This window comes from Streptomyces sp. NPDC052012 (assembly GCF_040689265.1).
In the GTDB taxonomy this organism is placed as follows: Bacteria; Actinomycetota; Actinomycetes; order Streptomycetales; family Streptomycetaceae; genus Streptomyces.
Genome location: NZ_JBFAXA010000005.1, coordinates 1 through 226,942, shown reverse-complemented (window position 1 = coordinate 226,942; position 226,942 = coordinate 1). Strand labels below are relative to the sequence as shown.

General features: G+C 72.8%; 209 protein-coding genes, 2 tRNA genes and 2 pseudogenes (1 of these 213 cut by a window edge). 103 read left to right on the top strand and 110 right to left on the bottom strand.

Annotated features, from left to right (window positions below):
* The 10 genes from AB0412_RS12630 to AB0412_RS12585 form a co-directional block, all read left to right on the top strand.
* Positions 1-321, top strand: partial view of an NADPH:quinone reductase gene (locus AB0412_RS12630; RefSeq protein ID WP_366402678.1) — the final stretch only. Its footprint begins 663 nt before the window's first position; the window shows 321 of its 984 coding nt (coding positions 664-984); the start codon falls outside the window, past its left edge; its stop codon occupies positions 319-321.
* 105 nt (positions 322-426) lie between these two features.
* Positions 427-969, top strand: a complete 543-nt coding sequence (locus AB0412_RS12625; RefSeq protein ID WP_366402533.1) for an SRPBCC family protein — start codon at positions 427-429, stop codon at positions 967-969.
* A gap of 158 nt (positions 970-1,127) precedes the next feature.
* Entirely contained in the window at positions 1,128-2,696 is a 1,569-nt protein-coding gene (locus AB0412_RS12620) for an AMP-binding protein (protein ID WP_366402532.1), read from the top strand.
* Positions 2,697-2,820: 124 nt separating this feature from the next.
* Positions 2,821-4,224 (top strand): nitrate/nitrite transporter, encoded by a 1,404-nt coding sequence (locus tag AB0412_RS12615; RefSeq protein WP_366402531.1) that lies wholly within the window; start codon positions 2,821-2,823, stop codon positions 4,222-4,224.
* Complete coding sequence (locus AB0412_RS12610) at positions 4,217-6,307, top strand: molybdopterin oxidoreductase family protein (RefSeq protein ID WP_366402530.1); 2,091 nt, start codon at positions 4,217-4,219, stop codon at positions 6,305-6,307. Before AB0412_RS12615 ends, AB0412_RS12610 begins: the two co-directional genes overlap by 8 nt.
* A gap of 7 nt (positions 6,308-6,314) precedes the next feature.
* Positions 6,315-7,709 carry an FAD-dependent oxidoreductase gene (locus tag AB0412_RS12605; RefSeq protein WP_366402528.1) on the top strand — a complete coding sequence of 465 codons (1,395 nt, stop codon included), beginning with the start codon at positions 6,315-6,317 and terminating at the stop codon, positions 7,707-7,709.
* On the top strand, positions 7,706-8,968 hold the full coding sequence (locus AB0412_RS12600; protein WP_366402527.1) for an FAD-dependent oxidoreductase: 1,263 nt from the start codon (positions 7,706-7,708) through the stop codon (positions 8,966-8,968). Before AB0412_RS12605 ends, AB0412_RS12600 begins: the two co-directional genes overlap by 4 nt.
* A gap of 126 nt (positions 8,969-9,094) precedes the next feature.
* Positions 9,095-10,660, top strand: coding sequence for a carboxylesterase family protein (locus AB0412_RS12595; protein ID WP_366402526.1), 1,566 nt, complete (start codon positions 9,095-9,097; stop codon positions 10,658-10,660).
* A gap of 62 nt (positions 10,661-10,722) precedes the next feature.
* Positions 10,723-12,576, top strand: coding sequence for an asparagine synthase (glutamine-hydrolyzing) (gene asnB, locus AB0412_RS12590; protein ID WP_366402525.1), 1,854 nt, complete (start codon positions 10,723-10,725; stop codon positions 12,574-12,576).
* 107 nt (positions 12,577-12,683) lie between these two features.
* Complete coding sequence (locus tag AB0412_RS12585; protein ID WP_366402524.1) at positions 12,684-13,541, top strand: arylamine N-acetyltransferase; 858 nt, start codon at positions 12,684-12,686, stop codon at positions 13,539-13,541.
* Between the two features lie 76 nt (positions 13,542-13,617).
* Here AB0412_RS12585 and AB0412_RS12580 read toward each other — a convergent pair whose 3' ends face one another.
* The 6 genes from AB0412_RS12580 to AB0412_RS12555 form a co-directional block, all read right to left on the bottom strand.
* Entirely contained in the window at positions 13,618-14,142 is a 525-nt protein-coding gene (locus AB0412_RS12580; protein WP_366402523.1) for a shikimate kinase, read from the bottom strand.
* Positions 14,139-15,323, bottom strand: coding sequence for a chorismate synthase (gene aroC, locus AB0412_RS12575; protein ID WP_366402522.1), 1,185 nt, complete (start codon positions 15,321-15,323; stop codon positions 14,139-14,141). Before aroC ends, AB0412_RS12580 begins: the two co-directional genes overlap by 4 nt.
* The gene (locus tag AB0412_RS12570; RefSeq protein WP_366402521.1) at positions 15,292-17,247 is read right to left on the bottom strand and encodes an anthranilate synthase family protein; all 1,956 of its coding nucleotides are present in this window, start codon (positions 17,245-17,247) and stop codon (positions 15,292-15,294) included. The genes aroC and AB0412_RS12570 overlap by 32 nt, the downstream gene beginning before the upstream one ends.
* Positions 17,244-17,867, bottom strand: coding sequence for an isochorismatase family protein (locus AB0412_RS12565; protein ID WP_366402520.1), 624 nt, complete (start codon positions 17,865-17,867; stop codon positions 17,244-17,246). Before AB0412_RS12565 ends, AB0412_RS12570 begins: the two co-directional genes overlap by 4 nt.
* Before the next feature lie 43 nt (positions 17,868-17,910).
* A complete protein-coding gene (locus tag AB0412_RS12560) occupies positions 17,911-18,681 on the bottom strand; it encodes a 2,3-dihydro-2,3-dihydroxybenzoate dehydrogenase (protein ID WP_366402519.1) in 771 nt (256 codons plus the stop codon).
* 73 nt (positions 18,682-18,754) lie between these two features.
* The gene (locus AB0412_RS12555; protein ID WP_366402518.1) at positions 18,755-19,927 is read right to left on the bottom strand and encodes a 3-deoxy-7-phosphoheptulonate synthase; all 1,173 of its coding nucleotides are present in this window, start codon (positions 19,925-19,927) and stop codon (positions 18,755-18,757) included.
* Positions 19,928-20,804: 877 nt separating this feature from the next.
* On the opposite strand from AB0412_RS12555, the gene tal reads away from it, so the two are divergent.
* The 5 genes from tal to ugpC all read left to right on the top strand — a co-directional run bounded on the left by tal (position 20,805) and on the right by ugpC (position 26,432).
* A complete protein-coding gene (gene tal / locus AB0412_RS12550; RefSeq protein ID WP_366402517.1) occupies positions 20,805-22,001 on the top strand; it encodes a transaldolase in 1,197 nt (398 codons plus the stop codon).
* 235 nt (positions 22,002-22,236) lie between these two features.
* The gene (locus AB0412_RS12545) at positions 22,237-23,481 is read left to right on the top strand and encodes an ABC transporter substrate-binding protein (RefSeq protein WP_366402516.1); all 1,245 of its coding nucleotides are present in this window, start codon (positions 22,237-22,239) and stop codon (positions 23,479-23,481) included.
* Positions 23,478-24,386: a sugar ABC transporter permease gene (locus AB0412_RS12540; protein ID WP_366402515.1), complete on the top strand. Its 909-nt coding sequence runs from the start codon at positions 23,478-23,480 to the stop codon at positions 24,384-24,386. Before AB0412_RS12545 ends, AB0412_RS12540 begins: the two co-directional genes overlap by 4 nt.
* Positions 24,386-25,219 carry a carbohydrate ABC transporter permease gene (locus AB0412_RS12535; protein ID WP_366402514.1) on the top strand — a complete coding sequence of 278 codons (834 nt, stop codon included), beginning with the start codon at positions 24,386-24,388 and terminating at the stop codon, positions 25,217-25,219. The genes AB0412_RS12540 and AB0412_RS12535 overlap by 1 nt, the downstream gene beginning before the upstream one ends.
* Positions 25,220-25,244: 25 nt before the next feature.
* Positions 25,245-26,432 carry a sn-glycerol-3-phosphate ABC transporter ATP-binding protein UgpC gene (gene ugpC / locus AB0412_RS12530; protein WP_366402513.1) on the top strand — a complete coding sequence of 396 codons (1,188 nt, stop codon included), beginning with the start codon at positions 25,245-25,247 and terminating at the stop codon, positions 26,430-26,432.
* 17 nt (positions 26,433-26,449) lie between these two features.
* Here ugpC and AB0412_RS12525 read toward each other — a convergent pair whose 3' ends face one another.
* The 6 genes from AB0412_RS12525 to AB0412_RS12500 form a co-directional block, all read right to left on the bottom strand.
* Complete coding sequence (locus AB0412_RS12525; protein WP_260825005.1) at positions 26,450-26,977, bottom strand: NUDIX hydrolase family protein; 528 nt, start codon at positions 26,975-26,977, stop codon at positions 26,450-26,452.
* A gap of 39 nt (positions 26,978-27,016) precedes the next feature.
* Positions 27,017-27,829, bottom strand: a complete 813-nt coding sequence (locus AB0412_RS12520; protein WP_366402512.1) for an SAM-dependent methyltransferase — start codon at positions 27,827-27,829, stop codon at positions 27,017-27,019.
* Between the two features lie 120 nt (positions 27,830-27,949).
* Positions 27,950-28,603 carry an endonuclease gene (locus AB0412_RS12515; RefSeq protein ID WP_366402677.1) on the bottom strand — a complete coding sequence of 218 codons (654 nt, stop codon included), beginning with the start codon at positions 28,601-28,603 and terminating at the stop codon, positions 27,950-27,952.
* A gap of 2 nt (positions 28,604-28,605) precedes the next feature.
* Entirely contained in the window at positions 28,606-28,938 is a 333-nt protein-coding gene (locus AB0412_RS12510) for a DUF3140 domain-containing protein (RefSeq protein ID WP_366402511.1), read from the bottom strand.
* A gap of 37 nt (positions 28,939-28,975) precedes the next feature.
* Complete coding sequence (locus AB0412_RS12505; protein WP_366402510.1) at positions 28,976-29,458, bottom strand: DNA starvation/stationary phase protection protein; 483 nt, start codon at positions 29,456-29,458, stop codon at positions 28,976-28,978.
* Between the two features lie 90 nt (positions 29,459-29,548).
* On the bottom strand, positions 29,549-30,358 hold the full coding sequence (locus AB0412_RS12500; RefSeq protein ID WP_366402509.1) for a lysophospholipase: 810 nt from the start codon (positions 30,356-30,358) through the stop codon (positions 29,549-29,551).
* 170 nt (positions 30,359-30,528) lie between these two features.
* On the opposite strand from AB0412_RS12500, the gene AB0412_RS12495 reads away from it, so the two are divergent.
* Positions 30,529-31,716 (top strand): thiolase family protein, encoded by a 1,188-nt coding sequence (locus AB0412_RS12495; protein ID WP_366402508.1) that lies wholly within the window; start codon positions 30,529-30,531, stop codon positions 31,714-31,716.
* Between the two features lie 67 nt (positions 31,717-31,783).
* Positions 31,784-32,551 carry a sulfite exporter TauE/SafE family protein gene (locus AB0412_RS12490; RefSeq protein ID WP_366402507.1) on the top strand — a complete coding sequence of 256 codons (768 nt, stop codon included), beginning with the start codon at positions 31,784-31,786 and terminating at the stop codon, positions 32,549-32,551.
* Between the two features lie 10 nt (positions 32,552-32,561).
* Here AB0412_RS12490 and AB0412_RS12485 read toward each other — a convergent pair whose 3' ends face one another.
* Complete coding sequence (locus AB0412_RS12485) at positions 32,562-33,965, bottom strand: diacylglycerol kinase family protein (RefSeq protein WP_366402506.1); 1,404 nt, start codon at positions 33,963-33,965, stop codon at positions 32,562-32,564.
* 248 nt (positions 33,966-34,213) lie between these two features.
* Here AB0412_RS12485 and AB0412_RS12480 point away from each other — a divergent pair, with 248 nt between their 5' ends.
* Positions 34,214-34,963: a cobalt-precorrin-6A reductase gene (locus tag AB0412_RS12480; RefSeq protein WP_366402505.1), complete on the top strand. Its 750-nt coding sequence runs from the start codon at positions 34,214-34,216 to the stop codon at positions 34,961-34,963.
* Positions 34,964-34,969: 6 nt separating this feature from the next.
* Here the strand turns inward: AB0412_RS12480 and cobF are convergent, their stop codons facing one another.
* Both cobF and AB0412_RS12470 read right to left on the bottom strand, forming a co-directional pair.
* Positions 34,970-35,743, bottom strand: a complete 774-nt coding sequence (gene cobF / locus AB0412_RS12475) for a precorrin-6A synthase (deacetylating) (RefSeq protein WP_366402504.1) — start codon at positions 35,741-35,743, stop codon at positions 34,970-34,972.
* Positions 35,744-36,050: 307 nt separating this feature from the next.
* Entirely contained in the window at positions 36,051-36,587 is a 537-nt protein-coding gene (locus tag AB0412_RS12470) for a DUF309 domain-containing protein (RefSeq protein WP_366402503.1), read from the bottom strand.
* Between the two features lie 100 nt (positions 36,588-36,687).
* Here AB0412_RS12470 and AB0412_RS12465 point away from each other — a divergent pair.
* The 3 genes from AB0412_RS12465 (at position 36,688) to AB0412_RS12455 (ending at position 38,382) form a co-directional block, all read left to right on the top strand.
* Positions 36,688-36,761 (top strand) — tRNA-Pro (locus AB0412_RS12465).
* 82 nt (positions 36,762-36,843) lie between these two features.
* Positions 36,844-37,509, top strand: a complete 666-nt coding sequence (locus AB0412_RS12460; protein WP_366402502.1) for an NUDIX domain-containing protein — start codon at positions 36,844-36,846, stop codon at positions 37,507-37,509.
* 69 nt (positions 37,510-37,578) lie between these two features.
* On the top strand, positions 37,579-38,382 hold the full coding sequence (locus AB0412_RS12455) for a DUF427 domain-containing protein (RefSeq protein WP_366402501.1): 804 nt from the start codon (positions 37,579-37,581) through the stop codon (positions 38,380-38,382).
* On the opposite strand, the gene AB0412_RS12450 is transcribed toward AB0412_RS12455, so the two are convergent.
* Genes AB0412_RS12450 through iolC form a run of 5 tightly spaced genes read right to left on the bottom strand, consistent with a single transcriptional unit; the run spans position 38,372 to position 43,866 of the window.
* The gene (locus tag AB0412_RS12450; RefSeq protein ID WP_366402500.1) at positions 38,372-39,157 is read right to left on the bottom strand and encodes a GntR family transcriptional regulator; all 786 of its coding nucleotides are present in this window, start codon (positions 39,155-39,157) and stop codon (positions 38,372-38,374) included. The two genes, AB0412_RS12455 and AB0412_RS12450, sit on opposite strands and share 11 nt — an antisense overlap.
* A 32-nt stretch (positions 39,158-39,189) precedes the next feature.
* The gene (gene iolD, locus AB0412_RS12445; RefSeq protein ID WP_366402499.1) at positions 39,190-41,067 is read right to left on the bottom strand and encodes a 3D-(3,5/4)-trihydroxycyclohexane-1,2-dione acylhydrolase (decyclizing); all 1,878 of its coding nucleotides are present in this window, start codon (positions 41,065-41,067) and stop codon (positions 39,190-39,192) included.
* Entirely contained in the window at positions 41,064-41,957 is an 894-nt protein-coding gene (gene iolB / locus AB0412_RS12440) for a 5-deoxy-glucuronate isomerase (RefSeq protein ID WP_366402498.1), read from the bottom strand. Before iolB ends, iolD begins: the two co-directional genes overlap by 4 nt.
* 27 nt (positions 41,958-41,984) lie before the next feature.
* A complete protein-coding gene (locus tag AB0412_RS12435) occupies positions 41,985-42,860 on the bottom strand; it encodes a deoxyribose-phosphate aldolase (protein WP_366402497.1) in 876 nt (291 codons plus the stop codon).
* Positions 42,861-42,873: 13 nt separating this feature from the next.
* A complete protein-coding gene (gene iolC / locus AB0412_RS12430; protein ID WP_366402496.1) occupies positions 42,874-43,866 on the bottom strand; it encodes a 5-dehydro-2-deoxygluconokinase in 993 nt (330 codons plus the stop codon).
* A 340-nt stretch (positions 43,867-44,206) separates the two neighbouring features.
* On the opposite strand from iolC, the gene AB0412_RS12425 reads away from it, so the two are divergent.
* From AB0412_RS12425 to AB0412_RS12405, 5 genes are read left to right on the top strand one after another with little or no spacing between them, the layout of a single operon-like run.
* Positions 44,207-45,226, top strand: a complete 1,020-nt coding sequence (locus AB0412_RS12425) for a sugar ABC transporter substrate-binding protein (protein WP_366402495.1) — start codon at positions 44,207-44,209, stop codon at positions 45,224-45,226.
* Entirely contained in the window at positions 45,226-46,302 is a 1,077-nt protein-coding gene (locus tag AB0412_RS12420) for an ABC transporter permease (RefSeq protein ID WP_366402494.1), read from the top strand. Before AB0412_RS12425 ends, AB0412_RS12420 begins: the two co-directional genes overlap by 1 nt.
* Before the next feature lie 5 nt (positions 46,303-46,307).
* A complete protein-coding gene (locus AB0412_RS12415) occupies positions 46,308-47,219 on the top strand; it encodes an ATP-binding cassette domain-containing protein (RefSeq protein WP_366402493.1) in 912 nt (303 codons plus the stop codon).
* A 1-nt stretch (position 47,220) separates the two neighbouring features.
* A complete protein-coding gene (locus AB0412_RS12410) occupies positions 47,221-48,123 on the top strand; it encodes a sugar phosphate isomerase/epimerase (protein WP_366402492.1) in 903 nt (300 codons plus the stop codon).
* A 22-nt stretch (positions 48,124-48,145) separates the two neighbouring features.
* Positions 48,146-49,165, top strand: a complete 1,020-nt coding sequence (locus tag AB0412_RS12405) for a Gfo/Idh/MocA family oxidoreductase (protein ID WP_366402491.1) — start codon at positions 48,146-48,148, stop codon at positions 49,163-49,165.
* A 56-nt stretch (positions 49,166-49,221) separates the two neighbouring features.
* Here AB0412_RS12405 and AB0412_RS12400 read toward each other — a convergent pair whose 3' ends face one another.
* The 3 genes from AB0412_RS12400 to AB0412_RS12390 form a co-directional block, all read right to left on the bottom strand.
* Positions 49,222-50,226 (bottom strand): Gfo/Idh/MocA family oxidoreductase, encoded by a 1,005-nt coding sequence (locus AB0412_RS12400; protein WP_366402490.1) that lies wholly within the window; start codon positions 50,224-50,226, stop codon positions 49,222-49,224.
* A gap of 116 nt (positions 50,227-50,342) precedes the next feature.
* Positions 50,343-51,119 carry an SDR family oxidoreductase gene (locus tag AB0412_RS12395; RefSeq protein WP_366402489.1) on the bottom strand — a complete coding sequence of 259 codons (777 nt, stop codon included), beginning with the start codon at positions 51,117-51,119 and terminating at the stop codon, positions 50,343-50,345.
* An 8-nt stretch (positions 51,120-51,127) separates the two neighbouring features.
* Complete coding sequence (locus AB0412_RS12390) at positions 51,128-52,255, bottom strand: phytanoyl-CoA dioxygenase family protein (protein WP_366402488.1); 1,128 nt, start codon at positions 52,253-52,255, stop codon at positions 51,128-51,130.
* A gap of 104 nt (positions 52,256-52,359) precedes the next feature.
* Here AB0412_RS12390 and AB0412_RS12385 point away from each other — a divergent pair, with 104 nt between their 5' ends.
* Both AB0412_RS12385 and AB0412_RS12380 read left to right on the top strand, forming a co-directional pair.
* The gene (locus AB0412_RS12385) at positions 52,360-53,394 is read left to right on the top strand and encodes a LacI family DNA-binding transcriptional regulator (RefSeq protein WP_366402487.1); all 1,035 of its coding nucleotides are present in this window, start codon (positions 52,360-52,362) and stop codon (positions 53,392-53,394) included.
* Positions 53,395-53,443: 49 nt separating this feature from the next.
* A complete protein-coding gene (locus tag AB0412_RS12380) occupies positions 53,444-54,055 on the top strand; it encodes a TMEM175 family protein (protein ID WP_366402486.1) in 612 nt (203 codons plus the stop codon).
* A gap of 3 nt (positions 54,056-54,058) precedes the next feature.
* Here AB0412_RS12380 and AB0412_RS12375 read toward each other — a convergent pair whose 3' ends face one another.
* Positions 54,059-55,216, bottom strand: coding sequence for a Gfo/Idh/MocA family oxidoreductase (locus tag AB0412_RS12375; RefSeq protein ID WP_366402485.1), 1,158 nt, complete (start codon positions 55,214-55,216; stop codon positions 54,059-54,061).
* Positions 55,217-55,330: 114 nt separating this feature from the next.
* Between AB0412_RS12375 and AB0412_RS12370 the strand changes: the two genes are divergently transcribed.
* Positions 55,331-56,329 (top strand): LacI family DNA-binding transcriptional regulator, encoded by a 999-nt coding sequence (locus AB0412_RS12370; RefSeq protein ID WP_366402484.1) that lies wholly within the window; start codon positions 55,331-55,333, stop codon positions 56,327-56,329.
* A 15-nt stretch (positions 56,330-56,344) separates the two neighbouring features.
* Here AB0412_RS12370 and AB0412_RS12365 read toward each other — a convergent pair.
* Positions 56,345-56,689: pseudogene (locus tag AB0412_RS12365) on the bottom strand (cupin domain-containing protein); the annotation flags it as partial.
* Between the two features lie 181 nt (positions 56,690-56,870).
* Between AB0412_RS12365 and AB0412_RS12360 the strand changes: the two are divergent.
* Positions 56,871-56,944: transfer RNA gene (locus tag AB0412_RS12360), tRNA-Pro, on the top strand.
* Positions 56,945-57,100: 156 nt separating this feature from the next.
* Entirely contained in the window at positions 57,101-58,537 is a 1,437-nt protein-coding gene (locus AB0412_RS12355; protein WP_366402483.1) for a hypothetical protein, read from the top strand.
* Between the two features lie 15 nt (positions 58,538-58,552).
* Here AB0412_RS12355 and AB0412_RS12350 read toward each other — a convergent pair whose 3' ends face one another.
* Together AB0412_RS12350 and AB0412_RS12345 are read right to left on the bottom strand one after the other, a co-directional pair.
* Entirely contained in the window at positions 58,553-59,866 is a 1,314-nt protein-coding gene (locus AB0412_RS12350; RefSeq protein ID WP_366402482.1) for a hypothetical protein, read from the bottom strand.
* Positions 59,867-60,203: 337 nt separating this feature from the next.
* Positions 60,204-62,771: a CHAT domain-containing protein gene (locus AB0412_RS12345; RefSeq protein ID WP_366402676.1), complete on the bottom strand. Its 2,568-nt coding sequence runs from the start codon at positions 62,769-62,771 to the stop codon at positions 60,204-60,206.
* A gap of 169 nt (positions 62,772-62,940) precedes the next feature.
* Here AB0412_RS12345 and AB0412_RS12340 point away from each other — a divergent pair, with 169 nt between their 5' ends.
* From AB0412_RS12340 to AB0412_RS12330, 3 genes are all read left to right on the top strand, one after another.
* The gene (locus AB0412_RS12340; protein WP_366402481.1) at positions 62,941-64,371 is read left to right on the top strand and encodes a S8/S53 family peptidase; all 1,431 of its coding nucleotides are present in this window, start codon (positions 62,941-62,943) and stop codon (positions 64,369-64,371) included.
* Positions 64,372-64,430: 59 nt separating this feature from the next.
* Positions 64,431-65,006 (top strand): sigma-70 family RNA polymerase sigma factor, encoded by a 576-nt coding sequence (locus AB0412_RS12335; protein ID WP_366402480.1) that lies wholly within the window; start codon positions 64,431-64,433, stop codon positions 65,004-65,006.
* A 92-nt stretch (positions 65,007-65,098) separates the two neighbouring features.
* The gene (locus AB0412_RS12330) at positions 65,099-65,560 is read left to right on the top strand and encodes a hypothetical protein (protein ID WP_366402675.1); all 462 of its coding nucleotides are present in this window, start codon (positions 65,099-65,101) and stop codon (positions 65,558-65,560) included.
* Between the two features lie 18 nt (positions 65,561-65,578).
* Here the strand turns inward: AB0412_RS12330 and AB0412_RS12325 are convergent, their stop codons facing one another.
* The 5 genes from AB0412_RS12325 to AB0412_RS12305 all read right to left on the bottom strand — a co-directional run bounded on the left by AB0412_RS12325 (position 65,579) and on the right by AB0412_RS12305 (position 71,908).
* Entirely contained in the window at positions 65,579-66,376 is a 798-nt protein-coding gene (locus AB0412_RS12325) for an N-formylglutamate amidohydrolase (protein ID WP_366402479.1), read from the bottom strand.
* A 139-nt stretch (positions 66,377-66,515) separates the two neighbouring features.
* A complete protein-coding gene (locus tag AB0412_RS12320; RefSeq protein WP_366402478.1) occupies positions 66,516-68,735 on the bottom strand; it encodes an NADP-dependent isocitrate dehydrogenase in 2,220 nt (739 codons plus the stop codon).
* Positions 68,736-68,916: 181 nt separating this feature from the next.
* Positions 68,917-70,014, bottom strand: a complete 1,098-nt coding sequence (locus AB0412_RS12315; RefSeq protein ID WP_366402477.1) for a mechanosensitive ion channel family protein — start codon at positions 70,012-70,014, stop codon at positions 68,917-68,919.
* 169 nt (positions 70,015-70,183) lie between these two features.
* Positions 70,184-70,948 (bottom strand): crotonase/enoyl-CoA hydratase family protein, encoded by a 765-nt coding sequence (locus AB0412_RS12310; RefSeq protein ID WP_366402476.1) that lies wholly within the window; start codon positions 70,946-70,948, stop codon positions 70,184-70,186.
* Between the two features lie 60 nt (positions 70,949-71,008).
* On the bottom strand, positions 71,009-71,908 hold the full coding sequence (locus AB0412_RS12305) for a lysylphosphatidylglycerol synthase domain-containing protein (protein WP_366402674.1): 900 nt from the start codon (positions 71,906-71,908) through the stop codon (positions 71,009-71,011).
* A 185-nt stretch (positions 71,909-72,093) separates the two neighbouring features.
* Between AB0412_RS12305 and AB0412_RS12300 the strand changes: the two genes are divergently transcribed.
* Positions 72,094-73,989, top strand: coding sequence for an ABC transporter ATP-binding protein (locus AB0412_RS12300; RefSeq protein WP_366402673.1), 1,896 nt, complete (start codon positions 72,094-72,096; stop codon positions 73,987-73,989).
* A 49-nt stretch (positions 73,990-74,038) separates the two neighbouring features.
* Here the strand turns inward: AB0412_RS12300 and secD are convergent, their stop codons facing one another.
* The 4 genes from secD to AB0412_RS12280 form a co-directional block, all read right to left on the bottom strand.
* A complete protein-coding gene (secD, locus tag AB0412_RS12295) occupies positions 74,039-76,333 on the bottom strand; it encodes a protein translocase subunit SecD (protein WP_366402475.1) in 2,295 nt (764 codons plus the stop codon).
* A gap of 79 nt (positions 76,334-76,412) precedes the next feature.
* On the bottom strand, positions 76,413-76,880 hold the full coding sequence (locus AB0412_RS12290; protein ID WP_366402474.1) for a hypothetical protein: 468 nt from the start codon (positions 76,878-76,880) through the stop codon (positions 76,413-76,415).
* Positions 76,877-77,566 (bottom strand): response regulator transcription factor, encoded by a 690-nt coding sequence (locus tag AB0412_RS12285; protein ID WP_366402473.1) that lies wholly within the window; start codon positions 77,564-77,566, stop codon positions 76,877-76,879. The genes AB0412_RS12290 and AB0412_RS12285 overlap by 4 nt, the downstream gene beginning before the upstream one ends.
* The gene (locus AB0412_RS12280; protein ID WP_366402472.1) at positions 77,563-78,528 is read right to left on the bottom strand and encodes a sensor histidine kinase; all 966 of its coding nucleotides are present in this window, start codon (positions 78,526-78,528) and stop codon (positions 77,563-77,565) included. Before AB0412_RS12280 ends, AB0412_RS12285 begins: the two co-directional genes overlap by 4 nt.
* 273 nt (positions 78,529-78,801) lie before the next feature.
* On the opposite strand from AB0412_RS12280, the gene AB0412_RS12275 reads away from it, so the two are divergent.
* The 8 genes from AB0412_RS12275 to AB0412_RS12240 all read left to right on the top strand — a co-directional run bounded on the left by AB0412_RS12275 (position 78,802) and on the right by AB0412_RS12240 (position 84,855).
* Entirely contained in the window at positions 78,802-79,128 is a 327-nt protein-coding gene (locus AB0412_RS12275) for a TraR/DksA C4-type zinc finger protein (protein WP_366402471.1), read from the top strand.
* 49 nt (positions 79,129-79,177) lie between these two features.
* Positions 79,178-79,552, top strand: a complete 375-nt coding sequence (locus AB0412_RS12270) for a TraR/DksA C4-type zinc finger protein (RefSeq protein WP_366402470.1) — start codon at positions 79,178-79,180, stop codon at positions 79,550-79,552.
* Positions 79,549-80,352: a hypothetical protein gene (locus AB0412_RS12265; RefSeq protein ID WP_366402469.1), complete on the top strand. Its 804-nt coding sequence runs from the start codon at positions 79,549-79,551 to the stop codon at positions 80,350-80,352. Before AB0412_RS12270 ends, AB0412_RS12265 begins: the two co-directional genes overlap by 4 nt.
* Positions 80,353-80,397: 45 nt before the next feature.
* Positions 80,398-81,021 carry a hypothetical protein gene (locus tag AB0412_RS12260; RefSeq protein ID WP_366402468.1) on the top strand — a complete coding sequence of 208 codons (624 nt, stop codon included), beginning with the start codon at positions 80,398-80,400 and terminating at the stop codon, positions 81,019-81,021.
* A 215-nt stretch (positions 81,022-81,236) separates the two neighbouring features.
* Complete coding sequence (locus AB0412_RS12255; RefSeq protein WP_366402467.1) at positions 81,237-81,746, top strand: hypothetical protein; 510 nt, start codon at positions 81,237-81,239, stop codon at positions 81,744-81,746.
* A 99-nt stretch (positions 81,747-81,845) separates the two neighbouring features.
* Positions 81,846-83,249, top strand: a complete 1,404-nt coding sequence (locus AB0412_RS12250) for an SPFH domain-containing protein (RefSeq protein ID WP_366402466.1) — start codon at positions 81,846-81,848, stop codon at positions 83,247-83,249.
* Positions 83,250-83,540: 291 nt separating this feature from the next.
* Positions 83,541-84,128, top strand: coding sequence for a glycoside hydrolase family 11 protein (locus AB0412_RS12245; protein WP_366402465.1), 588 nt, complete (start codon positions 83,541-83,543; stop codon positions 84,126-84,128).
* A gap of 46 nt (positions 84,129-84,174) precedes the next feature.
* A complete protein-coding gene (locus AB0412_RS12240) occupies positions 84,175-84,855 on the top strand; it encodes a polysaccharide deacetylase family protein (protein WP_366402464.1) in 681 nt (226 codons plus the stop codon).
* A gap of 66 nt (positions 84,856-84,921) precedes the next feature.
* Here the strand turns inward: AB0412_RS12240 and ppk2 are convergent, their stop codons facing one another.
* The gene (gene ppk2, locus AB0412_RS12235) at positions 84,922-85,725 is read right to left on the bottom strand and encodes a polyphosphate kinase 2 (RefSeq protein ID WP_366402463.1); all 804 of its coding nucleotides are present in this window, start codon (positions 85,723-85,725) and stop codon (positions 84,922-84,924) included.
* A 94-nt stretch (positions 85,726-85,819) separates the two neighbouring features.
* On the opposite strand from ppk2, the gene AB0412_RS12230 reads away from it, so the two are divergent.
* The gene (locus AB0412_RS12230; protein ID WP_366402462.1) at positions 85,820-86,473 is read left to right on the top strand and encodes a maleylpyruvate isomerase N-terminal domain-containing protein; all 654 of its coding nucleotides are present in this window, start codon (positions 85,820-85,822) and stop codon (positions 86,471-86,473) included.
* A gap of 79 nt (positions 86,474-86,552) precedes the next feature.
* Here AB0412_RS12230 and AB0412_RS12225 read toward each other — a convergent pair whose 3' ends face one another.
* Complete coding sequence (locus AB0412_RS12225; protein ID WP_366402461.1) at positions 86,553-88,373, bottom strand: glycoside hydrolase family 35 protein; 1,821 nt, start codon at positions 88,371-88,373, stop codon at positions 86,553-86,555.
* A 165-nt stretch (positions 88,374-88,538) separates the two neighbouring features.
* Here AB0412_RS12225 and AB0412_RS12220 point away from each other — a divergent pair, with 165 nt between their 5' ends.
* Entirely contained in the window at positions 88,539-89,564 is a 1,026-nt protein-coding gene (locus AB0412_RS12220; protein WP_366402460.1) for a LacI family DNA-binding transcriptional regulator, read from the top strand.
* A 69-nt stretch (positions 89,565-89,633) separates the two neighbouring features.
* Positions 89,634-90,083 carry a VOC family protein gene (locus AB0412_RS12215; RefSeq protein WP_366402459.1) on the top strand — a complete coding sequence of 150 codons (450 nt, stop codon included), beginning with the start codon at positions 89,634-89,636 and terminating at the stop codon, positions 90,081-90,083.
* Between the two features lie 51 nt (positions 90,084-90,134).
* Here AB0412_RS12215 and AB0412_RS12210 read toward each other — a convergent pair whose 3' ends face one another.
* Positions 90,135-90,416: a DUF1876 domain-containing protein gene (locus AB0412_RS12210; RefSeq protein ID WP_366402458.1), complete on the bottom strand. Its 282-nt coding sequence runs from the start codon at positions 90,414-90,416 to the stop codon at positions 90,135-90,137.
* Between the two features lie 225 nt (positions 90,417-90,641).
* On the opposite strand from AB0412_RS12210, the gene AB0412_RS12205 reads away from it, so the two are divergent.
* Complete coding sequence (locus tag AB0412_RS12205) at positions 90,642-91,061, top strand: Hsp20/alpha crystallin family protein (RefSeq protein WP_366402457.1); 420 nt, start codon at positions 90,642-90,644, stop codon at positions 91,059-91,061.
* Between the two features lie 114 nt (positions 91,062-91,175).
* Here the strand turns inward: AB0412_RS12205 and AB0412_RS12200 are convergent, their stop codons facing one another.
* The 7 genes from AB0412_RS12200 to AB0412_RS12170 form a co-directional block, all read right to left on the bottom strand.
* Positions 91,176-92,477, bottom strand: a complete 1,302-nt coding sequence (locus AB0412_RS12200; protein ID WP_366402456.1) for a hypothetical protein — start codon at positions 92,475-92,477, stop codon at positions 91,176-91,178.
* A complete protein-coding gene (locus AB0412_RS12195; protein ID WP_366402455.1) occupies positions 92,474-93,778 on the bottom strand; it encodes a bifunctional glycosyltransferase family 2/GtrA family protein in 1,305 nt (434 codons plus the stop codon). The genes AB0412_RS12200 and AB0412_RS12195 overlap by 4 nt, the downstream gene beginning before the upstream one ends.
* A 141-nt stretch (positions 93,779-93,919) precedes the next feature.
* A complete protein-coding gene (locus AB0412_RS12190) occupies positions 93,920-94,453 on the bottom strand; it encodes a cellulase (protein WP_366402454.1) in 534 nt (177 codons plus the stop codon).
* A gap of 11 nt (positions 94,454-94,464) precedes the next feature.
* Positions 94,465-94,971 (bottom strand): SigE family RNA polymerase sigma factor, encoded by a 507-nt coding sequence (locus tag AB0412_RS12185; RefSeq protein ID WP_366402453.1) that lies wholly within the window; start codon positions 94,969-94,971, stop codon positions 94,465-94,467.
* A gap of 224 nt (positions 94,972-95,195) precedes the next feature.
* Positions 95,196-95,546, bottom strand: a complete 351-nt coding sequence (locus AB0412_RS12180) for a hypothetical protein (RefSeq protein WP_366402452.1) — start codon at positions 95,544-95,546, stop codon at positions 95,196-95,198.
* Positions 95,547-95,613: 67 nt separating this feature from the next.
* Positions 95,614-95,991, bottom strand: coding sequence for a DUF6479 family protein (locus AB0412_RS12175; protein ID WP_366402672.1), 378 nt, complete (start codon positions 95,989-95,991; stop codon positions 95,614-95,616).
* A gap of 871 nt (positions 95,992-96,862) precedes the next feature.
* On the bottom strand, positions 96,863-97,267 hold the full coding sequence (locus AB0412_RS12170; RefSeq protein ID WP_366402451.1) for a ChaB family protein: 405 nt from the start codon (positions 97,265-97,267) through the stop codon (positions 96,863-96,865).
* A 125-nt stretch (positions 97,268-97,392) separates the two neighbouring features.
* On the opposite strand from AB0412_RS12170, the gene AB0412_RS12165 reads away from it, so the two are divergent.
* From AB0412_RS12165 to AB0412_RS12145, 5 genes are all read left to right on the top strand, one after another.
* Positions 97,393-97,764 (top strand): ferredoxin, encoded by a 372-nt coding sequence (locus AB0412_RS12165; RefSeq protein WP_366402671.1) that lies wholly within the window; start codon positions 97,393-97,395, stop codon positions 97,762-97,764.
* A 155-nt stretch (positions 97,765-97,919) separates the two neighbouring features.
* On the top strand, positions 97,920-99,098 hold the full coding sequence (locus AB0412_RS12160; protein WP_366402450.1) for an acyl-CoA dehydrogenase family protein: 1,179 nt from the start codon (positions 97,920-97,922) through the stop codon (positions 99,096-99,098).
* Positions 99,099-99,200: 102 nt separating this feature from the next.
* Positions 99,201-101,927: a tetratricopeptide repeat protein gene (locus tag AB0412_RS12155; RefSeq protein WP_366402449.1), complete on the top strand. Its 2,727-nt coding sequence runs from the start codon at positions 99,201-99,203 to the stop codon at positions 101,925-101,927.
* Positions 101,928-102,046: 119 nt separating this feature from the next.
* Entirely contained in the window at positions 102,047-103,615 is a 1,569-nt protein-coding gene (locus AB0412_RS12150) for an NAD(P)/FAD-dependent oxidoreductase (protein ID WP_366402448.1), read from the top strand.
* Positions 103,616-103,716: 101 nt separating this feature from the next.
* Positions 103,717-103,908, top strand: coding sequence for a DUF2795 domain-containing protein (locus AB0412_RS12145; protein WP_366402447.1), 192 nt, complete (start codon positions 103,717-103,719; stop codon positions 103,906-103,908).
* A 21-nt stretch (positions 103,909-103,929) separates the two neighbouring features.
* Here AB0412_RS12145 and AB0412_RS12140 read toward each other — a convergent pair whose 3' ends face one another.
* Positions 103,930-105,705 carry a serine hydrolase gene (locus AB0412_RS12140; protein WP_366402446.1) on the bottom strand — a complete coding sequence of 592 codons (1,776 nt, stop codon included), beginning with the start codon at positions 105,703-105,705 and terminating at the stop codon, positions 103,930-103,932.
* Between the two features lie 192 nt (positions 105,706-105,897).
* On the opposite strand from AB0412_RS12140, the gene AB0412_RS12135 reads away from it, so the two are divergent.
* Together AB0412_RS12135 and AB0412_RS12130 are read left to right on the top strand one after the other, a co-directional pair.
* Complete coding sequence (locus tag AB0412_RS12135; RefSeq protein ID WP_366402445.1) at positions 105,898-107,010, top strand: nitronate monooxygenase family protein; 1,113 nt, start codon at positions 105,898-105,900, stop codon at positions 107,008-107,010.
* Entirely contained in the window at positions 107,007-108,566 is a 1,560-nt protein-coding gene (locus AB0412_RS12130) for an acyl-CoA synthetase (RefSeq protein WP_366402444.1), read from the top strand. The genes AB0412_RS12135 and AB0412_RS12130 overlap by 4 nt, the downstream gene beginning before the upstream one ends.
* Positions 108,567-108,596: 30 nt before the next feature.
* Here AB0412_RS12130 and AB0412_RS12125 read toward each other — a convergent pair whose 3' ends face one another.
* Positions 108,597-111,047, bottom strand: coding sequence for a penicillin acylase family protein (locus tag AB0412_RS12125; RefSeq protein WP_366402443.1), 2,451 nt, complete (start codon positions 111,045-111,047; stop codon positions 108,597-108,599).
* Positions 111,048-111,201: 154 nt separating this feature from the next.
* Between AB0412_RS12125 and AB0412_RS12120 the strand changes: the two genes are divergently transcribed.
* Entirely contained in the window at positions 111,202-112,698 is a 1,497-nt protein-coding gene (locus AB0412_RS12120; protein WP_366402442.1) for an acyl-CoA synthetase, read from the top strand.
* A 48-nt stretch (positions 112,699-112,746) separates the two neighbouring features.
* Here the strand turns inward: AB0412_RS12120 and paaK are convergent, their stop codons facing one another.
* Positions 112,747-114,042, bottom strand: coding sequence for a phenylacetate--CoA ligase PaaK (gene paaK, locus AB0412_RS12115; protein WP_366402441.1), 1,296 nt, complete (start codon positions 114,040-114,042; stop codon positions 112,747-112,749).
* A gap of 169 nt (positions 114,043-114,211) precedes the next feature.
* On the opposite strand from paaK, the gene AB0412_RS12110 reads away from it, so the two are divergent.
* Positions 114,212-115,072, top strand: coding sequence for an alpha/beta hydrolase (locus AB0412_RS12110; RefSeq protein ID WP_366402440.1), 861 nt, complete (start codon positions 114,212-114,214; stop codon positions 115,070-115,072).
* Here the strand turns inward: AB0412_RS12110 and AB0412_RS12105 are convergent.
* Together AB0412_RS12105 and AB0412_RS12100 are read right to left on the bottom strand one after the other, a co-directional pair.
* On the bottom strand, positions 115,026-116,837 hold the full coding sequence (locus AB0412_RS12105) for a sulfatase (RefSeq protein WP_366402439.1): 1,812 nt from the start codon (positions 116,835-116,837) through the stop codon (positions 115,026-115,028). The genes AB0412_RS12110 and AB0412_RS12105 overlap by 47 nt on opposite strands.
* A 116-nt stretch (positions 116,838-116,953) precedes the next feature.
* Entirely contained in the window at positions 116,954-118,555 is a 1,602-nt protein-coding gene (locus AB0412_RS12100) for an acyl-CoA synthetase (RefSeq protein WP_366402438.1), read from the bottom strand.
* A 178-nt stretch (positions 118,556-118,733) separates the two neighbouring features.
* Between AB0412_RS12100 and AB0412_RS12095 the strand changes: the two genes are divergently transcribed.
* The 8 genes from AB0412_RS12095 to AB0412_RS12060 all read left to right on the top strand — a co-directional run bounded on the left by AB0412_RS12095 (position 118,734) and on the right by AB0412_RS12060 (position 125,437).
* On the top strand, positions 118,734-119,534 hold the full coding sequence (locus AB0412_RS12095; protein ID WP_366402437.1) for a crotonase/enoyl-CoA hydratase family protein: 801 nt from the start codon (positions 118,734-118,736) through the stop codon (positions 119,532-119,534).
* Positions 119,535-119,547: 13 nt separating this feature from the next.
* Positions 119,548-120,501 (top strand): OB-fold domain-containing protein, encoded by a 954-nt coding sequence (locus AB0412_RS12090; protein WP_366402436.1) that lies wholly within the window; start codon positions 119,548-119,550, stop codon positions 120,499-120,501.
* Positions 120,498-121,568: a thiolase domain-containing protein gene (locus tag AB0412_RS12085; protein WP_366402435.1), complete on the top strand. Its 1,071-nt coding sequence runs from the start codon at positions 120,498-120,500 to the stop codon at positions 121,566-121,568. Before AB0412_RS12090 ends, AB0412_RS12085 begins: the two co-directional genes overlap by 4 nt.
* On the top strand, positions 121,565-122,731 hold the full coding sequence (locus AB0412_RS12080; RefSeq protein ID WP_366402434.1) for a thiolase domain-containing protein: 1,167 nt from the start codon (positions 121,565-121,567) through the stop codon (positions 122,729-122,731). The genes AB0412_RS12085 and AB0412_RS12080 overlap by 4 nt, the downstream gene beginning before the upstream one ends.
* A gap of 108 nt (positions 122,732-122,839) precedes the next feature.
* Positions 122,840-123,082: a DUF397 domain-containing protein gene (locus tag AB0412_RS12075; protein WP_366402433.1), complete on the top strand. Its 243-nt coding sequence runs from the start codon at positions 122,840-122,842 to the stop codon at positions 123,080-123,082.
* Positions 123,083-123,235: 153 nt separating this feature from the next.
* Complete coding sequence (locus AB0412_RS12070) at positions 123,236-124,138, top strand: universal stress protein (RefSeq protein ID WP_366402432.1); 903 nt, start codon at positions 123,236-123,238, stop codon at positions 124,136-124,138.
* 144 nt (positions 124,139-124,282) lie between these two features.
* Entirely contained in the window at positions 124,283-124,882 is a 600-nt protein-coding gene (locus tag AB0412_RS12065) for an ABATE domain-containing protein (RefSeq protein WP_366402431.1), read from the top strand.
* A gap of 57 nt (positions 124,883-124,939) precedes the next feature.
* The gene (locus AB0412_RS12060; protein ID WP_366402430.1) at positions 124,940-125,437 is read left to right on the top strand and encodes a hypothetical protein; all 498 of its coding nucleotides are present in this window, start codon (positions 124,940-124,942) and stop codon (positions 125,435-125,437) included.
* Here AB0412_RS12060 and AB0412_RS12055 read toward each other — a convergent pair.
* Positions 125,400-127,313 (bottom strand): peptidoglycan recognition family protein, encoded by a 1,914-nt coding sequence (locus tag AB0412_RS12055; RefSeq protein WP_366402670.1) that lies wholly within the window; start codon positions 127,311-127,313, stop codon positions 125,400-125,402. The two genes, AB0412_RS12060 and AB0412_RS12055, sit on opposite strands and share 38 nt — an antisense overlap.
* Positions 127,314-127,699: 386 nt before the next feature.
* Positions 127,700-128,836 carry an aminoglycoside phosphotransferase family protein gene (locus AB0412_RS12050; RefSeq protein WP_366402429.1) on the bottom strand — a complete coding sequence of 379 codons (1,137 nt, stop codon included), beginning with the start codon at positions 128,834-128,836 and terminating at the stop codon, positions 127,700-127,702.
* Positions 128,837-129,083: 247 nt separating this feature from the next.
* On the opposite strand from AB0412_RS12050, the gene AB0412_RS12045 reads away from it, so the two are divergent.
* The gene (locus tag AB0412_RS12045; protein WP_366402428.1) at positions 129,084-130,577 is read left to right on the top strand and encodes a hypothetical protein; all 1,494 of its coding nucleotides are present in this window, start codon (positions 129,084-129,086) and stop codon (positions 130,575-130,577) included.
* A gap of 33 nt (positions 130,578-130,610) precedes the next feature.
* On the opposite strand, the gene AB0412_RS12040 is transcribed toward AB0412_RS12045, so the two are convergent.
* The 3 genes from AB0412_RS12040 to AB0412_RS12030 form a co-directional block, all read right to left on the bottom strand.
* A complete protein-coding gene (locus tag AB0412_RS12040) occupies positions 130,611-132,059 on the bottom strand; it encodes a SpoIIE family protein phosphatase (protein ID WP_366402427.1) in 1,449 nt (482 codons plus the stop codon).
* Positions 132,060-132,322: 263 nt separating this feature from the next.
* A complete protein-coding gene (locus tag AB0412_RS12035) occupies positions 132,323-133,417 on the bottom strand; it encodes a chemotaxis protein (protein WP_366402426.1) in 1,095 nt (364 codons plus the stop codon).
* 145 nt (positions 133,418-133,562) lie between these two features.
* Positions 133,563-135,179 (bottom strand): alpha/beta hydrolase, encoded by a 1,617-nt coding sequence (locus AB0412_RS12030; protein ID WP_366402425.1) that lies wholly within the window; start codon positions 135,177-135,179, stop codon positions 133,563-133,565.
* A gap of 287 nt (positions 135,180-135,466) precedes the next feature.
* On the opposite strand from AB0412_RS12030, the gene AB0412_RS12025 reads away from it, so the two are divergent.
* Positions 135,467-136,120, top strand: coding sequence for a chaplin (locus AB0412_RS12025; protein WP_366402424.1), 654 nt, complete (start codon positions 135,467-135,469; stop codon positions 136,118-136,120).
* 159 nt (positions 136,121-136,279) lie between these two features.
* Here the strand turns inward: AB0412_RS12025 and AB0412_RS12020 are convergent, their stop codons facing one another.
* Entirely contained in the window at positions 136,280-136,765 is a 486-nt protein-coding gene (locus AB0412_RS12020; RefSeq protein WP_366402423.1) for a nucleoside deaminase, read from the bottom strand.
* Positions 136,766-137,140: 375 nt separating this feature from the next.
* Here AB0412_RS12020 and AB0412_RS12015 point away from each other — a divergent pair, with 375 nt between their 5' ends.
* Both AB0412_RS12015 and AB0412_RS12010 read left to right on the top strand, forming a co-directional pair.
* On the top strand, positions 137,141-137,917 hold the full coding sequence (locus AB0412_RS12015; RefSeq protein ID WP_366402422.1) for a GNAT family N-acetyltransferase: 777 nt from the start codon (positions 137,141-137,143) through the stop codon (positions 137,915-137,917).
* 42 nt (positions 137,918-137,959) lie between these two features.
* On the top strand, positions 137,960-138,910 hold the full coding sequence (locus AB0412_RS12010) for an NAD(P)-dependent oxidoreductase (protein ID WP_366402421.1): 951 nt from the start codon (positions 137,960-137,962) through the stop codon (positions 138,908-138,910).
* A 145-nt stretch (positions 138,911-139,055) separates the two neighbouring features.
* Here the strand turns inward: AB0412_RS12010 and AB0412_RS12005 are convergent, their stop codons facing one another.
* Together AB0412_RS12005 and AB0412_RS12000 are read right to left on the bottom strand one after the other, a co-directional pair.
* Positions 139,056-139,319 carry a GlsB/YeaQ/YmgE family stress response membrane protein gene (locus tag AB0412_RS12005; RefSeq protein WP_366402420.1) on the bottom strand — a complete coding sequence of 88 codons (264 nt, stop codon included), beginning with the start codon at positions 139,317-139,319 and terminating at the stop codon, positions 139,056-139,058.
* Between the two features lie 165 nt (positions 139,320-139,484).
* Positions 139,485-139,925 carry an SPW repeat protein gene (locus tag AB0412_RS12000; protein WP_366402419.1) on the bottom strand — a complete coding sequence of 147 codons (441 nt, stop codon included), beginning with the start codon at positions 139,923-139,925 and terminating at the stop codon, positions 139,485-139,487.
* A 218-nt stretch (positions 139,926-140,143) separates the two neighbouring features.
* Here AB0412_RS12000 and AB0412_RS11995 point away from each other — a divergent pair, with 218 nt between their 5' ends.
* The 6 genes and pseudogenes from AB0412_RS11995 (at position 140,144) to AB0412_RS11970 (ending at position 145,227) form a co-directional block, all read left to right on the top strand.
* Positions 140,144-140,320, top strand: a complete 177-nt coding sequence (locus AB0412_RS11995; RefSeq protein WP_366402418.1) for a hypothetical protein — start codon at positions 140,144-140,146, stop codon at positions 140,318-140,320.
* 424 nt (positions 140,321-140,744) lie between these two features.
* Positions 140,745-140,898: pseudogene (locus tag AB0412_RS11990) on the top strand (FMN reductase (NADPH)); the annotation flags it as partial.
* A gap of 227 nt (positions 140,899-141,125) precedes the next feature.
* Positions 141,126-142,016, top strand: coding sequence for a glycoside hydrolase family 19 protein (locus AB0412_RS11985; protein ID WP_366402417.1), 891 nt, complete (start codon positions 141,126-141,128; stop codon positions 142,014-142,016).
* A gap of 98 nt (positions 142,017-142,114) precedes the next feature.
* Entirely contained in the window at positions 142,115-143,503 is a 1,389-nt protein-coding gene (locus tag AB0412_RS11980; protein ID WP_366402669.1) for a phospholipase, read from the top strand.
* A gap of 203 nt (positions 143,504-143,706) precedes the next feature.
* Positions 143,707-144,099, top strand: a complete 393-nt coding sequence (locus AB0412_RS11975; protein ID WP_366402668.1) for a VOC family protein — start codon at positions 143,707-143,709, stop codon at positions 144,097-144,099.
* A gap of 48 nt (positions 144,100-144,147) precedes the next feature.
* The gene (locus AB0412_RS11970) at positions 144,148-145,227 is read left to right on the top strand and encodes an adenosine deaminase (RefSeq protein WP_366402416.1); all 1,080 of its coding nucleotides are present in this window, start codon (positions 144,148-144,150) and stop codon (positions 145,225-145,227) included.
* Here the strand turns inward: AB0412_RS11970 and AB0412_RS11965 are convergent.
* Together AB0412_RS11965 and AB0412_RS11960 are read right to left on the bottom strand one after the other, a co-directional pair.
* Entirely contained in the window at positions 145,209-145,724 is a 516-nt protein-coding gene (locus AB0412_RS11965) for a DUF664 domain-containing protein (protein WP_366402415.1), read from the bottom strand. The genes AB0412_RS11970 and AB0412_RS11965 overlap by 19 nt on opposite strands.
* Before the next feature lie 27 nt (positions 145,725-145,751).
* Positions 145,752-146,636, bottom strand: a complete 885-nt coding sequence (locus AB0412_RS11960) for a LysR substrate-binding domain-containing protein (protein WP_366402414.1) — start codon at positions 146,634-146,636, stop codon at positions 145,752-145,754.
* Positions 146,637-146,754: 118 nt separating this feature from the next.
* On the opposite strand from AB0412_RS11960, the gene mgrA reads away from it, so the two are divergent.
* Entirely contained in the window at positions 146,755-147,747 is a 993-nt protein-coding gene (gene mgrA / locus AB0412_RS11955) for an L-glyceraldehyde 3-phosphate reductase (RefSeq protein ID WP_366402413.1), read from the top strand.
* A gap of 6 nt (positions 147,748-147,753) precedes the next feature.
* On the opposite strand, the gene AB0412_RS11950 is transcribed toward mgrA, so the two are convergent.
* Positions 147,754-148,035, bottom strand: coding sequence for a DUF1905 domain-containing protein (locus AB0412_RS11950; RefSeq protein WP_366402412.1), 282 nt, complete (start codon positions 148,033-148,035; stop codon positions 147,754-147,756).
* A gap of 184 nt (positions 148,036-148,219) precedes the next feature.
* Between AB0412_RS11950 and AB0412_RS11945 the strand changes: the two genes are divergently transcribed.
* The 4 genes from AB0412_RS11945 (at position 148,220) to AB0412_RS11930 (ending at position 152,604) form a co-directional block, all read left to right on the top strand.
* Positions 148,220-148,630 (top strand): hypothetical protein, encoded by a 411-nt coding sequence (locus tag AB0412_RS11945; RefSeq protein WP_366402411.1) that lies wholly within the window; start codon positions 148,220-148,222, stop codon positions 148,628-148,630.
* Positions 148,631-148,696: 66 nt separating this feature from the next.
* Positions 148,697-151,018 carry an FHA domain-containing protein gene (locus AB0412_RS11940; RefSeq protein ID WP_366402410.1) on the top strand — a complete coding sequence of 774 codons (2,322 nt, stop codon included), beginning with the start codon at positions 148,697-148,699 and terminating at the stop codon, positions 151,016-151,018.
* A gap of 9 nt (positions 151,019-151,027) precedes the next feature.
* Positions 151,028-151,603 carry a hypothetical protein gene (locus tag AB0412_RS11935; protein ID WP_366402409.1) on the top strand — a complete coding sequence of 192 codons (576 nt, stop codon included), beginning with the start codon at positions 151,028-151,030 and terminating at the stop codon, positions 151,601-151,603.
* Positions 151,600-152,604, top strand: coding sequence for a serine/threonine-protein kinase (locus tag AB0412_RS11930; RefSeq protein ID WP_366402408.1), 1,005 nt, complete (start codon positions 151,600-151,602; stop codon positions 152,602-152,604). The genes AB0412_RS11935 and AB0412_RS11930 overlap by 4 nt, the downstream gene beginning before the upstream one ends.
* A 39-nt stretch (positions 152,605-152,643) precedes the next feature.
* Here AB0412_RS11930 and AB0412_RS11925 read toward each other — a convergent pair whose 3' ends face one another.
* Positions 152,644-153,918, bottom strand: coding sequence for a streptophobe family protein (locus AB0412_RS11925; RefSeq protein WP_366402407.1), 1,275 nt, complete (start codon positions 153,916-153,918; stop codon positions 152,644-152,646).
* Between the two features lie 190 nt (positions 153,919-154,108).
* Here AB0412_RS11925 and AB0412_RS11920 point away from each other — a divergent pair, with 190 nt between their 5' ends.
* Entirely contained in the window at positions 154,109-155,371 is a 1,263-nt protein-coding gene (locus AB0412_RS11920) for a DUF6777 domain-containing protein (RefSeq protein WP_366402406.1), read from the top strand.
* 214 nt (positions 155,372-155,585) lie between these two features.
* Here the strand turns inward: AB0412_RS11920 and AB0412_RS11915 are convergent, their stop codons facing one another.
* Positions 155,586-156,023 (bottom strand): PRC-barrel domain-containing protein, encoded by a 438-nt coding sequence (locus AB0412_RS11915; RefSeq protein WP_366402405.1) that lies wholly within the window; start codon positions 156,021-156,023, stop codon positions 155,586-155,588.
* On the bottom strand, positions 156,020-156,604 hold the full coding sequence (locus tag AB0412_RS11910) for a PRC-barrel domain-containing protein (RefSeq protein WP_366402404.1): 585 nt from the start codon (positions 156,602-156,604) through the stop codon (positions 156,020-156,022). The genes AB0412_RS11915 and AB0412_RS11910 overlap by 4 nt, the downstream gene beginning before the upstream one ends.
* A 122-nt stretch (positions 156,605-156,726) precedes the next feature.
* Here AB0412_RS11910 and AB0412_RS11905 point away from each other — a divergent pair, with 122 nt between their 5' ends.
* Positions 156,727-157,179, top strand: coding sequence for an ATP-binding protein (locus AB0412_RS11905; protein ID WP_366402403.1), 453 nt, complete (start codon positions 156,727-156,729; stop codon positions 157,177-157,179).
* A 197-nt stretch (positions 157,180-157,376) separates the two neighbouring features.
* On the opposite strand, the gene AB0412_RS11900 is transcribed toward AB0412_RS11905, so the two are convergent.
* Entirely contained in the window at positions 157,377-158,264 is an 888-nt protein-coding gene (locus tag AB0412_RS11900) for an RNA polymerase sigma factor SigF (RefSeq protein ID WP_366402402.1), read from the bottom strand.
* A gap of 233 nt (positions 158,265-158,497) precedes the next feature.
* On the opposite strand from AB0412_RS11900, the gene AB0412_RS11895 reads away from it, so the two are divergent.
* Complete coding sequence (locus AB0412_RS11895; RefSeq protein ID WP_366402401.1) at positions 158,498-158,965, top strand: helix-turn-helix transcriptional regulator; 468 nt, start codon at positions 158,498-158,500, stop codon at positions 158,963-158,965.
* Between the two features lie 24 nt (positions 158,966-158,989).
* On the opposite strand, the gene AB0412_RS11890 is transcribed toward AB0412_RS11895, so the two are convergent.
* Both AB0412_RS11890 and AB0412_RS11885 read right to left on the bottom strand, forming a co-directional pair.
* On the bottom strand, positions 158,990-159,592 hold the full coding sequence (locus tag AB0412_RS11890; protein ID WP_366402400.1) for an ATP-dependent Clp protease proteolytic subunit: 603 nt from the start codon (positions 159,590-159,592) through the stop codon (positions 158,990-158,992).
* On the bottom strand, positions 159,592-160,233 hold the full coding sequence (locus AB0412_RS11885) for an ATP-dependent Clp protease proteolytic subunit (protein WP_366402399.1): 642 nt from the start codon (positions 160,231-160,233) through the stop codon (positions 159,592-159,594). The genes AB0412_RS11890 and AB0412_RS11885 overlap by 1 nt, the downstream gene beginning before the upstream one ends.
* Positions 160,234-160,465: 232 nt before the next feature.
* On the opposite strand from AB0412_RS11885, the gene AB0412_RS11880 reads away from it, so the two are divergent.
* Complete coding sequence (locus tag AB0412_RS11880; RefSeq protein ID WP_366402398.1) at positions 160,466-160,948, top strand: VOC family protein; 483 nt, start codon at positions 160,466-160,468, stop codon at positions 160,946-160,948.
* A gap of 63 nt (positions 160,949-161,011) precedes the next feature.
* Here the strand turns inward: AB0412_RS11880 and AB0412_RS11875 are convergent, their stop codons facing one another.
* The 3 genes from AB0412_RS11875 to AB0412_RS11865 all read right to left on the bottom strand — a co-directional run bounded on the left by AB0412_RS11875 (position 161,012) and on the right by AB0412_RS11865 (position 164,377).
* A complete protein-coding gene (locus tag AB0412_RS11875; RefSeq protein ID WP_366402397.1) occupies positions 161,012-161,887 on the bottom strand; it encodes an aminoglycoside phosphotransferase family protein in 876 nt (291 codons plus the stop codon).
* A gap of 458 nt (positions 161,888-162,345) precedes the next feature.
* A complete protein-coding gene (locus tag AB0412_RS11870; protein WP_366402396.1) occupies positions 162,346-163,263 on the bottom strand; it encodes an SGNH/GDSL hydrolase family protein in 918 nt (305 codons plus the stop codon).
* Positions 163,264-163,363: 100 nt separating this feature from the next.
* Complete coding sequence (locus tag AB0412_RS11865) at positions 163,364-164,377, bottom strand: zinc-binding alcohol dehydrogenase family protein (protein ID WP_366402667.1); 1,014 nt, start codon at positions 164,375-164,377, stop codon at positions 163,364-163,366.
* A 169-nt stretch (positions 164,378-164,546) separates the two neighbouring features.
* Here AB0412_RS11865 and AB0412_RS11860 point away from each other — a divergent pair, with 169 nt between their 5' ends.
* Both AB0412_RS11860 and AB0412_RS11855 read left to right on the top strand, forming a co-directional pair.
* Positions 164,547-165,344: a VOC family protein gene (locus tag AB0412_RS11860; RefSeq protein ID WP_366402665.1), complete on the top strand. Its 798-nt coding sequence runs from the start codon at positions 164,547-164,549 to the stop codon at positions 165,342-165,344.
* Positions 165,345-165,425: 81 nt separating this feature from the next.
* Positions 165,426-166,139, top strand: coding sequence for a ribonuclease H (locus AB0412_RS11855; protein WP_366402395.1), 714 nt, complete (start codon positions 165,426-165,428; stop codon positions 166,137-166,139).
* A gap of 13 nt (positions 166,140-166,152) precedes the next feature.
* Here AB0412_RS11855 and AB0412_RS11850 read toward each other — a convergent pair whose 3' ends face one another.
* Both AB0412_RS11850 and AB0412_RS11845 read right to left on the bottom strand, forming a co-directional pair.
* Positions 166,153-166,974, bottom strand: coding sequence for a tyrosinase family protein (locus tag AB0412_RS11850; RefSeq protein WP_366402394.1), 822 nt, complete (start codon positions 166,972-166,974; stop codon positions 166,153-166,155).
* A 55-nt stretch (positions 166,975-167,029) separates the two neighbouring features.
* Positions 167,030-167,410: a tyrosinase cofactor gene (locus tag AB0412_RS11845; protein ID WP_366402393.1), complete on the bottom strand. Its 381-nt coding sequence runs from the start codon at positions 167,408-167,410 to the stop codon at positions 167,030-167,032.
* A 328-nt stretch (positions 167,411-167,738) separates the two neighbouring features.
* Here AB0412_RS11845 and AB0412_RS11840 point away from each other — a divergent pair, with 328 nt between their 5' ends.
* Positions 167,739-168,722, top strand: coding sequence for an aldo/keto reductase (locus AB0412_RS11840; protein ID WP_366402392.1), 984 nt, complete (start codon positions 167,739-167,741; stop codon positions 168,720-168,722).
* 3 nt (positions 168,723-168,725) lie between these two features.
* Here AB0412_RS11840 and AB0412_RS11835 read toward each other — a convergent pair whose 3' ends face one another.
* Complete coding sequence (locus AB0412_RS11835; RefSeq protein WP_366402391.1) at positions 168,726-169,064, bottom strand: hypothetical protein; 339 nt, start codon at positions 169,062-169,064, stop codon at positions 168,726-168,728.
* Between the two features lie 151 nt (positions 169,065-169,215).
* On the opposite strand from AB0412_RS11835, the gene AB0412_RS11830 reads away from it, so the two are divergent.
* Positions 169,216-169,713 carry a DUF6328 family protein gene (locus AB0412_RS11830; protein ID WP_366402390.1) on the top strand — a complete coding sequence of 166 codons (498 nt, stop codon included), beginning with the start codon at positions 169,216-169,218 and terminating at the stop codon, positions 169,711-169,713.
* A 55-nt stretch (positions 169,714-169,768) separates the two neighbouring features.
* Here the strand turns inward: AB0412_RS11830 and AB0412_RS11825 are convergent, their stop codons facing one another.
* The 9 genes from AB0412_RS11825 to AB0412_RS11785 all read right to left on the bottom strand — a co-directional run bounded on the left by AB0412_RS11825 (position 169,769) and on the right by AB0412_RS11785 (position 181,435).
* Positions 169,769-170,194 carry an SsgA family sporulation/cell division regulator gene (locus tag AB0412_RS11825; protein ID WP_366402389.1) on the bottom strand — a complete coding sequence of 142 codons (426 nt, stop codon included), beginning with the start codon at positions 170,192-170,194 and terminating at the stop codon, positions 169,769-169,771.
* A gap of 145 nt (positions 170,195-170,339) precedes the next feature.
* Positions 170,340-171,311 (bottom strand): LLM class F420-dependent oxidoreductase, encoded by a 972-nt coding sequence (locus AB0412_RS11820; protein ID WP_366402388.1) that lies wholly within the window; start codon positions 171,309-171,311, stop codon positions 170,340-170,342.
* A gap of 98 nt (positions 171,312-171,409) precedes the next feature.
* The gene (locus AB0412_RS11815; RefSeq protein ID WP_366402387.1) at positions 171,410-173,017 is read right to left on the bottom strand and encodes a serine/threonine-protein kinase; all 1,608 of its coding nucleotides are present in this window, start codon (positions 173,015-173,017) and stop codon (positions 171,410-171,412) included.
* A 357-nt stretch (positions 173,018-173,374) separates the two neighbouring features.
* Positions 173,375-174,334: a threonine/serine dehydratase gene (locus AB0412_RS11810; protein WP_366402386.1), complete on the bottom strand. Its 960-nt coding sequence runs from the start codon at positions 174,332-174,334 to the stop codon at positions 173,375-173,377.
* Positions 174,335-174,424: 90 nt separating this feature from the next.
* Positions 174,425-175,102: an AIM24 family protein gene (locus tag AB0412_RS11805; protein ID WP_366402385.1), complete on the bottom strand. Its 678-nt coding sequence runs from the start codon at positions 175,100-175,102 to the stop codon at positions 174,425-174,427.
* 71 nt (positions 175,103-175,173) lie between these two features.
* A complete protein-coding gene (locus AB0412_RS11800; protein WP_366402384.1) occupies positions 175,174-176,484 on the bottom strand; it encodes a CAP domain-containing protein in 1,311 nt (436 codons plus the stop codon).
* 210 nt (positions 176,485-176,694) lie between these two features.
* Positions 176,695-177,909 (bottom strand): serine hydrolase domain-containing protein, encoded by a 1,215-nt coding sequence (locus AB0412_RS11795; protein WP_366402383.1) that lies wholly within the window; start codon positions 177,907-177,909, stop codon positions 176,695-176,697.
* A gap of 165 nt (positions 177,910-178,074) precedes the next feature.
* Positions 178,075-181,017 carry an AAA family ATPase gene (locus AB0412_RS11790; protein ID WP_366402382.1) on the bottom strand — a complete coding sequence of 981 codons (2,943 nt, stop codon included), beginning with the start codon at positions 181,015-181,017 and terminating at the stop codon, positions 178,075-178,077.
* Positions 181,018-181,081: 64 nt separating this feature from the next.
* Positions 181,082-181,435, bottom strand: coding sequence for a VOC family protein (locus AB0412_RS11785; RefSeq protein ID WP_366402381.1), 354 nt, complete (start codon positions 181,433-181,435; stop codon positions 181,082-181,084).
* Between the two features lie 59 nt (positions 181,436-181,494).
* Between AB0412_RS11785 and AB0412_RS11780 the strand changes: the two genes are divergently transcribed.
* Positions 181,495-182,367 (top strand): universal stress protein, encoded by an 873-nt coding sequence (locus AB0412_RS11780; RefSeq protein WP_366402380.1) that lies wholly within the window; start codon positions 181,495-181,497, stop codon positions 182,365-182,367.
* Position 182,368: 1 nt separating this feature from the next.
* On the opposite strand, the gene AB0412_RS11775 is transcribed toward AB0412_RS11780, so the two are convergent.
* The 4 genes from AB0412_RS11775 to AB0412_RS11760 all read right to left on the bottom strand — a co-directional run bounded on the left by AB0412_RS11775 (position 182,369) and on the right by AB0412_RS11760 (position 186,358).
* Positions 182,369-183,601 carry a DUF4032 domain-containing protein gene (locus AB0412_RS11775; RefSeq protein WP_366402379.1) on the bottom strand — a complete coding sequence of 411 codons (1,233 nt, stop codon included), beginning with the start codon at positions 183,599-183,601 and terminating at the stop codon, positions 182,369-182,371.
* Positions 183,602-183,642: 41 nt separating this feature from the next.
* Positions 183,643-184,389 (bottom strand): MBL fold metallo-hydrolase, encoded by a 747-nt coding sequence (locus AB0412_RS11770; RefSeq protein ID WP_366402378.1) that lies wholly within the window; start codon positions 184,387-184,389, stop codon positions 183,643-183,645.
* Positions 184,386-185,603, bottom strand: coding sequence for an acyltransferase (locus AB0412_RS11765; protein WP_366402377.1), 1,218 nt, complete (start codon positions 185,601-185,603; stop codon positions 184,386-184,388). Before AB0412_RS11765 ends, AB0412_RS11770 begins: the two co-directional genes overlap by 4 nt.
* Positions 185,604-185,719: 116 nt before the next feature.
* Complete coding sequence (locus AB0412_RS11760; protein WP_366402376.1) at positions 185,720-186,358, bottom strand: alpha-ketoglutarate-dependent dioxygenase AlkB; 639 nt, start codon at positions 186,356-186,358, stop codon at positions 185,720-185,722.
* Between the two features lie 123 nt (positions 186,359-186,481).
* On the opposite strand from AB0412_RS11760, the gene AB0412_RS11755 reads away from it, so the two are divergent.
* Both AB0412_RS11755 and AB0412_RS11750 read left to right on the top strand, forming a co-directional pair.
* Positions 186,482-187,123, top strand: a complete 642-nt coding sequence (locus AB0412_RS11755) for a TetR/AcrR family transcriptional regulator (RefSeq protein WP_366402375.1) — start codon at positions 186,482-186,484, stop codon at positions 187,121-187,123.
* Between the two features lie 17 nt (positions 187,124-187,140).
* A complete protein-coding gene (locus AB0412_RS11750) occupies positions 187,141-188,814 on the top strand; it encodes an FAD-binding dehydrogenase (protein ID WP_366402374.1) in 1,674 nt (557 codons plus the stop codon).
* A 10-nt stretch (positions 188,815-188,824) separates the two neighbouring features.
* Here AB0412_RS11750 and AB0412_RS11745 read toward each other — a convergent pair whose 3' ends face one another.
* A complete protein-coding gene (locus AB0412_RS11745) occupies positions 188,825-189,178 on the bottom strand; it encodes a DUF488 family protein (protein ID WP_366402373.1) in 354 nt (117 codons plus the stop codon).
* A gap of 112 nt (positions 189,179-189,290) precedes the next feature.
* Between AB0412_RS11745 and AB0412_RS11740 the strand changes: the two genes are divergently transcribed.
* Positions 189,291-189,740, top strand: a complete 450-nt coding sequence (locus AB0412_RS11740) for a DUF6098 family protein (protein ID WP_366402372.1) — start codon at positions 189,291-189,293, stop codon at positions 189,738-189,740.
* A 93-nt stretch (positions 189,741-189,833) separates the two neighbouring features.
* Here AB0412_RS11740 and AB0412_RS11735 read toward each other — a convergent pair whose 3' ends face one another.
* Positions 189,834-190,085, bottom strand: coding sequence for a WhiB family transcriptional regulator (locus tag AB0412_RS11735; RefSeq protein WP_366402371.1), 252 nt, complete (start codon positions 190,083-190,085; stop codon positions 189,834-189,836).
* Between the two features lie 127 nt (positions 190,086-190,212).
* Positions 190,213-191,433, bottom strand: coding sequence for a saccharopine dehydrogenase C-terminal domain-containing protein (locus AB0412_RS11730; RefSeq protein ID WP_366402370.1), 1,221 nt, complete (start codon positions 191,431-191,433; stop codon positions 190,213-190,215).
* 166 nt (positions 191,434-191,599) lie between these two features.
* Between AB0412_RS11730 and AB0412_RS11725 the strand changes: the two genes are divergently transcribed.
* Positions 191,600-192,331, top strand: a complete 732-nt coding sequence (locus AB0412_RS11725) for a TetR/AcrR family transcriptional regulator (RefSeq protein WP_366402369.1) — start codon at positions 191,600-191,602, stop codon at positions 192,329-192,331.
* Between the two features lie 29 nt (positions 192,332-192,360).
* Here AB0412_RS11725 and AB0412_RS11720 read toward each other — a convergent pair whose 3' ends face one another.
* The gene (locus AB0412_RS11720; RefSeq protein WP_366402368.1) at positions 192,361-193,257 is read right to left on the bottom strand and encodes a LysR family transcriptional regulator ArgP; all 897 of its coding nucleotides are present in this window, start codon (positions 193,255-193,257) and stop codon (positions 192,361-192,363) included.
* A 70-nt stretch (positions 193,258-193,327) separates the two neighbouring features.
* Between AB0412_RS11720 and AB0412_RS11715 the strand changes: the two genes are divergently transcribed.
* Together AB0412_RS11715 and AB0412_RS11710 are read left to right on the top strand one after the other, a co-directional pair.
* Positions 193,328-193,945 carry a LysE/ArgO family amino acid transporter gene (locus tag AB0412_RS11715; protein WP_366402367.1) on the top strand — a complete coding sequence of 206 codons (618 nt, stop codon included), beginning with the start codon at positions 193,328-193,330 and terminating at the stop codon, positions 193,943-193,945.
* 70 nt (positions 193,946-194,015) lie between these two features.
* Positions 194,016-195,308: an MFS transporter gene (locus tag AB0412_RS11710; RefSeq protein WP_366402366.1), complete on the top strand. Its 1,293-nt coding sequence runs from the start codon at positions 194,016-194,018 to the stop codon at positions 195,306-195,308.
* Positions 195,309-195,317: 9 nt separating this feature from the next.
* On the opposite strand, the gene AB0412_RS11705 is transcribed toward AB0412_RS11710, so the two are convergent.
* From AB0412_RS11705 to AB0412_RS11695, 3 genes are all read right to left on the bottom strand, one after another.
* Entirely contained in the window at positions 195,318-195,773 is a 456-nt protein-coding gene (locus tag AB0412_RS11705) for a cyclic nucleotide-binding domain-containing protein (RefSeq protein WP_366402365.1), read from the bottom strand.
* 241 nt (positions 195,774-196,014) lie between these two features.
* Entirely contained in the window at positions 196,015-197,487 is a 1,473-nt protein-coding gene (locus AB0412_RS11700; RefSeq protein ID WP_366402364.1) for an ornithine decarboxylase, read from the bottom strand.
* Positions 197,488-197,591: 104 nt separating this feature from the next.
* Positions 197,592-197,813, bottom strand: a complete 222-nt coding sequence (locus AB0412_RS11695; RefSeq protein ID WP_366402363.1) for a hypothetical protein — start codon at positions 197,811-197,813, stop codon at positions 197,592-197,594.
* A 148-nt stretch (positions 197,814-197,961) separates the two neighbouring features.
* Between AB0412_RS11695 and AB0412_RS11690 the strand changes: the two genes are divergently transcribed.
* From AB0412_RS11690 to AB0412_RS11670, 5 genes are all read left to right on the top strand, one after another.
* Positions 197,962-198,405, top strand: a complete 444-nt coding sequence (locus AB0412_RS11690) for an ATP-binding protein (protein WP_366402362.1) — start codon at positions 197,962-197,964, stop codon at positions 198,403-198,405.
* A 197-nt stretch (positions 198,406-198,602) separates the two neighbouring features.
* The gene (locus tag AB0412_RS11685) at positions 198,603-199,487 is read left to right on the top strand and encodes a SigB/SigF/SigG family RNA polymerase sigma factor (RefSeq protein ID WP_366402361.1); all 885 of its coding nucleotides are present in this window, start codon (positions 198,603-198,605) and stop codon (positions 199,485-199,487) included.
* A 55-nt stretch (positions 199,488-199,542) separates the two neighbouring features.
* Positions 199,543-199,803, top strand: a complete 261-nt coding sequence (locus AB0412_RS11680; protein WP_366402360.1) for a DUF5133 domain-containing protein — start codon at positions 199,543-199,545, stop codon at positions 199,801-199,803.
* An 85-nt stretch (positions 199,804-199,888) separates the two neighbouring features.
* The gene (locus tag AB0412_RS11675; protein WP_366402359.1) at positions 199,889-200,725 is read left to right on the top strand and encodes a DUF1206 domain-containing protein; all 837 of its coding nucleotides are present in this window, start codon (positions 199,889-199,891) and stop codon (positions 200,723-200,725) included.
* 48 nt (positions 200,726-200,773) lie between these two features.
* On the top strand, positions 200,774-201,202 hold the full coding sequence (locus AB0412_RS11670; RefSeq protein ID WP_366402358.1) for a hypothetical protein: 429 nt from the start codon (positions 200,774-200,776) through the stop codon (positions 201,200-201,202).
* A gap of 177 nt (positions 201,203-201,379) precedes the next feature.
* Here the strand turns inward: AB0412_RS11670 and AB0412_RS11665 are convergent, their stop codons facing one another.
* The 10 genes from AB0412_RS11665 to AB0412_RS11620 form a co-directional block, all read right to left on the bottom strand.
* A complete protein-coding gene (locus AB0412_RS11665) occupies positions 201,380-203,635 on the bottom strand; it encodes an FUSC family protein (RefSeq protein ID WP_366402357.1) in 2,256 nt (751 codons plus the stop codon).
* Positions 203,636-203,684: 49 nt separating this feature from the next.
* Positions 203,685-205,049, bottom strand: a complete 1,365-nt coding sequence (locus AB0412_RS11660; RefSeq protein ID WP_366402356.1) for an NAD(P)/FAD-dependent oxidoreductase — start codon at positions 205,047-205,049, stop codon at positions 203,685-203,687.
* Between the two features lie 67 nt (positions 205,050-205,116).
* Positions 205,117-206,913 carry a SpoIIE family protein phosphatase gene (locus AB0412_RS11655; protein ID WP_366402355.1) on the bottom strand — a complete coding sequence of 599 codons (1,797 nt, stop codon included), beginning with the start codon at positions 206,911-206,913 and terminating at the stop codon, positions 205,117-205,119.
* Positions 206,910-207,971: an ATP-binding SpoIIE family protein phosphatase gene (locus tag AB0412_RS11650; RefSeq protein ID WP_366402354.1), complete on the bottom strand. Its 1,062-nt coding sequence runs from the start codon at positions 207,969-207,971 to the stop codon at positions 206,910-206,912. The genes AB0412_RS11655 and AB0412_RS11650 overlap by 4 nt, the downstream gene beginning before the upstream one ends.
* Entirely contained in the window at positions 207,971-208,411 is a 441-nt protein-coding gene (locus tag AB0412_RS11645) for an anti-sigma regulatory factor (RefSeq protein WP_366402353.1), read from the bottom strand. Before AB0412_RS11645 ends, AB0412_RS11650 begins: the two co-directional genes overlap by 1 nt.
* Positions 208,411-208,830, bottom strand: coding sequence for an STAS domain-containing protein (locus AB0412_RS11640; RefSeq protein WP_366402352.1), 420 nt, complete (start codon positions 208,828-208,830; stop codon positions 208,411-208,413). The genes AB0412_RS11645 and AB0412_RS11640 overlap by 1 nt, the downstream gene beginning before the upstream one ends.
* A complete protein-coding gene (locus tag AB0412_RS11635; protein ID WP_366402351.1) occupies positions 208,827-209,726 on the bottom strand; it encodes an STAS domain-containing protein in 900 nt (299 codons plus the stop codon). The genes AB0412_RS11640 and AB0412_RS11635 overlap by 4 nt, the downstream gene beginning before the upstream one ends.
* A 254-nt stretch (positions 209,727-209,980) precedes the next feature.
* The gene (locus AB0412_RS11630; RefSeq protein ID WP_366402350.1) at positions 209,981-210,373 is read right to left on the bottom strand and encodes an STAS domain-containing protein; all 393 of its coding nucleotides are present in this window, start codon (positions 210,371-210,373) and stop codon (positions 209,981-209,983) included.
* Between the two features lie 123 nt (positions 210,374-210,496).
* Complete coding sequence (locus AB0412_RS11625; RefSeq protein ID WP_366402349.1) at positions 210,497-212,908, bottom strand: SpoIIE family protein phosphatase; 2,412 nt, start codon at positions 212,906-212,908, stop codon at positions 210,497-210,499.
* Positions 212,909-212,993: 85 nt separating this feature from the next.
* Positions 212,994-216,995, bottom strand: coding sequence for a HAMP domain-containing protein (locus tag AB0412_RS11620; protein WP_366402348.1), 4,002 nt, complete (start codon positions 216,993-216,995; stop codon positions 212,994-212,996).
* Positions 216,996-217,436: 441 nt separating this feature from the next.
* Here AB0412_RS11620 and AB0412_RS11615 point away from each other — a divergent pair, with 441 nt between their 5' ends.
* Complete coding sequence (locus AB0412_RS11615; RefSeq protein WP_366402347.1) at positions 217,437-217,808, top strand: PRC-barrel domain containing protein; 372 nt, start codon at positions 217,437-217,439, stop codon at positions 217,806-217,808.
* A 51-nt stretch (positions 217,809-217,859) separates the two neighbouring features.
* On the top strand, positions 217,860-218,345 hold the full coding sequence (locus AB0412_RS11610) for an ATP-binding protein (RefSeq protein WP_366402346.1): 486 nt from the start codon (positions 217,860-217,862) through the stop codon (positions 218,343-218,345).
* Between the two features lie 28 nt (positions 218,346-218,373).
* On the opposite strand, the gene AB0412_RS11605 is transcribed toward AB0412_RS11610, so the two are convergent.
* Complete coding sequence (locus tag AB0412_RS11605) at positions 218,374-218,808, bottom strand: ATP-binding protein (protein ID WP_366402345.1); 435 nt, start codon at positions 218,806-218,808, stop codon at positions 218,374-218,376.
* A gap of 68 nt (positions 218,809-218,876) precedes the next feature.
* Between AB0412_RS11605 and AB0412_RS11600 the strand changes: the two genes are divergently transcribed.
* Positions 218,877-219,176, top strand: a complete 300-nt coding sequence (locus tag AB0412_RS11600) for a hypothetical protein (protein WP_366402690.1) — start codon at positions 218,877-218,879, stop codon at positions 219,174-219,176.
* Between the two features lie 185 nt (positions 219,177-219,361).
* On the opposite strand, the gene AB0412_RS11595 is transcribed toward AB0412_RS11600, so the two are convergent.
* Positions 219,362-221,260 (bottom strand): AMP-dependent synthetase/ligase, encoded by a 1,899-nt coding sequence (locus AB0412_RS11595; RefSeq protein WP_366402344.1) that lies wholly within the window; start codon positions 221,258-221,260, stop codon positions 219,362-219,364.
* Between the two features lie 153 nt (positions 221,261-221,413).
* Here AB0412_RS11595 and AB0412_RS11590 point away from each other — a divergent pair, with 153 nt between their 5' ends.
* Positions 221,414-221,647, top strand: a complete 234-nt coding sequence (locus tag AB0412_RS11590; RefSeq protein ID WP_366402343.1) for a DUF6480 family protein — start codon at positions 221,414-221,416, stop codon at positions 221,645-221,647.
* 88 nt (positions 221,648-221,735) lie between these two features.
* Here AB0412_RS11590 and AB0412_RS11585 read toward each other — a convergent pair whose 3' ends face one another.
* From AB0412_RS11585 to AB0412_RS11570, 4 genes are all read right to left on the bottom strand, one after another.
* Entirely contained in the window at positions 221,736-222,824 is a 1,089-nt protein-coding gene (locus AB0412_RS11585; protein WP_366402342.1) for a glutamate--cysteine ligase, read from the bottom strand.
* A 112-nt stretch (positions 222,825-222,936) separates the two neighbouring features.
* Positions 222,937-225,162: a 1,4-alpha-glucan branching enzyme gene (glgB, locus tag AB0412_RS11580; protein WP_366402341.1), complete on the bottom strand. Its 2,226-nt coding sequence runs from the start codon at positions 225,160-225,162 to the stop codon at positions 222,937-222,939.
* A gap of 4 nt (positions 225,163-225,166) precedes the next feature.
* Complete coding sequence (locus AB0412_RS11575; protein ID WP_366402340.1) at positions 225,167-226,525, bottom strand: maltokinase; 1,359 nt, start codon at positions 226,523-226,525, stop codon at positions 225,167-225,169.
* A gap of 28 nt (positions 226,526-226,553) precedes the next feature.
* A partial coding sequence (locus tag AB0412_RS11570) for an alpha-glucosidase C-terminal domain-containing protein (RefSeq protein ID WP_366402339.1) occupies positions 226,554-226,942 on the bottom strand: 389 nt, incomplete at its 5' end.

The following is a 226,942-nucleotide window of genomic DNA, read 5'->3' as shown; positions in this document are numbered from 1 at the left end:
AACGACCTCGAGACCGCGGTGGACCTTCTCGCCGGGCGGGGGCGGATCGTGCTGCTCGCCGGACTGCGCTCCCGGCCGGTGCTGCCCGTGGGGCCGCTCTACCTGCGGGACCGCTCCGTCCTGGGCTTCGCCATCTCCCACGCCACCGCCGGTGAACTCACCGAGGCCGCCAGCGCCATCAACCGGCTCGTCGCCGACGGCAGCCTCAGGCCCCGGACGGTCGAACGGCTGCACCTGAGCGACGCCGCCGAGGCGCACCGCCGGCTGGAGGAGGGCAAGGTGCGCGGAAAGCTCGTGCTGAGCACGGACACCGCGGGCTGAAACCGCCGCGCAGACCGGTGCCGGTGAAATGCGGGAATTCGGACCTGACAAATGAGAAAGCCGCTCTTTGACCGGCACCGGGTGCCCTCTGACAGAATTCTGCACATGAATCAGTCAATCATCGACACTTCGCCGCTGTTCGATCTCAGGGCCGACATCCACATTTCCGCGACCCCTCTCGAGGTCTACTCCGTCGTCAGTGATCTGCCGCGCAGTGCCGAATGGAGCCCCGAATGCCGGGGCGGCGAGTGGGTGTCCGGGCAGCCCTCGACCGTCGGGGCCGTCTTCCGCGGCGAGAACCTGCGCAGCGAGGACGTGGTCGCCTGGGCGCCCCTGGTGCGCGGTGTCTGGCACACCGAGTGCCGCATCATCGCCGCCGAGCCCGGCCGCACCTTCCGGTGGATGATGCTCTCCCACGCCCGCGAGGACCAGGAGAGCATCTGGGGCTTCGACATGGCGCCCGCAGGCGACGGCTGCGTGCTCACCCACCACTTCCGCATGGGCCGGGCGACCGCGGGCATCCACAAGATCGTCGCCGACCTGGACGAGGACGACCGCAAGCGCTTCGTCGTCGACTGGACCGCCAAGCTCGAGCAGGACCTCGACGCCACGCTGAAGCGCATCAAGGATGTCATCGAAAAGCAGTGACATTCCCTCCCGGTGACCGCATCGACTTCCCGGTGAAACATTTTCCGTCGTGCCCTGTTCCCGGCGCGAAAAGATGCGGATCCCCACTGGACAGCGGAAATTCGGAAAGCCTGCCGCACGGCTGAGGAACAGCCGCGGCGGACGAGAGGGGTGGGCAGATGTTTCTCCAGCGCATCGGAAACAAGGGAATTCGGCTGGGCACGTTGTTCGACCGGGCCGCGGCCCGGCACCCGGCGAATCCCGTGATCCTCGACCATGAGCTCGACGTCGCTCCCGAGCGCGGGCGTCGCATGACGCTGACGGAGGTCGCCGACCTGGTCGACGACCTCGCCTCCCGGCTGTGGGCGGCGAACGTCCGGCCCGGGGAACGCGTCGTCGTCCACAAGACCAACGGGTTCGACATCACGCTCCTCGCCTGCTCCGCAGCCAGGATCGGCGCCGTCCCGGTCCTGCTGTCCCCGAAGCTGGACGGCGCCACCGTGTGCGAGCTGGTGCGCCGGGTGGACCGGCCGCACCTGGTGACCGACCAGGACAAGCTGGACCGCCATCTGCCCGCCGAGGTCTTCGGCCTGGCCCGGCAGGTGCTCGTGACCTCCGGCAGCCACGAGGGGGCCGTCGAACTCGCCTCGCTGGCCGGCTCCCCCCGGGTCACGCCGGTGACCATGCTCCCGGACCACCCGACGCTGGTCACCCACACTTCCGGGACCACCGGGACACCGAAGCTGGCGGTGCACACCGGGCGTACGTTCCAGGCGCGTTACCGCCCCCAGGGCACGGTGGCGTCCCTGGTGGACCGTAGCGAGCCGATCGCCATCCACGTGTCGTTCGTGCACTCGCGGATGTTCACCGCCATGCCGATCACGATCCTCCAGGGCCACCCGATGATCGTCCTCCGGGACGACGACCCGGAGGTCGTGGCCGAGGTGTTCCGGCAGGCCCCGCCCGGTCTGATCGAGGCCCACCCGAACACGTTCCTGCGCTGGGAGGTCCTGGTCGACGACCCGCGCCGGCCGCTGGCGAACGTGAAGTACTTCAGCAGCACCTTCGACGCCATCCACCCGCGCACCGTGCACCTGATGCTCACCGCCTCGCGGCGCGAGTCGCCGAAGTTCGTCCAGATGTACGGGCAGAGCGAGGTCGGCCCGATCGCCGGGCGCACCTACTCGAAGAAGCGCGGCGCGGACGCCGACGGCCGCTGCGTGGGTTCCCCGTTCCCCGGCATGACGGGCATCCGCGTGGTCAGCCGGGACGGCAAGCGGCCCACCAAGTCGAACCCCGGGTACATCGAGGTGCGTTCCGACGGACGGATCGTCACCTACCTCGGTGAGCACGAGCGCTGGGAGAAGCAGGCCGACGGCGAGTGGTGGCGCATGGGCGACCTGGGCTACCGCACCAAGTGGGGCTGCCTGCACCTGCTCGACCGGGAGGTCGACAAGATCCAGGGCATCGACAGCACCCTGGAGATCGAGGACACCCTCTTCGCGCGGCTGCCGGAACTCGTCGAGGTCATCATCGTCCCGGACGACAACGGCACGCCCGTGCCCGTGGTGTGCACCCGTGACGACAAGCCGCTCGACCTCGCGGCCTGGAAGTCCGCGGTGGCCGGTCTGCCCGCGATGGCGGAGCCCGTGCAGTGGAAGCTCGACGACCTGCCGCAGACCGCCACCACCAAGATCAAGCGGCTGGAGCTGGCCCGGCTGCTGAAGGCGGAGCGGACGGCCGGGTAAGCCCCGGCCCCCGCGCCGCGTCCTCGGGGCGCGGGCCCATCGCCCCCGTGGGTCCGCGCCCCTCGCCCTGCCCGTGAGGAGGCCCACGCCCCGGGCCGCCGTCCCCAGCCGAGGAGTTGCCCCGATGACGGCACTGCGCGTCTCCCGACGCCGGATCGAGCACTGGGATCCGGAGGACGAGACGTTCTGGGAGCGCACCGGCAAGCACGTCGCACGACGCAACCTCGTCCTGTCCGTCTTCTGCGAGCACATCGGGTTCTCGATCTGGAGCATGTGGTCGGTCCTGGTGCTGTTCATGTCCCCCGCGATCGGCCTGGGCTTCGCCCCGAGCGAGAAGTTCCTGCTGGTGGTCACCCCCACCCTGGTCGGCGCGCTGCTGCGGCTGCCGTACAGCCACGCGGTGACCCGCTTCGGCGGGCGGAACTGGACCGTCTTCAGCTCCAGCATCCTGCTGGTGCCGGCGCTCCTGGCGCTGTACTTCGTCCAGCGTCCGGGCACCCCCCTGTGGGTCTTCCTGGTCGTCGCCGCGACGGCGGGCGTGGGCGGCGGCAACTTCGCGTCCTCGACGACCAACATCGCCCACCTGTTCCCCCGGCGCCACCAGGGCTGGGCGCTCGGCCTCAACGCCGGCGGCGGAAACCTCGGCGTCGCGGTGATCCAGCTGGTCGGACTGCTGGTGATCGCCACCGCGGGCGACACCCACCCCGCCCATGTGATCGCCGCCTACCTGCCGCTGATCGCCCTCGCCGCCCTCCTCGCGGCGCTCGGCATGGACAACGTCGACACCGGCCCGGCCCGGCCCGGAGCACTGCGCGAGGCGGCGGTCGACCAGCACACGTGGTGGATCTCGCTGCTGTACCTCGGCACGTTCGGCTCGTTCATCGGCTACGGCTTCGCCTTCGGTCTGGTCCTGCAGAACCAGTTCGGCTGCACCCCGCTGGAGGCGGCCGGCTACACCTTCCTGGGGCCGCTGCTCGGCTCGCTGTCCCGGCCGCTCGGCGGCCGGCTCGCCGACCGCTGGGGCGGAGCACGGGTCACCTTCTGGAACTTCCTCGCCATGGGCGCGGGAACCGGTCTGCTGCTGGTGGCCTCGGCCCACCACTCCCTTGCGCTGTTCGTCGCCGTGTTCACCGTGCTGTTCGTGCTCAGCGGCCTCGGCAACGGGTCGACGTACAAGCTGATCCCGGTGGTCTTCGCCGGGCAGGCGGAGGCCGCCGTCACCGCCGGCCACGACGCGACCGAGGCCTTCGCCCGTGCCCGGCGGCTGACCGGCGCGGTCATCGGCATCGCCGGTGCCGTCGGCGCGCTCGGTGGCGTCGCCGTCAACCTGGCCTTCCGGGCGTCGTACGGCGGTCAGGGCACGGGCGAACCCGCCTTCTGGTCCTTCCTGGCCTTCTACGCGGTGTGCGTGACCGTCACCCGGCTGGTGTACCTGCGCGCCCCGCACGGCCCCTCGCCGGAGGACGCGCAGGACCCGCGGCGCACCGGGCGCGGCACCGCCGAGCCGTCGGAGGCCACCCGTGCCTGACACGACGCCGGCCACCAGCGTGGCCACCCACTGTCCCTACTGCGCCCTGCAGTGCGGCACCCGCCTCGGTCACGAGGCCCGGGGGACCGTGGTGGAGCCCTCCGACTTCCCCGTCAACGACGGCAGGCTGTGCCAGAAGGGCTGGACCGCGCCCGCCCTGCTCGACGTCACCGACCGGCTGCTCCACCCGCTGGTGCGGGACGCGGACGGCCGTCTCGTCCCGGCCGACTGGGACACCGCCCTGGACACCGTCGCCCACAGGCTGCGGCGGATCCGCGACGAGCACGGCCCGGACGCGCTCGCCGTGTTCGGCGGGGGCGGCCTCACCAACGAGAAGGCGTACCTGCTGGGCAAGTTCGCCCGGCTCGCCCTGAGGACCAGCCAGATCGACTACAACGGACGGTTCTGCATGTCCTCGGCCGCCGCGGCCGGCACGGCGGCCTTCGGCCTGGACCGCGGACTGCCCTTCCCCGTGGCAGACCTCGGCGCGGCGGACGCCATCCTGCTCGCCGGCGCCAACCCCGCCGAGACCATGCCCCCGCTGATGCGGCACCTGGAGGGGGCGGATCTGATCGTCGTCGATCCCCGCCGCACCAAGACCGCCGAGCGCGCCGCCCTGCACCTGCAACCGGTGCCGGGCACCGATCTGGCGCTGGCGCTGGGGCTGCTGCACATCGCGGTGAGCGACGGCTGGTGCGACAAGGGGTACGTCCAGGAGCGCACCACCGGCTTCGACGCGGCCTGGCGGCGCGCCGTCACCTGGTGGCCCGAGCGCGTCGAACGCGTCACCGGCGTCCCCGTCGCCGAACAGCGCACCGCCGTCACGATGCTGGGCGAGGCACGGCGGGCGTACGTGCTGACCGGCCGCGGCGCCGAGCAGCACAGCAAGGGCGCCGACACGGCCGCCGCCTTCATCAACCTCGCCCTCGCCCTCGGACTCCCCGGCGTCCCGGGAAGCGGCTACGGCTGCCTGACCGGTCAGGGCAACGGGCAGGGCGGGCGCGAGCACGGCCAGAAGGCCGACCAGCTCCCCGGCTACCGCATGATCACCGACCCGGCGGCGCGAGCCCACGTGGCGCGCGTCTGGGGCACGGACCCGGACGCCCTGCCCGGCCCCGGGCGCAGCGCCTACGAACTGCTCGACGCCCTCGGCACCGACGGCGGACCACGCGCCCTGCTGGTGTTCGGCTCCAACCCGGCCGTGTCCGCGCCGCACGCCGCCCGCGTCTGTGACCGGCTGGCCTCCCTCGACCTGCTGGTGGTGGCCGACTTCGTGCCGTCGGAGACCGCGCGGATGGCCGACGTGGTGCTCCCGGTCGCCCAGTGGGCCGAGGAGGAGGGCACCATGACCAACCTGGAGGGCAGGGTGCTGCGCCGCCGCCGGCTGCACCCGCCGCCCGACGGCGTACGGACCGACCTGGAGGTCCTGCGCGGCATCGCGGTCCGGCTCGGCGAACCGGCGGAACGCTACCCGACCTCCCCGCGTGAGGTCTTCGACGAACTGCGGCGCGCCTCCCAAGGCGGCACGGCGGACTACTCCGGCATCACCTACGACCGCCTGGACGCGGGGGAGGCCCTGCACTGGCCCTGCCCGGACACCGGTGGCCGGCCGCACCCCGGCACGCCCCGCCTGTTCCTCGACCGCTTCGCGCACCCGGACGGACGGGCCCGGTTCGCCGAGGTCGACCACCGCGACCCCGCCGAGACCACCGACGCCGGCCACCCCCTGTACGCCACGACCGGCCGCGTGCTCGCGCACTACCAGTCCGGCGCCCAGACCCGCCGCGTGGCCGAACTCCACCAGGCCGCGCCCGAACCGTTCGTCGAGATCCACCCCGACACCGCCGAACGCGCCGGGCTGCGCGAGGGCGAACCGGCCCGCGTCACCTCGGCCCGCGGCACCACCGTCGCACGCGTGCGGCTGGTCGGCAGCATGCGCACGGACACGGTGTTCGTGCCGTTCCACTATCCCGGCCGCGGCCGGGCCAACCTGATCACCAGCACCGCCCTCGACCCCCGCAGCAGAATGCCCGAGTTCAAGGTCTGCGCCGTGCGGATCGAACCCGGCACCGACGCGTCGTGAGGCCAGCATGCCCGCCCCGAACCACATCCTCGTCGTCGGCCACGGCCCCGCGGCGCACCGGCTCGTCGAACGCCTGCGCCACCACGGGCACCGAGGCCCGGTCACGGTGCTGGGCGCGGAGCCGCGGCCGGCCTACAACCGCGTACTCCTGACGTCCCTCCTCGGCGGCACCCTCACCGCCGAGGACCTGAAGCTGCCCGACCCCCCGGACGGCGTACGCGTCAGGACGGGCGTCACCGCCACGGCCGTGGACCGCGCCCGCCGCCTGGTCCGCACCGACACCGGGGAGACCCATCCCTACGACCACCTGGTGCTGGCCACCGGCGCCCGGCCCCGGATCCCGCCCCTGCCCGGACTGCTCACCGCGGACGGCGGGCTCACCGAGGGCGCCACCGCCCTGCGCACCCTCGCCGACTGCGAACGGCTCACGGGCGACGGGCCCGTGGTGGTGCTCGGCGGCGGCGTCCTCGGCACCGAGACCACGCTCGCGCTGCTGCGAGCGGGCCGCGACGTCACCCTCGTACACCCCGGACCGCATCCCATGGACGACCGGCTCGACGACAGGGCCGGCGCCCTGCTCGCCGACCACCTCAGCTCCCGCGGCGCCCGACTGCGGCTGCGGCGGGCCGCCGTGGAGTACCGGCCCGGCAAACTGGCCCTCGACGACGGGGAGATCCTCCGGGCCGACGCGCTGGTGCTGTGCACCGGCGTCGAACCCGAGTCGGGGCTCGCCCGGCGGGCCGGACTGGCCGTCCGCAGGGGCGTGGTCGTCGACCGGCACCTGCGCACCAGCGACCCGCGCGTCCACGCGATCGGGGACTGCGCCGAGTTCGACGGCGAAACGCCCGGACTCGTCACCACCGCCTGGGACCAGGCGGAGACCCTGGCCTGCATCCTCGGCGGCGATGAGGCGCACCACCACCCCGGCCGGCCCGTCGTACGGCTGAAGGCGCCCGGCATCGACCTGGCCTGCCTCGGCCCGCCCGACCCGCCGGACGCCACCCGGCACATCACGCTGTCCGACCCCGCCCGGGGCCGCTGCGCCAGCCTCGCCCTGTCCGGCGACCGGATCCTCGGCGCGGTCCTCATGGGCCTGCCACGCGCCACCGCCGCGGTCGGCCGGCTGTACGAGAGCGGCCTGCCGGTGCCGTCCGACCGGCTCGGGCTGCTGCTGGGCACCGCGGCCACCGAGCGGCCCGCCTCCGTCGCCCTGCCCGACGAGGCCGTGCTCTGCCATTGCAACCACGTCACCAAGGGCGAGCTGCTGCGTGCCTGGCGCGCCGGAGCCCGTGACCTGCCGCGGATCGCCGCGGCGACCCGGGCCACCACCGGCTGCGGCGGCTGCGCGGACGACGTGCGGCGCGTCCTGGCATCGGCGAGCGGAGGGAACAGCGACCCATGACCCGCACACCGCGCACCCTGGTGGTCGTCGGACACGGCATGGTCGGCCACCGCCTCGTGGAGCGCCTGCGCGCCCACGACCGGTACGGCACCTGGCGTGCCGTCGTCCTGGCCGAGGAGCCCCGCCCCGCCTACAACCGGGTCGCCCTTTCGTCCTACCTGGAGGGCAGGAGCGCCGCCGACCTCACCCTCGCCGGCCACGAGTTCCTCGGCGACCCCTTGGTGGACCTGCGCCTGGCCACCCCGGTGACCGGCATCGACCGGGACGCCCGGACCGTCACGACCGCCGACGGCACGCTCGTCGGCTACGACGCCCTGGTGCTCGCCACCGGATCACGGCCGTTCGTGCCGCCCGTACCCGGTCACGACCTGCCCGGCTGCTTCGTCTACCGCACCTTCGACGACCTCGACGCCATCCGCGCGGCGGCACGTGAAGGACGCCCCGGAGTCGTGGTCGGCGGGGGGCTGCTCGGTCTGGAGGCCGCCAACGCGCTGCGGCTGCTCGGGGTTCAGCCGCATGTGGTGGAACTCGCGCCGCGCCTGATGCCGCTGCAGCTCGACGAGGGCGGAGCACGGGTGCTCGCCCGGCTCGTCGGCGACCTGGGGCTGCGGGTGCACTGCGGCACCGCCGTGCAGACCGTGCACGCCCGGGCCGGCGGCCGGACCCGCGCCGTCACCCTCACCGACGGCAGCACCCTCGACGCCGACCTGGTGGTGTTCTCCGCCGGGGTGCGCCCCCGCGACGAACTGGCCGGGCCGGCCGGGCTCGCGACGGGCGGACGCGGCGGCTTCCTCGTCGACGACCGCTGCCGCACCGAGGACCCGCGCATCTGGGCCGTCGGCGAGTGCGCGGCCGTGCGGGGCCGCACCTACGGGCTGGTCGCGCCCGGCTACCGGATGGCCGAACTGGTCGCCGACCAGCTGCTCGGCCGGCCCGGCACCCGCTTCGCCGACCCCGACACCTCCGCCAAGCTCAAACTCCTCGGCGTCGACGTGGCCGGCTTCGGCGACGCCCACGCCGAGACCGAGGGTGCCCTGGAGTACGTCCTGCGCGACGACACGGCCGGCACGTACGCGAAGCTCGTCCTCGGCCCGGACGGGCGGGTCCTGCTCGGGGGCGTGCTCGCCGGCGACGCCTCCGCCTACCGCACCCTGCGCGCCCTGGTGGGCCGTGAACTGACCGCGCCGCCCGACAGGCTGCTGTCCGGCCCGGCCCTCGGCGGCACGCCGCCGCAGGCGCGGGAACCGGCCGCGGCGTGACTTGACGGAGTAATGACCGGCGGTTGGCGACCTTCTCGGCGGCGGAGCGACGATCACTGTGCTCCCCTCGCCGGTGCGCGCCGCGCCGCCCATGACAACGCCCAGGCGGGAAGTGAGGTGTGCCAGATGTCCAGTCGCACAGTGGTCGTCCGGACGACGGCGGGACGCGTGGCGGGCGAGCGGGCCGACGGACTCACCGTCTTCCGGGGCGTGCCCTACGCGGCGCCGCCGGTGGGCCCGCTCCGGTTCTCCTCCCCCCGGCCCCCCGAACCCTGGCAGGGCGTGCGGGACGCCACCGCGTTCGCCGCGCCCTCGCTGCAGGGCGACTACCTGCCCGGCAGCAGCGAGGACAGCCTGTACGCCAACGTGTGGACCCCGGACGTGGAAGGCCGTCTGCCGGTCCTCGTCTACATCCACGGCGGCGGCTGGATGCTCGGCGCGGGCAGCGAACCCGACTACGACGGCGCCCGCACCGCCGTCCACGGCCGGATGGTCGTCATCACCTTCAACTACCGCCTGGGCGCGTTCGGCTGGGGACTGCACGAGGAGTTCACCGACCCGCGGACAGGCTCCTTCGCCAACTGGGGCCTTCAGGACCAGGTGGCGCTCGTGCGCTGGGTCCGCGACAACGCCGCCGCGTTCGGCGGCGACCCCGGCAACATCACCGTCGCCGGGACCTCCGCGGGCGGCTCCAGCACCTGGCAGCTCGCCCTGCTGCCCGAACTGCGCGGGATCATCGAGCGCATCGTCCCGATCAGCGTCAAGCACGTGTGGGAGCCCGCCAGTTCCACCACTCCCGAGGAGTCCCGCGAGGTCTACGAGCACCTCGCGCGCCGCTTCGGCACGACCGTGCCGGGCCTGCGCGCCGTTCCGGCCGCCGAACTGCGCGACGCCTGGGACGAGGTGTACGCGGGCAGCCCCACCGAGCGGTTCGTGCAGGGCGGGCGCGAATACCGCGGACCAGTCGTCGACGGGCGGTGGATGCGCGGCTACGACCACGCGCTGCCCACGCCCAGCATCCCCATGATGCCGATCTACTGCCGCACCGAGGGCTCCTTCTTCACCACCGGGCCCGGATACCCCTACCCCGGCCCGCACCCGGCCGACGACACCGGACTGCGCGCGGCGGTCCGCGAGGTCCTCGAGAAGGGAGCCGTCAAGGTCACCGACGAGCAGGTGGACGACTGCATCGCGCACTACCGGCGGGCGTCCGAGGCGGAGGGCCTGCCGCGCGACCCGGTGTCGGTGTGGACGCAGGTGTGGGGCGACGGGCTGTTCCGCTACCAGATCGTCCGGCTCGCCGAGCGGCACGCCCGTGAGCGCGACGCCACCGCGTCCCCGCAGTTCCTCATGGAGTTCGCCCATCCGCTCAAGGAGCCGTACGCCGGCACCACCCCGCACGAGGCCGTCGCGAAGTTCCTCTTCGGCACGTTCGCGCTGCCGGTGAACGCGCCCGCCTACGGGGACGGACCGCTGGAGCGGCGGATCTCCGACACGCTGATCGACCTCGTGGCCTCCTTCGCCCGCGGGGAGACCCCGAGCAGCGAACACGCGCCCCACTGGCCGCCGTTCACCCCGGACCGGCCCACCGTGATGGTTCTCGGCGGCGAGCGCGTCGCGCGGATCGGCACGGTGTCGGCTCAGCCCCACCTGTCGTACTGGGATCGCGCCGGCTGGGTGCCGCGCCCTTGAGCACCACGTGCACCCCTGGGCCATTCACCACCGCAGGAACGAACGAAAGGACTGGGACTTCGATGTGCGGACTCGCAGGCTGGGTCGCCTACGACCACTATCTGTCGGTACACGGCGGGACGGCGTCCGCCATGGCGGAGACGCTGGCGTGCCGGGGACCCGACGACCGGGGGGTGTGGATCTCGCCGCACGCGGTCCTCGGGCACCGCCGGCTGTCCATCATCGACCTGGAGGGCGGGCGCCAGCCCATGCACGTCACCGGCGAGGACGACGGCCTCCCCGTCGTCGTCTACACCGGCGAGGTCTACAACTACCGGGAGCTGAAGGAGGAGCTCACCGGCCTCGGCCACACCTTCCGCACCTCCAGCGACACCGAAGTGGTGCTGCACGCCTACCTGGAGTGGGGCGAGCACTTCGCCGAACGCCTCAACGGCATGTACGCGCTCGCGGTGTGGGACCCGCGCAGCGAGGAACTGCTGCTGGTCCGCGACCGCATGGGCGTCAAACCCCTCTTCTACTACCCGACGCCCGACGGCGTGCTGTTCGGTTCGGAGGCCAAGGCCATCCTGGCCCACCCCGACGCCGAGGCGGTCGTCGACGCCGAGGGCCTGGCGGAGATCTTCGCCATCATCAACACGCCCGGCCACGCGATCTTCAAGGGCATGCACGAGGTGGTGCCCGGCACCGTCGTGCGCTTCCACCGCGGCGGCCACACCACCCGCACCTACTGGCAGTTGGAGGCCCGCCCGCACACCGACGACCTCGACACCACCATCGCCCGCATCCGCGAACTCCTCGAGGACATCGTCGAACGCCAGCTCATCGCCGACGTCAAGGTGGGCACCCTGCTGTCCGGCGGCCTCGACTCCAGCGCCATCACCGCGCTCGCCGCCAAGGTCTTCCGCGACCAGGGCAAGCAGGAACGCATCAAGGCATTCTCCGTGGACTTCAAGAACAACGAGGAGACCTTCCGCGGCAACGGCATCTGGATGGACCCCGACACCCCGTACGCGATCGACGTCGCCCGGCACTCCGGGGCCGAGCACGTCATCGTCGAGCTGGAGAACCACCACGTCCTCGACGACGACGTGCGCATGCGGGTACTGCGCGCCCAGGACCTGCCCATCTCCACCGGCGACATGGAACACTCCCTGTACCACCTGTGCAAGGCGCTCAAGGAGCAGGTGACCGTCGCCCTGTCCGGCGAGACCGCGGACGAACTCTTCGGCGGCTACAACTGGTTCTTCGACAAGGAGGCCGTGGAGGGCGACACCTTCCCCTGGTACGACGCCTGGCGCCGGCTCGGCGGCCTGGACACCATGAAGGAGATCGGCCTCTGGGACCGGCTCGGCCTCGACGAGTACGTCGCCAAGCGGTACGCCGAGGCGCTGGCCGAAGTGCCGCGCCTGGAGGGCGAGTCCGCGCACGAGGCACGGATGCGGGAGCTGTCGTACCTCAACATCAGCCGCTGGGAGAACTTCCTCCTGGACCGCAAGGACCGCATCAGCATGGCCGCGAGCCTGGAGGTCCGCGTGCCGTTCACGGACCACCGCCTGGTGGAGTACGTCTTCAACGTGCCGTGGGCCATGAAGACCTTCGACGGCCGCGAGAAGAGCCTGCTGCGCGCCGCCGCGAGCCACGTCCTGCCCGAGTCGGTGCTGGAGCGCAAGAAGAGCCCCTACCCCTCCACCCAGGACGTGGAGTACGTGCGGGCCCTGCGCGCCAAGGTCGAGGCCCTGCTCGACGGTTCCCCCGTGCTCGGCCTGGTGCCGGCCGAGGGCATCCGCAAGCTGCTGGACAAGCCCGTCGAGTCCTACGCCGGGCTGGGCGGCCTGTGGGGCACGAGGGCCGTCATGGAGCGGCTGGTCGAGTTCGACGCGTGGGTGAAGGAGTACGACGTCCGCGTGGAGTGGTGACCCTCCCACGGGTGCGGCGTGCGGTCACCGTCCGGTGCCGCGCGCCGCACACCTCGGATCCCCCCATCAGACACCCGCGTCATCAGACACCCGCGAGAAGGACGCTCATGGACACCTCAGGTCTGCCGCTCGTGGTCGACGACTCCCCGGAATGGGGCAGCAAACGGCTCGACCTCGACGCCTACCTCGCCCGCATCGGCTACCAAGGGCCCCGCGACACCTCCCTCGCGGCGCTCCGCGCCCTCCACCGCGCCCACCGGGACTCCGTCTGCTTCGAGAACGTCGACATCGCCCTGGGCCGCACGGTCTCCATCGACATCGACGCCGTCCAGCACAAGATCGTCCAGGCCGGCCGCGGCGGATACTGCTACGAGACCAACCTGCTGTTCGCGGCAGCGCTGGACCGCTTCGGCTTCCCGGTCACCCGGCTCCTGGTCCGCATCCGCGAGGGCAGCAGCAAGCGCCGGTTCCGCTCCCACACGGCCCTGCTGGTCCGGGCGGACGACTCCGTGTGGCTGGCCGACCCCGGCTACGGCTACGCCGCGCTCATCGAACCCCTCGCCCTCCAGCCCGGAGCGGAGAGCACCGTCGCCGGCTGGTCGTGGCGGCTGGCCGTCGAGGACGGGCACTGGCTGCTCCAGTACCGGCGGCCCGAGGGCTGGTTCGACATCTACGCCTTCCGCACGGAACCCCAGTACGCCGTCGACTTCGAGGCCGCCCACTGGGTCAGCTCCACCCGCCCCGGCTCGCCCTTCGTCGGACAGCTCGTCGTCCAGCGGGCCACCGACGACGAGCGGTACCGGCTCAAGAACAACGAGCTGATGACCGAGTACCGCGGCGGCGAGCAACGCGTGAGCGTCCTCACCCCCGACGAGACCGTGGAGGTCGTGCGCACCACCTTCGGGCTTCCGCTCACCGACGAGGAGACGCGCCTGCTCCGTGACTTCCTCGCCGCCCGGCGGTGACGGCCCGGCCCCCGCACGCCGACTCCCCGCCTCGCACGGTGTGCGCCTGAGGCGGGGAGTTCCGTTCTCCGTCCGGTCAGGCCCTCGCCCGGTCCAGGGCCAGCGCCGCCACGACGGCCGTCACGACGTCTTCCGGGGCGAGCCCGCTGGTGTCGACCACCACGCGGGCGACCTCGGCGTACAGCGGACGGCGCGCCTCCATCAGCGTGCGCCACTCCCGGCGCGGATCAGCGGCGGCCAGCAGCGGGCGCGCCGTGTCCCGCCCGATCCGCCGGATCGCCTCGGCGTCGTCCACGTCGAGGAAGACCACCGGCAGCCCGGTCAGCAACGCCCGCGTCCGCGGAGCGAGGACGGCGCCGCCGCCGAGCGCGAGGACGCCCTCGTGCTCGGTGAGCGCGGTGTGCACGGCCCGCTTCTCGATCGCGCGGAAGGCGGGCTCGCCCTCGTCCACGAAGATGTCGGCGATGCTGCGGCCCTCGGCGGCGACGATGTCGTCGTCGGTGTCCCGGTAGCCGACACCCAGCCGGTCGGCCAGGAGCTGTCCGACGGTGGACTTGCCCACGCCCATCGGGCCGACCAGCACGATCAGCGGCCCGCTCATCGGATGGCCAGGTGGTCGAGGTACGACCGCACGTTGCGGCGGGTCTCGGTGACGCTGTCGCCGCCGAACTTCTCCGCCACCGCGTCCGCCAGGACCAGGGCGACCATGGCCTCGGCGACGATGCCGGCGGCCGGGACCGCGGAGACGTCGGAACGCTGGTGGTGGGCCTGCGTCGCCTCACCGGTGGTGACGTCGACGGTCTTGAGCGCCCTCGGCACCGTGGCGATCGGCTTCATCGCCGCCCGGACCCGCAGCAGTTCACCGGTGGACAGGCCGCCCTCGGTGCCGCCGGAGCGGCCGGAGACGCGCCGGATGCCCTCGGGCGTGTTCACGATCTCGTCGTGCGCCTTGGATCCGGGCACGCGGGCCAGCTGGAAGCCGTCACCGACCTCGACGCCCTTGATGGCCTGGATGCCCATGAGCGCGCCGGCCAGGCGGGCGTCCAGCTTGCGGTCCCAGTGCACGTGCGAGCCGAGACCCACGGGCACACCGTAGGCCAGCACCTCGACCACGCCACCGAGGGTGTCGCCGTCCTTGTGCGCCTGGTCGACCTCCGCGACCATCGCCTTCGAGGCGTCCGCGTCCAGGCAGCGCAGCGGGTCGGCGTCCAGCTTCTCGACGTCGGCCGGCGTCGGGTACACGCCCTGCGGGGCCTTCACCGAGCACAGCTCGACGACGTGGCTGACGATCTCGACACCGGCCGTCTCCTTGAGGTACGACCGCGCCACCGCCCCCAGGGCGACCCGGGCGGCGGTCTCCCGGGCGGAGGCCCGCTCCAGTACCGGGCGGGCCTCGTCGAAGCCGTACTTCTGCATGCCGGCGAGGTCGGCGTGGCCGGGGCGGGGGCGGGTCAGTGGCGCGTTGCGCGCGAGGCCGGCCAGGATCTCCGGGTCCACCGGGTCGGCCGCCATGACCTGTTCCCACTTGGGCCACTCGGTGTTGCCCACCATGATCGCGACCGGGGAGCCGAGGGTGAGGCCGTGCCGGACACCGCCGAGGAAGGTCACCTCGTCGCGCTCGAACTTCATCCGGGCACCGCGCCCATAGCCCAGCCGCCGCCTCGCGAGATGGTCCGCCACCATGTCCGTGGTGATCGGCACGCCGGCGGGAAGGCCCTCCAGCGTCGCGACGAGTGCGGGACCGTGGGACTCACCCGCGGTCAGCCAGCGCAACCTGCTCAACGGTGCCGTACTCCTTTCCCAACTCCTTTCCCATCGCACCGGGAAGGATCTCCTTGATCAGGCCGCCGACGATGCGGACGCCGTCCTGGCTGAGCACCGACTCGGCGTGGAACTGCGTCGACGCGAAGTGCGGTCCGCGCAGCGCGTGCACCTCACCCGTGTCCGGGTCGCGGCTGACCTCGACGACGCCCACGCCCTCGCAGTCGACCTTGTCCTCCTGGCTGCGGGCGGCGAACGTGTTGTAGAAGCCGACCCGTTCCCGGGCGCCGAACAGGTCGATCTCCCTCTGCACGCCCTGATTGGGGACCGTCCGGCGGACCAGGGGGAAGTCGAGCAGCGTGCAGAGCGTCTGGTGGCTCAGGCAGACGGCGAGGAACGGGCGCCGCTCGTCGAGCAGGGTGCGCACGGCGTTCCGCAGGTGGGCGATCTTGGGGTGGCCCGTGTCGCGGGGGTCGCCCGGTCCGGGGCCCATCACGACGAGGTCGTGGCCGTCCAGGGAGTACGGTTCGTCGTACCGGCGGACCGTCACCCGCAGCCCCATCGACCGCAGTTGGTGGTCGAGCATCGAGGTGAAGGTGTCCTCGGCGTCCACGACCAGTACCCGGCGGCCGATCAGCGCCGGATCGGGGCGCGAGCCCTGCCCGTTCCCGGCCAGCCAGAAGCCGGCGAGGGTGGCGTTGCGCCGTTCCAGGGCCGCGCGGACCCGCGGATGACCAGCGAAGCGGGAGGGCCCGTCGGACTCGACGGCCGCGAGCAGCCCCGCCGCCTTCGCCGCGGTCTCGGCGACCTCGCTCGCCGGGTCGGAGTGCCGCACGAGCGTGGCGCCGACGCCGATCCGCAGCCGTCCGGTGGCGTCGATGTCGGCGGTGCGGATCAGGATGGAGGAGTCCAGGGCGCGCTCGCCGTGCTCGTCGCGGCCGATCAGCGCGACGACGCCGCTGTAGTAGCCGCGGCCCTCCGGCTCGTAACGGCTGATGACCCGGCAGGCGTTCTCCAGCGGGCTGCCGGTGACGGTCGGGGCGAAGAGCGTCTCTCGCAGGATGTCGCGGGGGTCCCGCGTGCTGCGTCCCTCGATGAAGTACTCGGTGTGCGCGACGCGGGCCATCTCCTTGAGGTGCGGCCCCACCACCCGGCCGCCCGACTCGCAGATCCGGGCCATCATCTTCAGTTCCTCGTCGACGACCATGTACAGCTCGTCCGCCTCCTTGCGGTCGGCGAGGAAGTCCAGCACCTGCGGCAGGGTCGGGCCCGTGGCCGGGTAGCGGTAGGTGCCGCTGATGGGGTTCATCACGGCCGTGCCCGCACGCAGGCTGATGTGCCGTTCGGGGGTCGCGCCGACCAGGGTGCGGGAGCCGGTGTGCACCAGGAACGTCCAGTGGGCGCCGGTCTCGCGGTGCAGCAGGCGCCGGAAGACCGCCAGGGCGTGGTGCGGCGTGTAGCCGGTGATGTCGGCCGTGTAGGTGCGCTTGATGACGAAGTTGGAGCCCTCCCCGGTGCCGATCTCGTCCGTGACGACCCGGCGGACGATGTCGGCGTACTCCTCGTCCGGGACGTCGAAGCGGCCGCCGGACAGGGTGACGGGCAGGTCGGGGATCCGGGCCAGTACCTCGGCGACGGGCACGGTGGCCTGACCGGTGACGGTCACCGCGAGCAGCGGCGCCCCGTCGTCGGGGGTGGCGAACCCGCGCTCGGCGATCTGCCGGTAGGGCACGAGGGCCAGGACCTCGTGGCGCGGGCCGTCACCCGTCTCCGGCGAGTCGGGCAGGGGCAGTTCGGCGAGGGTGCGCGGTTCGGTCGCCTCGCCGACGACGACGTCCAGGACACCCGGGCCCGTCGTCCCGGGTCGGTGCAGCAGGGCGTAGGCGGCCGGGGGCCGTGCGCCGAGGATCCGGCCGAGCAGGTCGTCGCTCGGGGTGCCGGTCATGCCAGGACCTCCTTGGTGGTGACGACGACGGCGCAGCGCTGCGCCGCGTACTCCAGGGCCAGCCGGTGGTGGTACTGCGAGAAGTCGGCCACCGCGTCGGCCACCAGGAACGGCTGGATGTCGTGGGTGAACGCCTCGACGGCGGTCATCAGCACACCCACGTGCGCGTACACCCCGCACAGCACGAGCTGGTCGCGGCCGGCGGCCCGCATCCGCTGCAGCAGGTCGGAGCGGAAGAAGGCGCTGTAGCGCCACTTCGTGAGCTGCCAGTCGCCCGCGGCCGGGGCCAGTTCGTCGACGACCTGCCGGTCGGCGGGGGCGGTGCGCATGCCCGGGCCCCAGAAGTCCCTCAGCAGGCCGCGCTGCTCGTCGGTCATGCCGCCGGGCTGCGCCGTGTACGCCACCGGCACGCCGAGCCCGGCGCAGTGCTCGCGGACCAGCCGGGTGTTGCGCACGAGTTCCTCGCGCAGGTCCTGGGGGAGGGGCCGCAGGAAGTAGCGCTGCATGTCATGGACCAGCAGGACCGCGCGGCCCGGGTCGATCGACCAGTGGGCGACGTTGCCGGGCAGATCGCCCGCGGTCGGCATCGGGTAGGGGGAGATCTCGGGTATGCCTGCCATGGACTTCTTCTCCTGGTCGCCTGACGTCGGTCGGGGAGCGGCACTAGGCGCCGAGGGCGGCGCCGCCGTCGACGGTGAGTGCGTGCAGGGTGATGTGGGAGGCCTCGTCGGACAGCAGGAAGGCGACGGCGCCCGCGATGTCCGAGGGGCGGGCCAGCTTGCCCAGCGGGATGCCCACCCGGAAGGCGTCCAGCCGTCCTTCGACCGTGTGCCTCGGGCCGGACTCGTCGTGCCACATGGACGTGAGCATCGGGGTGATGGTGGAGCCCGGCGCCACCACGTTGCAGCGGATGCCGTCCCGGGCGACCTCCAGGCCCAGGCTCTTGGTGAACATCGTCGCCGCCGCCTTGGACGCGGCGTAGGCGGCCATCTGCACCCGCGGGGTGGCGGCGGCGTTGGACGCGACGGTGACGATCGCGCCGCGCCGGCGCGGCAGCATGCGGTTGACGACGGCCCGCGACATCAGGAAGACGCCGGTGGCATTGACGGCGAACGTCGTCGTCCAGTCCTCGTCGGTGAGGTTGCGCACGTGACCGAGCCGCAGCACACCGGCGCCGTTGACCAGGTACTCCAGCGGGCCGAGGCGCGTCTCGGCCTCCTCGACCACCGCTTCGACGTCCGTGCCGCTGGTGATGTCGGCGGGGAGGGCCTGTGCCTCCAGGCCGTCCGCGCGCAGCTTGTCCACCACCCGCCACAAGCGGTCGGCGTCCCGGTCCACGGCTGCCACCACCGCACCGCGTTCGCCGAGGGCGCGGGCCACCGCCTCGCCGATGCCGCCCGCCGCTCCGGTGACGAGTGCCACCTTCCCGTCCATCGTCAGGACCTCCTCATCTGCGTGTCTGCCTGCCGGCCGCGCGTGTGCCGATCAGGGTGGGTGGGCCGAGGTGTCATCCGAGCCAGGCCGAGGCCACGGCGACGGCCTGGCCCGGGTTGAGGCGCGGATCGCAGTAGGACGTGTACTTGTCCGCCACGTGATCGACGCAGGAGTCGTTGGCGACGCACTCGGTGACGTCGTCCGGGGTGGTCTCCAGGTGCAGCCCGCCGACGAGGCCGCCCTCGGAGCGGACGGCCTCCTGGAACTCCCGGATCTCCCGCTCGATCGTCTCCACGAAGCGCGTCTTGAGGCCGCCCGGCAGGGTGACGGTGTTGCCGTGCATGGCGTCGGTCAGCCAGATCACCGGGTGTCCTTCCTCGCGCGCCGCGGCGACGAGCTTCGGCAGCCGGTCGCCGACGACGGCCGCCCCCATGCGGGCGATGAGCGTCAGGCGGCCCTTCTCCCGCTGCGGGTCGAGGCGTTCGCACAGCCCGAGGAGTTCGTCCCGCGTCACCTTCGGCCCGATCTTGCAGGCGACCGGGTTGGCGACGCGGGACAGCAGGGCCACATGGGCGCCGTCGAGCTGGCGGGTTCGCTCGCCGATCCAGGGCCAGTGCGTGGAGGTGAGGACGAGCCGGCCCCGCTCGTCCCGGCGGACCATGGGGAGTTCGTAGTCGAGGATCAGGGCCTCGTGGCTGGTCCACACGGGCGGCTCCAGCCAGAGTCGCCGTACGGCGTCCCGCCAGCCGAGGTGGGTCATGATCTCGCGGGCCGCCTGGTAGCAGGCCAGGATGCGCTGGGGCTCCGGGCGCCGGCTCTCGGGGTCGGGCTCCGGGCCGTTGACCATGTGGCCCCGGTAGGACGGCAGTTCCACGTCCCCCACCCGTTCGGTGGGGCTCGAGCGGGGCTTGCCGAACTGGCCCGCGATGCGGCCCACCCGGATCACCGGCTTGTGGGTGATCATCTTCAGTGCACCGACCAGCAGGTCCAGCACGGCGGTCTTGCGGGCGACGTACCCGGGCGTGCACTCGGCGGGGTCCTCGGCGCAGTCGCCGGACTGGACGACGAGAGCCTCTCCGGAGGCGACCCGGGCCAGCAGCGAACGCAGGGTGTCGACGTCCCTCGCGTCGACGAGCGCCGGCCGGCGGGCCAGCGTGTCCCTGACCTGCCGCACCCGCGCCGCATCACCCCACTCGGGTTGCTGCCTGGCCGGTTTGTCCTGGATGTCGAGCAGAGCCTCATCCACTGGTGTCTCCTTTGGCGAAGGGCATGACTCCGGTGCGCCGTCGCCGGAGCACGGGAACCCCGTGACGTGCGCAGCCGTGCGGGTCTCGAACATGGGGCGGCGAGGTCGGCACGCTGTCGCGAACCCGGGGCCGTCGGCCACGGGGAACGTCGCGCGAGAAGCGCCGCCGCGGCTCCGCGCGGGTGGTGCCGATCCACGCGCCCCGAAAGTGCGACGACCGCCGGATTGTCCGGCGCGGATAAGAGGCCCGACGCCGGATACCTCGTGAGAACGCGCGGACGACAATTGCCCGCTTCGAGGTACCGCTTCGGCGTCGGCGACGGCGCGGAATGGCGCCCGCGCAAGATGCGTTACCGGATCCGGTACGACGCTTTCCCGTTCATCCGGCACAGGCGGTGGGCAGAGAAACGGAAACGACGGTCACAGGTCCGTTCATGGCCCTATTACGCCGTGGAGTCGAGGATGCGTTCGAGTGGCGTTCCGGGCGGATCCCCGGCCGGGCGGGACGGGAAAAACAGGCCGTTCGCCCTGGTGGAGCACTCCCGGACGTCCTCCGGCGGGTCGGTTGCGGACATTTCCGGTGGAGGGGACGCCGAAGACGGCGGTGTGGGTCATGCACGTGGTGCTCCCTCGGCAGACGGAGTGGCCGTGCCGGACCTCCGGCCGGCTGTTCGCCCCCGATCCTGGGTCGGGAGTGCGGATTTGCCCAATGGCGATCGACGCACTTCGTCAAATAGCCGCTACTTCATCAAGTCGAAGTGCGAACCACTTTGCGCCAATGTGACACATCACCCGTAGTTCATCTCCGGTACATGCGAATAACCTCGATGCTGACGCTTGAACTGGCGACTGACGCACCGAGGAGTGACGATCCGTCATGTCGGACCCGCTGGGGCAACCGGGCGTGCTGGAGCTGGACGAACTGGTCGCGGAGGGTGTCTCCCCCTGGCTGGACGGACTCAGCCGCGGCCACCTGGCCTCCGGATGCCTGGCCCGTCTCGTCGCGCGCACGGGCGTCCGGGGCGCCACGTCGGACCCGGCCGCCCTGGCCGCGGCGGTCGAGACAGACGACTCCTACCGCGCACAGCTCGCCGACCTGTCCTCCGACGACATCTGCGCCGGCGACGCGGTGCGGGCGGTGTTCGCCCACGACGTGCGCTGGGCCTGTGACGAACTCCGGTCGGTGTACCGGGCCACGCGTGGACTGGACGGCCTGGTGTCGATGGATCTGGACCCGCGGCTCGCCCACGACGCCGAGTCGGCCGTCGCGGAGGCGGAACGGGTGCTGCGCGCGGTGAACCGGCCGAACGCGATGGTCAAGCTCCCGGCCACCACCGAGGGGATCCCCGCGATCAGGGAGTGCATCGGCGAGGGCATCCCGGTCCACGTCACCGCGGTCTTCTCCGCGTCACGCTACCGCCAGATCCTCGACGCCTACGGGGAGGGCCTCCAGCGGGCCCTGGCCGACGGCCGACGGCTCTCCGCGCTCTCCTCGGTGGTCTCACTGCCCGTGGGCCTGCTGGACGCCGAGGTCGACGCGCGACTGGAGGAACTGGGCACCCCGGACGCCCTGGCCCTGCGCGGCGAGGCCGCCGTGGCACGCGCCCGCCACTTCTACCGGATGTACGACGACTGGTTCGGCGGCGCCCATTGGCGCGCCCTGGCCGCCGCGGGGGGCCATCCGCAACGACTGATGTGGACGGCCACCACCGTGGCGGACCCGTCGTCGTCCCCCACCCGGTACGTGGAACGGCTCGTCACCTGGGGCACGATCAGCACGATGACGCTCCCCACCCTGGAGGCCGCCGCCCGCCGCCTCACGCTGAGCGGCGACACGCTCATGGGACGGCACTGCGCGGCCCATGAGGTGTGGAGCCGACTGGAGCGCCTGGGCATCGACGGCGAAGAGATCGCCCGGAAGCTGGAGACGGAGAGCGTGAAACGGCTGGCCGCCGCGTGGGGCGATCTGTACGCGGCGGTGGACGCCGGGCGGCACACGGCTCACCGGGCGAAGTCGTCCAGGCGGCGAGGGTGCACCGGGGAGTCCAGGGAGAAGCCCTTGTCGACCTGCTGACGTGCCGGGATGCCGGGCTGCCGGGGCGGCGGTGCGGATCGCGGCCGGGCGGCGCCCACGCCGCTATGGGTGATTTTATGATGAATGCCCCTAATGTCCTTGATGGTGCTTGATGCACTGCCTAACGTTCGCCGGGTGAGCACCGTCGCGGGATCCGAGACCCGCGCCGCCTTCCCGGAAGCGAGGTGTGGAGCGCGTGCACGCGAGGTGCGGACGTCCCCGGAGGCCGCTACGGATGCCGGCGCTGGTCGCGCTGACCCTGCTGGCCTCGGCACTCGCGGCCTGCGGCGGCGAGGAGGACACCGGCCGGCCCACCCTCAACTGGTACAACTTCCCCGACGACTCCGGCGCCCTGCAGAAGGCCGCCGACCGGTGCAGTCGGGCCTCCGGCGGCCGGTACCGCATCAGCTACAACAAACTGCCCCGCGCCGCCGACGGCCAGCGCCAGCAGATGGTGCGCCGCCTCGCCGCCGAGGACGACTCCATGGACATCCTGGGCCTGGACGTCACCTGGGCCGCCGAGTTCGCCGAGGCCCGCTGGATCAGGGAGTGGACCGGCGAGATGAAGCGCCGGGCCACCGACGGCACCCTGCGGGTGCCGCTGCAGACGGCCACCTGGAAGGGCAGGCTGTACGCGGTCCCGTACAACACCAACACCCAGCTGCTGTGGTACCGCAAGGACCTGGTGCCCACCCCGCCGAAGACCTGGTCCGAGATGGTGGACATGTCCCGCGAGCTGGCCCGGCAGCGCAAACCGCACTACGTGGAGATCCAGGGCGCCCAGTACGAGGGCCTCACCGTCTGGTTCAACACGCTCGTCAACAGCGCCGGCGGCTCCATCCTCGATGCCGGTGCCACCGAGCCCTCGCTCGGGCCCCCCGCGGTCCGTGCCGCCGCCATCATGCGGGACCTCGCGAACTCCCCGGCCGCCGACCCCTCCCTGCCCAACCAGATGGAGGACCAGAACCGCCTCGCCATGGAGTCCGGGGTGGCGGCGTTCGAGCTCAACTACCCGTTCGTCTATCCGTCGATGAAGGCGAACAACCCGAAGCTGTTCGAGAACTTCCGCTGGGCGCCCTACCCGCGCGTCGACGCGGGCCGCCCCGCCCGGCCGACCATCGGCGGCATCGACCTCGCCGTCAGCACCTACTCCCGCCACCCGGACCTGGCCTTCGAGGCCGCGCTGTGCCTGCGCAACCGGGAGAACCAGCTGACCAACGCGCTCGAGGGCGGCCTGCCGCCGACGCTGCGCGCCCTGTACGACGAACCGGCGTTCATGAAGGAGTACCCCTTCTCCAAAGAGGTGCTGGCCGCGCTGGAGTCGGCGAGCGTACGGCCGCTGACCCCCGCCTACCAGAACGTGTCGATCGCCGTCTCCCACACGCTGTCCCCGCCCTCCGAGATCGACCCGGAGAGCTCCGTCGCGACCATCAGGGACCAGATCGACAAGGCCCTGCGATCCGAGGGTGTGATCCCGTGACCGACCGCCCACCGCGCGGCAAGGCGCTCTCGGCCGGTGCCCGGCAGGAACGGCGCCTCGGCTGGCTGCTGTGCGCACCGGCCGTCATCGTCATGCTCGCCGTGACCGCCTACCCCATCGGATACGCCGTCTACCTCTCCCTCCAGCGCTACGACCTGCGCTTCCCGGCACGGGCCGAGTTCGTGGGCCTCGGCAACTACGGGGCGGTGCTCTCCTCGCCGTTCTGGTGGGACGCCTTCTGGGTCACGCTGCTCATCACCGCCGTGTCCGTCGCCATCGAACTCGTCCTCGGCATGGGCCTCGCCCTGGTGATGCACCGCACCCTCTTCTGGCGCGGCACCGTACGCACCGCCGTCCTCATCCCGTACGGCATCGTCACCGTCGTCGCCGCCTTCTCCTGGCAGTACGCCTGGACCCCCGAACTCGGCTACCTCGCCGAGCTGCTGCCCCAGGGAGACGCCCCGCTCACCGAACAGTGGCCCGCGCTGTGGCTGATCATCCTCGCCGAGGTGTGGAAGACCACCCCCTTCATGGCGCTGCTGCTGCTCGCCGGGCTCGCCCTGGTGCCGGAGGAGACCCTGAAGGCGGCCATGGTGGACGGCGCCACCGCCTGGCAGCGGTTCACCCGGATCATGCTCCCGCTGATGAAGCCGGCCATCCTCGTGGCCCTGCTGTTCCGCACCCTGGACGCGTTCCGGATCTTCGACAACATCTACGTCCTCACCGCGGGCGCCCAGGGCACCGGCTCCCTGTCGATCCTCGGCTACGACAACCTGTTCACCGCGCTGAACCTCGGCATCGGGTCGGCGATCTCGGTCCTGATCTTCCTCTGCGTCGGGATCATCGCCTTCACCTTCGTCAAACTGTTCGGCGCCGCGGCACCCGGTGCGGAGGTGAAGCGCTGATGGCCGCCGTAGGCAGGACCCACGCCACCCGGTGGGGCGTCGTCAACGTCGTGGTGGTGCTGTACGCCCTGTTCCCGGTGTGGTGGATCGCCGCGCTGTCGTTCAAGGACCCGAGCACCCTCACCGACGGCAACTACATCCCACGGGACTGGACCTGGGAGAACTACCGGGGCATCTTCGAGACGGCCGAGTTCACCCGCGCCCTGATCAACTCCATCGGCATCGCCCTGATCGCCACCGTGATCGCGGTCGCCCTCGGCACCATGGCCGCCTACGCCGTGGCGCGGCTGCGGTTCCCCGGCAAGCAGGTGCTGATCGGCATGTCGCTGCTCATCGCGATGTTCCCGCCGATCTCCCTGGTGTCGCCGCTGTTCAACATCGAGCGCATCATCGGGATCTTCGACACCTGGGTCGGCCTGATCATCCCGTACATGACCTTCTCGCTGCCGCTGGCGATCTACACCCTCTCGGCGTTCTTCCGGGAGATCCCCTGGGACCTCGAGAAGGCCGCCAAGGTCGACGGGGCGACGCCCGCGCAGGCGTTCCGGCTGGTCATCGTGCCGCTGGCGGCGCCGGGCGTGTTCACCACCGCCATCCTCGTGTTCATCTTCTGCTGGAACGACTTCCTGTTCGCGATCTCGCTGACCTCCACGGAGTCCGCGCGGACGGTGCCCGCCGCGATCGCGTTCTTCACCGGCAGCTCGCAGTTCCAGCAGCCCACCGGGTCGATCGCCGCAGCCGCCGTGGTGATCACCATCCCGATCATCGTGTTCGTCCTGCTCTTCCAGCGGCGGATCGTCGCCGGGCTCACGTCCGGCGCGGTCAAGGGATGAGTCCGAAGGCAAGGAGGCACCACCCATGGCCGAGATCGTCCTCGAGGGAGTCAGCAAGCGTTACCCCGACGGGTCCCTCGCCGTGCAGGGCGTGGACCTGGAGATCGCCGACGGCGAGTTCGTGATCCTCGTCGGCCCGTCGGGCTGCGGCAAGTCCACCACCCTGAACATGATCGCCGGTCTTGAGGACATCACCGAGGGCACCCTGAGCATCGGCGGCCGGGTCGTCAACGACCTCGCCCCCAAGGAACGCGACGTCGCCATGGTGTTCCAGAGCTACGCCCTGTACCCGCACATGAGCGTGCGCGAGAACATGGGCTTCCCGCTGCGGCTGGCCAAGGTCGACAAGGCGACCATCGACGCGAAGGTCGAGGAGGCCGCCCGGATCCTCGACCTCGGCGAGTGCCTGGACCGCAAGCCCGCCAACCTCTCCGGCGGCCAGCGCCAGCGGGTCGCCATGGGCCGCGCCATCGTCCGCGACCCCAAGGCGTTCCTGATGGACGAGCCACTGTCCAACCTGGACGCCAAGCTGCGCGTGCAGATGCGCACCCAGATCTCCCGGCTGCAACGGCGCCTCGGCACCACCACCGTGTACGTCACGCACGACCAGACCGAGGCGATGACCCTCGGGGACCGGGTCGTCGTCATGCGGCAGGGCGTGGTGCAGCAGGTCGGCACCCCCGCCGAGCTGTACGACACCCCGCGCAACCTGTTCGTCGCCGGCTTCATCGGCTCCCCGGCGATGAACTTCGTCCACGCCACCCTGGAGGAAGGCGTGCTGCGCTCACCCCTGGGCGAGCTGCCGCTGCCGGACGCCGCCCGGCAGGCGCTTCAGCGGCAGAACGCACCCCGTGAGGTCATCCTCGGGCTGCGCCCCGAGGCCTTCGAGGACGCCGCCCTGGCCCGGGAGACGGGCGGCGCCACCGTCACCGCGACCGTGGAGGTGCTGGAGTCGCTGGGCTCCGACGCCTACGTCTACTTCAGCGCCGAGGGAGGGCCGGTGACCACCGCGGAACTGGAGGAACTGGCCACCGACTCGGGCGTGCGCGACACCGGCGCCGGGGCGGCGCAGCAGATCGTGGCCCGCCTGAACGCCGCCACCCGGGCCCGCGAGGGCGCACCCGTCGAGCTCAGGGTCGACATGGCCAAGGCGCACGTGTTCCACCCGGAGACCGGCGCGAACCTCACCCACCCGGAGCGCACGGGCGGCTGAGCGGCACGCGGGCGCCGTCAGATCGCGCAGCCCGCGTGCGCCAGCGCCTGCTTCAGCAGCACCCCGTGCCCGCCCGGCATCTCGCTCTGCACCGCCTCCGACACGGCCTCCTGCGGGCTGAACCACACCAGGTCCAGCGCGTCCTGCCGGGGCCGGCAGTCACCGGTCACCGGCACGATGTAGGCCAGCGACACCGCGTGCTGACGCGGGTCGTGATACGGGGTGACACCCAGCGTGGGGAAGTACTCCGCGACCGTGAACGGCTGGAGCGAGGCCGGGACGCGGGGCAGCGCCACCGGGCCGAGGTCCTTCTCCAGATGGCGCAGCAGGGCGTCGCGGACCCGCTCGTGGTGCAGGACCCGGCCGGAGACCAGGGTCCGGCTGACCGTCCCGTCGGGCCCGATGCGCAGCAGCAGGCCGACGCTGGTGACTTCGCCGCTGTCGTCGACACGCACCGGCACGGCCTCGACGTACAGGATCGGCATGCGGGCGCGGGCCGACTCCAGCTCGTCGGAGGACAGCCAGCCGGGCGTGGTCTCGGTCATGTCAGACATTGCTTGATCATACTTTCGACGGTTCAGGAGTCAGGGTTTCACGCCCACCGCGCCGTACTGCGGCACCACGACGGCGGAATCGGACGCCGCGCGCCACCGCGAGCACGACACCAGGCCCGGCTCGACCAGCTCCAGACCGTCGAAGAACGCGGCGATCTCCGCGCCGCTGCGGGCCGTGATCGGCGGCGTGGCGTTCTTGTTCCAGAACTCCATGGCCGGGACCTGGAGTTCACCGCCGACCTCGGGGTCGAAGGTCGGGTGGGTGAGCACCAGGTGGCTGCCGGAGGGCACCGCGGCCATGACCCGGCGCACGATGTCGCGGGCCTCGCCGGTGTCGAGGACGAAGTTGAGGATGCCCAGCATCATCACCGCGACCGGACGGTCGAGGTCGAGGGTGCCGGCGGCCCGCCGGAGGATCGCGTCGGGGTCGTGGACGTCCGCGTCGATGTAGTCGGTGACGCCGTCGCGGGTGCCGGTGAGCAGGGTGCGGGCGTGCACCAGCACGATCGGATCGTTGTCGACGTAGACGATCCGGGCGTCGGGCGCGATCCGCTGGGCGATCTCGTGGGTGTTCTCCGCGGTGGGCAGACCGGTGCCGATGTCGAGGAACTGCCGCATCCCGCGCTCTTCGGCCAGGAACGTCACCGCCCGGCCCAGGAACTCCCGGTCCGCCCGGGCGATGTCCCGGATGATCGGGTTGATCGACGCGACGTGGTCGCCGACCTGCTGGTCGACCTCGTAGTTGTCCTTGCCGCCGATCCAGTAGTTCCACACGCGGGCGTTGTGCGCCACACCGGTGTTCAGCCTGGCCGACCCGCTCGGCGGGGTGTGGCTCTCACTCACGTCTCTTCCTCTCCCTCGCCCGTACGACCGCGACCGGCCGCCGCGGCCATTGTGCCGCGCGGTGATCACGATGTCCCGGGAACGGGGGAGCGGCAGCCGTGCGGGAGGCAGGGGGAACCGCTACTGCTCGGCCCGTGCCAGGACGTCCTCGGCCACGTCCTTGTCGGTGGCCGCACGCACCAACGCCGCGGCGAGGACCGCCGGTTCGGTGCCGCCGGCCGTCTCGAGCAGCCGGCCGGGATCCTTGGGGAGCTTCAGCCGCTCCGCGCCCTGCAGCGCCTTGGCGTCCAGCAGGGGCGCGGTCTCCGGCCAGACGCGCTGCACCTCGCGCAGGAAGATGTCGGCCCCGGCCGGGCCGAGACCGGGGAACTCCTGAAGGAGCCGCCGCAGTTCGTCCGTCCTGCCGTCGGCCTCCTCGCGCAGCCGGCGCAGGTCCCCGCCCCAGCGTTCGGTCAGCAGCTCGGCGGCGTCGCCCAGTTGGGTCGCCGTCCGTTCGTCGTAGCGCCGGTAGCCGCCGCGGCCGAGCGCGTCCACCCGCTCCTGCCAGTCGGCGTCCGCCATCCGGCGGGGATCGCGCAGCCCCGCCTCGTGCAGGGCACGGGCGGTGGCCACGGCGATCGAGGCGCGGATGCGGGCACTGAGCAGATGCGCCAGCACCAGCAGCCGGTACAGCGGCTGCGGGGTGTCCTTCAGCCGGATGCCCGCCTCCTGCGCGTACGTCTGCCCGTGCGCGCCGACGAGTTCGCGGACGACCCGCTCGTCCCGGCCGCTCATGCTCATGCCTTGAGCGGATCGTGGCCGAGCGACATCAGCCGGTGCCGGCGGTCGGTGTCCTCGGCGGCGGGCTCGTTCTCCAGATCCGTCTGCGCGGTGACCGTGTCCACGACCTCCCGCATCACGCGCAGGTCGTCCTCGGTGAGATCGGTGCGCCGCTTCTGCAGGATGGCGAGGACATGCTGTCCGGTGGCGTCGCCCGCCTGGTCCGGCAGCGGTTCCGTGCGCTCGCCGGCGTCGGACACCCGCAGCCAGGCCGCGAGCTCGGCCGACGTCATGTTCACCACGCGGTGGAAGTCCTCCCACAGCGCGTCGAGTTCGAGGGCGTCACTCATCAGGGCCCCTTACGTACGTATGTGCGTGCTGTCGCGGTCAGGACTCGCCCGGGACGTTCTCCGCCTCGAACATCCACCGCTGCTTCTCCAGCTCCGCCGTGATGGTGATCAGCAGGTCCTGGGTGACCAGATCCGCCTTCTCGGTGGCGTCGATGCGCTCCCGCAGCCGGGCTGTCGCCGTTCCGAGGGCCTCGGTCATCACCCGCACGGCCTCCGTGTCGCGCAGCCAGCCCTCCTTCGGGGCGGGCAGGGAGAACACCTTGGCGACGGTCTCGGGACGGCCGTCCGGCGGCACGCCGAGCGCCGCGGCCCGCTCCGCCACCGTGTCGGCGTGGGTCCGCGCGGCCGAGACGACCTCGTCCAGCTGGAAGTGGATCGAACGGAACCGCGGGCCCACGACGTTCCAGTGGGCCTGCTTGCCGATCAGCGAGAGACCGAGAAGATCCACCAGGGTGTCCTGGAGCGCCTCGCAGGAAACCCGGCGGGCTTCGTCGGGCAGGGGGCTCCGCACAACAGTCATGGGTCACTGCTCCTTCCGTAGGGATCCGAGGCTGTGCGGGTGCCCCTGCCCGTCCGCCACAAACCCGGCCCGCTGCCACCGAGGAGCGGCTCAGCCTGCGAGAACGTCGTCCAGGAAGCGGGTCAGCGCGTCGAACGCCTCCGCCCGGCACGTCTCGTTGAACACCTCGTGCCGGGCACCCGGGAACACCCGCTCGGTCAGCCGGCCGCCGCTCAGCGGTTCGACGCCGGCGCGGCTGCCGGGCAGCGGCACCAGGCGGTCGTCGTCGCCGTGCAGCCACAGCAGCGGCAGGGCGCCGACGTCGCCGCCCTTCGCCACCGAGCGAAGCGTCCGGTCGAACGCCTCCACCGTCGGCCGCTTCATCGGCCCGTGCCAGACCAGCGGATCGGCCGCGTAGGCCGCGCCGACCGCCGGGTCGCGGGAGAGCGCCGCCGGGCTGATGGGGGTGTCGGGGATCTCGTCCAAGGCGAGCAGCCGGCCCGGCAGCTCCCAGTCGCCGATCACCGGGGCCGACAGCACGAGGGCGGCGAGCGTCCCGCCGTACCGCTGGGCGTAGCGGGCCGCGATCAGGCCGCCCATGGAGTGGCCGATCAGGACCAGCGGCAGGGCGGGGTGGGCCTCGCGCAGACGCCGGGCGACGGTGTGCACGTCGGTGACCACGTCCTCGAAGTCCTCGATCAGCACCCGCTCACCCGCCGACCTCCCGTGCCCCATGTGGTCGGGCCCGGCCACCAGCGCCCCGTGCCGCACGAGGACCTCGGCGAGTCCCTCGTAGCGGCCGATGTGCTCGCCGTATCCGTGCACGACCAGCGCGAGGTACCGGGGGCTGGTGCCGGACCACTCGCGCACGGCGAGCGCGCCGCGGGTTCCCGTGAGGTGGTACGCGCGGGTGTCGGGCATGGATCCTCCAGATCGTCCGGGAGAAGCCGGTCACGTCCTGCGGATCTTCCCAGGTGGCCGCCGCGAGGTCTATAGTTCGAAACTAGCGGTGCTAATTTAGAGAGCCACCGGACACGACACAGCAAGCACAGCAACAGCACAGCCCTCTGCTTCCGTCAGGAGTCCTCCTCGTGCGTCCCGTCCACTTCGCGGCCGCCCGCCGCACCCCCATCGGCAAACTGCGCGGAGCCCTCTCCCCGGTGCGGCCCGACGACCTCGCGGCCGCCGTCATCCGGGGCCTGATCGCCGAGGTGCCCGCGCTGGATCCGGCCCGCGTGGACGACGTCTACTGGGGCGCCGCCAACCAGGCCGGTGAGGACAACCGCAACGTGGCCCGCATGGCGGCGCTGCTCGCCGGGCTCCCCGAGTCCGTGCCCGGCGCCACCGTGAACCGGCTGTGCGCCTCCGGCCTCGAGGCCGTCACCACCGCCGCCCGCACCATCGCGGCGGGCGAGGCCGACATCGTGATCGCGGGCGGCTCCGAGTCGATGAGCCGCGCCCCGTTCGTCCTGCCGCGCCCCGACGAGGCCCTGCCGCACCGCATGGAGACCGCCGACACCCGTCTCGGCTGGCGGCTGGTCAACCCCGCGATGAAGGACCTCCACGGCGTGCTGTCCATGGGCGAGACGGCCGAGGAGGTCGCGACGCGCTACGGCATCTCGCGCGAGCGCCAGGACGAGTTCGCGCTGCGCAGCCACCAGCGCGCGGCCGACGCCCGCAAGAACGGCCACTTCGACGACGAGCTGCTGTCCGTCGAACGCCCCGACGGCGTCGTCGTGGACGCCGACGAGTGCATCCGCGAGGACACCTCCCTGGAGAAGCTGGCCCGGCTGAAGCCGGTGTTCCGCCAGGGCGGTTCCGTCACGGCGGGCAACGCCTCCCCGATGAACGACGGTGCGGCCGGACTGATCCTGGTCAGCGAGGAGGCCCTGAACGAGCTCGGCCTGGAGTCCCTCGGCCGCTACGTCGCCGGCGCTTCCGCGGGCGTCCACCCCGACGTCATGGGCATCGGCCCCGTCCCCGCCACCCGCAAGGCGCTGGCCCGCGCCGACTGGGCCGTCGGCGACATCCAGGAGGCCGAGTTCAACGAGGCGTTCGCCGCGCAGGCGCTGGCCTGCGTGGACGAGCTGGGGATCGACCCCGAGCTGGTCAACCCGACCGGTGGCGCGATCGCCCTCGGCCACCCCCTCGGATGCTCCGGCGCGCGCATCCTGACGACCCTGCTGCACCGGATGCGGCGCACGGGGGCGTCACGGGGGCTGGCGACGATGTGCGTCGGCGTGGGGCAGGGGAGCGCGGTGCTGGTGGAGCGGCACTAGCTTCGGGAGGCGTTGCCGAGACGCTTCTTTCAAGGACCGGTTGTCAGGACATAGCATCGGTCCCCGCATGGATACGATCACGCAGCTCACCGGGTGGGAGTTCGCCGCGCTGGCTTTCGCGGCGCTGCTCGTCGGGTTCTCCAAGACCGCCGTCAGCGGGGCCAACACCGTCAGCCTCGCCATCTTCGCCGCGGTGCTGCCCGCCCGCGCCTCCACCGGGGTGCTGCTGCCCATCCTGATCGCCGGTGACGTGCTCGCCGTGCTCACCTACCGCCGGCACGCCCACTGGCCCACGCTGTGGCGGCTGTTCCCGGCCGTCGCGGCGGGTGTCGTCGTCGGCACCGTCTTCCTGATGTGGGCCGACGACCAGGTCGTCCGCAGGTCGATCGGCGCCATTCTGCTGCTGATGGCCGGAGTGACGGTGTGGCGGCGGCGCCGGGCGGAGGCCGAGGAGGAGCCGGACGCGGTCGCCAGCCGCGCCGGCCGGGCCAAGGCCCGCTCCTACGGCGTCCTCGGCGGATTCACCACCATGGTCGCCAACGCGGGCGGCCCGGTGATGTCGATGTACCTGCTCTCCGCGGGCTTCCGGAAGCTGGGCTTCCTCGGAACGTCGGCCTTCTTCTTCCTGATCGTCAACACGTCCAAGCTGCCGTTCAGCGCGGGACTGGGACTGATCGACGCCGGGTCGCTGCTGCTCGACGCCGCGCTGGTGCTGTTCGTGGTGCCCGGCGCGCTGATCGGGAAATGGGCCGTGGACCGGATCAACCAGCGGCTGTTCGAGCAGCTGGTGATCGCGGCGACGGTGCTGGGCGCAGTGCAGTTGCTGCTGCGCTGAGCCGGCCCCGTCAGCCGATCCGTTCCGTCGGCTCGGTCGGCTCCGCGGCCTGAGCCGGTTCGGTGTGCGCAGCGTCCCGGTGCCGCCGATGCGGCGCGGCCGTGCGGCCGACCGTCGCCGCCAGCTTGCGCAGCCGCCGCCAGTCCAGACGCGGCACGGCGCGGGTGACACCGGGCCGCTTGCGCGGCACACGGACCCGCAGCGCGCCCGGCGCGGTACGGCACACGACCGGCGACGGCAGGACGAGCGCCTCCCCGTCCAGACCGACCTCGATCTCCGGGCGGTCCGCCTCGATGACGACCTCCGGAGCGGTCAGGTTGGTGAGCCCGCCCGGCTCGGGACCCAGCAGCAGCACGGCGAAGTCCACGGCGCCCTCCAGCTTGACGCCCAGGACGCCGAGCACACCGGCGTCGAGCCGTTCCCGCCGGCCCAGCCCGAAGGGGTCGTCGGTGCGGTACGGGTTGTTGCTGACCAGTACCGCCTGCGGAGCGGTGATCACCGTGTCACCCGCGCGAGCCGTGAGCCGGGGCCCCTCCCGGCCGGTGAGCAGGCCGGGCAGCAGCTCCAGGCTGGTGCCGATCTTGTCGTCGCGGTAGGCCGGACTCTGCACGAGCGCCGCGTACGCGCCGAAGGAGGCGTTGTTGACGAACGGCCGGTCGGCGGCGAAACCCAGGTCCACGCGCAGCTCCACCCCGTCGGTGAGCGCGTCGAGGCAGGCGGCGGGGTCGCTTCGGTCCAGCCCCAGGTCCAGCGCGAAGTGGTTGCGGGTTCCCGCGCTGATGACGAGGAACGGCAGGTCGTGCTCGGCGGCCACGGCGGCGACCAGCGCCTGGGTGCCGTCGCCTCCGGCGGCGCCCAGCAGATCCGCACCCTCCGCCACGGCGGTCCGCGCCAGCTCGGTGACGTCGTCCCGCTCCGGGTCGAAGAGCACGACCCGCGCACCCAGCCGTTCGGCCTTCTCCCGCAGCCCGAAGCGGTCCACCTTGCCGCCGCCCGACCGCGGATTCATGATCAGCACCGGCCGCCTGGGCGGCGGCGCGCGCCGCTCCCGTTCCCGCAGGGCGTCGCCCGTGCCCCGGAGCGCGAACCGGCCGCTGCCCACCGCCAGGCCCCACAGCGCCAGCGACACCAGCAGGGCCCAGAACAAGGTGGCGGCGAACAGCGCGACGACGGCGGCCGGCACGCAGACGGCGATCAGCGCCGCAAGCCACCTGACCGGCCCGCGCAGGGTCAGCGTCCACCACACCGCGGCCGCGCTCAGGGCCAGCCCGGCGGCACCGCACAGCAGCAGCAACAGGCCGCGCCATCCTCCGTACACCAACGGCACCAGCACCGCGGCGGTGGCCGCGGCCAGCGCCGCCCGCGCGGCCCAGCGCTGCACACGGTAGGCCCGCCTGCTCAGGTCCACGGCCATGACTCCTCCAGTCGCCGGCGCCATCGTAGGTCGTACCGGCTCCGGGCCGCGGCACAGTTCCGGCTGCTGATCACGCCGCCCGGCAGCGGTTTCCGCGTCCGCCCGCCGAGGCACACCGCGCGTATGCCCAGCGGTCACGCGGCATGCACCGCCGGGCATGCGAGATGCGCCGCGGTGCGCTTCCGGCGGCGGTTCGCACACGCACCCCGGCCGGCCCCCGCGCAGGCCCGCCCCATACGCTCGGCCCCATGTCCCCCCACGTCCTGATCCTCGGTGGCACCACCGAGGCGCGTGAGCTCGCCGCCGAGCTGGCCTCCCGCCCCGGTACCAAGGTCACCACCTCGCTCGCGGGGCGCGTGACACGGCCGGGCGAGGTCGCGGGTGAGGTGCGTGTCGGCGGCTTCGGCGGAGCCCAGGGGCTCGCCGACTGGCTGCGCGCCCAGGGCGTGTGCGCGGTGGTCGACGCCACGCATCCCTTCGCCGAGCAGATCACGGGCAACGCGGCACGGGCCGCCGACCTGACCGGGCTGCCCCTGGTGGTGCTGCGCCGACCGGGCTGGCGGCCCGGCCCGGGGGACGTATGGCACCCCGTCCCCTCCCTGGACGCCGCCGCCGACCTGCTGCCCCGGCTGGGGCGCCGGGTGTTCCTCACGACGGGCCGGCTGGGGCTCGCCGCCTTCGCCCACCTGACGGAACTCCACTTCGTCGTACGGTCGGTGGAGCCCCCCGAGCCGCCCGTGCCGCCGCACGCGCACGCCCTGCTGGCCCGCGGCCCCTTCACCCTCGCAGACGAGACCGCCCTGCTCCGCGACCACGGCATCGACGTCCTGGTCACCAAGGACAGCGGCGGATCCGCGACGTCTCCGAAACTCACCGCCGCCCGGGCACTCGGGCTGCCGGTCGTGCTGGTCCGCCGCCCGCCCCTGCCGCGGGGGGTGTGCGCCGTGCCGGACGTGGCGACGGCCCTGGACCGGCTGCGCGCGATCCTGCCGGGGTGACCCCGCCTACTCGTCCGCCACCCGGCGCCGCAGCAGATAGGTGTCCATGATCCAGCCCTTGCGCTCGCGGGCCTCGGCCCGCAGCCGCTCGATGCGCGGAGCGGCCTCCGCGAGGGGACCGGAGACGAGGATCTCGTCCGGTGTGCCGATGTACGCGCCCCAGTAGATGTCGACGTCCTCGTCGGCGTACTGCCGGAAGGTCTGGTGGGCGTCCAGCATCACCACCACGTCGTCCACGCCGTCCGGGAAGCCCTCGGCGAGCCGGCGGCCCGTGGTGATCTGCACCGGGCGCGCGACGCGGTTGAGCCCCGTGCGGTGCCGGGCGACCAGCGCCGAGACACTGCTGATGCCGGGCACGACGTCGTACGCGAAACCGACTCTGCCTCGCTCCAGCACCTCCTGGAGGATCCCCAGCGTGCTGTCGTACAGCGAGGGATCCCCCCAGACCAGGAACGCGCCGGTCTCGTCCTCGCCCAGCTCCTCGGCGATCAGCTTCTCGTAGATGTCCGCGCGGGCGCTGCGCCAGTCCCCGACGGCGGGGGAGTAGGCCGAGCCGCCGGCCGACCGGTCCCGCTCCGGGTCGCGCGCCTGGACGACGCGGTACGTGCCCTCCGGTACGTGCGCCTCCAGCATGTCCCGGCGCAGCCGGGTCAGATCCGCCTTCACCTCGCCCTTGTCGAGGATGAAGAACACGTCCGTGCTCCGCAGCGCCTTGACCGCCTGCAGGGTCAGCTGGTCGGGGTCGCCCGCGCCGATACCGATGACATGAATGGTTCGCACGCCCCGAGTCTGCCGCACGCCACTGCACCACGCGCACCGCGTCCGGGATGCCCGCGCGCACGGCGTCGGGTGATGCCTGCGCGGACCGCGTCGGGTGATGTCCTGCGCGCACGGCGTCGGGTGATGCCTGCGCGGACCGCGTCGGGTGATGTCCTGCGCGCACGGTGTCGGGTGATGCCTGCGCGGACCGTGTCGGGTGATGTCCTGCGCGCACGGTGTCGGGTGATGCCTGCGCGGACCGTGTCGGGTGATGTCCTGCGCGCACGGCGTCGGGTGATGCCCGCGCGCACCGCGTTCGGCAGGGTGCCTAGGCCGCGCCCCGCAGGCGCGGCGCGTGGGCCGCCGCGTCCACCGGGTCGTCCGGACCGCGCTCCACCTCCGCCGCCAGGTCACGCGCCCACGCGACGACACCGGACAGATCCATGCCGTGCGGGCTTCCGCCCCCGCCCGCGCCGCGCGCCCACTCCTCGACCGCGCCCGCGCCGCGCCGCAGCAGCCGCGCCCCGCCCGTGGCGTTCCCGCGGGCCGCGTGCGTGAGCCCCACCGCGAGCTGGGCGAGCCCGCGCCACAGCTCACGCTCCTCCTCCGGCCCCGACTTCCAGGCGTCCTCGAACACCTCGTGCGCGTGGAACGGCTTGCCCTCGTCCAGCAGCCGCTGCGCCTCGGCGACACTCTCCTCCGGCCGCCGCACGACCCCCTCGGGCTGGCGGGGCACCCCCCGCGCCCCGTACGGCAGGGGCCGTCCGAGCCCGTCCCGGGGCCTGGCGTTGCGCGCCCGCCCCTCGCTGTCGCGGTCCCGCGCGGCGGGGGCCGTGTCTGCCGGTGTGCCGTCCGTGCTGCCCATGGGGCCGATTGTCGCGCGTGCGGGCCCGCTTCGGCGCGGCCGGGGGCGTGCGGTAAAGTGCTGTTCGCGCGATCACGCGGGTCACCGCGCGTGAGAGCACCGGGACGTGGCGCAGCTTGGTAGCGCACTTGACTGGGGGTCAAGGGGTCGCAGGTTCAAATCCTGTCGTCCCGACGGTGTGAAAGGCCCCGCGGGCTTCGGCCCGCGGGGCCTTCGCGTGCACACAGGACGTGCACACAGGAGGGGAGCAGCGGGCATGACCGCCGGGATCGACACCCCCGACCGCCGGGGCCGCACCGGACTCGACCGGGTCGGCCGGGACCTCACCGGCAACCCCCGGGTCAAGGTCCGGGACGTGAGACTGCTGTCCAGTCACTGGTACGTCGAGCGGACCACGGTCTTCGACTTCCAGCACGCCGACGGCACCTGGAGCACCCAGGAGCGCGAGACGCACGACCGGGGCAACGGCGCGACCATGCTCCTGTACGACACCGGACGCGAGACGGTGCTGCTCACCCGCCAGTTCCGCTTCCCCGTGTACGTCAACGGCCACCCCGACGGCATGCTGATCGAGACACCGGGCGGCCTGCTCGACGACGAGGACGAGCATCCGGAGATCGCCGTGCGGCGCGAGGTGGTCGAGGAGACCGGGCACACCATCGGCCCCGTCCAGCACGTCTTCGACGTCTACATGAGCCCCGGCTCCGTCACCGAGCGCGTCAGCTTCTACGCCGCCGAGTACGGCCCGTCGACCCGCACCCACGAGGGCGGGGGACTCGGTGAGGAGGGCGAGGACATCGAGATCCTCGAACTGCCCTTCCGGCGCGCCCTCGACATGATCGGCACCGAGATCAACGACGCGAAGACCATCATGCTGCTCCAGTGGGCGGCCCTGCGGGGACCCTTCGCGCAGCGCGCGTGACGGAGACGTCCGCGCCGATGGGTGGGACCGTGGAGAGGTAAGCGGACCTTCCGGAAGGGAGCCGTCGCCATGACCACCCACCCCGGCGCCCGAGCCCTGCGCGCCACCCCCGAGGGCCTGCTGTGGGAGCCCGCCGAGCGCTGGGTGCGCGGCCGCAAGGGCGACGTCACCGTCGTCGACAGCCGCCGCCCCGTGCTCGTCTGGGAGCCGGAGCTGCCCGTGCCCCAGTACGCGTTCCCGCGCGAGGACGTGCGCACCGATCTCCTGCGCCCCGCGGAGAGACCGCGCACGGGCCTGCACACCGGTTCCCGGATCTTCTACGACCTCGTGGTCGACGGTGACGTGCGCCCGAACGCGGCCTGGGTGTTCCCCGCCGACGACCTCGCCGGGCACATCGCCTTCGAGTGGTTCCTGCGGCCCGAGCGGGGGCTCGACCACTGGTACGAGGAGGACGAGGAGATCTTCGTCCACCCCCGGGACCCGCACTCACGGGTCGACGCGCTGCCCAGCAGCCGTCACGTCCGGGTCGAGATCGACGGCACCGTCGTCGCCGACACGCGCGCTCCGGTCGTGCTGTTCGAGACGTCGCTGCCGCCCCGCTACTACCTCCCGTCCGAGGACGTACGCCTGGACCTGTTCGAGCCCACCGACCACAGCAGCCGCTGCCCCTACAAGGGCATCGCCCGCTACTGGTCCCTGCGCGACGGCGCGGGCGTACCACCCGACATCCTGTGGAGCTACCCCGACCCGCTGCCGGCCGTGAGCGTGATCAAGGACCGGCTCGCCTTCTACAACGAGGTCGTCGACCTCACCGTGGACGGCGAGCGCCTGGAGCGGCCGGTGACGCCGTTCAGCGCCACGCTCACCCCCTGACCAGCAGCTGGAAGTCGAAGGCGTAGCGGGACGCCCGGTAGATGTGCATCCCGTACTCCACCGGGCGGCCCGTGTCGTCGTAGGCCGTGCGCTGCATGGTCAGCAGCGCCGCGCCCCGCTTCTCGTCGAGGCGGGCGGCCTCCCGTGCCGTGGCCGAGCGGGCGCCGACGGTCTGGCGGGCGCTGTGCAGGGTGATGCCGGCCGCGCGCATCATGCGGTACAGACCGGTCGCCTCCAGCCGGGCGCTGTCCGGGTCCAGCAGACCCGCCGGGAGGTAGTTGCACAGCAGGGCGACCGGCTGACCGTGGGCGCTGCGCAGGCGCTCCAGGAGGATCACCTCGCCGCCCTCGGCCACGCGCAGGGCGGCGGCGACCTCCGGCGCGGCCGGCACGGGCTCGTTGCGCACGACCCGCGTGGCCGGGGACTGCCCCGCCGCCTCCAGGTCGTCGTAGAGGCTGCTCAGCTCCAGCGGGCGTCTGACCTGGCTGTGCACCACCTGGGTGCCGACCCCGCGACGGCGGACCAGCAGGCCCTTGTCGACCAGCGACTGGATCGCCTGGCGCACGGTCGGCCGGGACAGGCCGAGGCGCACCGACAGGTCGACCTCGTTGCCCAGGAGGTCGCCCGGGGCGAGGACGCCCCGCTCGATCGCCGCCTCCAGCTGCTGGGCGAGCTGGTGGTACAGCGGCACCGGAGTGCCCCGGTCCAGGGCGAGGTCCAGCGCGCCGAGCGCGGATCCGGTCGCGGGACGTGCGGTGCGGCCGGTCCTCGCCATGGACGTACCTCCCCGGGAGCGCGCGGTCATGATCAGGACGACAGGTGGCGGCGGCGCGCGGCGACCTGGGCCTCGTACCGCTCGCGGGCCGCGACGGCGGACTCGCGCGCGGCCACCTCCGCCACCGGCACGTCCCACCAGGCCTCGGCCGGGGGAGCGGTCGGGGCCGGGTCGGTCTCGACGTACACACAGGTCGGACGGTCGCTGGTGCGCGCCTCGGCCAGCGCGTGCCGCAGCTCCCGCACGGTCTTGGCGCGCAGCACGTCCATGCCGAGGCTGGCCGCGTTGGCCGCGAGGTCCACCGGCAGCGGGGCGCCGGTGAACGTGCCGTCGGCGTCCCGGTGGCGGTAGGCGGTGCCGAAGCGTTCGCCGCCCACCGACTCGGACAGGCCGCCGATGGAGGCGTAGCCGTGGTTCTGGATCAGGACCACCTTGACCGGCAGGCGCTCCTGGACCGCGGTGACGATCTCCGTCGGCATCATCAGATACGTGCCGTCGCCGACCAGCGCCCACACGGGCGTGCCGGGCGCGGCCTGCTGCACACCGATCGCGGCCGGGATCTCGTAGCCCATGCACGAGTAGCCGTACTCCAGGTGGTACTGGCGCGGGCCGCGCGAGCGCCACAGCTTGTGCAGGTCGCCGGGGAGCGAACCGGCCGCGTTGATCACCACGTCGTCGTCGCCCACGATCGCGTCGAGCACGCCGAGCACCTGCGTCTGGGTCGGTACGGCGTGCTCGTCCGCCGCGCGGAAGGCGTCCTCGACGACCTGCTCCCAGCGCTCCTTCCCGGCCCGGTACTCGGCCTTGTAGGCCGCGTCCACCCGGTGTCCGGCCAGGGCCTGTGTCAGCTGCTCGAGGCCCGTGCGCGCGTCGCAGACCAGGGTGCGCGCCGCCAGCTTGTGCGCGTCGAAACCGGTGATGTTGAGGTTGAGGAACCGGACGTCCGGGTGCTGGAAGAGGGTGCCGGAGGCGGTGGTGAAGTCGGTGTAGCGGGTGCCCACGCCGATCACCAGGTCGGCGGTGCGGGCGAGGTCGTCGCTCACCGCGGTGCCGGTGTGCCCGATGCCGCCGAGGTCGGCGGGGTGGTCGTGGCGCAGGGAGCCCTTGCCGGCCTGGGTGGAGGCGACCGGGATGCCGGTGGCGTCGGCGAGCGCCCGCAGCGCCTCCTCGGCCTCGCTGTGGTGGACCCCGCCGCCCGCGATGATCAGCGGGCGCCGGGCGGACCGTACGGCGGTCACGGCGGCGCTCAGCTCCACCGGGTCCGGCGCCGGGCGGCGTACGTACCAGACGCGCTCGGCGAAGAACTCCTCCGGCCAGTCGTACGCCTCCGCCTGCACGTCCTGGGGGAGGGCGAGGGTCACCGCGCCGGTCTCCGCCGGGTCGGCGAGCACGCGCACGGCGTTCAGGGCCGAGGGGATCAGCGCCTCGGGGCGGGTGATCCGGTCGAAGTAGCGGGAGACCGGGCGCAGGGTGTCGTTGACCGACACGTCGGCCTCGACCGGGTGCTCCAGCTGCTGGAGCAGCGGGTCGGCGGCGTGCGAGGCGAAGTAGTCGCCGGGGAGCAGCAGGACGGGCAGGCGGTTGATGGTGGCGAGGGCGGCGCCGGTGACCAGGTTGGTCGCCCCGGGACCGATGGAGGTCGTCACGGCCTGTGCGGACAGCCGGTTCAGCTGGCGGGCGTGACCGACGGCCGCGTGCACCATCGACTGCTCGTTGCGGCCCTGGTGGTACGGCATGACCTCGGCGTACTCGACGAGCGCCTGCCCGATGCCCGCGACATTGCCGTGGCCGAAGATGCCCCAGGTGCCGGCGATCAGCCGGCGCCGCACGCCGTCGCGCTCGGTGTACTGGGCGGCGAGGAACCGCACCAGCGCCTGGGCGGTGGTCAGTCGGCGGGTGGCGGCGCTCATAGGGACCTCTCCGGTGCGGTGTAGAGGGGCAGTCGGGGGTCGACCGGCTGGTCCGGCCAGGTGTCGCGGATCCAGGCGTGGTCGGGGTGGTCGCAGATCAGCCAGGCGCGTTCGGCCTCGGGGCCCGCCATGACGTTGAGGTAGTACATGTGGTGGCCCGGCACGGCCATGGACGGCCCGTGCCAGCCGTTCGGGATGAGGACGACGTCGCCGTCGCGCACCTCGGCCAGCACGTCCGTCTCGCGGCCGGGGCCGGAGGGGGAGACCCGCTGGTAGCCGAGGCCGGGGATGCCGTCGTGGCCGGCGAACTCGAAGTAGTAGATCTCCTCCAGCACGGACTCCTCGCCGGGGCGGTGCTCGTCGTGCTTGTGGGGAGGGAACGACGACCAGTTGCCGCCCGGGGTGATCACCTCGACCGCGATCAGCTTGTCGCAGTCGAACACACCCGCCGCCCCGAAGTTGTTGACCTGCCGGGAGCAGGTGCCGGTGCCGCGCAGCTCCACGGGGACGGCGGAGGCCGGACCGTAGCGGGCGGGCAGCCGGCGGGTGCAGCGCGCGCCGGTGAGCGCGAACCGTCCGCCCGAGGCCGACGTCACGGTGGCGCGGGCGTCGCGCGGCAGGTAGGCGAAGTCGCTGACCCCGTCGAACACGCTCGCCCGGCCGGTGAGTTCGAAGGTGTCGTGGCCGAAGTCGTCCGCGCAGGTGACCGTGCAGCCTCCGGCCAGCGGGAGCACGATCCACTCGCTCTCGCCGGTGTCGAGGGTGTGGGTGCCGCCCGGCGGCAGCCGAAGGACGCGCAGACCGGAGTACTCCCAGCCGGCCGTCTCGGGGCTCACGTCGACGATGTAGGGGCCGGCGTGCGCCTTGCCCGCGGGAAGGTGATACGTCATGGGTTCCCTTTCGTCACGACGGGCGTCTCACAACAGGCCGACGGCGGTGTCCACCGCCTGCTCCACGCTGCCCTCGGCCGGGTAGAGCAGCGACCGGCCGACGACCAGGCCCCGGACGGTGGGCAGCCGCAGTGCCTTGCCCCACCGCTCGTAGGCGGCCTCCTGGTCGCCGACCTCGCCGCCGAGCAGGACGACGGGCAGCGTGGAGCTCTGCAGGACCTCGGCCATGTCGTCGGCGTGGTCGGTGACGGGCAGCTTCAGCCAGGTGTAGGCGGAGGTCCCGCCGAGGCCGGAGGCGATGGCGATGGAGCGGGTGACGGCCTCGGCCGACAGGTCGTTGCGGACCCGGCCGTCGACGCGGCGGGAGATGAACGGCTCGACGAACACCGGGAGCCGGCGCGCGGCCATGGCGTCGATGGCGCGGGCGGTCGACTCCAGCGTCGCCAGCGAGCCGGGGTCGTCGTAGTCGATGCGGACCAGCAGCTTGCCCGCGTCGAAGCCGAGCCGCTCGATGTCCTCGGCGCGGTGGCCGGTGAACCGGTCGTCCATCTCGAAGGCCGCGCCCGCCAGACCGCCCCGGTTCATCGACCCCATGACGACCTTGTCGTCCAGCACTCCGAGCAGCAGCAGGTCCTCCAGGATGTCGGCGGTGGCCAGCACCCCGTCGACACCGGGCCGGGACAGCGCGACGCACAGCCGCTCCAGCAGCTCGGCGCGGTTGGCCATGGCCAACGGCCGGCCGCCGACGCCGAGCGCGCCCCGGGCGGGGTGGTCGGCGGCCACGATCATCAGCCGCCCGCTGTCGCCGAGCAGCGGCCGGCGCACCCGGCGGGCGGCGGCCTCCGCGACGGCCTCGGGATGCCGGGCCCGCACCGAGGTGAGGTCGGAGATGCTGAGGTTCAAGGAAGGGCTCCGTTCAGGACTGGCTCGGCCGGTTCGCCGCACCCGGCGACGCGGCCCGCGCGAGGAGGTCCGCGATCTCGTCCTGCGTCGGCATGGCGGACGAGCAGGCGAGGCGGGAGGCGACGAGGGCACCGGCGGCGTTGGCGTGGCGCATGGTCTGCTCCAGGGACCGGCCGGACAGCAGGCCGTGGCACAGGGAGCCGCCGAAGGCGTCGCCCGCGCCGAGGCCGTTGACCACCTCGACGGGCACCGGCGGCACCTCGGCCCGGGTGCCGTCGCGGTGCACCGCGAGCACGCCCTTGGGCCCCTGTTTGACCACCGCCAGCTCCACACCGGCCGCCAGCAGCGCCTCGGCGCAGGCGGAGGGCTCACGCAGACCCGTGGCGATCTCGCACTCGTCGAGGTTGCCGACCGCGACCGTGGCGTGGCGCAGGGCCTCGCGGTAGTACGGGCGGGCCTGGTCGGGGTCGCGCCAGAACATCGGGCGCCAGTCGAGGTCGAAGACCGTGGTGCCCGCCTTCGCGCGGGCCGCCAGCGCGTCGAGCGTGGCGGAGCGGCTCGGCTCCTCGCTCAGACCGGTGCCGGTGATCCAGAAGATCCCGGCCGCGCGGATCGCGGCCAGGTCGAGTTCACGGGTGTGGATCTCCAGGTCGGGAGCCTTGGGCCGGCGGTAGAAGTACAGCGGGAAGTCGTCCGGCGGGAAGATCTCGCAGAAGGTGACCGGCGTCGGGTACGCGGCGACCGGGGTGACCCAGCGGTCGTCGACGCCGAAGTCCTTGAGGGCCTCGTGCAGATAGACGCCGAAGGGGTCGTCGCCGGTGCGGGTGATCACCGCGGCGGAGCGGCCGAGGCGGGCGGCGGCGACGGCGACGTTCGCGGCCGAGCCGCCGAGGAACTTCCCGAACGTCTCCACCTGCGACAGGGGCACACCGGTCTGCAGGGGATAAAGATCGACCCCGATGCGGCCCATGGTGATCAGGTCGAAATACTGTGGTGAGTCGGCCATTGAGCGACGCTCCTCGAGGCTCTTGGGGATGCGGGTCCCAGGGCGCCCTGCCACGGTGGGGGCGTGGTTCCGGGGACCTGCCGCCTCCCAGGTGTAGGTCTCGGAGGGCAGCGCTGTCAATAGTTTGTACTTACATTCGGACTAGCTCGTGAAATGATGTCTTAACAAAGTATTGACAGAGAACGCGGCAGGGGATTGGATCCGGTCCCAGCACGACAGCCGTTCTCCATGGCACACGACCCGGATCCCGAGGCTCCGGCCCGGCACTCCGGGATCCGCAGCCCCGCAGCTCCCGCAGCCCCCTCCCATTCCCCGCGTACCACAGTGAGGTGCAGGACAGATGGACCGCTCTTCTCACATTCGCTCCCGCAGAGTCGCGCCGTTCGTCGCCGTGGCCGCGGCAGCCGCCCTGACCCTCGCCGGCTGCTCCAGCAGCTCCGGAGGCAAGAAGGCCGAGGAGGGCGGAGCCGACGCCTCGGCGGGCAAGGCGAACACGCCCCGGATGACGGTCGCCCTGGTCACGCACCAGGCGCCGGGCGACACCTTCTGGGACATCGTCCGCAAGGGCGCCGAGGCCGCAGCCGCCAAGGACAACATCAAACTCGTCTACTCCGCCGACCCGAACGCGGGCAACCAGGCCAACCTGGTGCAGAACGCCATCGACCAGAAGGTCGACGGCATCGCCGTCACCCTCGCCAAGCCCGACGCGCTCAAGGGCGTCATCGGCAAGGCGGAGGCCGCGGGCATACCCGTCGTCGGCCTCAACTCCGGGCTGAGCGACTGGAAGGACCTCGGCCTGCTGGAGTTCTTCGGCCAGGACGAGTCCGTCGCGGGCGAGGCGTTCGGCAAGAAGCTCAACGAGGTCGGCGCGAAGAACGCCGTCTGTGTCATCCACGAGCAGGGCAACGTCGGCCTCACCCAGCGCTGCGACGGCGTGAAGAAGACCTTCGAGGGCACGACCGAGATCCTCAACGTCAACGGCACCGACATGCCCTCGGTGAAGTCGACGATCACCGCCAAGCTGAAGCAGAACTCCGACATCGACTACGTCGTCACCCTCGGTGCCCCCTTCGCGCCGACCGCGGTGCAGTCGGTGGGCGACGCCGGAAGCGAGGCGAAGGTCGCCACGTTCGACCTGAACAAGCAGCTGACCTCGGCGATCAAGGACGGCGAGATCCAGTTCGCCGTCGACCAGCAGCCCTACCTCCAGGGCTACCTCGCCGTCGACGGCCTGTGGCTCTACAAGAACAACGGCAACTACAGCGGCGGCGGTGAGCAGCCGGTGCTGACCGGCCCGGCGTTCGTCGACAAGTCCAACGTCGACGCGATCTCGGAGTTCGCCGCGAAGGGCACTCGGTGATGAGCATGACGCGACAGGCTGAGCCGGCGGTGACCACACCGCCGGCCCCCGGCCCGAAGCAGACGGACGGCCGGACCGCGCGGCGCTCGCCGGCGCTGCGGCTCCTCGCCCGGCCCGAGGTCGGTGTGTTCCTCGGCGCGGTGGCCGTCCTGGTGTTCTTCCTGTTCGCCGCGCCGCCGGTACGCGACGGCAGCTCGATGGCGAACATCCTGTACCAGTCGTCGACCATCGGGATCATGGCGCTGCCCGTGGCCCTGCTGATGATCGGCGGCGAGTTCGACCTGTCGGCCGGTGTCGCGGTGATCACCTCGGCGCTGACCGCGAGCATGCTGAGCTACCAGCTCACCCTGAACGTGTGGGTCGGCGTGATCGTCGCCCTCGCGGTCTCGCTCGGCATCGGGCTGTTCAACGGCTGGATGCTGATCAAGACGGGCCTGCCCAGCTTCCTCGTCACCCTCGGCACCTTCCTGATCCTGCAAGGCGTCAACCTCGCCGTCACCAAACTGGTCACCGGCAACGTCGCCACCGACAGCATCAGCGACATGGACGGCTTCGACCAGGCCAAGGCGATCTTCGCCTCCAGCTTCGACGTCGCCGGCGTCCAGGTGAAGATCACCGTCGTGTGGTGGCTGGTCTTCGCCGCCCTCGCCACCTGGGTGCTGCTGCGCACCAAGTACGGCAACTGGATCTTCGCGGTGGGCGGCAACAAGGAGTCCGCCCGCGCGGTCGGCGTCCCCGTCACCTTCACCAAGATCTCGCTGTTCATGCTGGTCGGCTTCGGCGCCTGGTTCGTCGGCATGCACAACCTGTTCTCCTTCAACACCGTGCAGTCCGGCGAGGGCGTCGGACAGGAGCTGATCTACATCGCCGCGGCCGTCATCGGCGGCTGTCTGCTCACCGGCGGCGCCGGCTCGGCGATCGGCCCCGTCTTCGGCGCCTTCATGTTCGGCATGGTGCAGCAGGGCATCGTCTACGCCGGCTGGAACCCCGACTGGTTCAAGGCCTTCCTCGGCGTGATGCTGCTCGGCGCCGTCCTCATCAATCTGTGGGTCCAGCGCACGGCGACCCGGAGGTGACCGCAATGACCGACAAGACCACCGGCACCCACGGCGCCGTCCTGAAGGACACCGCACCCGACGGCGACCGCCCCCTGGTCGAACTGCGCGGCGCAGGCAAGTCCTACGGCAACATCCGCGCCCTGCACGGCGTCGACCTCACCGTCCACCCCGGCAGGGTGACCTGCGTCCTCGGCGACAACGGCGCCGGAAAATCCACCCTCATCAAGATCGTCTCGGGGCTGCACCAGCACACCGAGGGCGAGTTCCTCGTCGACGGCGAGGCGGTGCGCTTCTCCACCCCGCGCGAGGCCCTCGACCGGGGCATCGCCACCGTCTACCAGGACCTCGCCGTCGTCCCCCTGATGCCGGTGTGGCGCAACTTCTTCCTCGGCTCCGAGATGACCAAGGGCCCCTGGCCCGTGCGCCGCCTCGACATCGAGCGGATGAAGCGGACCGCCGACGAGGAACTGCGCAACATGGGCATCGTCCTGGACGACATGGAGCAGCCCATCGGCACGCTCTCCGGCGGCCAGCGCCAGTGCGTCGCCATCGCCCGCGCCGTCTACTTCGGCGCCCGCGTCCTCATCCTCGACGAGCCGACCGCCGCCCTCGGCGTCAAGCAGTCCGGAGTGGTCCTGAAGTACATCGCCATGGCCCGCGACCGCGGCCTCGGCGTCATCTTCATCACCCACAACCCGCACCACGCCTACATGGTCGGCGACCACTTCAGCGTGCTGCGCCTGGGCACCATGGAACTGTCCGCCGACCGCAGCGAGGTCAGCCTCGAGGAGCTGACCAACCACATGGCGGGCGGCGCCGAACTCGCCGCGCTCAAGCACGAACTCGCCCAGGTCCGCGGCGTCGACGTCGAGGAGCTCCCCGAGGAGGCGGACCTCCAGGCCCCCGCGGCCGCATCCCCGGAAGGAAGGTCCTGACATGGCCCTCGCGCTCGACCGCATCCGGGTCGGCTCCGCCCCCGACTCCTGGGGCGTCTGGTTCCCCGACGACCCCCGGCAGGTGCCCTGGCAGCGGTTCCTCGACGAGGTCGCCGAGGCCGGCTACTCCTGGATCGAACTCGGCCCCTACGGCTACCTCCCCACCGACCCGGCCCGCCTCACCGACGAGGTGACCAAGCGGAATCTCAAGGTGTCCGCGGGCACCATCTTCTGCGGACTGCACCGGGGCCCCTCCGAGTGGGACTCCACCTGGGAACAGGTCAGCCGCGTCGCCGCGCTCACCCAGGCCATGGGCGCGCGGCACCTCGTCGTCATCCCCTCCTTCTGGCGCGACGACAAGACCGCCGAGATCCTCGAACCCCCGGAGCTCACCACCGAACAGTGGGGCCACCTCACCCGGGGCATGGAACGCCTCGGCCACGAGGTACGGGAGAAGTACGGCCTGGACATCGTCGTCCACCCGCACGCCGACACCCACATCGACACCGAGGAACACGTCGAGCGCTTCCTGGACTCCACCGACTCCGACCTGGTCAGCCTCTGCCTGGACACTGGCCACTACGCCTACTGCGGCGGCGACAGCGTCAAGCTGATCGAGACCTACGGCGAGCGCATCGGCTACCTGCACCTCAAGCAGGTCGACCCGGACATCCTCGCCGACGTCGTGAAGAACGAGATCCCGTTCGGGCCCGCCGTCCAGCGCGGCGTGATGTGCGAACCGCCCGCCGGCGTACCGGAGCTGGGTCCGGTCCTCACCGCCGCCCAGAAGCTGGGCGTGGACCTGTTCGCCATCGTCGAGCAGGACATGTACCCCTGCGAGCCGGACAAGCCGCTGCCGATCGCGGTGCGCACCCGCAGGTTCCTCCGCTCGTGCGGCGCCTGACGACCAGAGAGGGCACCACGCCATGAACCGCCGCGAGCCCCTGGGCATCGCCGTCATCGGCACCGGCCGCATGGGCGCCGACCACGTGCGCCGCATCGACCGCGTCATCAGCGGCGCCCGGGTCGCCGCCGTGGCCGACATCGACGCCGAGCGTGCCAAGACCGTGGCCGCGAGCATCGACGGCTGCACCGCCCACACCGACCCGGCCGCCGCGATGGCGGCGGCCGACGTCGACGCCGTCCTCATCGCCTCCCCCGGGCCGGCCCACGAGGCCGCGCTGCTCGCCGCGTTCGAGCGCGACCTGCCCGTGCTGTGCGAGAAGCCGCTCACCCCCGACGCGGCCTCGGCGCTGCGCGTCCTGGAAGCCGAACAGGCCCTCGGCCACCGCCGCGTCCAGGTCGGCTTCATGCGCCGCTACGACGCCGAGTACGTGAAGCTGAAGGCCCTGCTCACCACGGGGCAGCTGGGCCGCCCCCTGATGCTGCACAACCGCCACCGCAACGTGGCCAGCCCGCCCTTCTTCACCAGCTCCATGCTCATCAGCGACTCCGTCGCCCACGAGGTCGACGCCACCCGCTGGCTCCTCGGCCACGAGATCACCGCGGTCACCGTCCTGCGCCCCACCCCGTCGGGCGGCGCCCCGGAGGGCCTGAGCGACCCGCAGTTCGTCGTCCTGGAGACCGACGGCGGCGCGATCTCCGACGTCGAGATCTTCGTCAACTGCGGCTTCGGCTATCAGGTCCAGGCCGAGCTGGTCTGCGAACGCGGCACCGCCCGCATCGGCGACGGTCACGCCCTGATCACCCACATGGCCGGCCGCTGGGGCGGCACCGTCGCCCAGGACTGGACCGAACGCTTCGCCCAGGCCTACGACGACGAGCTCCAGGCGTGGGTGGACAGCACCCGCCGCGGCGAGGTCACCGGCCCGAGCACCTGGGACGGCTACGCGGCGGCCGCGGTGTGCGAGGCCGGGATGCGGGCGCTGGAGGAGGGCGGCCGGGTGGAGGTCGAACTCATCGCGAAACCACCCCTCTACCGCTGACACGACAGGAAACGGGCCCGCCCCCTGCGAAGGGGGCGGGCCCGTTCACGCGGTGCTCACGCCTGCCGTACCTCCTCGATCGTCACGGGCCGGTGCTTGCGCAGCGACAGCGTGCACGCCTCCGCGATCCAGCCCGCCTCCAGCGCGTCCGCCACCGTGCACGGCGAGGGCCGGGTCCCGACCACGACCTCGGTGAACGCGGTGAGTTCGGCGCGGTAGGCCGCGGTGAAGCGGTCCATGAAGAAGTCGTGCGGCGTACCGGCGGGGAAGCCCACCCCCGGCTCCACCGACCTGAGCGGCAGCTTGTCCTCCAGACCGACCGCGACGGAGTCCTCGAACCCGTGGATCTCCATGCGCACGTCGTAACCCCGGCCGTTGTGCCGGGAGTTGGACACCACCGCGATCGTCCCGTCGTCCAAGGTGAGCACGGCACCGGTGGTGTCCGCGTCGCCCGCGGCCGCGATGTAGTCGGCCCCCCGGTTGCCGCCGACCGCGTACACCTCGGTCACCTCACGGCCCGTCACCCAGCGGATGATGTCGAAGTCGTGCACCGAACAGTCCCGGAAGATGCCCCCGGAGGCGGCGATGTAGGCGGCGGGCGGGGGAGCGGGATCCAGGGTGGTCGAGCGCACGGTGTGCACCGTGCCCAGCTCCCCGCCCCGCACGGCGGCCCGCGCGGCGACGAACCCGGCGTCGAAGCGCCGGTTGAAACCGATCTGCACCGGCACGTCCCGCCCCGCGACCGCCTCGAGCACGTCGACGCCCTCGCTCATGGTCCTCGCGACGGGCTTCTCGCAGAAGACGGGCACCCCGGCCTCGACCCCGGCCAGGATCAGCGCGGGATGGGCGTCGGTGGCGGCGGCGACGACGATGCCGTCCACGCCGGCGGCGAGCAGCGCCTCGGGCGAGTCCACGACGTCCGCCCCGAACCGCTCGGCGGCGGCCTTGGCGGCCTCCGCGAACGGATCACTGACAACAAGCGAGTCGACGACGTCGAGCCGGGAGAGGGTCTCGGCATGAAAGGCACCGATACGACCGACCCCGAGAATTCCGATGCGCATAATGAGCCTTGCTCCTTGAACTAGGGGTGACTTCAGCGCCCCGACAGGGGCGCGGGGAACTGCGCGACCAGCCACAACACACCCGCACTCGACCGGCGACCACACGTGGCAACTCCTCAGTCGAGACCGCCCAGGACGTTCTGATCCCAATCGATCACGGACCCGGTCACCACCCCGGACCGCTCCGACAGCAAGAACACCACAAACTCGGCAATCTCCTCAGGCTGCCCCAACTTCCCCATCGGCAACCTGGCGGCAGCCACCTCGCGCCAGTCGTCCCCCGCCCCGTGGAACGCCCGCTGCGTCGCGTCCTCCCCCTCCGTCGCGGTCCAGCCGATGTTCAGGCCGTTGATCCGGATCCGGTCCCACCGGTGGGCGTGCGCCGCGTTCCGGGTGAGGCCCATGAGCCCCGCCTTCGCGGCGACGTACGGCGCCAGGAAAGGCTGCCCGCCGTGCGCGGACGAGGTGATGATGTTGACGACGGTGCCCGGCTCCTCGCGCCGCACCATGTCCGCGACGGCCGCCTGCATGGCGAAGAACGGCGCCTTCAGATTGATGGCGATGTGCTGGTCGAACAGCTCCGGCGTGGTGTCCAGCAGCGTGCCCCGCGACGTCAGCCCGGCGGAGTTCACCAGGCAGTCCACCCGGCCGTACGCCCGCACCACCTCCGCGACGGCCGTCCTCGCCTGCTCGGCGTCCGCCAGGTCGGCGCGCACGAACATCGCCTTGCCGCCCGCGGCGGCCAGCTCGCCCACCAGGGCCTCACCGGGCTCGGGCCGCCGTCCCGTGACGGCGACGACCGCCCCCTCGCGTACGGCGGCCCGGGCGATCGCGGCGCCCACACCCTGGGTGCCGCCGTTGACCAGGGCGATCCTGTCGTCGAGAAGTCCCACGAAATCCCTCAGCTCTCTCGCCGTTCGGCACCGGCCCGCAGCTCCGCCCGGAGTGCCTCCGGCGTCCGTTCCTCACGCAGGGCCCGCCGTACGAGGTCCGCCTGCGAGGGCGGGGCCAGACCGTCGACCGGCGGGTCGTTGTCGAGGTTGGTGGGGAAGGGGTAGCCCTCGGCGCTCGCCGCGACCACGTTCTCCAGCCACCGCTCACCGACCCCTTCGGCCCTGCGCTTGAGCAGCACCGGATAGACCGCGTTCACCACGGCCTCCCGGTCCACCGTCTCCATGGCCCGCCCGAACGCCGAGGACACCTGGAGCAGGTTGGCCATGCGCCGGATGTCCGCGGAGCGGTTGGCCCCGGCCGCGTGGAACAGGGCGGGATTGAAGAACACCGCGTCGCCCTTGGCGAGCGGGAGCTGCACATGGTGCTCGTCGAAGTACGCGCGGAACTCCGGGCGCCGCCAGGCGAGATACCCGGGCTCGTACTTCTGCGAGTGCGGCAGATACAACGTCGGTCCCGACTCGACGGGCATGTCGCAGTGCGCGACCGCGCCCTGCAGGGTGAGCACGGGCGAGAGGCGGTGCACGTGCGGTGGATACGCGGCAGCCGCCTCGTCGCTCAGGAACCCCAGGTGGTAGTCGCGATGCGGGCTCTGCGCCGCGCCGCCCGGGTTGACCACGTTGATCTGCGAGGTGATCTGGTAGCCGGGGCCCAGCCAGGCGGAGGACACCAGCGCGACGACGTCGTTGGCGTAGTAGTCGGCGAACGCCTCCGGGTCGTGCAGGGCCGCCTTCTCCAGCGCGTTCCACACGCGGTCGTTGGCGCCCGGCACGGCGAAGTGGTCACCGGCCGTCGCGCCCGATGCGCGCTGCTCGGCGATCAGGGCGTCGAACACGGCTGTCGCCCGGTCGACCACGGCCGGGTCGGGGAACGCGCCCCGCACCACCACGATGCCGGGCCCGTCGGCGAGGGCGGCCACCAGCTCGGCCCGGATCTCCCGCCGGTCCGTGCCGGCCAGGCGATCGGCGTCGTAGAGGAGCACCCCGTCCCGCACGGCTGAGGCGTGCGGATGGGCCGTGGGGTCGGTCGGCTGCTCGACCAGCGCGCGGAAGGCGTCCAGGTCAGGGGAGAAGGACATCCTCGTCCTTTCAGGTCACGGAGCGACTCGGCTCTGCCATTCTTGTCAGTACAAACCCCTCGAACAACCATCAGCGATCCATCAAAAACCCCTCAGGAGCCGAGATGGGCCACCCCTTCCCGATCCGGGAGATCGCACGTCAGGCAGGGCTGAGCGAGGCCACCGTCGACCGCGTGCTCAACGGCAGGGGCGGGGTGCGGGAGAGCACCGCGCAGGAGGTGCACCGGGCGATCGCCGACCTCGACCGGCAGCGCACCCAGGTCCGCCTCGTCGGCCGCACGTTCATGGTGGACATCGTGATGCAGTCGCCCGAGCGGTTCTCCACCGCCGTACGGGCGGCGCTGGAGGCCGAACTGCCGTCCCTGCACCCGGCGGTGGTCCGCTCCCGCTTCCACTTCCGCGAGACGGGTCCCGCGGCGGAACTGATCGCCACCCTCGACCGGATCGGCCGGCGCGGTTCGCAGGGAGTGATCCTCAAGGCGCCGGACGTCCCCGAGGTCACCGCGGCCGTGGGGCGTCTCGCGGCGGCCGGCATCCCCGTGGTGACCCTGGTGACCGATCTGCCCGCGAGCGCCCGGATCGGCCATGTCGGCAGCGACAACCGCGCGGCGGGCGCGACCGCCGCGTACCTCATGGGCCAGTGGCTCGGCGACCGTCCCGCCCATGTGCTCACCAGCCTCAGCAGCGGCTTCTTCCGCAACGAGGAGGAGCGCGAGATGGGCTTCCGCAGCGCCATGCGCGCCCGGCACCCCGAGCACACCCTGGTCGAGATCGCCGAGGGGCAGGGCCTCGACGCCACGCAGTACGACCTCGTACGCGCCGCCCTGGACCGCGACCCGCAGATCCGCGCCGTCTACTCGATCGGCGGCGGCAACGTCGCCACCCTCAGGGCCTTCGAGGACGCCGGCCGGGAGTGCTCGGTGTACATCGCGCACGACCTCGACCACGACAACACCCGGCTGCTGCGCGAGCACCGGCTGTCCGCCGTGCTCCATCACGACCTGCGCCACGACCTGCGCGAGGCCTGCCACATCGTGATGCGCGCCCACGGCGCCCTGCCGCCCGCCGGGCCGACCCTGCCCTCCGCGATCCAGGTGGTGACGCCGTACAACATGCCGCCGCAGACGATGACGGGCTGACGTCGTGTCATCGGGCGGTGGCCGGCCGGTGCTGCCTACCGTCGTGCGCATGAGCAAACGCACCGCGGAAGGCGGGCCCGAGCGGCTGGTGACGCTCGCCGACGGCGTCTTCGCCATCGCCATCACCCTGCTCGTCCTGGACCTCTCCGTGCCGCCGGGACTGAACTCCGGGCAGTACCACGAAGCCCTGCGCGAACTGCTGCCCAACCTGGGCGCCTACGCGATCAGCCTGTTCGTGCTGGCCGGCTTCTGGCGCGACCACCGCATGCTGTTCCACGCCGTCCGGCAGGTGGACGCCCAGGTGATCTCCCTGACCCTCCTCGGTCTGGGCCTCGCGGCACTGGTGCCCTTCCCCACCGTCCTGGTCTCGGAGTACGGCCACCAACGCCTCTCGGTCGTCATCTACTCGGCGGCGGTCGCGGCACTCGGCGCCGTCCACCTCGCTCTCCTGCTCCTCATCACCCGGCGCCCCTGGCTCTACGGGGACGGGGAGCCGCGGCGGGACGTGACGACCTCCGCGCTGGACATGGGCTCCACGGTGGTGGTGTTCCTCGTGACCATTCCGTTGGCCCTGTTCATGGGGTCCGCGGCCATGTGGTGGTGGCTCGTGCTGATCCCCGTCAAGGTGTGGCTGGGCCGGCGTGCGGAATCGGCCCGCTGACGGTCATGCCCCTTCCACGCTCACCCAGCCGCCGCCCTCGGCCGAGCGTGCCATCGCGTCCAGTACGGCCGCACTGCGCACGGCGTCGGCGAGAGTGGCACCGTGCGGGACGCCCTCGGCGACGGAGCGCAGGAAGCGGTACGCCTCGATGACCTTCAGGTCGTCATAGCCCATGGCATTGGCCGCACCCGGCTGGAACGCGCCGAACTCGCCGTCGCCCGGACCGACGTACACCGTGCTCACCGGCTGGTCCTGGTACGACGTGCCGCGGCTGACGCCCAGTTCGTTCATGCGGCGGAAGTCCCAGAAGACCGCGCCCTTCGTGCCGTGCACCTCGAAGCCGTAGTTGTTCTGCTCGCCCACCGAGACCCGGCACGCCTCCAGCACGCCCCGCGCACCGGAGGCGAAACGGAGCAGGCAGTTCACGTAGTCCTCGTTCTCCACCGGCCCGAGCTCGCCGCCCGCCGCGCGGGAGTGACCGGCCGTGGCGCCCACGGGCCGGGCCCGCTCGGGCAGGAAGACGGCGGTGTCCGCGACCAGGGCGGCGATGTCACCGAGCAGGAACCGGGCCAGGTCCGCGCCGTGCGAGGCCAGATCGCCGAGCACCCCGCTGCCGCCGCGCTCGCGCTCGTACCGCCAGGTCAGCGCGCCCTCGGGGTGGGCGGCGTAGTCGCTGAACAGCCGGAAGCGGACGTGGGTGACCCGGCCGATCTCGCCCGAGGCGATCAGATCGCGGGCCGCCTCCACGGCCGGCGCGTTGCGGTAGTTGAAACCGACCGCGCCCTGGACGCCCGCCTTCGCGACGGCGTCCGCGACCGCGCGGGCGTCCTGCGGGCTCAGTCCCACCGGCTTCTCGATCCAGATGTGTTTCCCGGCCTCGGCCATGGCGACGCCGATCTCCCGGTGCAGGAAGTTCGGCGCGGTGACGCTGACCGCCCGCACCCGCGGATCGGCGGCCACCGCCCGCCAGTCGCGGGTCGTCGAGGTGAACCCGAACTGGGCGGCGGCCTCCTCGGCCCGCCCCGGCACCTCCTCGGCGACGGTCACGAGTTCCGGGCGCACGGCGAGCTGCGGATAGTGGTGCCGCACACGTGCGTACGCCTGCGTGTGCACTCGCCCCATCCAGCCGAATCCGACGACGGCGACACCGAGCGTCTCCATGAGCAGCGCCCCTCTTTGGACCGTTCCATATGCTGTCCAGGCCACCCTGAGGGCCTTCCTGTGAGGGTGTCAAGCCTTTGACAACCCCGCGTCGCGCATGGAACGGTCCATCCCATGAGACCGCCGACGATCCGCGACGTGGCCGAACGGGCCGGGGTGTCCAAGTCGCTCGTCTCGCTGGTCCTGCGCGGCTCCGACCAGGTACGCCCGGAGAAGCGCGACGCCGTGCTGCGGGCCGCACGCGAGCTCGGCTACCGGCCCAACGCCGCCGCCCGCAGCCTCAGCGAGCAGCGCACCCGCACCGTCGGCGTCCTCCTGAACGACCTGCGCAACCCGTGGTTCGTCGATCTGCTGGACGGCCTCGACTCCCTGCTCCACGCGAGCGGTCTGCGGATGCTGCTCTCCGACGCCCGCCTGAACCGCCGTACCGGACAGGACCCGGCCGACCCCCTGCTCGATCTGAGGGTGGACGGCCTGGTCGTCGTCGGCACCCTGCCCGACCCGGCCGCCCTGGAGCAGGTCGCCGAGCGGATCCCGGTGGTGCTGGCGGGCGGCCGGGAACCGGTGCCGCCCGGCGTGGACGTGGTCGCCGGTGACGACGAGCGCGGCGCACGGCTGGTCACCGAGCACCTGATCGGGCTGGGGCACCGGCGCATCGCGCACATCGCCGGATACGGCGCCGTGGGCGAGCTGCGCCGCCGCAGCTTCGAGGCGACGATGCGTCAGCACGGGCTGGGGGAGGGGCTGTCGGTGGAGGCGGGGGACATGACCGAGGAGGGCGGCTACCGCGCCGCCGTCCGCCTGCTGAGCCGCCCCGACCGGCCCACCGCCGTCTTCGCCGTCAACGACATCGCCTGCGTGGGCGCCCTGTCGGCGGCCGAGGAGCTGGGCCTCACCGTCCCACGGGACGTGTCAGTGGCCGGCTACGACAACACGAGCATCGCGCGGCTGCGCCATCTGTGGCTCACCAGTGTCGACAACGCCGGCCACGAGGTCGGCCGGCGCGCCGCCCGCTGCCTGCTCGACCGGCTGGAGTCACCCGGTGCCGCCGGTGCGCTCCACCTCGTGGCACCGACGCTGGAGATCCGGGGGACCAGCGGGCCGCTCGGCTGAGCGGAGCGGCCGGCCGAGGTGGATGTCGTACGCCTTGCGCAGGGTCTCGTGGACCGTCCACGTCGTACGGTCGCCCTCGCGCAGGACGGCCATGTCACCGGGGCCCACGCGCAGCGTCGGACCGTTCTCCACCTCGATGGTCGCCGAGCCGCTGACCACCACGAACAGCTCGTCCGCCTCGGTGTCGGTGACCACGCCGGGGGTGATCTGCCAGATGCCGCGGACCCGTTGGCCGTCCGCCGACTCCCACACCACCTTGCCGGTGACCTCGGGCGTCCCCGACACGATCTGCTCGGGCGCGAGGGGCTCGGGCGTGAGGTCGGCGTCGGGGATGTGGAGGGCGAAGCTGCTCTGGGTCATGCGGTGACCGTAACCGGTGCGGACGGGGCGACGGGGCCGACAGGATGTCCGCGTTTCCGCCCGCCGCACCGACACATCGTCCCACCTGCCCGTGCGTCCCGACCCGTCCCGAGGACTCTCCCCACCGACCGGATGATGTACTGTTGACCTGCGCGTTCACCGGCAAGTCCGAGACGCGCACCGGGACGTGGCGCAGCTTGGTAGCGCACTTGACTGGGGGTCAAGGGGTCGCAGGTTCAAATCCTGTCGTCCCGACGGACACGGGCCGCGAAGGCTCACATCAGGACCCTGCCTCACTTCGCTGGGGCAGGGTCCTGATCGTTTCGGGCGGGACTCCGGCACCGGGGCCGTGTGCGGCCGGACGGGGGAGTCCCGCATGCACCGTGCCGGCGCGGGCTCGAGCCTGGGTGCATGAGCATCCGTCCCTGGGTGATCGTCGAACCGCCGGACAGCCGCGGCCTCCGCCGGGTCGTCGTGGGCAACGAGACGGTGGCCAGTGTCTGGTCACTGCCCGAGCTGCGGCGCGTACTGGGTCGCCTGGGCTACCCGGCGAGCATGGACCTGGAGGACCCCGCTGCCGTGTGCTGGCGCGGAGGTGACAGCACGACCTGGCCCGACCGCGCCTGGCGACGCCACACGATCACCGTGCTGATGACGGCGGGGCTGCTCGCGTCCATGGTCCTGAACCTGATGATCGGATGGCCGGACGCCCTCGGCGCGCTCACCTTCGCCCAGCGGGTCAGCGGTGCCCTGTTCGTCCTGTCGGCGGTGGTGCTGGGCGCGGGGGCCGTCGCGGCGCTCGACCACTGCGGACGACGACGGCACAGGAGCTCGGGGGCGATGGTCCTGGTGGGCGTGCTCATCGCCTTGGCCACCGACACCCTTCTGGTGTTCATGTGGTTCGAGGAGAAAGAATTCACGCCCTATCTCATGGCGTTCATGCCGCTCCTGTGCTGGTCCATGTGGGCGCTGTGGCTCCTTGTCCGTGAAAGAGCGTGGCAGGGGATTCCGCGGCCCAAGACCTTCGCGGTCGGGGTGGTCACCACAGCGCTGCTGTCCGTCATGAGCCTGGCCTATTCCACCATGTATCAGCCCGTGACCGCTCCCAAGCACGTCGTTCTCAAGGCGGAATTCGGCACGGCGCAGGCCGACCCCAGGCTTCCGTACGTACACGTTCCGCTGAAGCTCTACCTGAAGAACGACGGCGGGATCCCGGTCTACATCATCAGCGGCGACTACTCGGTCTACGGCCGGACCGCCGACTACTCCGGGGGCACGGACCGCCTGGAAGAATGGAGAAGAAGTCTGGACAGGCGACAGGAGGAGGAAGCCGAACGTTACGTGGACCGGCTCAGGTTCAGCGAGGTGAGCGGCGGGCGTTTCTACCGCCCCGGTGAATCGCTCGACGTCGGACAGGAATACATCATGGAACACGTGTTTCAGATGCCGAGAGACGCGGAATTCGACACGATCAACCTCGTGCTGCAGATCACATACATGAGGAAGGACCGGGGGAAACTCGATGTGATCGAATTCGGGCGCGCGCATCGTTCGTGGAAAGAGAATGACCCTTATTACTGCCGCCCGGAAAAATGCGGGGAAGAGCTCTATCACCACGGCCGAGTGCGGCACAACAACAACCTCGTCAACGTGACGCGCGGACCGCGGTACGCGACGGCGATCTGGGCTCCGGGGCAAACACCCCACTATTCCGTCTCCTCGTTCCACTTCAAGGGCCAGGTCTCCCGGTCGGAGGAGATGAGGGAGGCCACCAGATACGGTGTTTCGACGGCGCACGCGGACATGTCCGTACCCGTCGCCGCGCTCCTGGAGGAAGCCGCCGGCTGACGAGGGACGCCGCCCTTACGACTTCTCCACCGCTTCGGCCAGCTCCAGCCAGGTCGCCGTCTCCACTCCCCGCCGCTCGAGCTGCCGGGCCGACTGCAGGCAGTGCAGGCCCGGGGTGGTGCCGACGGTCGGGATGAGGTCACGTGCCGATACGACCTCCTCGGCGAGCCGGGTGATGAGCCGGGCGACCTGGAACAGGGCGTCGTCGTGCTGGTCGTTCCGCAACTGGGCGTGCACGTCCAGGGAGTCGTCACCGGAGCGTTCGGACTTCCAGTAGTCCTTCACCCCTGTGTCTTCCCATGGCTGGGGGCTGAGCTGCTCGAGCTTTCCGGCGAGGATCCGGTCGGAGACGGACTCGAACACCGCGTTGGTGCAGACCTCGGCCGCCTCGCCGAGCGGCGCGTCCGGCAGCCCCCGGGCCCTGGCCTCGTCCCCCAGCAGCTCCTGCAGCCGCTTGAGCTGCTTGTCGAGTTCCTTCTGCGCCTTGGCCCGGTCCTCTTCGGACATCCTGGGGTCGTTCGCGTCCTTCGACGACTCGCTCGCCTCGTCCGTGGCGCCCGCGAGGCCGTTCCGGCGTCCGTCGGACGTCTCGGACTCGCCGGCGGTGGCCAGCGCGACGCCTATCCGAGCCGTGGCCTGATGAGCCTGCTGCGGGGCGCCGTTCGCGGGCGTCTTCGCTTCGTGGCTCATCATCAGGGCGCTGTTCGTCTGGCGGACGCTGTTGATCAGGTGCTCCCGCAGCGCCTCGGACGTGGCGGGGTCGCCGATCAGGTCCAGCACGGACGCCGACCTCCGCACGGTCACGACGGTGGCGGCCCGCTGCTCGGGCGGCACGCTCGGTTCACTGGCCACGTCGAGCGTGGAGACCACCTGCTTCACGGCCGCGATCAGACCTTTCCGCGCGTCCTCGGGGAGCCGGGGATCATTGATCGCCTCGAGCGCGGCCGTGAGTTCCTGGGCCGTCTCGATGACTCCTTCCCTCTCCTGCGGTGACGTCTCCGGAGTTTCCGTCTGCCGCAGAATGCCGGTCAGTTCCGCCACGCTGGGGGCGAGTTCCTCCGGGGCGTCCGCAGCGACCCGGCTGAGTTCGGCAGTTACTGCTTCAACCTCTTGGTGCTGGGCCTCGACGCTCTCGTCCGCCGTCTGCTCGTCCTCGTCCGGGGCGGGGGACTGCTCGTCGTCCGGTGAGTTCTCCGGCTCCGTAGTCCGGCTCGGGCTCGTGTCCGGTGTATCACTCGGCCCCGTGTCCGGCGTATCACTCGGCCCCGTGGTCGGTGGATCCGTGGTGGGGGAGGGCGGGGTGGCGGGATCCGACGGGGGAGTCGTCACGGACGGTGGAGGCGTCGTCTGCGCCGGTACACCGGCCGCGGCGTCGCCGCCGGTGTGAGGCGCTGCCAGGACTGTCGCCAGGCCGACCGGCAACGCGAGCACCGCAGTCACGGCAGATGCGCAGACTGCGCGGGAGACATGCCGCCGGGAGGTTCTGGCCATCAGGGTTCCCGATACGTTCTGCGGTGTGCTGCGCGTCCTCGCTGGCTCTGCCCTCCGCGGGCGGCGCTGCGAGGAGGCCGAGATCCGGCTCGCCGCTATGAAACCGTTACACATCCACTCTTCACCTGCACGGCTCGCTCCGCAACGCGAGGTCGGCGGGGGGCGGGGGACGCGGTCACGCCGCCCCGAACGCCGTGAACGCCCACCCCGTCGCCTGGTGCACCGCGTCGCCCGGCAGGGCCGCCCGCGCGTCCCGCAGGGACTCCGCCAGGGACAGACCCGCGCCGAGGCCCTTGTGCAGGGCCAGCATCAGCGGCACCACGGCCGCGTCGTTGACCGGCGCGCTGCACGCCACCACGCCCGCCGTGCCGAGCGGCAGCAACGCGGTGACCAGGCCGAGGAGTTCGTCCGCGCCGACCGTGGCGAAGCGGGCCGTGTCGCAGCAGGACAGGATGATGCGGTACGGGCTGCGGTCCAGGCGTTCGAAGTCGTGCACGATGAGCGGCCCGTCCGCCATCCGCAAGGAGGAGAACATCGGCCCGTCCGCGCGGAACGCGCCGTGCGCGGCGATGTGCGCCAGCCCCGCCCCGTCCAGCTCCGTCAGCACCCGCGGCACCGTCGCGTCGCCGTGCTCCAGGACCGTCGCCTCGCCGTAGCGGTCGGCCAGTTCGGGCACCTCCGCGCCGCCCGTCGCCAGACCGGGGCCGCGCACCAGCACCTGCCCGCCCCCGGACGGCGCCGCCGTCCGCTTCGCGCGCAGCCAGCTGCTCGCCGACGGCGACACACTGAGCACCCGCTCCCGCAGCGACGGCAGCAGCGCCCACGGCACCCGGTGCAGCCGCCCCGGCGGCACGACGACCACCGGACCGCTGCCCAGGTGCGCCGCCGCCGGACCCAGCAGCAACTCCTCCAGCCGCCGGCCCGCGGCCTCCACCAGGGGCAGCCGTGCCTCCGCCCCCGGATGCGCCAGCCGCCGCAGGCCCGCCTGGACGTGCTCGGCCTCGCTCTCCGCCGCCGCCAGCAGCCCCGCCTCGAACCGCCGCACCCGGCCCCGCCCGCACAACAGCACCTGCACCCGCCCGTCCAGCACGGCGAGCTCCACCAGCGTCACGTCGTCGCCCAGGTGCCGCAGCAGCGCGCCGACGTCGAACCGGTCGCCGTCGCCGGGCGCCTCACCGCGCATGTGCAGCGTCCGGGAGCGGATCTCCCGCTCCAGACGGCGCTGTTCGCGCTCCAGCGCCGGCACCGGCCGGCCCTCCATGCGGGCCTCCTCCGCGCGGGCGGCGATCTCCCGGTAGGCGGTCATGCCGCTGAGCAGCGCCGGATCGGCGGGTGGCCGGGTGGGCGGTGCGGACAGGGCGGTCGCCCGCCAGCGTTCGCTCCACACCAGCAGCCTGCGCGGCCCGCCGGACACCAGACTGGCCTCCTGCGCGAGCGCCGCCAGCTCCGCGCCCTGCGCGGTGGCGCGGGCCCGCAACTCCGAGGCGCCCAGCGTCATCCGGTGGTCGTCGAGCACGTCGAGGCCGCGCCGGCAGGCCTCCAGCACGCCCCGTGCGGAGCCCGCCGTCCGCGCGCGCAGTGCCTGCGCCGCCCAGCCCGTCATCCGGGCGAGCGGAGGCCCGCCGCGGCGGCTGCGGGCGGCGACCGCCAGATGCCGCTCCGCCTCGTCCGCCCGGCCCAGGTCCAGCGCGATCCGCCCGGCGAGCAGGGACGCCTCCGGCGCGGCCGGGGCGCCCAGCGCCGTCAGCTGCCCCGCCACCGCCGCCGCTGCCGCGACCAGCCGACCCGAGCGGCGTCCGGCGGCATGGCGGGCCCCGATCAGCACCAGCCGCGCGTGCGCCTCCCACCAGGCGCGGTGCTGCCCCGCGAACAACCGAACGGCGAGCCCCGCACGTGCCATCGCCGTCTGCGGGTCACCGGCCAGCCGGGCCGCCCGCGCAGCGGCCAGCAGCAGCTCCGCCTTGCGGGTGGACTGGCCCCCGATCTCGTCGAGCACCTTGATCGCCGCGTCCGCCTCCGCGAGCGCCTCGGCGGCGAGACCGGCCGCCATCAGCACCTCGCAGCGCCGGATGCTCAGCATGAACGTCGGCGTGCCGAGCTTCGCGTAGCGCTCCTCCGCCTCGTCGAGCAGCCGCAGCGCGGCCGGGACGTCCCCCGCGCGGAACGCGGCCAGACCGCGGCTCTCCACCGCGTCCGCCTTGTCGTGCTCCTGGCCCGTGGTGTCCCACAGCGCCTCGGCCGCCGTGAAGTCGGCGTCCGCCCGCTCCACCGCGCCGAGCGCCAGATGCACCGTCGCCCGCAGCGTCAGCGCACGCGCCGTCCAGATGACGTCACCGGCCTGCCGCAACACGGGAATCGCCCGCCGTACGTCCTCCAGCGCCTCCTTGTGACGCCCCAGCACCCACCAGGCGTACGCCCGCCGGAACAGCACCCGCGCCCGGGTGTGGCCGGTGCCGCGCTCGACGCCCCGCCCGAGCGCGTCCATGCCCTGCCGGGTGCGCCCCGCGTGCACCAGCGCCACCCCGAGGGTGGCGAGGACGTCCGCCTCCCGCTCGGGCGAGTCGGCGCGCGCCGCGAGGTCCCGGGCCCGCCGCAGATGCCTGAGCGCGAGCCGCAGATCGCCGAAGTCCCGTTGCCAGATGCCGACGACCTGGTGGGCGACGGAGGCGTGCAGCGGCGCGGGCCGCTCGGCCAGCACCCGTCGTGCCCTGCCCAGGGCCTCGCCCGGGGCGGCGAACACCATCGGCAGCAGTTCCTGCACCGAGTCGTCTCCCGCTGTCACCCCACGGATGGTAGTGCTCCGCAACCGCGGCCCACAGGTTCGACGTTGTATCAAGCGGCCGTCCCGCGGCTCTCATTCACGACAAGCTCGGCGGCCGTCGGGCCGCCGTCGCCCCTGTGGAGGACTTCCCATGGCACCACAGCGATTCCGCGAGCAGTTCGCCCAGATCCAGCGCTCGATGCCCGGCGTCCCCCTGGCGATCGGCCCCGACGACGCCGGCGAGTTCCTCTACGAGAAGGGCGTCGTCCTCGCCCGCGACGGCGAGGAGGCCCGCATCGTCGAGGACACCGTGCGGCAGCACTTCACCACCTTCGCCGGCCTCACCCCCGACCAGGTGCACCGCGCGAGCCCCGAGACCAACCGCTCGGGCATCACCCGCATCCGGGTCGCCGACCCGGGCCAGGGCGACGGCAGCGGCGACCCGGCGGTCGCGGGCGCCCTGCGCGCCCTCACCGCCACGGAGGGCCGCGCCGGACGCCGGCTGATCAGCCGCAACCACGTGGTGCACATCGCCGTCAACGCCTGCCCCGGCGACGAGCCCGTGCCCGTCGCCGCCACCGAGCAGCCCAACCCGGCCCCCGCGGACGGCACGTACGACCCGGACAGCGCCGTCGGAGTTCTCGTCATCGACACCGGGCTCATGCGCGACCACCGCTCCTACCCGCTGCTCGCCCACACGCGCGGAGACGCCCAGGTCGACGAGTGCGACGACGACGGCATCCTCCGGCAGTACTGCGGCCACGGCACCTTCATCGCCGGACTGGTCGCCGCCGTCGCCCCCAACACCGACATCACGGTGCGCGGCACGCTCAACGACGCCGGCGCGATCCTGGAGTCCGAGTTCGGCGACAGACTCTTCGAGGCCGTCGACCGGGACGGCTGGCCCGACGTGATCAGCCTGTCCGCCGGGACCTCCAACGGCCGCACCGACGGACTGCTCGGCATCGACGCGTTCATGGAGGAACTGCGCGAGCAGCGCACGCTGCTGGTCGCCGCGGCCGGGAACAACGCGAGCGCGATGCCGTTCTGGCCGGCCGCCTACGCCACCCTACCCGGCTACGAGAACGCGGTGCTGTCGGTGGGCGCGCTGCGCGGCGACGGCGAGTTCGGCGCCTGCTTCAGCAACCACGGGCCCTGGGTGCGGGCGTACGCCCCCGGCGAGCGTCTCACCAGCGCGCTCACCGGATTCGACACCCCGGTGCCGTACGTGTACCAGCACTCCACCTACGACGCCTGCCGCTACGGCTTCTCCTACGCCTGTACCTGCCAGTACCCGCGCCACACCGGGGTGCTGAGCGAGGAGAGCGGCTCCGCCAAGCCGGACCAGGTGATGTTCGAGGGGCTGGCGCAGTGGAGCGGCACCTCGTTCGCGACCCCCGTCGCCGTCGGCATGATCGCCGCGCACATGACCGCGCAGGCGGAGACCGATCCGCGCAAGGCACGGCGGCAACTGCTGGACGCGGTCACCGAGTTCGCCGAGGTGCGCGGGGCGCACGTGCCCGCGCTGCTGCCGCCCACCTGGCGGCCCGCGCCCGTCGTGCACCCTTCCGCCCGGACATGAGGACCGGAACCGTCCCCTCCACGGCGTACGATGACGTGTCGTACACGAGGGGTGGGACCGTGGACCGTACTGATGTCGGCGTGTTGGTCCAGTCCGCAGCCGGCGGGGACGCGGCGGCCTGGAAGGCGATCGTGGAGGGGCTGGGCCCCCTGGTGTGGTCCGTGGTGCGTGCCCACCGGCTCTCCGACGCGGACGCGCACGAGGTGTATCAGACGGTGTGGTTCCGTTTCGCCCAGCATCTGGGGCGGCTGAGGGAACCGGAGAAGGCGGGTGCCTGGCTCGCCCGGACGGCACGGCACGAGTGCCTGAAGGTGATCAGGAACGCGCGCAGGCTGACGCTGACCGACGATCCGCTGCTGCTGGACCGGGTCAGCGAGGACGGCGTGCCCGAACAGTCGCTGCTGGAGGCGGAGGAGGCGGCCGCGCAGAGCGAGCGGGTGCGGCGGCTGTGGCAGGAGTTCGAGGAACTGGGCGAGCGGTGCCGGCAGTTGCTACGGGTGCTGATCGCCTCGCCGCCGCCCAGCTATCAGGAGGTGTCCGCCGCGCTCGGTATCGCGGTGGGCAGCATCGGGCCCCTGCGCCAGCGCTGCCTGCGCCGGCTGCGGGCCCGGCTCGAGTCACGGGGGACAGTGTGAACGGCATCGACGACGACGCGTACGACGACGGGCTGAGCGGCCACGAACTCGGCGGCGGCGACCTGAGCGACGCGGACCTCAGCGACGAGGAACTGAGCGGCGCGGAACTGAGCGGCGACGACGGCGACACGGCGTTGCTCGAGGAGGAACTGCGGCAGGCGGTGGCGGTCCTGGACCCGCTGCCGCCGGGGCTGCTGCAGATCGCCGTGGACGCCTACGCCCTGCACGACCTCGACGCCCGCGTGGCCGAGCTGACCTTCGACTCGCTGGTCGACGCGCTGCCGGTACGGGGCGTGACGGACGCGCCCCGCATGCTCACCTTCACCGCGGGCGAGGTGACCCTGGACGTCGAGGTGACGGCCGACGGCCTGATGGGCCAGCTGCTGCCGCCCCGGGCGGCCGGCGTCGAAGTCCTCAGCGGACCCCAGCCGGGCACCCCGGTCACCGTCGACGACATGGGCCGCTTCATGACCGACACCCCACCGTCCGGCCCCTTCGCCCTCCGCCTGCGCACCGGGGCCGAGGTGATCACGACGGAGTGGCTGCGGGCCTGAGGCGGGCCGGGGGCCGGGTCAGCGTGACACGGCGTCGACCAGCGCGGCCAAGGCCGCAGCGAGCCCGGTCAGACCCGGTCCGGCGGGACCGCCCGGCTCGGTCATGTAGGTGTCGCGGCGGATCTCCACCATCAGCGCGGTGACCTCGGACCGCTTGCCGTAGAACTCCAGCGGCACGTACGTCCCGGCGAAGGGGCTGTCCAGGCCCGTCTCGCCGCACGCCGCGAACGCCTCCCGCGCGGCGTCGAGCAGCGGGGGCGGGGTGTGGAAGGAGTCCGTGCCCAGGCAGACGGCCGGTCGTGGCCCGTCGCCGTGGAGCTCGTAGGGGAGCGGCGCGCTGGGGTAGGAGTGCACATCGATGATCACCGCGCGCCCCGTCGCGGCGAGCCGGTCCGCGACCGCTTCCGTCATGGCCCGCGCGTACGGCCGGAAGTACCGCTCGATCAGCGGCTCGGGATCGAAACCGTCGGCCCGCAGGGCCTCCTTGTGCGTGGTCCGCGTGTACACGGCCCCCATGCCGACCGCCAGCATCTCCTCCCGCTCGTCCGGGAACCGCTCGGGGTCGACCACCAGCCGGGACAGCCGGTTCACGAACCGCCACGGCGTGACCGAGGCCGCGGAGGCCGCCGCCTCGGCGATCGCGGCGGTGTGCGCATCCGTGATGTGATCCAGCTCCCGCTCCAGCTCCGCGTCGTCCAGCACCATCCCGGCCCGCACCTCGGCGGGTATCTCCCGCGCGGAGTGCGGCACATGAAGGATCACGGGCGAGTCCCCCGCACCGGGAAGAAGCTCGAAGGACTGCGGGACATCGGTCATACGGCCGCTCCAAGGGTGGGTGTCGGTGCTGCACGGCAAGATCAAGGTGCCACACGCCACTGACATCGCCGCCCAAAAGACGGGCACCCCGTCTCCGCCGGACGGAGGACGGGGTGCCCGGTGCTGCCGAGGGCCGGTGTCAGCTCAGGGACGCCAGGGCCTCGTTCCACGTGCCCGAGGGGCGCATGACCTTGGCGGCCTTGGCCGGGTCCGGCTGGTAGTAGCCGCCGATGTCGACCGGGCTGCCCTGCACGGCGACCAGCTCGTCGACGATCTTCTGCTCATTGGCGGCGAGCGTCTCGGCGAGCGGGGCGAAGGCCTTCGCCAGGTCCGCGTCGTCGGTCTGCCTGGCCAGCTCCTGCGCCCAGTACAGGGACAGGTAGAAGTGGCTGCCGCGGTTGTCGATGCCGCCGACGCGACGGGTCGGGGACTTGTCCTCGTTGAGGAAGGTCGCCGTGGCGCGGTCCAGGGTGTCCGCGAGGACCTGGGCCTTGGCGTTGCCCGTGACCTTCGCGTACTGCTCGAAGGACGGCACCAGGGCGAAGAACTCACCGAGGGAGTCCCAGCGCAGGTAGTTCTCCTTGACCAGCTGCTGGACGTGCTTCGGCGCGCTGCCGCCGGCGCCCGTCTCGAACAGGCCGCCGCCCGCCATCAGCGGCACGACCGACAGCATCTTGGCGCTGGTGCCCAGCTCCAGGATGGGGAAGAGGTCCGTGAGGTAGTCGCGCAGGACGTTCCCGGTCACCGAGATGGTGTTCTCGCCGCGGCGGATGCGCTCCACCGACAGCTTGGTCGCCTCGACCGGGGACAGGATCCGGATGTCCAGGCCCTCGGTGTCGTGGTCCGGCAGGTACTGCTTGACCTTGGCGATCAGGTTGGCGTCGTGGGCGCGGGTCTCGTCCAGCCAGAACACCGCCGGGTCGCCGGTGGCGCGGGCACGCGTGACGGCCAGCTTCACCCAGTCGCGGATCGGCGCGTCCTTGGTCTGGCAGGCGCGGAAGATGTCACCGGCGGACACGGTCTGCTCGATGACCACGTCGCCGTTCTGGTCCACCAGACGCACGGTGCCCGTGGTGGGGATCTCGAACGTCTTGTCGTGGCTGCCGTACTCCTCGGCCTTCTGCGCCATCAGGCCGACGTTCGGGACCGAGCCCATGGTGGCCGGGTCGTAGGCGCCGTTGGCGCGGCAGTCGTCGATCACGGCCTGGTACACGCCGGAGTACGACGAGTCCGGCAGCACCGCGAGCGTGTCGTGCTCCTGGCCGTCCGGACCCCACATGTGGCCGGAGGTGCGGATCATCGCCGGCATGGACGCGTCGACGATGACGTCCGACGGCACGTGCAGGTTGGTGATGCCCTTGTCGGAGTCGACCATCGCCAGCTCGGGGCCCTCGGCGAGCTCGGCGTCGAAGGACGCCTTGATCTCGGCGCCCTCGGGCAGGTTCTCCAGGCCCTTGTAGATGCCGCCCAGACCGTCGTTCGGGGTCAGGCCGGCCGCGGCGAGCTTGTCGCCGTACTGCGCGAACGTCTTCGGGAAGAAGGCGCGCACCACGTGGCCGAAGATGATCGGGTCGGAGACCTTCATCATCGTGGCCTTCAGGTGCACCGAGAACAGCACGCCCTCCTGCTTGGCGCGGGCGACCTGCGCGGTGAGGAACTCGCGCAGCGCGGCGACCCGCATCACGGAGGCGTCGACGACCTCGCCCTGCTGCACCGGTACGGACTCGCGCAGCACGGTGGTGGAGCCGTCGTCGCCCTTCAGCTCGATGCGCAGCGCACCGGCCTCCTCGATGACGACCGACTTCTCCGTGGAGCGGAAGTCGTCCACACCCATCGTCGCCACGTTGGTCCTGGACTCGGCGGTCCAGGCGCCCATGCGGTGCGGGTGGCTCTTGGCGTAGTTCTTCACGGAGGCGGGGGCGCGGCGGTCGGAGTTGCCCTCACGCAGCACCGGGTTGACCGCGGAGCCCTTGACCTTGTCGTAGCGGGCGCGGATCTCGCGCTCCTCGTCGGTCTTCGGGTCGTCCGGGTAGTCCGGCAGCGTGTAGCCCTGGCCCTGGAGCTCGGCGATCGCGGCCTTGAGCTGCGGGATCGACGCCGAGATGTTCGGCAGCTTGATGATGTTGGCCGCGGGCGTCTTGGCCAGCTCGCCGAGCTCGGCGAGGGCGTCCGGGATGCGCTGGTCCTCGGTCAGGTACTCCGGGAACACGGCGATGATGCGCCCGGCCAGCGAGATGTCACGCGTCTCCACGGCGACACCCGCCTGCGAGGCGTACGCCTGGACCACCGGCAGGAAGGAATACGTCGCCAGGGCCGGGGCCTCGTCAGTGTGCGTATAGATGATGGTCGAGTCAGTCACCGGGTGCTCCGCTCCACGTCTGCAACATTGCTCGACATCAAGATATCTCGTGATCGACCTCGGCTCGACAGGGGTCCGCGCCGGATTCGCGGTGATCTTCCGCCACGAAGGGCGCCGATGTGACGGAAGACCACGCGCCGGCACGCTCCCGCAGGCGGGGGAGCCGTCGCCGCGAGCAGGCTCAGATCGGCCGGGCGGCCGTCATGTCGTTCGGCTCGGTCTCCGTGCCGCGCTGCTGCGGGATCACCACCGTGCCCTGCTGGAGCGCCACCGTCCGTGTCGGCGACGGGATCCGGATGCCCTCCTCGCGGTAGCGGCGGTGCAGGCGCTTGATGAACTCGTGCTTGATCCGGTACTGGTCGCTGAACTCGCCCACGCCCAGGATCACCGTGAAGCCGATCCGCGAGTCGCCGAAGGTGTGGAACCGCACCGCCGGCTCGTGCTCCGGCACCGCCCCGGTGATCTCCGTCATCACCTCGGCGACGATCTCGGTCGTCACCCGCTCCACGTGCTCCAGATCACTGTCGTACGACACCCCGACCTGGACCAGGATCGTCAGCTGCTGCTCCGGCCGCATGAAGTTGGTCATGTTCGTCTTGGCGAGCTGGCCGTTGGGGATGACCACCAGGTTGTTGGACAGTTCGCGCACGGTCGTCTGCCGCCAGTTGATGTCCTCGACATAGCCCTCCTCGCCGCTGCTCAGCCGGATGTAGTCACCGGGCTGCACGGTCTTGGAGGCGAGGATGTGGATGCCCGCGAAGAGGTTGGCCAGGGTGTCCTGGAGGGCGAGTGCGACCGCGAGGCCGCCGACGCCGAGGGCCGTGAGCAGCGGGGCGATGGAGATGCCCAGCGTCTGCAGCGCCACCAGGAAGCCGATCGCCAGGACCAGGATCCGGGTGATGTTCATGAAGATGGTCGCGGATCCCGCGACGCCGGAGCGGGACTGGGTGACCGAGCGCACCAGACCGGCCACCACCCGGGCCACCGACACCGTCGCGGCGAAGATCACCAGCACCGTCAGCACCTGGTTGACGGTGTGCTGCACGGTCCGGGTCAGCGGCAGCGCCGCCGCCGCGGACGCGGCTCCGCCCGCGACCGCTGCCCACGGCACGATCATGCGCAGCGCGTCCACGATCACGTCGTCCCCGCGCCAGCGGGTGCTCTCCGCGTGCCGGCCGAGCCAGCGCAGCAGCGTCCGCAGCAGGAACGCCGCCAGCAGGCCCGCGGCCAGGGCGATGCCGGCGTACACCAGGTCGTCCACGGTGAGTTCGCGGGTCACTGCTCACCTCCGCCGAACGCCTGCGCCGACGGCCGTATGTGAAGTCGTGTCACGTCTCGTCACCTGCTCGAATCTCCGGGATGCACGTCGTGCCGGGGCCCGACCGGGTCGGGAGGGGCACGATCGCTCATCCTGCCGTATCCGCAAGGCCCGTTCGTACCGCGGCCGGTCACACGTCCGAGAACGAGCCGTGCCGTCCGGCGCCGGACGCGAAACGGGCGGCGCCCTTCAGGCTCTCGGCCAGTACGGCCGTCCCGTGCCGGAGTTCGCCGCGCAGGGCGGCCGGTTCGTCCAGGCCCTCCTGGCCGAGCACGGAGGCACGGTCGGAGCGCAGGCAGTCCTGTGGGAAACGGGCGATCGCGGCGGCCAGTTCCTCGGCCGCGGCGCGGGCCCGCCCGGTGGGCACCACACGGTTGGCCAGACCCATCTCGTACGCCTCCGGGGCGGGCACGGGCCGGCCGGTGAGGATCAGGTCGAGCGCCCGGCTCGTACCGATCAGCCGGGGGAGGCGGACCGTGCCGCCGTCGATCAGCGGGACGCCCCAGCGGCGGCAGAACACCCCGAACACGGCGTCCTCCTCGGCGACGCGCAGATCGCACCAGAGCGCCAGTTCCAGCCCGCCCGCCACGGCGTGCCCGGCGACCGCCGCGATCACCGGCTTGGACAGCCGCATCCGGGTCGGCCCCATCGGCCCGTCCCCGTCCTCGGCGACCCGGTTGCCGCGCTCGGTACCCAGTGCCTTGAGGTCGGCGCCCGCGCAGAACGTGCCGCCCTCGCCCCACAGCACCGCGACCCGGGCCTCGTCGTCCGCCTCGAACGCGCGGAAGGCGTCGGCGAGTTCCGCGGCCGTCGGTCCGTCCACCGCGTTGCGCACCTCGGGGCGGGACAGGACGACGGTGGTGACGGGTCCCCGGTGCTCGATCCGGACCGGCATGGCGGTGCCCCTCTCCTGGACTCGAGACCGTCCATGGGCTCGAGGCCAGGCACCCTACGCTCAGATGACCTTCAGCCGCACCAGCGCGCCCAGTGTCAGCGCGCCCGGCAGCAGCGGCAGCCACACCGTGATGACCCGGAACGCCAGCACCACCGCCGTGGCCACGGCCGCCGCGCCGCCCACCGCCACCAGCGCCACGACCAGCGCCGCCTCCACCGAGCCGAGCCCGCCCGGCGTCGGCACCAGTGCCACCGCGACCGTGGCCGCGAGATACGCCACAGCCATGTGCGCGGGCGGCACCGACAGGCCGAGCGACAGACCCACCAGCACCAGGGCCGCCGCCTGCAACGCGGGGAAGGCCAGCGCCCCGCCCCACAGCGCCAGCGCCCGAGACGGCCGGGCGTGCACCGACCGCGCCTCGCCCAGCGCCGTGCGCAGGAACCCGGTCACCGCGGTGCGCAGCCGCCGTACGCCCGCCACCGCGCCCGCCCCGGTCAGCAACACCGCGCCGAGCGTGAGCAGCAGCGGGCCGAACGCCGCCTCGGGCAGCAGCGAACCGAGCCGCAGCGCGCCGGGGAACGCGACGAGCAGCACGCCCAGCAGCGCCACCCGGCCCACGGACTCCGCCAGCAGATACAGCGCCAGGGCGGCAGAGGAGCGCGACAGCGACAGGCCGCACACCGTCATGAACCGCAGATTGACCGCGCTCGCGCCGAGGCCCGTCGGCAGCAGATGGTTCGCCGCCCCCGCCGCGAACTGCGTGGCCAGCAACCGCCGCGCGGGCAGCCGGTCCAGGACCGCGCCCTGCCGGGTGCAGGCCGCGGCCACCCAGGTCAGACAGGTCGCCCCGGCCGCGGCCAGCAGCCAGGGCCAGCGCGCGGTGGCCAGATGGGCGAAGCCGTCGGCGAGCACCGACCGGTGCCGCACCGCGACCACGGTCACCAGCACCAACGGCAGCACACACAGGATCCGGCGGATCGTCCGCGTCACGTCCCGAGACTTTCTCCCCCCGGCGCCAACGGCGGGTTGCGAGGGCCCGGACAGCGGATTACGGGCGGGCAGCGGCTCGTGCAGCGTCATCGGCACCTCGCACGGGAGACCTTGACCTCAATAATGCTTGAGGTTCTACGTTCGTATGCATGAGCATGGAGACCACAGCGTGGACACAGTTGCACAGCGTCATGAACGCCCACGAGGAGCGCCGCCCCCTCGCCCGGGTGACGTTGCGCCGCATCGGCGGATTCGCCCGCCCGCACCGCCGCCGCATCGCCCTGTTCGTGCTGCTCGGCACGGCGACCGCGCTGCTCGCCGTCGCCACCCCGCTCCTCGCCGGCAGCGTCGTCGACACGATCGTGTCCCACGGCGACGAGGGCAGGGTCGTCCGGCTGGCGCTGCTCATCGCCCTGATCGCGGTGGCGGAGGCGACGCTCGGCATCCTCGGCCGCCGGCTGTCGGCGAGCCTCGGCGAGGACCTCATCCTCGACCTGCGCACGGCCGTGTTCGACCACGTGCAGCGCATGCCGGTCGCGTTCTTCACACGCACTCGTACGGGAGCGCTCGTCTCCCGGCTCAACAACGACGTCATCGGCGCCCAGCGGGCCTTCAGCACGACCCTGTCCACCGTGGTGAGCAACCTGGTCACCCTGTTGCTCACCCTCGCCGTGATGCTCACGCTGTCCTGGCAGATCACCCTGCTCGCGCTGGTGCTGCTGCCGGTGTTCGTGATCCCCGCCCGGCGGATGGGCCGCCGCATGGCCCGTATGCAGCGCGAGGCCGCCGCGCTGAACGCCGCCATGGGCACCCGTATGACCGAGCGGTTCTCCGCGCCGGGCGCCACCCTCGTCAAGCTGTTCGGCCGCCCCGAGGAGGAGTCGGCCCAGTTCGCGCTGCGGGCCCGCCGGGTCCGCGACATCGGCGTCCGCACGGCCACGGCCCAGACGGTGTTCATCACCGCCCTGACCCTCGTCTCCGCGCTCGCCCTGGCGCTCGTCTACGGCCTCGGCGGCTGGTTCGCGCTGCGCGGCGCCCTGGAACCGGGCGCCGTCGTGTCCCTCGCGCTGCTGCTGACCCGGCTGTACGCGCCGCTGACCTCGCTCGCCGGGGCACGGGTCGAGGTGATGAGCGCACTGGTCAGCTTCGAGCGGGTCTTCGAGGTCCTCGACCTCGAGCCGCTGATCCGGGAGAAGCCGGACGCCCGTGAGGTGCCCGAGGGCCCGGTGTCCGTCGAGTTCGACGACGTGCGCTTCGCCTACCCGTCCGCCGACAAGGTCTCCCTGGCGTCCCTGGAGGAGGTCGCCTCCCTCGACACCCGCGGCGGCGCCGAGGTGCTGCACGGTGTCTCCTTCCGCGCCGAACCCGGGCAGACCGTCGCCCTCGTCGGCTCCTCCGGCGCCGGCAAGTCGACCATCGCTCAGCTGCTGCCCCGGCTCTACGACGTCGACGCGGGCGCGGTGCGCGTCGGCGGCGTCGACGTACGGGACCTGACCGCCGCCTCCCTGCGCGACACCCTCGGCATGGTCACGCAGGACGGCCACCTCTTCCACGACACCGTCCGCGCCAACCTGCTGCTGGCCGCCCCGGACGCGAGCGAGGACGCACTGTGGGACGCCCTGCGCCGCGCCCGCCTCGACGATCTCGTACGGTCCCTGCCCGACGGCCTGGACACCGTGGTCGGCGAACGCGGCTACCGGCTCTCCGGCGGCGAGCGCCAGCGCATGACCATCGCCCGGCTGCTGCTGGTCCGGCAGCGCGTCGTCATCCTCGACGAGGCCACCGCCCACCTGGACAACACCTCGGAGGCGGCCGTCCAGGAGGCGCTCACCGAGGCGCTGGAGGGCAGGACCGCGGTGGTGATCGCCCACCGGCTGTCCACCGTCCGGGCCGCAGACCTGATCCTCGTCGTCGAGGACGGCCGCATCGTCGAACGCGGCACGCACGCCGAACTGCTGGCGGCGGACGGCCGGTACGCCGAGCTGTACCGCACCCAGTTCGAACGGCAGTCGGGGGACCACGGGGCGGAGAAGGCACCGCTGGCCGCGTGAGCGGCCAGGGCACCTTCCCCGGCCCCGCGTCACCCTCCCCGGCCCCGCGTCACCTCCCTCGGCCGGCGGCCTCGGCGCGGGCCGGGCGTTCCGCGGTGCCGGACTTCGTCCGCCCGGACCCGCCCCGGCCCCGGCCGTTCCGGCCGCGGTTGTGGTGGGCGTCGAGCACGACGGCGAGCGGTGAGGCGGTCAGGACCGACGAGTACGTGCCCACGCCGACGCCGATCAGGAGGGCGAGCGCGAAGTCGGTGAGCGAGTCACCGCCGAGCAGCGCCAGCGCGACCAGAATGAAGATCACGCCGATCCCGGTGTTGACGGTACGGGGCACCGTCTGCAGGATCGCCCGGTTCGTCGACAGGGCCAGGGGCGCCTTGCGGTCCTTGGCCCACAGTTCCCGCACGCGGTCGAACACGACGACGGAGTCGTTCACCGAGTACCCGATCACGGTCAGCAGGGCCGCCAGGAACACCCCGTCGATCGGCTTGCCCAGCCAGGCGAAGACGCCCGTGAGGATCACCACGTCATGGGCCAGGGCGGCCACCGCAGAGGCGCCGAACATCCAGCGGAACCGGACGGCGAGATAGAGCAGCTGGGCGCCGAGGGCCAGGCCCAGGGCGATCAGCGCGTTGCGGCGCAGCTCCTCGCCGAGGCTCGGGCCGATCAGCTCGTCGCGCACCTTCTCCGCGCCGCCGGCCACCCCGGCGACGGCGTCGGCGACCTCGGCCGCCTCGGCGTTGCTCAGCTCCTCGGTGCGCACCGTCAGACGGTTCTCGCCCGAGGACTGGACCACCGCCTGCGGGAAGCCCGCGTCGGCCAGGGCGGCACGCGCCCGGTCGGGATCCACGGAGGCACCGGTCGAGTACTCGATCAGACGGCCGCCCGTGAACTCGACACCGAAGTCCAGACCGCGCACCACCACGCCCGCGCCGGTGACGACGAGCACCACGGCGGACACCGCCAGCCAGCGGCGCGGACGGCGCATCAACTGCGGGTCGCGGCGGGTGAGGTACTCACGGACCCGGCCGAGCGAAGCCAGACCGGTGACCTGGGGACGGCGGTGCACCCAGCCCCGCGACACGGCGAACTCGGCCAGCACCCGTGTGATCACCAGGGCGCTGATCATGGACGCGAGGACGCCGATGCCCAGGGTGACCCCGAAGCCCTTCACCGGACCGGAGCCGAGCAGGAACAGCAGTGCCGCCGCGATGAGCGTGGTGATGTTGGAGTCGGCGATCGCGCTGAACGCGCCCTTGAAACCGGCGGTCAGCGCGGAGCGGCCGCTGGGCCGGTTGCGCTTGCCGTACTCCTCGCGCGCCCGCTCGAAGACGAGCACATTGGCGTCGACGGCCATACCGATCGCCAGGACGAAACCGGCCAGCCCCGGCAGGGTCAGCGTCGCGCCGAGCCCCGCCAGCGCGGCGTAGGAGATCACGCCGTAGCAGGCCAGCGCCAGCGTGGCCAGGAACCCCAGCAGCCGGTAGACGACGATGATGAACAACGCGGTGAGGGTGGTGCCCAGGACGGCCGCCCAGGCGCTCGCCTCGATGGCCTCCGCGCCCAGCGTCGGACCCACGGTCCGCTGTTCCACCGTCTCGACCGGCACCGGCAGGGCACCGCCCTCGACGAGCAGGGCCAGCTCACGGGCCTCGTCGCTGGTGAAGGAACCGGTGATCTGCGTGGACCCGCCGGTGATGCCGGCGCCGCAGGCGACGGACGGGTCGACCTGCGGCGAGGAGATGATCTTGCCGTCCAGCACGATCGCGACCCGGCGCTGGGGATCACCGGCCGGGTGGCAGGCGGCCTCGCCGGTCAGCCGGGCCCACCCCTTGCCGTCCTCGAAGTCCACGGTGACGTGCCAGCCGGCGCCGCCCTGCTGGTCGAAGCGGGCCTCGGCGCCCTCGACGTCCTGGCCGGTGAGAGCGGCGGCGCCCAACCGGAGCCGGTCACCCGACTCGTCGGGCAGGGTGCGCTCGCCCCGCTCCTTCGGTGCGTCGGGGCCGAGCACGGGGTGGACGGAGAGCTGGGCGGTGCGGCCCAGCACGTCGGCGGCCTTGCGCGGGTCCTGGACGCCGGGCAGTTCGACGATGATCCGCTGGTCCCCCGAGCGGACCAGGGTGGGCTCGGCGACGCCGAGCGCGTCGACCCGGCCGCGCAGCACCTCCAGAGTGCGGTCGGTGGCCTCCCCGTCGGCCTCGGTCTCGGGGGAGGAGCGGGTCTCCAGGACGATCTGCGTGCCGCCGCGCAGATCCAGACCGAGCCGGACAGGGACGGTGACGGCGATGAACACGGACACGGCGATCACGGCGAGGGCGAACAGCGCCCTGAGCCGGGCGGGACGTTTCACTTTGTTGCCTCCAGCAGGCACGCCGATGCCCGGAGAGGGGCACGGCGGAGAAGAGAAGAGGAGATGAGGAGAAGGGATCTCAGGTGCTGGAGGGCGCGGGCGGGGCCCGTCCGAGGTCGGAGGGGAGGTGCGCGGCGGCGGGCCGCGCGTTGCCGGACGCCGGCACGGGCGGCGCGGGGCGCGGGGGGACCCGGGGGGTGTACGGGGGCGTGAACAGCAGCGGCCCCGCCGGCACGCTCCGCTCACCGGCATCACGCTGCGGCCGGGCCAGGACGCTGGAGCAGGCGACGTAGGCGTCGTCCGCGACCGGATGCGCCCCGGAGGATTCCAGCCCGGGAGCGGGCGGCGCCGCCGGGCCCGTGGCCGGCGGCAGGGCGAGGGTGCCGTGGGGTCCTGCGGACGGGGTGGGGTGCGTTCCGTCGGTGGCGCCCAGCGTGAGGGTCAGGAGGCAGAGGACCAGGGTGGCGATCGCCGCGACGGCGCGCAGCGGACGCCGGGCGGCGTCCCCCCGCCGCCCGGCGTCCGGCCCGTGCGCCCAGGTGGTCAAGGCTCGACGAGCCCGGCGCGGATGGCGTAGCGGGTCAGCTCCAGGCGGTCCCGCAGGCCCAGCTTGTTCAGCAGGTTCTCGCGGTGCCGCTGGACCGTCTTGACGCTGATGAACAGCAGCTCGGCGATCTCCTTCGAGGAATGGCCCTCGGCGACCAGCTTGAGCACCTCCTCCTCGCGCGGCGTCAGCAGCTGCTCGGGCGCCTCGTCACCGTGCCGGACCCGGTCCAGGTAGGTGCGGATCAGGGCGGTCACCGCGCCCGGGTAGAGGAACGGTTCGTCACGCATCGCGGCCCGGCACGCGGCGACCAGGTCCCGGTCGGCGACGGACTTCAGCACGTAACCGACGGCCCCCGCCTTGAGCGCCTGGAACAGGTACTGCTCGTTGTCGTGCATCGTCAGCATCAGGATGCGCAGGCCCGGCCGCAGCGCGGCCAGCTCGCGTGCGGCCTGCAGCCCCGTCAGCCGGGGCATGGCGATGTCCAGGACGGCCAGATCGACCTCCTGGCCGCGGGCCATGGCGATCGCCTCCGCACCGTCCCCCGCCTCGGCGACCACCTCCAGGTCCGGCTCCCGGTCGAGGATGAGCCGCACCCCGCGCCGCACCAGCGCGTGGTCGTCGGCGAGCAGGATCCTGATCGGCGCCGGGCCGGTGCCGCCGGCGTCGGGCGTGTGGTGCTGGGTCATGACTGCTTCCTGGAGACGGGCACGGTCAGCCGGATCCGGGTTCCGGCCGGGGTCGCGGGGACGATGTCCAGTGTCGCCCCGACGAGCAGGGCCCGTTCACGCATTCCGCGGATCCCGGCGCCCTCACGGGCGGCACCGATGCCGCGCCCGTCGTCGCTCACCTCGAGGACGACGACATCCCCGCCGTCGCCGCGCAGGCTCACCTCGACGCTGCGCGCCTCGGCATGGCGGGCCGCGTTGGTCAGCCCTTCCTGCGCCACCCGGTAGATCACGAGCTCCGTCTCCTGGTCGAGCGCGGGCAGATCGGTGTCGAAGCGGCGCAGCACGCGCAGCCCGGTGTGCGTGGCGAACTCGGTCGCGAGCGAGGTGACGGCGCTGACCAGACCGAGGTCGTCCAGCACCCCCGGCCGCAGCCGGCGCACCAGGCGGCGGACCTCGTCCAGGCTCTCCCGGGTGATCTCCTGCACCTGCCGCAGATCGTCGCGCAGCGGATCGGACGCCTCGTCGGCGGCCCGCTTCAGGGCGAGCAGCACCGCCGTCATGCTCTGCCCGACCTCGTCGTGCAGCTCCTGCGCGATACGGCGCCGCTCGGCCTCCTGGGCGAGCAGGGCGCGGGCGCTGCTCGCGGCGCGCTCGCCCTCGAGCCGCTCCAGCATCGCGTTGAACGTCCTGACCAGCTCGGCGACCTCGCCGCCGCCGCGCACCGGCAGCCGCTGTCCGGGGCGCAGCAGGTCGACGGTGGTCATCAGCCGTGTCACCCGGTCCAGCGGGGCGAGCCCGATGCGCAGCAGCGCCGCGTTGGCGACGAGCATCACGCCCAGACCGGCCACCAGGATCACCGCCTCCGTCAGCAGCACCGGAACGGACACGGTCACCGGAGCCCACAGCAGCAGCGCGGTGGCCGTACCCAGCACCACCGCGTTGAGCCCGAAGATCCGCCAGTACAGGGACACGGAGGTCACGCCTTCCTCTTTCTCGTCTGCCTCTACTGTCGGTCACCGCGGCGGACGGTGCGGCCGCGGCCCCCTGATCCCGGCGAACAGCGGCCAGCGTGCCCCGCCCTCCGCCTCCCCGTCGATGGGCTGCGCGCCCCATTTCCGGCGGGCCGCGCGGCCCAGGCCGGGCGGGGTGGGTCCGCCGACCCCGTGCAGATGGGTACCGCGGCCCATGGGTTCCGGGCCGCCGAACGGTCATGGTGAGGGCATCACACATCCGTCGTCCGGGAGGACTCCGTCATGTCGCTCGACCTGCCCCGCACCGAACCGCGCCCCGACCACCCCGCCACCGACGAGGTGCGCCGGCGCCTGGAGCACGCGCGCACCACACGGCTCGCCCAGCTCAAGGCGCTCGACGACGCGGGTCCGAGTCCCGACGACCCTCTGACGTCGCACCAGAAGGACGCGATCGTGCGGGCCCTGAAGGAGATCGACGAGGCCGTCGCCCGCCTCGACCACGGCACCTACGGGATCTGCCAGGGCTGCTCCAAGCCCGTGCCGCCGGAACGCCTGGAGATCCTCCCGCACACCCGGCACTGCGTCACCTGCCAGCGCCGCGCGGCCTGACCGCGATCCCCGTCCGTCCTGCTCAAGGGGTGAAGTGGTGTCCCCTCACATGGTGTCCCGTCAGGCCGCCGGCCCGTACGATGCGGCCCTCACGCCCGAGGACCTCGCCGGGCTGCGCGAGAACCTGTACGAGCAGCGGTTGTTCCGCCGGGAGCAGCTGCGGCAGTTCGCCGCCCGCTCCACGTCCCGGGCCTGCGACGCGCACGGCCCGAGCGGGCCCGGCCAGAGCGAGGTCCGCGTCCAGCTCGTGGCCTCCGCCCGTATGGTCCTCGCCGACGTCGAGGCCGCGCTGGCCCGCATGGACGCCGGTACCTACGGCACCTGCCACCTGTGCCGTCGTCCCGTCGAGCGGGAACGGCTCCTGATCGTCCCTCAGGCCCGCTACTGCGGTCGCTGCCAGCAGGTGAGGGAGGCGGCCCGGTGACCGTCACACGGCGTCCGCCGCGGGCGGCCGGACCGTACGTGCCCCGGCTGCCGGGGCGGCGGTGCTCCGGTGTCGCCCTCGACCTGGGCAGTGCCCGTACCCGCGCGTGGATCGCGGGGCGGGGGATCGTGCTCGACGTGCCCACCGTGACCTTCCCGGGCAGCGGTGCGATGCACCCCATCCAGCGCGGCACCATCGTCGACACTCCGGGCACCGCCCGGATGCTCGACCGGCTGCTCGGGAACCGGCTGCCCCGCTTCGGCCGTCCGCTGGTCGTGATCACCGCGCCCGTCCTGGACGGGCTCGCCTTCCGGACCGCGGCCCGCACGGCCGCCGAGGTCCTCCGTCCGCGCGCCGTCCTGACCGTCCCCGGCGCGCGTGCGGTGGCCCTGGCCGCGGGCGCCGACGACACCCGGCCGCTGCTGGTGGTGGACATCGGCGCGCATCTCACCGAGGCCGTGCTGCTCGTGGGCGGCGCGGTGACCGACGCACGCCGCACCGCGCTCGGCACCGGCGACCTCGCCGACGGCACGCCACCCGGGCACGTCACCGACGCGGTGGTCGACATGGTGACCGCGATGCTGCGCCAGGACCGCACCGCCCGCACCCGCGCCGCACTGCGCCGGGGCGTCCTCCTGTCCGGCGGCGGCGCCCTGCGCCCCGACATCACCCACGCGCTCCCGGACCGACTCGGCTGCCCGGTCCGTCCGGTGCCGTCCCCGCACACCGCCGCCGTCCGGGGCGCCGCGTGCCTGATCGCCTCGGCACAGCGGCACCCCTCGATCGACGACGCGGTCTGACCCAGCTCAGCCGAGCACGCCCTTCAGTCCCCGAGGAGCCATGACGTGGCGGGCGAGACACCTTCCGCACAGCCGCCTCCCGACCCCTCTGCGCACGCGGTGCTGTGGCGCCTGCGCCGCAACGGCCTGCGCCGCCGCACCGACGTGCTCCGCGCCTGGATCGGACTCGGGCTGCTCCTCGCCGTCCTGGCCGTGGCGCCCGTGGCCGCCGTCCTCGTGGGCGACGCGGCCCTGCGCCACTACGAGGACACCGCGCGCCACCAGCGGCTGACCCGGCACGAGACGACCGCGACCCTCACCCGGGACGCCCCGCGCCACCCCGAGCCGGGATCCGACGAGGAGAAGAAGACCCGCTATCCGGTGGAGGTCCGTCTCACCACCCGGGAGGGCCGTACCCGCACGACGCGTGCGGAGGTCCGGCCGGGGCTGCCCGCCGGCAGCGAGATCCGCATCTGGGCCACCGTGGACGGCGACGCGACCGACCCGCCGCTGACGCGTGAGCAGATCCGCAGCCGGGGCATGGGCTGGGGGCTCCTCGCCGCCATCGGCGTGGCGCTCACCGGCGCCGCCGCACACGCCGTGACCGTCCTCGCCCTGCACCGCCGCAACCTCGCCGCGTGGGACGCCGCCTGGGCGGAGACGGCCCCCCGCTGGACGACGCCCACATGAGCCCGCCGGTGCCGGACCGTGCGCACCCCCGGCTCGGCGCGCTGCCGGGGTCGGGCAACCTCCCCGCCCCCACGGCCCGGCTTCGGAACCCCTCCGTCCCGTGTGAAGACGGCATCAAGAAGCCATAAAGATTGCCGGGTTCTGGCAATGTGCCACGACCTGTTCGCATGGGAGCATTCAGGCGTGGGGGGTTGTCGAGGGAGGGGGGCCCTGCAATGGACTGGTTCGTGGGGCTCGGTATCGCGGGGCTCGTTCTGCTGGTGCTCTCGCTGATCTTCGACGGGATCCTGGAAGGCGTGCTCGACGGCGCGCTGGACGGACTGTTCGACGGGCTGCTGTCGCTCCCGGTCGTCGCCGGGTTCGTGTCCATGCTCGGTTTCGGCGGGGCGATCGCGCTCGGCACCACGGGCGTCGGGGTCACCGGCGCCACCGCGATCGGCGTCGTGGCGGGGGTCGGCGCCGGCTGGCTGACCCTCAGGCTCAGCCGCGCCCTGATGCGGGACGACGCGGACGCCGCCCCGCGGGGCGGCGATCTGGTCGGCAGCTCGGGCTCCGTGGTCACCGCCATCCCTGCGGACGGCTACGGCGAAGTGCTGGTGTATCTCGCAGGGCAGCCGCTGAAGCTGGCCGCGAAGTGCTCGGTGCCCGTCGCCCGCGGTGCCGAGATCTGGGTGGAGTCGTCCCTGTCGGCCACCTCCGTGGCGGTCCGCCCGGTCGAACGCTGACCGCCACCGGCGACACCGCTCCCGCCCGCCCTCCCCCCATTCGTTCCTGATCCGTTCCGATCCGCCGTCCCCCGGGGAGGGCTGAGGGGATACACACATATGAGCCCAGTACTGATCGCCGTGATCGGCGTGGTCGTCCTCATCGTTCTGCTGGCCCTCGTGGTGGTCACCCGCTACAAGGTCGCCGGTCCCAGCGAGGCGTTCATCGTCACCGGACGGCGCGGCAAGAAGTCCACCGATCCCGAGACCGGGCGGGTCTTCACCGACAACAGCGGCCAGAAGGTCGTCGTCGGCGGCGGCGTCTTCGTCGTGCCGTTCGTCCAGCAGAAGTTCACCCTCGACCTGTCCAGCCGGCACATCCCGATCGCCGTCCGCGGCGCGGTCACGCTGCGCGGTGTGAAGGCCAACCTGGAGGGCGTCGCGATCGTCAAGGTGGGCGGCACCGAGGACTCGATCCGCGCCGCGGCCCAGCGCTTCCTGCAACAGCAGGACGGCATCGTCGGGTTCACCCAGGAGGTGCTGTCCGGCGCCCTGCGCTCCATCGTCGGGCGCATGTCGGTGGAGGACATCATCCGTGACCGTGCCGCCTTCGCCGGGCAGGTCGCGGAGGAGGCCGAGGCCAGCCTGTCCGGGCAGGGCCTGGTGCTGGACGCCTTCCAGATCCAGGACATCACCACCGAGGGCTCCTACCTCGAGGACCTCGGCCGGCCCGAGGCGGCCCGCGCCAAGCAGGAGGCCGACATCGCCGAGGCCGTGGCCCGGCGCGCCTCCGAGCAGGCCAGGCTCAAGGCGGAGGAGGAGATCGCCATCGCCCAGCGCACGTTCGCGCTGAAGCAGGCCGAGATCAAGGCCGAGACGGACGAGGCGGCCGCCCGCGCCAACGCCGCGGGGCCGCTCGCCGAGGCCGCACGGCGGCAGGAGGTCCTGCAGGAGCAGGAGAAGGTCGCCGCCCGGCAGGCCGCGCTGACGGACCGTGAGCTGGACACCAAGGTCCGCAAGCCCGCGGACGCCGCCCGCTACCAGGCCGAGCAGGAGGCCGAGGCCCGCCGTATCGCCTCGGTCAAGGAGGCCGAGGCCGCGGCCGAGCGGGCGAGGCTCACCGGTGAGGGCGAGAAGGCCCAGCGCGCCGCACTCGCCGACGCCGTACGCATCGAGGGTGACGCGGAGGCCGCCGCGATCGCCGCCAAGGGTGCGGCGGAGGCCGACGCCATGCACAAGAAGGCCGACGCCTTCGAGCGGTACGGCGACGCGGCGGTGCTCCAGATGCTGGTCGAGGTGCTGCCGCAGGTCGTCGGGAAGGCCGCCGAGCCGCTGGCCGCGGTGGACAAGCTGACCGTCATCTCCACCGACGGCGCGGGCCAGCTCCCGCGCACGGTCGCCGACAACGTGGCCCAGGGCATGGAACTGCTCAGCTCCACCACGGGCGTCGACCTCGCCCAGCTCCTCCAGGGTCTCGCCGCGCGCGGCGCACAGCCCAACGGGAAGGTGACCATCACCGAGTGACGTTCCGTCACGCCGGAGCCCGGACGCCAGAGAGGCGTTCGGGCTCCTTTGCTGTGCGCCGGAAGAGGTGACCGAAACTTTCGTTGCCATGTTACGTGCATTCGATCAGTGGCCCATGGGTGACGGTGCCAGACCTGTCGAATGTGCGGGCGAGCTGTACAAATGCCGTTCACGGCCAGGCTGTTGTGCTCCGCATCTTTCGAAACTTCTACCGAAACTGTTGACGGTCGACGTGGGCACGCCAACACTCGGTCATCGCACGCCCCTGTCCACCGTCACAAGGAGGCGCACATGAGGCTCAGAAGCATCTGGGCCATCGCCCTGGCCGCCCTGGCCGCGATGCTCCTGCCCGGCACCGCCACCGCCGCCCCGGTGATCACCACCAACCAGACCGGCACCAACAACGGCTACTACTACTCGTTCTGGACCGACGCCCAGGGAACGGTCTCCATGGACCTCGGTTCCGGCGGCACCTTCGACGCCTGGGCCCGCCACGGCATGAACCTGGGCACGATGAACTACATGATCATGGCCACGGAGGGCTACCAGAGCAGCGGCAGCTCCAACATCACCGTCGGCGGCACGGGCGGCGGTGGCGGCGGTGGCGGCGGCACCGGCTGCACCGCGACCCTGTCGGCCGGTGAGCGGTGGAGCGACCGGTACAACCTCAACGTCTCGGTCAGCGGCGCGAGCAACTGGACCGTGACGATGAACGTGCCCTCGCCGGCCAAGGTCCTGTCGACCTGGAACGTGAGCGCGAGCTACCCCAGCAGTCAGACCCTCGTCGCCACGCCGAACGGCAACGGCAACAACTGGGGCGCCACCATCCAGGCCAACGGCAACTGGACCTGGCCGTCCGTCTCGTGCAGCGCGGGCTGACGCCATGGCGGCCTTACGAGGAGCACCCCGTACGAGGAACAGGACCGTGACCGCTCTGGCCGCCGGGGCCCTGGCCGTGGCGGGCGGTCTCACCGCCGGCTCCGCCCCGGCCCAGGCCGCACCGGCCGCGGCCTGCACCGGCTATGTCGCCCTCACCTTCGACGACGGCCCGTCGAGCAGTACGCCGTCCCTGCTCGACGCGCTCGGGCAGAGCGGCCTGCGGGCCACCATGTTCAACCAGGGCCAGTACGCCGCCGCCCACCCGTCCCTGGTCAGGGCCCAGGTGGTCGCCGGGATGCAGGTCGCCAACCACAGCTACACCCACCCGCATCTCACCCGGCTGAGCCAGGCGCAGATCGACTTGGAGATCGCACGCACCCAGCAGGCGATCGCCGGCGCCGGCGGCGGCACACCCAGGCTGTTCCGGCCGCCGTACGGGGAGACCGACGCGACGGTGAAGGCCGTCGCGGCACGGTACGGGCTGACCGAGGTGCTGTGGGACGTCGACTCGCAGGACTGGAACGGCGCGAGCACCGACGCGATCGTGCAGGCCGCGAGCCGCCTGCCCGACGGTCAGGTCATGCTGATGCACGACTGGTCCGCGAACGCGCGGGCCGCGATCCCGCGGATCGCGCGGACCCTCGCGAGCCGCGGTCTGTGCTCCGGCGTGATCTCCCCGCGGACCGGCCGGGCGGTGGCACCCCTCGCACGCGGTCATACGCGCTGAACACCCCGATGGCGTGGCGCGGCGGCGGTCCATCGCCGCGCCACGCCCCTGCCCTGCGGCGCCTCCTCAGAGGCTCGCCGCGTGGTCCGGGACGTACGTCTGCAGTTCGCGGGGCGAGCGTTCGTAGCCGGTGGACTCCGGCCGCGGCGGCAGTTCCAGCACCGCGGGCGGCACCTCGTGGTACGGCACGGACCCCAGCAGATGGGAGATCATGTTGATCCGCGCCCGCCGCTTGTCGTCGCTCTCCACCACGTACCACGGCGACTCGGCGATGTCGGTGTGCACCATCATCTCGTCCTTGGCCCGGGAGTAGTCCTCCCACCGCGTGATCGACTCCAGGTCCATCGCCGACAGCTTCCAGCGGCGCAACGGATCCTCCAGCCGGCGCCTGAACCGCTCCTGCTGCTCGGTGTCGCTCACCGAGAACCAGTACTTGCGCAGCAGGATCCCGTCCTCCACCAGCATCCGCTCGAAGATCGGGCACTGGCGCAGGAACAGCTGGTACTCCTCCTTGGTGCAGAACCCCATCACATGCTCCACGCCCGCCCGGTTGTACCAGCTGCGGTCGAACAGCACGATCTCCCCGGCGGCCGGCAGATGCTCCACGTACCGCTGGAAGTACCACTGGGAGCGCTGCCGCTCCGTCGGCCGGGGCAGCGCCGCGATCCGCGCCACCCGGGGATTGAGGTGCTCCGAGACCCGCTTGATGGTGCCGCCCTTGCCCGCCGCGTCCCGCCCCTCGAACACCACGACCAGCCGGGCGCCCTCCGCCCGCACCCACTCCTGCAGCTTGACCAACTCTGTCTGCAGCCGCAGCAGTTCCTTCTCGTACGTCTTGCGCGGCAGCTTCGCCGCCTTCTCGCCGCCCATGCCCGCACGGTACTGACCGGCGGGCCCGGGCGCACCCGGACGGCGGCGGCCGAAATCGACGGTCCGGCACCGGCCCAGGAGCTACCGTGCCCGAGTGGATCTCTTCTCGCGCTCCTGGACGGCGCTGCGCTCGGCGGTCGACGACCTCGCGGACGAGGACTGGGAACGGCCGTCCGGCTGCACCGGCTGGCTGGTGCGGGACCTGGTGTGCCACCTGATCATCGACGCCCAGGACGTCCTGATCACCCTGGTCACCCCCGCCGACACCGAACCGACCGTCGACTCGGTCACCTACTGGGACCTCGTCGAGCCCCCGACCGGCGAGGACCCGCTGGACGCGCTGATCCCCCGCCTGGCCGCCGCGTACCAGGACCCGGCGCTGCTCAGGTTCCACTTCGACGACGTCGGCTCCGCCGCCGGACGTGCCGCCGAACTCGCCGACCCGAGGGCGCGCGTCGGCACCAAGGACGAGGTGCTGACCGCGGGCGACTACCTCCGCGCGTACGTCATGGAATGGACGCTGCACCACCTTGACCTGATCGCCCACCTCCCCTCGGCGGCCGGACCCCCCGCCGAGACCCTCGCCGCCGCCCGCGCCGACCTGGAGCAGATCGCCGGAGCACCCTTCCCCGTGTCGTTCTCCGACCAGGACGCCCTGCTGATCGGCACCGGCCGCCGCGCCGCGACGGACTCCGAGAGGGCCGCGCTGGGTGCCCTGGCCGCGCGGCTCCCGTTCGTCCTCGGCTGAGCACCGGCCGCGGCCGGCGGACAGGCCGATCACCAGGCCGCTGTCGAGTACGAGCTCGGTCGGTGGCCCCGGAGGTCAGTCAGTCGAAGGTCTCGACGTACTCCTCCGTCGGGCCCAGTTCGGGCCGGTCCTCCAGGCGGATGTGGTCGCCGAAGCGTTCGAGCTCCAGCAGGGTGAGGGTGTTCTCACCGGGATGCAGCAGCGGTCCGGGGAGGTAGAGCGTGCGCTGCGGCCCGATCTCCCAGTAGCGGCCCAGCAGCGTGTCGTTGACCCACAGGAATCCCTTGCCGAAACCGGGCAGGGCGACGAAGGTGTCCGCGGGTTCGTCCACGGCCAGCCGGGCGGTGGCGAATCCCGTCCGGCCGTCCGGTCCGCTCGCGGAGGCGGCGCGGGCGAGGTCCGCGGGCGACCACTCGTCCAGCGGCAGCCGGCGCATGGTCCAGTTGTGCACCCGCCGGCGCTCCACGAGCACGCCGCCGAGGATGCCCTTGCCCTGGCCCAGCAGGGGGCCGTAGTTGATCCGGCCCTGGTTCTCCACCAGCAGCTCCAGCCGGACGGGCGCGCCGGTGCCGTGCACGGTGAACGAGGCGGTCTCCCGGTCGAGCACGGTCACGGCCACGCCGTCGACGAACACCTGCGCGCGGTCGTGCAGCCCCAGCACGGTCAGCTCCTGGCGCCCTGCGGGCAGCCGCGGCTCCGCCGCGTACAGCACCAGTCCGGAGGCCTGCCCCAGCTCCTCGAAGCTCAGCGGTACCGGTGAGCGCACCGGCTCGGCCATCACGCGCAGGGAGTCCAGCAGTGCCGCCCGCCGGGTCACCTCCAGCGAGCGGGGCGCGAGCAGCGGCGGGGCCGCGGGCACCGGCCGGTCCGCGACGGCGGGGTCGAGCGCGGCCAGCCGCTCCCGCAGCGCGAAGAACTTGGGGGTGGGCGCCCCGTGTTCGGCGATCGGCGCGTCCGAGTCGTAACTGGTCACGGTCGGCTGGAGCTTGTCCCCGTCGTGGTTGGCGCCCGACCACAGGCCGAAGTTGGTGCCGCCGTGCGCCATGTACAGGCTCACCGAGCCGTCCTCGTCGAGGATCCGGCCCATGGACTCGGCCGCGCTGCCGGGGGAGCGGACGTGGTGCTTCTCGCCCCAGTGGTCGAACCAGCCGTTCCAGAACTCGGCGACGAAGAACGGCTCACCGGGGCGGCGCGCACGCAGCAGCGCCGCGGCCTCGCCGGGCTTCGAACCCAGGGTCGCGGCCGCCGGCACGCCGGGCAGCGCACCCCCGTCCTGCATCAGCGCGGTGGGCCCGTCGGCCGTGAACAGCAGCTCGCTGATGCCCCGCTCGACCAGGGCGTCCCGCACCCAGCGCACGTAGGGGTGGTCGTCGCCGTAACTGCCGTACTCGTTCTCGATCTGCACGGCCACGACGGGCCCGCCCCGGCCGGCCTGGAGGCCGGCGACACGCGGGATCAGCTCGTCGAACCAGCGCCCCACGGCATCCAGGAAGGGGCCGTGGCAGGTGCGCAGCCGCATACCGGGGGTGCCGGTCAGCCAGGCCGGCAGACCGCCGTTGTCCCACTCGGCGCAGATGTACGGACCCGGCCGCACGACGACGTCCAACCCCTCGCGCTGTGCGAGCCGGGCGAACCGGTCCAGGTCACGCCACCCGTCGAAACGGACCTCTCCCGGCCTGCGTTCGTGGAAGTTCCACGGGACATAGGTGTCCACGGTGTTCAGGCCGAGGGCGGCCAGCCTGCCGAGCCGGTCGGCCCACTGTCCCGGGTGGACGCGGAAATAGTGCAGTGAGCCCGCCAGGATCCGGTGCGGGCGCTCGTCGCGCAGGAAGGCGCCGTCGGCGAGGGACAGCGTGGCCGTGGAGCCCTCGGGTGTTATCGATATCGCGCCTGGCTTCACGGGCCCTCCTTGGTGGTGACGGCTGAGACTATGGCAGAGATTGTTATCGATGCCAACAAGGGACGGCGCGGAGGGGCCCGCGCCGGGTGGGACGCTGGTCCGGCGCATTGGTGGCGATATCATCGACCGCGTCACGGCGGCCAGGAAGGAACCCGAAGGAACCCCATGGGACAGCAGAACGCCGCGACGAAGCGGCCGCCCGGCATGACGGACGTGGCCAAGGCGGCGGGCGTCTCGGCGCAGACCGTGTCGCGCGTGCTCTCGGGCCACCCGAACGTGCAGGAGAAGACCCGCGTCAAGGTCCTGGCCGCGGTCGAACAGCTCGGCTACCGGCGCAACAACGCCGCCCGCGCCCTGTCCTCGGGCCGCAGCCGCACCCTCGGCGTGGTGACCCTGCAGGCCCCCTCCTCCTCGCGCGGTCTGGTCACCTCGGGCATCGAGAGCGCGGCGCGCGCCGCCGGGTACGCCGTCAACACGGCCACGACCGCGTCCCTGGACACCTCCGCCATCGAGGCCGCCCTGTCCCAGCTGGCCGACGAGGGAGTCGAGGGCGTCGTCCTGGCCGTGCCGCTGATCCACACCAGCCGCCGCATCGAACAGCTGACCCGCTCGCTGCCCACCGTCACCATCGACGGCTCCCGCACCCCCGCCACCGAGGTCGTGGCCGTCGACCAGGCCCTCGCCGCCCGCCTCGCCACCCGGCACCTGCTCGACCTCGGGCACGACACCGTCTGGCACGTGGCCGGTCCGCGGGAGTGGCTGGAGGCCGCCAACCGCCTTGACGGCTGGCGTGGCACGCTGGAGGCGGCCGGCCGGGCGGTGCCACCGCCCCTGGAGGGCGACTGGTCGCCCGCGTCCGGCTACCGCAACGGCCTGATCCTGGGACGCATCCCGGACGTCACCGCCGTCTTCGTGGCCGGCGACGAGATGGCCTTCGGGGTGATCAAGGCGCTGTACGAACTGGGTCGACGCGTTCCCGAGGACATCTCCGTCGTCGGCGTCGACAACATCGAACTCGCCGAATTCTGCCGGCCGCCGCTCACCACCGTGGCGCAGCCCTTCGCGGAGATGGGCGCCCTGGCGGTCACCCACCTGCTGCGGTCCATCGCCGACCCGGCCGCCGTCCCGGAACCGGAGATCGTGGAACCCCACCTGGTGATCCGCGCGAGCACCGCCGGACCTCCGTCCTGATCGTCTTTCGGGCACGGTGGCGCGGGCGCACGATGGAAGACACGTGCCGTGACGACGGAGGTGCCACCCATGCCCGACGACCTTCCGGCCCCCGAGTCGGGTCTGCTGCTCACCCACTTCCTCACCGTGTCCGACGTCCCGCGCTCCCGCGCGTTCTACAGCGACGTCCTCGGTGGTGAGGTGGTCCTCGAGGAGAACCCGTGCATCGTCAGACTGGCGAACAGCTGGCTCATCATGAACCCGGGCGGAGGCCCGACGCCGGACAAACCCGACGTCACCCTCCAGCCGCCCACCGACCCGACCACGGCGACGAGCTTCCTCAACATCCGCGTCGCCGACATCGACCGCTGCTACCGCGAGTGGAGCGCCAAGGGCGCCGAGTTCCTCACCCCGCCGATCGACCGCAAGGCCGAGATCCGCTGCTACCTGCGTGACCCCGACGGCTATCTCATCGAGGTCGGCCAGGCCACGGGCATGCTCCGGGGCGTCTTCGCCGATCCGCCGGCCGGCTCGCGCTGAGGGTGCTGCCCCCGCTGCCGCTGCCCCTCGAGGTTCAGCGGGCCGGCGACGTCACAGCGGCCAGCCGACCGCCGGTGGTTCCGGTTCGGTCGCGCCCGCGGCCCGGATGTCGCGCTGAGCGATGTCCATGAGCTGCCGGCCGAGGTCCTGCAGGGCCCGGCCGGCCGCCAGTTCGTCGCCGATCCGCGGTACGTCCGTGTCCGACGGATTCCGGTGCGCGACCCCGTGGCCGGTGAGTACCGTGCCTCCGGTGTCGATCTCCGCGCGGGCCTTCGTCGTTCCGTCCTCCTCGACGAGGTGGAGACGAACGCGCCATTCCATGGCCTGAGGCATCGCATTCCTCCTCGGTGCCCTTCCATCATCGAGCATCGGCAGGCCCGTGACGCGCCGAGTGCTGAACGCGCGCACCCGCGACGCATGGCTCTGGCGGACAGTAAAACCATGATCGGCAGGGGAAATAAGTTGAGCGCCTCAGTGTCAACTTTGTCGCGGCGTGGTATATCAGAAGGAGAAGTAAGGGCACGTGAGGACATGAGACGACGTGAAGGAGGGATACAGATGCTGATGCGTACGGATCCCTTCCGCGAGCTCGACCGGCTCGTCGAACGGGTCTGGGGCACGGCCGCTCACCCGGCCGGCATGCCGATGGACGCCTGGCGCGCAGGCGACACGTTCTTCGTGGAGCTGGACCTGCCCGGTGTGAACCCCGAGTCCATCGACCTCGATGTCGAGCGCAACGTCCTGACCGTGAAGGCCGAACGCAAGCCGACGTACGGCGACACCACCGACACGGTGATCACCGAGCGGCCCGCGGGGACGTTCAGCCGGCAGCTGTTCCTCGGTGAGACGCTGGACACCGAACGGATCGACGCCTCCTACGAGGCGGGCGTGCTGAAGCTGCGGATCCCGGTCGCCGAGCAGGCGAAGCCGCGCAAGATCGCCGTCAGCGGCGGCGACACCAAGGCGCTCGACGGCTGACCGTCGGCCACCCCCCTTCGGCAGGCCGGCACAGCGAGGGCCCGGGCAGCAGCTGCCCGGGCCCTCGCGCACGCGCCCGCCGTCGAGGCGCCCCCTCGCAGGCAGTGGCCCGCTCTACGGCACACCCAGCTCGAACAGCGCGTACCCCGCATACGATCCGGACGCCAGCGCCGCCGTGCCGAGGACCGTGGCGAGCGAGGGCCACCGCAGCCGGCGCATGGCCAGGGCGAGCGGGATGAAGAGGGGGAACAGCGGCAGCAGATAGCGCGAGACGTTGCCGAAGTACTGCTGGGTGCCCATCACCATCAGGTACGACAGGACCGTGTAGACGACCAGCACGACCGGTGGCCTCAGCCGCACGAGCAGCACCGTCAGCACGGGGACCAGCAGCACCACCCCGACGCCGATCATGTCCTCGAAGGGCATCGCGAAGTGGTAGTCGGAGCGGCCGACGGCGACCGAGGTGAGCACGTCGAGCGTGTGCCGGCCGTAGTCGAACTTGTGGGCCCACGCCCCGTCCTGCAGCTTGCTGTACCCGTTCCAGTCCCCCATGCGGTAGCCGACCCACCCGAGGTAGCCGAGCACACCCAGCGGCGCGATCGCCACCGCGAGCAGCGGCCGGCGCCAGCCCTCCCGACGGCGCCACACCGCCAGCAGCCCGGCGACGGCGAGCGCGGCGACCAGGGTCACCGCGGTGGGCCGGGCGAGTCCCGCGGTGAAGGTCAGCAGCCCGGCGGTGAGCCAGCGGCGGGTCATCACGGCGTAGCAGGCCCATGCGGCGAGCGCCGTGTACACCGACTCCGAGTACACCGCCCACTCCGCGCCGGACCCGGGCCACACCGCCCACAGGCCGACCGCGGCCAGACCGGCGCGCCGGCCGCCCAGCCGTGCCGTGACCGCGTGGATACCGAGCGCCGCGACGAAGGAGAAGACGATCGAGACGGCCATGCCCGCGCCGTACGGACCGAGCCCGGTGACCGCCGAGACCAGCTTCATCAGCGCCGGATAGAGCGGGAAGAACGCGGCTGAATTGCCCTTCAGGGTGATCATGCCGGTGGCGCCGGGGACCGGCTCCAGGGCCGGGTCGTAGCCGTGCAGGACGATCTGCTGGTACCACCAGCCGTCCCAGCTGCCCAGCACGTCCCAGGTGTGCTCGCCCCCGCCGAAGCGCGGATGCTTCTCGCGGAAGTCCCCGGCCGCGTCCAGCAGATACATGAACACGGCGAAGCCCGCGAGCTTCAGCACACCGTAGGTCGCGAGGACCGGGCCGTAGTGCGCGGCGGCCCGGCGCCACCGCTCGCGCGGACCGGGCGGCGCGGGACGCGGGAGGACGGGCCAGGCCGTCGTGGCCGGCGGCTGGGACGGGGACGGGGACGAGGGCGACGGGTCGGCCTGACTGGTCCCGACGGTGGTCATGAGGCGGAGGATCCTGTCGTACGGCGGGGGCGGTGGCCGGGGAACACCCAGGCCCGCAGGAGGAGGAAACGCAGCAGGGTGGCGGCGAGGTTGGCGGTGATCAGCGTCACCAGCTCCACCCGCGGGCCGGCGTCCGGCGCGGTGTGGTGGAGAGCGGCAAGGGAACCGCTGGTGAGGGCGAGGCCCACCAGGAACGCGGCCAGGCCCTTGAGTTGGTGCCGCAGCACCCCGCCGCGCCCCCGGACCCCGAAGGTGAGCCGCCGGTTCGCGGCGGTGTTGGCGACGGCGCTGGCCAGCAGGGCGAGCGCGTTGGCCGCCTGGGCGTCGGCCACGGGCCGCAGGGACGTGAAGAGCAGCAGGTAGAACAGCGTGCTGGCCACCCCGACGGCGGCGAAGCGAAGCAGCTGCGGGACCAGCGCGGGCGGCAGCTCGGGGCCGTCCTCGCCGAGTCCGCCGGTGCGGCGCAGCGCGCTCAGGGGCAGCCGGCCGCCGGCCAGTGCGCGCCCCAGCCGGGCCATGCCGCGCAGGTCGGCCAGGGCGGTGGCCAGGATGTCGACCCTGCTGTCCGGGTCGTCCACCCAGTCCACCGGCACCTCGTGGATCCGCAGCCCGGCGCGCTCGGCTATCACCAGCAACTCGGTGTCGAAGAACCACTCCCGGTCCTCCACCAGCGGCAGCAGCCGCTCGGCGACGTCCCGCCGCACCGCCTTGAAGCCGCACTGCGCGTCGGAGAAGCCCACCGCGAGCGTGCCGCGCAGCAGCCCGTTGTAGCAGCGGGAGATGATCTCCCGCTTCGGTCCGCGCACCACCCGGGAGCCGCGCGCCAGCCGGGTGCCGATCGCGATGTCCGAGTGCCCGGAGATCAGCGGGGCGACCAGCGGCAGCAGCGCCGCGAGATCGGTGGACAGGTCCACGTCCAGATAGGCGAGCACCGGGGCGCACGAGCGGGACCAGGCGGTGTGCAGGGCCCGGCCGCGCCCCTTCTCGGCCAGCCGGATCCACTCCGTGCCGGGCAGCTCCTCGGCCAGCCGGGCGGCGATCAGCGGGGTGCGGTCCGTGCTGGCGTTGTCGGCGATCGTGATGCGGAACGGGTAAGGGAACGTTTCGCCGAGGTGTGCGTGGAGCCTCCGCACGCACGGCTCCAGATCGTTCTCCTCGTTGTGCACGGGCACGACCACGTCCAGGACGGGCTCGGCGTGGTGCGCGGGCAGCGGCGCACGGCGCGGCAGGGCCACCGGGGCGGCGGCGGTCGCGGCGGGAGTGCGGCGGTCGGTCGGCGCCGACCGCCTCGCGGTTCTCATGAGTGGTTACGGTCTCTTTCCGGCGGTCGGCAGGGCGCGGCCCGGTGGGGCATGCCGAGGGACGCCAAGTGCGGTCATCGGGGAACGGTCCGGTGCCGAAGAACAGGTGCGGCCCGGGAGGGAACGCGGTGTCCGCGGTCGCTATCCGCTGTCGGCCGACTCCTGGCCGGCCGGGAGGGTGGACTCCCGCGCGGGCTCGGTGGCCGGCGGCGACGAACCGGGCGGGGACGGGGGCGACGTCTCCGTCCGGCTCGTGGTGACGGACGGTGAGGTGAAGGGCGGTGTCCCGTCGCTGCCGGGGAAGGTCGTGCCGGCGTCCGGCGTCCCGGCGTCCGGCGTCCCGCTCGGTGCGGTCGTGGGCGGGAGGGACGTGCTGGGGTCGGCGGCCGGCGCCGATGTCGTCGGCCCCGGGACGGCCGAGGGCGCCGAGGGCGTGGTCGCGGGCAGGGGAGGCGGATCGGCGGGCCGGGACCCGGAGTTCAGCGTGGGCAGCAGGGCGAGCCCGATGCCGAGGCCGGTCACCGCGAGGGCGGACCCGCCGGCCCGCCACAGCAGCCGGGAGCGGCGGCGGGCCCGGATACGCGCGTACAGGCGTTGCCGGTGGGCGGGGTCGTAGGGGCTCGGCCGGCGGGTGTCGCGCATCATGCGGGTCAGCTCCCGCTCGAAGTCGTCCATCGCTTCTCCCCTCACCCCACGTGCCTGACGGTGTCGGACAGGATCTGCCGCAGCCGCGCCACCCCGCGCGACGCATGGGAGCGGGCGGTGCCCACCGGGCACCCGAGGGTCTCGGCCACCTGGACCTCGGACAGGTCCTCGCAGTACCGCAGCACCACCGCGGCCCGTTGCCGGGGCGGCAGCAGCGCCAGCGCGGCCTCCAGCCGTGAGCGTTCCGCCACGGCCGCGGACACGTCACCCGGACCGGGCAGGTCGGGAAGCTGCTCCACCGGACGCTCGCCCCACCAGCGCCGGCGGGCCGAACGCGCGGCCATCCGCACCAGCACCTGGCGGACGTACGCCTCCGGGGCCTGCTCGGCGATCCGCGGCCAGGCGAACCACAGCTTCACCAGGGCCTCCTGGACGAGGTCCTCGGCCCGCTGCCGGTCGCCGCCGGTGAGCAGCCGCGCGACATGGAGCAGCGCCGGCCAGCGGGCGGCCACGAACGCGTCGAAGCCGTCGGCCCCCCACCGCTCCATCCCCACCGCCCCCGCGTCCGGACAACCCCTTACACCTCAGACAAAGACTCTTGGCCCCACGAAACGATGCACTGAAATGCTGTGATCCACCTCACTCCAGGTGCGCGAAAGGGCGGGTCGGGCGGCTCCCACCACCGCTGGTCGCGGTGAGGGGAGCCGCCCGACCCGCCCGGACGACGGTGCGGTGCTCTGAGCGGCGCGGGCTCCGAGCGGCGCGGCGTTCCTTAAGTACGGTCGCCCTTCGGCTTGCCCCGCTGGTCGGGGGTGCCGTGCGGCGGCGGGCTGAAGGGCTGCGGCGAGGTCGCGGGCGACACCGGGGACCCCGCCCGGCCCGCGACCTGCTCGGGGCGCAGCGCGCCCGGATCGCCGGACGTCGGCTCGGCGCCCGCCTGCAACTGCTCCAGCCGGGCCGTCAGCAGCTCGGTCACCGGGACCCGGTCGGCGTGCGACCGTTCGTAGGCCAGCAGCTCCTCGACCTCGTCCGCGGACAGCGCGCGCACGCGGCTCTCCAGTCCGCCGATGGGCAGATGGTCGTAGTCGGGCAACGGCAGGGCGTCGCGTGCGGGATCTGCCATGGTTCTCACTTCCCTGTGTCCGTACGGCTGTGCGGCGTGCGTGCGGTACGGCGTCCCGGGGGCCGGCTCAGCGGGCGCCCGGACCGCCGCTGCCGAAGCCGCCGCTGCTGCCCTCGTTCCACCGGGGGCGCTCCTGCGAGGCGCCGGTGCGGGTACCGGAGTTGCCCTGGCCGTTCAGCTCGTGCGGCGTCAGGCGGGTGTCACCCCTGGGCATCTCGTCGGGCTCCCGGCGCTCCCGTACCTCGCGGACCGGACCCCCCTCCGGCATCCGTGGCTGCTCCTCGGGGCGCGGCCTGGTGCGCCCGGCCCGCCGCACCCTCCGGCTGCCGAAGGCGAACGCGCCGATCAGCAGGGCCACGACCACCGCACCCGCGACCACGAGCCCGACCCCGAGGGCTCCGCGGCCCGCGGCGAGGTCGGCCGTCTCCATCCATGAGGTGTTCATCATGGAGCGCGGGTACCCCTGGCCGCCGCCATGAACCGACCCACCTGGGCGAAGGCGTGGCCGCCGGCGGGGGAGCGAAGGCATGGATGCCGGCCGGGGGAGCGGAGGCTCTGGACGGCCGGACGGTGATGCCGACCGGGGTGGAAGCTCGGGCGTGGGCGGGGGCTGAGGCGTGGATGCCGGCGGGGGAGTGGAGGCGTGGACGTCGGCGGGGGAGCGGAGGCTCTGGACGGCCGGACGGTGGCGCCGACCGGGGTGGAAGCTCGGGCGTGGGCCGGGGGCGGAGGCGTGGATGTCGGCGGGGGAGTGGAGGCGTGGATGCCGGCGGGGGAGTGGAGGCGTGGACGTCGGCAGGGGAGCGGAGGCTCTGGACGGCCGGACGGTGATGCCGACCGGGGCGGAAGCTCGGACGTGGGCCGGGGAGCGCGTGGACGTCGGCCGGGGGCGGAGGCGTGGACGCCGGTCGCGCGAGCGAGGGCGCGACGGGCGCCGGTAGCGCAAACGGAGGCACGGACCCCGACCGGAGGAGCGGAGGCGGGCGCCGGCGACCAGCCGCGGGAGCGAAGGCACGGAACCCTGCCTGCGGCACTCAGCCGACCTGGCCTGCGGCACTCAGCCGACCTGGCCTGCGGGCCTCAGCCGATCTGGCCTGCGGGCCTCAGCCGACCTGGCCTGCGGGCCTCAGCCGATCTGGCCTGCGGGCCTCAGCCGACCCGGCCTGCGGGACCCAGCCGACCGGCCCCGCGGGTCCAGCCGACCGGCCTGCGGGACCCAGTCGACCCGGCCTGCGGAGGGCGGTCGTCCGTGCCGGGGCTGCCGTGCCGGGGCTGCCTGCCCGGTGTGCCTGTGCCTCGGAGGCGGGCCGGCCCGCTCAGCCTTCTCGCGACGCGCGGGTGTGGCTGCGGTTGGCCTTGCGGATCGCGTCGAGCAGGTCCGCCTTGGACATGCGGGAGCGCCCCTCGACGCCGAGGCGCCGGGCGACGTCGTACAGGTGCTCCTTGGAGGCCCGCTCGTCCACGCCCTCGCCGCTGCGGCCGCCCTGCTGCCGTGGACGGGCCGAACGCGGATCCGAGGGCCCCTTGCGGCCGCCCTCCTTGCGCTCCCAGTGGTCGCCGACCTTCTCGTACATGTGCTTCAGGGCCCCGTAGGCGACCCGGTGTGCCCGTTCGCCCTCGCCGTACTGCTCCACGGCCGAGTCGTGGGCCTTGATCCAGGTCCGCTGGGCGTCCTCGGAGGAGCGCTCCAGGGTCGAGGGAAGCTCCTGTCGTCCGGGCATCTGCCCCACCTCCGTCCCTCCTCGGTCCCGGGCCGCCCGGGTGCCCGGCCCGGGCCCCGGAAAACGGTGCGGAACCCGGGCGGGAGGCGGGTTTGACCGCAGGCGGCCACGGCTACTCGCGCGGTGTGACGACCACATCGCAGGAGGAGCTGTTCCGGTTCCTCGAGGACCGTTTCGCCTGCGCCCAGGCGTGCACCGAGTGCGCCAGGGCCTGCGCGCTGCGGGCGAGCCTCGTGGACCCGGACGGAACCGAGAACCAGGAACTCGTACGACGCAAGGGCATCATGTGCGCGGAGGTGTGCGATGCGACCTGCCGCGTGCTCTCCGAGCAGAACCAGGTGGACGAGGCGACCATCCGGGTGCAGGTCGAATGGTGCCGGCAGGTGGCCCTGGAGAGCGCGCACGTCTTCGACGGGCAACCGGGCGCGGAGCAGACCGCCGAGGCCTGCCGCGCCTGCGCGCGGGCCTGCACGGAATTCCTGACCACCCTCGAATGACCACTCGAATGACCACTCTCCGATGACCACCCCCGACTGACGCCCCTCGGCAGCCCGGCCGAAGCCCCTCGACCGGCCACCGTCCATTCCCCATTACTGCAACGTGTTCTACCGTGTGCGCCGACCGGACCCGCCCTCGGGAGCCTGGAGGCGCCGTGCACCTGGACCACACGCCCGAACAGCAGCGGCTGCGCACCGAACTGCGCGCGTACTTCGCCGCACTGGTGCCCGATCACGCGTACGCCCGGCACGCCGACCCGGCCGCGCAGAAGCGGTTCTACCGCGAGACCGTCCGCCGGCTCGGTGCCGATGGCTGGCTCGGCGTGGGCTGGCCGAAGGAGTACGGCGGACGCGGACTGAGCGCGATGGAGCAGTTCGTCTTCTTCGACGAGGCCGCCCAGGCCGGTGTGCCGCTGCCGCTGATGGCGCTGAACACCGTCGGCCCCACGATCATGCGGTACGGCACCGACGAGCAGAAGCGGTACTTCCTGCCCCGGATCCTCTCCGGTGAGATCGACTTCGCCATCGGCTACAGCGAACCCGACGCCGGCACCGACCTCGCCGCGCTGCGCACCCGCGCGGTGCGCGACGGCGACACGTACGTCGTCGACGGGCAGAAGATCTGGACCACCAACGGCGACACCGCGGACTGGGTGTGGCTGGCCGTGCGCACCGACCCGGACGCGCCGCCGCACAAGGGCATCACCATGCTGCTCGTGCCGACCACCGACCCCGGCTACTCCTGCACCCTCATCAACACCCTCGCCTCGCACGACACCACGGCGAGCTACTACGAGAACGTGCGCGTGCCCGTGTCGCACCGGGTCGGCGAGGAGAACGAGGGCTGGCGGCTGATCACCAATCAGCTCAACCACGAGCGCGTGACCCTCGCCGCCCACGGCACCATGGCCGTCCGTGCCCTGCACGACGTCCGGCGCTGGGCGGCCGGGACCAAGCTCGCCGACGGCCGCCGGGTGGTCGACCTGCCGTGGGTGCGCCGTCTGCTGGCCCGCACCCACACCCGCCTGGAGGCGCTCAAGCTGCTCAACTGGCGGATGGTCGCCGCCGTCGAGGACGGCACGCTCACCCCGCAGGACGCCTCCGCCGTCAAGGTGTACGGCTCCGAGGCCCGGCGGGACGCCTACGCCTGGCTCATGGAGGTCGTCGCCGCACCGGGCACGCTGAAGGAGGGTTCGGCGGGGGCCGTGCTGCACGGTGAGCTGGAGCGCGGCTACCGCTCGGCGGTCATCTTCACCTTCGGCGGCGGCAACAACGAGATCCAGCGGGAGATCATCTCGTGGATCGGGCTGGGGATGCCGCGCGTGCGGAGGTAGTGCGCAGGAGGGTGCGGCACCGTACAAACTCGGGCGAGATGTCGCCATACTGGACGAGCCAGGGGAGGGCGCGGCGGACAGCGACGGGGGCGTGCGCACGAGATGGGGGACAGCAGGCTCATCCACGGCCGGTACCGGCTGCTGGACGTGATCGGGCGCGGCGGCATGGGCGAGGTGTGGCGGGCGCGGGACGAGTCGCTGGGGCGGCAGGTCGCGGTGAAGTGCCTCAAGCCGCACGGCTCGGACCACGACCAGTCGTTCGGCCGGGTGCTCAGGGAACGGTTCCGCCGCGAGGCCCGGGTGGCGGCGGCGCTGCAGCATCGCGGCATCACCGTGGTGCACGACTTCGGGGAGTCCGCCGGTGTGCTCTATCTGGTGATGGAGCTGCTGCAGGGCCGCAATCTCAGTCAGCTGCTGGAGGACAACAAGCAGCATCCGCTGCCGGTCGACGAGGTCGTGGACATCGCCGAACAGGTCGCGGCCGCGCTCGCCTACACGCACGACCAGGGCGTCGTCCACCGGGATCTGAAACCCGCCAACATCGTGCGGACCGGCGACGGCACGGTGAAGATCTGCGACTTCGGCATCGCCCGGCTCGGCCACGACATCGGCTTCACCTCCCGGCTGACCGGCACGGGCGTCGCGATGGGCACGCCGCACTACATGTCGCCGGAGCAGATCAGCGGCTCGGGGGTCGACCAGCGCAGCGACCTGTACTCCTTCGGCTGCGTGCTGTACGAGATCGCCACGGGCGTACCGCCGTTCGACCTCGACGACGCCTGGGCGGTTCTCGTCGGCCACCGCGACACCCCGCCCCGGCCGCCGCGCGCCCACCGCGCCGAACTGCCCGAACAACTGGACCGGATCATCCTGGACCTCCTCGCCAAGGACCCCGCGGCCCGCCCGGACAGCGCCCGCGACCTGGCCCGCCGCCTGCTCGCCCTCAGAGCGACGCCTGCGCCCGCGACGGCTCGCCGCGACCTGGCAGGGGCGGGGCATGGGGCGATGCCTGCGGGGGAGGACCGGGCAGGGCAGGGCAGGGTGAGTCCCGGCGGTGCGGACCGCGCGGGTGCGCAGGGCAAGGCGAGGCCCGCCTGGGTGGACCACCCCGAGGAGGACGCCGCGGTGATGCCCGCCGGGGCGGAGCCGCACGCGGCGCAGCGCACGGCGAGTGCCCCGAGCGCCGGCGCCGGCCGGTCCGTCGCCCCGGGCGCGACGCCGGCCGGGGCGGGCGCCTCCCGGGCGGATGGCGCTGCGTCCGTCGGGGTGGACGAGGCCGGGGCGCAGGGCGCGGTGCCCGTCGGGGTGGAGGCCGGGGCGGAGGGCAGGGCGTCCGTCGGGGTGGACGAGGCCGGGGCGCAGGGAGCGGTGCCCGTCGGGGCGGAGGGCAGGGCGTCCGTCGGGGTGGAGGCCGGGGCACAGGACGCTGTGCCCGCCGGGGCCGAGCCGTTCACGGCCGGGCGGTCGGTGGGTCCCGCGCGTGCCGAGCGGGGTGGGATCGAGCGGCGGCCCGCGCGGCTGCCGTCGTGGACCCGCGGCATGACCACCGGCCACAAGGCCGCCGGACCGGCGCTGCGCAGCACGCCCCCGGACCCCGCGGCCGGGCTGTCCGGCGAGTGGATCGCCCGCCCCGCGACCGTCCGGGCCGGCGAACCCTTACCCGACGAGCGGCCCACCCCGCCCCCGGAGACGCTGACCGCGCTGGCCGCCCGGCACAACGCCGGCCTGAGCCTGGGCCGCCTCGGCCGCTGGACGGAGGCGGGGGAGGTGCACCGCGCGGTCGCCGCAGAACGCCGGGACCTCCTCGGCCCCGAGCACCCCGACACCCTCGCCAGCCGCTACGAGGTAGCCTTCGCCCTCAGCCGCACCGGCCGTGCCGCCGACGCGCTGCGCGAGTACAAGCAGGTGGCCGAGGCCCGTATCCGCGCCCTCGGCGCCGAGCACCCCGACACCCTCGCCACCCGGCAGGAGATGGCCTACGTCCTGGCTCAGCTGGGCCGTGCCTTCGACGCCCACCAGGTCTACCTGTCGGTGCTCTCCGCCCGCGAGCGCACCATGGGCGCCGACCACCCCGACACCCTGCGCTGCCGGCACAACCTCGCCTTCAACCTCGGCCGCCTGGGCCGCCTGGAGGACTCGTGCAGCATGGCCCGCGAGGTGGCGGCGGCCCGCGCGAGGGTGCTCGGCCCCGACCATCCGGACACCCTGGTCAGCCGGTACGAGGTCGCCTACACCCTGGGCCAGTTGGGCCGGTGGTCGCAGGCCCTCGACCTCTACCGGGAGGTCGCCGAGGCGCGTGCCAGGGTCCTCGGCCCGGACCATGCCGACACCCTCGCCGCGCGCTACGAGATCGGCATCAGCCTGGGCCGGCTGGGCCACACGACCCAGGCCCTGGAGCACTACCGCGACCTGGTCCGGGACCGCACCCGTGTCCAGGGACCGGCCCACCCAGAGACGCTGCGCGCCCGGCACGGCGTCGGCGTCAATCTCGGCCGGCTCGGCCGGTGGGCGCAGGCCCTCGCCGAGTCCCGTGAGGTGTGCGCCCTGCGGGAGCGCACCCTCGGCCCGGACCACCCGGACACGCTGGTCAGCCGCCGGGAGGTGGCCGTCGGCCTGGGCTGGCTCGGCCGCTGGGCGGACGCCCTGACCGAGTACCGGCGCGTGGCCGACGCCCGCGAGCGCGTTCTGGGCGCCGACCACCCCGACACCCTGGTCAGCCGCGACGACGAGGCACAGTGCCTCCAGCAACTGGGTCGCGAGAGCGAGGCCGTGGACCTCTACCGCCACGTCGCCGCACTCCGCCGGCAGCGACCGGCCGCGGGGTCATGACCACGCGGCCTCCACGCGGGCATCGGCCCGGACGGTAGGCCGGCCGCCCGGTCCCGCGCCCCGGCGACGGTCCGCTACGTCCCCTGGTCGTTCCCGATCAACGCGTGTTACGAAGAGGCATGACCGCACTTCACGGATCCGGGACCTACGACGCCGTCATCGTCGGCGGTGGCCACAACGGCCTGGTCGCCGCCGCCTACCTCGCCCGGGCGGGGCGCTCGGTGCTGGTGCTGGAGCGGCTGGACCACACCGGGGGAGCGGCCGTGTCCACGCGGCCGTTCAGCGGCGTCGACGCCCGGCTGTCCCGCTACTCGTACCTGGTCAGCCTGCTGCCCCGGAAGATCGTCACGGACCTCGGTCTGGACTTCCGGCTGCGCACCCGCACCGTCTCCTCCTACACGCCCACCGAACGCGACGGACGGCCGACCGGCCTCCTCGTCGGCGGGGACGAGCAGCGCACGCGGGACGCGTTCGTCCGGCTCACCGGATCCGACCGCGAGTACCGGTCCTGGCGGCGGTTCTACGACATGACCGGCCGCGTCGCCCGGCGCGTCTTCCCCACGCTCACCGAGCCGCTGTCCACCCGCGAGGAGCTGCGCCGCACCGTCGACGACGAGGAGGCCTGGCGGGCGCTGTTCGAGGAGCCGATCGGCGTCGCCGTCGAGGCGTGCTTCGCGGACGACCTGGTGCGCGGCATCGTCCTCACCGACGCCCTCATCGGCACCTTCGCCGACGCCCACGACCCCTCGCTCAAGCAGAACCGCTGCTTCCTCTACCACGTCATCGGCGGCGGCACGGGCGCCTGGGACGTCCCGGTCGGTGGCATGGGCGCCCTCACCGACGCGCTGGCCGCCGCCGCGCGCCGCGCCGGAGCCGTCATCGCCACCGGTCACGAGGCCGTGCGCATCGACACCGACGGACGCACGGCCGAGGTCGTCCACCGCACCGCCGACGGCGAGGGGGTCGTCGCGGCCCGGCACGTCCTGGTGAACGCCTCCCCGCAGGAACTGGCCGCGCTGACCGGCGACACGCCCCCGGAGCCGGCCGAGGGCGCCCAGCTCAAGGTGAACATGCTGCTCGAGCGGTTGCCCGCGCTGCGCGACACCTCCGTCGACCCCCGTGAGGCCTTCGCCGGGACCTTCCACATCGCGGAAGGGTACGAGCAGCTGGCCGCCGCGCATGCCCAGGCCGCCGCCGGTGAGCCGCCCGCCGTACCGCCCAGCGAGATCTACTGCCACTCGCTCACCGACCCCACCATCCTCGGCCCGGACCTGGCCGCTCAGGGCTACCAGACGCTCACCCTGTTCGGCCTGCACACCCCGGCGCGGCTGTTCGAGCGCGACAACGACGCCGTACGCGAGGACCTGCTGAAGTCGACCCTCGCCCAGCTCGACGCCCACCTGGCGGAGCCGCTCGCCGACTGTCTGGCGACGGACGCGGACGGGCGCCCGTGCCTGGAGGCCAGGACCCCGCTGGACCTGGAGCGCGACCTGAGGCTGCCCGGCGGCAACATCTTCCACCGCGACCTGTCCTGGCCCCACGCCCAGGACGGCACCGGCCGCTGGGGCGTGGAGACCCGGCACGCGAACGTCCTGCTCTGCGGCGCGGGCGCGGTGCGCGGCGGCGGGGTGAGCGGCGTGCCGGGACACAACGCGGCGATGGCGGTGCTGGAGAGCCCGGGCGACTGACGGGACGAGCGGAGCCCCGGGTGCATGCACCCGGGGCTCAGGGGTACCGCGACAGGGCAGGGTGAAATGTCCGATTCAGTGCATTCCTCAGGGAGGTTCCCATGGCGGACCCCAACCCGATCGACCTGCAGAAGGCCCTCAGCGGCGCGGACTACCCGGCCGACAAGAAGTCCCTCGTCGAACGCGCCCGCAAGAACAAGGCGGACGACGCGATCGTGAGCCGCCTCGACAGCATGAAGGAAGGCACCTACGACGGTCCGAACGAGGTCCAGAAGGCCGTCTTCAACCGCTAGCGCCCTTGTCAGGAGCGTCCCTCAGTCGGCCGACGGCACCCATCCCCGTGCCTCGACGCGCGCCCGGTCGGCGGGCCGCGCCTCGTCGAAGAGAACACCGTCGGCCGACTCGACCCGCACCCCGTCGACGTAGGCACCGCGCCCCACGTACAGCCGGTCCGTCGCGTACCGCCAGCGCACCACGAGGCCGCGTGCGGCCGGCAGGTCCGCGGTCAGCGCGTGCCAGACCCGGCCCGACCAGCCGGTGACCGTGCCCGACGGGTGCGGCTCGGCTTCCCCGCGCCGGGGCTCGGTGGTGAAGGGCACCGGCTGCCAGGTGGCACCGCCGTCCGCCGTCGCCTCCAGGGCGAGGACGTCGGACCGTGGCTCGGTGTCCCACCACAGCGCACAGCTCAGCCGCGCACCGCCCGGCGACGTGTCCAGCGCGGGCAGGGCGAGCGTCGCCGTGGCGGAGCTCGCCATCTGGGAGAACCAGGCGGTACGTCCCCGGGCCGGCCGCACCGGCACCGCACGCGCCAGATGGTTGGCGGCCGCCACGCGGGGCGCGGAACCGGAACGCCAACTGCGCACCGGGTGGACCGAGTTGCCCAGCACCACGAGGAACGAGTCGGTCGTCGGGTCGAGCACCAGGGCCGTCCCCGTGAAACCGGTGTGGCCCGCCGTGCGCGGAGTGGCCATCGCCCCCATGTACCAGTGCTGGTAGAGCTCGAAGCCGAGCCCGTGCTCGTCCCCGGGGAAGGCCGTGTTGAAGTCGGTGAACATCAGCTCCACCGACTCGGGCCGCAGGATGCGCGCCCTGCCGTAGCCGCCGCCGTTGAGCAGGGTCCGGCCGAGCACCGCGAGGTCCCAGGCGGTGGAGAACACGCCCGCGTGTCCGGCGACCCCGCCGAGGCTGAAGGCGTTCTCGTCGTGCACCTCGCCCCACACCAGCCCCCGGTCGAGACCCGACCAGGGAAGGCGGGCGTCCTCGGTGGCCGCGATCCGCGGCTTCCAGGAGGCGGGCGGGTTGTAACGGGTGTGGCGCATGCCGAGCGGGCCGGTGATCTCGTCGCGCAGCAGGGTGTCGAGGGTCCGGCCGGTGACCTTCTCCAGGACCAGCTGGAGCGAGATCAGGTTCAGGTCCGAGTACAGATACGCCGTGCCGGGCGGGCTCACCGGCGCCTCGTCGAAGATCAGCCGCAGCTTCTCCTCGTACGCGGGTGCCTTGTACAGCGGGATCCAGGCGCGGAAACCCGAGGTGTGCGTGAGCAGTTGACGGATCGTCACGGCCTGCTTGCCGGCCCGGCCGAAGTCCGGCAGGTACGAGGCGACGGGCGCCTCCAGCTCCAGCCGGCCGCGCTCGATCTGCTGCACGGCGAGGATCGAGGTGAACAGCTTCGACACCGAGGCCAGGTCGAAGACGGTGTCCTCGGCCATGGGGATCTGCTGGTCGGCGGGGAACTCGACGCCGGTGTCGGTCTCCTCGTCGTAGGCCCGGTAGCGCACCGCCATGCCGATGGGCCGGTGCAGCGCGACCGTGCCGCCGCGCCCGGCGAGCAGCACGGCGCCCGCGTACCAGGGGTGCTTGGGTGACGGGCCGAGAAAGGTCTCGGCGTCGGTGACGAGCCGGTCCAGATGCTCGCCGAGGAGACCTGCCCGACGGGGCGAGCCGCGGCGCAGGGTGGTGCGCCCGCCGTCCGGCGGGGCCGCCGCGGCGGGGTCGACGGGAAGCGCGGCGAGGGTCACGGCACCTCCCAGGGCCAGTGTTCCGCGGCCGAGTTGACGTCGGGTGATGCCTCTCGCTCCGTCGCCCGCCATGACGGTCCCTCCCGGCTCGTGGGCCTGCGTGGACTGAAAGTATCTTTCGCGATCTCGGTGCGGAGTGAAACTTTCCTGTCAGCGGGCAGGTGTGTCAATGGGGCGTGCGCAGACAGACATTGAGATGCCAGAACCTGACGAAGCGTCAGAGAAGGTCTTCCGTCGTCCGGACGACTGCGGCATCCTGCGCGCATGCAGACGGAGCTGAGCCAGACCCTCGGAGTCGAGCACGCCGTCTTCGGATTCACGCCGTTCCCGGCCGTCGCCGCCGCCATCAGCCGGGCCGGCGGCCTCGGGGTGCTCGGCGCGGTCCGCTACACCGCCCCCGACGAGCTCGAACGCGACCTCGACTGGATCGAGGCGCACGTCGGCGGACGCCCCTACGGCCTGGACGTCGTGATGCCCGCGAAGAAGGTGGAGGGCGTCACCGAGGCCGACGTGGAGGCCCTGATCCCCGAGGCGCACCGCGCCTATGTGAAGGACCTCCTGGCCCGCTTCGGAGTGCCCGAACTCGCCGAGGGCGAGGCGGCCGGGTGGCGCATCACCGGGTGGATGGAACAGGTCGCCCGCCGCCAGCTCGACGTCGCCTTCGACTACCCGGTCAAGCTGCTCGCGAACGCCCTGGGCTCCCCGCCCGCCGACGTCGTCGCCCGCGCGCACGACCGGGGCGTGCTCGTCGCCGCGCTCGCGGGCAGCGCACGGCACGCGCTCAAGCACAGGGACGCCGGGATCGACATCGTGGTGGCGCAAGGGTACGAAGCCGGCGGCCACACCGGCGAGATCGCGTCCATGGTGCTCACCCCCGAGGTCGTCGACGCGGTGGCCCCGCTGCCGGTGCTGTGCGCCGGAGGTATCGGCAGTGGGCGACAGGTGGCCGCCGCGCTCAGTCTCGGCGCCCAGGGTGTGTGGCTGGGCTCCATATGGCTCACCACCACAGAAGCCGACCTGCACTCGCCCGCGCTGACCCGCAAACTCCTCGCCGCCGGTTCCGGCGACACCGTCCGCTCCCGCGCCCTGACCGGGAAACCCGCACGCCAGCTGCGCACCGAGTGGACCGACGCCTGGGACGACCCGGCAGGCCCCGGCCCCCTGCCTATGCCCCTGCAGGGACTGCTGGTCGCCGAGGCCGTCTCCCGCATCCAGAAGTACGAGGTCGAACCGCTGCTCGGCACACCCGTCGGGCAGATCGTCGGCCGGATGACCGGGGAACGCAGCGTCCAGGCCGTCTTCGACGACCTCACCCGCGGCTTCGAGGAGGCCGTCGCACGGATGAACCGCATCGCCGGAAGGAGCGGGCCGACATGAGCACAGCGAGCACACCCCCCACCGGTTTCTGGGCCCAGGCCGCCGAGGACCCCGCCCGCACGGTGCTCATCGCCCCCGACGGCACGGAATGGACCGCCGGACGGCTGCACGCCGAGGCCAACCGGCTCGTCCACGGCCTGCGCGCCGCCGGACTCGGACGCGGCGACGCCTTCGCGGCCGTCCTGCCCAACGGCGCCGAGTTCCTCACCGCCTATCTGGCCGCCACCCAGGCCGGCCTCTACCTCGTGCCCGTCAACCACCATCTCACCGGCCCGGAGATCGCCTGGATCGTCGCCGACTCGGGCGCCAAGGTGCTCCTCGCCCACGCACGGTTCGCCGACCCCGCCCGCGCCGCCGCCGACGAGGCCGGACTCCCGGCCGCGCACCGGTACGCGGTGGGGGAGGCCGACGGCTTCCGGCCGTACGCCGAACTCCTCGCCGGGCAGCCCGAGTCACCGCCCGCCGACCGCACCCTCGGCTGGGTCATGAACTACACCTCGGGCACCACCGGCCGCCCCCGCGGCATCCGCCGCCCCCTGCCCGGCAAGCCGCCCGAGGAGTCCTACCTCGGCGGCTTCCTCGGCATCTTCGGCATCCGGCCGTTCGACGACAACGTCCACCTCGTCTGCTCGCCGCTCTACCACACCGCCGTGCTCCAGTTCGCGGGCGCTTCCCTGCACATCGGCCACCGCCTGGTGGTGATGGACAAGTGGACGCCCGAGGAGATGCTCCGCCTCATCGAGCGCCACCGGTGCACGCACACCCATATGGTCCCCACCCAGTTCCACCGCCTGCTGGCCCTGCCCGACGAGGTGAGGGCGCGCTACGACGTCTCCTCGATGCGGCACGCCATCCACGGTGCCGCGCCGTGCCCCGACCACGTGAAGCGGGCCATGCTCGACTGGTGGGGGCCCTGTGTGGAGGAGTACTACGCGGCCAGCGAGGGCGGCGGGGCCTTCGCCACCGCCGAGGACTGGACGAAGAAGCCCGGCACCGTCGGCAAGGCGTGGCCCATCAGCGAACTCGCCATCCTCGACGACGACGGCAACCGGCTCCCGCCCGGTGAACTCGGCACCGTCTACATGAGGATGACCACCGGCGGCTTCACCTACCACCGGGACGAGGCCAAGACCCGCGACAACCGCGTCGGTGACTTCTTCACGGTCGGCGACCTCGGCCACCTCGACGAGGACGGCTATCTCTTCCTGCGCGACCGCAAGATCGACCTGATCATCTCGGGCGGCGTCAACATCTATCCCGCCGAGATCGAGTCCGCGCTGCTCGCCCACCCCGCCGTCGCCGACGCGGCCGTCTTCGGCGTGCCGCACGACGACTGGGGCGAGGAGGTCAAGGCGGTCGTCGAACCGGCTCCCGGCCACGAGCCCGGACCGGCGCTCGCCGCCGCCCTCCTCGACCACTGCGCGGGCCGGCTCGCCGCCTACAAGCGGCCCCGCAGCGTGGACTTCATCACCGAGATGCCCCGCGATCCCAACGGCAAGCTGTACAAGCGCCGGCTGCGGGAGCCGTACTGGGAGGGCCGGACCCGCCCGGTGTGACGACCACCGGACGGGCCCCGCACCCACCCCTCAGCGCTCGTGCACCCGCACCACCCTCAGCTCGGGCGACGACCAGATGTCCTTCTCGCAGAAGCGGGACGTCACCCACCGCTCCTGGGAGAACAGCCGCGTCTGGTCGCTGTGGTGCGGGGAGTTCGGGTTCGAGGACTGCGCGTACGTCAGCAGCGTCCGGGCGACCGGGCAGCGGCTGCCGTCCCAGCCGACCGCCTGGATGTAGCTGGAACCCGTGCTCACCTCCGTATAGCCTCCGCGCGCCGGATCCCACCGGGGCTCGATCTTGTTCCACACGCCGATGGACTCCGTACCGCCCGGCACCGGGACGCGCCGGCCGCCGCGCACCACGACCTGGTGGTCACCCAGCCGGGAGTCCAACGCGATGCCGGCCGCCCGCAGTTCGGCGACGGCGTCCGCGAGAGCGGTCGCGAAGCCCGGGGCGGCCGTGTCGAGACCGCGCGGCGTGCCGACCGGGTCGGTGGCGGAGAACGGCACCTTCCACAGCTGCGCGGCCGGCGTCGAGGCCGTCAGCCTGCGCCAGAACCGGTCGAACAGCAGCGCGCCCCGGCTGCCTGGGTCCATGGTGCGGTCCCACGCGGCGAGCACGGAACACGCCTCCCGCACGTCGACCGCCTTGCCGTCGGCGGCCGTCGCCGTCCCGCCCGGCAGCGCGGCGCAGCCCTCGGCCGCGTCCTCGGCGGCGAGATCACCGGCCGGCGCCCGGTCGGCGAACTGCTGCCGCTGCAGGTCCCGTACGGTCAGCCCACCGCGGTCCGCGAGCGCCGCGACGTCCTCTATGGCACCGCGCGTGCGCATCGACCGCTGCGTGCCGATGTCGCCGAAGACCCGCTCGTAGCCGGTCAGCGGCCGGTCCGCGTTGGCGAGCCAGGCGCTGTCGTTGGAGTTCTCCGCGTACGGGGCGTCCTTCAGCGTCGGCATCCGCGCCGGGCCGAAGATCCCCGGCTGCACGGCGTCACGGTCGCTGCCGAGGGCGCAGTCGGAGCGGGAACCGTCCAGGATCGCCAGTCCCGCCGACGGATAGGTGACCTTGCCCAGCGGGGTGGAGCAGCGTCCGGCGAGGTCGTCGGTGACGCGGGGGAGCACCTGCGACTGGGTGAACAGGGAGTGGCCGCGTGCGTCGGCGGCGATGGTGTTGACCCAGGGCAGGCCCTGGGTGCGCCGCAGCACGCCGAGCAGGTCGGCGGTGCTGCGGGCCTTGCTGAATCCGAGCCCGGTGTCGGAGGCGCGCAGATTGGACGCGTTGGGGTCGTTCAGCGCGTACGCCGTCGTCGCCGTCCAGGGCAGCGGGACCGAGGCGCCGAGCGAGGTGACGACGGGGCCGTAGCGGGTCCACCACTGGGTGCGGGTGACCGGGGCGCCGTTGACCACCGGCACGGTGACGGTACGTTTCCGCATCCGCTCCCGTTCGCCGTCGACCAGGTAGACCGTCGGGTCGGCCGGGTCGAGCGTCAGCTGGTGGAGGTTGAGGGGCACGCCCGTGGCGACGGTGTGGCTCCACGCCACATGGGCGTTGTGCCCGATGGCGATGTTCACCGTGCCCAGCAGGGAGCCGCCCATGACGTTCAGCCGCCCGGGAACGGTCTGCTGCGACTGCCAGAACCGACGCCCGCCCTGCCACGGGTAGTGGGGATTGCCGAGCAGCAGGCCCCGCCCGTTCGCCGTGGTCTTCCCGCTGAACGCGACCGCGTTGGAGCCCATGTCCGCGCTGTCGGCGCCGAACAGCTCACGCGCGCCGCGCGCCACGGCCTCGGCGTCGGACCGCGCGGCACCCTTGCCCGCGGCCGACGAGGCCGAGGCCGCCCCCGACGGCGAGCCCGCCCCCGACGGCGGCTGCGCTGCCGTGATGCCGTCCACCGCCCGGCCCTGCCCGCCGAGCACGGAGACGGCGAAGCCGCGTGCCGCCACGTCCGTCGGGGTCACCGGCCGTACCCAGGCGGCGTCACGGCACGCGGGGTCGGTGATCCGGTTCTGCCGCAGCCAGGCGTTGTAGCCGGCCGCGAACCCCCGCATCATCTCCTTCACCTCGCGGCTGGGCCCGCGCGGCGCCGGTTCGGCGAGCAGCCTCTCCACCGTGCGCGCCTCCCGCACCCCGCGGAAGTACAGGTCGCTGGCGAGGTTGGTGGCGGCCGACGACAGCGAGCCGTCGGTCGCGGCATCGGGCCCGAAGAAGCGCGACCGGTCACCGCGCACCGTCACGAAACCGTCGGCGAGCGTGCACACCTGGTCGGCGGCCTGCGCCCACCCCGTGCCGAAGCCGAGGTTCGCGTAGTCCTTGGCGACGATGTGCGGAATGCCGTACTCGGTGTAGCGGACGACGGCGGACAGCCCGCCGTGGGACGGGTGTTCCTGGCGACCTGGCCGCTCGGCCGCGCCGGCCGGCAGGGCGGCGCCCGCGGTCAGCAGGGCCACGGCCGCGACGGCGAGCCGTCTCGGACGGATGCGCATCGTGCCTCCCAACATCATCGGGGGAAGGAGCGGTTGAGCGTACCAACCGGTATGTTCAGCAGTCAGTACGCCGACGCACGGTTTTTGACGGCCGTTCACCCGTCCCCGACCGGCGTCTTGACCTCACCCGCCGGCCGACCGAGGATCGTCAGTCATGACGCCCGGACACGGCAGCACGGTCGACGGAGTCCTGCGACGCAGCGCACGGCGCACACCGGCGCGCACCGCCGTCGAGTACGGCGACCGCACCTGGACCTACGACGAACTCGACACCGCCGTCTCCCGCGCGGCGAGCGTCCTCCTCGCCGAGGGACTGACCCCCGGTGACCGCGTCGGCGCCTTCGGCCACAACTCCGACGCCTACCTGATCGGCTTCCTCGCCTGCGCCCGCGCGGGCCTGGTGCACGTGCCGGTCAACCAGAACCTGACCGGCGACGACCTCGCCTACCTCGTCGGCCAGTCCGGCAGCACCCTGGTCCTCGCCGACCCCGATCTGGCCGACCGGCTCCCGGGCGGCGTACGGACGCTGCCGCTGCGCGACACCGGCGACTGCCTGCTCGCCCGGCTGGCCGGGGCCGCCCCGTACGACGGCCCAGAACCCCGCTCCGAGGACCTGGTGCAGCTGCTGTACACCTCGGGCACCACCGCCCTGCCCAAGGGCGCGATGATGACGCACCGCGCCCTGGTGCACGAGTACCTGAGCGCCATCACCGCCCTCGACCTGGCCGCCGGGGACCGCCCCGTGCACGCGCTGCCGCTCTACCACTCGGCGCAGATGCACGTGTTCCTGATGCCCTACCTCGCGGTCGGCGCGTCCAGCGTCATCCTCGACGCCCCCGACGGCGACCGCCTCTTCGACCTGATCGAGACCGGCCGCGCGGACAGCCTGTTCGCGCCGCCCACCGTCTGGATCGGCCTGTCCAACCGCCCCGACTTCGCGACCCGCGACCTCGGCGGGCTGCGCAAGGCGTACTACGGGGCGTCGATCATGCCGGTGCCGGTCCTGGAGCGCCTTCGGCGACGCCTGCCGGACCTGGCGTTCTACAACTGCTTCGGGCAGAGCGAGATCGGCCCCCTGGCCACCGTCCTCGGGCCCGACGAGCACGAGGGGCGCATGGACTCCTGCGGCCGTCCGGTGCTGTTCGTGGACGCGCGGGTCGTCGACGAGGACGGCAAGGACGTGCCGGACGGTACGCCCGGCGAGATCGTCTACCGCTCACCGCAGTTGTGCGAGGGCTACTGGGACAAGCCCGAGGAGACCGCGGAGGCGTTCCGCGACGGCTGGTTCCACTCCGGCGACCTCGCCGTGCGGGACGGCGAGGGCTACTTCACCGTCGTCGACCGGGTGAAGGACGTCATCAACTCCGGCGGCGTGCTGGTCGCCTCACGCCAGGTCGAGGACGCCCTCTACACCCACGAGGCGGTCGCCGAGGCGGCCGTGATCGGCCTGCCCGACGACCACTGGGTCGAGGCCGTCACCGCGATCGTCGTCCCGCGCGGCGAGGTCACCGAGGAGCAGCTGATCGCGCACGCCCGGGAGAAGCTCTCGCCGTTCAAGGCGCCCAAGAGGGTGCTGTTCGTCGAGGAGTTGCCGCGCAACGCCAGCGGCAAGATCCTCAAACGGGAGCTGCGTGACCGCTTCACCGGGTGAGCGGCCGAAGTGACCTGGTTCCCTGCGACGTGATCCGAACGCCAGGCCCTAGCTCGACCGCAGGTCCACGATCCGCCGGATCTTGCCCACCGACCGCTCCAGCGTCTCCGGATCGACGATCTCCACGTCCACCGAGACCCCGATGCCGTCCTTGACGGCCGCCCTGATCGACCGGGCGGCCGACGCGCGGGTCGCGCCGTCCGCGTCGGGCCGGGCCTCCGCGCGGACCGTCAGGGAGTCCAGGCGGCCCTCGCGGGTGAGCCGGAGCTGGAAGTGCGGCGCGACGCCCGGCGTGCGCAGCACGATCTCCTCGATCTGCGTGGGGAAGAGGTTCACCCCGCGCAGGATCACCATGTCGTCGCTGCGACCGGTGATCTTCTCCATGCGCCGGAACACCCGGGCCGTCCCCGGCAGCAGCCGGGTCAGATCACGTGTCCGGTACCGGACGATCGGCATGGCCTCCTTGGTGAGCGAGGTGAAGACCAGCTCGCCCCGCTCGCCCTCCGGCAGCACCTCACCCGTGAGGGGATCGACGACCTCGGGGAAGAAGTGGTCCTCCCAGATGTGCAGACCGTCCTTGGTCTCCACGCACTCCTGCGCGACACCCGGCCCGATCACCTCGGACAGCCCGTATATGTCCACGGCGTCGATCGCGAACCGCTCCTCGATCTCCTGCCGCATCCGCTCCGTCCACGGCTCGGCGCCGAAGATCCCCACCCGCAGGGACGTACCGCGCGGATCGATGCCCTGGCGCTCGAACTCGTCCAGCAGCGTGAGCATGTAGGACGGCGTCACCATGATGATCGCCGGCTTCAGGTCCTGGATCAGCTGCACCTGCCGTGCCGTCATCCCGCCGGACGCGGGGATCACCGTGCAGCCGAGCCGCTCGGCACCGTAGTGGGCGCCCAGTCCGCCGGTGAACAGGCCGTAGCCGTACGCCACATGCACCGTGTCCCCGGGCCGCCCGCCCGCCGCGCGGATCGAGCGGGCCACCATGTCGGACCACATGGCGAGGTCGCCCTCGGTGTAGCCGACGACCGTGGGGCGGCCCGTGGTGCCGCTGGAGGCATGGATCCGGCGGATGTGCTCCCGGGGGACGGCGAACATCCCGTACGGGTAGTTCTCGCGCAGGTCCGCCTTGGTGGTGAACGGGAACCGGGCCAGGTCGGCGAGCGAGCGGCAGTCGTCCGGGTGGACGCCCGCCTTGTCGAAGGACTCCCGGTAGAAGGGCACGTTCTCGTACGCGTGCCGCAGCGAGCTCCGCAGCCGCTCCAGCTGCAACGCCCGCAGCGCCTCCTCGTCGAGCCGCTCCGCCGCGTCCAGCAGGTCCGCCGCCTCCGTCATCAGGACCTTCCCTTCACGAATCGCACCAATACGGGCGACCGATCATTCGGTCGAGCTCCAGAGGTCAGTAATTCAGCTTCCCGCCCCCTCGTGCAAGACCCGGGCCTGCACTTTCTCCGCCGGAAGAACTCCGTTGCCCCCGACGGCCCCACCCCGCAGGATCGGCACCATGCCGATCTTCACCACCCGGGACGGGACCAGGCTCACCTATCACCTACGGGGCAGGGGCGAGCCGCTGATCGTTCTGCCCGGCGGCCCCATGCGGGCCTGCGCCTACCTCGGAGACCTGGGCGGACTCGACGCCCACCGCCGGCTCGTCCTGCTCGATCTGCGGGGCACGGGGGAGTCGGCGGCACCGCGGGACCCGGCGACGTACCGCTGCGACCGGCTCGTCGACGACGTGGAGGCGCTGCGTGTCCACCTGGGCCTGGACCGCGTGGACCTGCTCGCGCACTCGGCGGGCGGCAGCCTCGCCATGCTCTACGCGGCCCGGCACCCCGAGCGGGTGGGACGGCTGGCCCTGATCGCCGCCACCCCCTGGGCGCTCGGCATGCCGGCGACGGCCGAGGACCGGCGGGCGGCGGCCCTGCTGCGCCAGGACGAACCGTGGTACGCGGAGGCCTTCCCGGCGTTCCGGGCCTGGCTGGCCGGCACGGGCGACTACGACCCGGTGTTCGCCCCGTTCTTCTACGGCCGCTGGGACGAGGCCGCCCGCGCCCACGAGAGCGCCGGCGACACGCAGACCAACGACGAGGCGGCCGAGGTGTTCGGCGCGGACGGCGCCTACGATCCGCCCGCCACCCGGGCCGCCCTCGCCGGCCTCCCGTCCCCGGTGCTCGTCCTCGCCGGAGAACTCGACGGCGGTCCGCGCCCCGAACTCGCCCGCCGCAGCGCCGAGGTGTTCCCGCACGCCGAGGTCGCGGTGCAGCCCGGCGCCGGGCACTACCCCTGGCTGGACGACCCGGAGTGGTTCGTCGGGAGGGTCACGGAGTTCCTCGCGGGGCGCCCTGCGGGCCGTACGCCGTCATGAAGCGGTCGCGGAACTTGTCCATGCCCCAACGGGGCGCGTCGGGGGCGGGCTTGAGGCCGTCGGTCCAGTTCCAGTCGGCCACCCGGTCCAGCACCTTCTGGTCGCGGGCCACGATCGTGACCGGTACGTCCTTGTTGGTGCTTCCGGCGGTGACGGTCGGCACGGGCTGGTGGTCGCCGAGGAAGACCAGCACCGTGTCCTCGTCGCCGTAGCGTTCCACCCACTCGGTGAGGCTGCGCAGCGAGTACTCGACGGCCCGCCGGTACTCGGTGCGCACCTTCTCCGGGTCCTTCCAGACCTCCTTGGGGTCCGTGCCCTCCTTCTTGATCTCGTGGAACACCGAGCCGTCCCCGAGGTCGTCCCAGTCGATCATGCGCGCGATGGGCGACCAGGGGTTGTGGCTGGACGCGAGGATGATCTCCGCCATGATCGGCTCGCGGTCCTTCCTGCCGTGTTCCAGGCGCTCGAAGGCCTCCAGGCTGAACTGGTCGGGCACGGGCGTCCAGCTGAAGTACGGGCCGTGGTAGCCGAGATGCTCGGAGTCGTAGATGTGGTCGAGGCCGAAGTACTTCCCCTCGGGCCAGGCCCTGCGCACCCCGGGAACGATGCCGACGGTGCGCCAGGCGCCGGTCCTGCGGAAGTAGTTCGTCAGCGTCATGCGGTCGCTGGTCGTCAGGGAGCGGTAGCGCTGCTGGTTCTTGATCCACAGGCCGGACAGGAAGGTGGAGTGGGCGAGCCAGCTGCCGGCGCCGGTCACCGGGGACTTCAGCCAGCCGCTGCGCGACTGGAAGCCCGCCGCCTTCAGCCTGCCGGTGCCCTCCTTCAGCACGGCGTCCATCTGCTCCGCCATCGCCGGGTCGTCGATCGCGACGCGGCCGTAGCTCTCGATGAAGGTGAACAGCACGTCCTTGCCGCGCAGCCCGGTGAGCAGCTGGTCGGGCGGCGTCTTCGCGAAGGCGTCGACCGCGGCCTGCTTCTCGAACACCTGGGCGTCCCGGATCCCCGCGCGCACCTGCTCCACCCGGTTGCCCAGCATCTCCGCGGTGCCCTTGGTGGCGAGGGGCGCGCTGCCGAACTGCACGCCCAGGGTGACGCAGGTGATCCAGGCGACCCCCAGGACCAGCGTCGTGCGGGCGGCGACCGGGCGATGGCGGACCATCAGATCGGTCACCCGCACCATGGCCAGGGTCATGAGGACCAGCACGGCGACGAACAGGACGATCACCCCGGCCACCGCGAGCACCTGCCCGCCTCGGCCGAACGACTCCCGGACGAACTCCGCGGCGTCGTCGAGCAGGATCCAGTCCAGCACCAGGTCGAACGGCCGGGCCAGCACCTGGTAGAAGCCCATGTCCACGAACTTCAGCACGGTGAGCAGACCCAGGAACACCCCGGAGACGACCGTGACGATCCGCCGGGACCGGGACGGCAGGGTCAGGAGCAGGGTCGCGAGCAGGATGCCCTCGGCGGGCAGCCGCAGGAACGCCTCGACGTTCAGCCGTTCCACCCGGTTGGGCACGATCAGCGCGAACAGCACCAGCACGCCGGCCAGCACGGTCGTCCCGAGGGTGGCGCCGCGCGCGGCACGGGGGTAGCGACGCCGCCAGCCGAACCATCCGGCGGGCGTGGTGTCACCTGCGCCGGCGTCGTCGGTGTCGTCCGGTGCGGGCGGCGTTCCGTCCACCGTCGGTGTGGGTTCGCTGTCCGTCTCCGGGGTGCTCCCGGCGGTGGCCGACAGCTGACGGGGGCGTGTGAAGAGCGACACCCGGTGGTCCTTCCGTACGGTCGTGCGATGGCATGGCGAACCGGACCCGATGAACGGGCCTGCCCCCACCAGTACGTCCGTACGTCACCCGGGGTTCAATCCGGCGTGCCCGGATGTCACCCGCCCGCCGCCGCGACCTGACGCGCCCACCGGTAGTCCGCCTTGCCGCTCGGCGACCGCCGGATCTGCTCCGTGATCACCAGCCGGCGCGGGAGCTTGTACCCGGCGAGCCGGTCCCGGCAGTGCGCCCTGATCTCCTCCAGCGACGGCCGGGCCGCGCCCTCGCGCAGCTGCACCACGGCCGCCACCCGGTGTCCCCACCGGGCGTCGGGCACGCCGGTCACCAGCGCGTCGTACACGTCCGGATGGGACTTCAGTGCCTGCTCGACCTCCTCGGGGTACACCTTCTCGCCCCCGGTGTTGATGCACTGCGAGCCGCGGCCCAGGACGGTGACCACACCGTCCTCGTCGACGGTGGCCATGTCCCCGAGCAGCACCCACCGCTCGCCGTCCTTCTCGAAGAACGTCTCGGCGGTCTTCACCGGATCGTTGTAGTAGCCGAGCGGGACGTGCCCGCACTGGGCGACCCGGCCGGCCTCGCCGGCCGCCACCGGTTCCCGGGTGACCGGATCGACCACCCGGGTACGGGAGTTGACCCGGATCCTGAAGCCGCTTCCCGCGCCCGCGTCCTCGGTCGCCGTCCCGTTGAAGCCGGACTCCGAGGAGCCGAAGTTGTTCAGCAGCAGCGCGTGCGGCACCAGCTCCTGGAACCGCCTGCGCACCGTCTGCGACAGAACCGCCCCGGACGACGACACGCTGAACAGCGAGGAGCAGTCCGTGCCCTTCAGCGGCCCGTCGAGCGCGTCGACCAGCGGCCGCAGCATCGCGTCGCCGACCAGGGAGACGCTGCTGACCTTCTCCTTCTCGACCGTGCGCAGCACGTCCTCGGCGGCGAACCTGCGGTGGATCACCACGCGCTGGCCGAAGTGGAATGCGATGAACGCCGTCAGGGTGGAGGTGCCGTGCATCAGAGGGGCCGTCGGGAAGAAGGTGATCTCGGAACCGCCGGCGGCGACCCGTTCCGCCAGTTCCTCCGGGCGCTTCACCGGCTCACCGGTCGGCGCGCCGCCCCCGAGCCCGGCGAAGAACAGGTCTTCCTGCCGCCACATCACCCCTTTGGGCATCCCGGTCGTACCGCCGGTGTAGATGATCAGCTGGTCGTCCCCCGAGCGCGCGGCGAAGCCACGCTCGGGAGAGCCGGCGGCCTCGGCGTCCGCGTACGGCGTGCCCGGATCTCCGGGTGCCCCGACCCGTAACAGATGCCGCAGCTTCTCCGCGCGCCGTGCCGCCGCGCTCACCCGGTCGGAGAACTCCGCGTCGAAGACCAGCGCCACCAGGTCGGCGTCCCGGTAGAGGTACACCAACTCCTCTTCCACATACCGGTAGTTCACATTGACCGGCACGATCCGGGCCTTCAGGCAGCCGAGCACCGTCTGGAGGTACTCCACGCCGTTGTAGAGATGCAGCCCCAGATGCTCGCCGGGCCGGATGCCGCGGTCGAGCAGATGGTGGCCGATGCGGTTGGCCGCGACGTCCAGCTCCGCGTACGTCAGCCGGCGCTCCGCACCCGAGCCGGGCCGGTCGACGTACACCAGGGCCTCCCGGTCGGGGACGACGTCGACGATCGACTCGAACAGGTCGGCAAGGTTGTACTCCACCGCTCCTCCTGACCACGCATCGCGTCCGGCGCCCGGTCGGCTCGCCGGTCATCAGAGCAAAGGGCGGGCCAAGGGGGAAGAGTCCGCGCAGCATCGATCTGACTGAGTGTCAGAAAACTCTTGTCCTCGTCGGCTCCCTCCTGCAACCTGTTCTCGTTCCTTCAGACGGGAGACCACGATGGGTGGGACGGAACACCTCACCGTGCAGCGGGAAGGCGCCACGCTGGTGCTCACCCTCAACCGGCCGGAGGCGAGGAACGCGCTCTCGTTGCCCATGCTCGTCGGCCTGTACGACGGCTGGGTCGAGGCGGACGAGGACGACACCGTCCGCTCGATCGTGCTGACCGGCGCGGGCGGCGCCTTCTGCTCGGGCATGGACCTGAAGGCGCTGGCCGGCGACGGCATGGCGGGGCAGCAGTACCGGGACCGCCTGCGCGCCGACCCGGACCTGCACTGGAAGGCGATGCTGCGTCACCACCGGCCCCGCAAACCCGTGATCGCCGCCGTGGAGGGGCACTGCGTCGCGGGCGGCACCGAGATCCTCCAGGGCACCGACATCCGCGTCGCCGCCGAGTCGGCGACCTTCGGCCTGTTCGAGGTGCGGCGCGGCCTGTTCCCCATCGGCGGCTCCACCGTCCGGCTGCCCCGCCAGATCCCGCGCACCCACGCGCTGGAGATGCTGCTCACCGGCCGCCCGTACAGCGCCCGGGAAGCCGCCGCCGTCGGACTGATCGGCCACGTCGTCCTCGACGGGACGGCACTCACCAAGGCCCTTCAGATCGCCGAGCAGATCAACGCCTGCGGCCCGCTGGCCGTCGAGGCGGTCAAGGCGTCCGTGTACGAGACCGCGGAGATGACCGAGACCGACGGTCTCGCCGCCGAACTCGCCCGCGGATGGCCCGTCTTCGACACCGCCGACGCGAAGGAGGGCGCCCGAGCCTTCGCCGAGAAGCGGCCGCCCGTCTACAAGCGCGCCTGACGAGGGAGTCACCGTGCCCGAAGTCCTCACCGCCCCGCTGGTCGTCGAGTTCCCCTTCACCCGCTCCCTCGGCCCCGTGCAGAGCGCCTTCCTCACCGGACTGCGCGAACGCGTCGTCCTCGGCGTGCGCACCGGCGACCACCGCGTCCTCGTCCCGCCCGTCGAGTACGACCCCGTCACCGCCGAGGAGCTCCACGACCTCGTCGAGGTCGCCCCCACCGGCACCGTCACCACCTGGGCCTGGAACCCCGCCCCCCGTCGCGACCAGCCCCTGACCACCCCCTTCGCCTGGGTCCTCGTCCGCCTCGACGGCGCCGACACCGCCCTCCTGCACGCCCTCGACGCCCCAGGCCCCGACACCGTCCGCACCGGCATGCGCGTGCGCATCCGCTGGGCGGCCGAGCGTTCCGGCGCCATCACCGACATCGCCTGCTTCGAGCCGTACGACGGCGACCCGGCCGCCGGCGCCGCGCGACCCGGCGGCCACACCGGCCGGTTCGCCGACCCGGTCACCGGCATCGTCGCCCCGGCCCGCCTGGACTACACCTACAGCCCCGGCCGCGCCCAGACGGCGTACCTCGACGCCCTGTCCGGACACCGCGTGGTCGGCGAACGCTGCCCGTCCTGCCGCAAGGTGTACGTCCCGCCGAGGGGTGCCTGCCCCACATGTGGCGTGGCCACAGACGAACAGGTCGACGTAGGTCCGCGCGGCACAGTGACCACCTTCTGCATCGTCAACATCGCGGCGAGGAACCTCGACATCGAGGTCCCCTACGTCTACGCCCACATCGCCCTCGACGGCGCGGACCTCGCCCTGCACGGCCGCATCGGCGGCATCCCCTACGACCAGGTGCGCATGGGGCTGCGCGTCGAACCGGTCTGGACGCACGGGTCCCGCCACCCCGACCACTACCGGCCCTCCGGCGAACCCGACGCGGACTACGACACCTACCGGGAGCTGCTGTGACCCGCGACCCGGCACCACCCGCCCGTGAGATCGCCGTCGTCGCCTTCGCCCAGACCGACCACCGGCGCACCAGCGCCGACCGGTCCGAGGTCGAGATGCTCCTGCCGGTCCTGCACGAGGTGCTCGGCGCCACCGGCCTGCGGACCGCCGACATCGGCTTCACCTGCTCCGGCTCCAGCGACTACCTCGCCGGCCGTGCCTTCTCCTTCACCCTCGCCCTGGACGGCGTCGGCGCCTGGCCGCCCATATCCGAGTCCCATGTCGAGACGGACGGCGCCTGGGCCCTGTACGAGGCCTGGACCAAGCTGCTGACCGGAGAGGCCGACACCGCGCTCGTCTACGCCTGGGGCAAGTCCTCGCCCGGCCCCCTGCGCGACGTCCTCACCCGGCAGCTCGACCCGTACTACGTCGCACCCCTGTGGCCCGACTCCGTCGCCCTCGCCGCCCTCCAGGCCCAGGCGCTCATCGACAGCGGCGCCACGGACGAACCGGCGCTCGCGGCCCTCGCCGCCCGCAACCGCCACACCGCGGCCGGCAACCCCCACGCCCAGCTCAGCGGCCCGGTACGGCACGGCGACTACCAGGTACGGCCCCTGCGCACCGGCGACTGCCCGCCCGTGAGCGACGGCGCCGCCGCCGTGATCCTCGCCGCGGGCGAGCGGGCCCGCGACCTGTGCGACCGGCCCGCCTGGATCCGCGGCATCGACCACCGCATCGAGGCCCACGGGCTCGGCGTGCGCGACCTGACCGACTCCCCGTCCACCCGCCTCGCCGCCGAGCGGGCCGGCGCGTTCGCCCGCCCCGTGGACACCGCGGAGCTGCACGCGCCGTTCACCGCCCAGGAGGTGATCCTGCGCAGGGTGCTGCGGCTGGACGAGACCGTGTGCGTCAACCCCTCGGGCGGCGCCCTCGCCGCCAATCCCGTCATGGCCACCGGACTCATCCGCATCGGCGAGGCCGCCGCCCGCATCCACCGCGGCACCTCCCACCGCGCCCTCGCCCACGCCACCTCAGGACCCTGCCTCCAGCAGAACCTGGTCGCCGTACTCGAAGGGGATCCCCGATGAGCAAGGAGCCCGTGGCCGTCGTCGGCATCGGCCAGACCCGGCACGTCGCGGCCCGCCGGGACGTCTCCCTCGCCGGACTCGTCCGCGAGGCCGCGGCGCGGGCGCTCGCCGACGCCGAGACGACCTGGGCCGGCATCGACGCCGTGGTGATCGGCAAGGCGCCCGACTTCTTCGAGGGCGTCATGATGCCCGAGCTGTACCTCGCCGACGCGCTCGGCGCCGTCGGCAAGCCCGTGCTGCGCGTGCACACCGCCGGCTCGGTCGGCGGCTCCACCGCCCTGGTCGCCGCCCAGCTGATCGCCGCCCGCGTCCACGGCACCGTCCTCGCCGTCGCCTTCGAGAAGCAGTCCGAGTCCAACGCCATGTGGGGACTGTCCCTGCCGGTCCCGTTCCAGCAGCCGTTGCTGGCCGGCGCCGGCGGCTTCTTCGCCCCGCACGTGCGCGCGTACATCCGGCGCAGCGGCGCCCCCGACACCATCGGCGCCCTGGTCGCCCACAAGGACCGGCGCAACGCGCTCAAGAACCCCTGCGCCCACCTCCACGAGCACGACATCACGCTCGAGAAGGTCATGGCCTCGCCCATGCTGTGGGACCCGATCCGCTACTCGGAGACCTGCCCCTCCTCCGACGGCGCCTGCGCCCTCGTCCTCACCGACCGCGCCGGAGCGGCCCGCGCGCCCCGCCCGCCCGCCTGGATGCTCGGCGGCGCCATGCGCAGCGAACCCACCCTGTTCGCGGGCAAGGACTTCGTCTCCCCGCGTGCCGGCCGCGACTGCGCCGCCGAGGTCTACCGGCAGGCCGGGATCACCGACCCGCGCCGCGAGATCGACGCCGCCGAGCTCTACGTGCCGTTCTCGTGGTACGAGCCCATGTGGCTGGAGAACCTGGGCTTCGCCGAGCCGGGCGAGGGCTGGAAGCTCACCGAGGCCGGGGTGACCGAGCTCGACGGGGACCTGCCGGTCGACATGTCCGGCGGTGTGCTCTGCGCCAACCCCATCGGCGCCTCCGGCCTGATCCGCTTCGCCGAGGCCGCCCTCCAGGTGCGCGGACAGGCCGGCGAGCACCAGGTGGCGGGCGCCCGCAGGGTGCTCGGACACGCCTACGGCGGCGGGTCCCAGTTCTTCGCCATGTGGCTCGTGGGCAGTGAGCCGCCCGGCTCCTGAGCCCCTGCCGGCACCGCCCCGGAAAGGTCCTGTCCACGCGGCCTGTCGGGGGCCGGAACCGATCGCTAGGCTGGCCGCGGACGACGGAGAAACGGGAGGAGCACGGACGTGGCCGAGAGCACCACCCAGCAGCGCCCGCTCATGGGCTGGGACAAGCCGGACCTGGACCTCAGCAACGCGCAGTGGCAGTCCAGCAGCCGAGGCCGGGGCGATGTCCAGATCGCCTTCGTGGAGGGCTTCATCGCCATGCGGAACAGTGGCCGTCCGGAGAGCCCTTCCCTGATCTTCACGCCCGACGAGTGGGGCGCGTTCGTGTCGGGAGCCCGGGAGGGGGAGTTCGACCTGACCTGAACCGGGCCTGCCACTGAATCGGGCCTGCACCTGAACCGGGGAGTGTGCCCTCCGTTTTTCCGGACACGCGAGCGTAGACGCCTCCGCGCGGTCATGCCTGGGCCAGGCTGAGCGGGCAAGGCGAAGGTCGTACTGCGGAGGCGAGGGATCCCCATGAGCAGCCAGCCGGTCATCGCGGCGGTCGACGGTTCGGACGACAGCCTGCGCGCCCTCGAATGGGCGCTCGACGCGGCACACCGCCGCGAGGCCCCGCTGCGGGTGGTGCACGTACGCCAGTACCCCATGTGGGCGCAGCCCGAGGTGCTGGCCGCGGCGCCACCGGAACCGGCCCAGAGCCTGGTCCTCGACCAGGTCCGCGAGCACCTGGCCGGCCGCGGCGCACTCCCGCCGGTCGACTACACCGCCCTGGACGGCGCCCCCGGCGCCGTCCTCGCCGAGCTGGGGGCCACGGCACAGCTGGTGGTGCTCGGCTCCCGGGGACGCGGCGGCTTCGCCAGCCTGCTCCTCGGCTCCAATTCCCAGGCCGTCGCCCGCGACGCCGAATGCCCCGTCGTCGTGGTGCCCCGGCCCGGGAAAGAGGTCCACGGCGACTACCCGGCCGCGTCCGGCCCGCGCGTGGTGGTCGGCCTGCACGCCGACAGCCCCGACGAGACGACGCTCGGCTTCGCCTTCGCCGAGGCGGCGATGCGCGGCGCGCGGCTCGACGTCGTGGCGGCGTACCCGTGGCCGTTGCAGACCTGGATGCTGCCGGGGGAGATGCCGGGACCGCAGGTCGACCAGGAGGCGATCGCGCACGAGACGCTCGCGCTGGCGGAGGGGTTCGTCGCGCCGCACCGCAAGGTGCATCCCGAGGTGAGCGCCGAGGTCCGGGTACCGGCCGGTGATGCCGCGGGGCACCTCGTCGCGGCTTCCCGGGACACCGAGCTGGTCGTGGTGGGGCGCCATCGGCGGAGGTTGCTGGCTCCGGCGCGGATGATGGGGTCGGTCACTCAGGCGGTTCTGCTGCATGCGGGGTGTCCGGTTGCGGTGGTGCCGCCGGCTCCCTCGGAGGAGTAGGGGGTTCGTCCGGGCCCCGTTGTGGCGGTGGTCGCCGGGCGAGTGCGGGTCGTTCGTGGCTGGTCGCGCAGTTCCCAGCGCCCCTGTGGGGCGCGTTGCGGGTGCCCGGAGTCAATGGGTGGTCGCACCTCTATCATCAGCGCCATGCGGGATGCGATCAGCCGGGACGCCCGGCTTGCGCTCGATCTTGCCCTCACCGTCCGGCACGACGGCGACGGCGGTGTCGCGGACGACCTCGTCGAGCCCAGCGGTCTCGCCGGCTGGGTGCGTGCTCATGCGGACGACCTCCCCTGCGCCGTCCGGTACACCGTCGACGCCGAGATCCTCGCCGCCGTGCTGGAGCTGCGGGCGGCGGTGCGTGCCCTCTTCGCACGGGCCGTACGGCCCGGAGAGCCGAGTCCTGCGGACGCGCGTCGGCTGATCCCCGCGTCCGAAGCCGTGCGGCGGCTGAACGAGGCCGCCGCACGCGTCCCCACCGTGCCCGTCCTGGACTGGCCCGAGGACACCGCGCCGGTCCTGCACCGGCGGTCCACCACGACCGGCGGCGACCTGACCGCCGACCTCGCGCAGGCCGCCATCACCTTCCTCGCGAGCCCCGAGCGGGAGCGGCTGCGGGCCTGCCACGCGCCCCGCTGTGTGCGGTACTTCCTCAAGGCGCACCCCCGGCAGGAGTGGTGCAAGCCGGCCTGCGGGAACCGGGCCCGCGTCGCCCGTCACCACGAGCGGCACCGGGGGGCCGCGTAGCCCGACCGGGCGGCGCCCGGCCGACCGGACGCGGGCCCGGCCACGTACCATGGCGGCATGTCGTTCCTCCGCCGCCGCAGTGCCACTCCCGCCGGGCCCGACTTCGACGTACTGGCCATGGACCCGGGCGACTGGCCCGGCAATCTGGGTGCCGGGCTGCTGCCCGCGCCCGACGGCAGCTGCCAGGGCGTCTTCCTGCGCTACGACCTCTTCGGCGGCCGCGGCCCCGCCATGATCATCGGCAATCTGCCCGAGGGCTCCCCGGCCCGCGACGTCCCCGAGGGCGAAGTCCCCTTCGAGGTGGCCCAGCTGCTGCTGGCGCTGGAGAACGACGAGGAAGTGACCGTCGTCGGCACCGAGGACGTGCCTGTCATGCAGGGCGACAACCTGCTGATCGTGCGCCGGGTGAAGCTCTCCGAGGGCCGGATCTCCTGCGTGCAGTTCGACCGCAGCGACAACGTGCTGGTCACCATCGCCGCCTGGGACCGGCCCATCACGGACGACCTGTACGCCCTGCTCAAGCCCCTCCCCGCGGAGCTTTTCCAACAGGGCTGACCGTGACGTCGGCCGCCCGCACGAACGCGATCCGGTGGCCGAACTGGATCTGGTAGTACCGGTCCTTGCCGGTGACCACCCGGTGCCTGGACGCGTCGAAGGTCACCGCGTAGTAGTACTCGCCGGGCATCTCGCCGCCGACCGCGTACTTCTGCCCCTTGGGCAGGGTGTACGGCAGCGGGGAGAGCGCCTGGGCGGGCACGCCCGCCGGGTAGGCCGACGCCTCCGGGTACGCGCGCCCGTACACCGGCACCGAGCTCAGCCCCTTGCGTGGGGTCACGGTCCGGCCCGCCGCGGGCACGGCCGTGGGCTGCTTCCGCGGGTTGTGGAACCAGGCCTTCTGGCCCAGATACCAGATGGCGGTCCAGTCGCCCCAGCGGTCGGCGACCGCGAACTGCTGGCCGGTCGACACCCGTGACGACAGGTCGTTCACCCCGGTCGTCGGGGCCGAGCCCAGGCCGATGTCCCTGATCAGCGGGGACTTCTCGTCGTGGTCGGAGTACAGCCGCACCGCGCTGGACCCGTGCACGGCACACGGCTCGCCCGCGCGCTCGCAGCCCGTGAACACCGGGCGGTGCGCGGCGTAGTCGGGGCGGATCGTCACCAGGGCGGCGTCCTTGCCGGCCGTGGCCTCGAGCGGGCTGCCCAGCAGCTCGAAGTAGTGGCGCCAGTCCCAGTAGGGCCCGGGGTCGGTGTGCATGCCGGGAATGGTGGCGGCGGTTGTACCGGGCACGGTGTCGTGGCCGAGGATGTGGTGCCGGTCCAGCGGGATGTCGTACTTCTCGGCGAGGTACCGCACCAGGCGGGCCGACGACCGGTACATCGCCTCCGTGTACCAGGCGTCCGGCTCCGCCAGGAAGCCCTCGTGCTCCAGGCCGATCGACCCGGCGTTGACGTACCAGTTGCCCGCGTGCCAGGCCACGTCCTTCGCCTTCACATGCTGGGCGATGTGCCCGTCCGTGGAGCGCAGACTGTAGTTCCACGACACATAGGTGGGGTCCTGCACCATGTCGAGGACGCCCTCCCAGGCGCCCTCGGTGTCGTGGACGACGATGTACCGGATCGGCTGCGAGGCGGGCCGGTTCGCCAGGTCGTGGTTGCCGTAGTCGCCCTCCCCGAACTGTTCGTAGGGCGCCGGGATCCACTCGCAGGACACCGTCGCCGGACACTCCGTCCCGGCGGCGGAGGCGGAGCGCAGGCCGGCCCGCCGCACCGCCGATCCGTCCGGCACGAGGCCCGGACGGGCGGCCAGGGCGACCCGCTGACCGGCGTCCGTGGTGCGCGCCTCACCGCCGCGGATCACCGCGAACACGTCGTTCGCGTACGCCGTCGCCGTCGCGCTGTCGTCCGCGCCGGAGAAGCGGGCCACCGCCGCGTACCAGTCCGCCGGATCCCCGCTCGCCGGCGCCCCCAGCTCCCGCTGGGCCTCGGCCAGCAGCGCGGCACCGCCCGCCACGTTCGCCGCCGGGTCCTCGCGCAGCCGCTCGGGGCTCATCCCGGTCAGCCGGGCGGCTTCGAGGAGGGTGGTCAGCCGGGCCGGGAGGGCGCCGGTGCGCGCGGGGAGCGCCTCGGGCCGCAGCGCGGGGCGGGCCTCGTCGCCGCGGGGGTCCTCCGTGCCCCGGCCGTGGTGGTCCGCCGCGGCGAGCGCGGTACGGGCGTCCGTGAGGTGCATCGGGCCGTAGCCGCCCGTCACGCTCGGGGCGCCGCCGTGCGTGTCCCAGCGGGACTGGAGATAGGAGACCCCGAGCAGCACGCTCTGCGGCACCCCGTACTCGGCGGACGCGGCGGCGAACGCCTGCTGCAGCCGGGCGGAGACCGGCACCGCCTCGGACGGGGCGGCGCCGAGCAGCGGCAGCGTCAGCGTCGCGGCGGCCAGGGCGCCGACGGCACCCCGGACGCGACGCCGCCCGGCCGGCCGGACGGATTCGACGGCGGATCCTCGCAATGCAGCCTCCTGGGACGAACGGGCGGGGTGAGCCGTACGGGGCCGGGCGGTGCGTCTGTGGTACCGCCGGTCCGACGATCCGTCAATCATGCCCACGAGGAGGAGAATTCCCTCGTCAATCGCGGTGTGCGGGAGTTTCGTGGCGACGGCCACGCGGCCTGCGCCGCGTCACTGGCGTACACCAATGGCCTCGTGCGGAAATCCCGCAGACCCGCAGACCCCGCACACCCGCAGACCCCGCACACTCCGCCGTCCCGTCCCTGGCATACGACGATCCGCGGCGCGTCCGACTCGGACGCGCCGCGGATCGTCGTAAGTCAGCGGGTGCCGACCGCCGCGCGCACGGCCCGCCGCGCCAGCTGGCAGTCGTCGTGCAGCCGCCGCAGCAGCAGCCGCTGCTCCTCGCCGGACGGAACGGCACCCGGGTGGCCCGAACCCGGTGCCGCCGGGGCCGCGTCGTGCATGGAACGCTGCACCGCCGTCTCATAGGTGCGGATCTCGCGGGTCAGCACCAGCATCAGGTTCACCAGGAAGGCATCCCGCGAGGCCGGGCCGGCCGCCTGCGCGATCTGGCTGATCTGCCGCCGGGCCACCGGCGCGTCCCCGAGCACCGACCACAGCGTCGCCAGGTCGTAGCCGGGCAGGTACCAGCCCGCGTGCTCCCAGTCCACCAGCACCGGACCGGCCGGTGACATCAGGATGTTGGAGAGCAGAGCGTCCCCGTGGCAGAACTGGCCCAGGCCCTGCCGGCCGGCCGCGTGCGCGATGCCGTGCAGCAGCTTCTGCAGATCGCCCATGTCCCGGTCGGTGAGCAGACCCAGCTCGTGATAACGGGCGATCCGCGCCGCGTAGTCCAGCGGGGCGTCGAACGTCCCCGCCGCCGGCCGCCAGGAGTTCAGCCGGCAGATCGCTCCGAGTGCCGCCCTGATGTCCGCCCGCGGCGGCGCCTCCACCGGGTGCCGCTGAAGTGCCGCCACCCGGCCGGGCATCCGCTCGATCACCAGCGTGCAGTTGTCCGGATCCGCCGCGATCAGCCGGGGCGCCCGCACCGGCGGGCGCTGCCGGACGAACGAGCGGTACGCCGTTATTTCGTGGCGGATCCGCTCGGACCAGGCGGGGGAGTGGTCCAGTAAGCACTTGGCGACCGCCGTGCTGCGGCCGGTGGTGCCGACCAGCAGGACGGAGCGCCCGCTGCGGCGCAGCACCTGCACCGGGGCGAACTCCGGGCAGATCCGGTGCACCGCGGCGATCGCCGTGCGCAACTGGGCGCCCTGCGGACCGGACAGGTCGAGCCTGCCGCTGAGCTGGGTGCCGGGCCCCGGAGCGCGCCGTACCTGTCCCGCGCCGAGCACGGGAGCCGCCGGGCGCGCGGGGGCGAGATAGGGGCCGCTGTCCGACGGACGCGGACGAAGCGGCCGGGGCGGGGCGGACACGGAGGACGATGCTGCGTACATGGGCGAGACAGATCCCTTCGTGTGCCTGCGACGTCAGTGCCCCACCCGGCCCGGGCCCTCCGGGCGCACCCTGGGGGAATGCGCCGGCCGTACCGAGAAGGGCGGCCAGGTCGTGGTGGCGCATTCCTACTCGACACCCGATGTCCCCTGGCACACCATCTGGCGCACCCTGGCGAACCGTGGCGAATAGTCGCCCGGCAACTCTCACCGGGCTACTGTCAACTCAGCCGAGAACCTGGGGGCTTACGTGAGCGGACAACCCAACACCCGGCTCTCGGACCTGTTCGGCCTGGCCGGCTGGTCCAAGGGCGAACTCGCGAGGCTGGTCAACAAGCAGGCGGCGGCCATGGGCCACCCCCAGCTGGCGACCGACACCTCCCGGGTGCGGCGGTGGATCGACATGGGAGAGATCCCGCGCGATCCGGTGCCGCGGGTGCTGGCGGCTCTGTTCACCGAGCGTCTCGGCCGTGTCGTGACCATCGAGGACCTCGGTCTGGTCCGGCACGGGCGTACAGGGAAACGGCAGGGCGGCGGGAGCGCGGAACATCCCGACTCAGTGCCGTGGGCGCCCGAGCGGACTGCCGCGGTCCTCACCGAATTCACGGGAATGGACCTCATGCTCAACCGACGCGGCTTGGTGGGCGCGGGCGCCGCGCTCGCCGCGGGCTCCGCACTCAGCAGCGCCATGCACGACTGGCTGCACACCGATCCGGCCCTGACCGCCGACGCTCCCCGCCTCGACCAACCCCTGCACGCCGACCCCGCTGGGTTCGACCGCTACGAGGCCGCCCCCATCGGGTCGCAGGAGATCGAGGAACTGGAGCGCTCCGTGGAGGTGTTCCGCGCCTGGGACGCCGCCCGGGGCGGCGGTCTCCAGCGCAAGGCGGTGGTCGGCCAGCTCAACGAAGTGGGCGGCATGCTCTCCTACCGTCACCCACCCCACCTCCAGCGGCGCCTGTGGGGCGTCGCCGCCAACCTCGCCGTCCTCGCGGGATGGATGTCCCACGACGTCGGCCTCGAACCCACCGCCCAGAAGTACTTCGTCATCGCCGCCCACGCCGCCCGGGAGGGCGGCGACCGGCCGCGCGCCGGCGAGGCGCTGTCCCGGGCCGCCCGTCAGATGGTGCACCTCGGACGGCCCGACGACGCCCTGGACCTGATGAAGCTTGCCCAGTCCGGCTCGGGCCAGGAGGTCCTGCCGCGCACCAGGGCGATGTTCCACACCATCGAGGCCTGGGCACAGGCCTCGATGGGCAGGGGGCAGGCCATGCGCCGCACCCTGGGCCGGGCCGAGGACCTGTTCGTCTCCGACAAGGGCGATGTGCCGCCGCCGAGCTGGATGCAGCTGTTCAACGAGGCGGATCTGTACGGCATGCAGGCCCTGGCCTACCGCACGCTCGCGGAGTTCGAGCCGGGCGCCGCAGCACATGCCCAGCACTACGCGGACAAGGCGCTGGCCCTGCGGGTGGACGCCCAGCAGCGGTCGAAGATCTTCGACTTCCTGTCCATGGCCTCGGCCTGTTTCATCGCCGACGACCCCGAACAGGCGGACCGGTTCGCCCGGCTGGCCCTGGTGTCGATGGGGCAGAACTCCTCCCACCGCACCTGGGACCGGCTGCGCCAGATGTACCGGCTCACCGCGCAGTTCGCCGACTACCCGAGGATCCAGGAACTGCGCGAGGAGATCGAACTGGCGCTGCCGAGGCCGAGGGGGAAGGGCGGCAACACCGCGCCGGCGTGAGGGGAGGGCCTTGCCCTCTTCCGGCTGGGCCTCCTACGCGGTGACCCGAGCCACGAGCACGCAGGCGTCGTCCTCGCGGCGTTGCTCGCCGAACTCCCGTACCACCGCCCGGACACAGTCCTGCGCGGTGGCGGCCCCGGCGAGGTGCGGGCTCAGGGCGGCGAGCAGGCGGTGGGTGGCCGCCGCTCCCGCGTGCCCCGGCACCAGGCCGTCGGTGTGCAGCAGCAGCAGATCGCCGGGCTCGAGGGTCTCCTCGGCCTGCCCGTAGGACGTGCCGGGCGAGGCGCCGAGCAGCACGCCGTCCGGTGCGTCCAGCGCACGCCCCATCCCGCCGCGGAACAGCAGCGGGGCGGGGTGTCCGGCGCGCGCCCACACCAGCAGGCGGGTGCCGGGCCGGTAGCGCAGACAGACGGCGCTGCCCAGGGCGGGCTGCACGGCGGCGTCCAGCAGGCTGTTGAGGCAGGTCAGCAGCGGGCCCGGGGCGGTGCCGGCCATCGCCATGCCGCGTACGGCGCCGAGCAGCATCGCCCGGGCGGAGGCCACGCCGACCCCGTGCCCGGTCAGGTCGCCGACGCTCAGCAGTGTCGTTCCGTCGGACAGGTCGAGGGCGTCGTACCAGTCGCCGCCGATCCGGGGTCCCGTGGACGACGGCAGGTGCCGGGCGGCGATGTCGAGCTGGGGCGGACCGACGTGGGCATGCGCCGCCGTGCGCGGACCGGTGTGCGGGAGCCGCAGGGAGCCGTGCCATGCCGGGAGCACGGCCTCCTGCAGCTCGACCGCGAGCCGGTGCTCGGTCTGCGCGGCCGCCTGCCGCTGGTGGTGCAGCGAGTCACGGGTCTCGCTCACCGCCCTGCGGCAGCGGCGCAGTTCGCTGACGTCGCGCAGCACCGCCCACATCGAGGCGGTGCTGCCGTCGGCGCCGAGCACCGGTTCGCCCATCATGTGCACGGTCCGTACGCCGCCGTCGGGGCGCAGGACGCGGAACTCGCCGTCGATGGGCCGGGCGTCGACGAGGCAGCCCGTGACCATGGAGGTCAGTCTCGGCCGGTCCTCGTCGAGCACGAGGGAGGGCAGCTCGTCGAGGGTGAGCGGGGGAGCGGCGGGGTCGCGGCCCAGCACGGTGTACAGCTCCGGGGACCAGCTGGCCTCGTCGGTCAGCAGGTTCCACTCCGCACTGCCGACCCGGCTGAGCAGGGAGTCGTGCCGGGGGGCGGGTGGCGGGGGTGACTGCGGCCCCGAGGCGCGCGGCGGGTCGTCCCGCAGCTGCGCCAAGTGCTCGTCCAGGTCGTTGAGTTGATGCAGCGCCAGGTCGTACAGCGCGCGCTGGAAGCGTTCCTGCGGGTCCGCCCCGTCGGCCGGGGTGTCCCTGCGTACCGCGTCCACGTCGCCCTTGAGCCGCCGGGTCTGGGAGATGAGCGCGTCGACCGAGCCGCGCCCTGGCGGCTGGGCGGCTGAGCGGTCCGCGGAGAGGTGGGACGGCATGACGCACTCCGATGCGGGACGGTACGGCCTTCGAGACGGAGGGACCGTTACGACTGTTGCACAGCCCGCGACGGCCCGTAAGGGATTCGGCAACACACGATAAGGCGGTGCCGTTGGCATATGCCACCGTCTTCGCGGAGTTACTCAGGGGTATGGGGGGGAGGCCCGATCGACGGGCCAACTCCCATGATACGCAAGTGACTTGACGTGCGGTCGGCCAGTCCGTCGCGGCTCGGTCACCTGTTCGTCGGAAGGGCGTCTGTTCAGTACCGCAGCACCGCCGCCATCCCGTCCGCGTCCCCGAGCGTGCCGTCCGGGACGAAGCGGACCTCGGCGCCGGTCTCCAGGCACTGCTCGACGATCTCGTCCACGATGTCGTCGCGGGCGTCCAGATCACCGTTCGCGGCGATCACCAGATGCTCGCCGGTGTCGCGCACCGTCACCCGGTAGTTCTCCTCGACGGCCAGCAGCCGGACCCGGCCGTCCCTGGCGCTCTGCCACAGCTCGTCGACACCCGCCGCGAACTCCTTGCGCCCGCGGGCGGCTTCGAGCTCCTTGAGCACCTGCGCGGTGCTCTGCCGGGCCTCCTCCTCCAGCACCGGACGCATCGCCTGCCACACCGCCTCGTGGGTGCCGTGGGCGAGCCCGCCGTGCTGGACGTGCACGGCGTCCTTGGTGACGCTGCCGACCTCGCTCAGCGCGGACAGGGCGGCCGGCTCACCGGTGACGTACAGCGGCCGGGGGTGGCGGCGCAGCACCGCGTCCATCGCGGCGTCGGCGTCCCGCAGGAAGTGCCGGGTGCCCTCGTCCCGGAACGCGCTCGGCTGGTCGCCGATCCGCTCCAGCCGCTCGGGGTCGAAGTTCTCCGCGCGCCGGGTCATCGGGAAGCCGCCGTCGCGCTCCTCGACGACCCGGTCCACACCGCCGCTCCACAGGGTGATCCGGTCGGCGGAGACGGACAGCACCCAGAACGGCCGTTCCGCCGTGTGGGCGGAGACCAGGTTGCGGGTGAGGAAGGTGTCCGAGAGCACCACGCGCTCGGGCACGGACCGCGCCAGCGACCACACCTGGTGCTCGCCGGGGGCGGCGAAGATGACCAGGCCGTCCTCGGAGTGCGTCAGATCCACCTCGGACAGCGCCCGGTCGAGCTGACGGGCCACCTCGGTCCGCCGGTCCCGGGTGACCGCGGGATCCGCCTCCAGCTGCCGCTTGGCCTCGGCCACCACGTTGCGCAGCCGCACGGCGTCCTGGGTGTTGAGCGGATCGCGCCGGTGCGTCGGCGTCAGCACGGACACCGCCGGGTAGGGGCGCGGACGGCGCAGTTCGGCAAGGGTCGCGGGGCTCAGATCGTGCTCCATGACAGCACCATAGAGCCGATTCCGCTGTAGGGCATTCGGGGCAATTCGTCGACGGCCGGGGGCCGGGCGCGGCGAGCCCGCCGGCCGGCGCCCCGCCCTCGTCGGGCGCCGCGGTGACGGTGCCCCGGGGCACAGCCGGGTCCTGCTACCCGCGCTCGTCCTCCTCGGCGCCGCAGGAGCTGCCGTGCTTGGGCAGCGAGCCGTACAGGAGGAAGTCGTCGACCTTGCGCTGCACGCACTTGGAGGAGCCGTAGCCGGTGTGGCCCTCGCCGCGGTGGTCGAGCACCACCGCCGCGGAACCGAGCCGCTCGGCCGTCTGCACCGTCCACTCGTACGGCGTCGCCGGATCGCCCCGGGTGCCGACCAGCAGCATCTTCGGCGTGTCGAGGTCCTTGACCCGCTCGCGGATGTAGTCGGTCCCCTTGGGGCGGCCGTGGCACAGCAGCACCTGGGCGAGCCGGTAGCGGCCGAAGACCGGCGAGGCCTGCTCGTAGGCGTCCCGGAGCCGGGCCAGGTCACGGGTCACCTGCTCGGCGGGCGGGCGGTCGGGATCGTCCGCGCAGTTCACCGCCATCAGCGCCGCCGGCAGGTTGTCCAGGGGAACCTCGTCCTCGTCGACCAGAGGGTCGTCGGAGCGCACCGTCACCGGCTCCGGCTCGGGTACCGGCACCGGCACGGGCACCGGAATCGGCATCGTCACGCCGCCCGTCGCGAACGCCTCCACACCGCGGGTGTCCCCGTCCTCCATCAGCTGGGCGAGCGCCCGTTGCAGCAGCGGCCACAGCTCCTTGCTGTACAGGCCCTGTCCTATGGCACCGGCCAGATCCTGACCGGTGAACTCGAAACCGAAGTCCGTGGGCACCGGGTTCTCGTCGAGCGACTCGACCAGATCCACGACCTGCTGCCGGGCGGCACGCGCATCCTGCCCGAACGGACAGGCGATGTCCTCGGTGCACCAGGCGAGGAAGTTCTCCAGCGCCTTCTGCTGTCCCTCGGCGCTCACCAGCCCCTGCTCGGTCAGCGGCTCGGTCAGGGTGTCCACCCCGTCCAGCGCCAACCGCCCCACCCTGTCGGGGAACTGGGCCGCGTACACCGCGCCCAGCCGGGTGCCGTAGGAGAAGCCCAGGTAGTTGAGCTTGTCGTCGCCGAGGACCTCGCGCATCAGGTCGAGATCACGGGCGACGTCCACCGTGCCCATGTGGCGCAGCACCGGCCCCGAGTGCTCGGCGCACGCGGCGGCCACCTCGCGCAACTGCCGCAGCATGCCCGCCGGGTCGGACATGTCCTCGCCGTCGGTGACCTCCAGCGCCTGGCTGGTGGCATCCTCGCCGCAGCTGACCGGTGCGGACCGGCCGACGCCGCGGGGGTCGAAGGAGACCACGTCGTACTCGTCGGTCAGGCCCATGAACTCCTTGCCGCCGTGCGCGAGTCCCAGGACGCCGGAACCGCCGGGACCGCCGAAGTTCAGCAGCACCGATCCCCTCGGGTCGCCGGTGCCCCGGTAGCGGGCGAGGGCCAGGTCGAGGGTGCCCTTGTCGGGCGCCGCGTAGTCGAGGGGCACGGTGATCTTCCCGCACTGCAGGTCCTTCGGCATGTCCGTGCCCTTGCACGCCACCCACTTGATCTTCTGGTCGGTGAAGCGGCGGAGGTCCGGGTCCTCGGCGCCGACGGCCGGGAGGCCCGCGCCGAGCAGGGCGAGCCCCGCCGCCGCGGTGACGGCGCAGCGCCGGACCGAGGGTCGCACGGACAGCTTGGCCAGCATCGATGCCTCCAGGGTCGCCGCCCCACAGCGGGCCGGGAACCGGCGCCCTCGCCCACGATAAGCGGGCCCCGCGGGCCTCGCCTGTCGGCCGGACGGCCCCTGCGCGCGTCGGCGGGGCGAGGTCCCGGCCCCCGTGAGTTCGAGTGCTTTGCCGGAGTTTCGAGCAGCGGGGCGCCCGATGGGGTGAACGGGAAGTGACTTACGGATAAGCCATAACTCGGATGGTGGGCCCGCGTTCTACCGGGTGCGGGCGAGTGCCCGCGACCATGTCTGGAAGGCAGGGACCTATGAGACGGGTTACCCGTAACGGTGTGATCGCCGTCGCGGCCGCGTCGGGCGCGATGGGCGTCGCCATGCCGGCGTACGCCGATGCCGGGGCCGAGGGAGCCGCGGTCGGCTCACCCGGGGTGATCTCCGGAAACACCGTTCAGCTCCCGGTGCACGTCCCGGTGAACGTGTGCGGGAACACGGTGAACGTGGTGGGGCTCCTCAACCCCGCCGCGGGCAACACCTGCGTCAACGAGGACTCGGGCGGCGGGCACGGCGGATCGTCGGCGTCCTCCGGCGGTGCGTCCGCCGAGAGCACCGCGCAGGGCTCACCGGGCGTGGTGTCCGGCAACGGTGTGCAGTTGCCCGTCGACCTGCCGGTCAACGTCAGCGGTAACAGCGTGAACGTGGCCGGCGTCGGCAACGGCGCCGTCGACAACGAGTCCGTCAACACCTCGGGCGAGAAGCCCGACCGGCCGGACGAGCCGGAGCCCGAGCGGTCCACCCCGCCGCGCCCCCTGCCCGCCCCGGTCCCCGACCCGGCGCCGCAGACCGCCGGCGCCCTCGCGGAGACCGGCGCCGACCACACCCTGCCGGTCGTCGCCACCGGCGCGGCCTTGTTCCTCAGCGGCGTCGCCCTCCACCGCCGCTTCCGCCCACGCGGGGACGGCTGAACGCTGTGCGCCCCGGCCCCGGCCGGGAGGCCCGCGGCGACCACCCGCCGGGGTCACCCGTGACCGGGCTTCCGCCTGCGGGGGCCGGCCGGTGCCCCGACCCGGTCTCGCGGCACCGGCGGATGCCACCCGGTGCCGGTGTCCGGGCGGTGCGTCGAGTCAGCCCTGTGCGCGGTGGAACCGCCGGTGCAGCTCCCTGACGGTGTCCGTCAGTTCGGGGACGGGGCCCTGCACCGTCACCCCGGGGGCGACCTCCCCCACGGGCAGGGGCCGCACCGGCGGGGCGGGGACACCCAGCTCGGCGAGCCAGCTCGTCAGCTGCTCGGAGGAGGCCACGTACACGATGCGGCCGAGACCGACCCAGGCGTGCGCCGCCGCGCACATCGGGCAGTGCTCACCGGAGGTGTACACCGTGGCGGCGGCGCGGTCCTCCGGTGTCATGTGCTCGGCCGCCCACCGCGCCAGGGCGAACTCGGGATGCCGGGTGCGGTCCCCGGAGGCCACGCGGTTGTGGTCCTCGGCGAGCACGGTCCCGTCCCCGGCGACGAGGACCGACCCGAACGGCTCGTCACCGGTCTGAAGCGCCTCGGCCGCCAGCTCCACGCAGCGGCGCAGATGGGCCAGCTCGGCATCCTTCACGACCATGGGCGTCCTCCCGTGACGACGGTGCGGTCGACGGCCACCCTAGGCCGTGTCGTCACCTTCCCGCCTGCCTGGCGACGCCATGCACGTTCCCCCACTGCCTTGAGGGCGTGGGAGGTGCCCCCACTCGCCGCGCCGGGCGCCGACCACGTACAACCAGTACGCCGGTCGACGCCCGGCACTCCCCCAGCCTCCGGCCGGGGGGACCCCCGGAGCACGCACCTGACGCCGCCAGGCCCGCCCTTCGGGCGGACGCCGGGAAGGTGACGACAGGGCCTGAGCGCGCGCTCCGACACGTGGGAGACCGTCCCGGTGCCGCCGTGAGCAGCCCCGTAATCGCGTTGCCCCGCTCGCCGTGCCGGTGGTGGAGTGGGTCCCATGGATCATGCCGGCGCACTCGCCCTGTTCGATCGTGACCAGCGTGCGGGAGCACGGCCCGACGGCCCGGGCGCTCGCGTCGAGCGCACCGGGGCCGTCGTGCGGCAGACCGCCCCCGAGCACGGCTGGAACGGCGTCCTGTGGTCCGCCCTGGACAGGACGGACGCGGACGCGGCGATCGCGGAGCAGATCGCCCACTTCTCCGCGCTCGGCCTCGAGTTCGAGTGGAAGCTGTACGGCCATGACCTCCCCGCGGACCTCGGGCGGCGGCTCGTGGCGGCCGGCTTCACCCCCGGACCGGAGGAGACGCTGATGATCGCCGAGGCCGCCGAGCTGGACCTCGGCACCGAGCCGCCCGCCGGCATCCGCCTCCTGCCCGTCACCGACCGGGCCGGCGTCGAGATGATGGCCGACGTGCACGAGCAGGCGTTCGGCGCCGACGCGTCGCGGCTGCGCCGTGCGCTGCTCGCCCGGCTCACGGCCGGCCCCGGCACGGTCGTCGCCGTCGTCGCCCTCGCCGGTGGCGAACCGGTGAGCGCCGGGCGGATGGAGCTGGTGCCCGGCGCCCAATTCGCCGGGCTCTGGGGTGGCGGCACCGTCGCCGGGTGGCGCGGCCGGGGGATCTACCGGGCCCTGGTGGCGCACCGGGCACGGATCGCCGCCGAGCGCGGCTACCGCCACCTCCAGGTCGACGCCTCCGAGCAGAGCCGCCCCGTCCTCGAACGCCTCGGCTTCACCGCTCTCACCACGACGACTCCGTACGTGTACGTGCCGTGACGACGTCCCGCGCGGTCGCGATGTCACATCCGCGGCCGCCCGATGCGTCGCACGGTCATGATGAGCATCCACAAGAACCAGCGCGTCCTCCTCGCCGGCGCCCAGGGAGTGCTCGGGCGGCACGTCACCCGTGAGCTGACGAACGCCGGGCACCAGGTCACCGGGCTCGGGCGGGGGCCCGGCAACGACATCCGGGCCGATCTGACGGACCGCGACGCACTGCTGCGGGCCGTCGACGGGCACCGTTTCGACACCGTGATCCACGCCGCGACGGCCCTGCGCAAGCCGCCGATGCGACACCGCGACATGGACGCCACCAACAGGCTGCGCACCGAGGGCACGGCCCACCTCGTCGAGGCCGCCCGGGCCACCGGCGCCCGCCGCTTCGTCGCCGAGTCGATGGTCTTCGGCTACGGCTACGGGGACCATGGCGGCCGTGTCGTCACCGAGGAGGACCCGTTCGGCCCGCCGGGCGCCGATCCGGCGCTGGAGCGCCACATCGCGGGCATGCGCACCAAGGAACGCCTCACCTTCGAGACCGCGGACCTCGAGGGCATCGCCCTGCGCTTCGGCCTGTTCTACGGCCCCGGCGGCACCGATGCCCTGCTGCCGCTGCTGCGCAAGCGGCAGCTGCCCGTCCCGGGTGACGGGGACAGGGTGCTGCCGTGGGTCGAACTCGGTGACGCCGCCCGCGCCGTGGTGGCCGCCGTGGAGCGCGGGCGCCCGGGGCAGGCGTACAACGTCGCCGACCGCACCCCGCTCGGCTTCCGTGCCCATCTCCTGTGCGTGGCGGAGGAGTTCGGGCTGCCGGAGCCGATGACGGTACCCCGGTGGCTGATGCGGCCCATGTCGTACGCGCACACCGTGATGTCCACGACGCTGCGGGTGTCGACGGCCAAGGCGGAGCGCGAGCTGGGCTGGACCCCGGCGCACCCGTCCGCTCGGGAGGGCCTCGCGGCGATGCGGGCGGGGATGCCCGCGAGGAGCCGTTGAGGGCCGGCGGCCCCGACCGGTGCGGCGGGGTACGCGTGCGGGTCCGGTGCGGCGGGGTACGCGCGCGGGTCCGGGGCGAGCACCTCACACCGTGCTCGCCCCGGACCCGTTCTCCGAATGTGCCTCGCGCCGCTGCCGGTGGCCGTCAGCGGCGTGCCTTCGCCCGGTCCAGTGCGGTCACCCCGAGCGCGGCGAGGCCGATCTGGATCAGCCACTCGACCCAGTCGACGCCCTTGGTGTCGGCCACCCCGAACGCCGCCGCGATCGCCGAACCGATGAGTGCGGCCACGATGCCGACGAGGATCGTCCACAGAATCCCGATGCGCTGGCGGCCCGGGACCACGAGTCGGCCCAGGACGCCGATGACAATGCCGATGACGATGGCACTGATGATGCCGTCGATCTCCATCTCGCCCCTCTTCCTCCTGACCCCCGCTGTAGAGCGTGTGCCCCATGGCGCCGGGGACAGTCACCCCGCCGTGGCACGGACGGCGGACGGCCGGAGAAGGGGCCGGCCCGCGGCGGGCGCGGGCCGGCGCTCGGCTCCCTTCACGACCGGGGGGAACGGCCTGGGCTAAGGCCGTGGGGTGCTCTTGGCCGCCGTGGCGACGCACATCAGGCCGAGGAGCAGGGTCAGGGCGCCGATGACGACGTTGTTCCAGATGACTCCGGCGTCCGGGCTCTCGCCGACGATCCACGGCGAGATGATCATCCACACGCCGAGGGCGCACATGGCTCCGCTGAGGCCGTACATGCGCGCCGGGGCCGCGGTGAACCCGAGGGCGAGCAGGCCGATCGCGATGCCCACGATCAGGTTGTGGGGCACGAGCGCGGGCTGGCTCGTCGTGTAGTGCACTATCCACGGGGACACCGCACAGTACAGACCGAGCAGGAACACCGGTCCGTCGACGAGGACCACGTCACGTCCGCCGAGCATGCGCTCGTAGCGGGCCCGCATCTCCGATGCGTCGGGGTGGGTCGTGATGTCGCCGCTGGGGTGCGAGACGTTGGCCATGGGTCGTCTCCTTCGACTAGCAGGCCTGACCGCGTCTGATGCGGTATGCGGTAAGCGCCGCGTAGGTTTAGTTTGCGCTTATTTTCCCTTTATGTGTAGAGGTCAGACGGGGGTGCCGCGACATGTCCGCGCCGAACCGGGGCAGGCGCTCGGACAGGACAGACAGGACAGACAGGACGTGACCAGGAGTCACAGGTCGACAGGAGGTGTCCGCCCCCATGGCTGCGACGTCGGGAGCGAAGGTGCTGGAGCGGTTCCCCGCGGGGTCGCCGCGCGGATCGTGGCCGGCGGAGGAGTACGCGGCGCGGTGCCGCGCCGAGGGGGAGCCGGCGACGGTGGTCATGGACCTGAGGTCCGACGCCTTCCTCGTCGTGGTGCCGCCGGAGGACGACTGACCGCGATGCGAGACCGGCCGGGATCTCCTTGACGGTCCCGGCCGGCGATCTGCCACGGTCTCCGGCATGACCACGCGACTGGACGTCACGCGGCGACGGCTCGTCGACCTCGCACGCGTCTCCAGCGCCTGCTGCAGCACCGCGGTCTGATCAGAGCCCTCGCCGCCGATCTCCGCAGTGCCTCACGCCGCACCCCGGGGCGTCCGCGAGCCGCTTCTCCCTTGCGCCTGCACCCAGGCATCCTGCACAGGCGCCTGAATCCAGGCACCTGAATCCAGGCATCCGATGCGCGGCGCCCTGCGCGCCCGTCGATCCGGATGCCCGCTCCTGCCCTCCCGCCGCGAAGAGGGCCCCCATGGCCACCGTCCTGTCCGTCTCCGGCAGCCCTTCCGCCTCCTCACGCACCAACCGGCTCCTGCGCATTGGTGGTTCCACGAGCCCATGTGCTGGCGATCGACTACGCGTTGCGCCCGGTGCTGAACCCCATGGGTGCGGCGCACATAGTGCAGGGCTGGTTCACCCTTGACCGGCACATCACCGCGCACGACGACGGCTCCCCGACCCTGGCGCCCGAGGCCGGCTGAGGGACGTTTCCCGTGCGGAGGCGGCCGGGGGCGAGGGGGAAGAGCGGATCGACTGGTCTAAACCCTTGACTGGTACAGACCAAAGCGGTTGAGTGTGCCCGACACCCCCCACCACGGCCGCCCCCACGCCGTGACCGGCCCGCGCCGGTGCGCGCGGTCGAGGGCCGCGTTCGCGCTGTCCTCGCGCGGGAGCGGCCGTGTCCCGCAAAGGAGTTGATCCCTTGTCGAGACGCCGCTTCGCCGCAGTCACGGCCGCGCTCGTCCTGGCCGGCAGCGCGCCGGTCCTGCTCCCCGCCGCGTCCGCCTCGGCCGCCGCGTGCTCCAGTTATCCGAGCTGGGTGGCCGGACGGTCGTACAACGCCGGTGACATCGTCCGCTACACCGACGGCAAGGCGTACATCGCCGAGCACGCCAACCCGGGCTACGACCCGACCATCAGCACCTGGTACTGGGAGCCGTACGCCTGTGACCACGGCCCCGGAACTCCCGTCGGCACCTTCGTGGTGACGGAGGCTCAGTTCAACCAGATGTTCCCGAACCGGAATCCCTTCTACACCTACAGCGGGCTCACGGCCGCGCTGAGCGCCTACCCCGGCTTCGCCAACACCGGCAGCGACACGGTCAAGAAGCAGGAGGCCGCGGCCTTCCTCGCCAACGTCAGCCACGAGACCGGCGGTCTGGTGCACGTGGTGGAGCAGAACACCGCCAACTACCCGCACTACTGCGACTGGAGCCGGCCCTACGGCTGCCCGGCCGGGCAGGCCGCATACTACGGGCGCGGTCCGATCCAGCTCAGCTGGAACTTCAACTACAAGGCCGCGGGCGACGCACTCGGCATCGACCTGCTGGGCAACCCGTGGCTGGTGCAGAACGACGCCGCGGTGGCCTGGAAAACGGCCCTGTGGTACTGGAACACCCAGACCGGCCCCGGCACCATGACCCCGCACAACGCCATGGTCAACCAGGCCGGTTTCGGCCAGACGATCCGCAGCATCAACGGCTCCCTGGAGTGCGACGGCAGGAACCCGGCGCAGGTGCAGAGCAGGGTCAACGCCTACCAGCGGTTCACGCAGATCCTCGGGACGTCGCCCGGCGGAAACCTCTACTGCTGACGTACCGCTGTCGCCGCACGGCAGGGCGTGGTGTCATGCACCTGACCACCTGGGGCGGCCACCTCGGCGGCCGCCCCTCGGACGAAGGGGCACACCCCATGCGCACCCCCCACGCCCTGCTGGCCACGACCGTCACGGCCGCCGCACTCGCCGCGGCGGTCGTGGCACCCGGACCCGCCGCCGGCGCCGAGACGGTTCCGCCGCCCGGCGCCTACTACGTCCAGAGCGCCGTCACCGGGCTCAACGCGGCCGACCGCACCGGAGCCGTGGAACAGCACCGGCCCCGTGGCGACGAGGGCCGCCAGCAGTGGAACCTGCGGGCGAACGGCGGCACCTACCTCCTGGAGAACACCGACAGCCCCGGCACCTGCCTCGGCCGCGCGGCCGACCGGGCCCGGACCGTCGGCTGCGCGAGCCAGGACGCCCCGTGGACGATCAGCCCCGCCGGGGCCGACCGGTTCACCCTCGGCGTCCCCGGCACCGACCGCCGCCTCACCCTGGCCCCCAGGCCGTCCGGCGCCGCCTACCCCGCCCAACTCGCCGTCGGCACCGGCGCGGACGACCTCGCCGCCTGGTACCTCACCCCCGTCGACCCGGTCACCGGCCCCATGCCGGCCCCGGACCGCCGCACCCTGGACCAGGTCACCTTCCTCACCGCGCACAACGCCTACGCCAACGGCGTCGACGGCGGCTTCGCCCCGCCGTTCGTGAACCTGTTCCCCAACCAGAGCCGGGGTGTCGAACGCCAACTCGCCGACGGCGTACGGGGATTCATGATGGACGTCCACCAGACCCCGGACGGCGCCCTCCTCTGCCACAACAGCTGCACCCTGGTCAGCAGACCCGTCGCCCTGTGGGTCGGCCTCCAGCGGATGGTGGACTTCCTCGAGGCCCACCCCGACCAGTTCGTCACGGTGTTCCTGGAGGACTACGTCGACCCGGGTGTCCTGCGTGCCGAACTGGCCCGGGTGGACGGCCTGTCGGACGTGCTCTACCGGCCGGACCGCACCGGCGTGCGCGAGCACGGCTGGCCGACCCTGGCCGAACTCGCCGCCGCCGGACACCGCCTGCTGATCCTCACCGACCGCAGCCGGGCCGCCGACGAGGCCGCCGGGCTCACCCGGGACAGCTTCGGCGTCATGTACCAGCGAGAATGGACCGTCGAGAACCACTGGTCCATGGGCTCGGGCGTGGGCACCTCCGACTGGTCCTGCTACAGCCGCTGGTACGACGCCGGCACGAACGTCCCGCTGACCCGTACCGAGCCCGGCTTCCGTCCGCTGTTCGTCATGAACCACTTCCGTGACGTTCCCATGGCATCCACGGCGGCCACGGACAACGCCAAGCTCGCCGACCGCGCCCGCCGCTTCTGCCAGCCCGCGGCCCGCAAGAAGCCCAACTACCTGGCCGTCGACCGCTACGACCTCGGCGACCCCGCGTCCGCGGTGGCCGCCCTGAACACGTACACGTATCCGATCACGGGGTAGCGGCCGCACGGGGCGGTGCACCGGGGCACGTGCGGCCGGTGCACCGTGCCCGGACGGCAGCCCGCGCCCCTTCGGGACGCCTCGGGCGGGGGCCCTGCTCCTGGTGACGCGGGTCCGCTGCCGCGGCGGTGGGGACCGGACTGGCGTCCGGTCGGGTTTTACGTATAACCTCTCCGGTCAATCCCACCTCCCGAAGGGTCATGATGAGACGTGTCGCGCTGGTCACCCTGGTCGTCGACGACTACGACGAGGCGATCCGCTTCTACACCGGTGCGCTCGGGTTCCGGCTCGTCGAGGACTCGCCGCGCGGCGACGGCTCCCGGTGGGTCGTCGTGACGCCCGACGGTGAGGGCGCCGGGACGGGACTGCTGCTGGCCCGCGCCAAGGGGGAGCGGCAGCGGGCCCGGGTCGGTGACCAGACCGGTGGGCGGGTGGGGTTCTTTCTCCACACCGACGACTTCGACCGCGATCACGCCCGGATGACGGGCGCGGGCGTGGTCTTCCTGGAGGAGCCGCGGCGCGAGCCGTACGGCACGGTCGCCGTCTTCCAGGACCTGTACGGCAACCGCTGGGACCTCCTCCAGCCCGCCGCCTGACCGACCCGCAGTTCCTCCGTGACGTCCCGCCCCAGGAAAGCACCGCTCATGAACTCTACGCGCATAGACAACGCCACCCTCCGCCGGCTGCCGAAGGCCGTGCTGCACGATCACCTCGACGGCGGTCTGCGCCCCGCCACCGTGGTCGAGCTGGCGGAGGCCGTCGGGCACACGCTGCCCACCACCGACCCCGACGAGCTCGCCGCCTGGTACGTCGAAGCCGCGAACTCCGGGGACCTGGTGCGGTACATCGCCACCTTCGAGCACACCCTCGCGGTCATGCAGCACCGGGAGGGACTGCTGCGGACGGCCGAGGAGTACGTCGTCGACCTCGCCGCGGACGGAGTGGTGTACGGCGAGGTCCGCTACGCGCCCGAGCTGATGACCAAGGGCGGGCTGACCCTGCCCGAGGTCGTCGAGACCGTGCAGGAGGGCCTCGCCGCCGGGATGGCCAAGGCCGCCGCCGCCGGCACGCCGGTGCGGGTCGGGACGCTGCTGTGCGGCATGCGCATGTTCGACCGGACCCGCGAGACCGCGGACCTGGCCGTCGCCTTCCGGGACGCCGGTGTCGTCGGCTTCGACATCGCCGGTGCCGAGGACGGCTTCCCGCCCGCCGACCACCTGGACGCCTTCACGCACCTGCGCCGCGAGAACGTGCCCTTCACCATCCACGCCGGTGAGGCCCACGGCCTGCCCAGCATCCACCAGGCCCTCCAGGTGTGCGGCGCGCAGCGCATCGGACACGGGGTGCGCATCACGGACGACATCCCCGATCTCGCCGCCGGCAAGCTCGGCCGCCTCGCCGGCTGGATCCGGGACCGGCGGATCGCGCTGGAGATGTGCCCCACCTCCAACCTCCAGACCGGCGCCGCGACCTCGATCGCCGAGCACCCGATCACCGCGCTGAAGGACCTCGGCTTCCGCGTCACCCTCAACACCGACAACCGGCTCGTCTCCGGCACCACCATGACCCGGGAGATGTCCCTGCTGGTCGAGCAGGCCGGCTGGACGGTCGAGGATCTGCGGACCGTCACCGTCAACGCCGTGAAGAGCGCCTTCCTCCCGTTCGACGAGCGCAACGCCCTGATCCGGGACGTGATCCTGCCCGGCTACGCCTCGGCGCTCTGAAGCAGCCCGCGGACGTACGCGGCCTGTCCGACGTGCTGGAGATCGTCGGACAGGACGCTGACCAGCCGCACCCCGAGGGTGACCGGCGGATCCCAGCGCTCGTCGACGATCCGCTCCAGGTCCTTGGCGGCCAGCGCGCGCAGCGCCCCCAGCGTCTGCTCGTGCACCGCGTCGTAGTAGCCGGTCAGCAGGTCACCGGAGTCGACCCGCACCTTGGCGACCTTCGCCGAGGTGTGGCCGTACCCGGTGTCATGGCGCGGCAGCCCGAGCCCGAAGCGCTTCTCCCAGTTCTGGGCGAGCCACACCTGCTCCAAGCCGAAGGCGTCGGCGATGTGGTCGTCCTGGACCCGGGTGAGGTGCCAGATCAGCCAGGCGACCGAGTTGGCGTCGGGGCCGGGCCGGGCCGTCAGGTCGTCCGGCCCGAGGCCCTCGACGGCGGCGTGGACTTCTTCCCGGATGCGGCCGTAGCCGTCGATGAGGATGTCCTTGGCATGCATGGGTCCACCCTCGCGCATCCGGGCGCCTCACGCGCCCCCGTGGTCCAGCAGGGCCATCAGCGCCCGGGCCGCCGGGCTCGTGGCCTGCGGCCCGGGCAGCAGGGCGACGGTCTCGTACACCGCCTCGCCGGTGTCCTTCAGCGGCAGCGCCGTCAGCGCCTCCCGCTTGTGCCGGAAGTGCCGCGGTACGACGGCGATGCCCAGGTTCTCGTCCACCAGGTCGAGCAGGCTGTGTACGTCGTTGACCTCCAGCGCCACCGTGCGCCGGACGCCCGCCGCGGCGAACGCGGCGTCGGTCGCGCGCCGCGGCCCCCAGTCGGGGTGGAAGTCGACGAACACCTCGCCGGCCAGATCGCTCGGCGTCACCGGCGCCCCGGCCCGCGCCAGCCGGTGGTCGGGATGGCACAGCACCGTCATCGGCTCGACCGTCAGTGACACCGACCGCAGCTGGTCCGCGTCCGCCTCCGTCCGGTACGCGAAGGCGAGGTCCAGCCGCCCCGCCGCGACCTCCTCCGCCAGCGCGCCCGAGCCCCACTGCCGCAGCCGTATCTCCACGTCCGGGTGCCGCCGCCGGAAGGCGGCCAGCAACTCGGCCACATGCACCCCGGCGATGCACTGCTCGGTGCCGACCGCCAGCGTGCCGCGCAGCACGCCCTGCACCGCCGCGACCGCCTCGTGCGCGGCCCGCACCTGTGCCAGGATCCGCTCCGCCTCCGCAAGCAGCGCCCGCCCGGCCTCCGTGAGCGTCACCCGGCGGGTGGTGCGCACGAACAACGGCGTCCCCAGCTCCCGCTCCAGTGCCCGGATCGAGGCGGACAGGCCCGACTGGGAGACCATCAGCCGTTCCGCCGCCCGGGTGAAGTGCTGGTCCTCGGCGACGGCCACGAAATGCTGGAGGTGACGCAGTTCCATGATTGAGAAGCGTAACCGCTGAATTCCATCGGATTCTTCTGTTGGACCACTGCCCGCAGGTCACGACAGAGTAGACGGCGACGCATCACCCCCTACGTCGAGATCCTCAGGAGTCGCGTTGTACACCCCGCACCCCGACCGTTACGCGGACATGCCCTACCGGCGCACCGGACGCAGCGGTCTGCAGCTCCCCGCGCTCTCGCTCGGTCTGTGGCACAACTTCGGCCCCGACCGCCCCGCCGAGACCCAGCGCGCGATCCTGCGCCGCGCCTTCGACCTCGGCGTCACCCACTTCGACCTCGCCAACAACTACGGCCCGCCGCCCGGCGCCGCCGAGTCCGCCCTCGGGGAGGCCCTGAAGGCCGACTTCGCCCCGTACCGCGACGAGCTGGTGATCTCCACCAAGGCCGGCTACCTGATGTGGCCGGGCCCGTACGGCGAGTGGGGCTCCCGCAAGTACCTGCTGTCGTCGCTGGACCAGAGCCTGAAGCGGATGGGCCTCGACTACGTCGACATCTTCTACTCGCACCGCTTCGACCCCGACACGCCGCTCGAGGAGACCATGGGTGCCCTGCACTCGGCGGTCCAGCAGGGCAAGGCGCTCTACGTGGGCGTCTCGAACTACTCGGCCGAGCAGACCCGCGAGGCCGCCCGCATCCTCGCCGACCTGGGCACCCCGCTGCTGATCCACCAGCCGCGCTACTCGATGCTCGACCGCCGCCCGGAGCAGGAGGGCCTGCTCGACGCCCTCGACGAGCTCCGGATCGGCTCCATCGCCTACTCCCCGCTGGAGCAGGGCCTGCTCACCGCCCGCTACCTCGACGGCATCCCCGAGGACTCCCGGGCGGCGAGCGACAGCCCCTTCCTGAACACCGACGCCCTCACCGAGGACCTGGTGGCGCGGCTGCGCACGCTGAACGAGATCGCCGCCTCGCGCGGCCAGAGCCTCGCGCAGATGGCGCTCGCCTGGGTGCTGCGCGGCGGCCGGGTCACCTCCGCCCTGGTCGGCGCGAGCAGCCCGCGGCAGCTGGAGGACAGTGTCGCGGCCACCCGCGACCTCGACTTCGACGCGGAGGAACTGGCCCGCATCGACGCGGCCGTCAAGCAGTAGCGGCCCTCACAGCCGCTCCTCGAGGCGCACGGTGACGGTGTCGCCCTCCTCCTTGCCGATGGCCTTGCGCAGCTCGGCCTTCACGGGGAGCTTGTGGGTGCCGTCGCCGAGCGCCATGAAGGAGCTGCGGAACGGCTGCCCGTCGATGGTCCCGCGGACCTTGACCAGTCCGCGGGTGCCGAAGAACTCGGCGGATGCGGGCCAGACCAGATAGGTCCAGCCGCCCTCGGCGGGGCTCTTGCGCAGTACGGCGGTGAATTCCGCGTCCAGTGATCCGGTGCCTGCCATGACGTCCTCCGCTCGGGATGTTCCCTCGCCCTCTCGGACTCCACGGGCCGCCGGAACTCATCGCGGACGCTTTCGGCCAACGAGTGCGCGCATATGCCAGAGAGACTGGCCGGAAACCCGTGGTGACAGTGTTTCAGCGGTGAACATACTCGGGGTGCGGGACCGTTTCTGCGGGGGAGGCCGCGTGCACGACGAATTCCTGTGCCACGTCACGGCGTACGGCGTCTGCGACGGCCGGCGCATCGGCGTACCGCTCGGCACCTACCGGGCGCCCACCCTCGCGCTCGCCCTGTGGTGGCTGAGGGACCGCGCCTGCTGGATCGCCGAGCGTCTCGACCCCCGGCCCGAGGCCGAGCACTTACCGCAGGGCGCGCTCGTCCCCGTCCCCGACGACGTGCCCGACGTACCCGCCGTACTGCGCACCTGGTGCGCCGACCCGGCCCGGCAGGAACAGGTCGCCGAGGCGCTGGCCGCCGGGCGGCTGGTGCGCGTCGTCACCGGCGACGACACCACCGAGTACGAACTGCTCGCCGAGTCCGTGGACGCCCTGCGCATGCAGCGCGCCGCCCCCGTCCTCGGCGTCCCCGTCGCCTGAGACGCGCGCCCGCACCTGGGCGTACGACGTGAGGCACTCGAACAGACTAATCGGTAGAATCCAGACATGGCGGAGCGGCCCGGCGCGCCGGAGCTCGTCCTGGAGACCGAGTCGGGCTCCACCGTGATGAGCCCGGTCCGCGACTACCACGTCGGACGCGACCCGTTGAGCGACATCGTCATCGACGACGCCCGGGTCTCCTGGCACCATGCCGTGCTGCACGCCAACGGCGGCCACTGGACGCTCAAGGACACCCACAGCACCAACGGCACCTACGCCGACGGCAGTCGCGTCCACGCACGGGACGTCGGCCCCGGCACCGTCATCCGGTTCGGCAGCGCCACCGACGGACCGCGTGCCGTCCTCGCCGCCCCCGCACGCAACCGCCCCTCGGCGGTCTCCCACCCCGCCCTCACCCACACCTTCCGGCAGCCCACCTCCGTGCGCCCGCTGCCGACCCGCACCGTCCGCATCGGCCGGGCCGCCGACAACGACCTGGTCGTCGACGACCTGATCGTCTCCCGGCACCACGCCGAGCTGCACGTCCACGTCGACGGCACCTACGAGATCGTCGACCTCGGCAGCCACAACGGCACCTACCTCAACGGCGTCGCGGTCGACCGGGCCGACATCGGCCCCGGCGACATCGTGGGCATCGGGCACTCCGACTTCTGCCTGATCGGCGACGAACTCCAGCAGTACGTCGACACCGGCGAGGTCTCCCTCGACGTCCAGGACCTCACGGTCGCCGTCGACCGGGGCACCAAGACCCTCCTCGACCACGTCTCCTTCCCGGTGGGGGAGAAGTGCCTGCTCGGGGTCGTCGGCCCGAGCGGCGCCGGCAAGTCCACCCTGATGAACGCGCTCACCGGACAGCGCCCCGCCGACGAGGGCACCGTCCTCTACGACGGACGCGACCTCTACCACGACTACGCCGAGCTGCGGCAGCGCATCGGCCTCGTCCCGCAGGACGACATCCTGCACACCCAGCTGACCGTGCACGCCGCGCTGTCCTACGCCGCCGAACTGCGCTTCCCGCAGGACACCGCCAAGGCCGAACGCCGGGCCCGGGTCGACGAGGTGATCCGTGAACTCGGCCTCGAGGAGCGGGCCCGCCAGCACGTGCACAGCCTGTCCGGCGGCCAGCGCAAGCGGGTCAGCGTGGCGCTGGAACTGCTGACCAAGCCGTCACTGCTGTTCCTCGACGAGCCGACCTCCGGCCTCGACCCCGGCATGGACCGCTCGGTGATGCACATGCTGCGCGGCCTCGCCGACGACGGCCGCACCGTCATCGTCGTCACCCACAGCGTCCTCAGCCTGGACGTCTGCGACCGTCTCCTCGTCCTCGCCCCCGGCGGCAGGGTCGCCTACTACGGCCCGCCCGGCGAGGCCCTCGCCTTCTTCGGCTTCGAGCACTGGCCGGAGGCGTTCGAGGCGTTCGAGCACCAGCAGGACCGGGACTGGGCGGGGCAGTACCGGGAGTCGCCCTTCCACCGGCGCTACGTCGCCGAGGCCGCCGCCCAGCCGCAACGGCCCCGCGAGGACCCGGTCCTGGTCGGACCGCCGCCCGAGCCGCGCCGCTGGGGCGCCCAGCTGAGCACCCTGGTCCGCCGCTACACCGCGGCGCTCGCCGCGGACCGCACCTTCCTCGCCATCATGATCGCGCTGCCGTTCGTGATGGGCGCCATGGCCCGTGCCCTCGCCGGCGGCGAGCTGACCCGCAAGTCCGCCATGAACACCCTGCTCATCCTGTGCGTCGGCGCGGTGCTCACCGGAGCCGCCAACGCGGTGCGCGAACTGGTCAAGGAGCGGGTGATCTACCAGCGTGAGCGGGCCGTGGGCCTGTCCAGATCGGCGTACGTGATGTCCAAGGTGGTCGTGCTCGGCACGGTCACCGCGCTCCAGGCCGTGGTGCTGACCCTCGTCGCGCTGGCCGGCGTGGACCTGCACGCACCCGGCGGCGAAGGCGTGGTGATGCCGCCCCTTGTCGAGATCACCGTCGCGGTCGCGCTGCTCGCCTTCGCCGCGATGATGCTCGGGCTGCTGGTCTCCGCCATGGTCCCCAAGGAGGAGGTGACGATGCCGCTGCTGGTGCTGCTGGCCATCGTCCAGGTCGTCTTCTGCGGGGCCCTGCTGCCGCTCGCCGACGTGCTCGTCCTGGAACAGATGGCCTGGCTGGTGCCGGCCCGCTGGGGGTTCGCGGCGATGGCCGGCACCATCGACCTGCCCGCGCTGTCGCCGGGCGACCTGAGCAGCGACCCGCTCTTCGCGCACGCGGCGGACGTGTGGCTGCTGTCCGTCGGCATGCTGCTCGCCCTGTCGCTGGTCTTCGGCCTGCTGGTCGCCCGCCTGCTGCGGCGCCAGGAGCCCGCGGTGATGCGGAAGTAGGCGCCGGCGATGACGGACCCCGGCTTCCGGCCCACGCACGTCGTCCCCGGCGACGGCCTGCCGGCCTGGGAGACCCCCGACCCCGGCCGGCCCACCGTGCCGCTCGACCCGCTGCTGCCGGTGCAGCTGCTTCAGCGGCGCGGCGACTGGGGCCAGGTGCTGTGCTCCAACGGCTGGTCGGCATGGGTCGACGGCCGCCGCCTGCTCGCCGTGCCCCGGGACCCGCCCGCCGCCGACGCCCCGATGGCCCGCACCGCCGACCCGCGGCCGCTGCTGCTGCGCGCCGAGGAGACCCTGGCCCGCTACCGGGCCGCCGTCACCGCCCTGGCCGACGGCAGCCTGGACGGCGAGGCCTTCCAGGCCCGCACCCGCGGGCTGCGCATCGGACTCGTCGTCGACGGGGACTCCGTATGGCTCTACGACCCCGACCACGGGCGCTGGGTGTACACCGACGGCACCGCGCTGCACACCCACGCCGCCGACGCGGCACCGCGCGCCGCACCGGAACCGTCCGGTCATCCCCCCACCCAGGTCGTGACCGACGGACCCACCCGGGTCGTCGCCCCCGACGGAGACGCGCGATGACCGGCGACACCAGCCTCTTCGCGGGCCGGCCCACCGACCTGACGGGACGCCGGGTCGCCGGCTACCGCATCGAGCGGGAGATCGGCCGCGGCGGCATGGCCGTCGTCTACCGGGCCCACGACCTGCGCCTGGACCGCACCGTCGCACTGAAGCTGCTCGCCCCGGACCTCGCCCGCAACGACACCTTCCGCCGCCGCTTCACCCACGAGTCCCGCACCGCGGCGGCCATCGACCACCCGCACATCGTGCCCGTCTTCGAGGCCGGCGAGACCGAGGGCATCCTCTACATCGCGATGCGCTACGTCGACGGCAGCGACCTGCGCCGGCTCCTGGACCGCGAGGGTCCGCTGCCCGTCCCCGCCGCACTGCGCATCGCCGCGCAGGTGGCCTCCGCGCTCGACGCCGCCCACGAGCGCGCCCTGGTGCACCGGGACGTGAAGCCCGGCAACATCCTGGTGGCCCACGGCACCGACAGCGACCACCCCGAGCACGTCTATCTCACCGACTTCGGCCTGACCAAGAAGTCGCTCTCCCTGACCGGGTTCACCACGGTGGGTCAGTTCGTCGGCACCCTCGACTACGTGGCCCCCGAGCAGATCTCCGGCCGCCCGGTCGACGCGCGCTGCGACGTCTACGGCCTCGCCTGCGTCGTCCACGAGACCCTCACCGGCCACCCGCCGTTCCGCCGCGACGACGACATGGCCCTGCTGTGGGCCCACCAGTACGACGACCCGCCCCCGCTGACCGCGGCCCGGCCGGACGTCCCGCCGCAGGCCGACGCGGTGTTCGCCAAGGCCATGGCCAAGAGCCCCGACGACCGCTACGCCTCGTGCCGGGACTTCGTCACGGCCCTGCGGGGCGCCACCTCGGGCGGCGGGGGAGGAGCCGTCGAGGGGGTGCCCGCCACACAGGCGGTCCCGCGCGCCGCCGCGCCCGCGGCCGAGGCCCGGCCGAAGCCTCCGCCGGACTGGGCCCGGCCGGCCTTCGGGCCGGAGGTCTAGGCAGCCACGCGGTGTCGGGGCGGCCGTGCGGCCACGCGGCTAGGCCGCTGCGCGACGCTTCTCGTGCCGTCGGCGCAGCAAGCCCGCCGGCAGGGCGCCCGCGAAGCCGGTGACCAGACCCCACAGCAGCGCGAGCCCCAGCGCACCCCACACCCGCGGATCGAGCAGCACCTGCCCGGCGAGTCCCTCGCCGAGATCGCCGATGCCGAGGACCGACAGGCCGAGGCGGGCGGAGACCCGGCCGACCAGGCAGATCATCAGCACCGTCAGCGCCAGCGCCACCGCCATGTGCACGGCGTGCTGCCAGGCCCGGATCCGCGGCGGTGCCACGGCCGCCATCACGAACGCCGTGGCCAGCAGGAGCACCGCGTCGACGACCGGCAGCCACCACACCCTGCCGTCGTGCTCGGCGAGCGTGCCCAGATTCAGCGTGGAGACGTCCGGGGTGCGCAGCACCTCGTCGAGCACCCGCGGCATGGGCAGCCCGAAGGGGCCGTCCACCCTGCCGTTCCAGGTCGCGCCGAGCCCGAGCGTCAGGGCGAGCCAGACGACGTTGGGCAGGCCGAGCAGGATCACGGCGAACGTCTCGGCCGGACGGCCCCGGGTGGCCGCGACGGCCAGCGCGACGACGAGACCGATGACGACATAGGCGAGCAGCAGCTGCACCATCGCGTGCGCGGCGGGCCGCACCGTGGTGTGGAAGCGCAGCAGCCGGCCCGGCAGCGGCGCGCCGCGCGCCACCATCAGCGCCAGCAGCAGCACACCGGCGAGCCAGACGAGACCGACGAGGACGGTCAGCGGCACGTCCGCCGCGAAGCCGACCTCCGGTCTGATGCCCAGCAGATCGCCGAGGTCGCTCAGCGCCCCCTCTCCGAGGGAGATCTCGAAGGTGTGGCGGGCGGCGTAGGCCAGGCCGAGCAGCACGAGCAGCCACAGCGCCAGGAACCGCGCGGCCCAGCCGGCCAGCTCGGGTGCCCCCGCGACCGCCCGGTGGCGCAGTGGGCGCAGGAAGCCCCAGCCGATCACCAGGGCCCCGGTGAGCGTCACGGACAGCGGCATGACCGTCAGACCGCCCTCCGTGCCGGCCAGGACCCCCGCGTCCCCCGACAGCTCCACCGTCCCGCCGACCGCGGTCACCACCGTCGCCGCGACCACCTTGGGGAACGACCCGTCCGGCAGATCCGCGGCGCCGGCCGCCCACAGACCCAGCGTGGCCACGACGCCCATCGCGATCAGCCCACCGAGCACCGTGGCCAGGGCCTGCGGCCAGCCGTGGCGGGCGACCGCCCGGTCGGAGGGGATGCGTGCAGTCACGCTGTCACGCTAAGCAGGGCCCGCCCACCGCGCCTGCCGGGAGGTCCGTCCGCGTCGGCTTGCGGGCGGTGCACCCCAGGCACACACAATGAACGCATAACGCAAGAAGACCGAGAAAACCTCCGACTTCGGTCAGCGTGAACGGTCAGCGTGTGACTGCCGGGGATCACCCGAGCGGGAAGAAGGGCTCGTGAGCGTCGAACCGCCGTCCTCCGGCCGACCCACCGGACCCCCCTCCGGACCGCTGTCGGGCCGCTCCCAGCCACCACCGTCCGGGCCGCCCTCCCAGCCGCCCGGCGCCGGCGGCGACACGAACGTGCCCGGCGGAGGCGGCGGCGCCGGACCGCCAGGGACAGGAGGCGGCGCCGTACCGCCTGGCCCGGGCCGCCGGCCGTGGTGGAGGTCCGTCCCCGGTGTCGCCGTGGTCGCCGTCGCCGTGGTGGCCGCCGTGATCCTCGCCGTGGTGCTCACCCGCTCCGACGGCGGCACCGGAACGGGCGGCGGCGAGGTCTTCCTGCAGGCCGCCGACGCGTCGGGCCGCGATCCCTTCACCGAGTCGACGGCCGAGGACAGCAGCGCCCCGCCCGCCACCCCCTCTCCGTCCCCCGACCCGGCATCGCCGCGCGAGGTGCGCGGTGTGGACGGCGGACAGCCCGGCCTGTACGGCGGCACCCGTGACGTCGCCGCCTGCGACGTCGAGCGGCAGATCACCTATCTCCGGGACGTGCCGGCCAAGAACGAGGCCTTCGCCTCCGTGCTCGACATCGACCCGTCCCGCGTCCCCGCCTACCTGCGCTCCCTCACCCCGCTCCAGCTGCGCATGGACACCCGGGTCACCAACCACGGCTACCGCGACGGCGCCGCTCTGCCCTACCAGGCCGTCCTCCAGGCGGGCACCGCCGTGCTCGTCGACGACCGCGGGGTGCCCCGGGTCCGCTGCGCCTGCGGCAACCCGCTGACCGAGCCGGTCGCCCAGTCCGACCCCCGCTACACCGGCGCCCGCTGGCCGGGCTACGACCCCGCGAAGGTCGTGGTCGTCGAGCCCGCACCCGATCCGGTCGAGGAGTTCGTCGTCTACGACCCCGAGCGCGGCGCCTGGTTCGAGCGGGAGCCCGGCGACACGGGCGGCGCGGACCGCCCCACCCGCCCACCCGGCAAGCCGACCCCCTCGGACGGCACGACCCCGCCCTCCCCGCCGAAGCCCGACGAGCAGCCCCCGTGCCCGCCCGGCGGTGCCACCCCGTGCCCGGGCGGCTCGCCCGCGCCGTCCCCACCGGACTCAGAGCCGGGGACCGAGGAGCCCCCGACCGAGGAGCCCCCGACCGGCGAGGCACCCACCGACGAGCCCGAGGACGGCGAGTCGCCCGCCCCCGACTCCCCGCAACCGCCCCCGCCGGGCTCCGGCACCCCGCCCGAGCCGCCCTCGAGCGCGGCCCCGCCGGCGGCGTCCTAGAGCCCTAGGGGTGTCCGCAAAGTCGCGTCGTCCGCCCGAAGAGCGGGCCATGCGGCGTCCGGTGCGTGCTCCCGGTGTGCCGGGCGGACATCCAGGCGGGACTTTGCGGACGCCCGGCACCCTCCTCCGCCTTGCAGCTGCACGCACCAGACCCCGCTCACCGGCGCTGACCAGGCACCGCCGCTTCCCCGAGACATGATCCAAACGACAGGCCCTAGACCCGGTCCGTGCGGATGGCCCGTACCACCAGGGCGTGGTCACCGAGCCCCAGCATCCGGTCGGCCGGCAGTTCGGTCAGCGTCGTGCGGATCGTCTTGATCCGACCGGTGACCGGATCGAACGCCGCGTCCAGCACGGTGCCGCATTCCTCACCGGTCTCGGTGAGCACCCGGCGGCCGAGCAGATCATGGTGCGGCGGCCCCTCGGCCACGTCCTCGCCCGCGCCCGCGCGGACCACCAGCCGGTCCGCGCGGACGGCGATCACGTCCTGCCAGGACGGGGCCGCCTGCCCGCGCAGCCACCCCCGCCGCAGCCGCAGCCGGGTGACCGCCCCGGCCGCCGCGTCGACCGTCAGGTCCCGCACCACACCGAGCCGGCCGCCCTCGCCGTCCGTCAGCACCGGCAGCCCCCGCACCCGGGAGAAGAGGATCACGACAGCGCACTCCTTCTCCGGTCGTGGAAGGCGCCGACACGGGTCACGAAGTCCGGCAGGTCGTCGGTGACGTAGGTCGTCGCGTGCTCGGGGATCACCAGGGTCCGGCCGGCGGTGGAGCGGGCCTCGCCCCGCGGCACGTACACACGGTGCCGGCGATGACGCGAGCCGGGCACCAGGTCCCGGTGGGCGGCGAGCCGGAACGCCACGACACGGCCGCTGGTGCCGCCCCGCACCAGCACGTCCAGCACCGTGCCCACCGGCTCACCCGCGTCCGTCCTCACCTGCGCCCCGAGCAGCCGCCCGCGCAGCGCGTCACGCCGCGCCACCGACAGCGGCAGGTCGAACAGCGCGTCCCGGTCGCGGACCATCACCGCGTGGTGGCCCAGGCAGTACACCGCCGGCCAGGGCAGGTCCTGCGCCAGCTGGCCCGACCACAGGGACCGGCCGGTCAGCGTGAAGCTCGCGATCCGTTCGGCCGAGGGGTCGAAGACGGTGTCCTTGACATGGGCGACGGCGTCGCCGCCCAGCGTCACCACGGGCAGCGTCGTCAGGCTCCGCACCGACATCAGCTCGTCCACGGAATTCCGGGTTCCCGCACTGTGCGCCGGCCAACACCGACAGAGTGGACTGCGTCGGCGGAGTCGGGGTACGAGCACTGGTGCAGAGCGTCCGGCCAGCCCGGCTTCTCAGAGAGAAACGCATGACCGACCACCTGGACGGGGCAGTGATACCGACTGGTTTCGACGTGCCCGTGGAACCGCTGCGGCGGGCGGCACACTTCACCGGCGAGCCGGGCTGCATCGCCGAGGCGCGGGAATTCGCCGCGCTGTTCCTGGAGCAGCTCAAGAACGAGTGGTGCGCCAAGCTCGACGAGCGCGCCGACGGCGCCGTGCTGCTGGTGGTGAGCGAGCTCGTCACCAACGCCGACCGCCACAGCAACGGCCCGTACATCCTGGAGCTGGAGGGCACGGACACGTCGCTCACGGTGGCGGTCTACGACAGCAGCGCCGCTCTGCCCCGCGTCTTCCCGCGCGACCCCGAGCGCATCGGCCGGCACGGACTGGAGATCGTCCGGGCGCTGGCCCAGGACCTCCGTGTGGAGCGGGTGCCGGTCGGCAAGTGCGTGCGCGCCGTGCTGAGCTTGTCGTCCTGACGTCTCCCCGACTCGTCCTGGCGTCTCCTCGACGTCACGCGCTCGTACCCGCGGTCTCCCGCTCCCACCTGCGCCTGCACGTGTCCTCGCCGACGTCTACGCCGCGCGGCGTCGAGCCTCCGTCACCGATACGGGCCCCTGTGGGCGCCGCCCCCGGCCGGGAACGGCACCCACCTCGCCGGTGTCGCCCGCCCCGCTCAGGCGCAGCCCAGCTCGCCCAGCATTCCCTCGCGCAGCCGGGTGATGATGCGCTTGATCAGGCGGGACACATGCATCTGGGAGCAGCCGAGCCGTTCGCCGATCTCCGCCTGGGTGGCCTCTTCCACGAACCGCATATGGATGATCTGCCGGTCGCGTTCGCTGAGCTCGGCCATGAGCGGCGCCAGGGCGTGGAAGTCCTCGACGAGCCGCAGCCCTTCTTCCTCCACGCCGATGAAGTCGGCGAGCACCGCTTCGCCGTTCTCGGGCCCGTCACCGGTGAGGGCGGCGTCCAGCGAGGAGGAGTTGTAGCCGTTGGCAGCGATCTGTCCCTCGACGACCTGCTCCTCGGTGATGTTCATCAGCGTGGCGAGCTCGGCGACCGTCGGCTCGCGGTCCAGCCGGCTGGCCAGCTCCTCACGGGCCTTGGCCAGCTCCACGCGCAGCTCCTGCAGCCGCCGCGGCACATGCACGGCCCAGGTGGTGTCACGGAAGAAACGCTTGATCTCGCCCACGATGTAGGGCAGCGCGAAGGAGGTGAACTCGACCTCGCGCGACAGTTCGAACCGGTCGATGGCCTTGATCAGACCGATCATGCCGGTCTGGACGATGTCCTCCATGTCGTCGCCACGGCCGCGGAACCGGCCGGCCGCGAAACGCACCAACGACATGTTCATCTCGATCAGGATGTTCCGCGCGTACTGGTACTCGTGGGTCCCCTCCTCCAGCTCCGTCAGACGACGGAAGAACTGACGGGACAGCTCCCTGGCGTCCCGCGGAGCGACACTGCGCGGATCCACGACCCCGGGAAGGCATCCGTCACCCGTACCGGCCTCGGTGTTCTCCTCGACGACCTGCGCCTGCGCCCGGATCACGGCGGTCTCCATTACCTCTCCCCACGAAAGTCACGGCTGACATGTGTGCCTGGGTCCTTCGGGGATGCGGGTACCCCGGACCCGGCCGTGCATGCCCATCCGTTTCCGTAGGGCAAATGATAGGTCCGTTCTGGTCACCCGGCACTCCGAGCGGCACCCCTCGGGCGGGGCACGGCCACCGCCGATTCACTGAGGGCGGAATGCCGGTCCCTTCCCTCCGCGGCCGGGATTCCTAGGCTGAAGGGGTGACCGATCAAGCGCCCGACCACGCCCACGTCATCCCCCTGCGCCCCCGGGCCGGCCGCCGGGAAGCCGTGCCCCGCCCGCAGCCGATGCCCGGCGCGCAGCCGACGCACCGCGCGCAGCCCACGCCCCGCCCCGAGGCCGTCCCTCCGGTGCCCGCCCCCAGAGAGCCCCTGTGGCGGGACCTCGTGGGGGATGTGCTGCGCCGGGAGCGGCTCGCTCAGGAGCGGACGCTGAAGGACGTCGCCGAGGCCGCCCGCATCTCCATGCCGTATCTGTCGGAGGTGGAGCGCGGCCGCAAGGAGGCCTCCTCGGAGGTCCTCGCGGCCGCCGCCCAGGCCCTCGGCCTCGGCCTGGGCGACCTGCTGTCGCGTGCCCAGGGGGAGCTCGTCCGCCTCACCGCCCGCCGGACCGGCGGGAACCGCGCGATGCCGCGGTCCTCGCACAACGGGCTGTGCCTGGCCGCCTGAGACGCGCTCGCGGAGCCCGGCGCCTCACACCATGACGAGGCGCCGGCTCAGCACCTCGTCGGCCAGGCCGTAGGACACCGCCTCCGCCGCGGTGAACACCTTGTCGCGGTCCATGTCCGCCCGCAGCGTGGCCACGTCATGGTGCGTGTGCCGGGACAGCACCTCCTCCACCTGCGAGCGGATCCGCACCATCTCCTTGGCCTGCAACGACAGGTCGGACGCCGTGCCGCGCGCCCCGCTCGTGGCCGGCTGCCCGAGCAGCACCCGCGCGTGCTCCAGCACGAACCGCCGCCCGGGGTCCCCGCCGGCCAGCAGCACGGCCGCCGTGGACGCCGCCTGCCCCACGCAGAACGTCGAGATCGGCGCCTGCACGAACGTCATCGTGTCGTAGATCGCCATGAGCGACGTGAACGAGCCGCCCGGGGAGTTGATGTAGATCGAGATCTCGCTCTCCGGTGCCGCGGACTCCAGATGGAGGAGTTGCGCGATGACGACATTGGCCACCCCGTCGTCGATCTCGGTGCCGAGGAAGATGATCCGCTCGGACAGCAGCCGGCTGAACACGTCGTAGGACCGCTCGCCCTGCGGGGTGCGCTCGACGACGTTCGGAATCGTGTAGGTCCCCATCACTGCAGCCCCATCTTCCGCCGGCCCGCACCCGGGAGGATCTCGGCCAGCGACTCCACCACCCGGTCGACCATGCCGTACTCCCGTGCCTGTTCCGCCGTGAACCAGCGGTCCCGGTCGCCGTCGCGCGAGATGGTCTCGGGCGACTGCCCGGTGTGCTCGGCGGTGATCCGCTCGATGGTCCGCTTGGTGAACTCCAGGTTCTCCGCCTGGATCTCGATGTCGGCGGTGGTGCCGCCGATGCCGCCCGACGGCTGGTGCATCATGATGCGGGCGTTCGGCAGGGCGTACCGCTTGCCGGGTGTGCCGACGCTCAGCAGGAACTGCCCCATGCTCGCGGCGAACCCCATGGCGAGCGTGGACACGTCGTTGGGGATCAGCCGCATCGTGTCGTAGATCGCCAGGCCCGCGTGCACGGAGCCGCCGGGGCTGTTGATGCACAGGCTGATGTCGGTGCGCGGGTCCTCCGCCGACAGGATCAGCAACTGCGCGCAGACCCGGTTCGCGGAGACCTCGTCGACCTGGGTGCCGAGCAGCACGATGCGCTGGGCGAGCAGTTGGGAGGCGAGCTGGTCGTCGAAGCGGGTCGGAGGGGTGTCGCCCTCCTCCGCCCGCGGCAGCGGCGTGGTCAGTGGTGTCATCGGTGCTCCTCGTCGTGGCGCGGATGCCGTCGACTCCACTGTCGGCCGTGGACGCCGCCCACCGGCGCTTTCTCTGCCCGCGGCAGATTCGCCACGGGCAGAGCCCGGCCGCCCCGCCCGCCGGGATCCGGACGGGGGTGGTCCACCTGGATGAAGCCGCCGGGTGACCGATGAGTTCCGGGCTGTGGAGGGGTCGGCATAGGTGACCGCGTTCGACGCCCGGGAGGTACTCATGACCACCGACGGATTCACCACATGTCTCTGGTACGACGGCCAGGCCGAGGAGGCCGCGAACTTCTACGTCTCCGTCTTCAAGAACTCCAGCATCGGCAACACGCTCCGCTACACCGAGGCGGGGCCCGGACCCGTCGGCAGCGTCCTGACCGTGGAGTTCGTCGCCAACGGCCAGAAGTTCGTCGCCCTGAACGGCGGGCCGGAGTTCAAGTTCAGCGAGGCGATCTCCTTCCAGATCGACTGCGAGGACCAGGCCGAGGTCGACTACTACTGGGACAAGCTCGTCGAGGGCGGCGGCGAGCACGGGCCCTGCGGGTGGCTCAAGGACCGTTTCGGGGTGTCCTGGCAGGTCAATCCGATCCGCCTGACCGAGATGCTGCTCGACCCCGACCAGGCGAAGGCGGACCGTGCGATGAAGGCCATGCTCTCGATGAGCAAGCTCGACGTCGCCGAACTGGAGAAGGCCTTCGCGGGCGAGTGACCGCCGTGCGGGCAGGGCGGGGCCGGCACCCCTCACGGCCCCGCCCGGCCGCGCCCGCCCGGCCTAGGCGCGCTCCGCCAGGATCTCCTTGATCACATGCCGGGAGTTCTCCGCCAGAGGCGGGTTGGTCTCCCAGTAGAACGGCAGCTGGATCAGCGAGATCGACAGCGCCCAGCCCCGGCCCCGCGCCCACTCCGCCTCGTCGGCACCCACGGCCTCGCGGAAGACGCCGCGCACCTCCGCCGGGAGGAGGTTCCAGGCGACGATCAGATCCACCGCGGGATCACCCACGCCCACGGTCCCGAAGTCGATCACCGCGGCCAGCCGTCCGCCGTCGACCAGCACGTTCCCCGGTGACAGATCACCGTGCGCCCACACCGGCGCACCGGCGTGCTCCGGGGCCCGCAGCGACTCCTCCCACACCGCCGTCACCGCGCCGGTGTCGACCCGCCCCGCGAGCTGCGCGATCGCCTCGCGCGTGGGCCGGTCCCGGGTCGCCAGGGGCCCGCCCCGGTAACCGGCCGGCCCGTCGGCCGGATCGATCCGCCGCAGCGCGGTGACGAAGGCCGCGAGGTCCACGGCGACCGCCTCCGGAGCGTCGAGGGCGTCCACGACCGGATGGGCCCCGTCGAGCCAGCGGTACACCGCCCAGGGCCACGGGAAGCCCTCCCCGGCGACGCCGGCACCGACCGGTCCGGGCGTCGCGAACGGCAGCCTCGCGCCCAGCCTCGGCAACAGCCGCAGCTCGTGCGCGACGTCGTCGACGGCCCCCGGATGCCGGGGGAGGCGCACGACGAGGTCCTCACCGAGCCGGAACATGGCGTTCTCGGTCCCGGAGGAGCGCAGCCGCACGACCGGCAACCCCGCCCACTCGGGGAACTGCCCGGCGATCAGCCGCTCGACGAGACCGGCGTCGACCTCCACCTCGTCGGCACGCATCTTCACAGCACACATGCCGCCCATCCCAGCGCCCGCCGCCCCACGCTGTCGAACGAATTCCCCGGTCCCGGCCCGGTCCCGGCCCGGTCCCGGCCCGGTCCCGGCCTGCGCCCGGGTCCGTCCCGTGCCGGATCTGTGCCGCCAGGTCCGCGCCGGAACCGTGCCGCGCCAGGGCGCGCCCGGCTCCGTTCCGTCCCGCGCCGGATCTGTGCCGCCCAGCCCGCACCAGATCCGTGTCGCGCCCAGCCCGCACCGGAACCGTGCCGCGCCAGGGCGCGCCCGGCTCCGTTCCGTCCCGCGCCGGATCTGTGCCGCCCAGCCCGCACCAGATCCGTGCCGCGCCCAGCCCGCGCCGGACCCGTGCCGTGTGAGCCGGGCGTGCTCCGTGCCGTGCCCGCTCGTCGTCCGGCCCCCACGTGCGGCGCTCGGTTCGTGCGACGGGGCTCCGCAGCGGGCGCTCAGCCGCCGCCGGCGTCCTTCCCGATCACCCGCGTGATCTCCTCGGCCATCCGCAGGATGCCAGGGGAGCGGACCGGGCACGGCCTCGGCTCGGACGTGGTGGGAGCCAGACAGAAGTGGAGGTAGTCGTCATCGCGGTGCAGGGCCGTGCGGTCGCGGGCGGGCTCGGTGCAGTAGCCCGGGCGGGAGCGTTCGGCGGGGGTGCACGGCAGGTACTGGGTCCACGCGTGGCGGGCGCCGGGCGCGCTCACCGTGCCGCCCGCGTCCGCCACGAGGTCGCCCGAGGCGGCGGCGCGCTGTACGTAGAGGGCGTTCACCCGGCGTACCCGGTCCGGGGTGATCGGGTCGGGGCCCTGCAGGACCCACACGATGCGGGGCCGCCCGGCGCCTCCCGCCGCGCGGATCTGCTCGGTGAGCCGTCGCGCGTCCGCCGCGTACCGCTCGAAGTACCGCTGCCGGGAGGCGTCGTGGGTGATGCCGTCCATGCACCAGGTGTAGCCCCAGGCGTTCCCCCAGAACTGCAGCACCACGTAGTCCGGCCGCAGCCTGCGCACCAGGGCCGCCGCCTTGTCCCGGGCCGGGACGAGGGACCGCTTGCCGGAGCCCTCCAGGTAGTCGCACAGCGTGGTGCCCGAGTACGGCGCGCTGGTGTACCGGACGCCCAGGTCGCGGCGCAGCTCAGCGCCGAGGACCCGCTGGTTCTCCATCGCCAGCGAGTCCCCCAGGTACAGCACCGCGGGCGGCTTCGTCACCGGTGCCGTGCCGGGGGACGCCGCCGGCCGCCGGTGCGTCATGGACGACGCCTCCGGTGAGGCCGCGGGCGGCGCGGCCCGGGCCCCGCGGCCGGACGACGGATCGGTGCAGGCACCGAGCAGTACGGCAGCCGACAGCACGAACACGACCCACGCCTTGCGCATACGGCGACTCCCGCCCCGGCCGGCCACAACGGCTCCCCAGGCAAGCACAGCCGGGTCCGCGGAGGAAGACGCGCTTCAGGACAGCTCGTTCACAGCTGGTTCACGTGGTGCACGGCTGGTCCACCAGCACCGCCGCCCCGTCGAAGCGGCCCGCCGCGAGGTCCGCCAGCGCCTGCGCGGCCCGCGCCATCGGATACGCATGGGTCGTCGCCCGTACGCCGTGCCGGGCGGCCAGCGCCAGGAACTCGCGGGCGTCCTCGCGGGTGTTGGAGGTGACGCTGCGCAGCTGCTTCTCGTAGAACAGCTCCGTCTCGTAGTGCAGCGGCGGCGTGTCGCCGAGGTGGATGCCCGCGATCGCCAGGGTTCCGCCCCGGTCGAGCGCCCGCAGCGCCACCGGCACCAGCTCGCCCGCCGGGGCGAACAGGATCGCGCTGTCCAGGGGCTCCGGCGGCATCGCGTACGCGTCCTGCGCTGATGCGACGCCCAGCTCCAGGGCCAGGCGTCGCGCCGCCGCCCCCCGGGTCATGACGTGCACGGTGGCTCCCTCGGCCAGCGCCACCTGCGCGCACAGATGAGCACTGCCGCCGAACCCGTACAGCCCCAGCCGCCCGCGCGGCGGCAGCGCGGCCCGCCTCAGCGCGCGGAAGCCGATGATGCCGGCGCACAGCAGCGGCGCCAGGGCCACGTCGTCCACCTCGCCCGGCAGCCGGTGGGCGAACGCGGCCGGGACGGTCGTGTACGGGGCGTAGCCGCCGTCGGCGTCCCAGCCGGTGTAGCGCGAGGAGGGGCAGAGATTCTCCGCGCCGCGCACGCAGCACGCACAGCTGCCGCAGGTGCGGCGCAGCCACGCCACCCCCACCCGCTCGCCCGTCGCGAAGTCCGTCACCGCCGCCCCGGCCCCCGCCACCACGCCGACGACCTCGTGCCCCGGCGTCACCCCCACCCGGTGCACCGGCAGGTCGCCCTCGGCGACATGCAGATCCGTACGGCACACCCCGCACGCGCGCACCCGCACCAGCAGCTCGTCGTCACCGGGCACCGGCACCGGCTTCGTCACCGGCCGGAGCGAGCCGTCCTCCACCGGGCCCGGTCGCACCACGGACCACGCCCGCATCGTCCCGGCTGTCTCGGTGCTCATGGCTGTCCCTGGGCTGTCCTGGCTGTCCTGCCTGTCCCGGCATTCTCCAGTCTGCTGCGGAGCGGGAGGTTCGGCGCGCGTCGCGTCCCGCGGGTGACTAGCGTGAGAAAGCGGACGATCCACCTACCGGGAGAGGGCCGTGACCATGGCCGTACCACCTGCGGGTGCCCCTTGTTGGGCCGATGCGATGTTCACGGACGTCGAGGGAGCCAAGAGCTTCTACGAAGACGTCCTCGGCTGGACCTTCGGCGAGCAGTCGTCGGAGTACGGCAACTACACCCAGGCCTACGCGAACGGCAAGGCGGCCGCGGCCGTCGTCCCGCCCATGCCCGGGCAGGAGGGCCAGTCGCAGTGGTGCCTGTATCTCGCCTCGCCGGACGTGAACGCCACCGCGCAGAAGATCCGCGACAACGGCGGCGAGATCCTGATGGAGCCGATGGAGGTCGGCGACTTCGGCGCGATGTGCCTGGCCCGCGACCCCGGCGGGGCCGTGTTCGGCGTCTGGCAGCCGGGGACCCACGAGGGTTTCGAGACGGACATGGAGCAGCCGGGCGCGTTCTGCTGGGCGGAGATCTTCACCCGCGAGCCCGCGAAGTCCGACGCGTTCTTCCCGGCCGTCTTCGGCTACACGGCCCAGCAGATGCAGGACGAGGCGATGGACTTCCGGGTCTACAACCTCGGTGAGCGTCCCGCGCTGGGCCGCATGGAGATGACGGACGACTTCCCGCCCGAGGTGCCGCCGTACATCAACGTCTACTTCAGCGTCGCCGACTGCGACGAGGCGGTGGCGAAGGCCACCAAGCACGGCGCGGTCCTGCGCTTCGGGCCGATGGACAGCCCCTTCGGACGCTTCGCCGCGCTGACCGACCCGCAGGGCGCGAACTTCTCGGTGATCGACACCACGAAGACCGAGGGTGAGATGCCCCCGATGACCGACGTGTGAGCGTCGCGGTGTGCCCCGGGGCCCGGTCGGGCGGCCCCGCGGCGCACGGCGTCCCGGCGGGGTGCCCCGGCCGGGCATGGCATGATCGGGGCCATGCGTGAACGTGTTGTGGCCGCGTGCGACGGGGCTTCGAAGGGGAATCCCGGACCCGCCGGCTGGGCCTGGGTGATCGCCGACGCCTCCGAGACCCCGGTTCGCTGGGCGGCGGGGGCGCTGGGGAAGGCCACCAACAACGTCGCCGAACTCACCGCGCTGGAGCGGCTGCTCACGGCGACCGACCCGGACGTGCCGCTCGAGGTCCGGATGGACTCGCAGTACGCCATGAAGGCCGTCACCACCTGGCTGCCCGGCTGGAAGCGCAACGGCTGGAAGACGTCCGCCGGCAAACCCGTCGCCAACCAGGAGCTCGTCGTCCGCATCGACGCCCTCCTGCAGGACCGCTCCGTCGAGTTCCGCTACGTCCCCGCCCACCAGGTCGACGGCGACCGGCTGAACGACTTCGCGGACCGCGCCGCCAGCCAGGCCGCCACCGTGCAGCAGGACGCGGGCAGCGAGCTCGGCTCGCCCGAGCCGCCGCCCGCCCCCGACACCCCGCCGGGCGGGGCCGGCAAGCGCAGGTCCGCGGGCTCCAAGGCGTCCCGGCCGCGCACCGGCGGCGGCGCGTCGGCGCGCACGATCAAGGCGAAGTTCCCCGGCCGCTGCCTGTGCGGCCGCTCCTACGCCGCCGGCGAGCCCATCGCGAAGAACGACCGGGGCTGGGGCCACCCCGAGTGCCGGACCGCCCAGAGCGCCTGACGCCGGCGCCCGATCAGGCGTCGTAGGTGTAGTGCGGCGTGTGGTCCAGCAGGTCCGCCGGGGTCATGTCGTGCCACGGCCGCATGGTCTCGTTCAGGTCGACGACGTCCGGCGTGCCGCCCGCCGGCAGATAGCCGGAGCCGGGGTGGCGGCGCTGCCACTCGGCCCACAGCTTGTCGATGTAGGCGTGGTGCAGCCAGAACACCGGGTCGTTGGGGGAGGCCCCGGTGGCCATCTGCCCGCCGACCCACACATGGACCCGGTTGTGCAGATTGACGCCCCGCCAGCCCTCCAGGTGGTTGCGGAAGCCGTCCGACGCGCTGTTCCACGGCGGCATGTCGTAGGTGGCCATCGCCAGCACCGACTCCACCTCCGCCCGGGTGGGCAGCTGCCGCCCGCCGGAGCCGAGCGCGCGTCTGAGGAACGTACGGCCGTCGACGCGCACGTTCACCGGCCAGTTCCCGTCGGCCGCCGCGAACGGGCCGTCCATCACCCGTCCGTCCCGGCTGCGCCCGCTGCCGCCCATGAAGTCCGGCGCCCACAGCGAGGAGCGCACCGAGTTGTCCGCGGTCCAGTCCCAGTACGGCAACGCCACCGACGCGTCCACCGACTGCAGCGCGCGCTCGAACTCCAGCAGGAATCTGCGGTGCCACGGCAGGAAGGACGGTGAGCGGTGTCCGGTGCGCTCGCCCTGGTCGGTGTCGGACATGATGAAGGCGTTGTGCGTGGTGACGAACGCGTCGTAGCGGCCGCTGCGCTTGAGCTCGAGGAGCGCGGCGACGAAGCGCCGCTTCTCCTCGGCGGTCAGCAGGGCCTGGTTCTTGCGGACGGTCATGTGCGGAGGGCTCCCGAGGTGCGTGCGGTGATGTGCGGCGTGCTGTGACGACCGGTCAGCCGGTGGCGGGGAAGGGCAGCAGCGCGGCGCCCTGGAGTTCGTCCACGGCGGCGCGTGCGGCGGCGCGCGGCGTCGGCACCGGCTCGTAGTGGCTGACGACGCTGATCCAGCTGCCGTCGGCGTTGCGCATCACGTGCAGCTCCACGCCGTCGATGAACACGGCGTAGCCGGCCCCATGGTGGTGACGGCCGCCGGGAGCGAGCGGCCGGCCCTGTATCCGGCGGCCCTTGTAGACCTCGTCGAAGCTGCCGGGGGAGTCGTGGTGGTGGCCGGGGCCCTCGGCACGGGCGGAGGGTGCGAGGGCGGCGGAGGCACCCGCGGCGGTGGTGAGGACGGCCGCGGCGGTGAGCGCGCGGCGACGGCTGAGTCCGGGCATACGGATCCCCCTGGGGGTTCGGTCGGGGTGAGGACGCCGTATGCCTATCGGGCGCGTCGGCGGCGGTGGAAATCCCCTCGGACCGGTTGGTCCGGATCCGGGCAATTCCGCTCATGCGGTACAAGGTTGAACGGAGATGATCTTGCTGCGGGCCGGGGTGGCGCAGCAGTGGAAGGGGAAATTCCGCTGCGCTCGAAAGGCTCCCGTGTGCGATCTTCCGCGCCGGGCGTCCGGCGCGTGGCGCGCGTCACGCCGCGAGATTGACGCGATCCCTCGGACCGGGACACGGGACCGGCGTCCGGACCGCGCGGGTGACAGACTGACGACCATGGAAGAGCGCACATTCGACAGGTCGGGCCAGCACGCCTCCGTCATCGGTCTCGGCACCTGGCAGCTCGGCGCGGACTGGGGCGACGTCGACGACAAGCAGGCCCTGGCGGTCCTGGAGGCCGCCGCCGAGTCGGGCGTCACCTTCTTCGACACCGCCGACGTCTACGGAGACGGCCGCAGCGAGCAGACCATCGCCTCGTTCCTGAGCGGCCGCCCCGATCTGCACGTCATGGTCGCCACGAAGATGGGCCGGCGCGTCGAGCAGATCCCCGAGAACTACGTCCTCGCCAACTTCCGCGCCTGGAACGACCGCTCGCGGCGCAACCTCGGCGTCGACCGGATCGACCTGGTGCAGTTGCACTGCCCGCCGACCCCCGTCTACTCCGCCGACGAGGTCTTCGACGCCCTGGACACCCTGGTGGCGGAGGAGCGCATCGCCGCCTACGGGGTCAGCGTGGAGACCTGCGCCGAGGCGCTGACGGCGATCGCCCGGCCGAACGTGGCGAGCGTGCAGATCATCCTCAACCCGTTCCGCATGAAGCCGCTGCGCGAGGTGCTGCCCGCCGCCCGTCAGGCCGGTGTCGGCATCATCGCCCGGGTGCCGCTCGCCTCCGGACTGCTCTCGGGCAGGTACACCAAGGACACCGTCTTCCCCGAGAACGACCACCGCACGTTCAACCGGCACGGCGAGTCCTTCGACCAGGGCGAGACCTTCTCCGGCGTCGACTACGCCACGGGCGTCGAGGCGGCCGCCGAGTTCGCCGCGCTCGCCCCCGAGGGATGGGCCCCGGCCCAGCTGGCCCTGCGCTGGATCGTCCAGCAGCCCGGTGTCACCACCGTCATCCCCGGCGCCCGCACCCCCGAGCAGGCCCGCGCCAACGCGGCCGCCGCCCGCCTCCCGGAGCTCCCCGCCTCCACCCTGGCCGCGATCCGCGACCTCTACGAGCGGCGGATCAAGGACCAGGTGGAGAGCCGCTGGTAGCTCTCACGGCTCCAGCAGCAGCTGCCACTCCTGTTCCTGGTCCCCGGAGGCCGCGCCCGCGTCGCGTGCCGCGAAGGCGCCGGCGAGGGTGTCACGGGCGCGGCGCACCGCGAGCGGGGTGCCCTGCACGGTGACGTTCACCGGGGCCGACAGCCGGCCGGCGCGGGGCTGTCCGGCGCCGGTGCGGCCCTCCGAGGCGAACGTCGCCATGTGGACCGTCGCACTGTCGTCGGACGGCAGCGCGTCCGGTGCCCCGAACGCGCCCTCCAGGGCCCGGACGACGACACGGGCGTCGTCGGCGCCCCCGCCGTCGATCGTCACGGTGAGCTGGGTATCGGACATACGTCCCACGACCTCCCGGCCTCGGCGTCATCGCGTGCCGTGTAACCGCGCCCGGCACCGGCAAACCGAGGTTCGCCTGGGAGGACGGCGCCGGACGGGGCAGTAGCGGGAAGAGAACGCTGTAAGGGCCGCACACCCCGGGAGGCAACCCGTGCCGGACACAGAGCAGGGCGAGACCAGGCGCAGAGGGCGCAACGAGACGGAGGAGGAGCGGGCGGACCGGATGTGGCAGGAGCTGATCCAGGAGGTCCGCGTGGCCCAGATGGGCGTGCAGATCCTCTTCGGGTTCCTGCTGACCGTCGTCTTCACCCCGAAGTACGACGACCTGTCGCACACGAACCAGATGATCTACATCGTCACGGTCGTCCTGGGGGCCTGCGCCACCGGCGCGCTCATCGGCCCCGTCTCGCTGCACCGGCTGGTCTCCGGACGGCGGGTCAAACCGCAGGCGGTGCGGTGGGCGTCCCGGCTGACGCTGCTGGGGCTGGTCCTGCTGCTCGCCACGACCTGCGCCTCGCTGCTGCTGATCCTGCGCGTGGCGAGCGACGACAGCTTCGTTCCGTACCTGGTCGCCGGGGTGGTCCTCTGGTACCTGCTGTGGTGGTTCGGGCTGCCGATGTGGGCCCGGCACCGGTACACCACGCGCTGACGACCCTCCGCGCCCGCCGCCCCGGGCGGTGGGCCGCGGGCCCGCCGCCCGGGGCTCAGCTGCCGGCGAGGATGTCCGCGAGGAAGTGGTCGACGCGGACGTCCTCGCACCCCGGCGGGACCATCCGGCGGGTCTCGGCGAGGAACTCCCCGACGGCCTCGGCCCACGCGAACACCACCGCGTGGTGCCGGCCGCCGTCGGCACGGGCCTCGCCGAAGAACTCCATCCGCAGCTCCCGCGCCGCTCCGCGCGATTCGGGACGCAGCCGCACGTCCCCGATCCCGACCGGGCGCATCAGCCCTTCCAGGAGCATCTCGCGGTCGAGCTGCCACCGTGCGAGGACCCGGCCGTCATGGCTGAAGACGACGGTGACGGCGAACGGGTCCGCGGGGGTGTAGCTCAGGTGGGCGAGCACGGGACAGCGGTCCGTGACGCCCGCCTGGACCTCCACCACCAGGGACTTGTGCAGGAACGAGTTCACGACGGGAGCCTTTCGCGAAGAACCGATGCGGAGCCCTGTAGTAGCCCTCTAGTACCCCGCGTGCGCGCGGAATGCTCAGCGCCACGGACGAATCGGCACAGCGCTCCTGGCACAGCGCTCCAGGCACGGCATCCGCGGCTAGGCGTCAGCCGAAGGCGTTCCGCAGCGCCGGCAGCAGCGTCTTCTCCGACCAGTCCAGGAAGTCCGGCTGCGACTCGCCGCCGACCTGCACCAGCGCGATCTCCGTGAACCCGGCCTCGGCGTACGGGCGTACCGCCTCCACGAACGCGTCCGGGTCGTCGCCGCACGGGATCGACGCGGCCACGTCGTCGGGCCGCACGAACTGCGTCGCCGACTCGAAGGAATCCGGGTGCGGCAGCTCGGAGTTGACCTTCCAGCCGTTGCCGAACCAGCGGAACTGCGCGTGCGCGCGCTCGACGGCGCTGTCCCGGTCCGGGTCGTAGCACACCGGAAGCTGTCCCACCCGGGGCTTGCCCGTGCCGCCGTGCCGGTCGAAGGCGTCCAGCAGCCCCGCCTCGGGCTCGGTGGCGATCACCAGATCGGCCAGCCGTCCCGCCAGGGCGCAGGACCGCTCCCCGGAGACCGCGATGCCGATCTGCGGGGGCTCCTCCGGCAGGTCCCACAGCCGGGCCGACTCCACGTCGAAGTGCGTGCCGCGGTGGTTCACATGGCGGCCCTCGAAGAGCGCGCGGATGATCTCCACCGCCTCCTCGAGCATCTCGTGCCGCACGTCGACCGCGGGCCAGCCGCCGCCCACCACGTGCTCGTTGAGGTTCTCACCGGAACCCAGCCCCAGCCGGAACCGGCCGCCGGACAGCAACTGCATGGTCGCCGCCTTCTGCGCCACGACCGCCGGGTGGTACCGGAACGTCGGACACGTCACGTACGTCATCAGCGGAATGCGCGAGGTGGCCTGCGCGGCGGCGCCCAGCACGCTCCACGCGTACGGCGAGTGACCCTGCGACCTCAGCCACGGGAAGTAGTGGTCCGACGTCACCGAGAAGTCGAAGCCCGCCTCCTCGGCCCGCACCACATGGCCGACGAGATCACGCGGGCCGGCCTGCTCGGTCATCATCGTGTATCCGATTCGCACCATGCCGCCCGAGTCCCCCCGCCCCACGACCCGGAAACGGCGGATCCGGCTCCGTGGACCGCACCGGCTGAGCGTGGCCTGCTCCCTCGCCGAACGGACCTTCACACCGAGGCCGGGCGGAAGGTTCGCAGGAATGTTCGCAGGGCCTCCTTGCTCGTCGTGTCGTCCCAGTCGTCGGCCGGGGTCGTCCAGCGCAGGGAGAAGCCGCGTCCGCCGCCGAGGAGGAAGCCGCGGCCGAAGGTGCGCACCTTCGTGCCGTCGTCCTCCGCGGTCCACTCCATGTCGGCGGCCTCGCGGCCCTGGTACGTCGTCGCGCGGATCTCGCCGATCCGGTCGTAGCCGTCCGACCGCTCCAGGCCCGGCTCCACGTCGTCCCGCCACACGGCGACCGGGTCCGCGCCCACGCGTTCGCTGTAGGTGACGGCGAGGGTGCGCGGGTCCTTCTCCGAGCCGAAGGTGACCCGGTAGGCCAGGTCGGACACGCGGTCGGTGTCCAGGCGCTGCCAGCCCTCGGGCAGCGCGACGGAGAACCCCTCGGGCGCCCGGTAGAGCTCGTAGCCCGACGGCAGCCCGCCCGTGCCCGAGGGGGAGGGAGTGGGGGTGGCGGACGGCGGGGGCGTCGTCGCCCCGTCACCGGGCTTGCCGGGCTCGCCGGCACCACCGGAGGCGGCCGGACCGCCCGGTGCGGACGCGGAGGCCGGTGGCGTGTTCGCCGCGTCCGCCCCTGAGTCGCCGCCCGGCAGGCCCTGCGTCGCGGCCAGCACGGCGACCGCCACGGTCACCACGGCGAGGGTGGTGCCGAGGACCATGGTCCGTCTGCTCCACTCCCGGCCCGCGCCGCGCAGGGCGGTGGCGGCGCGCAGCCGCGGACTCGGCACCGCGGGCGGCGCCGCCCCCGGGTCCTCGCTGATCACCCGGGTGAGGACCTCCCGGACCACCTCGCGGGTCAGCCGCTCCCGGGAGTCCTTGCGCAGCAGCCCCTGGACGAGCTGGGTGAGCGGTCCGGCGCGCAGCGGGGTCCGCAGGGGCAGCCGGTCCACGCCCTTCAGCGTGGCATCGGCCCTGCCCCGGTCACGGAACGGCGGACGCCCCTCCACCATCGCGTACAGCAGCGCGCCGAGCGTCCACAGGTCCGCGGCCGGACCGACGCGCTCGCCGCGGGCCTGCTCCGGGGACGCGTACGACGGCGCCGTGAGCCGTGCGACGGGCGTCGAACCGGCCAGGCCGTACCCGGTGACGACGACCGGACCGGTGTCCCGCACGAACACCTGCCCCGGGCTGAGCTCGCCGTGCGTGACGCCCACGGTGTGCGCGGCGTCCAGGACGTCGAGCAGTTCGAGACCGATGCGGGCGGCCCGTACGTAGTTGAAGGTGCCCTGCTCGGCGAGGAGGGCACCGAGCGGGGTGCCGTCGATCCAGGAGGTGACGGTCCACAGACAGCCGGCCTCGGCCACGGCGTCGATGACGGTGGCCATCCGCCCGGGACACAGCCGGGTCATGTGCTCGGTCGTCCGCAGCACCCGGGACGGGGCCCGGCCCGCCGCGTCGTCCGGCTCCTCCGGGAGACCGATCTGCGTGACCATGCAGGGGCGTCCGGTCTGGGTGTCGTCGGCGTACCAGCAGACGAGGTCGGTCTCGCGATGGAGGATCTCGACCAGCCGGTACCGTCCGGCGACCGACTCGTGCGTGGAGACGTGCGCCCTGCCCATGACCATCCCTCGTCGAACCGCTGTTTCCCGCCTTTGTCAGAGGTACGGGGGAGCAGGGTTGGTCCGTTCAAAGCGAACCGAGGGAATCCCGGGTTCTCGGGGATTCCCGGCTCCGAATCAAAAGGGGGGAGCACGTGTGCGAGGGAAAACAGCCACTCCGGGTGGTTCGCGCCTCACCTGGGCCGTGTACACGGGTCAGTCGGGGGAACCAATTCCGTTTCCGGCCCTCACGGAACCGAATATCACCGCCTCACCTGGTGGTAACCCGCGGTAAATGCGGGTGCCGAGCGGGAAGCGGCCCGGAGGGTCCCACGGCCGGAATTCGGCGGTGGTTTTCCGGGCCGCCACCGTGACGGTTCAGCGCAGCCCGAAGCGGGTCGCCCAGGCGATCATGTCGCCGGTGGTCGCGTTGCCCCCGCACACCACCAGCCCGAGCCGGGCCCCGTCCCCCACACGCTCCAGCACGCGCCGCGCGGCGGGCACCAGACAGCCCGCGGCCGGCTCCGTCCACAGCTTGGCGTGGTCGGCGAGATCCAGCGAACCCGCCACCGCCTCCCGGTCCGGTACCACCAGCACCTCGGTGACCAGCTCCGCGACATGGTCGTACGTCACCTGCGCGACGGACGGGGCGCTGAGCGTGGACACGATCGACGACAGGGTCACCGGCACCGGTCCGCCCGCCGCCAGCGCCTCGGACATCGCCTGGGCGCCCTCGGTCTCCACGCCCCAGATCCGCACCCCGGGCCGCCGCGCCCGCAGGGCGGCCGCGACACCGGCGATCAGTCCGCCGCCGCCGATGCTCACCAGTACGTCCGTCAGCTCATCGGCGTCGTCGGCGAACTCCAGCCCCACGGTGCCCTGACCGGCGATCACCACCGGGTCGTCGAAAGGGTGGACCAGCGTCAGACCCTCCTGCTGAAGCCGGGTCGTCAGCGCGAACGCCCCGGCCATGTCGTCCGTCAGCCGCACGAGCGCGCCGGCCGACTCCGCGATCTCCACGGCCCGCGCCGGCGCCGAACGCGGCATGACCACCGTCGCCTTCACATGGAGCGCCGAGGCCATCACCGCCAGCGCGATGCCGTGGTTGCCGCCGCTCACCGCCACGACGCCCGCGGCCCGCTCGGCCTCGCTCAGCGACAGCAGCTTCGCCGCGGCGCCGCGCACCTTGAACGAACCGGTGCGCTGCAACAGCTCCAGCTTCGCCGTGACCGGTACGCCGAGCAGCGCCGACAGCCCCGGACTCGGCACCGTGGGCGTCCGCACCACGTGCTCCGCGATCCGCTCCGCGGCGGCCTCGATCTCCGAGATCCCGATCACGACTCCCACCCTCTCCGGCGCAGCCGTCATCCGCGTGTGATCCGCGCCGGAACGACCCTGACCCGGAGCCGCGGCCCGGGTCAACCCGGCTCAGTGCTGCTGTGCCTTGTGCGGCGTGGCCTCGCTCGGCCGGACGACGACGTAGCCCTCGCCCTGCAGCATCAGCTGCACCGCCTCGCCCGAGCCGCCGCGCAGCATCGAGCCCAGGGACTGCGAGCGGTGCAGGGAGGTCCCGAGCCCCGCGGTCCAGCCGACGACCGCGTCCGTGTCCACGTACACCGGGTACTGCGGCGAGACCGGGATCACCAGGGGATTGCCCTCGCACACCAGGCCCAGCCTGCCGTGCCCGGTGAAGACGCTGTTGAACAGGCCGCCGCCGGTGATGCCGGCGCCCTTCACGGTCGCGATGCGGTACGACAGCGAGGAGTCGAAGCACAGGACGTTGCGGCCGTTGACGGTGAACTCGTCGCCGGGGTCGACCTCGACGATGAAGCAGTTCTGCGCCTCGTGCGCGAACCAGGCCTCGCCCTGTCCGCGCACCGCCATCAGCGGAAGTCCCTCGCCGGTCACCGCGCGCTTGAGCATGCCGCCCACGCCCTGGCCCTTGCGCTCGAACTGGAGGTTGCCGCGGTAGGCGACCATCGCACCCTGCCGCGCGAGCATCTCACCGTTCACCGCGTACCGGATGCATTTGGCGTTCTCGACCGTCATGCCCGGAGCCGTGGCGGGCTGCACCATGTGCCGGCTGGAAAACAGGTCACCCTTCATGCGGGCATCCTCACCCGGAAGGCCCCCCTCCGCCAAGATCGCGGCAGGGGACGCCGTCCGGTGACGTTGCGTCAGCCGCCGAAGAGCTGGGTCCAGTACGTGCCCGCCCGGCCGCCGCCCGCGAGACCGACGCCGAGATGGGTGAAGTCGGACTTGAGGATGTTGGCCCGGTGACCGGGGCTGTTCATCCACCCCTGGACGACCTCGGCGGCCGTGCGCTGCCCGCACGCGATGTTCTCGCCGACCGTGCGCCGGGTGGAGCCCGCGGCGGCGGCCCGGTCCCAGGGCCTGCTGCCGTCGGGCGCGGTGTGGGAGTAGAAGTCACGGACCGCCATGTCGGCGCTGTGCCCCTGCGCGGCCGCGGCGAGCCGGGAATCCGAGGCGAGCGGCGCCAGCCCCGCCCGTACGCGCTCCCGGTTGGTGAGGTCGAGGACGTCGGCCACCGTACGGGCCAGACCGTCCGGCGTGAGGGGACTGGCCCACAACGCCGTCCAGTAGACGTCACCCCCGCCCTCGGCGTGCGCCACACCCACGTGGACCTGCAGGGGATCGTGCAGGGTGCGCCGGGGCGGCTCGCTGCCCAGGCAGTACGCCACGAACTCGTCGGCCGTACGCGGACCGGACACCAGATGCTCGCCGACGGTCAGATACGCGTACCCGGCGGCGACCAGGCGCTGGTACACGGACACCCCGTCTCGGCTCTCGACCCCGAGCCGCCCGTCCGCCGCCATGGCCCGGGCATGCGCCCGCGCGGCCTCCGCCAGCCGGGCGTCGAAGGACACGGCTGGTGAACCGGCCCCCGCACGTGCGGAGTTGACGGCACGGAGGAATCCGCCGGGCCCGTCGCCGGCCGGGGCGGCCACCCTGCTCGCGCTCTGCACCGTGACCCCGGGCGCCGGCTCCTCGTCCGTCACCTCCACCCCGAAGTCCCGGGCCAGGCCCGCCAGCCCGTCCGCGTATCCCTGGCCCAGGGCGCGCAGCTTCCAGGTGTCGCCGCGCCGGTAGATCTCCGCGAGGAGCAGGAGCGACTCCTGGCGCGGGCGCGGCGGGGTGAAGCGGGCGACCGGGCGGCCGCCGGAGTCGGTGACGTGGAGGGTGGGGGAGGGGAGGCCGCTCAGTACGGTGCCGGGGTCCGTGGGGCTGACGGCCACCGTGACTCGGGTGGCGCCGGGGCGCAGCGTGCGGGGATCGACGACGAGCCCCTCGGTGCCGAGGCGGGCTCCCGGTGCGGACGGCTGGTTGTAGAACACGAAGTCGGCGTCGTCCCGTACGGTGCCGCCGTCGTCGGTGATCAGCGCGGACACGTCGAAGGGGCCGGGCACCCGGACGGTCACGGCACCGCCGGGCAGCGCGAGATTGCCGCCGGGGACCAACTCGCTCATCACGCCGCCCTGCTGTCGTCGTACCGGACCGGTGGGGGTGTGTGCGGACAACGTCCCGACGGGGCCTGGGGTTCCCGGTTCCCGCTTCCCGGCACGGGCGTACGGGCCGCGCGGGCCGACGGCACCGAGGGCGGCGCGCAGGGGCACGGGACACCGCCGGGCCGCCCGCGAGGCGCAGGGTGAGAGGGCACCGCCGGGCCGCCCGCGCGGTCAGTCGAGGGCGACTCCCGGGGCCACGTCCTCGTGGCGCAGCACCGGCCCCGCGCCGCCGCGCGCCTTCGCCCGCTTGCCGCAGAACGCCGAGTCCAGCGTGCGCAGCATCGTGTTCATCACCCGGGCGTTGTTCGAGGTGTTGGCGAGCGCCGTCAGGCTGCGCCGGCCGTCCGCCGAGGCGAACGCGTATGTGTAGTAGCCCTGCACGGCACCCGTGTGCCCGTACACGGACACCCCGCACGACAGATCACGGCGTCGCAGCCCCAGCCCGTACGCCTGGCCCGTGCCCGCGGGCACCCAGCGCCGCATCTCGGCCAGGCTCGCGGCGGAGGTCAGCCGGCCGGCGAGCAGCGCGGACAGGAACGTGTTCATGTCCCGGGCGCTGGAGATGACCGCGCCCGCGCTCTGCGCCCAGGACACGGTCTGCTCGGTGGCGTCGACGAGTGCCGCACCGGCTGTGTCCGGGGTGAGATAGCCGCGGGCGTGGCGGCCGGGGATCGCCGTGCCCGGATGGACGTAGAAGGTGTCGCGCAGCCCCAGCGGCTCGATGATCCGGTCCCGGTACTCCGTGGCGAGGGAACGCCCCGTCAGCTTCCTGATGAGCATCCCGGCGACGACGAAGTTGGTGTTGGAGTAGCGGTAGGCGCCGCCGGGCGCGGTCGTGCGGGGATGCCGCAGCGACAGCCCGACCAGTTGACGCAGCGTGAACGTCTTCGTCCGTACCGCCTCGAAGCCTTCCACCGTCCGCGCGAACATGTCGTCGGTGTAGTCGTGCAGACCGCTGCCGTGGCTCAGGACATGGCGCACGGTGATGCGGTCGTCCGGCAGCAGTCCGGGGAGGTGGCGGTCGACGGGGGAGTCCAGCGTCAGCTTCCCCTCGTCGACCAGCTGGAGCAGGACCGTCGCCGACATGACCTTGGTGACGCTGCCGATGCGGAAGCGGTCGGTGGTGGCCATGGCCCGGCCCGTCGAGCGGTCGGCGAGTCCCACGGTGGTGCGGTGGAGCGAGCCGGCGTCGTCGATCCGCGCCATCGCTCCGGGCGCGCCCTGCGACCGTGCCGTGCTCAGCACGCCGAGCAGACCGTTCGCGTCCGGCGCCGGAAGCGCCGCCGCCCCTCCCGGTGAGGGAGCGGCGTGCGCCGGGACCGCCAGGAGGGAGAGGCTGATCACCGCTGCCGCGGCCCCCTTGCGCAGCGTCGCTGCTGACACCATGTCTGTTGTTCTCCCGCCTGTGCCGACGACCCGTCACCTGATGCACGGCAGCGCGCGATCGGTGACCCATCGGTCACGGAGCGTTGCCGAGGGTGGTCACAGTACTACTGCGATATGCGTTCAAATCGACTGTTCGGGGGCGTGTGCCCCCAGAAGGGCGAGGGCTTACGAGCCGATCAGGCCCTCGCGGTAGGCGATGGCCACCGCCTCGGTACGGCTCGACGCGCTCAACTTGGCGAGAATGTTGGACACATGGACGCTCGCCGTCTTGCCGCTGATGAACAGCTCCTCGCCGATCTGCCGGTTGCTGCGCCCCTGGGAGAGCAGCCGCAGCACCTCCTGCTCGCGTGCCGTGAGCAGCGCCGGACGGTCCGCGGCATCCGGAGTCCGCGCGAGCCGGCCGCGGCTCACCAGCGCGTCCAGCCGCTCCCGCAGAAGCGTGGCGCCCAGCCGGTCGGCGGTCTCACGCACGGCGCGGGCCTCCTGCGCCGCCTCCTCGCGCAGCCCGGCGGCCAGCAGCGCCTCGGCGTGGCGCAGACGGCAGCGCGCCCGCTCGTACGCGTCCCCGTAGGCGAACCCGGCCACCGCCCGCGCCCAGGCCGTGACGTCCGGCCCCGACACGGCCCGCAGCCACTCCGCCTCGGCACGCGCCAGCCACGCCTGCCCCTCCGGCCCCTGCGGGGTGCCGTCCTGACTGTGTGCGGCCGAGTCGCGGGCGGACTCGACGAGTTCCGTCGCCGTATCGGCCCAGCGGCGGGCCTTCTCCTCGTCACCGGCCCCGCGCGCCCGGACGGCCGCGTCGGCGACCGCGGCCAGCGCGAGCGCCGCCAGCCGGACCGTGACGTCCGGGCGCGCACCGGACTCGTCCGTCAGGTCCGTCACCGTGGACCGCATCCACCGCACCGCGTCCTCCGCCTCGCCCCGCAGCGCGGCGGCCTCGGTCAGCACGATGCCGGCGACCAGCCTCGCCATCCAGTCGAACGGGCCCTGAAGCAGACTCCGGGCGCGCTCCACCGCCGTGAAGTCGCCGCGGGCCAGCGCCACGTACAGCGCCGGCGCCATCGTGTAGCCGCCCGCGGACGACAGCGCCTCGGCGTCGGCACCCGCCGCGCGCACGCACTCGTCCCACTGGCCCAGCACGTACAGCACCGACAGCCGCAGATGCCGCATCTCCAGCGGGTACGGCGACGCCAGCAGCCCGGCGCGGCGCGCCCGGTCCAGGCCTTCCGTCACCCAGCGCAGGCACGTGTCGAGATCCCCCGACTCGTAGCAGCCCATGGCGAGGTTGAACAGCGCCCGCAGCTCCACCGGGGCGTTGCCCGCGCCGCGCGCCAGCTCCCGCGCCCGCGTCAGCCGCTCGCGGCCCTCCGGCGTGCGCCGGTTGTGGCCGTCCAGGCCGGCCATCGAGATCAGCAGATCCGCCTGCGCGTCGGGCATCTTCAGCTGCTCGGCGGCGGCCAGCGCCCGGCGGGCCACCTCCAGCGCGGCCTCGTCCTCGCCCACATAACGCGCCGTCACCGCGTGCGTGGCCGCCGCCCACACCCAGGTCGGGGACACCGGCTCCTCGGGGATCATGGCCAGGGCCTCGCTGCTGTGCGCGAACGCCGCGGACAGGCTGTCGACCCGCAGCAGATTCCCGGCCAGCGTGTAGCGCACCCGGGCGGCGAGCTCCAGGTCGGCGTCCTGGCCGAGGTCGGCGAGCGCGGACCGGGTGAGCGCGACGGCGCGGTGCAGCTCACCGGCGTGCGCGGCCGCGGCCGAGGCCCGCAGGGTGAGCGCCACCGGGTCGACCCCGGCACCCGCGGGCAGCGCGTCCGGGCCCACCGCGGGCCACAGGTCGAGGGCGGCCTCCAGATGCCGCAGCTCCTCGGCGGGCGCCCCGAGATGCTGGGCGTGGTCGGCGGCCTCCAGGGAGGCGAGCAGCGCCTCGGCCGGGGCGTGGCTCTCGCGGTGGTGATGGGCGCGCTCCGCCGCTGTCTCGGCGCGGCGCCCGCGGGCGGTGAGCAGGCGGGCGAAGACGCCGTGCAGCCTGGCCCGTTCGCCCGGCAGCAGGTCGGCGTGGACCGCCTCGCGGGTCAGGGCGTGCCGGAAGGCGTACGTGTCGTCGTCCCCGGCGACCAGCAGCTGCCGTCCGACCGCCTCGCGCAGCGCCGTCTCCAGCTCCTCCTCGGGGATGCCGACCGCCTCTCGCAGCAGCTCGTGCTCCACCCGCCGCCCGGCGACGGCGGCGGTGCGCAGCACCTGCTGGGCGGTCCCGGACAGCTGCTCGACGCGGATGAGCAGGACGTCGGCCAGCGCGCTCGGCACCCCGCCGGCGGGTGCGTCGGTGGCCGCGAGCAGTTCCTCGGCGTAGAAGGCGTTGCCCTCGGCGCGTTCGACGATGCGGCGGACCGTGGCGTCCGGCAGCGGCCGGGGTTCCAGGGCGCGCACCAGGCGGGCCACATCGGCGTCGGGCAGCGGCCGCAGCTCCAGCCGCTCCACGACGGGCAGCCGCACCAGTTCGGCCAGCAGCGGCCGCAAGGGGTGCCGGCGGTGCAGATCGTCCGCCCGGTACGACACGCACACGGCCGGCCGGTGGGCGGGCGCACCGCCCGCGGGCCGCTCGAGGATGCCGCGGCTGAGCAGGAAACGCAGCAGGTCGCGGGAGGACTGGTCGGCCCAGTGCAGGTCCTCCAGGACGATCAGCAGCGGGGCGATTCCCGCCACGTCCGCCAGCAGCTGGGCCATGCCCTCGAACAGCCGGAGCCGCGCGTCCACGTCCCGCACGGAGTCGGTGCCCTCACCCAGCAGCCGGGCCACGACCGGATGGTCGTCCACGAGGGCGGCGAACCGCTCGTCGGCGACGAGCCGGCCCAGCACCTCGGTGAACGGCAGATACGGCAGACCCACGTCCCCGACGTCCACACAGTGACCGGACAGCACCGTGAAGCCCTCGGCGGCGGCCCGCGCGGCGACCTCGTCCAGCAGCCTGGTCTTGCCCACCCCGGCGTCCCCGGCGACCAGCACGGCCCGCGCCTCGCCCCGCCGGGCACGCTCCAGCACACCGGCGAGACGGGCGAGTTCGTCGTCCCGGCCGACGAGCGGGCTGCCGGTGAAGATCTGCGACACGCCCCCATCCTGGCACGCGCCACCGACAGGGCCCGCGGCAGCCGGTCACCGGGCGCCGGCCGCCTCAGCCGCCCCGTGCGGACAGCACGCAGAACTCGTTGCCCTCCGGGTCGGCCAGGACGACCCAGGACTGTTCGCCCTGGCCGACGTCGGCGTGGCGGGCGCCGAGGGCGAGCAGGCGGTCCACCTCCGCCCGCTGGTCCCCGGGCCGGAAGTCGAGGTGCAGCCGGTTCTTGACGACCTTGCGGTCCGTCACCGGCTCGAAGATGATCCCCGGCAGCCGGTCCGGGGCGGGGCGGATCTCGAACTCGTCCGGGTCGTCGTTGACCACCACCCAGCCGAGAGCCTCGGCCCACCAGCGCCCGAGGGCCACCGGATCGGCCGCGTCCATCACCACTTGCTCCCACTCCAGCGTCATGGCCGCAGCTTAGGGAAGACTGGACCGCGCGTAGTGGACACGACACTGGGAGGAACCGCATGACGCGCCCGATCACGGCAGGGGTCGACGGAAGCGAGGAGAGCCTCGCCGCGCTGGCCTGGGCGGCGAGGGAGGCGGTCCGCCGGGGGCTGCCGCTGCGGGTGGTGCACGCCTGGCGTTTCCAGAGCCACGACGCGGTGGACACGGGCGACTTCGCCACCCAGGAGGGGTGGGTGCGCGAGTCGGTCGGCGAGGCGGTCCGCGCTGTGCGCGAGCGGCATCCGGACCTGGAGACGACGACCGACGTCCTGGAGGGCGACGCGGTCGAGACGCTGGTGCGGGTCGCCGGCGAGGCGGAGGCGCTGGTGCTGGGCTCGCGCGGGCACGGACGGATCGTGGGCTTCCTGGTCGGCTCGGTCGGCCAGCAGGTGATCGTCGAGGCCGCGCGGCCGGTGGTGCTCGTCCGGGCCGGGGACCAGCCGTCCGCCGAGGCCGCCGGGCGCGAGATCGTCGTCGGCCAGCAGGGGGACCCGGAGGACAGTGCCGCCGCGCTGGGCTTCGCCTTCGCCACGGCCGCCGCACGCGGGGCCACCGTGCGCGCCGTCCGCGCCTGGACCCTGCCGCCGGTGTTCGCCTACAGCCCCGGCTCGCTCAGGCTGCTGGACGAGGCCGGGGGTCTGGAGCCGTACGAGCAGAAGGCGCTGGGCGCCGCCCTCGCGCCGTGGCGGGAGCGCTACCCCGACGTGCACGTGATCGAGCACGTGGAGATGGGCAGCGCCGGGCAGGTGCTGCTGTCGGTGGCCGGCACCGCCCAGCTGATGGTCGTCGGCCGGCGCGCCCACCGCACGGCCGTCGGCGCGCGCATCGGCTCGGTGGCCCACGGGGTGCTGCACCACGCGGACTGCCCGGTGGCCGTGGTGCCGCCCGCCTGACTCAGTCGGCCGCGGGCTCCAGGGACTGCCGGGTCCTGGGGAGGATGTTCCTGACGTAGTCCTCGACCGCCGTGTCGAGGCCGATGTCGTGCTGGGCCCGTTCGGAGAGGTACCAGCGGTGCTCCAGGAGCTCGTGGTAGATCTCCGCCGGGTCCATCCCGCCGCGCAGCTGCGGCGGTACGGCCCGCACGGTGGGCCGGAACACCTCCCGCACCCAGCGGTGGGCGAGCACCTCCGGGCGGGCGCCGAGGGGGTCGCCCGGGGCGTAGTCGTCCTGGGTGGCCATCCAGCTCTCCAGGTCGTTCAGCAGCCGCCGGGCCTGGTTCTCCTCCGCGTCGAGGCCGGTCAGCCGCAGCAGCTGGCGCTGATGATGGCCGGCGTCGACGACCTTGGGCACGAAGGTGACCGTGTCGCCGTTGGAGGCGTGCTCGATCTGCATCTCGGCCACGTCGAACCCGAGCTCGTTGAGGCGGCGGATCCGGCGTTCGATGTAGTGGTACTTGCCCGCCGGGTACACCGAGGTGCGGGTCAGCTCCTCCCACAGCCCCTGGTAGCGGGCGCAGATCTCGGTGCCGAAGTCGATCGGGTCGACCGAGGGGTGCAGGGCGCCCGAGGCCTCCAGGTCGAGCAGCTCGCCGCTGATGTTGACGCGCGCCAGGTCGAGGTCGTACTCGCGCTGGCCCCGGGTCAGCTCCGGGTGCAGATCGCCGGTCTCGGCGTCCACCAGATACGCGGCGTACGCGCCCGCGTCGCGCCGGAACAGGGTGTTGGACAGCGAGCAGTCGCCCCAGGCGAACCCGGCGAGGTGCAGCCGCACCAGCAGCACGGCGAGCGCGTCCATCAGACGGTGCATGGTCGCCGGGCGCAGCGTCGTCTCGAACATCGACCGGTACGGCATCGAGCCGCCGAGATGCCGGGTGATCAGCACGCTCTCCAGCGGCTCGCCCGCGGCGTCGGTGCGGCCGGTGACCACGGCGAGCGGGTCCACCGCCGGGATGCCGAGCCGGTCCAGGTCGCGCAGCAACTCGTACTCGCGCAGCGCGGGCCGCCGGGCGAGCTCCTTGACGGCGATCACCTCGTCGCCGGCGCGGGCGTAGCGCACCACGTGCCGGGAGATGCCGCGCGGCAGCGGCACCAGGTAATCCTCGGGCCACTGCTCCAGCGGCAGGTGCCACGGCAGCTCCAACAGGAGCGCGGGATGCTCCGGGTTGGTCGCGTTGATCTGCAGGGCCATGGCGCGGGTGTCCTCGTCTCGGGGGTGATCGTCCCCTCACCCTATTGCGCACGCGCGCGTGCCGTGCGGGCCGCTTCCCGCAGCGGACCGAGGTGCGCGGGGCCGTGCCCGGGCAGCAGCACGTCACCGTCCAGCCCGGCGAGGACGTCCAGGGAGGCCGCCGCGGCGGCGGGCTCGTGGTGGAACATGCGCGGCAGGAGCTGCGGCCCCGTGATCCGCGAGGTCGGGTGTCCGCTGACCAGCGCGTCCCCCGACACCAGCACCCCGGCGTCCGGGAGATGGAAGGCGCAGTGACCGTCGGTGTGCCCGGGCGTCGGCACGGGGACGGGCCGGCCGGGCAGGTCCAGCGGGCCGGCCGCCCGGAACGCCTCGGGCGCGGTGACCGGCACATGGGCGGTGCCGCCGGAGCGCAGCGCCCGCAGACCCCACGGCAGGACGCCCGGACGCCAGGCGTTCAGCAGGACCTGCCCGGCGCCCACCTGGTGCAGGAAGTCCCGGCGGGCGTGCGGGACTTCGGCCTCGTGGGCGTACACGGGTGTGCCGTACGTGGCCCGCAGGTACTCGGCGGAGCCCACGTGGTCGTTGTGGGCGTGGGTGAGCAGCACGGCGGCCACCGCCTCCGGCGCGCTGCCCACCTGCGCGAGCGAGGCGAGCAGCAGGGCACGGTCGCCCGGGTAGCCGGTGTCGACCAGCGTGACGGCCTCACCCTCCACGAGGATCACCCAGTTCGTGTGGGTGCCGTGCACCAGGAAGACGCCGTCCGCCATCTGCCGTACGTCCGCGCTCATGCTCGCCCCGCCCTCTCGCCGTTCCGGTCCGTGGGCACCAGGGAACCACGCATCCCGAACAGCAGGCGCGTCACCGCGGTCCTGCGCACCCCGAACTCGTAGACCAGGAGGATCACCGCCAGCGAAGCGGTCACGATCACCGCGTACTTGACCGCCATCGGCACCGGCCAGCCGACCACTCCGTAGGCGAAGGCGACCACGACCGGCTGGTGCAGGACGTACAACGGCAGTGCGGCGAGCGCCAGATACCGCAGCACCGGCCGGCCCTCCGGCAGCGACGGGCGGCCCTCCCTCGCGGGCGCGGCCCGTTGCCGCGGCCGGTCCAGCAGACCGAGGATCGCCACCACCCAGCACCAGCCGGCCGCCCCGAACAGGGCCCGGGTGCTGAGCGCGAGGGGACTCCACGCGGTGAACGGATCGTCACCGGCGACGAATCCGGGGGCGGTCCCGGCGAACAGCACCAGCCCGAGGACACCGACCGGGACGGCCGCCCGGCGCGTCACGTCCCGGACCCGCGCGTCGTCGGCGAGCGCGAACCCGTGGACGAAGAACAGCAGATACGCCCAGCGGTTCCAGCCCGCGAACCCCTCCTCCATGCCCAGCAGCGCGTTGACGGCGGCCAGCGGCACCGCGGGCAGCAGGAGCAGCACCGGGCGGCGGCACAGCGCGGGGACGAGGCGCTCGGCCGCGGCGGCCAGCGGGGCGGAGACCGGCGCGAGCAGCAGACAGAAGGCGAGCAGCAGGACGACGAACCACAGGTGCCCGGTCTCGAAGTGCTCCCCCTCCAGGACGAACGGGAAGTCGGCGAGGTCCGGGCGGACGGTCAGGAACCGCGCCCAGAAGCCGCCGTACGACTCGTCGTACCCGGGGTCGGCGGCCCGCAGCCGCAGCCACTGCGGGAGCGGACACAGCACGACCGTGGCGAAGACCAGCGGGATCCCCAGCCGCAGCAGCCGTTCCCGGGCGAAGCCGCCGGGTCCGCGGCGGCGGATCGAGTGCCGCGCGCCGAGACCGGCGACCAGGAACAGCATCGGCATCGCCCACACCACGCCGAACCCGGCGAGCACCGTGACGGCCTCGGTGGTCTGCGGATTCTTGACGTAGAAGTCGTCGTCGGGGGAGAACACCAGCGCGGTGTGGAAGAAGACCAGGCCGAGGACCACCAGCGCGCGCAGGACGTCCAGTTCGCCGCGCCGCCCGCCGTCCGCTCCCATCGACCCTCCTGCCCGAGGTGAGCCCAGTGTGCGCGAGCCGCACGGGGGAGGACAGGCTTCCGGCAGGAGCGGAAGGACTCCGCGCGGGCCGTCACGGAAGGACTCGGTGCGGTCCCTCAGTTCACGCCGTGCGGGCGGAACTGGATGCTGATGCGCGGTCCGGTGGCGCGGGTGCTCTTCGGGATCGAGTGCTCCCAGGTGCGCTGACAGGAACCGCCCATGACGATCAGGTCGCCGTGGCCCAGCGGCCGGCGCACGGCGGGTCCGCCGCCCATCGGGCGAAGCAGCAGGTCGCGGGGCGCGCCCACCGAGAGGATCGCGACCATCGTGTCCTCCCGCGCGCCCCGGCCGATCCGGTCGCCGTGCCAGGCGACACTGTCGCGGCCGTCGCGGTAGTAGCACAGCCCGGCCGTGGCGAACGGCTCGCCCAGTTCGTCGGCGTAGTGGGCGCTGAGCGCGTCGCGCGCCTCGGCGAGGACGGGGTGGGGGAGGGGATCGTCGCGGCGGTAGTACGCCAGCAGCCGGGGCACGTCGACGACATGGTCGTACATGGTGCGCCGCTCCGCCCGCCACGGGACCTCGGCGGCCAGCTGCTCGAAGAGCGCGTAGGAGCCGCCGAGCCACCCCGGCAGCACGTCGATCCAGGCGCCGAGACCCAGCTCGGTGCGGCGCACCGCGTCGAGCGGGCCGAGGCGCAGCTCGTCGGCCTGGTCGAACAGCGAGCCCTGGAGGGCCGCGGGCGGATGCGTGCTCATGGCACCAGCGTACCTCTTATTCGAAAATACGTTCTAGATCGATCATGTGCGAGAAAGGCGTTCCCCGCCCCTTCCGATACATCGGTGTATCGAATACGTTCACGTATCGAACGGAGGTGGGCCATGGAGACCGGCGGCACGACCGGACGCGTCACCAGACGCCGCGCCCGCACCCGCGCGAACCTCCTCCGGGCGGCGTTCTCCGTCTTCGCGGCCAAGGGCTTCGGGCACGTCTCCATCGAGGAGGTCTGCGAGGCCGCCGGGTACAGCAGAGGCGCCTTCTACTCCAACTTCTCCAACCTGGACGAGCTGTTCTTCGCCCTGTACGCGGAGCGCGCCGAACTGATCGCCCAGCAGGTCTCCACGGCCCTCGCCCAGGACGGCCCCGACCTCGACGTCCCCGCCGCCGTGGACCGTGTCACCGCGGTGCTGCTGCTCGACCGGGACTGGCTGCTGGTCAAGACGGACTTCCTGGTGCACGCCGCCCGCGACCCGCAGGTCGCGCGCACCCTGCTGGAGCACCGGGCGCGGCTGCGGGGAGCCATCGCCGACCGGCTGGCCCGCGCCCGGGGACACACCGCGCTGCCCGCGGCCCTCGGCGACGCGGACAGCGCCGCGCACGCCGTGGTCGCCGCGTACGACGGCGTCACCACCCAACTGCTGCTGGACCGGGACGTCGCGGGCGCCCGCGCCTGGCTGAAACAACTGCTGACCGCGCTGCTCACCGACGGCAGCGCCGAACCGGCCCCGCGCGGGCGCGGATGAGGAAGGGACTGCTCGCCATGGATGCGGACGTCATCGTCGTCGGAGCGGGTCTCGCGGGCCTGGTCGCGGCCCACGAACTGACCAGCAGGGGTCGCAGGGTCGCCCTCGTCGACCAGGAGAACGCCGCCAACGTCGGCGGACAGGCCTTCTGGTCCTTCGGCGGACTGTTCCTCGTCGGCTCCCCGGAGCAGCGGCGCCTCGGCATCAAGGACTCCTTCGAGCTCGCCTGGAGCGACTGGCAGGGCAGCGCCGGGTTCGACCGGCTCGACGACGAGGACTCCTGGGCGGTGCGCTGGGCGCGGGCCTACGTGGAGTGGGCGGCCGGGGAGAAGCGGTCCTGGCTGGACGGTCACGGCATCACGTTCCTGCCGACCGTCGGCTGGGCCGAACGAGGCGACCTCCGCGCGGACGGGCACGGCAACACCGTCCCGCGCTTCCACATCGCCTGGGGCACCGGCACCGGCGTCGTCGAGCCCTTCGTCCGGTACGCCGAGCAGGCGGCGAGCGAAGGACTGCTCACCTTCCACCACCGCCACCGCGTCGACGAACTGGTCATCGAGGACGGCACCGCCCGTGGCGTGCGCGGCACCGTCCTGGCCCCCGACGACGCACCCCGCGGTGCCCCTTCCAACCGGGAGGCGATCGGCGAGTTCGAGCTCACCGCCCAGGCCGTGATCGTCACCAGCGGCGGCATCGGCGCCGACCACGACATCGTCCGCCGCCACTGGCCCGAACGGCTCGGCACCCCGCCCCGCGAGATGGTCACCGGCGTCCCCGCCTACGTCGACGGACGGATGCTCGACATCAGCGCACGCGCGGGCGTCCGGCTGGTCAACCGTGACCGCATGTGGCACTACACCGAGGGCCTGCGGAACTGGGACCCCATCTGGCCGGGACACGGCATCCGCATCCTGCCCGGCCCGTCCTCCCTGTGGTTCGACGCCCTCGGCCGCCGCCTGCCCGAGCCCTGCCTGCCCGGCTACGACACCCTCGGCACCCTGAAACACCTGCGCACCACCGAGGACATCGCCGGATACGACCACTCCTGGTTCATCCTCACCCAGAAGATCATCGAGAAGGAGTTCGCGCTGTCGGGCTCCGAGCAGAACCCCGACATCACCGCCAAGGACCGGGCCGGCTTCCTGCGCGAAAGGCTCCTCGGCAAGGGGGCACCCGGCCCCGTGGACGCCTTCCTGCGCAAGGGCGCGGACTTCGTGACCGCCCCGACGCTGGAGCAGCTCGTCGACAAGATGAACGCCCTCACCGACAAGCCCCTCCTCGACGCCGCCACCGTCCGCCGCCAGATCGAGGCCCGCGACCTCCAGCTGGCCAACCCCTACGCCAAGGACGCCCAGGTGCAGGGCATCCGCAACGCCCGCCGCTACATCGGCGACCGCCTCGGCCGCGTCGCCACCCCGCACCGGCTCCTCGACCCCGCCGCGGGCCCGCTGATCGGCGTCAAGCTGCACATCCTCACCCGCAAGACCCTCGGCGGCATCCAGACCGACCTCGACTCCCGCGCCCTCGGCACCGACGGGCGGCCCGTGGAGGGCCTGTACGCGGCGGGCGAGGTGGCCGGCTTCGGCGGCGGCGGCGTCCACGGCTACAACGCCCTGGAGGGCACGTTCCTCGGCGGCTGCCTCTTCTCGGGCCGTGCGGCGGGCCGCGCGGCAGCCCGGCAGACAGCCTGACAGCCTGAGGTCAGCTCCGCGCGAGCAGCCCGGCCAGGACCGCCGCGTGACTGTGCTCCGGGTCCTTCGAGGCGGTCAGCAGCGTCACGGGGCCCTTCGCGGCGAGCTCACGGACGTGCTCGAGGAGTTCCGCCGCCTCCGGGGCGGCGAGCTCCGCCTCGTAGCGCTCGCGGAACTCCTCGTACGACCCCTGGTCGGCGTGATACCAGCGGCGCAGCTCGGTCGACGGCGTCAGGCCCTTGGGCCACTCGTCGATCCGGGCCGCGTCCTTCGCGAGACCGCGTGGCCACAGCCGGTCCACCAGGACACGGACGCCGTCGTCCGGCTCGGGCGATGCGTAGACGCGGCGCACCCGCACGCTCATGATCGGCCCCTTTCCGGTGCTCTCCCGCCGATTTCTCTCGCATCGGGCGGGTACCCCGTTCGCCTGACGTCCGCGCCGGACGTCCTGGACGACAGGGGGAGAGGAGGACACCATGACCGGCTCGGGCGAACTGCCGGTCGTCGCGACGCTCGACGATCTCACCGCTCTGGTCGAGCGTGAGCGGGGCCTCTACGTCCGCTGGTCCAAGGGGCCGGCGACCGATCTGCGGGCCGTCTCCAGCACCGACGACCTCACGGGCGTGTCCATGCCCGGACTGTCCGCCAACCCGCTGGACGTCGAGCGCTGGTGGGACGGACGGCCGACACGGCTGTGGGTGGCCCGCAGGCTGCACGACTACGCCCATCTTCCGCACGAGAAGGGCCCCGGCGTACGCCCCTGGGTGCTGGCGGGCCGGGAGGCGGGGCGTGGCCCCGACAATGAGCCGCTCGTCACGGACGTCCGCCCGCTGTGCCGGATCGCCCCCGGGGTCATCGAGGAGGCGAAGGCGGAGGTGGCCCGCCAGGAGAACCCCTGGGGGCCACTGCGCCGGATCGGCAGCTGAGGGCGCCACCGGATCGGCAGCTGAGGGCGCCACCGGACCGGCCGCCGAGGCGTACGCCGGACCGGCCGCCGGGGGCCCGCCGGCGCGGCTCGCTCAGCCGGAGCCGCGCCGTGCGCCCGCCCTCCGCTTCAGCGCACGGCGCTCCGTCTCGCTCGTGCCGCCCCACACCCCGATGGACTGCCCCGTCTCCAGCGCCCAGTCCAGGCACTGCTGCCGTACGGGACAGCGCCGGCACACCGACTTGGCCTGCTCCGTCTGCACCAGGGCCGGGCCGGTGGTACCGATCGGGAAGAAGAGGTCGGGATCCTCGTCCCGACAGGCCGCACGGTTCCGCCAGTTGTCCATCGAAAGTCACCTGCGATCGGAGTGGGAGACGCATCCCTCGGAACCCCCCGGGGATGCCTTGCTCCTTCTCGGGTCACCTGTCGACCGGTGGTGAAACAGCGCCTCCTGCCACCCCGTGGCGCTCAGGTCACTGCTCGCGCATGCCCCAGGGGGAGCCGTACGCGGTCAGCAGGTCCAGGAACGGCCGGGCCGGAAACGCCTCCGGGCCGAGGACACCCGTCCCGGACCAGGCGCCGCCGGCGAGCAGTTCGAGGGCCACGACCGGATTGACGGCGGTCTGCCACACCACCGCCTGGCACCCGTACTCGGCCATGGACCACTGGTTGTCGACCACGTGGTAGAGGTACACCTCGCGCGGGGCCCCGTCCCGTACGCCCCGCACCCACGTGCCCGCGCAGGTCTTGCCGTGCATCCGCTCGCCCAGCGTCGCCGGGTCGGGCAGGCACGCGGCGACCACGTCCCGGGGCGAGACCTCCACCGGCCCCCGCGCACTCGGCACGGTCACCGGCTCGGTCCGGTCCAGCCCCAGCAGGTGCAGCGTCCTGAGCGTGTCGATGAACTCCCGCCCCAGCCCGTACTTGAAGGTGACCCGGCGCGCGTCGACCCAGCGCGGGACCAGCAGCACCTCCTCGTGCTCGACGTTCACGCACTCCACCGGGCCGATGCCCTCGGGGAAGTCGAACACCTCGGGCTCGCTGAACGGCTCGGTGGTGAACCAGCCGCGGCCCGACTCGTAGACCACCGGCGGGTTCAGGCACTCCTCGATGGTGGTCCAGATGCTGAACGAGGGTGCGAAGTCGTACCCCTCGACGGTGAGGTTCGCGCCGTCCCGGACGCCGATCTCCTCGATCTCGTCGAAGAGTTCGTCGGCCGCGTACCGGGCGAAGACGTCCGACAGCCCGGGCTCCACACCCATGCCGACCAGGGCGAGTGCGCCCGCCTTCTCCCACTCGGCGGCCCGCTCGAACTGCTCGTCGCCGAGCTTGACCCCGCACTCCTCGTACGGCCGCTCGGGATGGGGCCGGGACAGTGACATCGCCATGTCGACATAGGTGGCACCGGAGTCCTGCGCGGCCCGGAACAGCGGCATCACGAACCGCGGGTCGGTGGCGTTGAGCAGGACGTCGCAGCCGTACTTCTCCAGCAGGGCCGTCACCTGCGCCTCGTCACCGGCGTCCACCCGCTCGGCCCGGAACCGGGCGGCGTCCTGGCCGAGGGCGGAGACCGCCGCCTCGGCGCGGGCCGGGTCGTAGTCGGCCACCACCATCTGTTCGAAGAACGGCCGCCGGGCGGCGATCCGCGTGATCGCCGTGCCCACTCCGCCCGCGCCCACCAGCAGTACCCGCATGACGCGCACTCCCTTTCTTCCTTCACCACATGAAAACGCCGGATGAGACGAGGGGCCCCTCGAGGGAGATACAACGGGCGGCGGCGACGTAAGGTCAATGGTGTTGGCATAAGGACGGAACTCCGGAGACCCAGGGCTCCGAGGTCCGGGACGACGGGAGGCGGCGTTGGCGAAACCGGTGGTGCCCGAGGAGAAGCGGCGGCGGCGCCGGCCCACCAGGAGCGGACAGGTCCTGTCCGAGGAGCTGATCGTCGGGACGGCGTTGCGCCTGCTGCGCGAACACGGCAGCGCCGGACTGACCGCCCGCCGCCTGGGCCTCGCCCTGGACTGCGACCCGAGCACGCTCTACCGGTACTTCCGCGGCATGGACGACCTCACCCTGGCGATCGGCGACGCGCTCATCGGCCGGGCGCTGCGGGGCTGGCGGCCGACGGGGGAGTGGCGCGCCGATCTGCGGAGCATCGGCCTGCGCATCCACGAGGCCTACGTGTCCCATCCGCAGGCGGCGGTGCTGACCGCCTCCCGGGTCACCGGCCGCGCCCACGAGCTCGCCGCGGACGAGGCGGTCCTGGACGTGCTGCGCACGGCGGGCTTCCCGCTGCCGGAGACGGTCCGGGTCTACCACGCCTTCATCGACACGACCCTGGCCTTCGCCGCCCTCGACGCCGCCTCGCTGGCTCTGCCCAGCGCCGCCCTGCGCGCCGACGAAGACATGTGGCGCTCCACCTACGCCCGTCTCCCCGCCACCACCCACCCCCGCATCGCCGAAGCGGCCCCCTTGCTCGCCACCCGCATGGTCACCAGCGCCTATCCGACGGCCCTGGAGATGCTCCTGGACAGCGCGGCCCACCGCCTCGACGAGACGCCTGCCTCGGACACTCCCCAGGGAGCCGCGTAGTCCCGCCTGCCCCGAGACGTCCGATACGCCTAGCGGCGCAGTGCGCGTGCCGCTGTGGACGTGACCGCCTCGGCCACGGCGGTCAGCGCGGGGGAGTCGAGCTTCCACTGCTGCCAGTACAGCGGGGTCTCGGCCTCCCGGCCCGGCGCGAACACCGTGAGCCGGCCGGCGCGCAGCAGGGGTGTCGCCTGGGCCTCGGGGACCATGCCCCAGCCGAGGCCCGCGGCGACCGCCTCGGCGAAGCCCTCCGACGTGGGGACGAAGTGGCGGCTCGCGCTGGCCTCGGCGCGTCCGGCGGTCAGCCTGCGGACGAAGCCGTCCTGGAAGTCGTCCTTGCGGTCGAACACCACCACCGGCGCCTCGGGCACCACCTCGGCAGGCGGCCCGGCGAGGTACCGCTCGGCGAACCGCGGGTTCGCCACCGGGAGATAGCGCATCCGCCCCAGATGCCGCACCGAGCAGCCCGGCACCGGCTCCGGGGAGGAGGTCACCGCCGCCATCACCGATCCCTCGCGCAGCAGCGCGGCCGTATGGGCCTCGTCCTCGCGGCGCAGGTCGAAACACAGGCGCAGCCGCGGCGGTACGCGGGTGAGCGCCTCGAGGAACCAGGTCGCCAGCGAGTCCGCGTTCACCGCCACCGCCACCCGGGTCGGCTCCCCGGCGCTGCTCAGTCCCAGCTCCCCGTACGCGTCCCGCTCCAGCCGGGCCACCTGGCGGCCGAGCCGCACCAGCACCTCGCCCGACTCGGTCGGCCGCACCGGCTTGGTGCGCAGCAGCAGCACCCGGCCGGTGCGCTGCTCCAGCGCCTTCACCCGCTGGCTGACGGCGGAGGGCGTGACGTGCAGCGCGGCCGCCGCCGCGTCGAACGTCCCCTCGTCCACCACCGCGAGCAGGGTCCTCACCTGGTCCAGGGGCAGGTCGTTCATCACGAGAGCTAATGCTACGTAAGAATCTTTAGCTGGACTGCATCGCTGTCCGGCTCGTAGCGTCACCGTCATGACCAGCGCTTTCGCCACCGCCGCTGCCGGATTCGGCACCGGTCTCTCGCTCATCGTCGCCATCGGTGCCCAGAACGCCTTCGTCCTGCGCCAGGGGATACGCCGCGACGCGGTGCTCGCCGTCGTCGGCATCTGCGCGCTGTCCGACGCGGCCCTGATCGCCCTCGGCGTCGGCGGGGTCGGCGCGGTGGTCGTGGCGTGGCCGGGCGCGCTGACCGCGGTGGCCTGGATCGGCGGCGCGTTCCTGCTCGGCTACGGCGCCCTCGCCGCCCGCCGGGTCCTCAGGCCGGCCTCTACGGGTCTGGTGAGCGAGGGCGAGGCGGCGAGCTCGCGCCGACGGGCGGTGCTCACCTGCTTGGCACTGACCTGGCTGAATCCGCACGTGTACCTCGACACCGTGTTCCTGCTCGGCTCGGTCGCCGCCGACCACGGCTCGCTGCGCTGGACCTTCGGCCTCGGCGCGGTGCTGGCCAGCGTCTGCTGGTTCGCCGCGCTCGGCTTCGGCGCCCGGCTGCTCAGCCGCTTCCTCGCCCGGCCGACCGCCTGGCGGGTGGTGGACGCACTGGTGGCCGCCACCATGATCGTCCTCGGGGTGACGCTCATCGCCGGAGCCTGACGGCGGGCCGGTGCGGAGCGGCTGCGACACTGTCCCCGGCCAGGTAGATGTAATCACCAACGGGACGGTCGTGGACACCAGCGAGAGCAGTGCCGAGCGCCAGGCGGAGGAGCCCGCACCGAGCGGCGGTGCCCGCAGACGCCGCTGGGCCATGGACACCCGGCCGCTGCGCCGCCCGGCCTACCGCCGGCTGTGGACCTCCACCATCGTCACGGCGGTCGGCAGCCAGCTCACCGCCGTCGCCGTGCCCAAGCAGATCTACGACATCACCGGCTCCTCCGCCTGGGTGGGCACCGCCAGCCTCGCGGGCCTGCTGCCGTTGATCGTGTTCGCTCTGTGGGGCGGGGCGATCGCCGACGCGATGGACCGGCGCAAGCTGCTGCTGATCACCAACAGCGGTATCGCCGTGACCTCGCTGCTGTTCTGGCTGCAGGCGGTCACCGGGACCGAGTCGGTGGCCGTGCTGATGGTGCTGCTCGCGGTGCAGCAGGCGTTCTGGGGACTGAACGCCCCGGCCCGCAGCGCCTCCGTGGCCCGCCTGGTCCCCGCGGACGAGCTGCCCGCCGCGAACGCGCTGGGTTCCACCGTCATGCAGACCGGGCAGATCGCCGGACCGCTGCTGGCCGGTGCGCTCATCCCCGTGATCGGGCTGGCCGAGCTGTACCTCATCGACGCCCTGGCGCTGTGCGTCACCGTGTGGGCCGTGTACCGGCTGCCCGCCCTGCCGCCCCTCAAGGCCACGACGGCGCGTCGTGCGGGCCTGAGGGAGATCGCGGAGGGCTTCCGCTACATCTCGGGGCACGCGGTGCTGCTGCTGTCGTTCCTCGCCGACATCGTCGCCATGGTGCTCGGCATGCCGCGCGCCCTCTTCCCGCAACTGGCCTCCGAGACCTTCGCGCCCTACGGCGAGGGCTTCGCGCTGGGGCTGCTGTTCGCCGCGATCCCCGTCGGCGCGGTGCTGGGCGGGCTGTTCTCCGGCACGTTCTCGCGGGCCCGCCGGCACGGCTGGATGGTCATCGGGTCGGTCGTGGTCTGGGGCCTGGCCATCACGGGATTCGGGCTCAGCGGAAGCCTCTGGCTCGCCGTGGCCTTCCTCGCCGTGGCCGGCGTCGCCGACATGGTCTCGATGGTGTTCCGCGGGGCGATCCTGCTCTCCGCGGCGACGGACGAGATGCGCGGCCGGATGCAGGGCGTCTTCACGGTCGTCGTGGCCGGCGGCCCCCGCCTCGCCGACCTGCTGCACGGCACGGCCGGCTCCGCCTTCGGCACCCGCGCGGCCGTCGCGGGCGGGGGCGCCCTGGTCGTCGTGGTGATGCTGGCGCTGGCGGCCGCGATGCCCGCACTGCGCCGGTACCGGGTGTGACCCGGCCGGCTACAGCGCTCCCCGCCGGTGCATCGCGTACTGCTCCATCAGCTTGCCCCGGGTCATCTCCAGCCGGTACGCGAGGATCTCGGCCACGTTGCGCACCAGGGCCAGACCGAGCTGCGGATCCTCCTCGCACAGCCGGAGCACGGCGGCGGCCTCGAACTCGTAGGCGCGCACGGGGCTGAACGCCTGGGCGCCGAAGTCCCACTGGTGCGGCGGGAACAGCCAGGACCAGCCGAGCATGTCGCCCGCGCCGAGGCTCGCGACCGCGACCCGGTGCAGCTGGTTGACCTTCTGGTCGAGGGAGACCGCGCCGGAGCGGATGACCCAGAACCGGTCCGCGGTGCCTCCCGCTTCAAAGATCCGGGTGTCCTCCGGAAAGGACACCTCCCGCGCGAGCGTCATCAGGCGCTGCCGTTGCGGCGGGGGCAGGGCGGTCAGGAGTTTGATCGCTTTGGTCATGAGGCGCAGCTCCTCGCCGGGGCATTCGGTTCCGGTGCTTCCCCTACGCCCATTTCAGCCGCTGCCGCCGTCCGTGGCACCTCGGCGGACAGAAAAAAGCCCTGGCTGGACGGGGGAAACCAGCCAGGGCGGCAAACGGTGGTGTACGGGGGACCTGCGTCGACCCCATCACCACGTATGGATGAACGATAAACCATCAGTGGGGGTTTCCCCGCACCGGAACCGGGTCACGTGACCTGTTTCACTCCGGCACCACGACCCTCACCGTGTTCAGCTCGGGGTCCGTCGGATCCGGCAGATGCATGCCGGCGTCCATCCCGGTGCGCAGATAGCGCAGCACGGGCTCGGTGAGCCGCTCGCCCGGCAGCACCGCCGGGATCCCGGGCGGATACGGCGTGATCATCTCCGCCGCGACACGTCCGGCGGCCTCACCGACCGGAACGTCCTCGGCCGGGCCGAAGAACGCGTCCCGCGGCAGCAGCGCCTGCTCCATCCGCAGCTCGTCCGGCGGCGGCACCTCCACCCTGGGCGCCGCGGGCAGCTCCCGCGCGGCCCGCCCCAGGTCCCGCAGCGCGGACAACAGCTCCCCGGTGGTCTCCCGGTCGTCGCCGTGGGTGATCTGCGCGCCGATACGACGGTGGTCCACGAGGTGCGCGTCGATGGCCCGCTGCTCACGCAGCCAGTCCGCCGCCTGATACCCCGTGATCCCCAGACCGCTGACGTCGATGACGCCGGGCAGCGGGTCGAAGTCGTCCGCCAGGGAGGGGCCGCAGAAGTCGCCGCGGTCGTGGACGTGCATGCCGTCGATCTCCTCGATCGCGGCGCGGACCTCGGCCGCGAGCTCCAGGGTGGACCCCAGCAGCTCCTTGCCGTGCAGCGCCATCTGCCGCCGCCAGGCGTCGAGCCCGGCGAAGATCAGCACCGACGGGCTGGTCGTGCCCAGCAGGTCCGCGCGCATCCCCAGCAGCGCCGGAGGCACCAGATCGCCCCGCAGATGGAACACCGAGCCCTGCTCCAGACCGCTGCCCATCTTGTGGATGCTGGTCACACAGATGTCGGCGCCCGCGTCCATCGCCCAGGACGGCAGGTCGGGATGGAAGGGCAGATGCGCGCCCCAGGCCTCGTCCACGATCAGCGGACGCGAACGCCGGTGGCACACCTCGGCGACCGACCGCAGATCGGCACAGGCGCCGTACGGCGTGGGACTGGTGACCAGGGCACCACGGGCGTCCGGATGGGCGTCGAAGGCCCGGTCGAACTCCGCGGCCGACGGCGGATGCGCGATGTGCCGCTCGGCGTCCCACCGGGGCTCCACCCACACCGGCTCGATGCCGGACAGGATCAGACCCGCCACCACCGACTTGTGGGCGTCCCGCCCGATCAGCAGCTTCTCGTGCGGCCCGGCGACCGACAGCATCGCCGCCTTGACCGACAGGGAACTGCCGCAGGTGCTGAAGAACGTGTGCTCCGCGTGGACCGCGTCGGCCATCAGCTCCTGGGCCCGCTGCAGTACGCGCCCGCGGGTCAGCCGGTCGTCCAGGCCGCCCGAGGCCAGCACATCGCCCAGGTACACCGCGTCCCCGAGCACCTCACGGGCGGCGGGATCGGCACCGCGCGCCTGCTTGTGCCCCGGCGGCGTGAACCCGAGCCGCCCCCTGCGGTGATACTCCTCCAGCGCTTCCAGGACCGGTGCCCGGCTGTGATCGGCAGTCATGTCCCTCGGGTGCCCGCAGCCGCTCCCCGCCAATCAGCCGGGTCCCGCACCGGCGCCCGGGACCGCCCGATCGGCCCTGACCGAGCGGATCGCAGCCGGCCCGGTCAGTCCTGGACCGGGTGCTTGCCCGGCGTGAGGATCTCGTCCAGCACCCGCAGCACCACGTCGTAGGCGACGCTGCGCACCTCCGCCTCGCGCGCCGCGCCCGGATCCGCCTGCGCGACCTCCACACCCCTGGCCTGCCACGCCCGTTCCTCCCGCGCCGCGCAGGCCCGCGCCCGCTGGATGCGCCGCAGCAGTTCGTCCGAGTCCACAACGTCCGTCATGCCTCTCCGCGTACCCCCGTCCGCCATCGGGATGACATGTACCGAGGAAACACACCCGGAGGTTTGCCCGTACGGGCGCAGGTGAGCCGGAAGGGGAGGGCTCGACCGTTCGAGTCGAGGACCTTCCGCATCGACAGGGAGCCGAAGGATGCGTGAGGAGCACACCACCGAACCCGTTGCCGAACCGCCCGGCGCCGCCCGGGCCGCCCCGCCGGCGGGCTACCGACCGTGCGACGTGCGGCAGGCCGTGCAGCGGGCGGTGTCCGAACGCTGCCGCGCCACGCACACCCCCTGCGACACCGACGCGCTGGCGGACGCCCTGCTCGTGGCCTCCGAACTCACCACCAACGCCATCCTGCACGGCGGCGGTGTCACCGACGTCCGGGTCGACGTCACCGGCCCCGGGATACGCGTCTCGGTGAGCGACCGCAGCGACGAGCTGCCCGTGGCCGTGCCGGAGGCCGAGCGGCGGCGGGGCCGTCGCCCCGGCGGTCACGGCTGGCCCATCGTCTGCCGGCTCGCCCGCGACATACGGGTGGCCGACCTGCCCGCGGGCGGCAAGTGCATCACCGCCGAGGTGCCGCTGTCCTGAGCCCCGCCCGCGACTCGCGGCGGATTGCGCCGCGAAGCGGAGTTTGTTCCCAGGGCGGCAGGGCATTCGGAGTGTCGTGCTTCGGACCGGAGGCGCGCCGGCGGGACAGGTATGGCCGCTGTGGAGCCTCCGGGCGTCCATTCGGCCACCCGTCCCGCGGTAGAACCCCAAAAACCACCGCTCGGGAGCGAAAACGCATGCTGATCGACACGCCCACCGACCGCCCCGACACCACGGCCGCCACCACCCGCAGGCGTCACGACGACGCCCCCGACACGGCGGCCCTCTTCGCCCGGCTGGCGACCCTGGAGGACGGTCCCGAACGGGATGCCGTCCGCGACGAACTCGTCACCGCGTGGCTGCCCATGGCGCACCGCATCGCCGGCCGTTTCCGCGACCGCGGCGAGTCCGTCGAGGACCTGCGCCAGGTGGCCGCGCTCGGCCTGGTGAAGGCCATCGACCGCTTCGACCCGAGCCGCGGCGCCTTCGAGAGCTACGCCGTGCCCACCATCACGGGCGAGGTCAAGCGCCACTTCAGGGACCGCATGTGGGCGCTGCGCGTGCCCCGCCGGGTCCAGGAACTCCGCAACAAGGTGCGCATCGCCCGGCGCGAGCTCACCCAGAACCCGGGCAGCCCCGAACCCTCCGTGGCGGACATCGCCGCCCACACGGGCCTGACCGAGGAGGAGGTCGGCACCGGGATGGAGGCGCTGGAGAGCTTCAGCACCCTGTCCCTGGACGCCGAACTGTCCTCCGACGACGACGGCTACAGCCTCGCCGACACCCTCGGCTCCTCCGACGCCTCCTACGACGTCGTGGTCGACCGCGAATCGGCGAAGGAGGGACTGCGCCGGCTGCCGGAACGCGAGCGCGCCATTCTCTACATGCGGTTCTTCGAGGACATGACCCAGAGCCGCATCGCCGACCGGCTCGGCATCTCCCAGATGCACGTCTCGCGCCTGATCAGCCGCAGCTGCGCCCGCGTGCGCGCGGAGGCGCTGGGGGAGCGGGGCGGAGGCGGCGGTCGGGGCGGCCCCGGCGGCCCTGGCGGGCAGACCCGCGGGCACTCGGCGTCGGCGTGACGGCGGGCTCCGCCCCCTCGGACCCGTCGATCCCCTCGCACCAGGAAAGAGACCGATGCTGAAGCCTCATCCCTCCGTGCTGCGCCGGCTCGTCGACGAGTACGAGGCGCTGCTGGCGGGCGGCGCCCCGCACGCGCCGCACGCCCCGCAAGTCGCCTCGCAGGCTCCGCACGCGCCGGTCGTGCCGAGCGCGCGGATCAGCGACCTGGCCTACACCCTCTGCGTGTCCACCGGCACCCGCGATGTGCGCCAGGCGCTGGAGACGGCACACCGGTGGCTCGCCGGAGCCGCGCCCCCCGGAACCGTCACCCGCTGAGCCCACCGCCGCCGGGTGGCCGGTCCCCTTCCCCCTGCGGGTGTGTGCCCGTGCAGCCGGGGCATCCGCAGTGCCGGGAGGTTGCATGAACACACGAGCACTGGCATGGAGGGGGCGGGCCGGCGCCCGGCGGGCGGCGGACGGCTCGGTGATGGAGGGGGCCGCACGGGCGGGGCTGACCGCCCGGGGGGTCATCTACCTGCTGGTCGGCGTTCTGGCCCTGCGGATCGCCTTCGGCGACACCGGGCGGCAGGCGGACCGGGGAGGGGCCCTGGCCGAGCTGGCCGACCGGCCCTTCGGCGCGCTGCTGCTGTGGGCGCTCGGCATCGGACTCGTCGGCATGGCCCTGTGGCGGCTGTCCGAGGCGGTGTTCGGTTCGGTCGGCAAGGACGGACGCAGTGCGCGCAAGCGGCTGCTGGCGGTCGCACGGTTCGTGTTCTACGTCTTCGTCGCGTACTCCGTGCTGGCCTTCGCCGCCGACCGCGACAACGGCAGCGGGTCGAGCGACCGGCAGTCCCGGGACGCCACGGCCCGCGTCATGGAGGCGCCCGCCGGACAGTGGCTCGTGGGAGCCGCCGGGCTGGTGATCGTGGGCGCCGGTGTCTGGATCGGCGTACGGGCGGCACGCCGCACGTACCACAGGCAGCTCAGGCTGGGGGAGCTCAGCCCCGGTGCGCGCCGCCTCGTCGACGTCACCGGAGTGGGCGGCGGCGTGGCGCGCGGCCTGGTGTTCGCCGCGGCCGGAGTCTTCGCCGTGCGGGCGGCGATCGCCTACGAGCCGGACGAGGCCAAGGGCCTGGACGACACCCTGCGCAGCCTCGCCGACACCCCGCTCGGCCCGTGGCTGCTGGTCTGCGTGGCCGCGGGCCTCGTGCTGTTCGGCGTGTTCTCCTTCGCGCTGGCCCGCTGGCGGCGGGTCTGACACCACGCGTTCCGTATAGGCCTGCCGGATCCGGGGAACACGGGACGGATGAGCGAATCCGAGATTCCGCCGGACGGCCGGCCCGTGGACGTCTACCTCGACCTCCTGCGCATCCGGATGGACACCGAGGACTACCGGCTTCTGCTGCGTGTCGTGGAGCCGGTCCTCAGGGCGATCGAGGAACACCGCCTGTCCGGCCTCGACGTCGCGCTGGACGGCGGCGACGACGAACTGCCCCAGGAGATCCGCGACGAGGCCGCCCTCGTCATCGCGACCGCCGTCACCGGCCGCCTCGACAACGAGGTGGTCGAGCTGGAGGTCGACGAGACGGGACCGGTCCGGGTCGTCACCGACGCCGCGACCGCCAACGACCCCTCCCGGCTCGGCGAGATCGCCGCCTACATCAGAGAACGGCACCAGCAGAACGAGGAACTCCGGGGCATCGCCGAGGCGAGCGGCCTGCCCACGGACTTCTGACCCGCCGCCGGGCCGGACCGGCGACTGGCAGGGTCGGCGCCTGCGCCGGCTCGCCAGGTCGACGCCGGCTCGCCCGGTCCGGTGCCGGTCCGCCCGGACGCGCTTCTCTGCGGTGCGGTGCCGTCCGCCCGGACGCGCTTCTCTGTGGTGCGGTGCCGGTCCGCCCGGACGGCCTCCTCAGCGGTCCGGCGTCGACACCGGGACGCCCAGGGGGCGGGCCAGGCCCACCACCGCCTCGTCCAGGCGTTCCAGGTGGCGCAGGACGCGGGTGGTGATCCGGCCGTAGCGGGCCGTGGCGTCCCCGTCGGCGCCGCCCAGCAGGGAGGCGATGCTCGGGCCCGTCTCGATCCTCGTGCCGGCGTGCTCGTCCTCGACCCGGGCGGCGATGGCCTCGATGTTGCGTACCGTGCGCGCCGCCGCCCCGCGCAACCGCGGGTCCGCCGCGATGGAGGGGTGGGTCGGCAGCAGCTCGGCCGTCGCGGCGAGCGAGCGCGCGTGGTACGCGCAGGTCTCCAGCAGCGCGACCACGTACTGGGCCGTGTTGCGCCGGGCCCGCAGCGGGGTGACCGGGTGGGTCAGCGGCTGGACGGCGCCGCGCAAGTCGCCCAGCGCCTGGTCGAGATCACGGGCCTTGTCCAGCAGATCGTCCGCGGGACCGCCGCTGAGCTGGCCCACGGCCGCCTCGGTGACACCGGCCAGCCGCTCCAGCACCGTGCCCAGCAGTTCGTTCGTCCGCCGGTCCGTCTTCACCGGCAGGACGAACGCCGCCGCCACCACCCCGCACGCCGCCCCCAGCGCCGTCTCCTCCACCCGCAGCACCAGCACCTCCCAGCTGTAGGTGTGCAGCAGCGTGTACAGCAGCCCCAGCATCGCCGTGACGAAGAACGACGTCAGCGTGTACGACAGCGGCGCCGTGTAGAACATCGCGAAGATCAGCACCAGCACCAGAGCGAACGCCGTCACGGTGTGCCGCCCCACCAGCCCGGCCAGCAGGATGCCTGCGACCACACCGAACACCGTGCCCAGCAGCCGCCGGTAGCCCTTGACCAGGATCTCGCCCGTCGAGGCGGTGTTGAGGAACACGATCCAGCAGGTGAGCACCGCCCAGTACCAGCGGTGCGCCGAGATCAGCTCCCCGCCGACGATGGCCAGCGTCGAACCCACGGCGACCTGCACGGCGGCCCGTGTCGTCGGCCGCTGCAGCCCCTTCGGCTCCTCGGCCTGCTCCGTCTGCTCCGCGTCGATCGCGGCGTCCTCGGCGTCCAGCTCCTCCCGGGAACGCGCCGTCTCCGGAGTCTCGTCCGCCTCCTCCTGCGGGCCCTCCAGGGCGATCCGCAGCCCCATCACCGCACGGGCCGCCTCGCCGATGGCCCGGAAGACGTCCTGCACCGCCCGGGACGCCGCCGGCAGGTTCTCCTCCTCCCGGTAGGCGAGCAGCCGGTTGCGCACCTGCTTCAGCACCGTCTCCGCCGCCCCGCCCCCGGCCCGCAGCACCAGCGCGCGCAACGCCATCAGGTCACGGCGTACCAGCGCGGTGGACTCCTCCGGACCGGGCAGCCGGCCCACCTCCGGGGCGGGCGCTCCCGGCAGATGCAGCGTCAGGGTGTCCGCCCGCTCGGCGCTGCGCGCCGACAGCAGCACCAGACCGAGCCGCTCGGCGGCGATCTCGGCGTCCGCGATACGCCGCTGCACCAGTCGCGCGGTGGCCTCGTCCCGCGTGCCCTCCTCCAGCCGGGACTGGATCATCAGCGCCGTCTCGTGCAGCCGCGCGGTGCCCGCGCGGACCTCCTCCAGTGCCTTGTCGATGCCTTGAGGGTCCTCCGCACTCGCGTCCAGCAGCGCCAGCTGCGCGGAGACCAGCTGGGCCAGCCGGGCGCGGAAGGCCTCGCGCAACCGCCCGAGCAGGCCCGTGGGCGTCACCGGCACCAGCACGAACCGCACCAGCGCGCTGCACGCGAACGCGACGGCCGTGACGGCCCACAGACCGGGCAGCTGTCCGGTCGAGGCACCGACGAACAGCGACACGAAGTAGACCTGGAAGCCGATCAGCCCGAGCGCGGTGCCGCGGTCGCCGAACCGGCGGCCGTAGACCGCGCTGAAGATGAGGGCGACGAAGAAGACGTCCCCGATGATCAGCCGCTCGCTCAGCACGGCACCCAGCGACACCGACACCAGCGCCACCGGCAGCCCCAGGGCGAGCGTGACCGCCTGGGCCCGGCGCTGCTTCTCCCGGATGGCGAACGTGGCCACCATCGACGCCATCGCCCCGGCCACCAGATGGGTGATGTCCGTCCCGGTGGGGGCGAGGACCGCCAGCGTCAGCGCGATGGCGCCCACCGTGCGCAGCCCGGCCGTCAGCCGCAGCAGCCCGGGATCGGACGCCGCGACCCGGTCCCGCAGCCGCGTCCGCACCGACCGTCCCGCCGCCTTCACGCCGTCGCCGGCCGACCGGGAGCCGCGTACGGATGCCGGTGCCGGCGCCTCACCGCGCCGGCCGGCCCGCCGCCTCCACGTGGGCCCGCACCTCCTCCGGCGTCATGTACGCGTCGGTGTACTCGAAGTCCCGCAGCTTGGCGGGCTTGCGGGCCTGGAAGCCGGTGCGCACGAAATCGTCCCCGGCGACCGCGTTCAGCAGCCAGTTGGTCATCACCCGGGTCTTGGCGACGTTGGTGCGCAGCGCCGACCAGTGGTAGCCGCGGGCCACGACCTGCGCGGGCAGGCCGTGCAGCTCCACGCCGAGCGGCTTGGAGACCGCGTCCTTGCCGCCGAGGTCCACGACGAGCCCCAGGTCCTTGTGCACATAGGGCCGCTTGGGCTGGTTGCGCAGCGTCGCGATGACGTTCTCCGCGACGTGCCGTCCCTGCCGCAGCGCGTGCTGCGCGGTCGGCGGGCACACGGCGCCGTCGCCCTTCGCCATGTCCGGCACCGCGGCGGAGTCGCCGAGCGCGAACACGCCGTCGTAGCCCGGCAGGCACATGTCGGCCGTGACCGCGAGGCGTCCCTTGACGGTCTCCGCGCCCAGCGTCGCGATGAGGGGACTGGCGACCACGCCGGCCGTCCAGATCAGGGTGTGGGTCGGGACCACCCGGCCGTCGGTGAAGGTGACCTCCTCGGGACCGGCCTTCTCGATGGAGACGCCCAGCGAGATCTCGATCCCGCGCCGGGTGAGGATCTCCTGCGCACTGCGCCCCAGCTTCTCGCCCAGCTCGGGCATCAGCTTCGGCGCGATGTCGATCAGATGCCACTTGATCAGCCGGGGGTCCAGCCGCGGGTAGCGCTTGACGGCGGCGTGCGTGAGCCGCTGCAGACAGGCGGCGGTCTCCGTGCCCGCGTAGCCGCCGCCGACCACCACGAACTGCAGCCGCGCGGCGCGCTCGGCAGGATCGGGGCTGGCGTCGGCGAGGTCCAGCTGCGAGATGACGTGGTCGCGGATGTAGGCGGCCTCGGCAAGGGTCTTCAGGCCGAAGGCGTGGTCGGTCAGCCCCGGGATGTCGAAGGTGCGGGTGACGCTTCCGGGGGCCAGCACGATGTAGTCGTACGGCTCATTCACGATCTCGTCGGTGATGGTGCGGATCACGCAGACCTTGGCCTTCAGGTCCACACCGATCGCACCGCCGGGGATGATCCTCGTGCGGTACTTCTTGCTGCGCCGCAGCGACAGGGCGATCGACTGCGGCGTCAGCACGCCGGAGGCCACCTGGGGGAGCAGGGGAAGGTACAGCTGGTAGGAGAACGGCGTCACCAGGGTGACGTCGGCCTCGTTCGGAGCGAGTCTGCGCTCCAGCCGGCGCACGCACTCCACACCGGCGAAGCCTGCACCCACCACGAGAATCCTGGGTCGAGTCACGGTGTTCTCCCTTTCTGCGGCCGGCGGCGCTCTACGGCTGCAGACGATCTGCCCGAACGCCGACGCCCTACTCGTGCCCCTGTTCAGCACCACGATGCCCGCCCGAGGGCCGGAGCGCACCGGGAATCGATCGGTCGTGCAGATGGCACAGCAGCAGGCAGACGTCGTCGTCGCGTTCGGAGTCGCTGAGCAGCGGACGCAGGATCCGGTCCGCCGAGCCCTCCAGGTCCGCCTCCAGCTCCCGCGAGCCGAACGAGCCGAGCGCCGCCGCCAGCCGTTCGATGCCCGGGTCGATGCCCTGCGCGCGCCGCTCCACCAGACCGTCCGTGTACAGCGCCAGCGTCGACCCCGGCTCCAGGCGCTCGGTGTGGTCGGCGATGTCCTGCCGCAGCGGGATGCCGAGCATCGCGCCCGGCTTGGCGTCCAGGGTGCGCACCCGCCCGTCGGGCAGCCGCAGCACCGGCGGCGGATGCCCCGCGGCGGCCCACGTCAGGGTCGGTTCGTCGGGATGGAGACGCGCGATGACGGCGGTGGCGTACAGATCCGGCTGGAGATGGTGCAGGAACCGGTGCAGCCGCGTCAGCAGCCGGCCGGGGCTGCCGCCGTCCACGGCGTAGGCGCGCAGCGCCGTGCGCAGCTGGCTCATCATCACCGCCGCGTGCAGCCCGTGCCCGGTGACGTCGCCGATGACGGTGATCAGGCTGCCGTCCGGCTGGCGGAAGGCGTCGTACCAGTCACCGCCGATGTTCAGGCCGTGCGTGGCCGGCAGATAGCGCGCGGCCAGGCTCAGCCCGGGGGTGGCCGGAAGCTCGGTGAGCAGCGCGCGCTGCAGCGTCTCGGCGATGTCGCGGTTGTGCTCGAAGCGGCGCGCGTTGTCCAGGGCGATGCCGGCCCTGCGGGCGAGCTCGATCAGCATGACGGCGTCGTCCGGGTCCCAGCGCTCACCGGGCGGTGACAGCGTCAGCACGCCCAGCGGTGCCCGCCGGGTCAGCAGCGGAACGCACAGCAGCGGCCGGGTGGGCGACAGCGCGGACGGCGGATGGTCGTCGACGCCGGGCAGCCCGCCGGGATGATCGGCCGCGTACTGGGGCCGTCCGGTGCGCACGGCCCGCACGGCCGCCGCCGGATGGGACGTCGGTCCGCGCGGATCGTCCTCGTCGTCGAACAGCCATACGTCGACATCGCGGGCGTAGGTCGGCACCAGCAGCTCCGGCAGCCGGCGCACGATCTCCTCGTGATTGAGGGAGGCGGTCAGCACCGCGCTCGCGTCGGCGAGGAACGTCAGCCGGTGGCGGGCGTTCTCCGCCTCGGTGCGTGCCGCGCGCTCGGCGGCGAACGCCTCCCGCTGTGCCCTGCCGGCCGCGTCCAGCTCGGCGTGCAGTGCCAGCACGCCCTGGTTGGTCTGGTGCAGCTCCTCCCGGTGGAAGGCGACGAGTTCCTCCTGCTCGGCGAGCTTGTCCAGCACGACGGCCGTGTCCTCGTCGGCGCCCAGCAGGGCCTCCGCGAGGGCCGGCGGATCCGCCGGGCCGGCCGGATCCGCCGGCACCGAGCCGACGGCGGACGCCCCGCCCGCCTCGGGCCAGGACACCGTCACCTCCCACGGCGGCTCGCCGTCGGCGCCGGCGTCCGCCGGCGGCGTCAGCACGGCGTGCAGCCGCGCCGTCCCGGCGGTCGAGCGGGACGTGTCCAGGGTGAGCAGCCAGGTGCCGCCCTTGGTGAGGCACTGCCGCAGACGTCCGCTGACCGTACTGGCCAGCCGGGCGCGTTCGACGGCGGGCAGGCCCGAGACGGCGGCCAGCCGCGCGAGCGCGATCCGGGCACGAGCGGCGTCGGTGACGGTGGTGATGCGCCAGGTACGGGTCATGGGCGGTCCGGCGGGGTCGGGGTCATGACGGCCACAGCGGTGTCGTCCCGCACCGGTCGTGCGGAACTCCCGGCGTCGCGTATCGTCACGGCGGCCGTCACGGCCGGATCCGTTGCCGTGAGCACCCCGTCGGACGGCGGCGACCAACGGCTGGGCAGTCCGTCGGTGTGCAGGATCAGAAGGCTCTCGTCCGACCAGGGCACGTCGTCCTCCCGCAGGGTGCCGGGCCGGTGCACGCCGACGATGCCGGGCCGGGACAGCAGCGCGCGCCACCGGTCGCCCTCGCGCAGCCGTGCGCCCACATTGCCGATCCCGGCGAACCGCAGCCGCCCCGCTCGCAGGTCCAGCTGGGCCACCGCCACGGCCGCGCCCCGGGTGCCGCCCAGCGCCTCGTGCAGCCGGCGCAGCGCCTCCGCGGGCGGGAGATGGGGCCGCCGGCGCACCGCGTCCGCCGCGGCGGACGAGGCACGGGCGGCGGCGGCGCCGTGGCCGAGACCGTCGGCCAGCATCAGGGTGAACAGGTCCCCGGACCGCACCCAGGCCCAGTCGTCCCCCGACTGGTCGGCCGCGGCGTAGGGGATGTTGACACCCCCCGCGCGCACGCCGGGCCCCGCCGGGGTGTCCGCGGTGCGCGGTGTGTCCGTGTCGGCGATGCGGGCCACCGCCACCGTGCCCCGGCCGGGGACGCTGTGCAGCCCGAAGTCGTCGGCGAGGCGGCGGCACGTGCCGAGGCCCGCACCGAGCGAGGCGGTCGTGGTGAACCCGTCCCGCAGCGCGCCGGCCACGTCGGCGATCCCCGGCCCGTGGTCGATCGCGGCTATCTGCACCGACCGCGAGGCGGGCGTCTCCCGCAGGAGGGGAGGATCGACCACCTCGATGAGCACCTCGCCGCCCTGCGCGTGCTTCAGGAGATTGGTGGCCAGCTCGGTCGCCACCAGCGAGACGGCCGCGGTGCGCCGCTCGTCGAGCCCGGCCGAGGCCGCCGCGCTCTCCGCGGCGACCCGGACGTCCCGCACCCGGGTCGAGTCCTGCACCGGTACGTACCTCACGCGCGGCATCAGGACTCCTCACGCGGTCGCGGCGGACGTGTCACCCATGAGGTCACCCGCACCGTGGTGCCCGCTCCCGGACTGCTCTCGACCTCGAAGTCGTGCACCAGACGGCGCGCGCCGCCGAGGCCCATCCCGAGACCGTCGCCCGAGGTGTAGCCGTCGCTGAGCGCCCGCTCGAGGTCGGCGATGCCCGGCCCGTTGTCGCTGAACGTCAGCCGCAGTCCGTCGGCACCGCGGGCCGACACCCGGGCCGCCTCCATCTGGCCGCCCCCGCCGTGCACCAGGGTGTTGCGCGCCAGTTCGCTGGCAGCCGTGACCAGCTTGGTCTGGTCCACCAGGCCGAAGCCGAGCAGGGCGGCGGCCTGCCGCACGTGCTGGCGCACCCACACCAGGTCCATGTCCGACCGGATGGGCAAGCAGGCCTCGACGCCCGCGGCAGTGTGCATCACGGACTCTCCTGGCGCAGGCCGCCGGAGCGGGGGGTGACGATCGGCCGGTCGAGGAGCTCCAGAGCCGCCTCGGTGGTGAGCGCGGTCCGCAGTCCCGGCAGCGTCAGGCCGAGTTCCACGAGGGTGATGGCGACGGCCGGGCGCATACCGGCCACCACGGTCCGCGCGGCCAGCAGCTCGGCCTGCGCCGCGATCTCGGCCAGCACCCGCCCGAGGAAGGAGTCGACGACCTCCACGCCGGAGATGTCGATGACCACTCCGGTGACCCTGCTGTGGGCGATGGTCTCGGACAGGTCCTGCTGCAGCTGCTGCGCCGTGCTGTCGTACAGGTCGCCCTGGAGGGTGACCAGCAGGACGTCGCCGAGCCGGAGGACCGGAACATGTCCCGCCACGTGGCGGGGGAACGACTCGTTCACCGCCGGTTCGCACCGCCCGGCGTCGCGTCGACGATGTCCGCGCCCAGCTGGTGCAGGCAGTAGCCGAGCGCGTCGGCGAGGCTGGCCCGGGTGAGCACCGAACCGAGGTCGAGCCCCAGGTGCACGATGGTCTGGGCGATCGCCGGACGGATACCGGAGACCACGCACTCCGCGCCCATCAGCCGGGCCGCCGCGACCGTCTTCATCAGATGCTGGGCCACCAGCGAGTCCACGGTCGGCACGCCGGTGATGTCGAGGATCGCGAACCGGGCGTGCTGGTCGACGACCGCGTTCAGCAGCGTCTCCATCACCACCTGGCTGCGGGCGCTGTCGAGCGTGCCGATCAGCGGGACCGCCACGATGCCGTCCCACAGCTTGATCACCGGCGTGGCGACCTCGAGGAGCTGCATCCGCTGACGGTCGATGAGGGCCTGGTTCTCGCTCAGCGCGGTCTGCATGGCCACCAGACGCAGCGTGCCCAGCAGTCTGCTCAGCGTGATCGAGCACGTCCGCACCTGCTCGGGCGGTGCCTGGTCGAGGTCGGCGAGGAGGAGGTTCTCGACCGGCGGCCACAGCGCGGACAGCTCGCTCGACACCTGGGTGACGGACAGTCCGGCCCGCGAGCGCGCCGCACCCATCCGGGCCAGTTGCTCGCGCACACCGCTGAATCCGGCGGCGTCCGGGTCCTCGACCCGCCCGGCGTCGGCGACCTCGGCCAGCGCGTCGACGACCGCCTTGCCCGCTTCCACCGCCTCGTCCCGCGAGACGGTGAACACCGTACGGAACAGGGGCTCGTCCGCCCAGCGCTGGGCGATCTGCTCCCTTCGGCGGCGCAGGAAGTCCGCGACCTCGGGCGTCGGGGTTCCGGGCGATCCGCCCGTTTCGTGCTCCGGCACCTGTTCTCTCCTCATCATCGTTGCGTCGCGCCGAGCCCGCTCCAGGCAACGAGACGGCGATGTGACCTTGCCGGGCGCCCACTTTAACGACGCTCCGACCTCGCAGGACACCGGATCCCGGACGGGCACCCCCACGGTGGGGCCCGGCACGGCGGGCGTGCGCGGACAGCGCGACGGCCGGTGGCGGGCGGCCGTCGGCCGTGCTCCGCTCACCGGCCCCGGGCCGCGCGATCGGCGCCTGTCGCCCGGTGTGTTCAGACCTCGCCTTCCGGCGCGACCTCCTGCGGCCGGTCGACCCGTTGCAGCGCCTCCTCGAGGCTCTCCGACACCGGGACGGTGATGCTCACACCGGTCAGGTCCAATATGCGGCGCACCGCGGCGGTGGGGGAGATGATGTGCACGCTCCCCGGCAGCTCGCGGGCCTCCTGGTAGACGCGCAGGATGATGTTCATGCCGGACGAGTCCATGAAGGGCACCGCCGACAGGTCGAGCAGGAAGTGCCGGCGGCCGTGATGCAGCTGGTTCGCCAGGTGGTGCTGGAACTCGGTCGCGGTGTCGATGTCCAGGTATCCCTGCACCTTCAGCAGGGCGACGTCGTCCCGAGGCAGGGTCACCTCGACGGACAGCGGGTTCTGGGCAATGGGCACGAGTACCTCCAACGAATACTGACGGCCAGGGCACGGGGGGTGGTCAGGCTCTGCCGGTCGCGTGTCACCGCGCAGCCGCGCGTACCCCCTGATCGCCGTCTCATGCCTCCCCGTCGCGCGGTTTCATCCGACGCGGATGCCGACGATGCAGGTGTCGTCGTCCGTGTCGGACCTGCTGTGGGTGAGCAGGCGGTCCAGTTGCTGGTCCAGGGTGTGCGGCGCCGTGCCGACGGTGGTCAGAAGCTGCGTCAGGGACTCCTCCACAGAACGGTCGCGCCGTTCCACCAGGCCGTCCGTGTACATCAACAGGGTGTCCTGTGCGGCCAGTTGCACCTCCGCCTCCTCGTAGCCCGCCTCCGGCACGGCACCGAGCAGCAGACCGCGCACCAGCGGCAGCGGGGCGGCCTCGGTGCCGCGGACGAGCACCGGCGGCAGATGACCGGCCCGGGCCCATCGCAGCGTGCGCGAGTCCGGGTCGTACAGGCCGCAGACCGCCGTGGCGGTGACCGCGCCCGTCAGATGGTGCGCCACCATGTTCAGCCACGCCAGCAACTGCCCCGGGCCCGCGCCGGTGACGGCCAGACCGCGCAGCGCGTTGCGCAGCACGACCATGCTGGTGGCCGCCTCTATGCCGTGGCCGGCCACGTCGCCAACGCACAGCAGGACCAGCCCCGACGGCAGCACCACGGCGTCGTACCAGTCGCCGCCCACCAGCTGCTCGGCCTCCGCGGGCCGGTAGCGCACGGCCACGTCGAGGGCGGGCATCCGCAGCGGGGCCTGCGTGGGCGGCATGATGGCGCGCTGCAACTGCAGGGCCAGCCGGTCGCGTTCACTGGCGTGCTGCTCGGTGTGCGCGAGCTGGTCGCGGGTGGCGGCCAGTGCCACCTCGGTCCAGTGCTGGGCCGAGACGTCCTGGTAGGCGCCGCGGACGGTGTGCAGTCCGCCGTCGGTGTCCAGCACCGGCTCGGCGACCACCCGGATGTGCCGCGTCACACCGTCGGGCCGTTGCAGCCGGAACGCCGCGGAGGCGGACCGGCGATGGTGCAGCAGCGTCCGCAGGAACCGGCTGATGGCGACGGCGTCGTCCGGGTGGGCGTGCGCGGGCAGTTCCTCCAGCGGCACCGGGCCGGACGACTGGGGGCGGCCGTAGAGGTCGAACAGCTGGCCGTTCCAGGTGATCTCACCGGTGAGCAGATTCTCCTCGAATCCCCCGATACGGCCCAGCCGCTGGGCGTGCTGCAGCAGACTCGCCAGCCGTGCCGTCTCGTCCTCGATGCGCCAGATGAACAGGATGCCCGATCCGTGCCGGCTGACACTGATGTCGGCCACCGCCGACAGCGGCACCTGGTCGACCAGCGCGGTGAGATGCATCCGCCGCGCCCGGAACGGCTCGCCGGTGGCGTAGACCCGCTCGATGCGCTGGAACAGCTCGCTCTCGCCGGCCGCCATCGGGTACGCCTCCAGCAGCAGGGCACCGCTGACCATGGCGCGCGGGCGGCCCGCCGGATCCAGGAAGCGGTCGTTGACGTGCTGGATGCGGAAGTCCACCAGGTTCCCGTCGGCGTCCAGGTGGGGGCCGAGGACCAGCGCGGGATCGTACAGCCCGTCGGCCAGGTCCATCAGCTCCGCCGCGTCCGGCAGCATGCCGGGCTCCGCGGACGGTCCGCCGGGTGCCGCGTACGTCTCCAGGGTGTGGCCGCACAGCTCCGCCAGCGCCTCGATCTGACGGACGATCTGCGGCGGTTGCGGGGGCAGCGGTGCGGGCCAGGCGATCTCCAGCACGCCGTGCACCCGTCCCCCCGTTCCGGCGGGCACGGCCGCCCGGCCGCCGGCCGGGTGGTGGTGCCGGCCGACGCTCGGCAGTCCCGTCTCGGCCAGTGACGCGATCCACAGCCCGTCGCGTTCGGTGAGACCGCACCGGGCGACGGTGGCCACGTCCGGCGGTACGTAGTGCCAGCGGGCCGCCTCCGCCGGGGAGAAACCGGCGCTGCCCGCGAGCGTCAGGGAACCGTCGGCGCCCGCTGCCCAGACGGCCACGGCCACCGCACCCAGCGGGCGCAGCGCCTGCTCGAGCAGCGACTCGGCCACCGCCTGGGTGTCGTCCGCCGCCAGCGCCCTGCTCTCGGCCGCGCGCAGCCGTACGGCGACGGAATCGGCCTCCGCCTCGTCGGTCGCCCGGGTGGCACTGAGGAAGGCGTCGGTCACCTCGGACATACGGTCCCGGGCGGCCTGGTTGATGACCTCGACCGCGAACTCCAGCCGGCTCGTGCCGGCCTGCTCGGCCAGCTCGTCGAGCTGACGGGCGGCCTGCGCGGGCCCGCACTGCAGGCGCTCCACCAGGATGCCCTTGGCGAGCTCGATCAGGGCGCGCCCCTCGGCCTCGGCCTGCGCGGCCCGCACCTCCCGGCTGAGCCGCTCCACGGTGGCCGCCAGCCGCCCCACGGGCGACCCGGCCCCCGCCCCGGCAGGCCCCGCCGGACCCACGGCCTCGTCCAGGCCGGCCCCCGGCCCGCCCGGCTGCTCGACGGCACTCATGACGCGCGCACCCCCCGGCGAGGAGAGCCCGCGAAGGGCCGGTGTGCGGGGCGTTCGCGGCGCGCGGGCGGCGTGTCCGGGCGGCTCATGCGGGGAGCCAGTGGCGCACGCGGGTGATCAGGTCCTGGGCGTCGACCGGTTTGGTGACGTAGTCGCTGGCGCCCGCCGCGAGGCTCTTCTCGCGGTCGCCCGGCATGGCCTTCGCCGTGACGGCGATGATCGGCAGCTCGGCGTACTGGGGCATGGTACGGATCTCGGCGGTGGCGGCGTAGCCGTCCATCTCCGGCATCATCACGTCCATCAGCACCAGCGCCACCTCCGGGTGGGCCAGCAGCGTGTCGATGCCCTTGCGGCCGTTCTCCGCGTGCAGCACGCGGAAGCCGTACAGCTCCAGGATGCCGCTCAGCGCGAACAGGTTGCGCGCGTCGTCGTCGACGACGAGGACCGTACGGCCGGCGGACGCCTCGTCGAGGGCCGGCGGAAGCGGCCGTTGCGGCTCCTCCGGGCGCACCAGGGACAGCACGTCGCCCGGCTCCTCGGCGGACAGGTGCAGCGCGATGCGCTCGCGCAGGTCGTCGAGGCCGGCCAGGAACTCCAGCGGCGTGTCCCCGGCACGGGACCGCAGGTCCTCCTCCAGCGCCGCGTCCGCGCGGTGACCGCTGTGCACCAGCACGGGCACGCTCGCCAGCGCCGAGTCGCCGCGCAGCGCGTCCAGGAACCGGGTGGCCTCGCCCTCGGCCATGCCCAGCTCCAGCACCACGCAGTGGCACGGCTCGGCCGCCAGCGCACCGGCCGCCTCCTGGGCGCCGACAGCGGTGATGATGTCGACCGCCGGCCGTGGCGTGCCGTCACCCCGCCCGTGCGCGACGTCCTGGACCACACTCTCCGCGACCAGCGTCAGCAGACCCCTCGGCCGCTCCTCCACGACCAGCAGCCGCCGCGGACGCGACCGGGCGCCGGATCCGCCGGCGATCGCCGGCGACGGCCGGTACGGCACCGCGGGGGCCTCCTGCGTCTCCTGGCCCTCGGTGGCCCGGGCGGGTCCGGACGGCTCGTCGTAGTCGGGCCGGCTCACCGGCAGATAGAGCGTGAAGGTGCTGCCGTGCCCCGGGGTGCTGTCCACCGTGACCGCGCCGCCGAGCAGATGGGCGATCTCCCGGGTGATCGACAGGCCGAGCCCCGTGCCGCCGTACTTGCGGCTGGTGGTGCCGTCGGCCTGCTGGAACGCGCCGAAGATCGTCTCCAGGTGCTGCTCCGGGATGCCGATGCCGGTGTCCTTCACCCGGAACGCCACCACGGCGCCCCCGCGCACCACACTGCCGGGCACCTCGTCGTCCGCCGCCGGTTCGATCAGCAGCTCCACACCGCCCCGTTCGGTGAACTTCACCGCGTTGGACAGCAGGTTGCGCAGCACCTGCCGCAGCCGGGAGTCGTCGGTGAGCAGGTCCGCCGGGGCGCCCGGCGCGGTGGTCACCGTGAAGTCCAGGCTCTTCTGCATCGTCATCGGCCGGAAGGTGGCCTCCACGTACTCGATCAGCCGGCGCAGCGCCACCCGCTCGGGGCTGACGTCCATCTTCCCGGCCTCGACCTTCGACAGATCGAGGATGTCGTTGATCAGCTGCAGCAGGTCCGAGCCGGCGGAGTGGATGATCTGCGCGTACTCCACCTGCTTCGGGGTGAGGTTGCGCGAGGGGTTCTGGGCGAGCAGCTGGGCCAGGATCAGCAGGCTGTTGAGCGGGGTGCGCAGCTCGTGGCTCATGTTGGCCAGGAACTCCGACTTGTACTTCGAGGCCAGCGACAACTGCTGGGCCCGCGCCTCCAGTTCCTGCCGGGCCTGCTCGATCTGCAGGTTCTTCGCCTCGATGTCCCGGTTCTGCGCCACCAGCAGCGACGCCTTCTCCTCCAGCTCGGCGTTGGACCGCTGGAGCTCCTCCTGCTGGGTCTGCAGCTCCGCGGAGCGTTCCTGGAGCTCGGCGGTGAGCCGCTGCGACTCGGTGAGCAGCTCGTCGGTCCGGGCGTTGGCGACGATGGTGTTGACGTTGACGCCGATGGTCTCCATCAGCTGGGTCAGGAAGTCCCGGTGGATCTGCGTGAACGGCGTGACCGACGCCAGCTCGATGACCCCGAGGACCTGGCCCTCCACCACGATGGGCAGCAGCATCAGCGCGGTCGGCACGACCTGGCCGAGCCCGGAGGAGATCGTCACGTAGTCCGGCGGCAGCTCGTCGACCGTGATGACGCGGCGGCTGCGCGCGGCCTGGCCGACGAGCGTCCTGCCGAACGGGATGCGGGTGGGCCGGCCGTCGTCGTCCGGGGAGCCGTAGGAGCCGACGAGCCGCAGCGCGGGGCCCTCGCCGTCGTCCTCCGCGAGATAGAACGCGCCGTACTGCGCCGACACCAGCGGCACCAGCTCGTCCATGATCAGCTCGGCGACCACGGGCAGTTCGCGGTGCCCCTGCATCAGGCCGGAGATCCGGGCCAGATTGGTCTTGAGCCAGTCCTGCTCCTGGTTGGCCCGGGTGGTCTCGCGCAGGGACTGCACCATCGCGTTGATGTTGTCCTTGAGCTCGGCGACCTCCCCGGACGCCTCCACGTTGATGGAGCGGGTCAGATCGCCCTCCGCCACCGCGCTGGTCACCTCGGCGATCGCCCGCACCTGCCGGGTCAGGTTCCCGGCCAGCTCGTTGACGTTCTCCGTCAGCCGCTTCCAGGTGCCCGAGACGCCCTCCACCTCGGCCTGCCCGCCGAGGCGGCCTTCGGTGCCGACCTCGCGGGCGACGCGGGTGACCTCGTCGGCGAAGGCGGAGAGCTGGTCGACCATCGTGTTGATGGTCGTCTTCAGCTCCAGGATCTCGCCGCGCGCGTCGACGTCGATCTTCTTGGACAGGTCACCCCGGGCCACGGCCGTGGTCACCAGCGCGATGTTGCGCACCTGGCCGGTGAGGTTGTTGGCCATCGAGTTGACGTTGTCGGTGAGGTCCTTCCACGTCCCGGCGACGTTCGGCACGTGCGCCTGGCCGCCGAGCCGTCCTTCGGTGCCGACCTCGCGGGCCACGCGGGTCACCTCGTCGGCGAACGCGGACAGTGTGTCGACCATGGTGTTGATGACCTCGGCCAGCGCCGCCACCTCACCGGCCGCCTCCACGGTGATCCGCTGCGACAGATCACCGCGCGCCACCGCCGCGGCGACCTGGGCGATCGAGCGGACCTGGCCGGTGAGGTTGGACGCCATCACGTTGACGTTGTACGTCAGATCCCGCCAGGTACCCGACACGCCCCGTACCTGGGCCTGGCCGCCGAGGCGTCCTTCGGTGCCGACCTCGCGGGCGACGCGGGTGACCTCGTCGGCGAAGGCGGAGAGCTGGTCGACCATCGTGTTGATGGTGTTCTTCAGCTCGAGGATCTCGCCGCGCGCGTCCACGGTGATCTTCTGAGACAGATCGCCCTTGGCCACCGCGGTCGCCACCAGCGCGATGTTGCGGACCTGGCCGGTGAGATTGCCCGCCATGAAGTTGACCGAGTCGGTGAGGTCCCGCCAGGTGCCCGAGACGCCCTCCACCTCGGCCTGGCCGCCGAGGCGGCCTTCGGTGCCGACCTCGCGGGCGACGCGGGTGACCTCGTCGGCGAAGGCGGAGAGCTGGTCGACCATCGTGTTGATGGTGTTCTTCAGCTCGAGGATCTCGCCGCGCGCGTCCACGGTGATCTTCTGAGACAGATCGCCCTTGGCGACGGCGGTGGTCACCTGGGCGATCGAGCGCACCTGTGTCGTCAGATTGCCCGCCATGGCGTTGACCGAGTCCGTCAGGTCGGCCCAGGTGCCCGAGACCCCCGGCACCTTCGCCTGGCCGCCCAGCGTCCCCTCGGTGCCGACCTCCCGTGCCACCCGTGTGACCTCGGAGGTGAAGACCGACAACTGGTCCACCATGCCGTTGAAGACCTTGGCGATGTCCCCCATGAGACCGTCGGCGTCGTCCGGCAGCCGCGTGCCGAAGTCCCCGTCCCGTACGGCCGTCAGCCCGGTCAGAAGCCGCATCAGCTCCTGATCTCTCGGGAGGACGTCGATCCCGTCAGCGCCGCTGCCCGCCATGAGCACCCTCGTTCCGCTCCCCAGGAGTTCCCGGCGTCGAGAACTCGGAACCAACCCCCCGGCCTGCTGCCTGACCGGCACTTGCGCGTTTCCGCTGTTCACGGAGGCGCATGATGAGAAATCCGCCGCAGCGTAACGCACGTGCACAGCGCGGAACAAAGCGCGCCGACAGGCCGGGACCCGCATCCGCGGGCGTCTCGGAACAGCCGGGAATGGACCGATGAATCCGGGGTAGTCGGGTGGGTTCGCCATCGCGGGCAGGCCGCGCCGCGGGGCGGCCCGAGCGGCATGTCCAGCGGCGCGCCGGTGCGGATTTTCGCCGCCCGGCCCACCGAATGCCCCCGCCGCGGCCGGGTATCTGCTGATGTGGAGCCGGACGGGCCGCCCACCGACCTCGCCGGCTCCGGCGGTCCGTCACTCACCGGGGAGGCAAGGAGCAGCGTGCCCATCGACAGCATCTGGTCGTACGCGCCGGAACTGGGTCCCGCACAGCAGCAGGACCTCACGGGGTACACCGTCGTCGCGAGCGACGGGACCGTGGGCCACGTGGACCGGCAGGCGGACCACCACGGCATGCGCCACCTGGTCGTCGACACCGGCGTCTGGGTGTTCGGCCGGAGCATGCTGGTGCCGGTGGGCGTGGTCACGGGCATCGACACCGCGGACCGGAAGGTGACGCTGACCTGCACCAGGGCGGAGGTGAAGGCGGCGCCCCGGTTCCGCACCGACAGCGAGACCATGGACCCCGCGTATCTCACGGAGGTCGGCGCCTATTATCACGGGTTGCCGCCGCACGAGACGCGCGCCGGATGAGGGCAGGGCCGCGCCCGTGCCCCTTACCAGAGACCCAGGGACACCGATGACATGCATCTGACCGACGGAACGGCTCCGCTGCGGGCCGGCGGCGGGCCGCGCGACGCGTGGGTGCCGGGCGGCGCCCGGGTGACCACCGCGGCGGCCGCGCGGGCGCACGCCGAAACGACCGTACGCGCGCACCGGGCGTCCGAGGGGCGCACCCCGCACCCCCGGGACATGATCGACCTGTCGCTCGTCGTCTCCGAACTCGTCACCAACGCCATCCGGCACGGCGGCGGGCTGGCCGGTTTCGACGTCCTGACCACCCGGGACGGCGTGCGGATCGCCGTGCACGACCACAGCGACGTCATTCCCGAGGCGGCCCTGGGCGGCGCCGACCTGCCGCGCACGCATCACGGCAGCGGTTACGGCTGGCCCCTGGTGAGCAGGCTGGCGCGGGAGACCGAGGCCCGCAGGCGCCCCGGAGGGGGCAAGACGATCGCCGCACTGGTGCCGTTGCGCGACGCGCCCGCGCCGGCCGCCGAGGAGCACTGACGGCGCCCCGCGCCGCGCCCGCCGTCCGTCACCAGGGCAGGAACACGTGGATGTCCTTGCCGGCGTCGTTGCGGACGACGCTGACCTGATCGCCCAGGGTGTGGATCAGATGCCAGCCGATACCGCCCCCGCCGCGGCTCGGATGGAAGGGCCGCGGAGCCGGCTCGACCGTGCTGGTGTCGTGCATCACCACGTGCACACCGTCGAACGTTCTGCGCAGGCGCAGCTGGAAGGGCCCCGGCGCGTACTGCACCGCGTTGGCCGCCAGTTCCGTCACCACCAGCAGTATGTCGTCCCAGTGTTCCGGGGCCGTCGGCGCCGCCACGCGGGCCAGGTCGAAGAGGAACTCCTCCGCGACCAGGCGTGCGTCGGTCACGTCGTGCAGCTCCCCCGGGAAGCTCGCGACGCGGCTCGTGATCTCTTCGGCAGCCAGTGTCCTGTCCTCATGCGGCTCGGTTGCCATCTCGCCTTCCCGGCCCCGGTGTGAAACGCGGGGCGATCGTCCCTTCGCTTGTCCCTCGTGTCTCCTCGGTGCGTGAGTTCCCGTGCTGGCGCAGCCTACGCGCCGGTCTGTGTCCGGAGAACGGGGGCAGACGCCTTGCAACGCACCCGGGTCTCCCGGGGAACGGCGATCACTTCACGGAATGGAGGGCCCATGGCGGCCATCGCAGCGGCGGTGCTGTTTTCATAGCGTTCCTGATCAACGCCGCGGACATCTCGACCAACGACGTCTTCTCCTCGACGAACGTCATGCTGCTCGGCCTGCTCGCCCTGGCCCTGCACGTCGCGGGCGTCGGCGGCGGCTGGGCGGCCCGGGGACGGCGCCGCTGACCCCGAAGTCCCCCGTGCGGGCGCCGAGTTGCCGGGACTCGGTGAAACACCTGACACCGGGCGCGCCGTTCGTCGAGGGCGCCCGGTGCGTACGGCGCCCCCGGCGGTCTCCCCCGGTGTCCGGGCGGCCCCTCAGGGTCTGCCCGGCAGCAGGGACCGCCGGCCGGCGGGAGGAGGCCGCCCGGTCAGCGGAAGACGTTGTCCGGATCGTCCCAGCCCTGCGGCTCCTCGGCGGCCGGCCTGCGGCGGGAACGTGACTGGTACATCGCGTCGATCTCCAGCGCGTAGCGCCGCACGATCTCGTCCCGGCGCAGTTTCATCGACGGCGTCAGCAGCCCGTTGGTCACGTCGAAGGGCTCCGGCAGCACCCGGAACACCCGGATCGACTCCGAGCGCGACACGCTGCTGTTGGCCGCGGCGACCGCCCGTGCGACCTCCTCCCGCAGCGCGTTCTCCTCCCGTGCCTCGCGGGTCGGCGCGTCACCGGGCAGGGACAGCGCCGCACGCCAGTGCGTCAGGAACTCCGGGTCCAGGGTGATCAGAGCGCCCACACAGGGCCGGTCGTCACCCACGACCACGGCCTGGTGGACCAGCGGATGCATCCGCAGCCGCTGCTCCAGCGCGGCCGGCGCGACGCTCTTGCCGCTGCTGGTGATGATGATGTCCTTCTTGCGGCCGGTGATGGTGAGATAGCCCTCCGCGTCCAGCTCGCCCAGGTCGCCCGTGGCCAGCCAGCCGTCGCGCAGCGCCGCCCGGGTGGCGGCCTCGTCGCCGACGTAGCCCTGGAACACCGACGGACCGCGCACCATGATCTCGCCGTCGTCGGCCAGCCGGATCTCCATGCCCGGCAGCACCTGCCCCACGGTGCCCGACTTCTCCCGGCCGAACGGCTGCATCGTCAGCCCGCCGCTGGTCTCGGTCAGCCCGTAGCCGTCGTGCACGTAGATGCCGATGCCCTCGTAGAAGAGGGACAGATCGCGGCTGAGGGTGGAGCCCCCGGACGTGGCCCGGCGCACCCGGCCGCCCAGCGTGGCGCGCAGTCTGCGGTAGACGGTCCGCTCGTACAGCGCGTGCTGCAGCCGCAGATCGAAGCCCGGACCCGGGCCCCGGCCCAGTCGCTGCCGTTCCACGGCGGCGGCGAAGTCGCGTGCCGTGTCGGCCGCGCGCTCGAACAGGGCGCCGCGGCCCGCCTGCTGCGAGGCACGCAGGAAGTTCTTGTAGATCTTCTCCAGCAGCGACGGGACGGCGTACAGATACGTGGGCCGGAACGTCCGCAGCGCCGAGGACAGCGACTCGGCGCTCATGTCCGGCTCGTGCCCCATCAGCAGCCCGCCGCGCACGCACAGACACTGGATCATCAGCCCGTACACATGGGAGAACGGCAGGAAGGCGAGGACGGCGCCCTGCTCGCCCGGCGCCGCCACGGTGTGCCCCCAGCCCGCCAGCAGCGTGTCGCAGACCGTGGCCAGCCCCCGGTGGCTCAGAGCGCAGCCCAGCGCCTGGCCGGAGGACCCGGAGGTGTACGCGACGACGGCCGTGGAGTCCGGCAGGACGATCCGGCGCATCGAGTCCACCGTCGGCAGCGGAATGAACTCGCCCCGCCCCACCAGGTGTTGCAGCGCGCCCGCGTCCAGCTGCCAGACGTGCCGCAGCGACGGCAGGGAGGCGCACACCGAGCCGACGGTCATCACGCCCTGCTCGTCCTCGACCATCACCGCCACACACCCGGCGTCCCGGAGGATCCACTCCACCTGCTCGCGCGAGGAGGTCGGATAGATCGGGACGACCTCGGCGCCCACCGTCCACAGCGCGTAGCACAGGACGGTCCACTCGTACCGGGTGCGGGCCATGACGGCGACCCGCGCGCCCGGCGAGATCCCGGACGCGATCAGCCCCTTGGCCAGGTCGACGACCTCGTCACGGAACTCCACGGCGGTGACCTCCTCCCAGATGGCGGAGGCCGGGTCGGGGTGGCGGGCCAGCATCGGCAGGGTGGGGTTCGCCGCGGCCGTCTCGAAGAGGCTGTCGGCGAGACCGCCGGTCAGGGGCGGAGCGGACGGGGGAGCGAGAGCGAGGTCGCGCATGCACTGCTCCTGACGTGTACGGGGTGTGACTCGGCCGACGAGTAGCGTCATCGGCGGTGCCTGAATGTAGCCGAGCCGAAGCGCCACGGGGCCGGGATCACAGGAAGTGTGGCCGCACTGATGATCTCGCCGGCTTCTGGGGACCCGGACGATATGAGCCACATCAATCCCGACCCAGAACCGGAACGCAGCACCGGCCTAGAACCGGGCGGCGGCGTCCCCCCGGGCGAGACCCCGCCCGCGGAGAGCAGCCTGCCCGAGGCGGGCCCCCGGGAGACCCACAATCCCCCCAAGGGCTGGTCCAAGGGACCCCTGACCGTGATCCTGCTCCTCGTCGTGCTGATCGCGGCGTTCTTCCTGGCCTACGCCCTCGTCCTGATCCTGTGACCCACGCCCTCGTCCTGATCGTGTGAGGCCGACGACCCGTGACGACCCCATGACGACCCCGTGACGTCCCGGACGGTCCGAGGACGCCTCAGCGCTGTGTGTGCCGCACGCACTCCGTGACGACGTCCCGCAGGCTGCCCGTGCGCTCCATCAGCTCCCGCTGCACCTGCGCCCCGTTGCCCTCACGCAGCAGCCGGGCGCAGCCCTCCCTGGCCCGCTCCAGGTCCCCGTGGGCGTCCAGCGCCTCGGCGACATGGTCGAGCAGGTCCCGCAGCACCGCCTCCGCCGGCATGGGCCGCATCGTCTCCGGGTGCAGCAGGTCGCCCGTCAGACCCGCGCGGGCCGCCTGCCAGGCCGCCAGCCGCAGCAGGCTCACACTGTGGTCGGCCGCCTCCCGGCCCGCCCGCCACTCACGGGCGGCCGTCTCCACCAGCCCCCGGGCGAGCGTGGCGATCAACCCCGCCGTCTCCGCGTGCAGGCAGACGTCCGACACCCGGATCTCCACCGTGGGATACCGCTCGGACAGCCGCGCGTCGAAGTAGACCATCGCCTCGTCCAGGATGGCGCCGGTGGCCACCATGTCCGCGACACGCCGGTGATACCGCTCGGCCGAGCCGAAGATCTCCGTCGGGCCCGCCGACGGCCAGCGCTGCCACACCCGGCTGCGGTAACTGCTGTACCCGGAGTCCTTGCCCTGCCAGAACGGTGAGTTCGCGCTGAGCGCCGCCAGCGGCGACAGCCAGGGCCGCAGCCGGTCCACCACCCCGACGCCCTCCTCGTCGGACTCGACCGAGACATGCACGTGGCAGCCCAGGACGAGCTGCTCCCGGGTGGCGATGCCGTACTGCTTCTCCATCCACTGGTAGCGCCGGTTCATGCCGATGGCCGGGCTGACCGGCAGCGGGGAGGTGGCCAGCGCGGCGACCGTGCAGCCGATCTCCTCGGCGTGCCCGGCGGCCTCCTTGCGGCAGCGGACGATCTCCGCGTGCAGGCTCTCCATCGACGACTGCGGATGGGTGGCGAACTCCAGCATCTGCTCGTGGAGTTCCTTCTCGAAGACGTCCTGTCCCGCGTCCTTGCCGGCGACCCGGGCGAGTACCGCCGCGGACAGTGCCCGCGGCTCACCCGTCTCCGGATCGACCAGGAGGAGCTCCTCCTCCACTCCGACGGTGCGCACCTGATGCCGCCCTTTCGTGACCTGCCGCGACGACGCCGAGGGGTCCTCGGCCGTACGCCCCGAATGCCCCGCTCCCGGCGCGGGACACCTGGCGCCGCCACAGGAATGTCACTCAGGCGACCGGCGTCAGCCACACCGTGGCCAGCGGCGGCAGCGTGATCCGCATACAGCCGTCCTCGGGTTTGACCGGTTCCGGATTGGTGACGTCGCTGCCGCCGTAGCGGGCGGCGTCCGTGTTGAGGATCTCCTGCCAGGCGATCACCTCGTCCCCGACGCCGAGCGGGTAGTCGTGCCGGACGACGGGGGAGAAGTTCGACACCGCGAGCAGCGGCCGGCCCTCGGTGTCGTACCGCAGGAACGCGAAGACGTTGTCCTCGGCGGCGTCCACCGCGACCCAGCGGAAGCCGGTGGGGTCGGTGTCGCGCTGCCACAGCGCCGGCGTCGCGTGGTAGCGGGCGTTGAGCTCGCGCACCAGGTCCTGCACCCCGCGGTGGTCACCCGCCGAGTGGTAGCCGTCCTCCAGCAGCCACCACTCGGGCCCCTGTTTCTCGGACCACTCGGCTCCCTGCGCGAACTCCTGGCCCATGAAGAGGAGTTGCTTGCCCGGGTGGGCCCACATGAAGCCCAGGTAGGCGCGGACGTTGGCGCGCCGCTGCCACCAGTCGCCCGGCATCTTCGACACCAGCGCCTGCTTGCCGTGCACCACCTCGTCGTGCGAGATGGGCAGCACGTAGTTCTCGCTGTAGGCGTACACCATCGAGAACGTCATCTCGTGGTGGTGGTACTTGCGGTGCACCGGCTCCTTCGCGACGTACTCCAGGGAGTCGTGCATCCAGCCCATGTTCCACTTGAAGCCGAAGCCCAGACCGCCGGTGTCGGTGGGCCGGGTCACCCCGCCCCACGCGGTGGACTCCTCCGCGATCGTCACCACGCCGGGGCAGCGCCGGTACACGGTCGCGTTCATCTCCTGCAGGAACGCCATCGCCGCCAGGTCCTCCCGGCCGCCGTAGGCGTTGGGCTCCCACTGCCCGTCCTCGCGCGAGTAGTCGAGGTAGAGCATGGAGGCCACCGCGTCCACCCGCAGCCCGTCGATGTGGAACTCCTGGCACCAGTACACGGCGTTCGCCACCAGGAAGTTGCGCACCTCGGTGCGGCCGAAGTCGAAGGTGTACGTGCCCCAGTCCGGGTGCTCCGCGCGCCGGGAGTCCCCGGGCTCGTACAGCGGGTCACCGTCGAAGCGGGCCAGCGCCCAGTCGTCCTTCGGGAAGTGCGCCGGCACCCAGTCCATGATCACGCCGATGCCGGCCCGGTGCAGCGCGTCGACCAGGTACTTGAAGTCGTCGGGCGTGCCGAGCCGCGCGGTGGGCGCGTAGAAGCCGGTGACCTGGTAGCCCCACGACGGGCCGAAGGGGTGCTCGGCGACGGGCATCAGCTCGACGTGGGTGAAGCCGAGGTCCTTGACGTAGGCCGGCAGCACCTCGGCGAGCTCCCGGTACGTCAGCCCCGGCCGCCAGGAGGGCAGATGGACCTCGTACACCGAGAACGGCGCCTCGTGCACCGGCGTCGCGCCCCGGCGCTCCATCCACTCCTGGTCACCCCACTCGTGGTGCGAGGCCGTCACGATCGACGCGGTGTTCGGCGGCTCCTCCGCGCGGCGGGCCATCGGGTCGGCCTTGAGGAAACGGTGGCCGTAGCGCGAGTGGATCTCGAACTTGTAGCGGGTGCCCTCGCCGACGCCCGGCAGGAAGAGCTCCCACACGCCGGAGGAGCCCAGCGAGCGCATCGGGAACGCGGTGCCGTCCCAGTAGGTGAAGTCGGCGGCGACCCGCACGCCCTGCGCGTTGGGCGCCCACACCGTGAAGCGGGTGCCGGTGACGCCCTGATGGGTCATGGGGTGGGCGCCGAGGGCCGTCCACAGCTCCTCGTGCCGGCCCTCGCGGATCAGGTGCAGGTCGAACTCGCCGAGCGCCGGCAGGAACCGGTAGGGGTCGTGGACCTCCACCGCCTCGTCGTCGCCGTAGGCCACCGCCAGGGTGTAGTCGGGGATCGCGTCCAGCGGCAGGACACCGCTGAACAGCCCGTCGCCCTCCGAGACGAGCGGGGTGCGCGCGCCATCGACGACCACGCTCACCTCCCGCGCGAAGGGACGCAGCGCCCGGAAGGCGATCCCGCCCGGGACGGGGTGGGCGCCGAGCAGGGCGTGCGGGTCGTGGTGGGCGCCGGCCAGCAGGCGCCCCCGGTCGGTGGCGTCGAGGGCGGGGGCGGCTGTCCCATCCGCGACGGGGGCGGACGGGACGGGCCCGGCGGATCCGGGCAGGGGCGTGTCACGCAGGGCCACGGCTTCAGTCTCCTCTCACGGCGAGGCGCTCGATCGCCGCCATGGGTACGGGCAGCCAGTCGGGTCGGTGCCGGGCCTCGTACAGCACCTCGTACACGGCACGGTCCGTCTCGTACGCGCGGAGCAGACCGTGCTTCTTGCGGGGGTCCCAGCCGGCGCGGGACGCGTAGCCCGCGCAGTAGGCCTCACGGCAGCGGCACGCCCACTCGGGGCGCCAGGGGCGGCGCTGCCGGGCGGCGTAGTCGAAGGAGCGCAGCATCCCGGCGATGTCCCGCACGGGGGAGTGGGCGCTGCGCCGTTCGGAGAGCGGCCGGGACGGCTCCCCCTCGAAGTCGATGACGAACCACTCGCGCCCGGCCCGCAGCACCTGCCCGAGGTGCAGGTCGCCGTGGATGCGCTGGGCGGGCGGCCCGGGATCGCAGGTGGTGAGGGCGGCGAACGCGGCTCGCAGCCCCGGCACGAAGGGCTGGAGCGCCGGAACGCTGTGCGCGGCGGCCGTCAGCCGCTCGGTCATCGCCGCGGCCGTCCGCCCGTTCTCACCGGGCCCGCCGACGGGGAACGCGGAGGCCAGCGCCAGGTGGACGTCCGCCGTGGCCCGTCCGAGGGCGTGCGCCTGCGCGGTGAAGTCGTCGCCTGCGGCCAGCGCGCCGAGGGCGAGGGTCCAGCCGTCGGAGGCGTCGCGCAGATACGGCTGGAGCACGCCGAGCGTCGCCTTGAAGGGGTGCGTGGTGCGGAACCACGCGACCGGCGCGGGGACCCGGTGGCAGCCCTGGCGGGCCAGCGCGCCCGGCACCTCCAGATCCGGATTGACCCCGGGCTGGATGCGCCGGAACACCTTAAGGATGTACTCGTCGCCGTACACCAGCGAGGAGTTGGACTGCTCGGCGTCCAGCAGGCGCGGCACGAGACCGGCGGGCAGCGGCTGGGCGCTGTCGCACTCGAAGCGCAGGGGGCCCGCGGTGCCGGGGCGCCGCAGCCGCTCCAGGAGCAGCTGGGCCGACCGCGGGTCGTGCAGGGCGTCGTAGACCGTCCGGCCGGCCAGCGGGCCGTCCTGCACCCTGCCGATCAGGGCCCGGCCGAGGCGCGGCGAGGGATGCTCCCGCACACCGAGCAGCAGCTGGTAGCAGTCGCCGGCCGGGGGAGTGCCCCCGGGAGCGGGGACGCCTCCGTGACCGGCGTGGACCAGCACATGCAGACAGCCCGGGAACAGCTCCGTCATCGACAGCACGCTCAGGTCGGTGACGGGCCGGTCCTTGCCGGCGAACCAGCGCTGCCGCGGCAGCCACTCGCGCAGCAGCCCGGCGAGCGACTCCAGGGGCTCGGCGGGCGCGCTCCGCGGGCGCAGGAATGCGGTCTTCGTCATGGTGACGCCTCCTCTCGCCGGCACACGCTCACAGTCGTCGGCCGATGCGGGATGCGACTCGTGTGAGCCGGAACCAGTAGAAGCCGTGGCCCCCGAGGGTCAGCAGATACGGCAGTTCGCCGATGGCCGGGAAGCGGACACCGCCGAACAGCTCGACCGGGTGGCGTCCGTCGAACTCGCGCAGGTCGAGCTCGGTCGGCTGGGAGAAGCGGGAGAAGTTGTTCACGCAGAGCACCAGGTCGTCCTCGTACTCCCGCAGGAAGGCCAGCACCGCGGGGTTCGACGAGGGCAGTTCGGTGTAGGAACCGAGGCCGAAGGCCGGGTTCTGCTTGCGGATCTCGATCATCCGGCGGGTCCAGTGCAGCAGCGAGGACGGCGAGGCCATGGACGCCTCGACGTTGGTGACCTGGTAGCCGT

Excerpts from the sequence above, each read along its gene's own strand:
- AB0412_RS12625 (WP_366402533.1), top strand. The coding sequence starts at position 427 with ATGAATCAGTCAATCATCGACACTTCGCCGCTGTTCGATCTCAGGGCC.
- AB0412_RS12620 (WP_366402532.1), top strand. The coding sequence starts at position 1,128 with ATGTTTCTCCAGCGCATCGGAAACAAGGGAATTCGGCTGGGCACGTTG.
- AB0412_RS12615 (WP_366402531.1), top strand. The coding sequence starts at position 2,821 with ATGACGGCACTGCGCGTCTCCCGACGCCGGATCGAGCACTGGGATCCG.
- AB0412_RS12605 (WP_366402528.1), top strand. The coding sequence starts at position 6,315 with ATGCCCGCCCCGAACCACATCCTCGTCGTCGGCCACGGCCCCGCGGCG.
- AB0412_RS12600 (WP_366402527.1), top strand. The coding sequence starts at position 7,706 with ATGACCCGCACACCGCGCACCCTGGTGGTCGTCGGACACGGCATGGTC.
- AB0412_RS12595 (WP_366402526.1), top strand. The coding sequence starts at position 9,095 with ATGTCCAGTCGCACAGTGGTCGTCCGGACGACGGCGGGACGCGTGGCG.
- asnB (WP_366402525.1), top strand. The coding sequence starts at position 10,723 with ATGTGCGGACTCGCAGGCTGGGTCGCCTACGACCACTATCTGTCGGTA.
- AB0412_RS12585 (WP_366402524.1), top strand. The coding sequence starts at position 12,684 with ATGGACACCTCAGGTCTGCCGCTCGTGGTCGACGACTCCCCGGAATGG.
- AB0412_RS12580 (WP_366402523.1), bottom strand. The coding sequence starts at position 14,142 with ATGAGCGGGCCGCTGATCGTGCTGGTCGGCCCGATGGGCGTGGGCAAG.
- AB0412_RS12570 (WP_366402521.1), bottom strand. The coding sequence starts at position 17,247 with ATGACCGGCACCCCGAGCGACGACCTGCTCGGCCGGATCCTCGGCGCA.
- AB0412_RS12565 (WP_366402520.1), bottom strand. The coding sequence starts at position 17,867 with ATGGCAGGCATACCCGAGATCTCCCCCTACCCGATGCCGACCGCGGGC.
- AB0412_RS12560 (WP_366402519.1), bottom strand. The coding sequence starts at position 18,681 with ATGGACGGGAAGGTGGCACTCGTCACCGGAGCGGCGGGCGGCATCGGC.
- tal (WP_366402517.1), top strand. The coding sequence starts at position 20,805 with ATGTCGGACCCGCTGGGGCAACCGGGCGTGCTGGAGCTGGACGAACTG.
- AB0412_RS12545 (WP_366402516.1), top strand. The coding sequence starts at position 22,237 with ATGCCGGCGCTGGTCGCGCTGACCCTGCTGGCCTCGGCACTCGCGGCC.
- AB0412_RS12535 (WP_366402514.1), top strand. The coding sequence starts at position 24,386 with ATGGCCGCCGTAGGCAGGACCCACGCCACCCGGTGGGGCGTCGTCAAC.
- ugpC (WP_366402513.1), top strand. The coding sequence starts at position 25,245 with ATGGCCGAGATCGTCCTCGAGGGAGTCAGCAAGCGTTACCCCGACGGG.
- AB0412_RS12525 (WP_260825005.1), bottom strand. The coding sequence starts at position 26,977 with ATGACCGAGACCACGCCCGGCTGGCTGTCCTCCGACGAGCTGGAGTCG.
- AB0412_RS12515 (WP_366402677.1), bottom strand. The coding sequence starts at position 28,603 with ATGAGCGGCCGGGACGAGCGGGTCGTCCGCGAACTCGTCGGCGCGCAC.
- AB0412_RS12510 (WP_366402511.1), bottom strand. The coding sequence starts at position 28,938 with ATGAGTGACGCCCTCGAACTCGACGCGCTGTGGGAGGACTTCCACCGC.
- AB0412_RS12505 (WP_366402510.1), bottom strand. The coding sequence starts at position 29,458 with ATGACTGTTGTGCGGAGCCCCCTGCCCGACGAAGCCCGCCGGGTTTCC.
- AB0412_RS12500 (WP_366402509.1), bottom strand. The coding sequence starts at position 30,358 with ATGCCCGACACCCGCGCGTACCACCTCACGGGAACCCGCGGCGCGCTC.
- AB0412_RS12490 (WP_366402507.1), top strand. The coding sequence starts at position 31,784 with ATGGATACGATCACGCAGCTCACCGGGTGGGAGTTCGCCGCGCTGGCT.
- AB0412_RS12485 (WP_366402506.1), bottom strand. The coding sequence starts at position 33,965 with ATGGCCGTGGACCTGAGCAGGCGGGCCTACCGTGTGCAGCGCTGGGCC.
- AB0412_RS12480 (WP_366402505.1), top strand. The coding sequence starts at position 34,214 with ATGTCCCCCCACGTCCTGATCCTCGGTGGCACCACCGAGGCGCGTGAG.
- AB0412_RS12470 (WP_366402503.1), bottom strand. The coding sequence starts at position 36,587 with ATGGGCAGCACGGACGGCACACCGGCAGACACGGCCCCCGCCGCGCGG.
- AB0412_RS12460 (WP_366402502.1), top strand. The coding sequence starts at position 36,844 with ATGACCGCCGGGATCGACACCCCCGACCGCCGGGGCCGCACCGGACTC.
- AB0412_RS12455 (WP_366402501.1), top strand. The coding sequence starts at position 37,579 with ATGACCACCCACCCCGGCGCCCGAGCCCTGCGCGCCACCCCCGAGGGC.
- AB0412_RS12450 (WP_366402500.1), bottom strand. The coding sequence starts at position 39,157 with ATGGCGAGGACCGGCCGCACCGCACGTCCCGCGACCGGATCCGCGCTC.
- iolD (WP_366402499.1), bottom strand. The coding sequence starts at position 41,067 with ATGAGCGCCGCCACCCGCCGACTGACCACCGCCCAGGCGCTGGTGCGG.
- iolB (WP_366402498.1), bottom strand. The coding sequence starts at position 41,957 with ATGACGTATCACCTTCCCGCGGGCAAGGCGCACGCCGGCCCCTACATC.
- iolC (WP_366402496.1), bottom strand. The coding sequence starts at position 43,866 with ATGGCCGACTCACCACAGTATTTCGACCTGATCACCATGGGCCGCATC.
- AB0412_RS12425 (WP_366402495.1), top strand. The coding sequence starts at position 44,207 with ATGGACCGCTCTTCTCACATTCGCTCCCGCAGAGTCGCGCCGTTCGTC.
- AB0412_RS12420 (WP_366402494.1), top strand. The coding sequence starts at position 45,226 with ATGAGCATGACGCGACAGGCTGAGCCGGCGGTGACCACACCGCCGGCC.
- AB0412_RS12415 (WP_366402493.1), top strand. The coding sequence starts at position 46,308 with ATGACCGACAAGACCACCGGCACCCACGGCGCCGTCCTGAAGGACACC.
- AB0412_RS12410 (WP_366402492.1), top strand. The coding sequence starts at position 47,221 with ATGGCCCTCGCGCTCGACCGCATCCGGGTCGGCTCCGCCCCCGACTCC.
- AB0412_RS12405 (WP_366402491.1), top strand. The coding sequence starts at position 48,146 with ATGAACCGCCGCGAGCCCCTGGGCATCGCCGTCATCGGCACCGGCCGC.
- AB0412_RS12400 (WP_366402490.1), bottom strand. The coding sequence starts at position 50,226 with ATGCGCATCGGAATTCTCGGGGTCGGTCGTATCGGTGCCTTTCATGCC.
- AB0412_RS12390 (WP_366402488.1), bottom strand. The coding sequence starts at position 52,255 with ATGTCCTTCTCCCCTGACCTGGACGCCTTCCGCGCGCTGGTCGAGCAG.
- AB0412_RS12385 (WP_366402487.1), top strand. The coding sequence starts at position 52,360 with ATGGGCCACCCCTTCCCGATCCGGGAGATCGCACGTCAGGCAGGGCTG.
- AB0412_RS12380 (WP_366402486.1), top strand. The coding sequence starts at position 53,444 with ATGAGCAAACGCACCGCGGAAGGCGGGCCCGAGCGGCTGGTGACGCTC.
- AB0412_RS12375 (WP_366402485.1), bottom strand. The coding sequence starts at position 55,216 with ATGGAGACGCTCGGTGTCGCCGTCGTCGGATTCGGCTGGATGGGGCGA.
- AB0412_RS12370 (WP_366402484.1), top strand. The coding sequence starts at position 55,331 with ATGAGACCGCCGACGATCCGCGACGTGGCCGAACGGGCCGGGGTGTCC.
- AB0412_RS12355 (WP_366402483.1), top strand. The coding sequence starts at position 57,101 with ATGAGCATCCGTCCCTGGGTGATCGTCGAACCGCCGGACAGCCGCGGC.
- AB0412_RS12345 (WP_366402676.1), bottom strand. The coding sequence starts at position 62,771 with ATGGTGTTCGCCGCCCCGGGCGAGGCCCTGGGCAGGGCACGACGGGTG.
- AB0412_RS12340 (WP_366402481.1), top strand. The coding sequence starts at position 62,941 with ATGGCACCACAGCGATTCCGCGAGCAGTTCGCCCAGATCCAGCGCTCG.
- AB0412_RS12325 (WP_366402479.1), bottom strand. The coding sequence starts at position 66,376 with ATGACCGATGTCCCGCAGTCCTTCGAGCTTCTTCCCGGTGCGGGGGAC.
- AB0412_RS12310 (WP_366402476.1), bottom strand. The coding sequence starts at position 70,948 with ATGCCGGTCCGGATCGAGCACCGGGGACCCGTCACCACCGTCGTCCTG.
- AB0412_RS12300 (WP_366402673.1), top strand. The coding sequence starts at position 72,094 with ATGGAGACCACAGCGTGGACACAGTTGCACAGCGTCATGAACGCCCAC.
- AB0412_RS12285 (WP_366402473.1), bottom strand. The coding sequence starts at position 77,566 with ATGACCCAGCACCACACGCCCGACGCCGGCGGCACCGGCCCGGCGCCG.
- AB0412_RS12275 (WP_366402471.1), top strand. The coding sequence starts at position 78,802 with ATGTCGCTCGACCTGCCCCGCACCGAACCGCGCCCCGACCACCCCGCC.
- AB0412_RS12270 (WP_366402470.1), top strand. The coding sequence starts at position 79,178 with ATGGTGTCCCGTCAGGCCGCCGGCCCGTACGATGCGGCCCTCACGCCC.
- AB0412_RS12255 (WP_366402467.1), top strand. The coding sequence starts at position 81,237 with ATGGACTGGTTCGTGGGGCTCGGTATCGCGGGGCTCGTTCTGCTGGTG.
- AB0412_RS12250 (WP_366402466.1), top strand. The coding sequence starts at position 81,846 with ATGAGCCCAGTACTGATCGCCGTGATCGGCGTGGTCGTCCTCATCGTT.
- AB0412_RS12245 (WP_366402465.1), top strand. The coding sequence starts at position 83,541 with ATGAGGCTCAGAAGCATCTGGGCCATCGCCCTGGCCGCCCTGGCCGCG.
- ppk2 (WP_366402463.1), bottom strand. The coding sequence starts at position 85,725 with ATGGGCGGCGAGAAGGCGGCGAAGCTGCCGCGCAAGACGTACGAGAAG.
- AB0412_RS12220 (WP_366402460.1), top strand. The coding sequence starts at position 88,539 with ATGGGACAGCAGAACGCCGCGACGAAGCGGCCGCCCGGCATGACGGAC.
- AB0412_RS12215 (WP_366402459.1), top strand. The coding sequence starts at position 89,634 with ATGCCCGACGACCTTCCGGCCCCCGAGTCGGGTCTGCTGCTCACCCAC.
- AB0412_RS12210 (WP_366402458.1), bottom strand. The coding sequence starts at position 90,416 with ATGCCTCAGGCCATGGAATGGCGCGTTCGTCTCCACCTCGTCGAGGAG.
- AB0412_RS12205 (WP_366402457.1), top strand. The coding sequence starts at position 90,642 with ATGCTGATGCGTACGGATCCCTTCCGCGAGCTCGACCGGCTCGTCGAA.
- AB0412_RS12200 (WP_366402456.1), bottom strand. The coding sequence starts at position 92,477 with ATGACCACCGTCGGGACCAGTCAGGCCGACCCGTCGCCCTCGTCCCCG.
- AB0412_RS12195 (WP_366402455.1), bottom strand. The coding sequence starts at position 93,778 with ATGAGAACCGCGAGGCGGTCGGCGCCGACCGACCGCCGCACTCCCGCC.
- AB0412_RS12190 (WP_366402454.1), bottom strand. The coding sequence starts at position 94,453 with ATGGACGACTTCGAGCGGGAGCTGACCCGCATGATGCGCGACACCCGC.
- AB0412_RS12185 (WP_366402453.1), bottom strand. The coding sequence starts at position 94,971 with ATGGAGCGGTGGGGGGCCGACGGCTTCGACGCGTTCGTGGCCGCCCGC.
- AB0412_RS12180 (WP_366402452.1), bottom strand. The coding sequence starts at position 95,546 with ATGGCAGATCCCGCACGCGACGCCCTGCCGTTGCCCGACTACGACCAT.
- AB0412_RS12175 (WP_366402672.1), bottom strand. The coding sequence starts at position 95,991 with ATGAACACCTCATGGATGGAGACGGCCGACCTCGCCGCGGGCCGCGGA.
- AB0412_RS12170 (WP_366402451.1), bottom strand. The coding sequence starts at position 97,267 with ATGCCCGGACGACAGGAGCTTCCCTCGACCCTGGAGCGCTCCTCCGAG.
- AB0412_RS12155 (WP_366402449.1), top strand. The coding sequence starts at position 99,201 with ATGGGGGACAGCAGGCTCATCCACGGCCGGTACCGGCTGCTGGACGTG.
- AB0412_RS12150 (WP_366402448.1), top strand. The coding sequence starts at position 102,047 with ATGACCGCACTTCACGGATCCGGGACCTACGACGCCGTCATCGTCGGC.
- AB0412_RS12145 (WP_366402447.1), top strand. The coding sequence starts at position 103,717 with ATGGCGGACCCCAACCCGATCGACCTGCAGAAGGCCCTCAGCGGCGCG.
- AB0412_RS12140 (WP_366402446.1), bottom strand. The coding sequence starts at position 105,705 with ATGGCGGGCGACGGAGCGAGAGGCATCACCCGACGTCAACTCGGCCGC.
- AB0412_RS12135 (WP_366402445.1), top strand. The coding sequence starts at position 105,898 with ATGCAGACGGAGCTGAGCCAGACCCTCGGAGTCGAGCACGCCGTCTTC.
- AB0412_RS12130 (WP_366402444.1), top strand. The coding sequence starts at position 107,007 with ATGAGCACAGCGAGCACACCCCCCACCGGTTTCTGGGCCCAGGCCGCC.
- AB0412_RS12125 (WP_366402443.1), bottom strand. The coding sequence starts at position 111,047 with ATGCGCATCCGTCCGAGACGGCTCGCCGTCGCGGCCGTGGCCCTGCTG.
- AB0412_RS12120 (WP_366402442.1), top strand. The coding sequence starts at position 111,202 with ATGACGCCCGGACACGGCAGCACGGTCGACGGAGTCCTGCGACGCAGC.
- paaK (WP_366402441.1), bottom strand. The coding sequence starts at position 114,042 with ATGACGGAGGCGGCGGACCTGCTGGACGCGGCGGAGCGGCTCGACGAG.
- AB0412_RS12110 (WP_366402440.1), top strand. The coding sequence starts at position 114,212 with ATGCCGATCTTCACCACCCGGGACGGGACCAGGCTCACCTATCACCTA.
- AB0412_RS12095 (WP_366402437.1), top strand. The coding sequence starts at position 118,734 with ATGGGTGGGACGGAACACCTCACCGTGCAGCGGGAAGGCGCCACGCTG.
- AB0412_RS12080 (WP_366402434.1), top strand. The coding sequence starts at position 121,565 with ATGAGCAAGGAGCCCGTGGCCGTCGTCGGCATCGGCCAGACCCGGCAC.
- AB0412_RS12070 (WP_366402432.1), top strand. The coding sequence starts at position 123,236 with ATGAGCAGCCAGCCGGTCATCGCGGCGGTCGACGGTTCGGACGACAGC.
- AB0412_RS12065 (WP_366402431.1), top strand. The coding sequence starts at position 124,283 with ATGCGGGATGCGATCAGCCGGGACGCCCGGCTTGCGCTCGATCTTGCC.
- AB0412_RS12060 (WP_366402430.1), top strand. The coding sequence starts at position 124,940 with ATGTCGTTCCTCCGCCGCCGCAGTGCCACTCCCGCCGGGCCCGACTTC.
- AB0412_RS12050 (WP_366402429.1), bottom strand. The coding sequence starts at position 128,836 with ATGTACGCAGCATCGTCCTCCGTGTCCGCCCCGCCCCGGCCGCTTCGT.
- AB0412_RS12040 (WP_366402427.1), bottom strand. The coding sequence starts at position 132,059 with ATGCCGTCCCACCTCTCCGCGGACCGCTCAGCCGCCCAGCCGCCAGGG.
- AB0412_RS12035 (WP_366402426.1), bottom strand. The coding sequence starts at position 133,417 with ATGGAGCACGATCTGAGCCCCGCGACCCTTGCCGAACTGCGCCGTCCG.
- AB0412_RS12030 (WP_366402425.1), bottom strand. The coding sequence starts at position 135,179 with ATGCTGGCCAAGCTGTCCGTGCGACCCTCGGTCCGGCGCTGCGCCGTC.
- AB0412_RS12025 (WP_366402424.1), top strand. The coding sequence starts at position 135,467 with ATGAGACGGGTTACCCGTAACGGTGTGATCGCCGTCGCGGCCGCGTCG.
- AB0412_RS12020 (WP_366402423.1), bottom strand. The coding sequence starts at position 136,765 with ATGGTCGTGAAGGATGCCGAGCTGGCCCATCTGCGCCGCTGCGTGGAG.
- AB0412_RS12015 (WP_366402422.1), top strand. The coding sequence starts at position 137,141 with ATGGATCATGCCGGCGCACTCGCCCTGTTCGATCGTGACCAGCGTGCG.
- AB0412_RS12010 (WP_366402421.1), top strand. The coding sequence starts at position 137,960 with ATGCGTCGCACGGTCATGATGAGCATCCACAAGAACCAGCGCGTCCTC.
- AB0412_RS12005 (WP_366402420.1), bottom strand. The coding sequence starts at position 139,319 with ATGGAGATCGACGGCATCATCAGTGCCATCGTCATCGGCATTGTCATC.
- AB0412_RS12000 (WP_366402419.1), bottom strand. The coding sequence starts at position 139,925 with ATGGCCAACGTCTCGCACCCCAGCGGCGACATCACGACCCACCCCGAC.
- AB0412_RS11995 (WP_366402418.1), top strand. The coding sequence starts at position 140,144 with ATGGCTGCGACGTCGGGAGCGAAGGTGCTGGAGCGGTTCCCCGCGGGG.
- AB0412_RS11980 (WP_366402669.1), top strand. The coding sequence starts at position 142,115 with ATGCGCACCCCCCACGCCCTGCTGGCCACGACCGTCACGGCCGCCGCA.
- AB0412_RS11975 (WP_366402668.1), top strand. The coding sequence starts at position 143,707 with ATGAGACGTGTCGCGCTGGTCACCCTGGTCGTCGACGACTACGACGAG.
- AB0412_RS11970 (WP_366402416.1), top strand. The coding sequence starts at position 144,148 with ATGAACTCTACGCGCATAGACAACGCCACCCTCCGCCGGCTGCCGAAG.
- AB0412_RS11965 (WP_366402415.1), bottom strand. The coding sequence starts at position 145,724 with ATGCATGCCAAGGACATCCTCATCGACGGCTACGGCCGCATCCGGGAA.
- AB0412_RS11960 (WP_366402414.1), bottom strand. The coding sequence starts at position 146,636 with ATGGAACTGCGTCACCTCCAGCATTTCGTGGCCGTCGCCGAGGACCAG.
- AB0412_RS11950 (WP_366402412.1), bottom strand. The coding sequence starts at position 148,035 with ATGGCAGGCACCGGATCACTGGACGCGGAATTCACCGCCGTACTGCGC.
- AB0412_RS11940 (WP_366402410.1), top strand. The coding sequence starts at position 148,697 with ATGGCGGAGCGGCCCGGCGCGCCGGAGCTCGTCCTGGAGACCGAGTCG.
- AB0412_RS11935 (WP_366402409.1), top strand. The coding sequence starts at position 151,028 with ATGACGGACCCCGGCTTCCGGCCCACGCACGTCGTCCCCGGCGACGGC.
- AB0412_RS11930 (WP_366402408.1), top strand. The coding sequence starts at position 151,600 with ATGACCGGCGACACCAGCCTCTTCGCGGGCCGGCCCACCGACCTGACG.
- AB0412_RS11905 (WP_366402403.1), top strand. The coding sequence starts at position 156,727 with ATGACCGACCACCTGGACGGGGCAGTGATACCGACTGGTTTCGACGTG.
- AB0412_RS11900 (WP_366402402.1), bottom strand. The coding sequence starts at position 158,264 with ATGGAGACCGCCGTGATCCGGGCGCAGGCGCAGGTCGTCGAGGAGAAC.
- AB0412_RS11890 (WP_366402400.1), bottom strand. The coding sequence starts at position 159,592 with ATGGGGACCTACACGATTCCGAACGTCGTCGAGCGCACCCCGCAGGGC.
- AB0412_RS11885 (WP_366402399.1), bottom strand. The coding sequence starts at position 160,233 with ATGACACCACTGACCACGCCGCTGCCGCGGGCGGAGGAGGGCGACACC.
- AB0412_RS11880 (WP_366402398.1), top strand. The coding sequence starts at position 160,466 with ATGACCACCGACGGATTCACCACATGTCTCTGGTACGACGGCCAGGCC.
- AB0412_RS11875 (WP_366402397.1), bottom strand. The coding sequence starts at position 161,887 with ATGCGTGCCGACGAGGTGGAGGTCGACGCCGGTCTCGTCGAGCGGCTG.
- AB0412_RS11870 (WP_366402396.1), bottom strand. The coding sequence starts at position 163,263 with ATGCGCAAGGCGTGGGTCGTGTTCGTGCTGTCGGCTGCCGTACTGCTC.
- AB0412_RS11865 (WP_366402667.1), bottom strand. The coding sequence starts at position 164,377 with ATGCGGGCGTGGTCCGTGGTGCGACCGGGCCCGGTGGAGGACGGCTCG.
- AB0412_RS11860 (WP_366402665.1), top strand. The coding sequence starts at position 164,547 with ATGGCCGTACCACCTGCGGGTGCCCCTTGTTGGGCCGATGCGATGTTC.
- AB0412_RS11855 (WP_366402395.1), top strand. The coding sequence starts at position 165,426 with ATGATCGGGGCCATGCGTGAACGTGTTGTGGCCGCGTGCGACGGGGCT.
- AB0412_RS11850 (WP_366402394.1), bottom strand. The coding sequence starts at position 166,974 with ATGACCGTCCGCAAGAACCAGGCCCTGCTGACCGCCGAGGAGAAGCGG.
- AB0412_RS11845 (WP_366402393.1), bottom strand. The coding sequence starts at position 167,410 with ATGCCCGGACTCAGCCGTCGCCGCGCGCTCACCGCCGCGGCCGTCCTC.
- AB0412_RS11840 (WP_366402392.1), top strand. The coding sequence starts at position 167,739 with ATGGAAGAGCGCACATTCGACAGGTCGGGCCAGCACGCCTCCGTCATC.
- AB0412_RS11835 (WP_366402391.1), bottom strand. The coding sequence starts at position 169,064 with ATGTCCGATACCCAGCTCACCGTGACGATCGACGGCGGGGGCGCCGAC.
- AB0412_RS11820 (WP_366402388.1), bottom strand. The coding sequence starts at position 171,311 with ATGGTGCGAATCGGATACACGATGATGACCGAGCAGGCCGGCCCGCGT.
- AB0412_RS11815 (WP_366402387.1), bottom strand. The coding sequence starts at position 173,017 with ATGGGCAGGGCGCACGTCTCCACGCACGAGTCGGTCGCCGGACGGTAC.
- AB0412_RS11805 (WP_366402385.1), bottom strand. The coding sequence starts at position 175,102 with ATGAAGGGTGACCTGTTTTCCAGCCGGCACATGGTGCAGCCCGCCACG.
- AB0412_RS11800 (WP_366402384.1), bottom strand. The coding sequence starts at position 176,484 with ATGAGCGAGTTGGTCCCCGGCGGCAATCTCGCGCTGCCCGGCGGTGCC.
- AB0412_RS11795 (WP_366402383.1), bottom strand. The coding sequence starts at position 177,909 with ATGGTGTCAGCAGCGACGCTGCGCAAGGGGGCCGCGGCAGCGGTGATC.
- AB0412_RS11785 (WP_366402381.1), bottom strand. The coding sequence starts at position 181,435 with ATGACGCTGGAGTGGGAGCAAGTGGTGATGGACGCGGCCGATCCGGTG.
- AB0412_RS11780 (WP_366402380.1), top strand. The coding sequence starts at position 181,495 with ATGACGCGCCCGATCACGGCAGGGGTCGACGGAAGCGAGGAGAGCCTC.
- AB0412_RS11775 (WP_366402379.1), bottom strand. The coding sequence starts at position 183,601 with ATGGCCCTGCAGATCAACGCGACCAACCCGGAGCATCCCGCGCTCCTG.
- AB0412_RS11770 (WP_366402378.1), bottom strand. The coding sequence starts at position 184,389 with ATGAGCGCGGACGTACGGCAGATGGCGGACGGCGTCTTCCTGGTGCAC.
- AB0412_RS11765 (WP_366402377.1), bottom strand. The coding sequence starts at position 185,603 with ATGGGAGCGGACGGCGGGCGGCGCGGCGAACTGGACGTCCTGCGCGCG.
- AB0412_RS11760 (WP_366402376.1), bottom strand. The coding sequence starts at position 186,358 with ATGAGCACGCATCCGCCCGCGGCCCTCCAGGGCTCGCTGTTCGACCAG.
- AB0412_RS11755 (WP_366402375.1), top strand. The coding sequence starts at position 186,482 with ATGGAGACCGGCGGCACGACCGGACGCGTCACCAGACGCCGCGCCCGC.
- AB0412_RS11750 (WP_366402374.1), top strand. The coding sequence starts at position 187,141 with ATGGATGCGGACGTCATCGTCGTCGGAGCGGGTCTCGCGGGCCTGGTC.
- AB0412_RS11745 (WP_366402373.1), bottom strand. The coding sequence starts at position 189,178 with ATGAGCGTGCGGGTGCGCCGCGTCTACGCATCGCCCGAGCCGGACGAC.
- AB0412_RS11740 (WP_366402372.1), top strand. The coding sequence starts at position 189,291 with ATGACCGGCTCGGGCGAACTGCCGGTCGTCGCGACGCTCGACGATCTC.
- AB0412_RS11735 (WP_366402371.1), bottom strand. The coding sequence starts at position 190,085 with ATGGACAACTGGCGGAACCGTGCGGCCTGTCGGGACGAGGATCCCGAC.
- AB0412_RS11730 (WP_366402370.1), bottom strand. The coding sequence starts at position 191,433 with ATGCGGGTACTGCTGGTGGGCGCGGGCGGAGTGGGCACGGCGATCACG.
- AB0412_RS11720 (WP_366402368.1), bottom strand. The coding sequence starts at position 193,257 with ATGAACGACCTGCCCCTGGACCAGGTGAGGACCCTGCTCGCGGTGGTG.
- AB0412_RS11715 (WP_366402367.1), top strand. The coding sequence starts at position 193,328 with ATGACCAGCGCTTTCGCCACCGCCGCTGCCGGATTCGGCACCGGTCTC.
- AB0412_RS11705 (WP_366402365.1), bottom strand. The coding sequence starts at position 195,773 with ATGACCAAAGCGATCAAACTCCTGACCGCCCTGCCCCCGCCGCAACGG.
- AB0412_RS11700 (WP_366402364.1), bottom strand. The coding sequence starts at position 197,487 with ATGACTGCCGATCACAGCCGGGCACCGGTCCTGGAAGCGCTGGAGGAG.
- AB0412_RS11695 (WP_366402363.1), bottom strand. The coding sequence starts at position 197,813 with ATGACGGACGTTGTGGACTCGGACGAACTGCTGCGGCGCATCCAGCGG.
- AB0412_RS11690 (WP_366402362.1), top strand. The coding sequence starts at position 197,962 with ATGCGTGAGGAGCACACCACCGAACCCGTTGCCGAACCGCCCGGCGCC.
- AB0412_RS11685 (WP_366402361.1), top strand. The coding sequence starts at position 198,603 with ATGCTGATCGACACGCCCACCGACCGCCCCGACACCACGGCCGCCACC.
- AB0412_RS11680 (WP_366402360.1), top strand. The coding sequence starts at position 199,543 with ATGCTGAAGCCTCATCCCTCCGTGCTGCGCCGGCTCGTCGACGAGTAC.
- AB0412_RS11675 (WP_366402359.1), top strand. The coding sequence starts at position 199,889 with ATGAACACACGAGCACTGGCATGGAGGGGGCGGGCCGGCGCCCGGCGG.
- AB0412_RS11670 (WP_366402358.1), top strand. The coding sequence starts at position 200,774 with ATGAGCGAATCCGAGATTCCGCCGGACGGCCGGCCCGTGGACGTCTAC.
- AB0412_RS11655 (WP_366402355.1), bottom strand. The coding sequence starts at position 206,913 with ATGACCCGTACCTGGCGCATCACCACCGTCACCGACGCCGCTCGTGCC.
- AB0412_RS11650 (WP_366402354.1), bottom strand. The coding sequence starts at position 207,971 with ATGCCGCGCGTGAGGTACGTACCGGTGCAGGACTCGACCCGGGTGCGG.
- AB0412_RS11645 (WP_366402353.1), bottom strand. The coding sequence starts at position 208,411 with ATGCACACTGCCGCGGGCGTCGAGGCCTGCTTGCCCATCCGGTCGGAC.
- AB0412_RS11625 (WP_366402349.1), bottom strand. The coding sequence starts at position 212,908 with ATGAGTGCCGTCGAGCAGCCGGGCGGGCCGGGGGCCGGCCTGGACGAG.
- AB0412_RS11620 (WP_366402348.1), bottom strand. The coding sequence starts at position 216,995 with ATGGCGGGCAGCGGCGCTGACGGGATCGACGTCCTCCCGAGAGATCAG.
- AB0412_RS11610 (WP_366402346.1), top strand. The coding sequence starts at position 217,860 with ATGCATCTGACCGACGGAACGGCTCCGCTGCGGGCCGGCGGCGGGCCG.
- AB0412_RS11605 (WP_366402345.1), bottom strand. The coding sequence starts at position 218,808 with ATGGCAACCGAGCCGCATGAGGACAGGACACTGGCTGCCGAAGAGATC.
- AB0412_RS11595 (WP_366402344.1), bottom strand. The coding sequence starts at position 221,260 with ATGCGCGACCTCGCTCTCGCTCCCCCGTCCGCTCCGCCCCTGACCGGC.
- AB0412_RS11590 (WP_366402343.1), top strand. The coding sequence starts at position 221,414 with ATGAGCCACATCAATCCCGACCCAGAACCGGAACGCAGCACCGGCCTA.
- AB0412_RS11575 (WP_366402340.1), bottom strand. The coding sequence starts at position 226,525 with ATGACGAAGACCGCATTCCTGCGCCCGCGGAGCGCGCCCGCCGAGCCC.